At 62.5% G+C, this 162,533-nt stretch carries 150 protein-coding genes, 1 tRNA gene and 15 pseudogenes (1 of these 166 running past the window's edge); 107 read left to right on the top strand and 59 right to left on the bottom strand.

The window, feature by feature from the left end; translation table 11 throughout:
• Nucleotides 1-5,654 (bottom strand): kinesin (locus X742_RS07320; protein ID WP_023773908.1); only part of this gene is annotated, 5,654 nt, incomplete at its 3' end.
• Nucleotides 5,655-5,928: 274 nt separating this feature from the next.
• On the opposite strand from X742_RS07320, the gene X742_RS147165 reads away from it, so the two are divergent.
• The 3 genes from X742_RS147165 to X742_RS147175 all read left to right on the top strand — a co-directional run bounded on the left by X742_RS147165 (nt 5,929) and on the right by X742_RS147175 (nt 7,882).
• Entirely contained in the window at nt 5,929-6,297 is a 369-nt protein-coding gene (locus tag X742_RS147165; protein ID WP_015317671.1) for an Hpt domain-containing protein, read from the top strand.
• 143 nt (nt 6,298-6,440) lie between these two features.
• Nucleotides 6,441-6,761 (top strand): 2Fe-2S iron-sulfur cluster-binding protein, encoded by a 321-nt coding sequence (locus X742_RS147170; RefSeq protein WP_015317672.1) that lies wholly within the window; start codon nt 6,441-6,443, stop codon nt 6,759-6,761.
• Nucleotides 6,762-6,850: 89 nt separating this feature from the next.
• A complete protein-coding gene (locus X742_RS147175) occupies nt 6,851-7,882 on the top strand; it encodes an NAD(P)/FAD-dependent oxidoreductase (RefSeq protein ID WP_023773907.1) in 1,032 nt (343 codons plus the stop codon).
• On the opposite strand, the gene X742_RS147180 is transcribed toward X742_RS147175, so the two are convergent.
• Nucleotides 7,883-9,475, bottom strand: coding sequence for an MDR family MFS transporter (locus X742_RS147180; RefSeq protein WP_023773906.1), 1,593 nt, complete (start codon nt 9,473-9,475; stop codon nt 7,883-7,885).
• Between the two features lie 230 nt (nt 9,476-9,705).
• Nucleotides 9,706-10,326, bottom strand: a complete 621-nt coding sequence (locus tag X742_RS147185; RefSeq protein WP_023785176.1) for a DUF922 domain-containing protein — start codon at nt 10,324-10,326, stop codon at nt 9,706-9,708.
• Between the two features lie 114 nt (nt 10,327-10,440).
• Here X742_RS147185 and folP point away from each other — a divergent pair, with 114 nt between their 5' ends.
• From folP to folK, 3 genes are read left to right on the top strand one after another with little or no spacing between them, the layout of a single operon-like run.
• Nucleotides 10,441-11,289 carry a dihydropteroate synthase gene (gene folP, locus X742_RS147190; RefSeq protein ID WP_023773904.1) on the top strand — a complete coding sequence of 283 codons (849 nt, stop codon included), beginning with the start codon at nt 10,441-10,443 and terminating at the stop codon, nt 11,287-11,289.
• 3 nt (nt 11,290-11,292) lie between these two features.
• Nucleotides 11,293-11,652, top strand: coding sequence for a dihydroneopterin aldolase (gene folB / locus X742_RS147195; RefSeq protein ID WP_023773903.1), 360 nt, complete (start codon nt 11,293-11,295; stop codon nt 11,650-11,652).
• Nucleotides 11,636-12,148 (top strand): 2-amino-4-hydroxy-6-hydroxymethyldihydropteridine diphosphokinase, encoded by a 513-nt coding sequence (gene folK / locus X742_RS147200; protein ID WP_023773902.1) that lies wholly within the window; start codon nt 11,636-11,638, stop codon nt 12,146-12,148. The genes folB and folK overlap by 17 nt, the downstream gene beginning before the upstream one ends.
• Before the next feature lie 8 nt (nt 12,149-12,156).
• Here folK and X742_RS147205 read toward each other — a convergent pair whose 3' ends face one another.
• Both X742_RS147205 and X742_RS147210 read right to left on the bottom strand, forming a co-directional pair.
• A complete protein-coding gene (locus X742_RS147205) occupies nt 12,157-12,702 on the bottom strand; it encodes a DUF924 family protein (RefSeq protein ID WP_023773901.1) in 546 nt (181 codons plus the stop codon).
• Between the two features lie 11 nt (nt 12,703-12,713).
• Nucleotides 12,714-14,549: a monovalent cation:proton antiporter-2 (CPA2) family protein gene (locus X742_RS147210; protein WP_023773900.1), complete on the bottom strand. Its 1,836-nt coding sequence runs from the start codon at nt 14,547-14,549 to the stop codon at nt 12,714-12,716.
• Between the two features lie 160 nt (nt 14,550-14,709).
• On the opposite strand from X742_RS147210, the gene X742_RS147215 reads away from it, so the two are divergent.
• From X742_RS147215 to X742_RS147225, 3 genes are all read left to right on the top strand, one after another.
• Nucleotides 14,710-15,699: an AraC family transcriptional regulator gene (locus X742_RS147215; protein WP_023773899.1), complete on the top strand. Its 990-nt coding sequence runs from the start codon at nt 14,710-14,712 to the stop codon at nt 15,697-15,699.
• Nucleotides 15,700-15,758: 59 nt separating this feature from the next.
• On the top strand, nt 15,759-16,967 hold the full coding sequence (locus X742_RS147220; RefSeq protein ID WP_023773898.1) for an MFS transporter: 1,209 nt from the start codon (nt 15,759-15,761) through the stop codon (nt 16,965-16,967).
• A 180-nt stretch (nt 16,968-17,147) separates the two neighbouring features.
• Nucleotides 17,148-17,414: a hypothetical protein gene (locus X742_RS147225; protein WP_023773897.1), complete on the top strand. Its 267-nt coding sequence runs from the start codon at nt 17,148-17,150 to the stop codon at nt 17,412-17,414.
• Between the two features lie 136 nt (nt 17,415-17,550).
• On the opposite strand, the gene X742_RS147230 is transcribed toward X742_RS147225, so the two are convergent.
• The 4 genes and pseudogenes from X742_RS147230 to X742_RS147240 all read right to left on the bottom strand — a co-directional run bounded on the left by X742_RS147230 (nt 17,551) and on the right by X742_RS147240 (nt 21,437).
• Nucleotides 17,551-18,102: a hypothetical protein gene (locus X742_RS147230; RefSeq protein ID WP_015317684.1), complete on the bottom strand. Its 552-nt coding sequence runs from the start codon at nt 18,100-18,102 to the stop codon at nt 17,551-17,553.
• Between the two features lie 123 nt (nt 18,103-18,225).
• Entirely contained in the window at nt 18,226-19,311 is a 1,086-nt protein-coding gene (locus tag X742_RS147235) for a YcjF family protein (RefSeq protein ID WP_023773896.1), read from the bottom strand.
• Nucleotides 19,308-20,857, bottom strand: a pseudogene (locus X742_RS01000000170445) (YcjX family protein). Before X742_RS01000000170445 ends, X742_RS147235 begins: the two are co-directional and overlap by 4 nt.
• A 76-nt stretch (nt 20,858-20,933) precedes the next feature.
• Complete coding sequence (locus X742_RS147240) at nt 20,934-21,437, bottom strand: histidine phosphatase family protein (RefSeq protein ID WP_023773895.1); 504 nt, start codon at nt 21,435-21,437, stop codon at nt 20,934-20,936.
• 274 nt (nt 21,438-21,711) lie between these two features.
• On the opposite strand from X742_RS147240, the gene dksA reads away from it, so the two are divergent.
• A complete protein-coding gene (dksA, locus tag X742_RS147245) occupies nt 21,712-22,128 on the top strand; it encodes an RNA polymerase-binding protein DksA (RefSeq protein ID WP_015317688.1) in 417 nt (138 codons plus the stop codon).
• A 133-nt stretch (nt 22,129-22,261) separates the two neighbouring features.
• Here the strand turns inward: dksA and X742_RS01000000170440 are convergent.
• Nucleotides 22,262-23,030 (bottom strand): annotated as a pseudogene (locus tag X742_RS01000000170440) (hypothetical protein).
• Between the two features lie 326 nt (nt 23,031-23,356).
• Between X742_RS01000000170440 and X742_RS147250 the strand changes: the two are divergent.
• The 3 genes and pseudogenes from X742_RS147250 to X742_RS147260 all read left to right on the top strand — a co-directional run.
• A complete protein-coding gene (locus X742_RS147250) occupies nt 23,357-25,933 on the top strand; it encodes an ATP-binding protein (RefSeq protein ID WP_023773894.1) in 2,577 nt (858 codons plus the stop codon).
• Nucleotides 25,934-26,018: 85 nt separating this feature from the next.
• Nucleotides 26,019-26,732, top strand: a complete 714-nt coding sequence (locus X742_RS147255; RefSeq protein WP_023773893.1) for a DeoD-type purine-nucleoside phosphorylase — start codon at nt 26,019-26,021, stop codon at nt 26,730-26,732.
• 29 nt (nt 26,733-26,761) lie between these two features.
• Nucleotides 26,762-27,156: pseudogene (locus X742_RS147260) on the top strand (GMC oxidoreductase); the annotation flags it as partial.
• A gap of 48 nt (nt 27,157-27,204) precedes the next feature.
• Here the strand turns inward: X742_RS147260 and X742_RS147265 are convergent.
• Nucleotides 27,205-27,612, bottom strand: coding sequence for a hypothetical protein (locus X742_RS147265; protein ID WP_023773891.1), 408 nt, complete (start codon nt 27,610-27,612; stop codon nt 27,205-27,207).
• 397 nt (nt 27,613-28,009) lie between these two features.
• On the opposite strand from X742_RS147265, the pseudogene urtA reads away from it, so the two are divergent.
• The 6 genes and pseudogenes from urtA to X742_RS1000000172870 all read left to right on the top strand — a co-directional run.
• Nucleotides 28,010-29,236, top strand: a pseudogene (gene urtA / locus X742_RS147270) (urea ABC transporter substrate-binding protein); the annotation flags it as partial.
• 690 nt (nt 29,237-29,926) lie between these two features.
• A pseudogene (urtB, locus tag X742_RS0137790) lies at nt 29,927-31,093 on the top strand (urea ABC transporter permease subunit UrtB); the annotation flags it as partial.
• Nucleotides 31,090-32,325 (top strand): urea ABC transporter permease subunit UrtC, encoded by a 1,236-nt coding sequence (gene urtC, locus X742_RS147275; RefSeq protein WP_023773889.1) that lies wholly within the window; start codon nt 31,090-31,092, stop codon nt 32,323-32,325. The pseudogene urtB and the gene urtC, both read left to right, overlap by 4 nt.
• 6 nt (nt 32,326-32,331) lie before the next feature.
• Entirely contained in the window at nt 32,332-33,078 is a 747-nt protein-coding gene (urtD, locus tag X742_RS147280) for an urea ABC transporter ATP-binding protein UrtD (RefSeq protein WP_023773888.1), read from the top strand.
• Between the two features lie 69 nt (nt 33,079-33,147).
• The gene (urtE, locus tag X742_RS147285; RefSeq protein ID WP_023773887.1) at nt 33,148-33,843 is read left to right on the top strand and encodes an urea ABC transporter ATP-binding subunit UrtE; all 696 of its coding nucleotides are present in this window, start codon (nt 33,148-33,150) and stop codon (nt 33,841-33,843) included.
• Nucleotides 33,844-34,105: 262 nt separating this feature from the next.
• Nucleotides 34,106-34,282: a hypothetical protein gene (locus X742_RS1000000172870; RefSeq protein ID WP_013531844.1), complete on the top strand. Its 177-nt coding sequence runs from the start codon at nt 34,106-34,108 to the stop codon at nt 34,280-34,282.
• A gap of 37 nt (nt 34,283-34,319) precedes the next feature.
• Here X742_RS1000000172870 and X742_RS147290 read toward each other — a convergent pair whose 3' ends face one another.
• From X742_RS147290 to X742_RS147330, 9 genes are all read right to left on the bottom strand, one after another.
• The gene (locus X742_RS147290) at nt 34,320-35,468 is read right to left on the bottom strand and encodes a GGDEF domain-containing protein (RefSeq protein ID WP_023773886.1); all 1,149 of its coding nucleotides are present in this window, start codon (nt 35,466-35,468) and stop codon (nt 34,320-34,322) included.
• A 183-nt stretch (nt 35,469-35,651) separates the two neighbouring features.
• Nucleotides 35,652-36,458 (bottom strand): DUF72 domain-containing protein, encoded by an 807-nt coding sequence (locus X742_RS147295; RefSeq protein ID WP_023773885.1) that lies wholly within the window; start codon nt 36,456-36,458, stop codon nt 35,652-35,654.
• Nucleotides 36,455-37,909, bottom strand: coding sequence for a hypothetical protein (locus tag X742_RS147300; protein WP_156939418.1), 1,455 nt, complete (start codon nt 37,907-37,909; stop codon nt 36,455-36,457). Before X742_RS147300 ends, X742_RS147295 begins: the two co-directional genes overlap by 4 nt.
• Before the next feature lie 107 nt (nt 37,910-38,016).
• A complete protein-coding gene (locus X742_RS147305; protein WP_051407669.1) occupies nt 38,017-38,523 on the bottom strand; it encodes a GNAT family N-acetyltransferase in 507 nt (168 codons plus the stop codon).
• On the bottom strand, nt 38,523-41,444 hold the full coding sequence (gene uvrA / locus X742_RS147310) for an excinuclease ABC subunit UvrA (protein ID WP_023773882.1): 2,922 nt from the start codon (nt 41,442-41,444) through the stop codon (nt 38,523-38,525). The genes X742_RS147305 and uvrA overlap by 1 nt, the downstream gene beginning before the upstream one ends.
• A 698-nt stretch (nt 41,445-42,142) precedes the next feature.
• Entirely contained in the window at nt 42,143-42,442 is a 300-nt protein-coding gene (locus tag X742_RS147315) for a hypothetical protein (protein WP_023773881.1), read from the bottom strand.
• 64 nt (nt 42,443-42,506) lie between these two features.
• Entirely contained in the window at nt 42,507-43,112 is a 606-nt protein-coding gene (locus X742_RS147320) for an ATP-dependent Clp protease proteolytic subunit (protein WP_023773880.1), read from the bottom strand.
• Nucleotides 43,113-43,136: 24 nt separating this feature from the next.
• Nucleotides 43,137-43,598, bottom strand: a complete 462-nt coding sequence (locus X742_RS147325; RefSeq protein ID WP_023773879.1) for an SRPBCC domain-containing protein — start codon at nt 43,596-43,598, stop codon at nt 43,137-43,139.
• The gene (locus tag X742_RS147330; RefSeq protein WP_023773878.1) at nt 43,595-43,909 is read right to left on the bottom strand and encodes a metalloregulator ArsR/SmtB family transcription factor; all 315 of its coding nucleotides are present in this window, start codon (nt 43,907-43,909) and stop codon (nt 43,595-43,597) included. Before X742_RS147330 ends, X742_RS147325 begins: the two co-directional genes overlap by 4 nt.
• A gap of 225 nt (nt 43,910-44,134) precedes the next feature.
• On the opposite strand from X742_RS147330, the gene X742_RS147335 reads away from it, so the two are divergent.
• The 3 genes and pseudogenes from X742_RS147335 to X742_RS1000000175905 form a co-directional block, all read left to right on the top strand.
• Nucleotides 44,135-44,659 (top strand): single-stranded DNA-binding protein, encoded by a 525-nt coding sequence (locus X742_RS147335; RefSeq protein WP_023773877.1) that lies wholly within the window; start codon nt 44,135-44,137, stop codon nt 44,657-44,659.
• Between the two features lie 128 nt (nt 44,660-44,787).
• Nucleotides 44,788-45,204 (top strand): annotated as a pseudogene (locus tag X742_RS1000000174895) (OsmC family protein); the annotation flags it as partial.
• 3 nt (nt 45,205-45,207) lie between these two features.
• Nucleotides 45,208-45,453, top strand: a pseudogene (locus X742_RS1000000175905) (OsmC family protein); the annotation flags it as partial.
• Nucleotides 45,454-45,470: 17 nt separating this feature from the next.
• Here X742_RS1000000175905 and X742_RS147340 read toward each other — a convergent pair.
• The 3 genes and pseudogenes from X742_RS147340 to X742_RS147345 form a co-directional block, all read right to left on the bottom strand.
• Nucleotides 45,471-46,100: a MarC family protein gene (locus tag X742_RS147340; protein ID WP_023773875.1), complete on the bottom strand. Its 630-nt coding sequence runs from the start codon at nt 46,098-46,100 to the stop codon at nt 45,471-45,473.
• An 81-nt stretch (nt 46,101-46,181) separates the two neighbouring features.
• A pseudogene (locus X742_RS01000000170435) lies at nt 46,182-46,570 on the bottom strand (VOC family protein).
• A 32-nt stretch (nt 46,571-46,602) separates the two neighbouring features.
• Nucleotides 46,603-47,136, bottom strand: coding sequence for a hypothetical protein (locus tag X742_RS147345; RefSeq protein WP_023773874.1), 534 nt, complete (start codon nt 47,134-47,136; stop codon nt 46,603-46,605).
• 84 nt (nt 47,137-47,220) lie between these two features.
• Between X742_RS147345 and X742_RS147350 the strand changes: the two genes are divergently transcribed.
• Entirely contained in the window at nt 47,221-48,051 is an 831-nt protein-coding gene (locus X742_RS147350; protein WP_023773873.1) for an AraC family transcriptional regulator, read from the top strand.
• Between the two features lie 3,177 nt (nt 48,052-51,228).
• Here the strand turns inward: X742_RS147350 and X742_RS1000000172860 are convergent.
• A complete protein-coding gene (locus X742_RS1000000172860; protein WP_023773872.1) occupies nt 51,229-51,381 on the bottom strand; it encodes a hypothetical protein in 153 nt (50 codons plus the stop codon).
• Between the two features lie 193 nt (nt 51,382-51,574).
• Here X742_RS1000000172860 and coaD point away from each other — a divergent pair, with 193 nt between their 5' ends.
• The 7 genes from coaD to tgt all read left to right on the top strand — a co-directional run bounded on the left by coaD (nt 51,575) and on the right by tgt (nt 56,026).
• Entirely contained in the window at nt 51,575-52,075 is a 501-nt protein-coding gene (gene coaD, locus X742_RS147355; protein ID WP_015317718.1) for a pantetheine-phosphate adenylyltransferase, read from the top strand.
• A gap of 15 nt (nt 52,076-52,090) precedes the next feature.
• Nucleotides 52,091-52,678, top strand: coding sequence for a peptidylprolyl isomerase (locus X742_RS147360; protein ID WP_023773871.1), 588 nt, complete (start codon nt 52,091-52,093; stop codon nt 52,676-52,678).
• A gap of 27 nt (nt 52,679-52,705) precedes the next feature.
• On the top strand, nt 52,706-53,218 hold the full coding sequence (locus X742_RS147365; RefSeq protein WP_015317720.1) for a peptidylprolyl isomerase: 513 nt from the start codon (nt 52,706-52,708) through the stop codon (nt 53,216-53,218).
• A 12-nt stretch (nt 53,219-53,230) separates the two neighbouring features.
• Nucleotides 53,231-53,680, top strand: coding sequence for a DMT family transporter (locus X742_RS147370; RefSeq protein ID WP_023773870.1), 450 nt, complete (start codon nt 53,231-53,233; stop codon nt 53,678-53,680).
• Between the two features lie 6 nt (nt 53,681-53,686).
• Entirely contained in the window at nt 53,687-54,673 is a 987-nt protein-coding gene (locus X742_RS01000000170425; protein ID WP_348524184.1) for an S-adenosylmethionine:tRNA ribosyltransferase-isomerase, read from the top strand.
• Entirely contained in the window at nt 54,634-54,903 is a 270-nt protein-coding gene (locus X742_RS147375; RefSeq protein ID WP_023773869.1) for a hypothetical protein, read from the top strand. Before X742_RS01000000170425 ends, X742_RS147375 begins: the two co-directional genes overlap by 40 nt.
• Nucleotides 54,896-56,026 (top strand): tRNA guanosine(34) transglycosylase Tgt, encoded by a 1,131-nt coding sequence (gene tgt, locus X742_RS147380; protein ID WP_023773868.1) that lies wholly within the window; start codon nt 54,896-54,898, stop codon nt 56,024-56,026. The genes X742_RS147375 and tgt overlap by 8 nt, the downstream gene beginning before the upstream one ends.
• 6 nt (nt 56,027-56,032) lie before the next feature.
• Here the strand turns inward: tgt and X742_RS147385 are convergent, their stop codons facing one another.
• Nucleotides 56,033-56,452 carry a DUF4864 domain-containing protein gene (locus X742_RS147385; protein WP_023773867.1) on the bottom strand — a complete coding sequence of 140 codons (420 nt, stop codon included), beginning with the start codon at nt 56,450-56,452 and terminating at the stop codon, nt 56,033-56,035.
• A gap of 321 nt (nt 56,453-56,773) precedes the next feature.
• Here X742_RS147385 and X742_RS147390 point away from each other — a divergent pair, with 321 nt between their 5' ends.
• From X742_RS147390 to X742_RS147465, 16 genes are all read left to right on the top strand, one after another.
• Complete coding sequence (locus tag X742_RS147390) at nt 56,774-57,010, top strand: Lrp/AsnC family transcriptional regulator (RefSeq protein WP_010909609.1); 237 nt, start codon at nt 56,774-56,776, stop codon at nt 57,008-57,010.
• A gap of 171 nt (nt 57,011-57,181) precedes the next feature.
• Nucleotides 57,182-58,594 carry a circularly permuted type 2 ATP-grasp protein gene (locus tag X742_RS147395; RefSeq protein WP_023773866.1) on the top strand — a complete coding sequence of 471 codons (1,413 nt, stop codon included), beginning with the start codon at nt 57,182-57,184 and terminating at the stop codon, nt 58,592-58,594.
• 131 nt (nt 58,595-58,725) lie between these two features.
• A complete protein-coding gene (locus X742_RS147400) occupies nt 58,726-59,667 on the top strand; it encodes an alpha-E domain-containing protein (RefSeq protein ID WP_023773865.1) in 942 nt (313 codons plus the stop codon).
• Between the two features lie 64 nt (nt 59,668-59,731).
• Nucleotides 59,732-60,523, top strand: coding sequence for a transglutaminase family protein (locus X742_RS147405; protein WP_023773864.1), 792 nt, complete (start codon nt 59,732-59,734; stop codon nt 60,521-60,523).
• Nucleotides 60,524-60,554: 31 nt separating this feature from the next.
• Entirely contained in the window at nt 60,555-61,286 is a 732-nt protein-coding gene (locus tag X742_RS147410) for a peptidase (protein ID WP_023773863.1), read from the top strand.
• Nucleotides 61,287-61,402: 116 nt separating this feature from the next.
• Complete coding sequence (locus tag X742_RS147415) at nt 61,403-62,815, top strand: aspartate aminotransferase family protein (protein WP_023773862.1); 1,413 nt, start codon at nt 61,403-61,405, stop codon at nt 62,813-62,815.
• Between the two features lie 128 nt (nt 62,816-62,943).
• A complete protein-coding gene (locus X742_RS147420; RefSeq protein ID WP_023773861.1) occupies nt 62,944-63,711 on the top strand; it encodes a DeoR/GlpR family DNA-binding transcription regulator in 768 nt (255 codons plus the stop codon).
• Between the two features lie 126 nt (nt 63,712-63,837).
• Nucleotides 63,838-65,364: a glycerol-3-phosphate dehydrogenase gene (gene glpD / locus X742_RS147425; protein ID WP_023773860.1), complete on the top strand. Its 1,527-nt coding sequence runs from the start codon at nt 63,838-63,840 to the stop codon at nt 65,362-65,364.
• Between the two features lie 42 nt (nt 65,365-65,406).
• A complete protein-coding gene (locus tag X742_RS147430; RefSeq protein ID WP_023773859.1) occupies nt 65,407-66,486 on the top strand; it encodes an ABC transporter ATP-binding protein in 1,080 nt (359 codons plus the stop codon).
• A gap of 9 nt (nt 66,487-66,495) precedes the next feature.
• Nucleotides 66,496-67,563 carry an ABC transporter ATP-binding protein gene (locus tag X742_RS147435; RefSeq protein WP_023773858.1) on the top strand — a complete coding sequence of 356 codons (1,068 nt, stop codon included), beginning with the start codon at nt 66,496-66,498 and terminating at the stop codon, nt 67,561-67,563.
• Complete coding sequence (locus X742_RS147440; RefSeq protein ID WP_015317735.1) at nt 67,564-68,430, top strand: sugar ABC transporter permease; 867 nt, start codon at nt 67,564-67,566, stop codon at nt 68,428-68,430. It begins immediately after the preceding gene.
• A gap of 1 nt (nt 68,431) precedes the next feature.
• The gene (locus X742_RS147445) at nt 68,432-69,349 is read left to right on the top strand and encodes a carbohydrate ABC transporter permease (RefSeq protein ID WP_023773857.1); all 918 of its coding nucleotides are present in this window, start codon (nt 68,432-68,434) and stop codon (nt 69,347-69,349) included.
• A 1-nt stretch (nt 69,350) separates the two neighbouring features.
• The gene (locus X742_RS147450; protein ID WP_023773856.1) at nt 69,351-69,638 is read left to right on the top strand and encodes a DUF2160 domain-containing protein; all 288 of its coding nucleotides are present in this window, start codon (nt 69,351-69,353) and stop codon (nt 69,636-69,638) included.
• Between the two features lie 79 nt (nt 69,639-69,717).
• Entirely contained in the window at nt 69,718-71,442 is a 1,725-nt protein-coding gene (locus tag X742_RS147455; protein WP_023773855.1) for an ABC transporter substrate-binding protein, read from the top strand.
• Nucleotides 71,443-71,538: 96 nt separating this feature from the next.
• Complete coding sequence (gene glpK, locus X742_RS147460; RefSeq protein ID WP_023773854.1) at nt 71,539-73,032, top strand: glycerol kinase GlpK; 1,494 nt, start codon at nt 71,539-71,541, stop codon at nt 73,030-73,032.
• Nucleotides 73,033-73,063: 31 nt separating this feature from the next.
• On the top strand, nt 73,064-73,540 hold the full coding sequence (locus X742_RS147465; RefSeq protein WP_023773853.1) for a DUF6882 domain-containing protein: 477 nt from the start codon (nt 73,064-73,066) through the stop codon (nt 73,538-73,540).
• Nucleotides 73,541-73,646: 106 nt separating this feature from the next.
• On the opposite strand, the gene X742_RS147470 is transcribed toward X742_RS147465, so the two are convergent.
• Nucleotides 73,647-74,117, bottom strand: a complete 471-nt coding sequence (locus X742_RS147470) for a BA14K family protein (protein WP_023773852.1) — start codon at nt 74,115-74,117, stop codon at nt 73,647-73,649.
• A gap of 252 nt (nt 74,118-74,369) precedes the next feature.
• Here X742_RS147470 and X742_RS147475 point away from each other — a divergent pair.
• Nucleotides 74,370-74,445 (top strand) — tRNA-Lys (locus X742_RS147475).
• Nucleotides 74,446-74,498: 53 nt separating this feature from the next.
• Here the strand turns inward: X742_RS147475 and X742_RS1000000174890 are convergent.
• The gene (locus tag X742_RS1000000174890; RefSeq protein WP_023773851.1) at nt 74,499-74,984 is read right to left on the bottom strand and encodes a hypothetical protein; all 486 of its coding nucleotides are present in this window, start codon (nt 74,982-74,984) and stop codon (nt 74,499-74,501) included.
• A 177-nt stretch (nt 74,985-75,161) separates the two neighbouring features.
• Here X742_RS1000000174890 and X742_RS147480 point away from each other — a divergent pair, with 177 nt between their 5' ends.
• The 5 genes from X742_RS147480 (at nt 75,162) to X742_RS147500 (ending at nt 81,325) form a co-directional block, all read left to right on the top strand.
• On the top strand, nt 75,162-76,223 hold the full coding sequence (locus tag X742_RS147480) for a glycosyltransferase family 4 protein (protein ID WP_023773850.1): 1,062 nt from the start codon (nt 75,162-75,164) through the stop codon (nt 76,221-76,223).
• Nucleotides 76,224-76,268: 45 nt separating this feature from the next.
• Complete coding sequence (locus X742_RS147485; protein ID WP_023773849.1) at nt 76,269-78,431, top strand: amylo-alpha-1,6-glucosidase; 2,163 nt, start codon at nt 76,269-76,271, stop codon at nt 78,429-78,431.
• Between the two features lie 106 nt (nt 78,432-78,537).
• Nucleotides 78,538-80,313, top strand: coding sequence for a trehalose-6-phosphate synthase (locus X742_RS147490; protein ID WP_023773848.1), 1,776 nt, complete (start codon nt 78,538-78,540; stop codon nt 80,311-80,313).
• Entirely contained in the window at nt 80,313-81,113 is an 801-nt protein-coding gene (gene otsB, locus X742_RS147495; RefSeq protein WP_023773847.1) for a trehalose-phosphatase, read from the top strand. Before X742_RS147490 ends, otsB begins: the two co-directional genes overlap by 1 nt.
• A complete protein-coding gene (locus X742_RS147500; protein WP_023773846.1) occupies nt 81,113-81,325 on the top strand; it encodes a hypothetical protein in 213 nt (70 codons plus the stop codon). The genes otsB and X742_RS147500 overlap by 1 nt, the downstream gene beginning before the upstream one ends.
• A 6-nt stretch (nt 81,326-81,331) precedes the next feature.
• On the opposite strand, the gene dprA is transcribed toward X742_RS147500, so the two are convergent.
• The 4 genes from dprA to X742_RS147520 all read right to left on the bottom strand — a co-directional run bounded on the left by dprA (nt 81,332) and on the right by X742_RS147520 (nt 85,243).
• Nucleotides 81,332-82,465 (bottom strand): DNA-processing protein DprA, encoded by a 1,134-nt coding sequence (dprA, locus tag X742_RS147505; protein ID WP_023773845.1) that lies wholly within the window; start codon nt 82,463-82,465, stop codon nt 81,332-81,334.
• Complete coding sequence (locus X742_RS147510) at nt 82,462-82,941, bottom strand: glycerol-3-phosphate acyltransferase (protein ID WP_023773844.1); 480 nt, start codon at nt 82,939-82,941, stop codon at nt 82,462-82,464. Before X742_RS147510 ends, dprA begins: the two co-directional genes overlap by 4 nt.
• A 53-nt stretch (nt 82,942-82,994) precedes the next feature.
• A complete protein-coding gene (locus X742_RS147515; RefSeq protein WP_023773843.1) occupies nt 82,995-84,281 on the bottom strand; it encodes a dihydroorotase in 1,287 nt (428 codons plus the stop codon).
• The gene (locus X742_RS147520; protein ID WP_023773842.1) at nt 84,278-85,243 is read right to left on the bottom strand and encodes an aspartate carbamoyltransferase catalytic subunit; all 966 of its coding nucleotides are present in this window, start codon (nt 85,241-85,243) and stop codon (nt 84,278-84,280) included. The genes X742_RS147515 and X742_RS147520 overlap by 4 nt, the downstream gene beginning before the upstream one ends.
• Nucleotides 85,244-85,459: 216 nt before the next feature.
• Between X742_RS147520 and X742_RS147525 the strand changes: the two genes are divergently transcribed.
• The 3 genes from X742_RS147525 (at nt 85,460) to X742_RS1000000172855 (ending at nt 88,115) form a co-directional block, all read left to right on the top strand.
• Entirely contained in the window at nt 85,460-87,088 is a 1,629-nt protein-coding gene (locus tag X742_RS147525; protein ID WP_023773841.1) for a DNA alkylation response protein, read from the top strand.
• A 137-nt stretch (nt 87,089-87,225) separates the two neighbouring features.
• On the top strand, nt 87,226-87,774 hold the full coding sequence (locus X742_RS147530; RefSeq protein WP_023773840.1) for a hypothetical protein: 549 nt from the start codon (nt 87,226-87,228) through the stop codon (nt 87,772-87,774).
• A complete protein-coding gene (locus tag X742_RS1000000172855) occupies nt 87,774-88,115 on the top strand; it encodes a DUF6105 family protein (RefSeq protein ID WP_084569593.1) in 342 nt (113 codons plus the stop codon). Before X742_RS147530 ends, X742_RS1000000172855 begins: the two co-directional genes overlap by 1 nt.
• On the opposite strand, the gene ruvX is transcribed toward X742_RS1000000172855, so the two are convergent.
• Complete coding sequence (gene ruvX, locus X742_RS147535; protein WP_023773839.1) at nt 88,033-88,539, bottom strand: Holliday junction resolvase RuvX; 507 nt, start codon at nt 88,537-88,539, stop codon at nt 88,033-88,035. The two genes, X742_RS1000000172855 and ruvX, sit on opposite strands and share 83 nt — an antisense overlap.
• A gap of 124 nt (nt 88,540-88,663) precedes the next feature.
• On the opposite strand from ruvX, the gene X742_RS147540 reads away from it, so the two are divergent.
• From X742_RS147540 to X742_RS147565, 6 genes are all read left to right on the top strand, one after another.
• Complete coding sequence (locus X742_RS147540) at nt 88,664-89,371, top strand: metal-dependent hydrolase (RefSeq protein WP_023773838.1); 708 nt, start codon at nt 88,664-88,666, stop codon at nt 89,369-89,371.
• Between the two features lie 24 nt (nt 89,372-89,395).
• Entirely contained in the window at nt 89,396-89,812 is a 417-nt protein-coding gene (locus tag X742_RS147545) for a hypothetical protein (protein WP_023773837.1), read from the top strand.
• Between the two features lie 87 nt (nt 89,813-89,899).
• Nucleotides 89,900-90,187, top strand: coding sequence for an Asp-tRNA(Asn)/Glu-tRNA(Gln) amidotransferase subunit GatC (gene gatC / locus X742_RS147550; RefSeq protein WP_015317757.1), 288 nt, complete (start codon nt 89,900-89,902; stop codon nt 90,185-90,187).
• Nucleotides 90,188-90,194: 7 nt separating this feature from the next.
• A complete protein-coding gene (locus X742_RS147555; RefSeq protein ID WP_023773836.1) occupies nt 90,195-90,650 on the top strand; it encodes a GNAT family N-acetyltransferase in 456 nt (151 codons plus the stop codon).
• Nucleotides 90,650-92,215, top strand: a complete 1,566-nt coding sequence (locus X742_RS147560; protein WP_023773835.1) for an amidase family protein — start codon at nt 90,650-90,652, stop codon at nt 92,213-92,215. Before X742_RS147555 ends, X742_RS147560 begins: the two co-directional genes overlap by 1 nt.
• 79 nt (nt 92,216-92,294) lie before the next feature.
• Nucleotides 92,295-93,092: a YdcF family protein gene (locus X742_RS147565; protein WP_023773834.1), complete on the top strand. Its 798-nt coding sequence runs from the start codon at nt 92,295-92,297 to the stop codon at nt 93,090-93,092.
• Here X742_RS147565 and X742_RS147570 read toward each other — a convergent pair.
• Entirely contained in the window at nt 93,065-93,781 is a 717-nt protein-coding gene (locus tag X742_RS147570; protein ID WP_015317761.1) for a DUF599 domain-containing protein, read from the bottom strand. The genes X742_RS147565 and X742_RS147570 overlap by 28 nt on opposite strands.
• A 175-nt stretch (nt 93,782-93,956) precedes the next feature.
• Here X742_RS147570 and X742_RS147575 point away from each other — a divergent pair, with 175 nt between their 5' ends.
• The 3 genes from X742_RS147575 (at nt 93,957) to X742_RS147585 (ending at nt 96,811) form a co-directional block, all read left to right on the top strand.
• A complete protein-coding gene (locus X742_RS147575) occupies nt 93,957-95,360 on the top strand; it encodes an L-serine ammonia-lyase (RefSeq protein WP_023773833.1) in 1,404 nt (467 codons plus the stop codon).
• Between the two features lie 75 nt (nt 95,361-95,435).
• Complete coding sequence (locus tag X742_RS147580) at nt 95,436-95,873, top strand: DUF1489 family protein (RefSeq protein ID WP_023773832.1); 438 nt, start codon at nt 95,436-95,438, stop codon at nt 95,871-95,873.
• Between the two features lie 236 nt (nt 95,874-96,109).
• Nucleotides 96,110-96,811 carry a DnaJ domain-containing protein gene (locus X742_RS147585; RefSeq protein ID WP_023773831.1) on the top strand — a complete coding sequence of 234 codons (702 nt, stop codon included), beginning with the start codon at nt 96,110-96,112 and terminating at the stop codon, nt 96,809-96,811.
• Nucleotides 96,812-96,857: 46 nt separating this feature from the next.
• Here X742_RS147585 and X742_RS147590 read toward each other — a convergent pair whose 3' ends face one another.
• A complete protein-coding gene (locus X742_RS147590) occupies nt 96,858-98,279 on the bottom strand; it encodes a D-alanyl-D-alanine carboxypeptidase family protein (protein WP_023773830.1) in 1,422 nt (473 codons plus the stop codon).
• 284 nt (nt 98,280-98,563) lie between these two features.
• Between X742_RS147590 and X742_RS147595 the strand changes: the two genes are divergently transcribed.
• From X742_RS147595 to X742_RS147610, 4 genes and pseudogenes are all read left to right on the top strand, one after another.
• Entirely contained in the window at nt 98,564-98,893 is a 330-nt protein-coding gene (locus X742_RS147595; protein WP_015317766.1) for a phasin family protein, read from the top strand.
• 254 nt (nt 98,894-99,147) lie between these two features.
• Nucleotides 99,148-99,477 carry an ATP-dependent Clp protease adapter ClpS gene (gene clpS, locus X742_RS147600; RefSeq protein WP_010909565.1) on the top strand — a complete coding sequence of 110 codons (330 nt, stop codon included), beginning with the start codon at nt 99,148-99,150 and terminating at the stop codon, nt 99,475-99,477.
• 6 nt (nt 99,478-99,483) lie between these two features.
• Entirely contained in the window at nt 99,484-101,952 is a 2,469-nt protein-coding gene (clpA, locus tag X742_RS147605; protein ID WP_023773829.1) for an ATP-dependent Clp protease ATP-binding subunit ClpA, read from the top strand.
• A 56-nt stretch (nt 101,953-102,008) separates the two neighbouring features.
• Nucleotides 102,009-102,188, top strand: a pseudogene (locus X742_RS147610) (chloramphenicol phosphotransferase); the annotation flags it as partial.
• 94 nt (nt 102,189-102,282) lie between these two features.
• Here the strand turns inward: X742_RS147610 and X742_RS147615 are convergent.
• The 4 genes from X742_RS147615 to X742_RS147630 all read right to left on the bottom strand — a co-directional run bounded on the left by X742_RS147615 (nt 102,283) and on the right by X742_RS147630 (nt 105,276).
• Nucleotides 102,283-102,714 carry an HIT family protein gene (locus X742_RS147615; protein WP_023773827.1) on the bottom strand — a complete coding sequence of 144 codons (432 nt, stop codon included), beginning with the start codon at nt 102,712-102,714 and terminating at the stop codon, nt 102,283-102,285.
• Nucleotides 102,715-102,792: 78 nt separating this feature from the next.
• Nucleotides 102,793-104,013 (bottom strand): GNAT family N-acetyltransferase, encoded by a 1,221-nt coding sequence (locus X742_RS147620; RefSeq protein WP_023773826.1) that lies wholly within the window; start codon nt 104,011-104,013, stop codon nt 102,793-102,795.
• 55 nt (nt 104,014-104,068) lie between these two features.
• Entirely contained in the window at nt 104,069-104,797 is a 729-nt protein-coding gene (locus X742_RS147625) for a glycerophosphodiester phosphodiesterase (RefSeq protein WP_023773825.1), read from the bottom strand.
• 14 nt (nt 104,798-104,811) lie between these two features.
• Nucleotides 104,812-105,276: a RidA family protein gene (locus X742_RS147630; protein WP_023773824.1), complete on the bottom strand. Its 465-nt coding sequence runs from the start codon at nt 105,274-105,276 to the stop codon at nt 104,812-104,814.
• 138 nt (nt 105,277-105,414) lie between these two features.
• Here X742_RS147630 and X742_RS147635 point away from each other — a divergent pair, with 138 nt between their 5' ends.
• The 5 genes from X742_RS147635 (at nt 105,415) to tsf (ending at nt 109,171) form a co-directional block, all read left to right on the top strand.
• Nucleotides 105,415-106,245 (top strand): cell envelope integrity EipB family protein, encoded by an 831-nt coding sequence (locus X742_RS147635; RefSeq protein ID WP_023773823.1) that lies wholly within the window; start codon nt 105,415-105,417, stop codon nt 106,243-106,245.
• Between the two features lie 50 nt (nt 106,246-106,295).
• Nucleotides 106,296-106,574: a DUF4031 domain-containing protein gene (locus X742_RS147640; RefSeq protein WP_023773822.1), complete on the top strand. Its 279-nt coding sequence runs from the start codon at nt 106,296-106,298 to the stop codon at nt 106,572-106,574.
• Nucleotides 106,571-107,182, top strand: coding sequence for a LysE family translocator (locus tag X742_RS147645; protein ID WP_023773821.1), 612 nt, complete (start codon nt 106,571-106,573; stop codon nt 107,180-107,182). The genes X742_RS147640 and X742_RS147645 overlap by 4 nt, the downstream gene beginning before the upstream one ends.
• Nucleotides 107,183-107,359: 177 nt before the next feature.
• Nucleotides 107,360-108,142, top strand: a complete 783-nt coding sequence (gene rpsB / locus X742_RS147650) for a 30S ribosomal protein S2 (protein WP_015317778.1) — start codon at nt 107,360-107,362, stop codon at nt 108,140-108,142.
• 108 nt (nt 108,143-108,250) lie between these two features.
• A complete protein-coding gene (tsf, locus tag X742_RS147655) occupies nt 108,251-109,171 on the top strand; it encodes a translation elongation factor Ts (RefSeq protein ID WP_023773820.1) in 921 nt (306 codons plus the stop codon).
• A gap of 4 nt (nt 109,172-109,175) precedes the next feature.
• Here the strand turns inward: tsf and X742_RS147660 are convergent, their stop codons facing one another.
• Nucleotides 109,176-110,120: a LysR family transcriptional regulator gene (locus tag X742_RS147660; protein WP_023773819.1), complete on the bottom strand. Its 945-nt coding sequence runs from the start codon at nt 110,118-110,120 to the stop codon at nt 109,176-109,178.
• Between the two features lie 116 nt (nt 110,121-110,236).
• Here X742_RS147660 and X742_RS147665 point away from each other — a divergent pair, with 116 nt between their 5' ends.
• The 14 genes and pseudogenes from X742_RS147665 (at nt 110,237) to lpxB (ending at nt 123,445) form a co-directional block, all read left to right on the top strand.
• Nucleotides 110,237-110,764, top strand: a complete 528-nt coding sequence (locus X742_RS147665; RefSeq protein ID WP_023773818.1) for a nuclear transport factor 2 family protein — start codon at nt 110,237-110,239, stop codon at nt 110,762-110,764.
• A 35-nt stretch (nt 110,765-110,799) separates the two neighbouring features.
• A complete protein-coding gene (locus tag X742_RS147670; RefSeq protein WP_023773817.1) occupies nt 110,800-111,909 on the top strand; it encodes an aldo/keto reductase in 1,110 nt (369 codons plus the stop codon).
• A 150-nt stretch (nt 111,910-112,059) separates the two neighbouring features.
• Nucleotides 112,060-112,782: a UMP kinase gene (gene pyrH / locus X742_RS147675; protein WP_023773816.1), complete on the top strand. Its 723-nt coding sequence runs from the start codon at nt 112,060-112,062 to the stop codon at nt 112,780-112,782.
• A gap of 107 nt (nt 112,783-112,889) precedes the next feature.
• A complete protein-coding gene (gene frr, locus X742_RS147680; protein WP_015317784.1) occupies nt 112,890-113,444 on the top strand; it encodes a ribosome recycling factor in 555 nt (184 codons plus the stop codon).
• Nucleotides 113,445-113,476: 32 nt separating this feature from the next.
• Entirely contained in the window at nt 113,477-114,211 is a 735-nt protein-coding gene (locus X742_RS147685; protein WP_023773815.1) for an isoprenyl transferase, read from the top strand.
• Nucleotides 114,208-115,023: a phosphatidate cytidylyltransferase gene (locus X742_RS147690; RefSeq protein ID WP_023773814.1), complete on the top strand. Its 816-nt coding sequence runs from the start codon at nt 114,208-114,210 to the stop codon at nt 115,021-115,023. The genes X742_RS147685 and X742_RS147690 overlap by 4 nt, the downstream gene beginning before the upstream one ends.
• A gap of 94 nt (nt 115,024-115,117) precedes the next feature.
• Complete coding sequence (gene rseP, locus X742_RS147695; protein ID WP_023773813.1) at nt 115,118-116,260, top strand: RIP metalloprotease RseP; 1,143 nt, start codon at nt 115,118-115,120, stop codon at nt 116,258-116,260.
• Nucleotides 116,261-116,477: 217 nt separating this feature from the next.
• Nucleotides 116,478-118,877 carry an outer membrane protein assembly factor BamA gene (gene bamA / locus X742_RS147700; protein WP_023773811.1) on the top strand — a complete coding sequence of 800 codons (2,400 nt, stop codon included), beginning with the start codon at nt 116,478-116,480 and terminating at the stop codon, nt 118,875-118,877.
• A 74-nt stretch (nt 118,878-118,951) separates the two neighbouring features.
• A complete protein-coding gene (gene lpxD / locus X742_RS147705) occupies nt 118,952-120,007 on the top strand; it encodes a UDP-3-O-(3-hydroxymyristoyl)glucosamine N-acyltransferase (RefSeq protein ID WP_023773810.1) in 1,056 nt (351 codons plus the stop codon).
• Nucleotides 120,000-120,098, top strand: a pseudogene (locus X742_RS1000000174145) (3-hydroxyacyl-[acyl-carrier-protein] dehydratase FabZ); the annotation flags it as partial. The gene lpxD and the pseudogene X742_RS1000000174145, both read left to right, overlap by 8 nt.
• Nucleotides 120,099-120,127: 29 nt before the next feature.
• A complete protein-coding gene (gene fabZ / locus X742_RS147710) occupies nt 120,128-120,541 on the top strand; it encodes a 3-hydroxyacyl-ACP dehydratase FabZ (RefSeq protein ID WP_051407668.1) in 414 nt (137 codons plus the stop codon).
• Between the two features lie 13 nt (nt 120,542-120,554).
• Nucleotides 120,555-121,388, top strand: coding sequence for an acyl-ACP--UDP-N-acetylglucosamine O-acyltransferase (lpxA, locus tag X742_RS147715; protein ID WP_023773807.1), 834 nt, complete (start codon nt 120,555-120,557; stop codon nt 121,386-121,388).
• Complete coding sequence (locus X742_RS0137750) at nt 121,360-122,265, top strand: LpxI family protein (RefSeq protein ID WP_031248200.1); 906 nt, start codon at nt 121,360-121,362, stop codon at nt 122,263-122,265. Before lpxA ends, X742_RS0137750 begins: the two co-directional genes overlap by 29 nt.
• Before the next feature lies 1 nt (nt 122,266).
• The gene (gene lpxB / locus X742_RS147720; protein WP_023773806.1) at nt 122,267-123,445 is read left to right on the top strand and encodes a lipid-A-disaccharide synthase; all 1,179 of its coding nucleotides are present in this window, start codon (nt 122,267-122,269) and stop codon (nt 123,443-123,445) included.
• Between the two features lie 85 nt (nt 123,446-123,530).
• Here the strand turns inward: lpxB and gltA are convergent, their stop codons facing one another.
• Together gltA and gltX are read right to left on the bottom strand one after the other, a co-directional pair.
• Entirely contained in the window at nt 123,531-124,841 is a 1,311-nt protein-coding gene (gene gltA, locus X742_RS147725) for a citrate synthase (RefSeq protein ID WP_031248199.1), read from the bottom strand.
• Nucleotides 124,842-125,024: 183 nt separating this feature from the next.
• Nucleotides 125,025-126,449 carry a glutamate--tRNA ligase gene (gene gltX, locus X742_RS147730; RefSeq protein WP_023773804.1) on the bottom strand — a complete coding sequence of 475 codons (1,425 nt, stop codon included), beginning with the start codon at nt 126,447-126,449 and terminating at the stop codon, nt 125,025-125,027.
• Nucleotides 126,450-126,552: 103 nt separating this feature from the next.
• On the opposite strand from gltX, the pseudogene X742_RS01000000170410 reads away from it, so the two are divergent.
• A pseudogene (locus X742_RS01000000170410) lies at nt 126,553-128,999 on the top strand (ComEC/Rec2 family competence protein).
• Here the strand turns inward: X742_RS01000000170410 and lexA are convergent.
• Both lexA and X742_RS147740 read right to left on the bottom strand, forming a co-directional pair.
• Entirely contained in the window at nt 128,993-129,736 is a 744-nt protein-coding gene (gene lexA, locus X742_RS147735) for a transcriptional repressor LexA (protein ID WP_015317797.1), read from the bottom strand. The pseudogene X742_RS01000000170410 and the gene lexA overlap by 7 nt on opposite strands.
• 407 nt (nt 129,737-130,143) lie before the next feature.
• The gene (locus tag X742_RS147740; RefSeq protein ID WP_023773803.1) at nt 130,144-130,914 is read right to left on the bottom strand and encodes a GntR family transcriptional regulator; all 771 of its coding nucleotides are present in this window, start codon (nt 130,912-130,914) and stop codon (nt 130,144-130,146) included.
• Between the two features lie 149 nt (nt 130,915-131,063).
• Between X742_RS147740 and X742_RS147745 the strand changes: the two genes are divergently transcribed.
• From X742_RS147745 to kynU, 4 genes are all read left to right on the top strand, one after another.
• On the top strand, nt 131,064-132,050 hold the full coding sequence (locus X742_RS147745) for an ABC transporter substrate-binding protein (protein ID WP_023773802.1): 987 nt from the start codon (nt 131,064-131,066) through the stop codon (nt 132,048-132,050).
• Nucleotides 132,051-132,108: 58 nt separating this feature from the next.
• The gene (locus X742_RS147750) at nt 132,109-132,888 is read left to right on the top strand and encodes an ABC transporter ATP-binding protein (protein ID WP_023773801.1); all 780 of its coding nucleotides are present in this window, start codon (nt 132,109-132,111) and stop codon (nt 132,886-132,888) included.
• Nucleotides 132,889-132,893: 5 nt separating this feature from the next.
• Nucleotides 132,894-133,817, top strand: a complete 924-nt coding sequence (locus X742_RS147755) for an ABC transporter permease (protein WP_023773800.1) — start codon at nt 132,894-132,896, stop codon at nt 133,815-133,817.
• 138 nt (nt 133,818-133,955) lie between these two features.
• The gene (gene kynU / locus X742_RS147760; protein WP_023773799.1) at nt 133,956-135,203 is read left to right on the top strand and encodes a kynureninase; all 1,248 of its coding nucleotides are present in this window, start codon (nt 133,956-133,958) and stop codon (nt 135,201-135,203) included.
• Nucleotides 135,204-135,272: 69 nt separating this feature from the next.
• Here the strand turns inward: kynU and kynA are convergent, their stop codons facing one another.
• Nucleotides 135,273-136,328: a tryptophan 2,3-dioxygenase gene (kynA, locus tag X742_RS0137740; RefSeq protein WP_245275593.1), complete on the bottom strand. Its 1,056-nt coding sequence runs from the start codon at nt 136,326-136,328 to the stop codon at nt 135,273-135,275.
• Complete coding sequence (locus X742_RS147765; protein ID WP_023773797.1) at nt 136,325-137,950, bottom strand: AMP-binding protein; 1,626 nt, start codon at nt 137,948-137,950, stop codon at nt 136,325-136,327. Before X742_RS147765 ends, kynA begins: the two co-directional genes overlap by 4 nt.
• Before the next feature lie 311 nt (nt 137,951-138,261).
• On the opposite strand from X742_RS147765, the gene X742_RS147770 reads away from it, so the two are divergent.
• On the top strand, nt 138,262-139,092 hold the full coding sequence (locus X742_RS147770) for an alpha/beta hydrolase (protein ID WP_023773796.1): 831 nt from the start codon (nt 138,262-138,264) through the stop codon (nt 139,090-139,092).
• Nucleotides 139,093-139,124: 32 nt separating this feature from the next.
• Here the strand turns inward: X742_RS147770 and glp are convergent, their stop codons facing one another.
• The 5 genes from glp to X742_RS147795 form a co-directional block, all read right to left on the bottom strand.
• Nucleotides 139,125-140,330 carry a gephyrin-like molybdotransferase Glp gene (gene glp / locus X742_RS147775; protein WP_023773795.1) on the bottom strand — a complete coding sequence of 402 codons (1,206 nt, stop codon included), beginning with the start codon at nt 140,328-140,330 and terminating at the stop codon, nt 139,125-139,127.
• The gene (gene moaC, locus X742_RS147780) at nt 140,330-140,812 is read right to left on the bottom strand and encodes a cyclic pyranopterin monophosphate synthase MoaC (protein ID WP_023773794.1); all 483 of its coding nucleotides are present in this window, start codon (nt 140,810-140,812) and stop codon (nt 140,330-140,332) included. The genes glp and moaC overlap by 1 nt, the downstream gene beginning before the upstream one ends.
• A gap of 66 nt (nt 140,813-140,878) precedes the next feature.
• Nucleotides 140,879-141,727: an indole-3-glycerol phosphate synthase TrpC gene (gene trpC, locus X742_RS147785; RefSeq protein ID WP_023773793.1), complete on the bottom strand. Its 849-nt coding sequence runs from the start codon at nt 141,725-141,727 to the stop codon at nt 140,879-140,881.
• Between the two features lie 3 nt (nt 141,728-141,730).
• Nucleotides 141,731-142,741 (bottom strand): anthranilate phosphoribosyltransferase, encoded by a 1,011-nt coding sequence (gene trpD / locus X742_RS147790; protein ID WP_023773792.1) that lies wholly within the window; start codon nt 142,739-142,741, stop codon nt 141,731-141,733.
• A complete protein-coding gene (locus X742_RS147795) occupies nt 142,738-144,630 on the bottom strand; it encodes a SurA N-terminal domain-containing protein (protein WP_023773791.1) in 1,893 nt (630 codons plus the stop codon). Before X742_RS147795 ends, trpD begins: the two co-directional genes overlap by 4 nt.
• A 191-nt stretch (nt 144,631-144,821) precedes the next feature.
• On the opposite strand from X742_RS147795, the pseudogene tpiA reads away from it, so the two are divergent.
• The 6 genes and pseudogenes from tpiA to X742_RS147815 all read left to right on the top strand — a co-directional run.
• A pseudogene (gene tpiA, locus X742_RS147800) lies at nt 144,822-145,394 on the top strand (triose-phosphate isomerase); the annotation flags it as partial.
• Nucleotides 145,395-145,561: 167 nt separating this feature from the next.
• The gene (secG, locus tag X742_RS147805) at nt 145,562-146,038 is read left to right on the top strand and encodes a preprotein translocase subunit SecG (RefSeq protein WP_023773789.1); all 477 of its coding nucleotides are present in this window, start codon (nt 145,562-145,564) and stop codon (nt 146,036-146,038) included.
• 209 nt (nt 146,039-146,247) lie between these two features.
• Nucleotides 146,248-147,378 carry a L,D-transpeptidase gene (locus X742_RS147810; protein WP_023773788.1) on the top strand — a complete coding sequence of 377 codons (1,131 nt, stop codon included), beginning with the start codon at nt 146,248-146,250 and terminating at the stop codon, nt 147,376-147,378.
• A gap of 298 nt (nt 147,379-147,676) precedes the next feature.
• Nucleotides 147,677-148,060 (top strand): annotated as a pseudogene (locus tag X742_RS1000000172850) (CTP synthetase); the annotation flags it as partial.
• Nucleotides 148,061-148,073: 13 nt separating this feature from the next.
• Nucleotides 148,074-149,438 (top strand): annotated as a pseudogene (locus X742_RS0137730) (CTP synthase); the annotation flags it as partial.
• Between the two features lie 8 nt (nt 149,439-149,446).
• A complete protein-coding gene (locus X742_RS147815) occupies nt 149,447-149,986 on the top strand; it encodes a DUF1697 domain-containing protein (protein WP_023773787.1) in 540 nt (179 codons plus the stop codon).
• Nucleotides 149,987-150,022: 36 nt separating this feature from the next.
• Here X742_RS147815 and X742_RS147820 read toward each other — a convergent pair whose 3' ends face one another.
• Both X742_RS147820 and X742_RS1000000175900 read right to left on the bottom strand, forming a co-directional pair.
• Nucleotides 150,023-151,480 carry an NCS1 family nucleobase:cation symporter-1 gene (locus X742_RS147820; RefSeq protein ID WP_023773786.1) on the bottom strand — a complete coding sequence of 486 codons (1,458 nt, stop codon included), beginning with the start codon at nt 151,478-151,480 and terminating at the stop codon, nt 150,023-150,025.
• Nucleotides 151,481-151,581: 101 nt separating this feature from the next.
• Entirely contained in the window at nt 151,582-151,764 is a 183-nt protein-coding gene (locus X742_RS1000000175900; protein WP_245275592.1) for a hypothetical protein, read from the bottom strand.
• An 84-nt stretch (nt 151,765-151,848) separates the two neighbouring features.
• Here X742_RS1000000175900 and X742_RS1000000175895 point away from each other — a divergent pair, with 84 nt between their 5' ends.
• From X742_RS1000000175895 to X742_RS147850, 8 genes and pseudogenes are all read left to right on the top strand, one after another.
• Complete coding sequence (locus X742_RS1000000175895) at nt 151,849-152,124, top strand: hypothetical protein (protein ID WP_348524183.1); 276 nt, start codon at nt 151,849-151,851, stop codon at nt 152,122-152,124.
• Nucleotides 152,043-152,250: pseudogene (locus X742_RS1000000172840) on the top strand (peptide ABC transporter ATP-binding protein); the annotation flags it as partial. The gene X742_RS1000000175895 and the pseudogene X742_RS1000000172840, both read left to right, overlap by 82 nt.
• 99 nt (nt 152,251-152,349) lie before the next feature.
• Entirely contained in the window at nt 152,350-152,652 is a 303-nt protein-coding gene (locus tag X742_RS147830; protein WP_015317826.1) for a DUF982 domain-containing protein, read from the top strand.
• A 276-nt stretch (nt 152,653-152,928) separates the two neighbouring features.
• Nucleotides 152,929-153,411, top strand: coding sequence for a hypothetical protein (locus X742_RS1000000171550; RefSeq protein WP_023773783.1), 483 nt, complete (start codon nt 152,929-152,931; stop codon nt 153,409-153,411).
• Complete coding sequence (locus X742_RS147835) at nt 153,408-154,583, top strand: ABC transporter substrate-binding protein (RefSeq protein WP_023773782.1); 1,176 nt, start codon at nt 153,408-153,410, stop codon at nt 154,581-154,583. Before X742_RS1000000171550 ends, X742_RS147835 begins: the two co-directional genes overlap by 4 nt.
• Complete coding sequence (locus X742_RS147840) at nt 154,571-155,533, top strand: PQQ-dependent catabolism-associated beta-propeller protein (RefSeq protein ID WP_023773781.1); 963 nt, start codon at nt 154,571-154,573, stop codon at nt 155,531-155,533. Before X742_RS147835 ends, X742_RS147840 begins: the two co-directional genes overlap by 13 nt.
• Complete coding sequence (locus X742_RS147845) at nt 155,530-156,255, top strand: ABC transporter ATP-binding protein (RefSeq protein ID WP_023773780.1); 726 nt, start codon at nt 155,530-155,532, stop codon at nt 156,253-156,255. The genes X742_RS147840 and X742_RS147845 overlap by 4 nt, the downstream gene beginning before the upstream one ends.
• Nucleotides 156,252-157,058, top strand: coding sequence for an ABC transporter permease (locus X742_RS147850; protein ID WP_023773779.1), 807 nt, complete (start codon nt 156,252-156,254; stop codon nt 157,056-157,058). The genes X742_RS147845 and X742_RS147850 overlap by 4 nt, the downstream gene beginning before the upstream one ends.
• Here the strand turns inward: X742_RS147850 and X742_RS147855 are convergent, their stop codons facing one another.
• The 7 genes in view from X742_RS147855 to X742_RS147885 are tightly spaced (at most 38 nt apart) and all read right to left on the bottom strand, a layout consistent with a single transcriptional unit that may run on beyond the window.
• Nucleotides 157,059-157,475: a c-type cytochrome gene (locus tag X742_RS147855; protein WP_023773778.1), complete on the bottom strand. Its 417-nt coding sequence runs from the start codon at nt 157,473-157,475 to the stop codon at nt 157,059-157,061. It abuts the gene before it with no gap.
• Complete coding sequence (locus X742_RS147860) at nt 157,456-158,334, bottom strand: cytochrome c oxidase assembly protein (protein ID WP_023773777.1); 879 nt, start codon at nt 158,332-158,334, stop codon at nt 157,456-157,458. The genes X742_RS147855 and X742_RS147860 overlap by 20 nt, the downstream gene beginning before the upstream one ends.
• A complete protein-coding gene (locus tag X742_RS147865; RefSeq protein ID WP_023773776.1) occupies nt 158,331-158,672 on the bottom strand; it encodes a hypothetical protein in 342 nt (113 codons plus the stop codon). Before X742_RS147865 ends, X742_RS147860 begins: the two co-directional genes overlap by 4 nt.
• Nucleotides 158,672-159,277: a cytochrome c oxidase subunit III gene (locus tag X742_RS147870; protein WP_023773775.1), complete on the bottom strand. Its 606-nt coding sequence runs from the start codon at nt 159,275-159,277 to the stop codon at nt 158,672-158,674. Before X742_RS147870 ends, X742_RS147865 begins: the two co-directional genes overlap by 1 nt.
• Nucleotides 159,274-161,250 (bottom strand): cytochrome c oxidase subunit I, encoded by a 1,977-nt coding sequence (gene ctaD, locus X742_RS147875; RefSeq protein ID WP_023773774.1) that lies wholly within the window; start codon nt 161,248-161,250, stop codon nt 159,274-159,276. The genes X742_RS147870 and ctaD overlap by 4 nt, the downstream gene beginning before the upstream one ends.
• Nucleotides 161,247-162,218 (bottom strand): cytochrome c oxidase subunit II, encoded by a 972-nt coding sequence (coxB, locus tag X742_RS147880; protein WP_051407673.1) that lies wholly within the window; start codon nt 162,216-162,218, stop codon nt 161,247-161,249. The genes ctaD and coxB overlap by 4 nt, the downstream gene beginning before the upstream one ends.
• Nucleotides 162,219-162,256: 38 nt before the next feature.
• A protein-coding gene (locus tag X742_RS147885) for a c-type cytochrome (protein ID WP_023773772.1) crosses the window boundary here: on the bottom strand, nt 162,257-162,533 show its 3' portion. It continues 257 nt past the right edge of the window; only the last 277 of its 534 coding nucleotides appear in the window; its start codon lies beyond the right edge, outside the window; it ends in the stop codon at nt 162,257-162,259.

Here is a 162,533-nt window from a genome sequence, read left to right as displayed (position 1 = left end):
GGCTCGGCGGCGCGCGCCGCCGGCGCCTGCGGCGCAGGACGCAAGGGGCGCGATTCTGAAGAGTCGCCGCCACGACCGGACTTCGCCACGATGTCCGAAAGCTCCTTCAAGGCGTTGATCTGCTCGGAAACGGCGCGGCGGATGGCCGATGTCGACTCCTTTGCCTCTTCGGGCATCTCGATGACGCCCTTCTTGAGTTCGGCGCGGGTGAGGTCGAGTTCACTCTTGATCGAGCCCGCGGTGCGCCGCATCTCCTCGGTCGCATCGGCGAAGCGCTTGGTTGCCGAATCGACGACGTCGGTGATGGCGTTGCGGATCTTGTCGGCGGACTCCATCGTCTTGCCCTCGGCGTTCTGCAGGGTCTGGCCGACGAGATTTTCGAACGAGCGCATGACCCTTTCGAGATCTTCCGACTTCTTGACCAGGCCGACGGCGAGGTCCTCAAGTGAGGACTGCCTTTCCAGCGTGTGTTCGAGGTTGCTCTGGGCCGAGCTCAACAGGTCCGAGGCGCTAGCCAGCAAGCGGCTGTGTTCATCGAACTTGGTTGCGATCGAGGCGACTTCGCGCAAGGTCGACGACGACAGTTCCGTCAGTCTCGTCGTGTTCGAATCGACCAGACGCGCCGAGCTGGCAAAGGTCTGCGCCGCCTTTTCGGTTGTCGCCGCGAAGCTTTGCGTGCTGCCGGTCAGACGTTCGTCGACCTCGCCGAGGTTGACCGCGGCCTGTTCGATCAGCTGACCAAGCTGCGAGCTGGACTTGGTCATACGGCCGATCAGATCGGCGACGCTGTCGGACAGCGACGAGCGGGCGCCTTTGACCGCCGACAAGGTCTCGGCGGTGCGGCTGGCCAGTGCGTTGACCAGGGCTGCATTTTCGCTGCGCAGCTTCTCGGTCGCGCGCTCCGTGACCTCTTCCATGCTCTTTTGCAATTCCGAGCCGCCCTGGGCGAAGCGCTCGACCAAAGGCCGCGCGGTTTCGTCGAGGATCTTCGACATCTCGGCCGACCGCGCCGCGAGCATGGTGTTGAGCTCGCGGGTGTTGGCGCCAATCGTCTTGGCCGCGTCGTTGGTGCTCTGGCCGATATGTTGTCCGACCGCGGTGAAGGTTTCCGCGATCACATTGGCACGCGATACGAGCTGTGCCTCGGCACTCGACACCTGCTCGTTGAGCTTCTGGCCCATGGTTTCGGCGGTGTAGGCGAGCCGGTTTTCGACCCCAGCGATCTGTTCTTCGACACGGGCGGCCGCTGCCGCCGCGCTCGATGCAAGACGCTCGTCGGCGCCGGCAAGCGCCTGCTCGATTTCGCGGGCGTGCACGGCCAGCTCCTGGCCGGTCTGGCGGGCGCGATCGGCGACCCGCTGCTCGGTGCTTGCAAAGGCGCCGACAATGGTCTGCGCATGCTCGCCGATCGTCGAGGTGCTGTCGGCGATACGCGAAACCAGGCGCTGGTCGGCGTCGTCGAAGATGCGGGCGATTTCGGATGCCCGGCTGGACAGCGCGCCCGAACCCTCGGCGATGCGCGAGACCAAATGCTGGTCGGCGGCATCGAAAATACGACCGAGGTCCGACGCGCGGGCGGCGAGCGCCTCGGCGGATTCGCCGATGCGCATGCCGAGCCGCTGGTCGGCGCTTTCGAAGTTCCGCAGGATGTCGCCGGCGCGGGCGGCCAGCGACTGCGCCGTTTCCACCGCACGGGCGACCAGCTTCTGGTCGGCCGCGTCGAACGTCCCGGCAATCTCGCTTGCGCGGGCAGCCAGCTGATCGGCGGTTTCCTGGGCACGGGCGGCGAGCTTCTGGTCGGCCATGTCGAAGGTGCCGGCAATCTCGCCGGCGCGGGCAGCGAGCTGATCGGCGGTTTCGTGGGCACGGGCCAGCAGCGAGCTGGAGGTGTCATCGGCGCGGGCGAGCAGGGCGTTCGAAGTATCCTCCGCACGGGCGTGGAGGCGACGATCGGCCTCCTCGAAGGTGCGGGCGATGTCTTCGGCCCGGGCCAGCAGGGCGGCGGACGTCTGCTCGGCGCGCTCGGCGATCTTGCGATCGGCGTCGCTGAAGGCCGCACCGGCCTGTTCGTGCAGCGTGCTGGTGACTTCCAGCACCTTTTCGCGCAATGCGCCGGCGACGAAGACAGCGCTCTTCTCGAGCACGTTACGGACGTTGTCGACCCCAGTCGAGAGCGCGCGCTCCATGGTGCCGGCGCGTTCCTCGATGATGCCAGTCTGGCGGCTGAACGCCTGCTCGATCTTGTCGACATCGGCGGCGATCGCGGCGGAAATGTCCGTGCTCCTGGCCGCGATCTGGTCGATGTGGCCGGACAGCGAACGATCGACGTCCTTGCGGCTCTCGGCGAGCTTGCCGAGGTCATCTTCCAGCGCGCGGCTGAGCATGTCGCGGCCTTCGGACAACTTGCCGACATGTCCGGCGATGATATCGTCGATATCGCCGCGGCTTTCGGTCAGCTTCTGCAGGTCAGCTTCGAGAGCGCGCTTGAGAATGTCGCGGCCTTCGGCGAGCTTCTCGACCTGGCCGGCGACCAGACCGTCGATGCTGGAGCGGCTTTCGGCCAGCTTGGCAAGATCTGCCTCCAGCGCACGCTTGAGGACATCGCGGCCTTCGGCAAGCTTCTCAACCTGGCCGGCGACAAGACCGTCGATGCTGGAGCGGCTCTCGGCCAGCTTGGCAAGATCGTCTTCGAGAGCTTTCGACAAGGTCGAACGCTCCTGCACAAGCCGTTCCGCGTGATTGTTGACGTGGCTGCCGACAGTCTCGAGGTCGGCCTCAAGCGCCTTCGACAGTGTCGAACGCTCTTGGGCAAGTCGGTCCGAGTGGCTGTTGACAAGGCTGTTGACGGTTTCGAGATCGGCCTCCAGCGCGCGGGCGAACTGGGCGCGGTCGTCGACCAGTTTCTGGGACTGATCGGCAACGGTGTTTCTGACGGTGCCGAGGTCGGCTTCCAATGCGCGGCGCAGGATGTCGCGGCCCTCGGCGAGCTTCTCGACCTGGCCGGCGACCAGGCCGTCGATGCCGGAGCGGCTTTCGGCCAGCTTGGCGAGATCGTCCTCCAGCGCCTTCGACAAGGTCGAGCGATCCTGAACCAGCCTGTTCATGTGGTCGGCGATGACGCTGTTCACATTCTGCAGATCGGCTTCCAGAACACGTGAGAGCTGCCCGCGATCCTCGGCCAGTCTGTCCGACTGGCTCGATATGACGTTCTTGATCGTATTGAGGTCGGATTCCAGCGCACGCTTGAGGATGTCGCGGCCCTCGGCGAGCTTCTCGACCTGGCCGGCGACCAGACCGTCGATGCTGGAGCGGCTTTCGGCCAGCTTGGCGAGGTCGGCTTCGAGCGTCTGCGACAGCAGGCCGCGGTCTTCCGCCAGGCGCCCGGAATGGCTGTCGATCAGGCCACGTATCCCCGACAGGTCGCTTTCGAGCGAACGGCCGAGCTGCGTGCGGTCTTCGGCCAGTTTCGCCGAATGCGCCTCGATGAGGTTCTTGATACCGGCAATGTCGTTTTCGAGCGCCTTGGCGAGCACCGCGCGGCCCTCGGCGATTTTCTCGACCTGGCCGGCGACAAGGCCGTCTATGTCGGCGCGGCTGTCGGACAATTTGCCGAGATCGGCCTCCAAGGCGCGCGACAAAATGTTGCGGCCTTCGGCCAGTTTTCCAACATGCCCGGCCACCATTTCATCAATGATGGTACGAGCTTGCACCAATTTTCCGGAGTCTTCGTTGAGAGCCAGTGAGAGCCGGTTGCGGCCTTCCTCCAGCCTTTCGAGGTGGCTGCCGAGCGACGCATCGATGGCGGCACGCGATTCGTTGACCTTGCGCAGGTCTTCTTCAAGCGCACGGGCTATCAGGCCGCGGCCTTCGGCCAGCCTCTGTACCTGATTGGTCACCGCCGCATCGATGCCGGCGCGGCCTTCGTCGAATTTCTCCAGGTCCGCCTGCATGGCTGCCGCCATGCGCTCGCGGCTCTCGGAGAGCTTGCGGCTATGGTTTTCGACGGCTTCCTCGATACCGACGCGCGCGTCGGCAAGCCGCTGGATGTCGGCGTCAAAGGAGCGCGACACGACGTGGCGGGCTGCCTCCATGCGGCCGGCGAAATCGCTGGCGCGCGCTTCGAGCATGGAAGAGGTCGAGGTGACGATGTCGGCCATGTCGGCGCCGATCTGGGTCTTGCCCTGATCGATCATGGCCGACAGCGTGTCCTTGCTCTCGGCGAAGGTGTGGGCGATTTCACGCGCGCGCTCGACCAGCGTTTCGTTGATCTGGCGGGCGCGGGCTTCCAGCGCGGCATTGAGCTTCTGGGTGCCGGTGTCCAGCGCTTCCGCGCGGGTCTGAAATTCACTGATCAGCGCTTGGCCGCGTTCGGCCAAGGTGCGCTCGATGCCGTTGAGGCTGGCCTCGAACTCGGAATTGAGGGTGCGCGCGGCGCCGCCGAGCAGCGACACCATGCCGGTGGTGCGATCGTCGAGCAGGTCCGTCAACGAACGGGTCAAGCCGTCCGTGGTGTCCGTCAGCTTGGCGATACGGGTGTCGAGCAGGCTGGCGAAAGCCTCGCCGGAGGTCGAAAGCCGGTCGGTAATGTTGTCGAGCCGGCCTTCCACCGAATCGAAGATCGACATCGAGCTTTCGTTGATGCGGTCGATCAGCGTGTCGCCGGAATTGGTGATCGTCATCGACAGTTTGGTCGACGCATTGAGGATGCTGTCACGGATGATGTCGCTTGCCGCGCCGATTTCATCGCGCAGGGTCTCGTGCGCACCGGAGATCGAGGCGCGGACGCGTTCGGCATGGGTGACCACCGCTTCGCGTTCGCTGCCCAATCCGTCGACCAGCGATCTTATGCGGGTTTCGTTTTCCGAATAGGAACGCTCGATCTGGTTGACCTCGCTGTGGACCAGCGTTTCCAGTTCGACGGCACGGGCAAGGGTGCGTTCGATGCCTTCGCCCATCGCAGCCACCTCGCGGCGGACGGCCTGGCCGATCATCATGACGCGATCCTGGGCCATGTTTTCCGGCTCGGTCAGGCGGAAGGCCACTTCCGTCATCGATTGCGCGGCGATGCGCATGTCCTGAGCGCGGCGAATCATCGTTGCGAAGGCCCAGAACAGGATGACAGGCACGATAGCCGCGACGGCAAGGCCGATCAGTTCGGGGCGGGCAAAGAACTGGTCCAGCGTGCGGATCCGCCAGATGCTCGGTCCAAAAAGCAGGTTCGCCAGTCCGCCGGCGCCCGCGATCCAGGCGAGCGAGACAAAGGCGATGACCCAGTAAATGGTGTTGGAGGCGCGCCTGTTCAGGCTGTGCAGAAGGGTCTTGTAGTCTTTCTGACGATCGTCGTTGGCTGGCGCGAAGCCGGCGGGCTGGCCACCATTGCGCGTCTCGACCGGGCGAAGTTCGGCCGGCTTGGGCGTTGGAGCGGGCTTCGCGGCCTGGGGCTGATTGACGACTGGCGCCGGCTGCTGATTGCGTCCCTCGCGCGCCAGTTCGTCGGCGGCCTGTGATATCTGCGCTTCCAGATCTTCCATCGAAGCCGCGATATCGAGGTCGCCGCTATCGGTATCGCCGCTCAGGTCGAGATCGAGCGCTTTCTCGAGTTCCCTGGCTACGTCGCTGTCGAGAGTTCTGGTCGTCGTTGGTTTCTTCGCCATGCCTTCGCTACCCTGTACTAGCTGCCGCGGGGGCTTATGATTCTGTTTGTCTTACCCCCGCGCAGGAGGCTGAAAATGGACCCTCGTATCGTAATGACACAGGGGGGTAAAGAAAACATGCATTCCGCGGGATACGTAAAACTTTAAATATAAGGTTAACGGAAGCGTGATTTGGGCGCCGCTTTCGCAACATTTTTCCCGGCCATTCATTAACCCGTTGTCCACTGGATTCGCCTAGGTTTTCAGGCGACCGAAGAAAATGGAGTTCGAGTTCATGCGTGGCGAAAGCGGCATTGCCTTCTCGATGCCGGGGGGCGACGTATCGGGAACGAGGCAGTCCCGACCGGTCGATTTGGCACACCTTGCCCGGCAAACGATGGGCGACCGCGCCCTCGAGCAAGAGGTGCTGGCGCTGTTTGTACAGCAGGCACTGTCGGTACGCGACAAAATTGTCGATGCCGACATCAAGGACCGGCTCCTCCTGGCTCATGGTTTGAAAGGGTCGGCCCGCGGCGTGGGTGCCTTCGCCATCGCCGATTGCGTCACCGATATCGAGCATCGCCCGGAGGACGCCCAGACGCTCAAGCGGCTCGGCCGGCTGATCGACGAAGTGCGCGACTTCATCGCCGCCATCAATCGCTGATCCAGGTTTGCGACAAAAACGTCACGGAGCGCCGCTTTCGCACGGCAGTTGACTTGTTTGCCCGAGTGATTATCTCGGGCGAAACTCGCATTTCCCTCGGGCGAACTCCCTTCGTCCGGGGCGAAACTCCCTTCAGGTGACAAATGACCAAACTGACCTTCATCGCCCATGACGGCACACATTTCGACGTGGACGCCGAAAACGGCTCGACGGTCATGGAGAACGCCATCCGCAACGCTGTCCCGGGCATCGAGGCGGAGTGCGGCGGCGCTTGCGCCTGCGCGACCTGCCATGTCTATGTCGATGAGGCATGGACGGCCGAAGTCGGCGAGCCCGAGGCGATGGAGGAAGACATGCTGGACTTCGCCTACGACGTCCAGCCGAACTCGCGCCTGTCCTGCCAGATCAAGGTACGCGATGCGCTCGACGGCCTGATCGTGCGGGTGCCCGAGCGTCAGGGCTGAAAGCCAGCATGGGCGATTTTTGCCGCTGACGCTTGGCAGCGGGCCGCTGGTCATGCAGTCTCGCCCGGACTTTCGAAGCGAGGCGCATCATGACCGGCATCATCAGCACAGACGTTCTCATTGTCGGGGCGGGGCCGGTCGGCCTGTTCGCCGTGTTCGAGCTCGGCCTGCTGGACCTAAAATGCCACCTGATCGACATCCTCGACAAGCCCGGTGGCCAATGCGCGGAACTCTATCCGGAAAAGCCGATCTACGACATTCCCGGCTGGCCCTCGATCTCGGCGCAAGGGCTCGTCGACAAGCTGCTCGAACAGGTCGCGCCGTTCAAGCCTGAATTCACCTATAACCGCATGGTCTCCAGCCTTGAGAAGCTGGAGGACGGCGGCTTTCGCGTCACCACGGACGAGAACGAGGTGTTCGAGGCCAAGGTGGTGGTCATCGCCGCCGGCGGCGGCTCATTCCAGCCCAAGCGTCCGCCGATCCCCGGCATCGAACCCTATGAGGGCAAGAGCGTCTTCTATTCCGTGCGCCGGATGGAGGATTTCCGCGGCCATGACCTTGTCATCGTCGGTGGCGGCGACTCGGCGCTGGACTGGACGCTGAACCTGCAGCCGGTGGCAAAGAGCGTGACACTGGTTCACCGGCGGGCTGAGTTTCGCGCGGCGCCCGACAGCGTCAACAAGATGTACGCCATGCAGGAGATGAAGCAGCTGGAATTCAGGGTCGGTCAGGTGACCGGGCTCACCGGGGCCGACGGCCAGCTGTCATCGGCCACCATCAAGGGCGGCCCGGATGGCGACATCGAGGTGCCTTGCACCCGCATGCTGCCGTTCTTCGGACTGACGATGAAGCTCGGTCCGATCGCGGAATGGGGGCTCAATCTCCACGAGAACCTGATCCCGGTCGATACCGAGAAGTTCCAGACCTCGGTGCCCGGCATTTTCGCGGTGGGCGACATCAACTGGTATCCGGGCAAGCTGAAGCTGATCCTGTCGGGCTTTCACGAGGTGGCGCTGATGGCGCAGGCCGCCAAGCGCATCGTCAGCCCCGGCGAGCGCATCGTGTTCCAGTACACGACCTCGTCCACGAGCCTGCAAAAGAAGCTCGGCGTCTCCGGCTAGTTATTCCGTCAGGATCGACGCCGGATCGTCGACGTGGCCTCGAAGTTCTTTCTCGGGCATCAACGCCAGCGTGACGAGGCCCAGCCCCAGAGTGCCGGCCGCGACGAGAAAGATCATCACGAAGGGTTCGGCCGATACGACATGTCCAGCCACCCGAACGCCTTCGCCGGCCAGCGGCAACCCAAAGCCAAGAGCCACCGCGCCCAGCATCGCGACCCCCAATGCACTGCCCAGCGAACGCAGAAAGGTAAGCACCCCCGTTGCCACGCCAAGATAGATCGGAAGAGCACACGNAAAGCCAAGAGCCACCGCGCCCAGCATCGCGACCCCCAATGCACTGCCCAGCGAACGCAGAAAGGTAAGCACCCCCGTTGCCACGCCAAGATGCATGCGGTCGACGGCGTTCTGCACGGACACGGTGGTTACCGGAAATGTCGTGCCGGTTCCCAGCCCGATGCAGATGGTCAGGACTTCGACGACAAGCAGCGATGCATGGCCGGCGACAAAGGCCAGCAGGCCCATGCATAGGATGGCGAAGATGACGCCGACCATGGCGATGCGCTTGTAGTGGGTGAAGCGTGGTATCAGGCGGCCGCTGGAAGCGGCGCCGCCCACGGTTCCAAGCAGAAGGCCAAGCATTGCAATGCCCGACTCGCTCGCCGTCAGGCCAAGTATCGACTGCAGATAGACCGGCAGATAGACGGCAAGGCCGACGCTGGAGGCCTGGAGCAGGAACATCGACAGGGTGCCGGCCAGGACGATCGGGTTGCCCAGCACTTCGAGCGAGATGAGCGGTTCGGCCGCCCGCATTAGCCGCAAGGCAAAGGCGCTCCAGAACAGCGCCGAGCACGCCAGGACGCCGATGACTTCAGGCGATAACCAGGGGTAGGCACTGCCGCCCCAGTTCAGCGCCAGCAGCAACAGCGCCGTTGCCACGATCAGCAGCAATGCGCCAAGACCATCGATGCTGTGGTTCTTGGCCGCGATGGGCAGCTTCTTGAGCGGCTTGTTGATGATCGCCATGGCTAGAAAGCCCAGCGGGATATTGATCCAGAAGATGAGAGACCAGTGCAGATGCTCGGCGAAGGTGCCGCCCAGCAGCGGCCCGGCGACGCTGGCGACGGCCCAGGTGCCGGAAAACCACGCCGCGTAGCGCGCCCGCTCGCGCGGCGGGACGAGGTCTCCGACCACGGTCTGCGTCAGCGCGAAAAGACCGCCGCCACCGGCCCCCTGGATCGCGCGACCCAGGATGAGGATGAACATGTTTGGGGCCAGTGCGCTGACCAGCGATCCAGCAAGGAAGATGAGGATTGCCGCGTAGACGGTCGGACGACGCCCATGGACGTCGGAAATCTTGCCGTAAAGCGGTGCCACGGCGGTTACGGTCAAGAGGTAGCCGGTCACGATCCATGGCAGGTATTCGGCATTGCCGAGCAAGCGCCCGATGGTCGGCATGGCGGGCGCGACGATGGTCTGGTCGAGGGCTGCCAGCAGCATCGACAGGAGGACGCCGCCGATAATGGCGTTCTTTTCGCTTTCGCTCAGCGGCGCGCTGGCGGCCGCCACGGCCTGCTTGTCGACAGCCTGGTCCATAAATCTTCTCGTCCATGCACTTTGCGCTGCCGCATCACCATTGGGCTTGTCTGGTGCATCCGCGGCGCGATCGATCGTGATGCCCGTGCTTCCGGATTGTGCCCTTGGCAACCCTGGATATGTCGTTCCGTATAGGCCGATTTCGACCGTTGCTCGAAAAAAAATCCAGGCTGGCACTACGCTTCCGCCCGGTTGGCTTCCATCCAGGCGAACGGAGGCGGCGAGGAGATTCAGGCCGGCGGCCGTAACTGGCCGCTCTCGATGCGTTCCATCCGGTAACGCAGCAGCCGCAGGATGCGGCTTTCGAAATTGGCGCCTTCGACACGGTCGAACCGCACCTGGTCCCGATCGTGCCTGGCAAGCTCGGCCGCCGTGATCGCGGCGGCATTGACCTTCGCGGCATCGCAATCCTTCTGCGGATAAGCTGCCTTCAGGGCGTCTTCCAGCGCGCGGCCGTGGTTCTGGGCGATCTCGACGTGGCGGTCTTCATGGCGCTTGATGTCGGCGGACAACGTATCCCAGAACAGCCGCACATCGGCGTCGGCTTTGCCCGGGCGGCGCCATTCGGGAAGGATCACCTTGACCTTGACGGTGACGACCGCGTCGGCGATCCGGCAGGAGCCCGGTTGGCTGGCGTAGCTGATGCGTGTCGTGAAAGCCATCTGGGTGGCGCCAGGGTGGCGCGACCCCGTGCTTTTGACCTGGGGCCCGTGTTTGGCAAGTTGCTGCTCGATATCCTCCAGGGTTCTGCCGCCAATGGCGAAATAGCTGTATGTCTTCACCAGATTGGCCGCATCCGCCGGAACGGCGACGGTAAGCAGCAGTGCGCAGAGCAGGGAGCGTATCATCATGTTGCCTCTTCAATCACCTTGCTTTACGGCCTTCGCCGGCGCAACGGATTTGATCCAATGCGGATCACACATCGTTGATGACCCCTTGGTTGATGAGCCCATGGTTGAAGCGCAATGACGGCGGGGCGATGGCAACTGGCGCATGGGCGCCATCTCGAGCTTGGCGGCAAGGCCGTCGTCGTCGGCATCCTCAATGTCACACCCGACAGCTTCTCCGATGGCGGCTTGTTTGATGCTCCTGAACCCGCGCTCGTCCAGGCGCGCCGCATGATCGGGGAAGGAGCTGCCGTCATCGATGTCGGCGGAGAATCGACCCGCCCGGGCGCCGCCGCGATATCGGCCAGCGAGGAGCAGGCCCGTATCCTGCCCGTGATTGAGGCGTTGACGCAGGTCGGCGACGTGCTGATTTCGGTCGACACCTATCGTGCCGACACCGCGCGGCTCGCCGTCAAGGCCGGTGCGCATATCGTCAACGATGTCTGGGGCCTGCAGCGCGAGCCCGACATTGCGCGGGTGGCGGCCGAAACCGGGGCCGGGCTCGTCATCATGCATACCGGACGGGATCGCGACAAGCTGCCCGATGTGATTGCGGACCAGCTGGCGTTCCTGGGAAAATCGCTTGAGATCGGGCGCGGGCAAGGTGTCGCCGACGACCATGTCGTGCTCGACCCCGGCTTCGGCTTCGCCAAGGAGACGGCGGAGGAAAACCTCGATCTGATGGCACGGTTTGCCGAGCTTGGCGCGCTCGGCCTCCCGCTGATGGCCGGTACGTCGCGAAAGCGTTTCATCGGCACCGTCACCGGCCGCGACGCCGCCGACCGGGCGGCCGGCACGGCGGCGACCAGCGTCATTCTCCGGCTCAAGGGCGCGCATCTGTTTCGCGTCCATGATGTCGCAATCAACGTGGACGCGCTGGCCGTGGCGGATGCTATGCTGGCGCGGGAAACCGGATCGGAACGCTGAGCCATGTATGTCATCCGCATGAAGAACTGCGCCTTCTTTGCCCGGCACGGCGTGCTGGACGAGGAAGAAGCGCTGGGGCAGCGCTTCTATGTCGATGCCTCGCTCACCGTCGAGCCCGGACGCGCGCTCGTCGATGACGCCATCGGGGAAACGGTGAATTACGGCGTTGCCTTCACGGTCATCGAGGAGATCATCACCGGACACAGGCGCTTCCTGATCGAAGCGCTGGCGCTGGAAGTCGCGAAGGCCCTCACCGGGCGCTTTCCCCAGATCCGGAAAGCCGAGGTCACCGTTCGCAAGCCCAATGCGCCGGTGCCTGGCGTGCTCGATTACGTCGAGGTGACCGTTGTCTGGCCCGAGTAACACCGTCTATCTGAGCCTCGGCGGCAATCTGGGCGATCCGGCGGCGTCGATGGGGGCCGCGTTGCGCCTGCTCGACGCCGATCCCGATACCGACGTGGCCGCCGTCTCCTCGCTCTACCGGACGCCGCCCTGGGGCAAGCTCGACCAGCCGGACTTCCTTAACGCGGCCGCCGAATTGTCGACGCGGCTGTCGCCGCGGGCATTGCTCGACCTCTGCCTCGATGCCGAGCGAAAGCTCAAACGCGTGCGCGAGGAGAGGTGGGGGCCGCGCCTGATCGACATAGACATCCTGGTGTTCGGCGACCGCGTCATCCATGAAACGGGCCTGGAGGTGCCGCACCCGCGCATGCTGGAGCGCGCCTTCGTGCTGGCGCCGTTGGCCGAAATCGCGCCGGATCTTGCCGTCGGCGGCAAACGGGTGGTGGATCGCCTGAGCGCGGTCGATGCGGCCGGCATTGAGCGGCTGCCGTCGGGCCGGGACTGGTGGCGGCGCTAAATCGCGGATCAGCCGGAAAAACCACCGTCATCCAGGAATGCTTTTTCCTCAGCCGTGGTCTCGCGGCCAAGCATCCGGTTGCGGTGCGGAAAGCGGCCGAAGCGCTGGATGATATCACGATGTTCCAGCGCGTATTTCAGATTGAACGCGGCCCTGGCGGTATGAAGTTCAACCGACCGCTCCTGGTCCGCAAGATCTTCCGAATGTTCGAACGGCAAATAGAGGAACACGCGGACCTCCGGGTCCAGCGCCAGATCGTGGCCGGCGGCCACCGCCTTTTGCGCAAAATGCTTTGCCAAAGGGTCTGTCGCAAACATGTGGCCGGTGCCGCGAAAGCAATTGCGCGGGAACTGGTCGAGCAGGATCATCAGCGCCAGCGAGCCCTCGGCATGGCTTGACCAGACATCGCATTCGCGCCGCGCGGCTGCGTAGTGGAGGTCGAGGAAGCGGTCGCGGAAATCGGCATCGAAAGCGTCGTTCTTCTCGAACCATGAATCCTCGCCGGCGTCGCGCCAGAATTTGGTGATCGACAGGGCTCTGCTGTCCAATTCCATGGCTAATTCCCTCAATCCGCCGATTCGGATTTATGCAGGACGCCGGCCGTTTCCTCGTTGAGCGCCTGGCCAGGACGGCGGGGCGTGGAGAGCGGGGTCGGGATCGGCGTACCGATATTGCCTTTCAGGAAGCGCTGTCCCGAGCGGATGCCTTCGGCGAGCTGGGTCTCGAACCGGGCCGTGTCGCGGCGCCTCACGTCCTCGATCGTTTCGGCGACGTCCTCGGGATCGACGCCCAGCGCCTCCAGGGTCGAGCCACCGAAGACGAGCGCCGATTCGAAGGTTTCGCGCAGCTGATAATCGACGCCGGTGCGGATGAGCTGCAGCGCCGTGCCGCGGTCGAACGCACGGGCCAGCACCGTAAGCAAGGGGAACTCAGCCTTGACGAGTTCTGCGATGCGGATGGCGGCGTCGGGCTTGTCGACACAAATGAGCACGGCCCGCGCCCGGCCGGCCCCGGCCGCGTGCAGGATGTCCAGCCGCGTGCCGTCGCCATAATAGACCTTGAAGCCGAAATCGGCGGCCGCCTGGATCATCTCGACATCGTTGTCGATGATCGAGACGTCGATGCCGCGCAAGAGCAGGGGTTGGCTAGCGATCTGGCCGAAGCGGCCAAAGCCGATGACCAGCACGCTGCCGGTCAGGCCGTCGGCGACTTCGACGCCGTCCAGCGACTGCTCGTCCCGTGGCGTAAAATAGCGCAGGGCGATGATCGCCAGCGGCGTCAGCACCATGGAGATGATGACTATCGCGGTCAACGTTGCGTTTGCCTGGCCGTCGATGATGCCGACGGCGGCGGCCGCGGAATAGAGCACGAAAGCGAATTCACCGCCTTGCGCCATGAAGACCGCGCGCTCCAGTGCCTCGCGGTGGCCTGATTTCAGGATGCGGGCGACGATGTAGATGCCGAAAGCCTTCATCACCATGTAAGCCACGACGTACACGGCGATCAGCTTCCAGTTCGCGGCCACCACGTGCAGATCGAGCGACATGCCGACCGCAAGGAAGAACAGACCGAGCAGGATGCCGCGGAACGGCTCGATGTCGGCTTCGAGCTGATGGCGGAACGTCGATTCCGAGAGCAGCACGCCGGCCAGGAACGCGCCCATCGCCATCGACAGGCCGCTGAGCTGCATGGCAAGCGCCGATCCGAGCACCACCAGCAGAGCCGCGGCCGTCATCACTTCGCGCGCACGGGCATCCGCCAGGATGCGGAAGAAGGGGTTGAGCAGATAGCGTCCCGCCACCACCAGGCCGATGATCGCGGCGATGCCGATGCCGACCTCGGTCAGCCGCTCCGACAGGCTGGTGCCGGCACCGCCCGGCGCCAGGAAAGCAATCAAGGCGAGCAGCGGCACGATGGCCAGGTCCTCCAGCAGCAGGATGGAGACGATGCGCTGGCCCTTGGGCGCGGAGATTTCGCCGCGTTCTTCCAGAAGCTGCATGACGATGGCCGTCGAGGTCAGCACGAAGCCGGCGCCGGCGACGAAGGATTGCGCGATCGGAAATCCTCCGGCCATGCCGACACCAGTCAAGAGCACCGCGCAGACGCCGACTTGAAGCGCGCCAAGCCCAAAGATCTCGCGGCGCAGGCCCCAGAGCCGCGACGGCTGCATTTCCAGGCCGATGATGAACAGGAACATGACCACGCCGAGTTCGGCGACATGGAGGATGGCTCCGGATTCGGAAAAGACGCCGAGGCCGAACGGACCGATCACCACGCCGGCGGCCAGGTAACCGAGAATCGAACCCAGACCCATGCGCTTGAAGATCGGGACGGCCACCACGCCCGCCGCCAGCAATGCCACCACCTGAATGAGATCGCTGCCCGCTGCCTCTGCCGCCATGCTCTGTCCCTTTTTCGTATAGCACTCCTTGCATGCAGTGGGAGCGGGAGGCAAGGGCGGGTAGCCTGCCAGGAAGGGTAGGGTGCTGTCGGTGCGACTCCCCCCGGTGGAACAATGGTGTCCGCTTGTCTGCGGGACGTTCGGCATCTATATCAGCTGCATGCTTGACCGTTCGTCCCAGCCGGCTTCGCCGCCCCATATCCCGATGGACGCGCTCAGCGAAGTCCTGCAAGACTTTCGCCTGAGTGGCGTCAATTATGGTCGCTGCGAGCTCCGACATCCATGGAGCATAGAATTTCCGCGACAATCGCTGCTACGTTTTCACTTTGTCGGCCAGGGTCCGTGCTGGATTCATACCGAAGCGCAAGGCTGGCAAGAGTTGCGCGATGGCGATCTGGTGCTGCTGCCGCAGGGCATCGCCCATCGGCTGGCGAGTGCGCCGGACGTGGTGGGCGACTCGCTTGAGGGCTGCCAGGTGATCAAGTTAGGGGGCAATGTCTGCGAAGTGGTGCGGGAAGGGACAGGCGCGACAAGCACCCTTTTCTGCGGATCCATGGCCTTGGACTCCTGTGCGCTCAATCCATTGATCACGCTGATGCCGCCTGTCATCAAGGGGTGCGACGTGGCCGGCAACGACCCGGTCGTTGGTCCTTTGCTGGCGGCTATGACGATGGAGGCCGCACAACCGCAGATGGGCAGCGCCACCATCTTGTCGCGTATGGCGGATTTGCTGACAGCCCGGCTCATCCGCTGTTGGGTCAATTGCAACGGAGCCTCGACCACAGGTTGGCTCACAGCCATCCGCGATCCACATATCGGCCGCGCTCTTGCAGCCATGCATCGAGACCCCGGCCACAACTGGACGCTGGGAAGCCTTGCAAGCGTGGCAGGCCAATCGCGATCGATTTTCGCCGCGCGTTTCAGCGCGGTGTTAGGCGAGGGTGCCGCACGCTATCTCGCCCGTCTGCGCATGCAGCTTGCCCGCGAGTTGTTGGGGCAAGGCGGCTTGTCGGTTGCCGAGGTCGCTACCCGTTTGGGCTATGATTCCGAGGCATCCTTCGCTCGCGCGTTCAAGCGCATCACCAACGTCTCGCCGGGAATTGTGCGTCGCACAAATCCCGGACGAATAGACATGAATTTCGGATTTTAGGATACATCTCATCCGAGATAACTCGTCTATGAAGATCTCCAAACTTTGGAGATCTTTCCGTGACAGACACAACATTACAGCTTGAAGACGCCGCCATTGGCCCTGACGCCGACACGCCAGCCGCGTGGAGCGCAGCCACCTGGTTCGCGGTCATTTCATTGGCGGCCACCAGCTTTGCCCTGGTGTCGGCCGAATTCCTGCCGGCAGGCCTGCTGACGCCAATGGCGCGCGATCTCGGCATCAGTGAGGGAACGGCCGGACAAGTCGTCACCGCCACAGCTTCCGTCGGCGCCGTGACGGCCATGTTGAGCAATGTTCTCATCGGCCGACTGAACCGCAAGACGGTGCTGGTCGGTCTCATGGCCTTGGCGGTCGCTTCCAATATTCTTGCGGCGCTGGCACCCAATTTCTGGCTGTTGTTGTTAGGCCGGGCCGGGCTGGGGATCGCTCTCAGCGCCTTCTGGGCACTTTCGGTCGCCGTCGTGGCGAGGCTGGTTGGCGCCAATGCGACAGGCCGGGGCATGGCTATCGTCACCCTCGGCGTCTCGCTCGCCACCATTGCCGCGCCGTCGATGGGGGCGTTGATCAGCGACTGGCTGGGATGGCGCAGCGCCATGGCCATGACAGCGGGGCTGGCCGTATTGGCCATGTTGGCGCAGTTGCTCAGCCTGCCGACCTTGCCGGCGACAGCGAGCAACAGTCTTGCGGACGTGTTTCGGCTTACACGGCGGCGCGGCATTCAAATCGGCATGTTGGCTATTGTCTTGCTGATGACGGGGCATTTTGCTGGTTCTGTCTATGTGCGGCCCTTCCTCGAACACGTCACGCTGCTTGCAACCGGTCCAATTGCCCTGGCTCTGCTTGGATTTGGCATCGCCGCCGTGATCGGCAACATTGCCGGCGGTCGCATGGCCGATGCCAATATTCACATGGCTCTCGTGGTCACCGCCGCGTTAATGGCGGCCGCGGCGCTGGCCTTGGTGCTTTGGGGCGTGCACATTGGCGTTGCCTTCGGGTTTGTCACGCTTTGGGGCTTCGCCTTCGGCATGGGGCCGGTGGTGCTGCCAACCAATCTCTCACGTGCGGCACCTGACGCGCTGGAAGCAGCGGGCAGCCTGATGGTCGTCTCTTTCCAGGTTGCCATCACGATCGGCGCGGTTGTCGGTGGCTATGTCGTGGACAGCTATGGTGCCACGGCGCCGTTGACCGTTACGGCCGTCCTTGCTGCATCGACAGCTGTGCTCGCTCTGCTGCAGCCTCGCGGCTGAACTTTGCGCCAGCTGACATGGAAGGGCTGAAATCGAACCGCCGCAATGTTGCAGGCTCTTTACACAAGTTTACGCCATGCGCGCGTTGCTTGTTGCCGCAATCGAAGGCTAAGCACGCTCGGCTTCGGCCATTGGGGGTGAGCGGCGATCAAGTCGCACCCTTTTGAGGAGATGACTGACATGAAGAAGTTTTTGCTCGTTGCCGTCGGGCTGGCGGTGCTTGCCGGCTCGGCCTGTTCGAAGGCGCCGGAATGCACGACCGAGATCGCGACCAAGAAGGCGCAGGAAATGGCCGCCGCGTTGCAGGAGGCGATCACCAAGGATCCGTCCAAGGCGGCTGACCTGACCGCCAAGGTCCAGGCAGTGACGACCAAGTATCAGGGTTCCACGACCCTGGCCGATGCCTGCAAGGCGTATGACGAGCTGACCAAGGCGATCAAGGGCTGACGCCTGGTTCGTCCGTTTCCAAGGAGGCGGTGGCGATGGGCTGCCGCCTCTATGTTTTGTGGGATGTATTCGAACAATCCTAGGAAAAGTGTTTTTCCGACCGGAATTGCGCAAAGAAACAGAGGCGAGGGTGCGCTCAGTTCGGCGCGATGGAGCCGACTTCGACGGCATCGACGCGCTTCAGGCTCATGCCGATGACGGGCACCAACTGGTCCTGAACGCGCACGGCAACCGTTACCGTCATGGAATTGTCGTCGGGAATGCGGGCCTGCATGACACCGCGCAATTGGTTGCGGTTGATGGTGAAGACCACCTTGTGGGCGTCGACGACGTTGCCGCCGATAATATCGAGGCCGGCGCCGGCAGCGCCGCCCATGAAGGAACCCTTGTAGTCGCGGCCCTTGCGCTCGATCTTGGCCGACATGGGCTGGGTGAACATGCCGACCCGGCAGCCGCCGTCCAGTGTCATGCCCATCTTGCCGTCCGGCGTGGAACCGGTGAAGCTGCAGTTGAATTTCGTGCCCTTGTACTTGCCGGCGACGATCTCGCCCGGGCCAACCCATTTGCCTTCGGCCGACTGGAAAAACTGCTTGTCCGGTTCCGTGGCAGAGGCCGCCGAGGCGATGCCGACGACAGCTGTGATCACCGCCGCCAGGGGCAGGACGCTGGACAGTATTACGCTTTTCATCGACGACACCCGGCAACAACGAGGCTGTTTGAAACCGGTTCGACCATGAAGAAGATTGGTTAATGCTTCGTCACCGCGGGCCCTCGAAACAGCAATCCGAGCATCGTTCCGAAGAGCTGGACGCTATTTGCCAGAGCCGGCTGTCTCGGCGTCTTTCTTGGTTGCGAACGAAGTCAACGCGGCGAGGAAATCGCCCAGTCCCGGGCGCCTGGCTGCGCTGAAGGGCAGGGGGCGCACCGTCTCCATCGCGGCGAGACCGATGCGCGCCGTCATCATGCCGTTCACGACGCCTTCGCCCAGCTTTGCCGAGAGGCGGGCCGCCAGGCCGTGGCCGACGATCTGCTGGACGAAACTGTCGCCGATCGCGATCGAACCGGTGACCGCCAGATGCGCCAGTACGCTGCGCGCCAAGCGGAAAAAACCCAGCGTTCCGGGCCGTCCGCCATAGAGTTCCGACAACCGGCGGATGAGGCGCCCGGCCTCGAACACGACATAAGCGACATCGACCAGCGCGCGCGGGCTCACCGCCGTCACCAGCGAGACCCGCTTGGCGGCCTCGAGAATCATCACCTTGGCCCTGACATCGAGGGGGCCGAGGATTTCAGCCTCCGCCAGGCGCACCAGATTGGCGCCGTCGATGATCTCGCCGCGCAATTCGGCCAGCGCGCGCCGGCCGGCAGCGGTCTCGGGTTTGGCCGCGACAAAGGCCGACAGCTCGTCGACCACCGCGCGTGCCGCCTTAGGATCGTCGCGCGCGATCGCATCGAGTGCGCGCTTCTGCAGCTTTTCGACCTCGGCGAGGCGGGCGATGGCCAGGAACTCGCGAATCAGGATTACCAGAAGCGCCAGCAACGCAATCGCCCCCATCCCGGCGGCCAGCCAGCCCAGCCATTCGGCGCGGGCAAAGAGATCGCGTATCAACTGGTCGGTCCACAGGCCGACAGCCAGCGAAACCAGCACGCCGAAGGCGCCGAAGAAGATGCTGCCGAGAACCGAGCGCCTTCTGGGGGCGACCGATGGCGGCGGCTCGGCGGCAATAACGTCCGGTTCGTCAAAGACGTCGACCTCCGCCGGGATGACCAGCGCCACATCGGCCTTCATGGAGCGCGGTCTGCGCGACGGTTCGGTGTGGCGTGCTTGTGGCGCGTCTTGTTTCGGCGTGGCTTCCGGCTCGATGCGGAATGCCGCCGGTTTGCGGGGCGCGGTCATGCCAGGTGGTCTCCGATCAGGAACTGCAAGGCGCGGTCGAGCCTGATATGCGGCAGCGACAGCGTGACACCTTCGGCCGTGCGTTCGAGTTTCGGCGGTCGGAACCGGACGAAGCGGATTGCCGGGTCCGTGGAGTCCTGCCTGTGATCCGGCCCCGAAAGGTCGAAAACAGCATCAATGTTCTCTGGCAAATCACCAGGAAATATAGCTGTTTCCGTCTTTCCGTCGAATGTTTCACCATCGATCTTCTCGCCGGCGATCGGCGTGCCGATGATAACAGGCAATGTCTCTCGGCCCTGTTTGACGGTGCCTTCGCGGGTGGCGCGCACAGCCGCCATGGCGACGACGTCGACATCGGCGCCGGTGAAATTCGCCCGCGCCACGGCGCGGTCGGCAAGGCGCCGTACGATCGCCTGCAGCCGGTCATGGCTTTCGTGGTGCAGATGATCTGCCTTGGTCGCTGCGACCAGGATGCGGTCGATGCGCCGGGAGAACAGGTCGGTTATGAAGCTGCCCCGGCCGGGGCGAAAACAGCTGAGGATCTCGGTGACGGCGCGCTCCAGGTCGGCCATGGCACCAGGCCCGGCGTTCAGCGCCTGCATGGCGTCGATGAGCACGATCTGGCGGTCGAGGCGCGTGATGTGCTCGCGGAAGAACGGTTTGACGACATGCGTCTTGTAGGCCTCGTAGCGCCGTTCCATCATGGCGTGCAACGAGCCGTTGCGCGCACGCCTGTCGCCCAGGCCGGCCAGCGGCGCGAAAGTCAGCGCGGGCGAGCCTTCGAGATCGCCGGGCATCAGGAAACGACCGGGCGGCAAGGTCGAAAGCGCCCGTTCGTCGAGCTTGCATGCCTTGAGATAGGCGGCGAAGCTTTCAGCCAGCCGGCGTGCCGTCATTTCGTCGGCGTCGGCATTCGGGTCGATTTCCGCCGAGATCGCTCGCCAGGCCCGCGAAAGGTCCTCGCGGACCGGCAGCGTGGCCATTTCGAGGGCTTCGCGCGAAAAATCGGCGAAGGATTTGCCGAGCAGCGGCAGGTCAAGCAGCCATTCGCCGGGGTAATCGACGATGTCGACCGACAGCTTGCCCGACGAGAACATGCGGTTCCAGCCGGAGGCCGATTCATATTCGATCGTCAGCCGCAGTTCCGAAATGGCGCGGGTCGAGTCCGGCCAGACGCGATCGTTGATCAAAGCGGCGATGTGGTCCTCGTATTGAAAACGCGGCACGGCGTCGTCGGGCTGCTGTTCGAGGAAGGCGCGCGCGATACGCCCCGATTTCTGCGCCTCGAACAGCGGCAGACGTCCGCCGTGGATCAGATTGTGGACGAAGGCCGAGATGAAGACGGTCTTGCCGGCGCGGGAGAGACCCGTGACACCCAGACGCAGCGATGGAGAAAAAAGTCCGGTGGCACGTCCNTCTTGCCGGCGCGGGAGAGACCCGTGACACCCAGACGCAGCGATGGAGAAAAAAGTCCGGTGGCACGTCCCGACAATGTGTCGAGGGCAATTCTTGCCTCGTCGGTGAAGGTGGTCAGCGATGATGCCAAAACATGATCTCTCGGGCTTGCGTCCGCCCGATATAGGCGCTGGAACCCGGCTTTGAAATGGCGCTGGAAATCGGCATCAGGGATCGGCCGGTGTCAGGAACGCTTCGAGATAGCCCGCTCCCTGGGTCGCTTTCGCCAGATCGCCGGGGAAACGGACGACCGCAAGACCCGAAGTTGGAAAGCCATGATTGAGCATTGCCCGCTCCGCCTCGCCGCCATCGCCCGAAATCGCCATGGCGAGATCCTCCGTCATCGGGTTGTGGCCTATGACCAGCAATGAACCGGGGCCGCCATGATCCCGGACGAGGCGGAGATAGCAGGCCGCGTCCTCGCTGTAGAGCGCGTCGAAAAACAGCACCTTGCCTGTGTCGGTCTGGCCGGCCAGACCCTCGAGGGTTTCCCTGGCGCGTTTGGCGTTGGAGCACAGCGTCAGGTCCGGCACATAGGAGCGGGAACGCATCGCGGTCCCCATTTTTTCGGCATCGGCGTGGCCGGATGCGTCCAATGGACGATCGAAATCACGCATGCCCGGCAAGGCCCAACCGGCCTTGGCGTGTCGCAACAGATAAAGCCTGCTCACCCAACCTCCAACGTGCCCGAAAGCTGAAGTCCTGCCGCGATTAGCCACGAGAAAAGCCGTACGCACAATGGTGTGCGTGCTTCGGCGCGGCGAATCACTTGCAGGGAGATAGGCGAGGATCGTCGTACTTTCGCCATCAAAACAGATTTATGCGGCTCCGGAGAAGCCCGGAGACGCACTTTAACAATTGCGTGAGTCGGTGGCTGATTGCGCTTGTGCAGGCGTCTGGTGGCGAATATATAGGCGCCAAATTTGGGGCTGTTGGGTGAGTCGAATGAACGACATCGTTACCGCCGATTACGTACCCTCCGAAGACGAGCCGTTCATGAACGAACGGCAGAAATCCTACTTCCGCCAGAAGCTCGTCACCTGGAAAAATGACATCTTGCGCGAGGCGCGCGAAACCCTCGAAATCCTGCAGCAGGAAAACGCCAACCATCCCGACCTCGCCGACCGCGCCTCTTCGGAAACCGACCGCGCCATCGAGCTCAGGGCCCGCGACCGTCAGCGGAAACTCATCTCGAAGATCGATTCGGCGCTGCAGCGCATCGATGAAGGCACCTACGGCTATTGCGAAGAAACCGGTGAGCCGATCGCCTTGAAGCGGCTCGACGCGCGCCCGATCGCCACCTTGTCGATCGAAGCGCAAGAACGGCACGAGCGCCGTGAAAAGGTCTATCGCGACGATTGATAGGCCGCCTTTGCATTGATTTCAAAATGGCCGGCTGTCCGGCCATTTTTGTTCGATGCGTGCCATCGTCAATAGTTTCGAACACGCTTGAACGCCGGCCAGCCACGTCACTGGCAGGCGACTCAGGCGCAGTTCATCTCTTTTGGCTTGAAAGTTCGCCCAACAGCCTGGTCATTTCATCGTCGAGCGAGGGCGGCGCCTTGGCTGCCGGTTTGCCTACCGGGCCGCCGGAGCGGGGCTGGTCGAGCGAAACCTCGAGTTCCTTCATCAGCGTGTCATCGATGCTGTCCTGCGTCGGCGCTGGTGGCGTGTGCCTTGCGGCATTGGCGTTGGCGGAGCCATAGGCAGGCAGCGGCGTGACATTGGTCGATGGATAGGCTTGCGCCGCTGGTTTCGGTGCGGGCGCCGGAGCCGGTGGTGGCGCCGCCGCACGCTGGCGGGCTGGCTGTGCCATGGCCACCGGCTGCGGAGCGGGTGCTTGTCTCGGAGGCACGGGAGGGGGCTGCGGCGACCGCGGCTTCGCAGCCGGGGCCNTTCGCAGCCGGGGCCGCGGCCGCCGGGACAGGCTGCAGGCCGCCGTCTCCGGTCAACGCCGGACGGCGCGGCGCGGCGAGGCGGATGTCGCGTTCGACAACGACGTCGGTCGGGCCGCCGATCAGAAGCAGATGTTCGATGTCGTCGCGTCGCACCAGCACCAGTCGGCGATGGCTGTCGACGGCGGTTGCGTCCATGACGGCGAGCCGTGTCTTGCGGTTGCGACCACCGGCGACAAACGTGCCGAAGGTCAGGTTGCGCACCAGCCTGACGATGATGAGAACGATGACCAGCAGGATCAGCGCCGCGAAGGTCCACAGGAGTGCCGCCGCATAACCGGGACCCGCCACGCTATCCAGCCACTGCATTGGTTTCCCCCGATCGGTTTGGAAAGTGACGCGACACTAGACCGTTGCGACTGGCTACCGCAAGTTGCCTTCACGCATCGTGAACAGCTTGAAACACAGGGAAGGCCAGCCGACAGCATTTTTATCCGACATTTGCCGCCCGGGCCTTTTCCAGACCAGGAGAATGTGATTCAACCGGCTAAAGCGCGTCGCGCTGAAACGGATTCATGCGACGCGTTTCAGGTCCGTGTTTTCATGCATGTCGTTTTCCCAAAACCGAAGTCATTTTTGGGTGACATGCATTGGGGGCGGGTGTCGGAACATCGGATTTCATGAGCAGGGGGCATATGGCCAAGGAAGCGCGCGGCGATTTCTATCCGGCACCGATCGTCGACCAGAATACGCGACCGGGCGCGGTCACCCGGCTTATCATCTTCATCGTCGTCCTGACGGGCGCCGCAATCGTCTTCGGCTTTTTCCGCGAGCGCCTCGGCGATCCGTTCCTGCTCGGCATGCTCGGCGTACTGGCGATGATCGGTGTCGGCTTCCTGTTCGCGACCGCGATCGGCTTCGTGCAGATCACACCGCGCTCGACGGGCGACGAACTGTCCAAGGCCTTCGTCGATTCGATGTCGCAGGGCCTGCTGGTCACGGACACCAAGGGTCGTGTCGTCTACGCCAACCGCGCCTATGCCGATATGACCGGCGCCTCGTCGGCCGCTGACCTGAAGACGGTCGAAGGATTGCTCTCCGATGTCCCCGAAGCCTCGGTGACCATTTACCGGCTGGCGTCCGGCTTGCGTGACGGGCAGCCGGGCGACGGCGAGTTCCGGCTCGCGCAATCGATCCGGCCCGGGGCCGAACCGGGCGCGCGCTGGTACCGGGCACGCGCCCGCGCGTTCAGCGTTCCGGGCCAGCGGCTGCCGATGCTGGCCTGGCAGCTCGCCGACATTTCGCAAGAGCGGGCCGAGCAGGAGCGTTTCTTCCTCGATCTGCAGAAGGCAATCGACCACCTCGACCACGCGCCGGCCGGCTTCTTTTCGGCCGACCAGGACGGCCGCGTCACCTACATCAACGCCACGCTCGCCGGATGGCTGGGCATCGATCTCGCCAGCTTCACCCCCGGTGCCGTCGCCTTGCCGGATATTGTTGCCGGTGACGGCATGGCGCTGGTGCGCTCCGTCAAGGCGGACCCCGGCACGACGCGCAATGCGGTCATCGATCTCGATTTGACGACGATGACCGGCGAGGCGCTGCCGGTGCGCTTCATGCATCGCGTTTCGGCCAGCCGTGAGGGCGTCGGCGGGCCAACCCGCACCATCGTGCTCAACCGCACACAGGGCGAGGATGCCTCGGCCGACTTGCGCGCCTCGGAAGTGCGCTTCACCCGCTTTTTCAACTCGACACCGATGGCGATTGCCGGTGTCGATGCCAGCGGGCGCATCCTGCGCACCAACGCGCCGTTCCTGTCGCTGTTTTCCTCGGTGGTCGATCGCGATGCCGTGGATCGCCGCGTGCGGCTCGACACGGTGATCCATGAGCGCGACCGGCCGGCCTTTGCGGCGGCGTTCGGGAAAGCCCGGCAGCGGCAGGCCGACATCGATCCAATCGAGACCGTGCTGCCCGGCAATGATGAGCGGCATATCCGTTTCTACGTCAACGCCGTGGCCGATGGCACCGGCGGCGAAGGGGCCGAGGAAGCGGCCATTGTCTACGCCGTCGAGACAACCGAGCAGAAGGCGCTCGAAGGGCAGATGGCGCAAAGCCAGAAGATGCAGGCCGTCGGCCAGCTCGCCGGTGGCATCGCGCACGACTTCAACAATGTGCTGACCGCCATCATCATGGCGTCCGACCTGCTTTTGACCAATCACCGGCCGTCGGATCCGTCCTTCCCCGACATCATGAACATCAAGCAGAACGCCAATCGCGCCGCCTCCCTGGTCAGGCAGTTGCTGGCCTTCTCGCGCAAGCAGACGCTGCGGCCGGAAGTGCTGAACCTCACCGACGTGCTCGCCGATCTCAGGATGCTGCTTGCCCGGCTGGTCGGCAACGACATCAAGCTCAAGGTCGACCACGGCCGCGACTTGTGGCCGGTCAAGGTCGATATCGGGCAGTTCGAGCAAGTGGTGGTCAACCTGGCGGTCAACGCGCGCGACGCGATGCCGGCCGGCGGCGATCTCACCGTGCGCACCCGCAACGTGACCGCCGAGGAATGCAAGACCTTTCCCTATCGCGAACTCGCGGCCGCCGACTATGTGGTGGTCGAAGTCGAGGATACTGGTTCAGGCATCGCGCCCGACGTGCTGAAGAAGATCTTCGAGCCGTTCTTCACCACCAAGGAGGTCGGCAAGGGCACGGGCCTTGGTCTGTCCATGGTCTACGGCATCATCAAGCAGACCGGCGGCTTCATTTTCTGCGATTCCGAAGTCGGCAAGGGGTCGACCTTCCGCATCTTCCTGCCGCGGCACATCATGGAAGCGAAAACCGCAGCCGAAGCCGGTGAAGCGCCGGCGGCAGCGGCAGTCAAACTGGCCGATAGCACCAAGGATCTGTCCGGGTCGGCGACGGTCCTGCTGGTCGAGGATGAGGACGCCGTGCGCATGGGCGGCATGCGGGCACTGACCTCGCGCGGCTATACCGTTCACGAGGCATCCTCGGGCGTCGAGGCGCTGGAAGTGTTCGAAGCGCTGGGCGGCAAGGTCGACATCGTCGTTTCCGACGTGGTGATGCCGGAAATGGACGGACCGACCCTGCTCGGTGAGTTGCGCAAACGCCAGCCGGACATCAAGTTCGTCTTCGTCTCCGGCTATGCCGAGGACGCTTTTGCCAGGAACCTGCCGGCGGAGGCGCAGTTCGGCTTCCTGCCAAAGCCGTTTTCGCTCAAGCAACTGGCCACGATCGTCAAGGATGTCCTTGAATCCTAGGTGCTTCCAATGCGGCGCCCTTGCACAACGCCGTAACAACGCCATGATTCTTGAAAATACAGCAGGCGGGCTTGGGGAGCGGCTGTTGACGCCACACATCGAGGCAGGCAAAGGCGATTACGCCGACACGGTTTTGTTGCCGGGCGACCCGGAGCGCGCGGCGTGGATGGCGCGGACATTCTTGGACGCGCCGGCCTGCGTCAATCGCCGACGCGGCGCTCTCGGCTTTACCGGCTTGTTTCGCGGCAAGCCTGTCAGCATTCAGGCGACGGGCATCGGTGTTTCATCGTTCCTGATCTACGCCCATGAACTGCTTGACTTTTACGGCGTCCGAACACTGATCCGCACCGGTACCTGCGGCAGCCTGAGCGCCGAGGCAAAGCTGCGCAGCCTTGTGATCTCGCAATCGGCACGGCCTGAAAATACCGAGAGCGGTCAGGTCTTTGGCCTTTACGAAGCCGATGCTGGCCCGGATCCGGCGCTGCTGGCTTGCGCATTGACCAAGGCAGCCGCACTTGGCATCGACCACCACGCCGGCCTGACAGCCTGCACCGACATATTCTACCATCCTGAAGCGCGTGCCCGCTATGCCGACGCAAGGGCGCTCGGGGCGCTGGCAGTAGATATGGAAACCAGCGCCCTCTATCGCATATCGGCCCATTTCGGCGCGAGGGCATTGTCGCTGCTGACCGTCGTCGACAATCTGCTTACCGGCGAACAGACCGACTATTCCGAACGCCAGGCGCTTTTCACCGACATGAGNCGGCTCGCGCTCGAAGTCGCCACGGAAGGGCGCTAGGCGGCCTCTCGCTTCAACACCTCCTCCATGGCGGCTGGGGGCGTTCCTTCACCACCGCGCTCGACCACTAGACCACTTGGCCGGCCTGTGGATCGTCGGTGAGGACATGCCCCGCGAGGAGAACCGCATCACGCTGCATGGCGACGAGAAGGACGAGCACGGCATGCCGATCGCCGATGTGCATTTCGACGACCATGCCAACGACACGGCAATGCGCAATCATGCCTACAAGCAGGCCACGGCGCTTTACGATGCGGTCGGCGCCACACGCACCTTCCCGACGCCACCCTATCCCTCGACGCACAATCTCGGCACCGACCGGATGAGCGAGAAGGCCGCCGACGGCGTCTCGCTAGCGATCCGCCAGGCCGACTATATCGCGCCGACCGGCTGGCCGTCCTTGGGTAACATCCAGATGACATGAGAAGGCGGGCAGGATTGCGGACCGAGGTGGTGTCGTTGCCAGGAATATCTACTGATTGCTTCCCCTGGTGCAGGTCGTGGCGGTGAAGGCGCCGTCGGGCTGCTTCATGATGATGTCGAAGGAGGGCGGACTCTGGCCGTCCAGCGTTGCCTGGGTGAGCGAGAGCGAGTTGCCGCCGGTGGTGTAACCGCCAACCGGTCCCAACCAGGAGATCACGCCGTTTGCATCCATCTGGTAGTTGTAGCCCTGCTGCGGGGTCCCGAACGTGACCGGGCCGCTGTAGACATTTCCCTTTATGGTGATGTCGCCGAGGTTGAGGAACATGCCGAGCAGGTAGGCCTCGCAGTGGTAGATGCCGTCGGGCATCCTGCCCTCGCTGAAGTCGGCTCGGGCGGCTCCGGTTGCCGCCGCCAGAGTCACCATGCCGATGAATATGCGTGAAATGGTTGATGTCATGATGCCGTCCGCTTGAACGACCAAGCTTGCCCTATTTTTGCGCCGCGCCGCAACATTTGCCGTCGGCGATCTGCCTCTAAGGTCAAAATATAGGCATGTCTGGAAAATGGGCAAAACTTAGGCATATGCCTTGTGCATTGCGTAAATTTCTCTCAATCAATTTTTAACCGGCTCTCTTTGTTTCATTCAATCTAATATAGCAACGCGCTGATAACGTTGCGCTATTCTGTGTGTTTCGGCATGCCTAAAGCGGTTGGCACGGGGGTTGCATTGCATAGTCGCGGTGCAATCAACCAGCTTGGGAGTCTTCCGTATGAGGGGTAATTTCTCGACAATAGCAAAAATGTTCTCGGCGAGCGTAGTTGCCGCCGGCCTGATGATGTCTGCTCCGGCCAGGGCCGCCGATGATACGATCAAGGTCGGCATTCTTCATTCGCTGTCGGGCACGATGGCGATTTCGGAGACGACGCTGAAGGACGCCATGCTGATGCTCATCGACGAGCAGAACGCAAAGGGTGGCCTGCTCGGCAAGAAGCTTGAAGCCGTCGTCGTCGATCCGGCTTCCAACTGGCCGCTGTTCGCCGAAAAGGCGCGTGAGCTGATCTCGAAGGACAAGGTCGCCGCGGTGTTCGGCTGCTGGACCTCGGTGTCGCGCAAGTCGGTGCTGCCGGTGTTCTCCGAACTCGACAACATCCTGTTCTATCCGGTCCAGTATGAGGGCGAGGAAAGCGAGCGCAACGTCTTCTACACGGGTGCCGCGCCGAACCAGCAGGCCATTCCGGCCGTCGATTACCTGATGAGCGAGGATGGCGGTTCGGTGAAGCGCTGGGTGCTCGAAGGCACCGACTACGTCTATCCGCGAACCACCAACAAGATCCTCGAAGCCTATCTGAAGGCCAAGGGCGTCGCGGCCGAAGACATCATGGTCAACTATACGCCGTTCGGCTTCTCCGACTGGCAGACCGAAGTCTCGGCGATCAAGAAATTCGGCTCGGCCGGCAAGAAGACCGCCGTAGTCTCGACCGTCAATGGCGATGCCAACGTGCCGTTCTACAAGGAACTCGGCAACCAGGGCATCAAGGCCGAGGATATCCCGGTCATGGCCTTCTCGGTTGGCGAGGAAGAGCTTGCCGGTCTCGACACCAAGCCTCTGGTCGGCCATCTCGCCGCCTGGAACTATTTCGAGAGCGTCAACACGCCTGAGAACAAAAAGTTCATCGCCAACTGGCACAAGTTCATCAAAAATAACAAGCGCACCACCAACGACCCGATGGAAGCCCATTACATCGGCTTCAACATGTGGGTGAAGGCGGTCGAGAAGGCCGGCACCACCGATCCGGACAAGGTCATCGATGCCATGATCGGCGTTTCCGTGCCGAACCTGACCGGCGGCTACTCGACGATGATGCCGAACCATCACATCACCAAGCCGGTGCTGATCGGCGAAATCCAGGCTGACGGCCAGTTCGAAACGGTTTCGCGCACGCCGGGCCTGGTGATGGGCGACGAATGGTCCGACTACCTGCCGGACTCCAAGGATTTGATCTCCGATTGGCGCAAGCCGCTGTCGTGCGGCAACTTCAACGTTGCCACCGGCAAGTGCGGCGGCAAGGGCACAAACTGATCCTCCCGGGCTGGGCCTTCACGCCCAAGACCGCACGCGTCCGGACGGTTTCCTCCACTGTCCGGACGCGCCATTTCAAACCTTCAGGGGTTAACACAAGCCGATGACCTTGATCCGCACGATTGGCCTGACGCTGTTGTTCCTGCTGGCGACACTGTCGTCGTCGGACGCAGGCGAAGCCGATCTGCGCGCCATCATCGCCAAGTTCGCTACCGCCAAGGGCTTTTCCGAGATCGGAGCCGTCGTGCATGACCTCGCCGCCACCGGCGATTCCTTGGTCGAACACCCGCTTTCGGCACTCGCCGACGGCAATCTCTATATCCGCGAAGCCGATTCCCTGGTCTTTGTTGGCAAGGAAGCCGGCGAAAGCGTCCAGCTTTTCGATCCGCTCAGCAGCGAAGCATCGGGCGAGGCTGCCAAGGACGACGTCGCCAAGATCAAGGTCAACAACACGCTGCGCCGCGTTATCCGCGATGCGCTCGGCACGTTGACGCTTGGCGCCAAGGATCCGGCCGTGCGGCTGGCCGCCGCCGGCACCATGTTCAAGACGCCCGATGCAGCCAACATCGAGCCACTCGACACGGCAATCGCCAGCGAGACCGTGGCCAGCGTCAAGGCTCTACTCGAACAGGCCCGCGCGGCCTCGGTGCTTGTTTCCGACAGGCCCGAGACCGACAAACTCGCCGCGGNGATGCAGCCAACATCGAGCCACTCGACACGGCAATCGCCAGCGAGACCGTGGCCAGCGTCAAGGCTCTGCTCGAACAGGCCCGCGCGGCCTCGGTGCTTGTTTCCGACAGGCCCGAGACCGACAAACTCGCCGCGGTCGCCCTGATCGGCGCGCGTGGCGACCGCGACGCGGTTTCGCTACTCACTTCGGTCGAGGCCAGTGCCTCCGGCGCGGTCAAGGACGCGGCGACGGCAACGATCGCCAACATCAATTCGACGCTGGCCTTGTGGGATGCCGGACAGAACATCTGGTACGGGATTTCGCTGGGTTCGGTGCTGCTGCTGGCCGCGATCGGGCTTGCCATCACATTCGGCGTCATGGGCGTCATCAACATGGCGCATGGCGAGATGGTGATGCTTGGCGCCTATACGACCTTTGTCGTCCAGCAGGTGATCCGGACGTCCTTTCCCGGCCTGTTCGACTGGTCGCTGGTGATCGCGCTGCCGCTCGCCTTCCTGGTCGCGGCATTCGTCGGTCTCATCATCGAGCGCGGCGTGATCCGGTTCCTGTACGGCCGGCCGCTGGAGACGCTGCTGGCGACCTGGGGGGTCTCGCTCATCCTGCAGCAGGCGGTGCGCTCGATCTTCGGACCGACCAACCAGGAGGTCGGCAATCCGTCCTGGATGTCCGGCTCCTTCGACGTCGGGCAACTGGCCATCACCTGGAACCGTCTGTGGATTCTGGTGTTCGCGCTCACGGTGTTCGGCATGTTGCTCTATGTGATGAAGCGCACGCCCTGGGGGCTGCAGATGCGCGCCGTCACCGCCAACCGCCGCATGGCCGCCTCGATGGGCATCAGGACGCCCTGGGTCGACGCGCTGACCTTCGCGCTGGGATCCGGCATTGCGGGCATCGCCGGCGTCGCGCTCAGCCAGATCGACAACGTCTCGCCCAATCTTGGTCGCGGCTACATCATCGACAGCTTCATGGTGGTCGTCTTCGGCGGTGTCGGCAATCTCTGGGGTACACTGGTCGGCGCCTTTTCGCTCGGCATCGTCAACAAGGTTCTCGAGCCATATGCCGGCGCGGTGCTCGGCAAGATCGTCGTGCTGGTGCTGATCATTCTGTTCATCCAGAAGCGCCCGCGCGGCCTATTCGCGCTCAAGGGCAGGGCGGTGGAAGCATGATATCGGGACGATTCTTTGCCGCTGGCGCGGACCGCCGCATCGCCATCACCATCTTCATCCTGCTGGCAGTGGCTATAATCGTGCCGGTGCTTAACCTAGCCGTCTCGCCGACAAGCGCCTTCTACATTCCGTCCTATATCGTGGCGCTGACCGGCAAATATCTCTGCTATGCGCTGCTGGCGCTCTCGCTCGATCTGGTCTGGGGCTATTGCGGCATCCTCTCGCTCGGCCACGGCGCCTTCTTCGCGCTAGGCGGCTATGCGATGGGAATGTATCTGATGCGCCAGATCGGCTCGCGCGGCGTCTACGGCAACCCGATCCTGCCCGATTTCATGGTGTTCCTGAACTACAAGGAATTGCCCTGGTTCTGGACCGGTTTCGACCATTTCTGGTTCGCCGCCATCATGGTACTGGCGGTGCCCGGCCTGCTTGCCTTCATCTTCGGCTGGTTCGCCTTCCGCAGCCGGGTCACAGGTGTCTACCTCTCCATCATCACCCAGGCGATGACCTATGCGCTGCTGCTTGCCTTCTTCCGCAACGACATGGGTTTCGGAGGCAATAACGGCCTGACCGATTTCAAGGATATCCTGGGCTTCAACGTGCAGGCCGATACGACGCGTTCGGCACTGTTCGCGGCCAGCGCGGTGATGCTGGCACTCGCCGTTTTCATCACCTGGGCGATCGTCGGCTCCAAATACGGCAAGCTGCTGATGGCCGTGCGCGACGCCGAGAGCCGCACGCGCTTCCTCGGCTGGCGGGCCGAGAACGTAAAGCTGTTCGCTTTCACCGTTTCGGCCGTCATGGCAGGCATTGCCGGCGCACTCTATGTGCCGCAGGTCGGCATCATCAATCCAGGCGAATTCGAGCCGTCCAATTCGATCGAGGTGGTGATCTGGGCGGCGGTCGGCGGCCGCGGCACTATTGTCGGGCCGATCATCGGCGCGTTGCTGGTCAATGCTGGCAAATCCTGGTTCACCGGCGTGCTGCCGGAATTCTGGCTGTTCGCGCTCGGCGGCCTGTTCGTCGCCGTCACCTTGCTCCTGCCCAAGGGCATCATAGGCATGTGGGACAGCTGGCGTGGCAATGCCAGGGCGCTGCGCGTGGCGTCCCTGGCTGAAGAAGCCGGCACCGAGGTTGGCATCGCGTCCGCGACATCCAAGCCTGTCCGCTCGCCAGCGCGAAATCCAGGCGAATGGTCCTTGTCCGACCCCGAACCGCAGGCGGCGGAGTAAGCGCCCATGAGCAAATCCAACACTATCCTCTATCTTGACGGCGTCTCGGTGTCCTTCGACGGCTTTCGCGCCATCAACAATCTGTCCCTGGTGCTCGACAAGGGCGAGATGCGCGCCATCATCGGCCCCAACGGCGCCGGCAAGACGACGATGATGGACATCGTCACCGGCAAGACGAGGCCGGACGAAGGCGAAGTGTTCTTCGACGGCCAGGTAGACCTGACCAGGCATGATGAAGCCGAGATCGCCATGATGGGCATCGGCCGCAAATTCCAGAAGCCGACCGTTTTCGAAAGCCACACGATCGAAGAAAACCTGATGCTGGCGATGAAGGGTCCGCGTTCGATTTTCCCGGCGCTGTTCCATCGCCAATCGCCCGCCGAGGCGCGGCAGATCGATAATATCCTTGGCATCATCCGGTTGGGCGACAAGCGCCGCGAATTCGCCGCCAATCTAAGCCACGGCCAGAAACAATGGCTCGAAATCGGCATGCTGCTGGCGCAGGACCCGAAGCTGCTTCTGGTCGACGAGCCGGTTGCCGGCATGACCGATGCCGAGACCGAGGAGACCGCGCGGCTGCTCAGGGATATCGCCCGCGACCACTCGGTCATTGTCGTCGAGCACGACATGCATTTCGTCCGCGAACTCGGCGTCAAGGTTACCTGCCTGCATGAGGGCTCGGTGCTCTCGGAAGGGACGCTCGATTTCGTTTCGGCCGACGAGCGCGTCGTCGAAGTCTATCTGGGGAGATGAGCATGCATTGGCGGGTTCAATTCCATCGCTTCGACATGTCGTTTCTTCGGTTCTGGAGAAGGGGCTGACATGCTCGAGGTTTCCAATGCCACGCTCCACTACGGCGCCGCTCAGGCGTTGCGCGGGGTGTCGCTGAAGGCGGGTGCGGGCAAAATCACCTGCGTGCTCGGCCGCAACGGCGTCGGCAAGACCAGTTTGATGAGATCGATCGTCGGCCACCACAGGTTGACGAGCGGAAGCGTTGCCTTCGAGGGGAAGGCGCTCGACCGGAGCGCGGCGTATGACCGCGCCCGGTCGGGCATCGCATTCGTGCCGCAGGGCAGGGAGATCTTTCCGCTGCTCAGCGTGCGGGAAAATCTCGAATCCGGCTTCGCGCCCTTGAAGCGCGCCGACCGTAACGTGCCGGCGCACGTCTTCGAGCTGTTTCCAGTGCTCAAGCAGATGCTTGGCCGCCGTGGCGGCGATCTCTCCGGCGGTCAGCAACAGCAGCTCGCCATCGGCAGGGCACTCGTGATGCGACCGAAGCTGCTGGTGCTCGACGAGCCGACCGAAGGCATCCAGCCCTCCGTCATCAAGGATATCGGCCGCGCCATACGCTACCTGCGCGACCAGGCCGGCATTGCGGTGCTTCTGGTCGAACAGTATCTCGATTTCTGCCGCGAACTCGCCGACGAGGTCAACATCATGGATCGCGGCCTGATCGTCCACACCGGCCCGGCGGAAGATTTAGACCGGGCTGATGTCCGCAAATTCCTCACGGTCTAGAGTCGGCACCGGACTTCATTGAAGATTTGAAGTTTATTGGCAAGTCCAATATTTCTTACATCCATCATCTGCGCCTCTGGCACATGCAACATCGCATGCTAGTCTTTCCGTGGCTTTGTGAGTCGGCCGTTTCCGTATCAGTCTGGTTATCACGGATCGCGGCGCGGCAAAGGCCCTGCAAGTTCCACGCAAGCAAGGCTTCCTAGCTTCCCGATCTGATTGTCGTTCAAACGCGTTTGGGCACACAGGCTAAGGGACAGCCATGGAACGTTACGTCGAAGACTACCAGAAGCGGCGGCTTACCGAACGCGTCGACATCATCGCCGCCATCAACATTCTGAGGTCACAGGGCTGTGACTACGACGACCTGATCGAGGAGATCACCAAGGTCTTCTATGTCGACCTCGATACCTTCAATGAAATCGTCATGGCGGCCTAATGCATGTCGCCTGGCGGGCTTGGCATGACACGCGCGTTTAGCTTGCGCGTCGGAATGGAGAGGCGGTGACGCGGTTGCGGCCTCCGCGCTTGGCGTCATAGAGCGCCTTGTCGGCGGCGCTGAGCACCTTGTCCAGGCTGATCCCCTCTTTGCTGCCAAACGCAAATCCGGCGCTGACCGTACAGGTGAGGGAACCGGCTTCGGTTTCTATCAGTCGCGTCGCGAAAGCCGCCCGGATGCGCTCGGCTGCTTGCTCGACGGTCTCCGGCAGCGTGCGCTTCAGCACCAGCGCGAATTCCTCGCCGCCCATGCGCGCTGCGACGTCGGCCGGCCGAAGGTTGGCTGTCAACTCGTTGGCGAACACCCTCAGCACTTCATCGCCCGCCGCATGGCCGAATTCGTCGTTGATGGTTTTGAAGTTGTCGAGGTCGAAGACGACCACCGCTGTAAAGGCGCCGACCGGGACATGGCCGTGCATGTCGAACAGCGCTCGCCGGTTGAGCAGGCCAGTCAGGGAATCCGTCTGGGCGTCGCGATGGTGGTGCCTCGCCAGACGCCCCTGATTGAGGGCAAGCGAGAGCGCGCCAATGCCTGTCATGCTGGCGATAACCACGATGAGGCTGAGTTCCTCGGCCCAATTGCTTGGTGCATGTCCGAGCACCAGTTTTCCTTCCCAGGCGAGAACCATGGCGCAGAGCCCGAAGGAGGTGGCCGTGGCCGAATAGAGCGCAGTGATGCCGATCGTCAGGGCGGGTGCTTCATCACGGCCCTTCCAGTATTCGAACGCCGTGACGAACAGGAGCACGGCGGCAAACATGTTCTCCGCCATGAAGCCGAGGCCATCATAACCCAGGGCCATGGGGGGCAACGCTATCGCGAGCGAATAGCACCCCCACACGGCCCGCGGCAGTGGCGAGCCGCCGGTTCGGAACTGATAGGCCGCACCCAGCATGGCCGAAAAGCCGATCAGCAGAAACGCCGAGGTCGCGATGCCGAGCAGGCGTCCCGGCATCTCGATATAGGCGTCATAAATAAAAATATCGCCGACCACGAACACCAGGCTGATCGCCCATGTCAGCAGGAATTTTTCCGAGCGGGCGGTCAGCCACATCCCGAACAATGTCAGGCTGAGGCAAACGGCAGAGAAACCGACGGCCAGCAGAAGCGAAGTGTAGTCGAGCGACATGCCCTCTTTCCCTGCCGGCGGCGGTCCCAGCTCCGCGGCTTGGCGTCGGCGCATTCATGCGGCAAGGAAGTGTCGATAAGGTTACGATCGTGGCGAAGATGCCCAGGAACAGGCGCTTTGCTACGCTCAATACGCACAGGCTATGTGCTTATTGTGTGTAGCTGGAAACCGACCGACGCCTTTTCAGTCGGCTACCCGCTTCATCAATGCCATCGCCCCGAACGGCGCCCGCACCTTGCCCTCGCTGATGAAGTAGACGAACACGTCGCGCGGCTGGACCGGGGCGTCGGTGGCGGGGTCGGCGCGCCGCAGATCGGCGGGCTGCTTGCCTACCGCCCAGACCTTGGCCCGCGCCGCCCATTCGTCGAGGCCCTTTGGCGTATAGCAATCAGGATTGTCGTCGCTGCCGGTCTGCAGCCGCGCATAGATGAAATCGCCAGTGATGTCGGCGATGTCAGGATATTTGGCATGGTCGGCATAGACGACCGCCGCCTTGTACTTGCGGGCGAGCGCTGGGAACTCCGGCACGATGAAACTGTCGTTGCGCACCTCCAGCGCGTGGCGCAGCGCGACACCGTCCTGCTTTTCCGGCAGCAGCTTCAGAAACGCCTCGAAATCGTCCGGATCGAACTTCTTGGTCGGCGCGAACTGCCATAGGATCGGTCCCAGCTTGTCGCCGAGCGCGGCAACGCCGGAACCCAGGAAACGCATCATCGATTCAGCGGCCTCGCCCAGCACGCGCCGGTTGGTGACGAACCGGTTGCCTTTCAGCGAATAGACGAAATTGTCAGGCGCCTCGTTGGCCCATTTGACGAAGGTCGGCTCCTTGAAACTCGAATAATAAGTGCCGTTGACCTCGATGCTCGGCACCTGCCGGGTGGCGTAGTGCAGTTGCTTGGCCTTCGACAGTTTCTCGGGATAGAAGGACGTGTCCCAGGGTTCGAAGGTCCAGCCGCCCACGCCGGCGCGGATTGTTCCCGATTTGCTCATTGTATTTCTCCCTGTCGCTTGATGTGCGCGGTCGTCCCACGAGGGTCAAGAAAACCGGCAAACCCGCTCTTGTCCGTTGCCAAACCACCAGAACCGTTGAGGACACTCATTGCCATCGGCCCCAGGTTCTGCATGCCGATGACCTTCGAGGCATCGAGCTTGTCCCCGACGACAATGAGGAAGCCGCCCGGGGCGTGATTGCCGGGCCTCAATCCCGGTGGCTTGGCTTCAATACGTCCGAGTCTGGATGAGCGCACCGCGCGCGGGCACAAGCCAGCGCCATAATGCACTGAGACATCAGGCAGTTCGGTCGCGCGCGTGCCGGCATGCTGTAGAGCCGCCCTGTCGATCAGCGTGATCACCGGCTGGCTGGTCTGATCGTCCCTCAATTCCATCAGGAGGAACTCAATTTGGTCGAGCAGTCTCAATCGCTCGATCTCAATGCCAGCGTCCTTGAAAACCACGGATGGATTGATGCGAAGAGCCGTGCAGTTCTCGTTGTAAGGCAGCATTTCGCAAAGCGGCCACCAGTGCTGGTCCCTGGCTTTCACGACATTGCGCATAAACCGAGTCCAATGCGTTTCACCGAGAATGCGGTTCATACGGTCGACAATTGCTGGCATCAGGTGAGCCAGCGTAGCGTTCGGCTGCATTTCAGTCGTCGAGAAGACCACGATCTCGGTGTCCGGGCCGGCTGAGGAGACGAGATCGCCGATTGCTCGATCAATGTCGCCAAGAATCATGTCGATTGGGGCGCCGAGCCGACTGTTGCGGGCCGGGTCGAACTTCGGATCGGCTGCGTCGACGAGATCCCAAAGTGCATGGCTGGCGCAGTGAGCCTCCTTGAACCCGACAATGAACAGATCCCAAGCTTCGCTGCCCAGATAGTGCAGGGCGGCGGCACCTTTCCGGGCGACCGCAAGGCGTAGATTGGCCACGACCGCCATGGCCTCGGTGTCGTCCAATCGGCCTTCATGGTCACATCTGCTCGGCGGCGCTGCGCCGAAAAGCGTGACGACGTCATTGGCAAGCGCTGCCGGATAGCTTTTGGGGGCGCGGAAATAACGTCCATGGACAAGCCAGTCGGCGAGATGGATGCCATTGAACTGTCGCGGGAGGCGGCATTTCGGAATGTCGAAGACGGCTATCCTGAGATCCGGCGCCGTTTCCCAGAAGGTCTCGCGGTCGATCTCATCGGCGCAGGCCAAGCCGAATTTGCCGCTGCGCAGCCGTTGCTCATAGTGATAGCGACCGTGTTCACCCATCCCGGACGCGTATTGAAACGAGGCCCACAGCGCATCATCCGTTGCGCCCGCATGTGCGGTCAGATATTTGACCCTGCCACGTGCCCGCAACGCGGTGAGACTGGGCAGCATACCGTCCTGGCTGGCCCGGTCGACCAAGGCTCCATCCGCTCCGTCGAGCGCGATCATGAGAACCCGTGTGGTCACGATGTTTCTCCCGGGGCCACGATCCAAGGACCGAAAATCCGGCCGTCCATGCCAGGCCGGATATCCCCATCATTGCTCATTGCCGTCCCCCCGATAGTCAACAGCGATCACGACGCAGAGGTTGTGTCGAACGCCTTCGCCATGTCGACGAGCACCCATCCTGGCCGGTAGGGATTGGGCCGGCGACCGGTTTCGCGATAACCATAAGCAAGATAGAGCGCGATGTTGCGTTCCATTTTCGCGTTGGTGTAGAGCCGTATCTCCGGCAGGCCGCACTGCCGCGCCTGCTCGTCGGCGTGTTTCAGCAATGCAATACCGAACCCCTTGCCCTGGAAGGCAGGCGACACCGCGACGGAGAAAATCATCGCGTGATCTTCATGCCGCTCCAGCGCGATCACTCCGGCGAGTTCGCCGTCACTCTCCAGCAGCCAGACCTCGCCTTGGGCGATACGCGGCGCATAATCCTCGGTAACCGGGAGCGGCGGTGCGTCGAGTATAGCGGAGTAGGGAGCGTAGGCGGCTTGCGTCAGCGCGATGATCGCGGCGAGGTCTTCGGGGCCGGCAAGCCTCACGCCAAAGCTGCTCTGGATCGTGATGGGATCATCCTTACCCATCACTCCGCCGCTTCGCGCTTGCCTCCGGGGCGACGCTCCAGCAACTCCTTGAGGAACTGGCCGGTGTAGCTGCGCTTTTCGCGCACGATCGCTTCCGGCGTGCCCGAGGCGACAAGTTCGCCGCCGCCGTCACCGCCCTCGGGGCCGAGGTCGAGCACCCAGTCGGCGGTTTTTATCACTTCGAGATTGTGCTCGATGACCACCACCGTATTGCCTTGGTCGACCAGTTCGTGCAGCACTTCCAACAGCTTGGCGACGTCGTGGAAATGCAGGCCGGTCGTCGGTTCGTCGAGGATGTAGAGCGTCCTGCCGGTCGCCTTGCGCGACAGTTCCTTGGCGAGCTTGATGCGCTGCGCTTCACCGCCGGACAGCGTCGTCGCCTGCTGGCCGATGTGGATGTAGCCCAGCCCAACCTGCTTCAGCGTCTCCAGCTTGTCGCGCACGCCAGGCACGGCGGCGAAGAAATCGACGCCTTCCTCGACGGTCATGTCGAGCACGTCGGCGATCGACTTGCCCTTGAACAGGACGTCGAGCGTCTCCCTGTTGTAGCGCTTGCCATGGCAGACGTCGCAGGTGACGTAGACGTCGGGCAAAAAGTGCATCTCGATCTTGATGACGCCGTCGCCCTGGCAGGCCTCGCAGCGGCCGCCCTTGACGTTGAAGGAGAAGCGGCCCGGCTGATAGCCGCGCGCCTTCGCTTCCGGTAGCCCGGCGAACCAATCGCGGATCGGCGTGAAGGCGCCGGTATAGGTGGCGGGGTTCGAACGCGGCGTCCGCCCAATGGGCGACTGGTCGATGTCGATGACCTTGTCGAGAAACTCCAATCCCTCGATGCGGTCATGCTCGGCCGGATGCTCGCGCGAACCCATGATGCGGCGCGAGGCCGCCTTGAACAGCGTCTCGATCAGGAAGGTCGACTTGCCGCCGCCCGATACGCCGGTGACGGCGGTGAAGGTGCCGAGCGGGATTTCGGCGGTGACGTTCTTCAGATTGTTGCCGCGCGCGCCGATGATCTTCAGCCGCCGGTTTTTCTTCGCCTCGCGGCGCATGCCGGGCGTTGCCACTTCGAGCGCCCCCGACAGATATTTGCCGGTGATCGAATTGGGGTTGGCCATCACCTGCTGCGGCGTGCCCTGGGCGATGATCTCGCCGCCATGGATGCCGGCGGCCGGACCCATATCGACGACATAGTCGGCATGCAGGATGGCGTCCTCGTCATGCTCGACGACGATCACGGTGTTGCCGATGTCGCGCAGGTGCTTGAGCGTATCGAGCAGGCGCGTGTTGTCGCGTTGGTGCAGGCCGATCGACGGCTCGTCCAGCACATAGAGCACGCCGGTCAGGCCCGAGCCGATCTGGGAGGCCAGCCGGATGCGCTGGCTTTCGCCACCCGACAGCGTGCCGGAATTCCGCGACAAGGTGAGATAGTCGAGCCCGACATCGTTGAGGAAACGCAGACGCTCGCGGATTTCCTTCAAGACGCGGACAGCGATCTCGTTCTGCTTGTCGTTGAGCTGCGCCGGCAAGTCGGTGAACCATTTGTCGGCGTTGCGGATCGACTGTTCCGTCACTTCGCCAATGTGTTTGCCGCCGATCTTCACCGCCAGCGCCTCCGGCTTCAACCGGTAGCCCTTGCAGACCGGGCAGGGCGTTGCCGACATGAAACGCTCGATTTCTTCGCGCATCCAGGCGGATTCGGTCTCCTTCCAGCGGCGCTCGAGATTGGGGATGACGCCTTCGAAGGTCTTGGTCGTCTTGTAGGAGCGCAGGCCGTCATCATACTGGAAGGTGATCTCGCGCTCGCCGGTGCCGCGCAGGATCGCTTCCTGGGCCGACGTTGAAAGATCCTTGAACTTGTCGCCGAGTTTGAAGTCGTAAGCCTTGCCCAATGCCTCGAGCGTCTGCGAGTAATAGGGCGAGGTCGATTTCGCCCATGGGCTGACGGCGCCGTCGCGCAACGACACGTTCTCGTCGGGCACCACAAGGTTTGGGTCGATGGCGCGCTGGCTGCCGAGACCGTCGCAGGTCGGGCAGGCGCCAAACGGGTTGTTGAAGGAGAACAGCCTGGGCTCGATTTCCGGAATGGTAAAGCCGGAGACCGGGCAGGCGAACTTTTCCGAGAACAGGATGCGCTCATGCGTCTCGTTCTTCGACTTGTTGACCGAATCCTCGCCAGTCTGGCTGGCATCGAGCGGCTTGTCGGCAAACTCAGCCACCGCCAGCCCCTCGGCCAGCTTCAATGCCGTCTCGATGGAGTCAGCAAGCCTTGTGGCAAGGTCGCCCCGCACGACGATGCGGTCGACGACGACATCGATGTCGTGCTTGTATTTCTTGTCCAGCGCCGGCACATCGGCGATTTCATAGAAGACGCCGTCGACCTTGACGCGCTGGAAGCCCTTCTTCTGTAACTCCAGCAGTTCCTTGCGGTACTCGCCCTTGCGGCCGCGCACGATGGGCGCCAGCAGGAACAGGCGCGTGCCTTCCTCGACGGCCAGCACCCGGTCGACCATCTGGCTGACTGTCTGGCTCTCGATCGGCAGGCCGGTGGCCGGCGAATAGGGCACGCCGACGCGGGCAAACAGAAGGCGCATATAGTCGTAGATCTCGGTGACGGTGCCGACCGTGGAACGCGGGTTCTTCGACGTGGTCTTCTGCTCGATCGAGATGGCCGGCGACAGGCCGTCGATCTGGTCGACGTCCGGCTTCTGCATCATTTCGAGGAATTGCCGGGCATAGGCCGAGAGGCTCTCGACATAGCGGCGCTGGCCTTCGGCATAGATGGTGTCGAAGGCGAGCGACGATTTGCCGGAGCCCGACAGGCCGGTCATGACGATCAAGCTGTCACGCGGCAGGTCGAGATCGACATTCTTCAGATTGTGTTCGCGCGCCCCGCGAATGGAAAGATATTTATGGTCGGCCATGTCAGGTCGCCGCCTCGGATCTGGATTTGTGGGATCGGCGGGTTTCCCCGACCATTCCGTATGTAGTTATTTTTGCCGCCACGTCGAGAGACGCCACAATTCTCGACAGAAGTCGTTTAACCGCCTTTCGCGCGAGGGGGCAAGCGGAAAGAACAAAGGCCGAACACGCTCCTGACAAAGCTGTGCGGAAACTGACCCGAACGTAGGCTCTCGGCGATCACATTTTTCCGTAACCGGCTATTGATGGTTGACGCGGCCAACGCACGGGAGCAGTCTTCGAAAGTCAGCGAAGCCGGCCGTCTATCGATGGCCTCGCCGCCCCAAGGCGGCCTGCGAGACGCCGCAGGCATTTGCGATTTGCGCTTCACGACGACAATGTCGCAACGGACAAGAGGAGCGGAGCATGACGCCACCGGATAGTCCCCCAGGGCTTCAGTTGTTACTGGAGCCGCGGCAGGCATAAGTGCCAAGGGCAGGTGTTTTCGCCGCCCGACAAACCGTGACCTGCCGTATCCCTGAAAATCAGAGACTGCTAGTCGGATCGTCGGCTGAATGCCGCGAAGCATCCGAAATCAAACGCCGGCAGTACACTCCCGGCAAAAAATGGATTTGAGATCCAGAAAAGCCCCGTCCGTTTTGCCCAAGGCACGGCGGGGCTGTTCTTTTGGGCGGCTCCAGTTGGAAGGCCCGATCTTTGCCTATCTGGGTGGCTTGATCCCGCCAGCTCCGACATCGACGGTGATGCTGCCGGAAATCCTGACGTCGGTATTGCCGATCTTGAACTGCCCGTTGCCGCTGCTGGGGAACGCGTCGTCGGGTTCGGGCGCCGGGGCCGGCTTGGCGATGCGATAGTCGCCGGTTACGCCGGGCAGGGCGCTTTTCCGGACCGACGACGAGGCGTCGTCGGCAAGTGCCGATCTGGACACGAGGCCAACGATGGCAAGCACCAAGGCGGCGGTGACACGGTGCGATGTTCTTGATGGATGAGTGTCGGTCATCCCCTTTTATAGGGGCCTGCCGCCACCGGAACCAGAGCGGGATCGTCAAATCTTCGACGAGCAGCTACGCAGCCTTTTTGCGGGTGTCGAACACATGGTCGACAATGCCCCAGGCCTTGGCCTCGCGAGCGGTCATGAAATGGTCGCGGTCGAGCGTGCGCTCGACGTCTTCATAGCTGCGGCCGCAGTGCTGGGCGTAGAGTTCGGTCATGTGGCGTTTGGTCTGGCCGATGCGTTCGGCGTGCCGCTGGATGTCGGAAGCCTGGCCCTGGAAGCCGCCCAGCGGCTGATGCAGCAGGATAGTGGCGTTGGGCAGTGCGATGCGGCGCCCGGCCGTGCCCGCCATCAGCAGGAACGATCCCATCGATGCCGCAAAGCCCATGCACACGGTCGACACCGGGCAACTGATATACTGCATCGTGTCGTAGATGGCGAAGCCGCTGGTCACCATGCCGCCCGGCGAGTTGATGTAGAGCGAGATCTCCTTCTCGGGATTGTCCGACTCCAGCGACAAAAGCTGCGCGCAGACCAGCGCCGAGACGTCGTCGTTGATCTCGCCGTTGACGAAGACGATGCGCTCGCGCAGCAGCCGCGAAAAAATGTCGAATGCGCGTTCGCCGCGGCTCGATTGCTCGATTACCATGGGCACAAGACTGGCAACACCGCTCATTTTTCTGTCTCCAATTTTCCGTGTTCAGGCCGCGTGCAGCAGCAGAAGGCGTGGTGTGTTCGCGGCTATAGGCGTTCCGGCCCCGCGCAGCGAAAGCCGGCAGCCGGCCCCCGCCATGGCCACGGCCGGCATCGCCTTGCGAGCAAAGCCGTCATGGACGATGCGCAGATGCGTGCCGCCGGAAACGGTACGGGCGAGTGTGAAGGTGACGGTGCTGTCGAGTCGGTGCGCGGCATCGTCCGACTTCTCGTGCCAGGAATAGCGCAGCAGGCGCTCGGGCTCGGCATCGAGAATCTCGCATTCGATCGCCGCGTCTTGACCGGCGAAGGCAAAGCGGCTGCCGGTCTGCGGCCTGATGTCGTTGGGCATCATCCAGGCGGCGAGCAGTTCCGGCACGGTAAGCGCCCGCCAAACCTTTTCCGGCGGCTCGGCAAGATCGTATTCGAACTCGATCGCATCGGGAGAGACTTCGCTTTGGCTCTTCATTGATCCATGTCCTTCAAAACCGTCTTCAGCCTTTCGATGCGCTCCGGCCAGAAGGTACGGTAGCGTTCGATCCATGAGAGCAGCGGGGCAAGCCCCCGCGGATCCGCACGATAGTAGGCGTTGCGGCCGGCCCGACGCTCGACCACGAGGCCGGCGCCCCGCAGCACCGCCAGATGCTGCGACACCGCCGGCTGCGACACCGTCAAGCCGTTGCGCAATTCCGACACGCTCATCTCACTTGTGGCGAGACGCTCGAAGACAGCACGGCGTGTCGGGTCGGCCAAGGCGCGGAAAATCTCTGCTTCGATCATGACAAAAGCATAAGTCGATACTTATCGATTTGGCAAGCGGTGTTTTGAGACCCATATACAGCGCTCGGGCATTGCTGCCATTCCTTGACAATCGGGGGCGGTGCATATAGGAACGAAAAGGGAACAAAAACGTTGTGGGAAAAGCCAGCCTTGGCAAGCGGCTGACGTGCGTAGCCTGTAAGGTGCTGCGACAAAAATTTGTTTCGGATAGCGCGGAGAAATATCATGGCGGGTAGCGTCAACAAGGTCATTCTGGTCGGCAATCTCGGCGCTGACCCTGAAATCCGCCGCCTGAACTCGGGCGAGCCGGTCGTCAACATTCGCATCGCGACGTCGGAAAGCTGGCGCGACAAGAATTCCGGCGAGCGCAAGGAAAAGACCGAGTGGCATAACGTCGTCATCTTCAATGAGGGCATCGCCAAGGTGGCCGAGCAGTATCTGAAGAAGGGTATGAAGGTTTATGTCGAGGGCCAGCTGCAGACGCGCAAATGGCAGGACCAGACCGGTGCCGACAAATATACGACCGAAGTCGTGCTGCAGAAATTCCGCGGCGAGTTGCAGATGCTCGATGCGCGTGGCCAGGGTGAGGGCGGTCAGGTTGGCGGCTACAGCGGTGGCGGCAGCAGCCGTGGTTCCGATTTCGGCCAGTCGAGCCCGAACGAAGGGTTCAACCGCGGTGGCGGCAACGCTCCCAGAGGCGGCGGTGGCGGTGGTTCGTCGCGCGAATTGGACGACGAAATTCCATTCTGATCGAAAGCCGTACCAAATAGCGAATACCTTTGCTTGATATGCCCCGAGGGTCCGCATGGACTTTCGGGGTTTTGCATGGTGGTTTTGAACTGACCTTGGCGCGATCGGAGACGTAAAGAGGACTGGCGATGAAGGCACGGGTAAAATGGGTCGAGGAGCGCACCTTCGTCGGCGAGTCCGGCAGCGGTCACAAGGTCGTGCTGGGCACGGCGTCAAGCCCGGAAGGCAAGACGCCGGGACCGAGCCCGATGGAGCTGGTGCTGATCGGCACCGGCGGCTGCTCGGCTTATGATGTCGTCCATATCCTCGAAAAGGGCCGCGAGGCGGTCGAGGACTGCGTGATCGAACTCGACGCCGACCGCGCCGAGACCGACCCGAAAGTGTTCACCCGGATCCATATGCATTTCATCATCAAGGGCCGTGCGTTGTCGCCCGACAAGGTGAAACGCGCGATCGACCTGTCGATCGACAAATACTGCTCGGCTTCCGCCATGATGGCCAAGACAGCCACGATTACGCATGATTTCGAGATCGTCGATACGACGNTCGAAAAGGGCCGCGAGGCGGTCGAGGACTGCGTGATCGAACTCGACGCCGACCGCGCCGAGACCGACCCGAAGGTGTTCACCCGGATCCATATGCATTTCATCATCAAGGGCCGTGCGTTGTCGCCCGACAAGGTGAAACGCGCGATCGACCTGTCGATCGACAGATACTGCTCGGCTTCCGCCATGATGGCCAAGACAGCCACGATTACGCATGATTTCGAGATCGTCGATACGACGGCGAAATAGGGCCGTAGGTATACCGCTCAACCGGCCATCAGCGCCTTGATGCCATCTGCCACGAACTGCACGGCCAGTGCCGCCAGGATAACCCCGAGCAGGCGGGTCAGGATCGAGCGGCCGGTCTGGCCGAGGATGCGGTCGATGCGTTCCGACAGCACGAAGACCACATAGGTTATGACGAGACAGACAAGAATGATGCCGACCAGGGCCGCCTGCGCCGCAAAACCCTGAAACGAGCCGGAGAGCAGCACCGTCGCTGAAATCGCGCCGGGGCCGGCGATCAGCGGGATCGCCAGGGGGAAGGCGGCGATGTTGTGAATCATGTCCTTGGTGATGGCGACGTCGCCGATCTTTTCCTTGCGGTCCTGCCGGCGCTCGAACACCATTTCGAAGGCGATGAAGAACAGCAGGAACCCGCCGGCGACCCGGAACGCGGGCAGGGTGATGCCGAACACCGACAGGATCGACGCCCCGGCCACCGCAAACAGCGCCATCACCAGAAAACCGATGACCGAGGCGCGCACGGAAACCTGGCTGCGCTCCTCGCGGTTCATGCCGCGCGTCACGGCCAGGAACAGAGGCGCCAGCCCAGGCGGATCGATGGTCACGAGAATGGTGACGAAGGCATTGAACAGGCTGTCGAAACTCGGCATTGCTGACCCCTCCCGCCGGGCCAAGCCCGTGCCCACACTGGTAGAGCAAACCCCGGTCGGTGGGAACAGTCAGAAGCGAGGTTAGGCGGCAGCGCCGCAACAGGCCTCCAGGCGATAACCGTCCGGATCGACGACGAAGGCCGCGTCATAGTTCTCGCCATAATCGGCGCGCAGGCCCGGTGCGCCATTGTCGCTGCCGCCTTCGCGCAGCGCCCCGGCATGAAAGGCAACGACGCTATCCCGTGTCGGCGCGGCGAAGCAGAAATGCAGGCCGGATCTCTCGTCCGCCGGCACCGGGCGCGCCGCCTCGTTGACCCATAGCGCGACAGCCTGGGGCGCGACAGCCTTGACACCATAGCCGAGCGAGCCCGGCGATTGGCTGACGCAAGTGAAGCCGAGGGGCCCCAGCGCGGCGTAGAAACGTTTGGAGGCGGTGACGTCGCGAACGCGATCGAGATATGATCGAACATGGTTTTCTCCTTTAATACAAAGGGTTGTGATGTCATCTTTTAGATTGACGATGCGCCAGGAACTCGACCTCCATGCGCCAGTCCGCGCCGTCATGCGAGCGCTCGCCGAGCCATCGGAAGGAATTCTCGGTGATGCGCGAAAAGCTCCAGCGTACCGACGAACCGGTGCCGTCGGCGCCGACCTGCACGATCGTGTCGCCTTCGGCGCGGCCGAGCTGGCGGCTGAAATACTGGTTACGCGGGTCGCTCCAGAAGATGTGCCAGGCATCGACTCCGGGGTCATAGACTCGCAGCGTCGTGCCGTAAAAGGTCCATTTGCCGAGCGATGGCGAGGGGCCGGCGTCACGCGCGGGCAGGATCCAGACGTCCTGGATGGCGCGGCCTTCCAGCGCCCAGCCGAAATGCACCTCGCCGCGTCCGGTCAGCACCGTCCCGTCCTCGAGATGGCGCGCGGCGTCAAACGTCCAGGCACCCGCGAAGCGGCCGTAAAGGTTCAGTTTTTCGGCAAGCCCGTCGATCGGTCCGGGACTGTGCAAGGCTTCGGCAAATGTGGATTGGTCCAGCATGGCTGCGGCCTCTTCTTGTCAGGAGACCGCAAGCAATAGGTGCCGGCGGGGTTATGGGCTTGGGAAAAATTGCTATATTCGGCCATGACGGCGACCGCGAATACCCTTGCATCCGGACCTGGCTGGCATGTGGCGGATGTGATCTGCACGGCCAGCGCCGGCGATCGGCCGTTCGAGGAAGTGCATCGAGATTTTTGCGTCGCGGCGGTCACCGGTGGCACGTTCCGCTATCGCGCACAGCAAGGCACCGCAATGCTCGCGCCAGGCAGCCTCCTGCTTGGCAATTCCGGCACATGCTACGAATGCGGGCACGAGCATGGCAGCGGCGACCGTTGCCTCTCCTTCCATTTCGGGCCGGCCTATATGGACCGGATCGTCGCCGACGTACCGGGCGCTGGGAAGCTGACCTTCGAGACGCCACGCCTGCCGCCGTTACCCGCCATCGCACCGCTGCTGGCCGAGGCGGAAGCCGCGCGCGACATCGCCGACGCAGGCGCCTTCGAGGAACTCGCCCTGCGCATGGCAGGTGCCGCCGTGGCGACAATCTCAGGCGCAAGGCACGCCAGTCGCGATCCAAGCCGCCGCGATCAGAAAAGGGTTGCCGAGGCGGTGAGGCGGATCGAACTGGATGCCGACGGACCGGTCTCGCTTCCAGCGTTGGCGGATGAGACCGCGACCAGTCCCTATCATTTCCTGCGCACCTTCCGGCAGGTCGCCGGCATGACGCCCTATCAGTACCTGCTCAGGACCCGGTTGCATCGCGCGGCGGTGCGATTGCGCACGTCCAACGATGCCATCTCGACAATTGCTTTCGAGGCCGGCTTCAACGATCTGTCGACCTTCAATCGCCGGTTTCGACGCGTCATGGGTGAAACGCCGGGCCGGTATCGGTCCGGGCGCGTTGGCAGCCGCTGAAAAGTTGCCACGAGCTCCAATTGATCGCGCGCGCGGCGTTCGTCTGGGGAAAACGGTCCATTGGCGGCTTTTGCCGTGCTGGCGGCGAAAGGGTTGTGGCCATATCGTCGCAATCAGTGGTATCCATTTGAAATTACCGCTAAAATTGACACTGGAAAAGTGCCCCGGACATTGGAGTTTCGGCCTCGCTTCCTATATAAGCAGCGAGTGATTCCTGATTAGATTGTGATCCGATTTGACCGACCAGAAGACACCGCGCGGCACAGACGGCGGCCCCAGCGGCATCGAGCCGATATCCATTATCGAGGAGATGCAGCGCTCCTATCTCGATTACGCCATGAGCGTGATCGTCAGCCGTGCGCTGCCCGATGTGCGCGACGGCCTGAAGCCGGTGCACCGCCGCATCCTCTACGCCGCCCATGAGAGCGGCTATCACTGGAATCGCAAATATGTGAAATCGGCGCGCCCCGTCGCCGACGTGATGGGTAAATACCATCCGCATGGCGACGCCTCGATCTATGACGCCTTGGTGCGCATGGCGCAGGACTGGTCGCTGCGCGTGCCGTTGATCGATGGGCAGGGCAATTTCGGTTCGATCGACGGCGATCCGCCCGCGGCGATGCGCTACACCGAATCGCGCCTGACCAAGGTCGCGCACGAGCTGTTGGAGGATATCGACAAGGATACCGTCGATTTCCAGGACACCTATGATGCTTCGGACACCGAGCCGAAGGTTCTGCCGGCGCGCTTTCCCAATCTGCTGGTCAACGGTTCGGGCGGCATTGCCGTCGGCATGGCCACCAACATTCCGCCGCACAATCTCGGTGAAGTCTGCAACGCCGCCATCGCCGTCATTGACAATCCGGCGATCGACCTGCCGGCGCTGATGGAAATCATTCCGGGCCCCGATTTCCCGACCGGCGGTATCGTGCTTGGCCGCTCCGGCATCTACAGCGCCTATTCCACCGGCCGCGGCTCCATCGTCATGCGCGGCAAGGTCAACATAGAGCAGCGCGGCAATGACCGCGAGTCGATCATCATCACCGAGGTTCCCTACCAGGTGAACAAGGCCTCGATGATCGAGAAGATGGCCGAACTGGTGCGCGACAAGCGCGTCGAGGGCATTTCCGATATACGCGACGAAAGCGACCGTCAGGGTTATCGCGTCGTCATCGAACTCAAGCGTGACGCCGTTGCCGACGTCGTCCTCAACCAGCTCTACCGGTTCACGCCGCTGCAGAGCTCCTTCGGCGCCAACATGGTGGCTCTGAACGGCGGCAAACCGGAGCTGCTGAACCTGACCGACATGCTGAAGGCGTTCGTCACCTTCCGCGAGGAGGTGATCAGCCGGCGGACGAAGTTCCTGCTGCGCAAGGCGCGGGACCGTGCCCATGTGCTGGTTGGCCTTGCCATCGCCGTCGCCAACATCGACGAGGTCATCAAGCTGATCCGCACCGCGCCGGACCCGCAGACGGCGCGCGAGCAATTGATGGAGCGGCGCTGGCCCTCGGGCGACGTTGAATCGCTGATCCTCCTCATCGACGATCCGCGCCACCGTATCAACGAGGACGGCACCTACAATCTGTCCGAGGAACAGGCTCGCGCCATCCTCGAACTGCGCCTGCAGCGCCTGACCGCGCTTGGCCGCGACGAAATCGCCGATGAGTTGAATACGATCGGCGACGAGATCAAGGACTACCTCGACATCCTGTCGTCGCGCGCGCGTATTCAGCAGATCGTCAAGGACGAACTCGCCGCCGTGCGCGACGAGTTCGGCACGCCACGCCGCACCGAGCTCACCGACGGCGGCGCGGACATGGAAGACGAGGATCTGATCCAGCGCGAGGACATGGTCGTGACGGTGAGCCATTCCGGCTACATCAAGCGCGTGCCGCTGTCGCTCTATCGAGCGCAGCGCCGCGGCGGCAAGGGCCGCTCCGGCATGTCGACCAAGGAAGAGGATTTCGTCACCCGGCTGTTCGTGGCCAACACACACACGCCGGTGCTGTTCTTCTCCTCGCGCGGCATTGTCTACAAGGAAAAGGTGTGGCGGCTGCCGATCGGCAACCCGCAGTCACGCGGCAAGGCCCTGATCAACATGCTGCCGCTGGAGCAGGGCGAGCGCATCACCACCATCATGCCGCTGCCCGAGGACGAGACCAGCTGGGGCGATCTCGACGTGATGTTCGCCACGACGCGCGGCACCGTGCGCCGAAACAAATTGTCCGACTTCGTCCAGGTCAATCGCAACGGCAAGATCGCCATGAAGCTGGAGGAGGAGGGCGACGAAATTCTCGGCGTCGAGACCTGCACCGACAATGACGACGTGCTTCTGACGGCGAATTCGGGTCAGTGCATTCGCTTCTCCGTCGGCGACGTGCGCGTCTTCCAGAGCCGCAATTCGGTCGGCGTTCGCGGCATAACCATGGCTGAAACCGACCGCATCATCTCCATGTCGGTGATCGAGCATGTCAATGCTTCACCGGCGGAACGCGCTGCTTACCTCAAGCGGGCGGCGTTGGAGCGGCGGTTTGCCGCCGAGACGGTCGGAGAGGAAGAAGAGATCGCGCTCACCAATGAGGAGATCGGCGAGGAGACCGAGCTTCCAGACGACCGCTACGAATTTCTCAAGGCGCATGAGCAGTACGTGCTGACGGTGACCGAATTTGGATACGGCAAGCGCTCATCGTCCTACGATTTCCGCCTGACCGGCCGCGGCGGCAAGGGCATCCGCGCCACCGACGTGTCGAAGGCGGCCGAGATCGGCCAGCTGGTGGCGACCTTCCCGGTCGGAAATGACGATCAGATCAAGATCGGAAGAGCACACGTCTGAACTCNATCGGCCAGCTGGTGGCGACCTTCCCGGTCGGAAATGACGATCAGATCATGCTGGTGTCGGATGGCGGCACAGTCATCCGGGTACCTGTCAACGGCATCCGTTTCGCCAGCCGCGCCACCAAGGGCGTGACGATCTTCAATACGGCTGAAGGTGAAAAGGTGGTTTCGGTCGAGCGGATTTCGGAGCCGCAATCGGACGAGGAAGTGGAAGAGGCCGTCGAGGGTGGCGCGGGGTCGGATTCGACTGACAGCGGTCCGGATAACGCCGAATAGTCCTGGAGCAGATTTGACATAGCAACGCCGGCCTGTCGGCCGGCGCGGCAGCAAGTGCGGACTGTCTTAATAGTGGCGATACGGCTTGCGCAGGCCAAAGCCTTCGAAGCGTTTGGTGGTGGCCTTGACGCGGATGCGCTGTGCTTCCTGATGCAGCCCGAATAGCGTGGCGATCAGCATGGCGACGGTCATTGCGGTGGCGAGCATGTAGGTCAGCATGTGCGTGTTCTCCTGCGCCTTACAACGGAGATATGGGACTTTGGTTTCATCTTATTAAGGGTGCAGCCTAGTGAACGCTGCGTGAAGGCTTCGTGATCAGCGTGTTCATCTGTCGTTCATGTGCCGAAAAGGTTCATGGGCCGCCTGCCAATCGGATTTGCCTTTGTGATAGAGGCTCGCTAGAAGCTCCGCCATGACCGAACGCATCGCCCTTTATGCCGGCTCCTTCGACCCGCTGACCAACGGCCATCTCGATGTGCTGAAAGCGTCGCTGGCGGTTGCCGACATTGTTTATGCCGCGATCGGCATTCATCCGGGCAAGAAGCCGCTGTTTTCGTTCGAAGATCGGGTGCAGTTGATCGAAGCCGCCGCGAAAGCCGAATTCGGCCGCGACGGCGCCCGCATCAAGGTGGTTGCCTTCGATGGCCTGGTGATCGATGCGGCCAGGAGAGAAGGCGCCTCGATCATGATCCGCGGTCTGCGCGACGGCACCGACCTCGACTACGAAATGCAAATGGCTGGCATGAACGAAACCATGGCGCCTGAGCTGCAGACGGTTTTCCTGCCCGCCAGCCCGTCGGTGCGCACCATTACCGCCACACTTGTGCGCCAGATAGCCTCGATGGGTGGCGACATCCGCCCCTTCGTGCCGGCGGCCGTGGCCGGCGCGCTCACCGCAAAATTCGCGAAATAAGCTCGGAGAACCCTCATGCAGCTCAGAAGGCTCGCCTCATTCTTTGTTGTGCTCGCCGGTCTCGTGACCGCATCGGTCTCGGCCTATGCAGCAGATCCGGAAAACACGATGATCATCACGCTGAAAGATGGCGACGTGACGATCGCGCTGCGACCCGATCTGGCGCCCAAGCATGTCGCGCAGATCAAGAAGCTGGTGCGTGACCATGCCTACGACAATGTCGCATTCCACCGTGTCATCGATGGTTTCATGGCGCAGACCGGCGACGTCAAGTTCGGCAACATGAACAAGGGCTTCAATGCCCAGGCCGTCGGCACCGGCGGCTCCGACCTGCCCGACCTGCCTGCCGAGTTCTCGCAGGCCGAGCATTACAAGCGCGGCGTGGTCGGCATGGCCCGTTCGCAGGATCCGAACTCCGCCAATTCGCAGTTCTTCATCATGTTCGGACCGGCGCCGCCGCTCGATGGCCAGTATACGATCGTCGGCAATGTCGTCAGCGGCATGGACCTGGTGGACAAGATCAAGAAGGGCGACGAGGCGGACAATGGCACGGTCACCGATCCCGACCGGATGATCAAAGTGCGCATCGCCGCCCACAAATAATTTCATTTTTACAAAAGGATATCTGACATGGCTGAGATCAAGGACCGCGAGAACGCGCTCATCATGGAAACGACCAAGGGCAAGGTCGTCATCGAACTGTTTCCCGATTTGGCTCCCGGCCATGTCGCCCGCATCAAGGAACTGGCGCGTGAAGGCGCCTATGACGGCGTCGTCTTCCATCGTGTCATCGAAGGCTTCATGGCGCAGACCGGCGACGTGAAATTCGGCAATTCCAGCAAGCCCAGCTTCGCGCCGTCTCGCGCCGGCATGGGCGGCTCGGAAAAGCCTGACCTGAAGGCCGAGTTCTCCAACGCGAACCACGGCCGCGGCACCTGCTCTATGGCTCGTTCGCAGAACCCGAACTCGGCCAATTCGCAGTTCTTCATCTGCTTCGACGACGCCGCGTTCCTCAACCGCCAGTACACGGTCTGGGGCCAGGTCATCGAGGGCATGGACAATGTCGACAAGATCAAGCGCGGCGAGCCGGTGCAGGATCCCGACAAGATCGTGTCGCTAAAGGTCGCGGCCGACGTCAAGTAAGGACAAACGACAATGATGGGCGTCGTCTGGTCGCTTCTCGGCATCCTGTCCGGCGCCTTCATTGCCATCCAGGCGCCGATCAATTCGCAGCTTGCGCGCGGCCTGGGTCTCCCCGTAGCTGCAGCCGCGTTTTCGTTCCTGTCGGGCGCGGTCGTGCTTGGCATCATCTCCGTGACGGTGGTGAAGCTGCAAGGCATCTCGCTCGACTGGAAGGCGCCGGCGCCCTGGCTGTTTGTCGCCGGCGGCATGCTCGGCGGCTTCTACGTCACGCTGTCGACGATCCTGACGCCGCGCATTGGTGCCGCCGCCCTGATGGCGTTCCTGGTGGCCGGCCAGTTGCTCGCGGGTATGCTCATCGACCGCGTCGGCTTCCTTGGCGTCGCCGTGCGTGAAATCTCGCTCGGCCGCGTCGCCGGCGCGGTGCTTCTGCTGGCCGGAGCGCTGCTCGTTCGGCTGTTTTGAGTCCCGATGCGCGTCGACATCTTTGACTTCGACTTGCCGGAGGAGCGCATCGCGCTTCGCCCGGCAGATCCGCGCGACAGCGCCAAAATGCTGGTGGTCAAGCCAGGCAAGGGGCTGGAGGACACGACGGTCGGCTGCCTGCCATCCTTGCTCCGCGGCGGCGACGTGCTGGTCTTCAACGACACCAAGGTCATTCCGGCGCAGTTGAAAGGCATCAGGCGGCGCGGCGAAGCACAGTCACAGGTCGAGGCCACGCTGCACATGCGCATGGCGCCGGACCGCTGGCTGGCCTTCATGCGGCCGGGCAAGCGCATTGCCGTCGGCGACCGCATCCATTTCGGCCATGACGGCAATTCCTGTTTCCTCGGCCAGCTCGACGCCACCGTGATTGAAAAAGGCGAGGGCGGCGAAGCGCTGCTCGGCTTTGATCTATCCGGTCCTTTCCTCGACGAGGCGCTGCACGCGGTCGGCCACATTCCGCTGCCGCCCTACATCGCCTCGAAGCGCGATGACGACGAGCGCGACCGTGCCGACTACCAGACCATCTATGCCCGGGAAGAAGGTGCGGTAGCGGCGCCCACCGCGGGCCTGCACTTCACGCCGGCGCTTTTCGCGGCGCTGGACGCCAAAGGCGTCGAACGCCGCTTCGTCACTTTGCATGTGGGCGCCGGTACGTTCCTCCCGGTCAAGGCGGACGATACCGCGGACCACAAGATGCATGCCGAGATCGGCTCGGTCAGCCAGGCGACCGCCNTTCATCACGCCCGGCTACCGCTTTCGCACGGCCGACATGCTGATGACCAACTTCCATCTGCCGCGCTCGACGCTGTTCATGCTGGTCTCGGCTTTCAGCGGCCTCGACACGATGCGTGCCGCCTATGCGCATGCCATCGAGAGCGGTTACAGGTTCTATTCCTATGGAGACGCCAGTCTCTTGTTCAGGGAGGAGAACGATGGACGATGATCTGCAAACCTTCGACCGCGACAGGCTGATCGCGGAAGTGAAAAAGCTGCGCGCCGGCATTCGCGCGCACCGGGATTCCACAGGTCATGATCTCTGCTGGCATCACCCCGATCTGTGGGACCTGCTGCCGGAAAAGACCGAGCCGTCAATCGCAGTGCCGCCCTGGCCAAAATTCATGCGCGGCTGCATCCAATACCGGATGGCGCTCGACGAGCAGGCGCCGGATGCTCCGGTATTCGACAAGGAATTCAATGGCTGAGAATTTCACCTTCAAGGTGTTGGCGACCGATGGCAAGGCGCGGCGCGGTCTGATCGACATGCCGCGCGGCGAAATCCGCACGCCGGCCTTCATGCCGGTCGGCACCGGTGGCACGGTCAAGGCCATGTACATGGACCAGGTGCGCGGCGTTGGCGCCGACATTATCCTTGGCAACACCTATCACCTGATGCTGCGGCCCGGGGCCGAGCGCGTCGCGCGGCTCGGCGGTCTGCACGAATTCGCCCGCTGGCCGCATCCGATCCTGACCGACAGCGGCGGTTTTCAAGTGATGTCCCTGTCGAAGCTGAGGAAGCTGACGGAAAAGGGCGTCACCTTCCGTTCGCACATTGATGGTGCGGCTTACGAGATGTCGCCGGAGCGCTCGATCGAAATTCAAGGTCTGCTCGATTCCGACATCCAGATGCAGCTCGACGAATGCACCGCGCTGCCGGCCGAGATCAAGGAGATCGAGCGCGCCATGGAACTGTCGCTGCGCTGGGCGGAGCGCTGCAAGACGGCGTTCGGCGACCAGCCGGGCAAAGCGATGTTCGGCATCGTGCAGGGTGGTGACAACGCGGCGCTCAGGGTGCGCTCGGCACAGGCGCTGAGCGCGATGGAGCTCAAGGGCTATGCTGTCGGCGGCTTGGCCGTCGGCGAGCCGCAGGCGGTGATGCTCGACATGCTCGACATCACCTGTCCCGAACTGCCAGATAACAAGCCGCGCTATCTGATGGGCGTGGGAACCCCGGACGATATCCTCAAATCGGTTGCGCGCGGCATCGACATGTTCGATTGCGTGATGCCGACGCGGGCCGGCCGGCACGGCCTGGCCTATACGAGGCGCGGCAAGGTCAACCTGCGCAACGCCCGCCATGCCGACGATCCGCGCCCTCTCGATGAAGAGAGCGACTGCCCGGCAGCCAGGGATTATTCGCGTGCCTATCTGCACCATCTGGTGCGCTCGCAGGAGGCGCTCGGCGCGATGCTGCTGACCTGGAACAACCTGTCCTACTACCAGAAGCTGATGCAGCACATCCGCGCCGCGATCGAAACCGGCACCTTCGAGACGCGCGGGGCCGAGATCAGCGAACGCTGGGCGAGAGGCGATATCCCGGCGCTGTAAACCCGTTCAGGTGCTGAGCGAGTTCGACGCCCGCAGGCTGCAGCCGGTGATCCGGAATGTGCCGTCAGGCTGCTGCTGCAGCGTGTACACCGCCTCATAATCCTTGCCGTCCGGGCCGACGATCAGTACCTGCTGGACGATAGAACCGGGACCAGTCTGCTCGACCTTGCCGAAAGCGTAGGACTGGGGTTTGCGCACAGGCGGGTAGCCGTTGGTCACCATATTCATGAAGGCATCGACAGTCGGGAATATCTGCTTCACGTTCGGGGCGGCAAAGCTGTAGGCCTTGGCGCCGTCATCGGCGATGAGGGCCTTCAACTGACCGTCGATGACGGACTGACCAGCCTTGATCTCGGCATCTCCGGCAAGCGCCTGGGAAGCCAAAATGAGCGAAACGAACGCGAATGCGAAAAAGCCGCGGCGCATGGCTTGTCTCCACCGTCCCTCGAACCGCCTCCAGAAAAGTTTCCAGGAGACACCCTAACATACGCGCGCGGGCGCTTCACGGTTTCAGCGGCCGCCAATATTCGTCCCGCCCCGGTGCAGAAGCCATGCACGAACGATATTGCAGGGCACGCCGGCGCTAGTGATCGGCGGCAGGCTGTCCAAGAGCGGCATGCCGGTTGCGGAGCCGCGCGAGGCGGTGGCCAGGGCCCGCGCCGGCTAAGTGCGCATTCCAGTGCTTGAAAGGCCGCCTCCAGTCTGCCAGAAGGGCCGCTTGACCTGGAAGTTTAGCGGGACGAAGCCATGAAGGCGTTTTTCGTGCAGATCAAATGCGAGCTGGGCAAATCCTATGAGGTTGCCAGCGCGCTTGCCGACGCCGAGATCGCCTCGGAAATCTACTCCACCGCCGGCAATTACGATCTGCTCGCCAAATTCTATGTCGACGACGAAGAAGACGTCGGCCATTTCGTCAACGAGAAGGTGCAGATTCTCCCCGGCATCAAGGACACGTTCACCGTCGTCACCTTCCGCGCTTTCTAACAGTGCGAGGCAGTTGCCCGGCCACGAGGCAAAGGCTGATCAAGCTTGTAGTTGGGCTGCCTTAATTTTAGGCAGCCGCAACATACTGATCGTCCGCTTCCCCCAAATCACCGATTGCGCTTGATTTTCTCCCACGACGCCAGTGAAATGGCCTCACAGGGGAGTATGCGATTGGCAGCGTTCGATGAAATGCTTCCGGAAGTCTCCGGATTGAGAAGACCGTATTCGGCTTACGATCACTGGCTGAAGGAGCAGGATCCAGCCAGGCTTACCGAGAAGATGCAGGACGCCGAGCGCGTTTTTCGCAAGACGGGCATTACCTTCGCCGTCTATGGCGAACAGGAAGCCTCCGAACGGCTGATCCCGTTCGACATCGTCCCTCGCATCATTTCCGGCAATGAGTGGCGGCGCCTGACGCAAGGCATCGAGCAGCGCGTACAGGCGCTGAACGCCTTCCTCGACGACATCTACCATCGCCAGGAAATCCTGCGCGCCGGCCGCGTTCCAAGGGATCTCATCGCCAGGAACGAGGCCTTCCTGCCGGAGATGATCGGCGTGCGGCCGCCGGCCGGCGTCTATACCCACATTATCGGCGTCGACATCGTTCGCATCAGCGAGGACGAGTTCTACGTTCTGGAAGACAATGCGCGCACGCCGTCCGGTGTCTCCTACATGCTGGAGAACCGTGAAACGATGATGCAGCTGTTCCCCGAGCTGTTCCAGAAGATCAAGGTGCGGCCAGTGGAGAACTACCCGCAGCTGCTGCGCCAGTCGCTGGCGGCCGTGCGGCCGCAGAACACCAAGGGTGCCCCGACCATCGCGGTGCTGACGCCGGGCAGTTTCAATTCCGCCTATTTCGAACACGCTTTCCTTGCCGACCAGATGGGTGTGCAGCTTGTGGAGGGCCAGGACCTGCGCGTCGTCGACGGCCATGTCGCGATGCGCACCACTGAAGGCTACAAGCAGATCGACGTGCTTTACCGCCGCGTCGACGATTCTTTCCTCGATCCGCTGACCTTCAGGCCGGATTCAGCGCTTGGCATACCCGGCATCATGGATGTCTACCGAGCCGGCAATATCACCATCGCCAATGCGCCTGGCACGGGTATAGCCGACGACAAGGCGATCTATTCGTATATGCCGGAGATCGTCGAATTCTACACCGGCCGCAAGGCGATCCTCGGCAATATCCCGACCTGGCGCTGTTCGGAGCCGGACAGCCTGAAATATGTGCTCGAGCACATCCACGAACTGGTCATCAAGGAAGTGCATGGTTCCGGCGGCTACGGCATGCTGGTCGGCCCGGCGGCGACCAAGATGGAATGTCAGGATTTCGCCAAGAAGCTGCAGGCCAAACCGTCTAATTACATCGCCCAGCCGACGCTCGCGCTCTCGACCTGTCCGATCCTGACTGAAAAGGGGCTGGCGCCGCGCCACGTCGATCTCAGGCCCTACGTACTCGTCTCGGATCGCATCCAGATCGTGCCCGGCGGGCTGACGCGCGTCGCGCTGAAGGAAGGCTCACTGGTGGTGAACTCATCCCAGGGCGGCGGGACGAAAGATACCTGGGTACTGGATGATTGAGCTGAGTCAGTAGTCAGTAGTCAGTAGTCAGTAGTGAAGCAGAGGGGAAAGAAGTGCCATATTCCTTTGAGATTCAATCGCTTTCTCCTTCCTATTCGCTATTCCTTATTCACTAGCCCGAAGGGCCTCACATGCTTCTCGGCCGCACCGCGAACGGGCTCTACTGGATGAACCGCTATATCGAGCGGGCGGAAAACATGGCGCGGCTGGTCGACGCCGGGTTGCGCATGGCGCTCACCCGCACCCAGAGCGCGTCGGAGGAGTGGAATTCGGTGCTGCTCAGCGCCGGCTCCGACATCACCTTCAAGCAGAAATACCCGGACTATACCGCGGCCAATGTCTCTGATTTCCTCTTGCGCGACACGTCGAACCCATCGAGCACGATGTCGTCGATCGAGACTGCCCGCAACAATGCGCGCATGGTGCGCACCGCGTTGACGCGCGAGACGTGGGAGAGCATCAACGAAGCCTGGATGGCGCTGAAACGGATGCTGGCGCGGCCGATCGACGAGCGCGACCTGCCCAATGTGCTCGACGCGATCAAGCGCGAGACCGCGCTGATCCGCGGCTCGTTTTACGGCACCATGCTGCGCAACGAGATCTTCGATTTCTCGCAGCTCGGCACCTATGTCGAGCGCGCCGACAACACCGCGCGCATCCTCGACGTGAAATACTACGTGCTGTTGCCGTCGATCTCCTGGGTCGGCTCGACGCTCGACAACTACCAGTGGGAATCGATCCTGCGCTCGGTGTCGGCGCATCGCTCGTATCGCTGGGTTTATGATGCCGACTACAAGCCGACCAACATCGCCGACTACCTGATCCTCAACGTCCGCATGCCGCGATCGCTGACCTTCTGCTATCGCTTCCTGGCAGAGCATCTGAAGTTCCTAGGTGACGACTATGGCAAGCGCCATGCCTGCCATGCGACGGCGGAAAAGACGCAGGCAATGCTGCAAGCAGGATCGATCAAGGACATATTCGACGCCGGACTGCACGAGTTCCTGGCAGGGTTCATTCGCGACAACACCAAGCTCGGCGACGAGATCGCGCAGGATTACAGGTTTAATTGAGCATGATGCCGGGAAGTGGATATCGTTTTTCGCTAGAGATCGTGCACGCGAACGGAAGATGGCCATGCGGCTGAAAATCACGCACCGGACCGAATACCGCTACGATGCACCGGTGCAGTATTTGCTCCAGAGGCTGCGGCTGCTTCCGGTGAGCGGGCCGACTCAGACCGTGCTGTCCTGGGCGCTGAAGGTCGAGGGTGCGCGCGAGGAAGTGCGATTTACCGACCATTACGGCAACGACAACAGGCTGTTGAGCGTCGAGGGTGACCACGACTTCATCACTGTCGAAGCGTCGGGCGAGGTGGTGACGCGCGATACATCGGGTGTTTGCGGGCCTCATCAAGGCTTCGCGCCACTCTGGTTGTTCGCGCAGGAGACCGCTTTGACCACCATAGGCGGCGGCATCCGTGATCTTACCGAGGCAGTCGGCAAGGGCACCGACCTTGACAGGCTGCACCGGCTGATGGCCGCCATTGGCGAGCGCGTCGCCTACACGCCGGGAACAACCAATGCGACGACCTCGGCCGAGGAAGCTTTGGTACTGAAAACCGGAGTCTGCCAGGACCATAGCCACATCTTTGCCGCCGCCGCGCGCGCCATGGGATTTCCGGCCCGCTATGTCAGCGGCTATCTGATGATGGATGCGGTGGAGCAGGCGGCAAGCCACGCGTGGGCCGAAGCGCATGTCGCGGGCCTCGGCTGGGTTGCCTTCGATCCCGCCAACGGTATTTCTCCCGACGAACGTTATGTGAAGGTGGCCACCGGTCGCGACTACCGTGACGCTTCGCCGGTGTCGGGAATTCGACTGGGACAGGCGGAAGAACTGCTTGCGGTCACCGTCACGGTAGAGCAGTAATCCCCCAGGGATTACCGCCTTAAGAGATTCCATGACCTATTGCGTCGGCCTCAAGATCGATCGCGGACTCGTGTTCATGTCGGACACGCGTACCAATGCCGGCATGGATTCGATCTCGACCTTCAAGAAGATGCATGTCTGGGAACAGCCGGGCGAGCGCGTCATCGTGCTGATGTCGGCCGGCAACCTGGCGACCACACAGGCCGTGGTCAGCCTGCTCGACGAACGCACCAAGGCGGTGACCGACCGCCATGAGAAGCTGCTCGAGACGCCATCCATGTATCAGACGGTGCGGCTGCTCGGCGACACGGTGAAGGAAGTGATCGCGCAATCGTCGCCCGCCGGCGAGAAGGCAGATTCCTATTTCAATGCCTCCTTCATCCTCGGCGGGCAGATCAAGGGCAGCCCGCCACGCCTGTTCATGATCTACCCCGAAGGCAATTTCATCGAGTCGACCGAGGACACGCCGTTCTTCCAGATCGGAGAGACCAAGTACGGCAAGCCGATCATCATTCGCGCCTACGAAAAGACGATGAGCCTGGCCGAGACGGTGAAACTGCTTCTGGTGTCGTTCGATTCGACGCTGAAGTCGAACCTGTCGGTCGGCCTGCCGCTCGATCTGCTTTTCCTGGAGCAGGACGCCTTTCAGGTCGGCCTTAAAAAGCGGATCGGCCAGGACGACCAGTATTACCGCACGATCTCCGATGGATGGTCGAATGCGCTGAAGACGGCCTTCGCCAGCCTGCCGGATTTTCCTGGCTAGTCCGCAAATCTCGCCGCCCGTCGGCGACTTCAAATGTTTCACGTGGTGATTAATATCCGATCTTGAGGAGCCGGGGGGCTACCACCGGCAGCGAATGATCATGTCGGGAGGACAAGATGAACAATGACGATTTCCGGCAATGGTCGCAACGCGCCGCCGATTGGGGCGCCGACTACCGCAACAATTTGCGTGAGCGGCCGGTGCGGCCGCTGATCGAGCCGGGCGACATTTACAGGAGCATCGAGGCGTCGCCGCCCGAAGACGCGGAGTCGATGGACAGGATTTTCGCCGATTTCCAAGAGAAGATCGTGCCGGGGATGACGCATTGGCAGCACCCGCGCTTCTTCGCCTATTTCCCGGCCAACGCGGCGCCGGTCTCGGTGGTGGCTGAATATCTGGTGTCGGCGATGGCAGCGCAATGCATGCTCTGGCAGACCTCGCCGGCGGCGACCGAGCTTGAAATGCGGACCGTCGACTGGATGCGCCAGGCGCTCGGCCTGCCGGAAGGATTCTCCGGCGTTATCCAGGATTCGGCCTCGTCGGCGACACTCAACGCGGTATTGACCATGCGCGAGCGGGCGCTGGACTGGCAAGGCAACAAAAGAGGATTGGCCGGGCAGGGGCGGTTGCGCATCTATTCCTCCGACCAGGTGCACACTTCGATCGATCGGGCGATCTGGGTGTCAGGCATAGGCGAGGACAATCTCGTGCGCATTCCGGTCGCCGGCCGTTTTCGCGCCATGGATGCGACCGCACTCGACGCGGCAATCGTCGCCGACCGCGCGGCCGGCATGTTGCCCGCCGGCATCATCGCCAGCGTGGGCGGCACCAGCACCGGGGGCACGGACGATATTGCAGCCGTTGCGGCGGTCGCCGGTCGGCATGGGCTCTACCTGCATGTCGATGCCGCCTGGGCCGGGTCGGCGATGATCTGTCCGGAGTACCGGCATTTTTGGGCTGGCGCCGAGCTGGCGGATTCCATCGTCTTCAACCCCCACAAATGGCTGGGCGCGCAATTCGACTGCTCGATGCAGTTCATTCGCCGGCCCGAGGACCTCGTTCGCACGCTGGCCATCAAGCCCGAATTCCTCAAGACACACGGCCGCGACGGCATCATCAACTATTCCGAATGGTCGGTGCCGCTTGGTCGGCGCTTCCGGGCGCTGAAGCTTTGGTTTCTGTTGCGCGCGCATGGGCTGGAAAACCTGCGAACCATGATTCGCAACCATGTCGCCTGGAGCGAGGGCCTTGCCGCACGGCTGGCAAGGGAGGTGGATTTCGAGATCGTCACCGAGCCAATGCTGTCGCTGTTTTCGTTCCGGCACAAGGCTGCCTCGGCCGCCGATGCCGACGAGCACAATCTGCGGCTCGTCAACGCGATCAACGATGATGGCCGCATCTACCTGACGCAAACGAAGGTCGATGGGAAGGTGGCGATCCGCTTCCAGGTCGGCCAGTTCGACGCGACGGCGGGAGACGTCGATGCCGCTTTCACCGCCATTACCGAAATTGCGCGTGCCACGGCCTGAAAAGGCGGCATGAAGGTCGCGCGGAGGGTTCACCCGTACAATCATCAGATTTCGTTAGCCGGCTTGCACCTTTTCATCGGTTTCGTTTTCTATTATAAGCAAGAAAAACGAAAACGGGAGCTTGCCTTATGTATCTGTCGCCGCGCCATGCCGAGATCATCCAGATGGCCAAGGACAACGGCCGCGTGCTGGTTGATGACCTGGCTACGCATTTCAACGTGACGCCGCAGACCATACGCAAGGACCTCAACGATTTGTGCGACCAGCGGCTGCTTTCGCGCGTCCATGGGGGGGCCTTGTTCCCGTCTGGTATCGAGAACATGGAGTATGAAGCCAGGCGCAAGATCGCGGCCGACGAGAAGGAAGCGATAGGCCGCGCGGCGGCCAGGTTGATTCCCGACAACGCCTCGCTGTTCATCAACATCGGCACCACGACAGAGGCAGTCAGCAAGGCGCTACTCGATCATGACGGCCTGATGGTCATCACCAATAACATCAATGTTGCCAATAGGATGCGCGTCTATCCCTCGATCGAGGTGGTGATTGCGGGCGGAGTGGTGCGCGGCTCCGACGGGGGTGTTGTCGGCGAGGCGGCGGTCGATTTCATTAGGCAGTTCAAGGTCGACTACGCTGTCATCGGCGCCTCGGCTATCGATCATGATGGCGCGCTGCTCGATTTTGATTTCCGCGAGGTGAAGGTGGCGCAAGCGATCATCGCCAATGCCAGGCACGTCATTCTGGTTTCCGACCAGACCAAGTTCGAACGCACGGCGCCTGTGCGTATCGGCCATCTGTCGCAGGTCAACACCTTCATCACTGATCGCTGCGACATCCCGTCCGTGCGCAAGATCTGCCAGGAGGCCGAGGTTCAGCTCATCGAGACGTCGCTTGGCTGACGCAATTCACGGTCTTCTCAAAGGCGCGCGATATTTCGTTTGACATTCGTTATGAGTTCGAAATAATCCCTCCACGGTTTCGCATAAGAGCAAAAATGGTGCAATGCGAAATCGTGGAGGAGTTAGGTGGACACATCTTCAGTCCAGGACATTTTCGTCATAGGCGGCGGCATCAACGGCTGCGGCATCGCCCGTGATGCCGTGGGACGCGGGTTCTCGGTCTTTCTCGCCGAAATGAACGATCTCGCCAGCGGAACCTCATCCGGTTCGACCAAGCTGATACATGGCGGGTTGCGCTATCTCGAATTTTATGAATTCCGCCTGGTGCGCGAGGCGCTGATGGAGCGTGAGGTTCTGTGGAAGAACGCTCCGCACATAATCTGGCCGATGCGCTTCGTGCTGCCCTATGCCAAGGGTCTGCGCCCGGCCTGGCTGATCCGGCTCGGCCTTTTCCTCTACGACCACATCGGCGGGCGCAAGTTGCTGCCAGCGACCAGGACGCTCGACATGGCAAGCGATCCGGCAGGTAAGCCTTTGAAGCCGCTGTTCAAAAAGGCTTTCGAATATTCGGATGGCTGGGTCAACGATGCGCGGCTGGTGGCGCTGAATGCACGTGACGCCGCTGACCGGGGCGCAACGATCCGCACTCGCACCCAAGTGGTTGGAGCGCGCCGCGAGGGCGGAATCTGGGCGATAAAGATCGAGGACCTGCAGACCGGCGAGACCGAAGAGGTCAAGGCACGGTTGCTGGTCAATGCGGCGGGTCCATGGGTCGACCACGTGCTGTCCGGCGTTGTTGGCCTCAACGACGTGCACAATGTCCGCCTCGTGCAGGGCAGCCACATCGTTATCGCCAAGAAGTTCGACGACCCGCGCGCCTATTTCTTCCAGAACAAGGATGGTCGCATCATCTTCGCCATCCCCTACGAGGACGAGTTCACGCTGATCGGTACCACCGACCAGGACTATCCCGGCGATCCGCATGATGTGAAGATCAGCGACACCGAGATCGACTATCTCTGTGCCGCGGCCAGCGAATATTTCGCGGTTCCCGTCAAGCGTTCCGACATCGTCTGGACCTATTCGGCCGTGCGTCCGCTCTACGACGACGGCGCCTCCAAGGCGCAGGAAGCGACACGTGACTATGTGCTGAAGGCGGATGGCGGCGAGGGCGCCGCGCCGCTGGTCAACGCGTTTGGCGGCAAGATCACCACCTACCGCCGGCTGTCGGAATCGATGCTGGAGAAGATCGAAGGTTTTCTCGGCAAGCGCGGCAAGCCGTGGACATCAGATGCGCCGCTGCCGGGCGGCGATTTTCCTGCCACGGGTTTCGATGCGCAGGTGGCGAAGCTGAAAAGCGCCTATCCTTTCCTCGACCAGCGCTTGGCGCGCCGGCTGACGAGACTCTACGGCACGCGCGCGCAGATGCTGCTTGGCTTGGCCAAGTCGATTGCCGATCTCGGCCGCAATTTCGGTGGCGATCTCCACGAGGCCGAGGTGCGCTATCTCGTTGAAAACGAATGGGCTGTCACGGCGGAAGACGTGCTGTGGCGGCGGACCAAGCGCGGCCTGCATCTTAACCGCGAGCAGGTCGCGGCACTCGATGAATTCATGCGCGGCATAAGCCGGCAGCACGTCGCGGCCGCCGAATGAAGAGGGTTTTGAGCTGATGCGGAAAGCCTGGGAGGAGGCGTCATGCTGGAACTGAGGAACGTCACCAAGACGGTCGGTGCGGTCGAGCACATCCGGGACGTGTCGCTGACGCTTCAGCACGGCTCGCTCAACGTTTTGCTTGGGCCCACGCTTTCGGGCAAGACCAGCCTGATGCGGCTGATGGCCGGCCTCGATGTGCCGACCTCCGGCTCGGTCTGGTTCGACGGCCGGAATGTCACCGGCACGCCTGTGCAGAAGCGCAAGATTGCCATGGTCTACCAGCAGTTCATCAATTATCCGGCGATGACGGTCTATGACAACATCGCCTCACCCCTCAAGGTGGCCGGCGTCGAGCAGGGCAAGATCGACAGCCAGGTGCGCGAAGCGGCGGCACTCCTCAAACTGACCCCTTATCTCGACCGCACGCCGCTCAGTCTGTCGGGCGGGCAGCAGCAGCGCACCGCGCTGGCGCGCGCCATCGTCAAGAATGCCAGCCTTGTGCTGCTCGACGAACCGCTTGCAAATCTCGACTACAAATTACGCGAGGAGTTGCGAGCCGAACTGCCGAGGATATTTGCGGCCGCCGGCACCATCTTCGTCTATGCCACCACCGAGCCGCATGAGGCCCTGCTGCTCGGCGGCAATACGGCAACACTGTCGGAAGGCCGCATCACCCAGTTCGGGCCGACCATCGACGTATTCCGCAAACCGGTCGACCTGGTGACGGCGAGGACCTTCGCCGATCCGCCGCTCAACACCATCGTGCTGGCCAAGAAGGGGGCGGATTTTCTGCTTGAGGGCGGCGTCAAGCTGCCGGTGCCCGCTGACCTCGTCGGCATCGCCGATGCGAACTATACGGTCGGCTTCCAGCCGCACCACCTTTCGCTCGACCGGCCCGATGCCTCCGCGGTGCCGGTGCGGGCGAAGGTCACCATCACGGAAATCACCGGATCCGAAAGCTTCATCCATCTCGACTTTGCCGATGTGCGCTGGGTGATGTTGACCCACGGCATCAGGGATTTCGAGACAGACGCGGTGGTCGAAGTGTTCATCGATCCGCGTCACATCATGGTCTTCGACGAGCACGACCGCGCCGTGACCGCGGCGAAGCTGGCGGCGTAGGAGGACGATATGGCGCGTATCGACGTCAACCATGTCAGGCATTCCTATCTGCCGAACCCGCGCAAGGATGCCGATTTCGCGCTGCGCGAAGTGCATCACACTTTCGAGGATGGTGGTGCCTATGCGCTGCTCGGACCGTCCGGCTGCGGCAAGACCACGCTGCTCAACATCATTTCGGGCCTGCTGCATCCCTCGCACGGCCAGTTGCTGTTCAACGGCAGGGACGTGACCAATCTGTCGACGCAGGAACGCAATATCGCGCAGGTTTTCCAGTTCCCGGTGATCTACGACACCATGACCGTCTACGACAATCTGGCGTTCCCGCTGCGCAATCGCGGCGTGCCGGAGGCAGATGTCGACCGCAAGGTTCGCGAGACGCTGGACATGATCGACCTCGCTTCCTGGGCGAACAAGAAGGCCAGGGGCCTGACCGCCGACCAGAAGCAGAAGATCTCGCTCGGCCGTGGGCTGGTGCGCTCGGACGTGAACGCCATCCTGTTCGACGAACCGCTGACCGTCATCGACCCGCACATGAAATGGGTGCTGCGCTCGCAATTGAAACAGCTGCATCGCCGCTTCGGCTACACGATGGTCTATGTCACGCACGACCAGACCGAGGCGCTGACCTTCGCCGACCAGGTCGTGGTCATGTATGATGGCGGCATCGTGCAGATCGGCACGCCGGCAGAGCTGTTCGAGCGGCCGCGCCATACTTTTGTCGGTTATTTCATCGGCTCGCCGGGCATGAACGTCATGCCTGTGGCGATCGACGGCAAGACGGCGACCCTCGGCTCGCAGCGTATCGAACTGCCGGGCGCGCCGAAGGCGGCCCCCGGCGCCGTCGAGCTTGGCATCCGTCCGGAATATGTTCGACTCGGCCGCGACGGCATGGCTGTTTCAATCACCAAGGTCGAGGATGTCGGCCGCCACAAGGTGGTGCGCGCCAAGCTGGAGGGCCGGGAGATCGCGGCGGTGATCGGCGAGGACGAGACGGTGCCGGCCGAACCGAAGGTGCGGTTCGATCCGGCCGGCATCAACATCTATGCCGATTCCTGGCGTGTCGAGATGGGGGCATAGATGGACAAGACCTGGAACAACAAGGCCTGGTTCCTCGTGCTGCCGGTGCTGGTGCTGGTGGCCTTCACCGCCGTCATCCCGCTGATGACGGTCGTGAACTATTCGGTGCAGGACACGTTCGGCAACAATGTCTTCACCTGGGCCGGCACCGAATGGTTCGAGGAACTGCTTTCATCCAGCCGCTTCTGGGAAGCGATGGTCCGCAACCTGATCTTTTCCTTCATCATCCTGGCAATAGAGGTGCCGCTCGGCATTTTCATCGCGCTCAACATGCCGAAGAAGGGCTGGGGCGTGCCGGTCTGCCTGGTGCTGATGTCGCTGCCGCTGCTGATCCCGTGGAACGTTGTCGGCACCATCTGGCAGGTGTTCGGTCGCAACGACATCGGGCTGTTGGGCTATTACCTCAATGCGCTCGGCATCGACTACAATTACGTGCAGGATCCGTTCGATGCCTGGGTGACCATCATCGTCATGGATGTCTGGCACTGGACCAGCCTTGTCGTGCTGCTCTGCTACGCCGGCCTGGTCTCGATCCCCGATGCCTTCTACCAGGCGGCAAAGATCGACGGGGCCTCGCGCTGGGCGGTATTCCGCTACATCCAGCTGCCGAAAATGCAGCGCGTGCTTTTGATCGCCGTGCTGCTGCGCTTCATGGACAGTTTCATGATCTACACCGAACCGTTCGTCGTCACCGGCGGCGGGCCGGGCAACTCGACGACCTTCCTGTCGATCGACCTCGTCAAGACGGCGCTCGGCCAATTCGACCTTGGCCCGGCGGCCGCCATGTCGCTGGTCTACTTCCTCATCATCCTGTTGTTGTCATGGGTGTTCTACACCGTGATGACCAATTACGACGCGGAGCGCTGAAATGGCTGGCGCCAATGAACGAACCGAGCGCAATGTGATGAACCGGACCGCCTCGGAAAGTCTGGCCGGTACGCTGTCGCAGAGCGATCTCGACAGGCGCATGCGCCGGCGCGGCGAGGAATCACGCTGGTGGTGGATCGTGCCGACGCTCTACATCATCGTACTTTTGCTGCCGATCTACTGGCTCATCAATATGAGCTTCAAGACCAATGCCGAGATCGTCAACTCGATGACGCTCTACCCGCACACACCGACAATCGCCAACTACGTCACCATCTTCACCGAGAAGGCCTGGTACTCCGGCTACATCAACTCGATCACCTATGTTGTCATGAACATGGTGATTTCGGTATCGGTGGCGCTGCCGGCGGCCTATGCCTTTTCGCGCTACCGCTTCCTTGGCGACAAGCATCTGTTCTTCTGGCTGCTGACCAACCGCATGGCGCCGCCGGCGGTGTTCGCACTGCCGTTCTTCCAACTCTACTCGGCCTTCGGGCTGATCGACACGCATATCGCGGTGGCGCTGGCGCATTGCCTGTTCAACGTTCCGCTGGCGGTGTGGATTCTCGAGGGCTTCATGTCGGGCGTGCCGAAGGAGATCGACGAGACCGCCTACATCGACGGCTATTCCTTCCCGCGCTTCTTCGTAAAGATCTTCATGCCGCTGATCGCGAGCGGCATCGGTGTGGCCTGCTTCTTCTGCTTCATGTTCTCGTGGGTCGAATTGCTGATCGCACGCACGCTGACCACCACCGACGCCAAGCCGATCGCCGCCACCATGACGCGTACGGTATCGGCCTCGGGCATGGATTGGGGCCTGCTCGCCGCCGCCGGCGTGCTGACGCTGATCCCCGGCGCGCTCGTCATCTGGTTCGTGCGAAATTATATCGCCAAGGGCTTTGCCCTGGGGAGGGTGTAACATGAACCTCGACTTCTCCTGGATGGCATGGACCTGGCCGACGGCCGCGTTCTTCACCGTCATAGCGCTGCTTTTGCTTGGCATGGGCGTCTGGGAATACGCCTCGCCGGGCGGCAATCCGCGCGTCGGCATCCTGCGCTTCGAGACGACGCGCGGCGATCGTCTTTTCCTGTCGCTGCTCGGCAGCGCCTTTATCCATCTCGCTTGGCTGGGTCTAGTCGGACCCAACCTGTGGTGGGCTCTCGCTCTCTCCGTGGTCTACGCCATCGGCGTGTTCCGCTACGTATAGAGGGGGAAACTGTTGGAGCGGTCGCGTGCCGGTGGCCGCTCCAGATCGTACTTGAAACATTTTAACTGTGGAGGAACACATGCGACGGCAATTTTTAACATCGACGACGGCCCTTGTCCTATTGCTCGGGGCCGGTAATGCCTATGCCGGGATGGATGAAGCAAAAGCCTTTCTCGACAAGGAGATAGGCCCGCTCTCGACGCTTTCCCGCGCCGACCAGGAAAAGCAAATGCAGTGGTTCATCGACGCGGCCAAGCCCTTCGCCGGCATGGAAATCAAAGTCGTGTCTGAAACCTTGACCACCCACCAGTACGAGTCTCAGGTGCTGGCGCCGGCCTTTACCGCCATCACCGGCATCAAGGTCACGCATGACGTCATTCAGGAAGGCGACGTCGTCGAGAAGATCCAGACCCAGATGCAAACCGGCCAGAACATCTATGACGGCTGGGTCAACGATTCCGATCTGATCGGCACCCACTGGCGTTACCAGCAGGTGCGCAACCTGACCGACTGGATGGCGGGCGAAGGCAAGGACGTTACCGATCCGATGCTCGACGTCGACGATTTCGTCGGCACGAAGTTCACCACCGCGCCAGACAAGAAGCTCTACCAACTGCCCGACCAGCAGTTCGCGAACCTCTACTGGTTCCGCTACGACTGGTTCAACGATGAGAAGAACAAGGCCGATTTCAAGGCCAAGTACGGCTACGATCTCGGCGTGCCGGTCAACTGGTCGGCCTATGAGGACATCGCCGAATTCTTCACTGGCCGCGACGTCAACGGCAAGAAAGTCTATGGCCACATGGACTACGGCAAGAAGGATCCGTCGCTCGGCTGGCGGTTCACCGACGCCTGGCTGTCGATGGCCGGCAATGGCGACAAGGGCCTGCCGAACGGCGTGCCGGTCGACGAATGGGGTATCAAGGTCGATGCGAATTCACGGCCTGTCGGCTCGTGCACCGCGCGCGGCGGCGACACCAATGGACCAGCATCGGTTTATGCCATCCAGAAGTATCTCGATTGGCTGAAGGCCTATGCGCCGCCGGAAGCCCAGGGCATGACCTTCTCCGAGTCCGGCCCCGTGCCCTCGCAAGGCAATGTCGCCCAGCAGATCTTCTGGTACACAGCGTTCACCGCCGACATGGTCAAGCCCGGCCTGCCGGTCATGAACGACGACGGTACGCCGAAGTGGCGCATGGCGCCGTCTCCGCACGGCTCCTACTGGAAGGACGGCATGAAGCTCGGCTATCAGGACGTCGGCTCCTGGACTCTGATGAAGTCGACGCCGACCGACCGCGCCAAGGCCGCCTGGCTTTATGCCCAGTTCGTCACCTCGAAGACCGTCGATGTGAAGAAGAGTCAGGTTGGCCTGACCTTCATTCGCGACTCCACCATCCATGACAAGAGCTTCACCGAACGTGCGCCGAAGCTCGGCGGTCTGATCGAGTTCTATCGCTCGCCGGCCCGTGTGCAGTGGACGCCGACCGGTACCAACGTGCCGGACTATCCGAAGCTGGCGCAGCTCTGGTGGCAGAACATCGGTGACGCATCGTCTGGTGCCAAGACACCGCAGGAAGCCATGGATTCGCTCTGCGCCGATCAGGAAAAAGTGATGGCACGTATCGAGAAATCCGGTGTCCAGGGCGACATCGGACCGAAGATGGCCGAGGAGCATGACCTTGCCTACTGGAACGCCGATGCGGTCAAGGGCGGCAATCTGGCGCCTCAGCTGAAGCTCGAGAAGGAGAAGGACAAGCCGATCACCGTCAACTACGACGAGCTGGTGAAGAGCTGGCAGAAGTAAATTCTGGTGCTGGCGTTCGCGCCGGCGTCATAATGATCGGGGAGGCGGCATCTTGCCGTCTCCCCTGTTCGTATAAGCTGCTTACCGGGAGGGAGAATGACCGGATATATCCTTGCGATCGACCAGGGTACGACATCGAGCCGGGCGATCCTGTTCGACAGCTCGATGAAGGTCGCGGGCAGCGGGCAGAAGGAATTCACCCAGCACTATCCGGCCTCAGGCTGGGTTGAACACGATCCGGAGGAGATCTGGTCGAGCGTCGTTGAGACTGTGAAGGCCGCGCTGAAGAATGCCCGCCGCGACGCTTCGGATGTGGCTGCGATCGGCATCACCAACCAGCGCGAGACGGTCGTCATCTGGGACAAAGTGACCGGCAAACCGATCCACAACGCCATTGTCTGGCAGGACCGCCGCACCGCACCCCTATGCCAGAAGCTCAGGAAGCAGGGGCTCGAGAAGAAATTCACCCGCAAGACCGGCTTGCTGCTCGATCCCTATTTCTCCGGCACCAAGATCGCCTGGATGCTGGACAAGGTGAAGGGCGCGAGGAAGCGTGCCGAGAGGGGCGAGCTGCTCGCCGGCACCATCGACAGCTTTTTGATCTGGCGGCTGACCGGTGGCAAGGTCCACGCCACCGATGCCACCAACGCTTCGCGCACGCTGGTCTACAACATCGCGGAGAATGCCTGGGACGAGGAGCTGCTGGCCATCCTGCGTATCCCCGCCGCGATACTGCCCGAAGTCAAGGATTGCGCCGATGATTATGGAACCACTGAGAAAAACCTGTTTGGGGCCGAAATCAGAATCCTCGGCGTTGCCGGAGACCAGCATGCAGCAACGATTGGCCAGGCCTGTTTCGAACCGGGCATGATGAAATCGACCTATGGCACCGGCTGTTTTGCGCTGCTCAACACCGGCAGCGACCTAGTGCGGTCGAAGAACCGGCTCTTGGCCACCATTGCCTATCGGCTGAATGGCAAGACCACCTATGCGCTGGAAGGCTCGATCTTCATCGCTGGGGCTGCCGTGCAATGGCTGCGCGACGGCATCAAGGTGATTGGCAAGGCCGAGCAGAGCGGCAAGCTGGCGGCGGAGGCCGATCCGACGCAAAACGTCTATCTGGTGCCGGCCTTTGTCGGGCTTGGTGCGCCGCACTGGGACGCGGACGCGAGAGGGGCGATTTTCGGTCTGACGCGCAATTCCGGCCCGGCCGAGTTTGCCCGTGCGGCTTTGGAATCCGTTGCCTACCAGACCCGCGACCTGCTCGACGCCATGCACAAGGATTGGAAGGGCGCCAAGGCAAAGACGGTGCTCAGGGTTGATGGCGGCATGGTGGCATCGGACTGGACCATGCAGCGCCTGGCCGACATTCTCGACGCGCCGGTCGACCGGCCGACAATTCTGGAGACGACCGCGCTGGGGGCGGCGTGGCTCGCTGGTTCGAAGGCGGGCGTATGGCCGAAGATCGGGGAGTTCGCGAAAAGCTGGGCGCTTGAGCGACGGTTCAAGCCGCAGATGGACGCCTCCGTGCGCACCGCCAAGCTTGCTGGGTGGCGCGATGCTGTGCGCAGGACGCTGAGCATGCCATAACACGAGCGCGACTCGGTGAGGAGGAGGGGACATGCAGCCGGACTGGTATCCCGCATGGCGTGACGATGCTTTCAAACAGCTCGTCGCCAAGAATGCCCAGTTGGAGAAAGATTTCCGCCTCGGCAACTGGCCACGCTATGATTACGATCTGACGGCCGGAAAGCTGCTCTTCTCGGAGCAAGGGATCGTCAAGGTGGTCACGGAGGTTCAGGTTGCAGGCTCGACGAGCGGCAAGGCCGGCTACTGGCTTTGGGCCTGGGCCAATTCGAATATGCCTGGTGAACTGCTTGAGGATGCAAAACGCGTTCGATCCTTCGGAGAGGACAACGGCATCGACGAACTTGCTCACCCTTATGTAACGGATGCCGGCGATGATCTTGAAGCGCTCGGTTGGGAATTGGCCGGGACTATGGTTCGAGTTTGCGAGGCCCTCGGCGCCTATCGTTCCCCGCGGGGTGCAGGTGGAGGGCTCTATCTGATCTTGAAAAGCATAAAGTGGGCTAGCTGATGCAGGGCCTTCGGTTCGCTGTGTACGAGTTCAAAAAAAATGCATCGCAAAAAGCCCGCGCTTTGCGGCGCGGGCTTCAAAGGATCGGCGAATTCCGCCAACCAGATCAGTAAGGCGAACGGCACTCCCGACGAGGACCATTGTTCGGCTGGAAGGTGTTGTCGGAAGCGCGGTAGCTCCGATAATGATCGTAGCACCACTGAACGTGCGAATTGCCTTCATAGACGCGGTTGTTCTCGTTGTTGACAATCGCGCCGGTGATCAGCGCGCCAGTCGCGAAGGCGGCCAGCGGGAACCAGTAGTCGCCATGACGGCGATAGCCGCGGCGATATTCACGATAGCCGCGATGGCCATTCCAATACATGTCACCGTTGCGGCTGAAGCTTCGATTGCGCGAGAAATTGCGATCGAAAGAGCGGTTTCTCCTCCACTCCCGGTACTGCACCGTCTGAACATCCGGCGTTGCCGCCTGGGAGAGTGGCACATAGTTGGGCTGGGCGTTGACCGGCACCACCTCCGCCGCGACGAATGTGGCCGAAAGGGTGGCGGCAAGCAGGCCTGTCGTAATTCTATTCATTGGTATTCTCCTCGAGGGTTTGCGAACGTCCCTTTGGCGAAAAACGATAGTGCGTCCGATTTGTTCCCCCTGCTGGCCTCCATGGCCGGACTGAACCAAAACCGCCGGGCTGCTCGCCAGAACCGGGGAACAAGCAAGGGGCAGCGATTTAGGGCAGAGAGCGGATTTGAGACCCATCTTTTCCGGTTGACCGGTCGCGGCACTCTCCCTATGTTCCGCGCAATTTCGAGGGCGGCCTTTTCGAGCCCCCGGGAGCGCGTAGCTCAGCCGGTAGAGCAACTGACTTTTAATCAGTAGGTCATGGGTTCGAATCCCATCGCGCTCACCATTGTCAAATGACATGCCAGCGCTTTGATTTGCCTGTGCGGGTGCAACGACTGCTCAGACGCCCCGTGACAGGTGCACGTCCAAAACGGCGGCTTTCTTAGCAACCAAACCTTCCAGATCCGCGTCGGATCGCTTGGTTCCGGTCCGTTCGCGCAGCAACGAGATCACCGCGCTCATCGAAAGCTGGGCCGTGCGATCGCTCAGGATAGCGTCCACCGCGCCGGCAACATCCGGGGTCTCCTTCGGTGCTCGCATAATCGGTTCCTTTCTGTTCAGGTCGGCCTCGGCGCCGTTGGCCGGTCCCCGCACGCCACGGTCGAAGATAACGGCCAAGCCGTTTTTCACGGCGAGGGCGGCGACCATGTCGTCGAGGTCGTGATCGGAAAACGCTGGCTCCGAAGGATCGGGCCTCAGGGTTCTGCGGATCACTCGGGCAGCCTGGTCCGTCGACACAAAGCCAAAATGCCGTTTTCTGGCCTCGACATATTGCTCGATGATCATGCTCAGACGCCGGGCTGCGATATTCCTGGGTTCCTGCATCTGGGCCTCCTTCGACTGCCGCAAGCGCAAGGTCGACAGCACCAAAAGGAAATAGGGCGGCGGATCTACTCAAACAGGGGACGGATCGATCATTCGACGCATCTTGCGCTGATATAGGAACGATACGGGCCCTGATGCATTTTGCCTCTATGACCAGCTCATTGAGGGACGCCGGACATGAAGATTGCCCATGTCGCACCACTCTACGAATCGGTGCCGCCACGACTTTACGGGGGTACCGAGCGTATCATCTCATATCTTACCGAAGCTCTCGTCGATCTCGGCCACGAGGTGACGTTGTTTGCCAGCGGCGACACGAAGAGCTCCGCCAAACTGGTGCCATGCCGCGAAAGGGCGCTTCGTCTCGATCCGCGTCCGCTGAAGTCGGAGATTGCTGCGCATTTGTCGATGCTCGACGAAGTGCGCAAACGGGCCGACGACTTCGACGTCGTGCATTTCCATCTGAGCCATTTCCTGCATTTCCCGTTTTTCCGTGATATGCCGCAGCGCACGGTGACGACGCCGCATGGCAGGCTGGATTACGCGGACCTCGCGCAGGCCTATGACCGGTTCCCGCGGTTCCCGATGATTTCCATATCCCGCAGCCAGCGGGCGCGGTTCGCATCCGCGAACTGGCTGGCGACGATCCATCACGGGCTGCCGCTTGACCTTTATGAGGCCGATTTCGAGGCCGGTTCGGACGGTACCTACCTTGCTTTTCTCGGCAGAATGTCACGCGACAAGCGGCCGGACCGGGCAATCGAGATTGCCCGCCGAACCGGCCTGAAACTGAAGCTCGCCGCCAAGGTCGGCGATGGCGACCGCGCTTATTTCGAGGAAGTCGTGCAGCCGCTGATCGATGGCGACAGGGTCGAGTATGTCGGCGAGATTGGCGAGGACCAGAAGGCCCGGTTTCTGGGCAATGCGGCCGCCTTGCTGTTTCCCATCGACTGGCCAGAACCCTTCGGGCTTGCGGTGATCGAGGCCATGGCGTGCGGAACCCCGGTCATGGCTTGGAGTTGCGGCGCCATGCCCGAGATCATCGATCATGGGGTCACCGGCTTTGTCGTCGAAACCATCGAAGATGCCGTCGCCTCGATGCCGGCTCTCCTGCAACTCGACAGGCGACGAATAAGAACGGCCTTCGAAAGGCGGTTTTCGGCCAACAGAATGGCCAGGGATTACGTCGAGGCTTATTCACGGCTGACCAGCGGCCACGAAGAGAGCAGGGCCTCGTAGATCTTCAACCCGTTCGGAAACCAGCACGGGACAATCTTCTTGACCATTACCCAACTCGACGAGCGCAAGCTCGATCCTGCGATAGCACTGGCTTCCCTGGACGAAACCGCGCCCAGGGAGCCGCATCGGCTTTACGCGCTCAAGCATGGCGATTGCTTTGCCGTCGCCGACGCCTACGGCGACATACGCGGCGCCGGCGACGGCTTCTTCCGCGACGACACGCGCGTGCTCTCCGAATTTCGCCTGACGGTTGGCGGACGATCGCTGTCGCTGCTTGGCGCATCGCTCAGCCAGGACAACGTCCTGTTCACCAGCAACCTGACCAATCTGCCGATCGAGAGCGCCGCGGGCCGCCAGATCCCGCAGGGCGCGATCCATATCGAGCGGGTCAGGCTTCTGTGGCAGGAGAGGCTATATGAACGCATCACGCTCTCGAATTATAGCCGGGAGCATTCGACGGTCTTGGTATCACTGCGCTTTGGTGTCGATTTTCGCGACATGTTCGAAGTCCGGGGCTCGACCCGCTCCAAGCGTGGCACCGCGCACACGGCCGAGATGGATCAGAGTTCGGTCGTGCACCGCTACGAAGGGCTGGACAAGGTCGTGCGGACATCGGCCATTTCGTTTTCACAGCCGCCGGATCACCTGACCTCCGAGCGGGCGGATTTCTTCATTGCTGTCACCAAGCGCAGCCGCCAGACGCTGTACGTAGAGGTGGGAAGCAAGACAGCGGCCCGCCCGCAAACTGATCGGTTCCGGTCCGCCGCGGCGCGCGCCCGTTTCGGCATGCGCGCCAAGCGCCGGCATGGGGCAACGCTGCACAGTTCAGGCCGCGTCTTTAATGATTGGATGGAACGGGCGCGTGCCGATGTGGCGTTGCTCACCACGGAACTGGCGACCGGGCCTTACCCCTATGCCGGGATCCCGTGGTTCTCCACCGCCTTCGGCCGCGACGGCGTGATTTCAGCTCTGCAGATGCTTTGGCTCAATCCTGGCCTGGCTCGCGGCGTGCTTGCCTTTCTCGCCCAGCACCAGGCGACCGAGACCTCTTCCTTCAGCGATTCCGAGCCCGGCAAGATCATGCACGAGACCCGCAAGGGCGAGATGGCGGCGCTGAGCGAGTTGCCGTTCGGCCGCTACTATGGCGGCGTCGATACGACGCCGCTCTACATCCATCTCGCCTGCGCCTATGCGGACCGCACGGGAGACACGGCTTTCATCGATGGGCTTTGGCCATCGCTGTGCGCCGCCGCCGAGTGGATCGAGACAGCGAGCCGTTCGACAGGGTTTCTTACCTATCAGCGCGCCGCGGAATCCGGCCTTGCCAACCAGGGATGGAAGGACAGCTTCGATTCCGTCTTCCATGCCGACGGCCGCATTCCGAAAGGGCCGATCGCGCTGGTCGAGGTGCAGGGTTACGTCTTTGCGGCATTCCGGGGATTGGCAAAGCTGGCGCGGCTGCGCGGCGAAGAGGAGCGGGCGGAGAATTGGGAGCTGCGCGCCGATGCCATTCGCCAACAAGTCGAACGCCATTTCTGGATCGAAGAGCTTGGCTACTATGCGCTGGCGATCGATGGCGATGGCCAACCCTGCAAGGTGCGCACGTCAAATGCGGGTCACCTGCTCTATGTCGGCCTTCCCAATCCGGATCGCGCCCGCATGGTCGCCGACCAGCTGCTGTCGGCTTCGTTCCATTCGGGCTGGGGGCTGAGAACGTTGGCGGACGACGCGATCTTCTTCAATCCGATGTCCTATCATAACGGCTCGATCTGGCCGCACGACACCGCGATCTGCGCTGCTGGGCTAGCACGATACGGCATCCGCGACAGCGTGGTGCGGTTGATGAGCGGGACCTTCGAATCCGCGGTTCATTTCAACATGCGGCTACCCGAACTGTTCTGCGGGTTCACGCGCTCGGCCGGCGAAGCGCCGATTGCCTATCCGGTGGCTTGCCTGCCGCAGGCCTGGTCCGCGGGCTCCGCCTTCATGCTCATGCAGGCCTGTCTCGGCCTACAGATCGACGGTTGGACGAACGAAATTCACGTGACCCGGCCGCACTTGCCGATCGGCATCGACAATCTTGTCATTCGCCATCTCTCGGTTGGACATGTGGCCGTGGACCTGACGTTTCAGCGCGTGGGGGATCGTGTCGGCGCCTTCCTCGCGGATGCGCATGAAGGGTTGGTGCCACTGGTGGTCAAGAGTTGAAAAATCGGAACCATCATGTGTGCTGAACGTTGGATCACCACGCCAAGGATGCTGGAGTTCCTGTCGGTGGACCTTCCGTATCGCATTGAAAGGTAATCAGTTCGAAATGCCCGACAACAGTTCGTACCTGGTCGTCCCCTCGGCCGCACTGTGGCTCCTCATTCTCGTAATTGTCGGTATCTTAAGCCTCACGCTCGCGGTGGTGCTGTCACGGGCGCGCCGGGCCGGAAACGGCAAGCTCGCCCGTCTGGAAGCAGGATCCGTTCGCAGTCCATTGCCGGAGTTCGAAAAGAACGGGCAATCCGCAGCCGCCGCGCTCGTCCAATGGTCGCCGGAAACGTTGCGTCACATTCTGGCGAAGGAACTTCCCGATGCGCAGGTGATCGTGGTGTCAAATCGCGAACCCTACATCCATAACCGCGACGGCGACGACATCCAGCTGGTCGTGCCCGCCAGCGGGCTGGTCTCCGCCCTGGAGCCGATCACGCGCGCCTGTGCGGGCACATGGATCGCCTATGGCGGCGGTTCGGCCGATACGCTGGTGGTCGATGAAAACGACCGCATTGCAGTGCCGCCGGAAAACCCTTCCTATACGTTGCGCCGTGTCTGGCTGAGCGAGGAAGAACAGCAAGGCTATTATCTCGGCTTTGCCAATGAGGGGCTTTGGCCGCTGTGCCACATAGCCTTCACCCGACCGATATTCCGTGCCTCCGACTGGGAGGCCTACGAGGCGGTCAACCGCAAATTCGCCGACACCGTCGTCGCGGAGGCACGCAATGAGCGGCCCATCGTGCTGGTCCAGGACTACCATTTCGCGCTGTTGCCGCGGATGATCCGGGAGCGACTGCCGGAAGCGATCATCATTACCTTCTGGCACATCCCTTGGCCGAATTCGGAGGTGTTCAGCATCTGCCCATGGCGCGAGAAGATCCTCGAAGGATTGCTGGGCAGTTCGATCGTCGGCTTCCACACCCAGTTCCATTGCAACAACTTCATCGATAGCGTCGACCGCTTCCTGGAGAGCAGGATCGAGCGCGAGGATTCCGCCATCTCCTACGGCGGCCAGATCAGCCTGGTTCACGCGTATCCGATTTCAATCGAATGGGAGCCGGCGCGACAGGCCCAACTGCCCGACGTGGCGGAATGCCGGCGGCATGTTCGTGAAAAATTCGGGCTGGCGGACGATGTCAGGCTGTGTGTCGGGGTCGAACGTCTCGACTACACCAAGGGTATCCTCGATCGCTTTACCGCACTCGACGAACTGCTGAGGCTCCATCCGGAATGGATTGGCAAGGTCGCCTTCCTGCAGATCGCGGCCCCCAGCCGCGGCACCTTACCCGCATACCAACAGTTGCACGACGAGTGTCTGCGTCAAGCCGAGGATCTCAACCGGCGCTATGGCCGCGACGGCTACACTCCCGTCCTGATGGTCACGGAACATCATTCGCAGGAACAGGTCTACGAAATCTACCGGGCCGCCGACGTTTGCATGGTCACGAGCCTGCATGACGGCATGAACCTGGTGGCCAAGGAATTCGTCGCGGCGCGCGATGACGAACAAGGGGTCCTGCTGCTCAGCATGTTCGCCGGCGCCTCCAAGGAACTGCTGGAAGCGCTGATCGTCAATCCGTACGACGCCACAATGATGGGCGACGCCCTGCTGCAGGCTTTGACGATGTCGCCGGACGAGCAGCGGCAGCGCATGCAAAGGATGCGTGAGGTCGTTCGCGACAACAATGTCTACCGGTGGGCAGGCAGCATGCTTCTCGATGCCGCGCGCCTGCGCAAACGCGTTGCGGTCGATCGCGCCGTCGGCGCAGCCCCGACGTCGTCCGGCAACGTGATCTCGCTACTCGATCGCAGACGGGTGGCGGCGCTGTGATGTCGCTTTTGCCAAAACTCCCCGTGCCTGAGCTCCCGACAGGGCCGTGGGCCTTATTCCTGGACATTGACGGCACGCTTCTCGAACATGCCGCGCATCCCGATGCGGTGGTTGTCGGCGATGAATTGCGTACGCTGCTGGCGAGGCTTGAATTGCAATTGGATGGAGCTCTGGCGTTCATCACGGGACGATCGATCGCCGCGGTCGATCATCTTTTCCAGCCGCTCAGATTGCGCGCCGCCGGGCTGTATGGGCTTGAGCACAGGCTCACCCGTGATGGCCCGGTCGAGGCGGCGGGAGAGCCGGCCGACATTGCGGCACTCGCCGAGGAAATCGAAGCGGAGCTGGGCAGTTCGGACGTCTATATCGAGCGCAAGGGACCGATCCTGGCAGTCCACACGCGCGCGGCACCGCAACTGTTGCAGCGCGCGACGCAACTGGTCGAACAGGCGTTGGGCAGGTTGCCTACGGGATATCGGGTGCTGGCCGGCAATGCCGGCGTTGAATTGATGCCGCTGGACGCAGCAAAGGGAGCGGCCATCAGGCGCTTTCTGGATCTGCCGGCGTTCGAGGGGCGGCGGCCGGTGTTTCTTGGCGACGACACATCCGACGAAAATGGTTTCGAGGCCGTCAATGAGATTGACGGCATGTCGATCCGCATCAAACCGCACGGACCGACAGCGGCGCGCCATGTGCTTGCCGACGTCGGTGAGGCCTTGGCTTGGCTGGGTGCGGTGTGCAAGCGGAATTTAGATGGATCGACCGGTCTGGTCGACCCCTTGCACCGAAGGAGTCCGTGATGACCCAATTCACCAGTCTCATCTTGGAGATCATGCCTGCTTGGCTACGCCGGCGGTCGCTCCCGAATACGCACGAGAGCCAGCAGAGTTTCGATCCGTCGCGCCCGCAGGACGCGGACGAGGTCTGGCGCCAGTTTGTTCAAAAGGATTTCTTAGGCGCCAACATGCAGGATCACGACGAGACCGGAGATAAAAAGACCGGCCGCCATTAAGGGCGGTTAGCCTTCCCCCAAAACAAGCGACACATTTCCACCCGCGTGACGCTCGAGGCGGCCGGCGAGGTCGAGTTCAAGCAGCACCATGAAGACCTGGGCAGGGTGCAGGCCGGTGTGGCGGATGATCTCGTCGACCGGCACCGGTGTCGGCCCCAGCGCCTCGATCACCTGGGTTCGGTCGCTCTCGCCTGGTGGCGGTGTGGCCGAAAAGTCGGGTGGGTCCTCAAACGGCGGCAGATCAGGCGCTCGCATGCCGGTCAGCGGAAGGATCGCCCTGGAAATATCCGAAGCTTCGGTGACCAGCGTGGCGCCGTCCTTGAGCAGACCGTTGGTACCGGCCGCGCGCGGATCGAGCGGGGAGCCGGGTACCGCAAAGACCAGCCGGCCCATCTCGCCGGCAAGCCTGGCGCTGATCAGCGAGCCTGAGCGCTGCGCTGCCTCGACCACCACCAGCCCAAGAGCCGCGCCCGCCACAAGGCGGTTGCGGCGCGGGAAGTCCTGGGCACGCGGCTGCCAGCCGAACGGCATTTCCGAGATGACGGCGCCACGCTCCGCAATGTCATCGCACAGACCGGCATTTTCGGGCGGGTAGGGCAGGTCGAGCCCACCTGCGAGCACGCCGACCGTACCGGTCAAGAGACTGCCCTGATGCGCCGCCGTGTCGATGCCACGTGCGAGGCCGGAGACGATGCCGTAGCCGTCTCGTCCGAGATCGGCTGCCAGCATGCGCGCCATCTTGATTCCGGCAAGCGATGCGTTGCGCGCGCCGACAATCGCAACACCCGGCAACCGGAAGACCGCGGCATTGCCCCTGACCGCCAGCAGCGGCGGCGGATTGTCCATGCTGCGCAACAGGGGCGGATAGTCTGCCTCGCCGATACCGACAAAGCGTGCTCCAACTCGCCGCGCGGCCTCCATCTCGGCCTCGGCCTCGGCAAGGGAAGGGATGCGCACGATCCGGTTGGCGCCGCCGGAAATCATCAGTTCCGGCAGCATTTCCAACGCGACTTCGGCCGAACCGAAACGGTTGATCAGGTCGCGAAAGGAGGCCGGGCCGACATTCTGGGTGCGGATTAGCCGCAGCCAACTCAGCCGCTGGCGATCGGTGAGACGCGGCCCGGCGGCCGGTTCGCTCATCCCTTGGCTCCGATCTTGCCTTCGGTTCCGGCAATCAGCCGCGAAATGTTTTCTCGGTGCTTGATGAAGACAATGATGCTCATCACCACGAACAGAATGGCTATCCGCGGCATGCTCAGGAAATAAAGCGCGATCGGCACCACCACGGCAGTTGCCAGCGCCGCCAGCGATGAGTAGCGGAAGAGGAAAGCCATCACCAACCATACGACAGCGAAGATCAATGCGACTTGCCAGGCAAGGCCGACCAGCACGCCGAGATAAGTGGCGACGCCCTTGCCACCCTTGAAGCCGAGCCATGCCGGGAACAGGTGACCCAGAAAGGCGCCGAGACCTGCCCAGATCGCGGNGGCGCCGATATTGCCTGAACCGATCTTGCGCACATCGCCAAGGCCGGCCGCGCGGGTAAGTAGCAGGCCGAATGGTATCGAGCCCAGCAGATAGCCGAATACCAGCGCTAGGATTGGGCTGTAAGTCATTGTTCCCCCCGCGTTCCCCCAACCATGCCTGATGTCGCATGGCTACCGCCGGCTCAGGCAGAAAATACTGTGCGGCCCGCCACCAGCGTTTGCAAGACCTTGCCTTGCAGCCGCGCGCCTTCGAAGCAGGTGTTTTTCGAGCGCGAGCGGATACCGCTTTCACTGACTATCCAGGGTTCATCGAGGTCGACAAGTGCAAGATCGGCGACGGCGCCTGGCTTCAGCGTGCCGCCGGCCAATCCAAACAGCCTCGCTGGCGCGGTGGACAAGGTTTCGATGAGCCTGAGCAGGGGCACGTCGCCATTGTGGTAGAGGCGCAGGGCGGCGCCCAGCAGGGTCTCGAGGCCAATGGCACCGGCCGCGGCGTCGGCGAAGGGCAGGCGCTTGGTATCGACATCCTGCGGATCGTGCGAGGAGACGATGACATCGACCGTTCCGTCCTTGACCGCGTCGATCATCGCCAGCCGGTCTTCCTCCGCCCGCAGCGGCGGCGTCAGGCGGAAGAAGGTGCGGTACTCGCCGACGTCGTTTTCATTTAGCGACAGATTGTGGATCGACACGCCCGATGTCACTGCAGCGCCGTCGGCCTTCGCACGCGCCACGGCGCTTGCCGCCATTGCCGTCGAGATCTTCGCGGCGTGGTACGAACCTTGCGTCAGGCGCGCTAGCGCGAGGTCACGCTCGAGCGGGATGGATTCGGCCTCTCGCGGAATGCCGGAGAGGCCGAGCCAACTGGCATACAGGCCTTCGTTCATGACGCCCGACGACCCAAGATCGGCATCCTGCGTTTCATGGACGATGGTGGCGCCGAAATCGCGCGCATAGGTTAGCGCGCGACGCATCACCAGCGCGCTCGATATGGTATGCCTGCCATCGGTGAAGGCGACCGCACCCGCCTCGCGCAGCAGGCCGAACTCCGTCATTTCGCGCCCGTGGAGGCCCTTGGTGATGGCGGCGGCGGGAAAAATATTGACGACGGCCGTGTCCTTGGCGGTGCGCAGCACGAATTCGACCAGCGCCACATTGTCGATCACCGGATCGGTGTCTGGCATCATCACGATGGACGTGACGCCGCCGGCCGCCGCGGCGACACTTGCCGAAGCGATGGTTTCGCGATGTTCGCCGCCGGGCTCGCCGATGAAGACCCGACCATCGATCAGGCCGGGGATGATCGCCTTGCCAGCGCAGTCGATCGCCGTAGCGCCGTCGGGGACGCCCTGGTTCAGCGCCGCCTTGCCCGCGGCAACGATTTTCCTGCCTTCGACTATGACGGAGCCGACTTCATCAAGGCCACGTGACGGGTCGACGATGCGGGCGCGTTCAAAGACCGCGATGCTCATGCGCCGCGGCCTTCTTGATTACGGCGGGGATCGAGCAGCGCTTCCATAACCGCCATGCGCACGGCGACGCCCATTTCCACCTGCTCCTGGATGACGCTTTGCGGGCCGTCGGCGATTTCGGACGCGATCTCGACGCCGCGGTTCATCGGGCCAGGATGCATGACAAGCGCGTCATCCTTGGCGGCCTTCAGTTTCTCGGCGTCCAGACCAAAATAACGGAAATATTCGCGCACCGACGGCACGAAGGCTCCTTCCATGCGCTCGCGCTGCAAGCGCAACATCATCACCACATCCGCGTCCTTCAGGCCTTCCGCCATCGAACGGCAGACGATCACGCCCATTCTGTCGATGCCCGAGGGCAACAGCGTCGAGGGCGCCACCACCCGTATTTGTGCGCCGAGTGCGTTGAGCAGCATGATGTTGGAGCGTGCCACACGCGAATGCAGGATGTCGCCGCAGATGGCCACGATCAGCTTCGACAGCGCACCCTTGGCGCGGCGGATGGTGAGCGCGTCGAGCAGCGCCTGTGTCGGGTGTTCATGGGCGCCGTCGCCGGCATTGACCACCGAGCAGCCGACCTTCTGCGCCAGGAGCGCCGCCGCGCCCGCCGACTGATGGCGGATGATCAATATGTCGGGCCGCATGGCGTTGAGTGTCATCGCGGTGTCGATGAGCGTCTCGCCCTTCTTTACCGAGGAACTCGCCACCGACATGTTCATGACATCGGCGCCAAGCCGCTTTCCGGCCAGTTCAAACGAGGATTGCGTGCGGGTCGACGCTTCGTAGAAGAGATTGATCTGGGTGCGGCCGCGCAGCGTCGAGGTCTTTTTCTCGGACTGGCGCGAGATCGCGACCGCCCGATCCGCCCTGTCGAGCAAAAGCTCGATGTCGGCGGGCGAAAGATCGCTGATGCCCAGAAGATGGCGGTGAGGGTAGAGTGGCAGGGACGAAGCGTCGGTCATCTCAAGGGGCTGCTATAGGGTGCGGATTTCGCGCCCGCAAGCACCCGCTTTGGATTGACGCCGTTCTCCTCGATTTTTTCGTGTAGATAGCCGATTGAATCGGCCGGTATTTTCATCGCGCGCGCAGCAACGCTTGGCTATACCTAAGCCGACGGCCCCGGATTCGAGGCCTTCCGACAAAGGGCCTTTCCAGAAAATTGGCTAGAAGGATTGGGCGTGACCGACGACGTAACGAATCAGCCGCCGCCGCTGACGGGCGGCAACGCCTGGCGAGGCGATCCGTTGCTGATCCAACTTGCCGAGCGCTTTTCCGATCCGGTGCGCAAGGATCTCGACGGGCTCGGCCGTTTCGTGCTGACGCAAGAAGCGCAGGAGCTGGCGCGCCTCGCCAATGTCGAGACGCCGAAACTCAGGACGCATGATCGTCAGGGACGGCGCATCGACCTGGTCGAATTCCATCCCGCCTATCACGCCTTGATGCGCCGCTCGGTGGCCAACGGGCTGCATTCCTCTGTCTGGGAAAATGGCGACGCCGAGATCGGCCGCCGCCATCAGGTACGGGCCGCCCGTTTTTACCTGACGGCGGAACTCGAAACCGGGCATCTCTGCCCTATCACCATGACCAGCGCCTCGCTGGCGGCATTGATGGCAAGCCCAAAACTGTTTCGCGAATGGGCACCGCGCGTGACGACGCGCAAATACGACCAGAGCCAGAAGCCGCCGGTCGAGAAGACCGGACTGACGCTCGGTATGGGCATGACCGAGAAACAGGGCGGCACCGATGTGCGTGCCAATGTGACCCGGGCGGAACGCGTCGGCAACGGCTTCTACCGCCTGACGGGACATAAATGGTTCATGTCGGCGCCGATGTCGGATGCCTTCCTGGTGCTGGCACAGGCTCCGGAGGGACTGTCTTGCTTCCTGGTGCCGCGCGTGCTCGGCGACGGGTCTGGCAATGGCTTTCGCTTCCAGCGGCTGAAGGACAAGCTCGGCAATCGCTCGAACGCGTCTTCCGAGGTTGAATTCGTCAACGCCATCGGGGAGATGATCGGCGAACCCGGCGCCGGCGTCAAAACGATCATGGACATGGTGACGCTGACCCGGCTCGACTGCGCGGTGGCGTCTTCGGCGATCATGCGGGCGGGGCTGGCCGAAGCGATCCATCATGCCCGCCATCGCCAGGTGTTCGGTTCGACCTTGATCGAGCAGCCGTTGATGCAGCGCGTGCTGGCCGACATGGCGCTCGATGTTGCCGCGGCGACCGCCCTGTCGTTCCGGCTGGCGCGTTCCTTCGACGAGGCGGCGAGCGATCGCGGCGAGGCGGCGTTCGCCCGCGCCATGACGCCGGTCGTCAAATACTGGGTCTGCAAGATCGCGCCGCCGCTGCTTTACGAGGCGATGGAGTGCATTGGCGGCAATGGCTATGTCGAGGAAGCTCCGCTCGCCCGTTATTACCGCGAAGCGCCTGTCAACGCGATCTGGGAAGGATCGGGCAATGTCATGGCGCTCGACGTGCTGCGCGTGCTTGGCCGCGCGCCGGGGCTTTTCGAAGAGGTATTGACCGGTATCGACCGCGACCTCGGCGCCGGCGGGCGCGGCACGATCGGCGTCCTGAAGGCGGCCATGCAGGTCGCTTCGACCGACGAGGGCTCGGCCCGGCTGCTGACGGAACAGCTTGCGCTCTCCGCGGCGGCCGCCGAGTTGCGTCGACTCGGGGCAGGGCGGATCGCCGATGCTTTCGTCGAGACGCGGCTCGCGGGCCAGTGGCGCAATACTTACGGCATGCTCGATTCGCGCCATGACGCGCGCATGATCATCGATACGCTCTATCCGCCGGTGAATTGACGGAGACGCCATTCATGTTCGAGGGCGTTGCCGGAATCCCCAGTGACCCCGTCGTCGCCGTTAACCTTAACAAATGGTTTCCGTTGCGGCGGCGAACCGCAAAGCCCACTGTCATTCCTGTCGAAGCAGGAGCCACGATGCGACACGTACTGACCTCCTTTCTGTCCGTGCACTGGGCGATCGTTTTTGCTCTGCTCGCGCTGATCTGTGTCGATGGAAATCGAGGTGTGACGGCGGCTCTCGGCGTGCTCGGCGTGACCGTCGAGAGCGCCCAGTTTGTCAATCTGGAGAACATCGTCGTGGTCGCTCCGCTGGCGATCGCGTTGCTGGTCGTGGCGGTGCTGTTCTTCTGGGCCTTTGTCGATACACTGATCAACGACGCGTCCAGCCCCGGCGCCGATAGCGTCGTTCGCATCGCCTTTATTTCCGCTTCCGGGGTGATGTCGATGATCCTGATCGGCGGTGCCGCCCAAGGCATCAACGGCCTCTTCATGGTGGTCGCCGTGCAACTGGCCGCACTTCTGGTCTCCTATGTCGCGATGCTCGCCGAACGGCGTTCGGTAGCTGCGCTGGATGAGAAGGATTTCCAGGCAACGGCGCACAGCATGGCGAAGGCCGCAGCGCATAATTCCCTGCTCTCCATGATATCGGGACGGACCGGCCCGAACGGGAAAGGGGGCCGCTGATGCGCTACATCTTCGCGTTGTGGGCCGCTCCGATGGCGCTGTTTTGGGGCTGGTTCTACCTGTCGCTCAACGACATGAATTTCGGCTATGTGATGCTCAGCCGGCAGCTGCACGATTTAGTATTTCAGCTCTACGGTCAGATGCTCGGCATCGACCCCGCAACCATCCCGGGCATGGTGGCAAAAGCCTGCGTGTTCGATGGCATGCTGCTCGCGGCGATATGGGTGTTTCGCAGGCGTCGCGAGATATTGGGCTGGGTCAGGCGTCGCTGGACGGGTCCGGTTCCGTTCGATCGGCTGCATCGAGCGACTGAAGCCGGTCCAAGACTCCCTGCAGAATAAAGGCGGCCGCCGCCGAATCGATCTTGCCGGCGCGTTTGGCGCGCGAGAAATCCATCTCGATCAGCGTCCGTTCGGCCGCGACGGTCGACAGCCGCTCATCCCAGAACACGAAGGGCAGGTCGCTTAGCTGCGCCATGTTGCGCACGAAGGCGCGCGATTTCTGTGCGCGCGGACCTTCCGACCCATCCATGTTGATCGGCAATCCGATCGCCACCGCACCGACATTCTCCTTCTTCAGCAATGCCAAAAGGACGGCGGCGTCGAGCGAGAATTTCCGCCGGATGATGACCGGACGCGGATGAGCGAAGGAGAACCCCCGATCGGAAACCGCCACGCCGATCGTCTTGTCGCCGAGATCGAGCCCCGCCAAGGTCCTGCCGTTGGCGAGCCGTGCCGGCAATTGCTCAATCGTGATGACGGCCAACGGTTTCCCCTCGTGTTTTTCGACGGCACGCGTCCTTTCGGATACCCGGCGGACACTATACCCTTTGATCTCAAGGCTATCGGCGTTCTATCCTTTGGCTCGGGAAAAATCGAGGAATGCATTCATGAAACTGACCTGGTATGGCCACTCGGCCTTCCGCATCGAAACCGGTGACGCGAAAATCCTCATAGATCCCTATCTGATCGGCAATCCCTCCTGGACGGGTGGGTGGGAAGGGCCGGCCGAAGGGATCACGCATGTTCTTTTGACGCACGGGCACAGTGACCACATCAGCGGTGCGCTGGAAGTGCTCGGCAAGAGCGGCGCGCAACTGGTCGCCAATTTCGAGATCTGCATGTACCTTGTCGGCAGGGGCGTCAGCGACAAGAAGATCAATCCCGGCAACATTGGCGGCACGGTCGATTGCGGCGGTTTCACCTCCACTTTCGTTCAGGCGCTGCATTCGTCCTCCTTTGGCGAAGAGGGCGGCAAGAACGTCTATCTCGGCAACCCGGGTGGGCTGGTTCTGCATTTCCCGGAAGACGAGACGCTCTACCACATGGGCGATACCGACATCTTTTCCGACATGGCGCTGATCAATGAATTGCACGAGCCAAAGATTGGCATCGTTCCGATCGGCGACCGCTTCACCATGGGCGGTGCGGTGGCGGCCCTTGCCTGCCGCCGCTTCTTCAAGTTTGAAACGGTGGTCCCTTGTCATTTCGGCACGTTTCCAATGATTGACCCGACGCCCGAGAAGTTCGAAGCCGGGCTGGAAGGATCTGGGGTCAAGCTTGCATTGCCGAAGATTGGTGAAACCATTACCATCTAGAAAGAGCCAAAGCGGAACAAATCCATGGCATTAGGGCGATCTATTTGCGTGTCGATGTTTGTCGCGGCGTCGCCCGCGCTTGCCGCGGATGATTTCATCGAAGGTGTCTATCTCCAGTCGGAGGAACTCTGTACCCAGGCCAAAAAGGATACGCTGCAGACGCTGATCGATGCCGGCAACATCGTACTTTCGAAGAACGGCCTGCAAGGCGTCGAATACAATTGCGAATTCGTTCAGGTCAGCAAGGCGACACGCTCGCCGAGCTGGGCGGTGACGGCGATATGCCAGGAGCCGGGCTATGCCTTTCCTGACGTCCTGTCGGTGACGCAGATGAACCCGACGCAGGTCGATCTCGTGTCGGTCCGGCCGATTGACGATGAAAGCGAGGCGAGCGGCAACAGCGGCAGCTACTATCTGTGCGAGGGCATCGCCCTGCCATGAGGCTGTTGCCCGATTGTCGGGCGGCACATGTTGCGCGTCGCGCGCCGCGCCGCTATAGCCCGGACTGGTTTTCCCCGAGGCAAATACATGTCCGTTGATGTCAAGACAGTGAAGCGCGTCGCGCATCTCGCCCGCATCGCCGTGAGCGAGGAAGATGCCGAGCGTATGACCGGCGAGTTGAATGCCATACTGGGCTTCGTCGAGCAGTTGAACGAAGTCGATGTTTCCGGCGTCGAGCCAATGACGTCGGTGACGCCGATGGAAATGAAGAAGCGCGGCGATGTCGTGACCGACGGCAACAAGGCGGCCGACATCGTCGCCAACGCACCGGCGACCGACGAGAATTTCTTCCTCGTGCCGAAGGTCGTGGAGTAGGGCGCCGATGGCTATCAAGATTGCCATCGAAACTCCGCTGCAGGACGACGTGCGCGGCCTGGTCGCGGAACTCAACGCGACCTTGCTCGAATTGACGCCGCCGGAGCACTGCTACCACCTGACGGTCGAGCAGATGGCGGGCAAGGACACGACCGTTTTCATCGCTCGCGACAACGGCGTCGCCATTGGTTGTGGTGCACTCAAGCGGCATGACAATGCCATTGGCGAGGTCAAGCGCATGTACACGAGGCCTTCGCATCGTGGCCGCAAGATCGGCGCTGGAATCGTCGAACGGGTCGAGGCGCTGGCGCGCGATGAACGGTTGAAGCGGCTGGTGCTGGAGACCGGCGATCGCCATCCCGCCGCCTGGACCGTCTATGAACGTGCCGGGTTCTCGCGCTGCGGCCCGGTGCTGGATTATCCCGATTCCGAGTGGTCGGTGTTTTACGAAAAGAGCCTTTGATGAGCGACCTGACCCGACTGACGATTTCGCAGGCCCGCGCCAAGCTGCGCGCCAAGGAAATCACCGCGACCGAGATGACCGAAGCCTATCTCTTGGCGATCGATCGCGCCAATCCGGCGCTGAATGCCTATGTGGCGGTGACCGGCGACAAGGCGCGCGACATGGCCAAGGCGTCGGACGCCCGGCTGCTCAAGGGCGTGGGCGGTGCGCTGGAAGGCATTCCGCTGGGAATCAAGGACCTGTTCGGTACCGAGGGCGTCCATACCCAGGCCTGCAGCCACGTGCTCGACGGCTTCAAGCCGCGCTATGAATCAACGGTCACGTCCAATCTGTGGGCCGACGGCGCGGTCATGCTGGGCAAGCTCAACATGGACGAATTCGCCATGGGCTCGTCCAACGAGACCTCCTACTACGGCCCGGTCATCAACCCGTGGCGGCGTTCGCGCCTCGATACGGTGGTGATGCCGACGACGCATCAGGGTGATGGCGGCTTCGTCTCGGCAGGTGGCACGAAAACCCAGCGTAGCCTCGACAATGCGCAGCTGGTGCCAGGTGGTTCTTCCGGTGGTTCGGCGACCGCGGTGTCGGCCTTTCTGTGTGCGGGCGCAACCGCCACCGACACCGGCGGTTCGATCCGCCAGCCAGCCGCGTTTACCGGTACCGTCGGCATCAAGCCGACCTATGGCCGCTGCTCGCGCTGGGGCATCGTCGCCTTCGCCTCATCGCTCGATCAGGCCGGACCGATCGCCCGCGACGTGCGCGACGCCGCCATTCTTCTGAAATCCATGGCCTCGGTCGATCCCAAGGACACCACGTCCGTCGACCGGCCGGTGCCGGACTACGAGGCGGCGATCGGCAAGCCGATCAAGGGCATGAAAGTCGGCATTCCCAAGGAATACCGTGTCGACGGCATGCCGGAAGAGATCGAGGCGTTGTGGCAGAAGGGCATTTCCTGGCTCAAGGATGCCGGCGCCGAAATCGTCGACATCTCCCTGCCGCACACCAAATACGCGCTGCCGGCCTATTACATCGTGGCGCCCGCGGAAGCTTCTTCCAACCTCGCCCGCTATGACGGCGTCCGCTACGGCTTGCGCGTGCCGGGCAAGGACATCGTCGAGATGTATGAGAAGACCCGCGCCGCCGGCTTCGGCCGCGAGGTCAAGCGCCGCATCATGATCGGCACCTATGTGCTGTCGGCCGGCTACTATGACGCCTACTACCTGCAGGCTCAGAAGGTGCGCAATCTGATCAAGCGCGACTTCGAAAATGTCTTCGCCGCCGGGGTCGATGTCATCCTGACCCCGGCGACACCGTCGGCCGCCTTCGGCATTGCCGACGAGGACATGGCCGCCGATCCGGTCAAGATGTATCTCAACGACATTTTCACCGTCACCGTGAACATGGCCGGCCTGCCCGGTATCGCCGTGCCCGCCGGCCTCGACCCCAAGGGGCTGCCGCTCGGCCTGCAACTGATCGGCAGGCCGTTCGAGGAAGAGACGCTTTTCCAGACCGCCGCCGTCATCGAGCAGGCGGCCGGCACATTCCAGCCGGAGAAGTGGTGGTAAGGATATCGCTCGCCTGACGCATGATCCTTAAAATCACGATCGATTTTTGGACAGCCTTGCGGACTTTAATGAGTGAGCGATGTTCTATTATCTTTCCAAGATATTCTGGTTCGTCATCCAGCCGCTCAACCTGACGATCTTCCTGCTTTCGGCAGGGCTGCTCGCCGGGATCGTCGGCCGCCGGCGACTTGCCGTCAGCGGCGGCGTGCTGGCGTTTCTGATCCTTGCGCTGTCGGCCTGGACGTCACTTGGAGCGATGATGCTCAATCCGCTGGAGGAACGCTTTCCCAGGCCGCCGCTGCCGAAGAAGGTAGACGGCATCGTCGTGCTCGGCGGCGGCTTCGAGGGCGCTATCAACCTCGCGCGCCGGGGCTATGAATTGAACAGCAGCGGCGATCGCATGGTCGAGGCAGCGATCCTCGCCCGGCGTTTCCCGCAGGCAAAAGTGGTGGTCTCCGGTGGAAACGGCTCACTGTTCTTCGACGGCGAAGGTGATGCCGACACCGCGCCGCGCCTCCTCGAGGCGCTGGGTGTCCCGGCCGACCGGCTGCTCCTCGAAGATAAATCCCGCAACACATACGAGAACGCGGTCTTCAGCCGCGAACTGGCCAAGCCCAAACCGGGCGAGACATGGCTTTTGGTGACATCAGCCTTTCACATGCCGCGCGCCAAGGCCCTGTTCTACAAGGCAGGTTTTCCAACTGTCCAATGGCCGGTCGACTATCGCACCTCGGGTCGGGAAGGCGTCGGCTTGTTTCGCGACAATGCGGCCGATTCGCTGCAGAACACGACCATCGCGGTTCGCGAATGGATCGGGCTTTTCGCCTATTGGCTTTCCGGGCGCATCGATCAGCCGTTTCCGACGCCCGGCGGCTGACCGATTACAGCGCGCCGCGCCGCGGAGAAGAACTGGCGCCGTACCAGGACGGCCAGCAGCAGAAGCGTCGACAGCACGAACACCAGGGGATCGACGAACCAGCCGAGATAGCCGATCGAGAAGAACACACCGCGCAGGCCCGAGTTGAAATGCTTGCCGGCCAGCATGTTCATTTGCGTCGCGCGCCACACGGCCGTTTGCGTGAGGGGATTGCGCGAGGCTTCGCCATGCGGGATCGGCACGGCGCCGATCAGGATCGAACAGTAGTTGAACAGCCTGTAGGCCCAGCCGAATTTGAAGAAGGAAAAGGCCAGAATCAACACCAGTCCCAGCACTTTGATCTGAAAGGCCGAGCGCGACGGCGCGCCGCCCAAGGGCAGGGTGCTCAGCACCTCAAGCACCCGGTCCGACGCGCCAAGCAGGGCGAAGCAGCCGCCGAGCGCGATCAGCGAACTGGAGGCGAAAAAGGCGGTTCCCTGCTGCAGGCCGCTCATGATGGCGGTGTCGACGATGCGGATCTCGCGCTCGGCCATGGTGCGCATCCAGGCCTCGCGTTGCGCATTCATGGCGGTGGTCAGCGACACGCGGCTGACCAGGTGGCCGTCCGAGGCGAGCGTGTGCAGCACCCATGCGAGGAGGAAAAAGCCCAGCGCCGCGAGATCGGCCGTCGAAAGATAGGAATCGCCCATGGCGCCGAATCTACCATATTCGGCCCGGTTGCTTCGATGACCTTGGACGGCGTGTTGCACTCGATGTCGCTGCCGGAGCAAACAAGGTCGGCAGGTGCTGCGCCGCGACTGTCAAAAGAGCGGAAACATCGCTGGAATTCCTATATGTAATCCTCGACGTGACCCAGGAGACAGCGTGTTCCTTTCGGTTTTCGACCTGTTCAAGATCGGCATCGGCCCCTCGAGCTCGCACACGATGGGGCCGATGACGGCCGCGCGCCGCTTCCTCGAAGAGGTCGCGGGCGACGACTGGCCGCGTCCCGCCGGCGTCAACGTCTACCGCATCGGCGCCAGCCTGCATGGCTCGCTCGCCTATACCGGCATCGGCCATGGCAGCGACCGTGCCGTCATTCTAGGCCTTGCCGGCCAGACGCCACAAACGGTGGACCCCGACCGAGCCGACGACATTGTCAGCCGCATCACCGCCGACAAGCTGGTTTCACCGCCCGGTCACCCTCCCTACCATTTCGATCCGGCCACCGATCTGGTGCTGGACCGCAAGACGCCGCTCACCGGTCATGCCAACGGCATGGCGTTCCACGCTTACGACGCCGGCGGCCGGTTGCTGCTCAAGCGCATCTACTATTCGATCGGCGGCGGCTTCGTGGTTTCGGAAGAAGAGCTGCAACGGATGAAGTCGAAGGGCTCGGTCACAACCGAGGGCAAGAAAGTGCCGTATCCCTTCAAGAACGCGGTCGAGATGCTGAAGATGGCGGCCAAGAGCGGCCTTTCCATTGCCGAAATGAAGCGCGTCAACGAGGAGACGCAGATGTCGCGCGAGGAGCTCGACACCGGCCTCGACGCGATATGGGACGCCATGAAGGGCTGCATCGACCGCGGCCTGTCGCAGGACGGCATCATGCCGGGCGGCCTGAAGGTGCGCCGCCGCGCCAGGCAGCTCCATGACAAGCTGCAGGAGCAGTGGCAACAGAACCGGCCGAACCCGCTACTCGCCAATGACTGGCTGTCGATCTATGCGATGGCGGTCAACGAGGAGAATGCGGCCGGCGGGCGTGTCGTCACCGCGCCGACCAATGGTGCCGCCGGCACGCTGCCGGCGGTGCTGCGCTACTGGCTGCATTTCCATCCCGAGGCCGACCAGCCGAGCATTCGCGACTTCCTGCTGACGGCAGCGGCGGTCGGCGGCATCATCAAGTCCAATGCGTCGATATCGGGCGCCGAGGTCGGCTGCCAAGGCGAGGTCGGTTCCGCCTCGGCGATGGCTGCGGCCGGTCTGTGCGCGGTCATGGGCGGCACGCCCGAGCAGGTCGAGAATGCTGCCGAAATCGCGCTGGAACATCATCTGGGCATGACCTGCGATCCGGTGGGCGGGCTCGTGCAGGTGCCTTGCATCGAGCGCAACGCATTGGGTGCCGTCAAGGCAGTGACGGCCGCGTCACTGGCCATCAAAGGCGACGGCGTGCATTTCGTGCCGCTCGATGCGGCGATCGAGACGATGCGCCAAACCGGCCTCGACATGAACGAGAAGTACAAGGAAACCAGCCTTGGCGGCCTGGCCGTCAATGTCGTTGAATGTTGAGGCTGGCCCAAGCTGGCACTGTGGAGAAGTCAGTCAGGCCGTTGACGTGTCGGCGCTCCGGGCTAACCTTGGGCGATGGGTCTCAATCTCCTAAAGCTTTGCGTCGGTTGCGACAGTGTCGAGGATCTCGAAGAGTGGATCGCCTTCCGTCTTGACGAGCGCCGCCGTGCCGGCGAACCAGCCGAACACTGGCACACCACCCGCATGATGCCGACACGTGGCGACGAGGTGACCGACGGCGGTTCGCTCTACTGGGTGATCAAGGGCAGCGTGCAGTGCCGCCAGTTAATCACGGAAATCCGGCCGTTCACCGATGACGACGGCATCGGCCGCTGCCATTTGATGCTCGATCCCGAGGTGGTGCGCACTGACTGGCAGCCGCGCCGCGCCTTCCAGGGCTGGCGTTACCTGAAGCCGGCGGACGCCCCGGCCGACCTCGGCAAGGGCAAGGCGGGATTGGTCGAGATGCCGCCGAAACTCAGGCGCGAGCTGGCCGACCTCGGCCTGCTCTAGGGCTTGAGCGAAGGAATGCCTGCTGCCGCGCCCGCGTTTTCTGGCCCTCAATCTTGCTCCGCCCTGGACTTGCAAGCGACGCGACAACGCCACATCTTGAAATCCATGCGCGATGAGGAACTGTCGACACAGGCCGCTGCCGGCCCGGTTAAAGGCCATGATTCTGGCGCAGGAAAAGTGTTGAAGGACATCACGCGGCTGTCCGAGCGGACAGGATCCCTGCGGGGCGGTGCAAAATGTTAGGCGCAATTATCATTGTGGTCGCGTTGTTGCTGGCGCTGCTGGGGGTAGCGACCGCCTTTCTCCGCGCGGATCCGGCTCAACTCGCAAGCGGAATGAGAAAATTGGGACCGATCCTGCTGGCGCTGGTCGGCGGCACCGTGCTCCTGGTCGGGCGCCAAGGCATCGGCGGCATCATCCTGTTCGTGGCAATCGCCTGGTACGGCGCCATGCATACCGGCCGGCCAAGGGCCAGGCCGGTTGCTGCAAAACGCTCAACCGTGCGGACGGCGGCACTTGAGATGGAACTCGATCACAATACTGGCGGCCTAGAAGGGTTGGTTCTGGCCGGCCGCCACGATGGCAAGATGCTTGGCTCGATGACCCTTGCGCAATTGCAGCATCTCTACCGCGAACTCTCCGGCGATCCGGAGAGTTCGCAGTTGCTAGAGACGTATCTTGACGGCAGATTTCCCGTCTGGCGCAAATACGCTGAGACGAACGGTGGCGAAGGGCTGGGTATTGCGCCAAGTGCGGGCGCCATGACTAAGGAGGAGGCCTACAAGGTCCTTGGTCTTGAAGCGGGGGCCGCCGCGGCGGATGTCCGCAAGGCGCACCGCCGCCTGATGCAGCGCCTGCACCCCGATGTCGGCGGCACGTCTTTCCTGGCGGCGCGGATTAACGAAGCCAAGGACGTCTTGCTCTCCAATCACAACTAGTCTCCTTCGACGCAAAAATTTTCCGGGAGATATCTTCCACGCAGTCCTATTGCTGGACGGCGTAGCACTCGATTTTCTTCTTCTTCAAAGCGGTGCAGGCTTTCCAGGCGGCATCCTTGGACCCAAAGCCGCCGAAGCGAGCGCGGTAGTAGGTGGCGCCGTCCTTGTCGAAAGCGACGGTGAAGCCGGAAGCGTCGGCCAGCACCTTGGGAGCCTGCTTGATGGTCTTGTCGAGGAAAGCCTGGGCTTCGGACTGCTTCGGCGAGGAGGCAACCTGGATGGCCCAGCCTGGCGGAACCGACGCGGTGTTGACCGGATCAACAGCCGGGGTGGGCTCGGCATAGGCGGCCACGACCTGGGCGGTGGCGACCTTGGGAGCGGAGACGATGACCGTCTTTACCTTCTTTGCCGGGACAACCAGCTTGGGTGCCTCCGCTTGGGCTGTATCCTCGTCCTCACTGTCGCCCTGTGCAACGGTCGCGTCGTCGGCGACGGCCGTATCGGCTTCCGCCACGGCCACCGGCTTTTCGTCCGGGGTCGTCGCGTCATGCTTGGGGAGGAGAACCTTTGCAAGTGAGCTGATCGCATTGCTGTCCGCCTTGGCGACGAGGTCGCCGCCACCGCGGGTCGAGGCCCTCGGCAAATAGGTGTTGATCAGGCCTGCCATCTGGTTGTCGCGGCTGCCGCCCGACGTGCCGCCCATGACAACGGCGACCAGGCGGCGGTTGCCGTCATTGACGGACGAGACGAGATTGAAGCCGGAGGCGCGGGTATAGCCGGTCTTGATGCCGTCGACGCCCTTGATGCGTCCGAGCAGACGGTTATGGCCATTGATGCGCTGGCGACCGTAGAGAAAGGATCGCTGCGCGAAATAGCCGTAGTACTGGGGAAAATGTTCCCTGAGCGCAATGCCGAGCGTGGCCATGTCGCGCGCCGTGGTGAACTGTCCCGGATCCGGCAGGCCGTTGGCGTTGCGGAAGACCGTGCCGTTCATGCCGAGCTGCCGCGCCTTGGCCGTCATCATGCGGGCGAAGTTGGTTTCGTTGCCGCCGAGCATCTCGCCGAGCGCGGTCGCCGAGTCGTTGGCCGACTTCGTCACTATCGACAGGATCGCGGTCTCGACCGCCACCGATCCGCCCGGCTTCACGCCGAGCTTGGTCGGCGCCTCGGCTGACGCATGGGCCGAAAACACGACTGGCGAGTTTCTGCTGATCTTGCCCTTCGCCATCGCTTCGAAGGTCAGATAGAGCGTCATCATCTTGGTCAGCGAAGCGGGGTAGCGCCGGCCATCGGCATTAGCCGAGTAAAGCACCTTGCCGGTTTTGGCATCGACGACGATGGCCGCGGATTTCGCCGCGAGCGACGAGGCGACGTCCGCGACGACGAATGTCATCGCCATGGCGAGGATCATAATCGTCTTAAGAGGGAACGCGGATTTGGAAACGATGCCCGACAACGCCTGACGCACTGGTAGTTCCTTTGAATTTCTCGTTGCGTTGGAGGCGGCAAAGGGATCCTGCCTCACTTCCGGCCAAGCTAGCGGGGCAGCGTTACCAATCCGTTTATGGTAACCGCCGCGTTCACCATTTTCCGGGAGTTTGAGCCTTCCTTTATTCGAATTTTAGCCATTGCCGCTGCCTGGAGGGTCGCGAGCCCCCGACTTCTTGACTTTTGTGCGCTGCACAATATATATTATGCATTGCACAACGGCGCTCGGGGCAGGGCGCGTCAACCGTCCAGGGAGAGTACGAAATGACCCAGACCTATGAGGACTTCAGCAAATACGGCAAGGAGTTCGCCGACACCGGATTGAAGAGCTTCGCCTCCTTGTCAAAGGGCGCGCAGGCGATCGCCACCGAGGCCGGCGAATACACCAAGAAGAGCTTCGAAGCCGGCAGCGTCGCGTGCGAGAAGCTGTTCTCGGCCAAGTCGCTGGACAAGGCGATCGAGATTCAATCCGACTATGCCAAGCAGTCCTACGAGGCGTTCGTCGCCGAGGCTACCAAGATCGGCGACCTCTACGCCGAACTCGCCAAGGAGGCCTACAAGCCGTTCGAATCGATCGTTGCCAAGGCAAAGTAATTTTCGCCCGAGAATTAAAGATCCGGCTCTTTGGGCGCAGGACAAACCCGGCCGTGGAAACGCGGCCGGGTTTTTTCATGCCAGCGCTTCTCGATTGCGAAAAACCGCCAGGTTGGTCACCTAGCCATATTGTCAGCTAACCAGAAGGGCTTAAAATCGTCCATCGAACACCTACATGTTGAACTCGCATGGGGATTCGAAAGAGGCAGGATTACGTGACGATCGGTTTGACTGCCACGAGACAAGTGGCGCGGATGCAAAACGGCGGCGGCGACGGCAATGAGGCCGGCCGCGGGACGGCCGTCATCACGCGCACCAAAACCAAAACCAAGAAGCCCAGCCTTTACCGGGTCCTCATCCTCAACGACGACTACACTCCGATGGAGTTCGTGGTTCATGTGCTGGAGCGTTTTTTCCAGAAGGACCGCGAAGCCGCCACACGCATCATGCTTCATGTTCACAATCATGGAGTGGGCGAGTGCGGGGTCTATACATTCGAGGTGGCCGAGACCAAAGTGTCTCAGGTCATGGATTTCGCCCGACAGAATCAGCATCCGCTGCAATGCGTGATGGAGAAGAAGTGAGGTAACATGCCGGCTTTCTCCCAAGGCCTGGAAAAGGCGCTTCACCAGGCGCTGACGCTCGCCAATGAGCGGCACCATGAATATGCAACCCTTGAACATTTGCTGCTCGCGCTCATCGACGACACCGAGGCGGCCGCCGTCATGCGCGCCTGCAACGTCGATCTCGACGAGCTGAAGCACACCGTTCTCACCTATATCGATACAGAGCTGGACAATCTGGTTACCGGCTACGACGAGGATTCCAAGCCGACCGCCGGCTTCCAGCGCGTCATCCAGCGCGCGGTGATCCATGTGCAGTCATCGGGTCGCGAGGAAGTGTCGGGGGCCAACGTGCTCGTGGCGATCTTCGCCGAGCGCGAAAGCCATGCCGCTTATTTCCTGCAAGAACAGCAAATGACCCGCTACGACGCGGTCAACTACATCTCGCACGGCATTGCCAAGCGTCCGGGCGCGTCGGAGAGCCGCAGCCCGCGCGGCGCCGATGACGAGCAGGGCGGCCCGAACGGCGCCGAGCCACAGGAGGAGGGCGGCAAGAAGAAGCAGCAGCAGGACGCGCTGACCGCTTATTGCGTCAACCTCAACAACAAGGCCAAGGCCGGCAAGATCGATCCGCTGATCGGCCGTGAAGGCGAGATCAACCGCACCATCCAGGTGCTGTGCCGCCGTTCCAAGAACAACCCGCTCTATGTCGGTGACCCCGGCGTCGGCAAGACGGCGATCGCCGAAGGGCTGGCCAAGCGCATCGTAGAGGGCGACGTGCCGGAAGTGCTGCACAATGCCACCATCTTCGCGCTCGACATGGGCACGCTGTTGGCCGGTACGCGCTATCGTGGCGATTTCGAGGAACGGCTGAAGCAGGTCGTCAAGGAACTCGAGGATTATCCGGGTGCCGTGCTGTTCATCGACGAGATCCATACGGTGATCGGCGCCGGCGCCACTTCGGGCGGCGCCATGGATGCGTCGAACCTGTTGAAGCCGGCGCTGTCTTCCGGTGCGATCCGCTGCATCGGTTCGACCACCTACAAGGAGTTCCGCCAGTTCTTCGAGAAGGACCGTGCCTTGGTGCGGCGCTTCCAGAAGATCGACGTCAACGAGCCGACCATCGAGGATGCTATCGAGATCATGAAGGGCCTGAAGCCCTATTATGAGGAATTCCACAAGGTGAAGTTCACCAACGAGGCGATCAAGGCCTCTGTGGAACTGTCGGCGCGCTACATCAACGACCGCAAGCTGCCGGACAAGGCGATCGACGTGATCGACGAGACCGGCGCCTCGCAGATGCTGGTGCCGGAAGCCAAGCGCAAGAAGACGATCGGCATCAAGGAGATCGAAGCGACGATCGCCACCATGGCGCGTATTCCGCCGAAGACGGTTTCGGCCGATGACGAGAAGGTGCTGCAGGGCCTGGATATTGAGCTCAAGCGCGTCGTCTACGGGCAGGACACCGCCATTACGGCGCTGACTTCGGCGATCAAGCTTGCACGGGCCGGCCTGCGCGAACCGGAAAAGCCGATCGGCTCGTACCTGTTCTCGGGCCCGACCGGCGTCGGGAAGACGGAGGTCGCCAAGCAGTTGGCCGCCTCGCTCGGGGTCGAACTGATCCGCTTCGACATGTCGGAATATATGGAACGCCACACCGTCTCGCGGCTGATCGGCGCGCCTCCCGGGTATGTCGGTTTCGACCAGGGCGGCCTTTTGACCGACGGCGTCGACCAGCATCCGCACTGCGTGCTGCTGCTGGACGAGGTCGAGAAGGCGCATCCGGACCTGTTCAACATCCTGTTGCAGGTGATGGACCACGGCAAGCTGACCGACCACAATGGCAAGCAGATCGACTTCCGCAATGTCATCCTGATCATGACGACCAATGCGGGCGCATCCGATGCGCAGCGCGCGGCGATCGGTTTCGGTTCGACCAAGCGCGAAGGCGACGATGTCGAGGCGATCAACCGGCTGTTCACGCCGGAATTCCGCAACCGTCTCGATGCGATCATCCCGTTCGGATCGCTGCCGGTGCCGGTGATCCATCAGGTGGTGCAGAAGTTCGTCATGCAGCTGGAAGCCCAGCTCTCCGAGCGTGGCGTTACCTTCGACCTGTCGCCGGACGCCATCGCCTGGCTTGCCGACAAGGGTTATGACGAACGCATGGGCGCGCGTCCGCTTGGCCGCGTCATCCAGGAGCACATCAAGAAGCCGCTGGCCGACGAGGTGCTGTTCGGCAAGCTGAAGAAGGGCGGCACGGTGCGCGTCACCGTCGAGAAGAAGGAAACCGGCGAGACCGGCCTGAAGCTCGAATCGCTCGCCGACGAGGCGCCGGTGAAGCCGAAGAAGGAAGAGCCGGAAGACGCGCCGAAGCCGCCCAAGGCGGTGGCCAAGAAGCCTGCGGCAAAGAAGGCCGTGGCGCAGAAGCCGGAGCCCAAGGGCAAGGACGGCGGCAAGCGTAGCCTTGTGCCTCAACTGCCCAGAAAAGGCTGAGGCCTGATAAAAAACTGGAAGAGAGCCCTGGGAACGGGGCTTTTTTCATTTGGGCGATGAGGTGGCGCGTGACCGGTCAAATCATCATTCTCAATGGCGCGCCGCGTTCAGGAAAGTCGAATATCGCGAGGGCCATCGGGGAAAGCTTTGATGGCCCGTGGATGAATCTGGGCGTCGACAGCTATGAGCAGATCACGCCGCCGCGCTATCGTCCCGGAATAGGGCTGCAATCCGGGTCGGACTGATGCAACGTCCGCGGCCGAGTGCGATCGAACGGCTCACGCAAGCGGCCAAATGAAATGTCTTGAGTGCTGGGGAGACCGCGCGGGATCAGCTTCCCAGCGCGGCGCGTATTTTTTCGGCGTTCTCAGCCAGCACTTCAGGTTTTTCCATTGTGCCCGTGTGCGGCTTCAGCGGGATGCCGTCGAAACGCGGGATGACATGGACATGCAGGTGATAGACGGTCTGCCCGGAGGCCGGCTCGTTGAACTGCATGACGGTGACGCCGTCGGCGTTGAGAGCTTTCCTGACGGCGCGTGCCACTTTCTGGACGGTTGAAAAAAGCGGACCGAATGTCGATGGGGCGGCGTCGAGCAGGTTGCGCGACGGCGCTTTCGGCACCACCAGCGTATGGCCAGGCCCTTGCGGCATCACATCCATGAAAGCCACGACGGCTTCGTCCTCGTAAACGCGATGCGAGGGGATCTCTCCTCGCAGGATCTTTGCGAAGATGTTGCCGGTATCGTAGGCGGCCTCAGTCATGGCGAACGCTCCGAAATGTGCCTTGCCGTCCGGTGTAGCGAAGCCGCCTGCGAGCAGCAAGGCGAAGCTGCGCCGCGATCAACCGAGGTCGCCAATATCCTTGCGGAACGGGGTATGTTCTTCCAGATATTCGCCCATCCGCTCCACTTCGCGCCGCTCGCGCCTGAGATAGTCGGCGACCGCGTTGCGCAGGCCAGGATGGGAAATATAGTGGGCGGAATGCATCGTCACCGGCCGGTAGCCGCGCGCCAGCTTGTGCTCGCCCTGCGCGCCTGCCTCGACCACCTTCAGCTTGCGTTCGATGGCGAAGTCGATGGCCTGATGATAGCAAACCTCGAAATGCAGGTAAGGGTGATCCTCGATGCAGCCCCAGTTGCGGCCGTAGAGCGCGTCGGAGCCGATGAAGTTGATGGCGCCGGCAATGTAGCGCCCGTTGCGCCTGGCCATCACCAGCAGGATGTCGTCCGCCATGCGTTCGCCGATCAGCGAGAAAAACTGGCGGTTCAGGTAGGGGCGGCCCCATTTGCGGTTGCCGGTGTCCATATAGAAAGCGAAGAAGTCGTCCCAGGCCTTTTCGGTCAGGTCCTTTCCGGTCAGCCAGTCGATCGAGATGCCATCGGCCAGCGCCTCGCGTCGTTCCTTCTTCATCGCCTTGCGTTTGCGTGAGGCAAGCGTGGCGAGGAAGTCGTCGTAGGTCGAAAAGCCTTCGTTGAAAAAATGGAATTGCTGGTCGGTGCGATGCAGGAAGCCCGCGGCTTCCAACGTCGCGACGTCGCTCTCCTGCGCGAAGGTGACATGCGCAGAGGACACGCCGAGCTTGTCGGTCACCATCTTGAGACCGGCGGCAAGCCCAGCCTTCACCGCGTCCTGATCCTCGCCTTTGCCGACCAGCAGGCGAGGGCCGGTGACGGGCGTGAACGGCACGGCACTTTGCAGTTTTGGATAGTAACGGCCGCCGGCGCGCTCGAAGGCATCCGACCAGCCGTGATCGAACACGTATTCGCCCTGACTGTGCGACTTGAGATAACAGGGAACGGCGCCGAGGAGCCTGCCTTGCGCGGTCTCCAGCCGCAAGTGATGACCTTGCCAGCCGGTGCGACGCACGGCACAGCCGGAATCCTCCAGAGCGCTCAAAAAAGCGTATGAAACGAGCGGGTTGTACTCCGCCCCTGTATCGGCACGCGTGGTTCCGGCAAAGCCGTTCCATTCGTCGCAGGTAAAGGCTCCGATGCCGGCGGCGATGCGGATCGAATAGTCCGCATTCGCCATTTGTCCGTCGCCGTCGTCACCCTGATCCATGAGGCTTATTTAAGCTCCATTCGGGCCGCTACAAGTCACGTTTCGGGCACCCTGCTCAGGCGACTTCGACCAGGTCGGGTTCGAACCCTTCGAATGTCATCTGGTCGGCATATCTAAAGGTCAGGTCGATCGCGGGCTGATCATGCACCGTCCAGGTGATGACAGGCATTTTCAGCCTTTCGCGCACGAAGCTGACAAACGGGTTCGGCAGATCGCCGGCGGCATAGGAGGTAAAGGCGAGTTCGTGCGCCAGCATGGAGAAATGTGCTTCGATCAGCTTGGCGTCCTTGCCATAGGCGGTCAACCCAGCCGGAATGCCGGGCGCGTGTTTGGGGAAATCGCGGATCAGCCAGTGATCGAACGACATGATCGCCGCCTTGCCCTTGTAGTGCTTGAGCATCTTGCCGACGCGCGCCACCAGGCCTTCGTCGCGACCGGGAGTTCCTTTCAGTTCGACGACCATGGGCACGCGACCATCGACGAGGTCGAGCGCTTCCTGCAACGTCGGCACGTGGTCCGCCGTGCCGCCAACCTTGAGCGCGGCAAGTTCGGCCGCGCTGCGTTGCCAGACGAAACCGTCCTGCCCGGTCAGCCGTTGCAAATCGTCATCATGGATGACGATGGGAACGCCATCCGACGACAGATGCACGTCGCATTCGATCGCGTAGCCGCGTTCGGCCGCGGCGGCGAAGGCGGAAAGCGTGTTTTCCCAGCGCGTCTTGTTCATGTCGTGAAAGCCGCGATGGGCAACCGGCCGGGCCGTCAGCCAGGAGAGGTCGGTCATGTCAGCACCTACACTCATTCGACTTCGAAGATCGCTTCGATTTCCACTGCGGCATTAAGCGGCAGGGAGGCGGTGCCCACGGCGGAGCGCGCGTGCTTGCCGCTTTCGCCGAGCGCGGCAACCAGGAAATCGGAGGCGCCGTTGGCGACCAGATGCTGCTCGACGAAGTCGGGGGCAGAGGCCACGAAGACGGTGATCTTCACCAGACGACGGATCTTCTCGAGGTCGCCCAGTGCTGCCTTGGCTTGCGCCAGGATGTTGATGGCGCAGTATTTCGCCGCGTCCTTGCCGCTTGCCGTGTCGACGTCGCGGCCGAGCAGGCCGCTTGCCTGCAGCTTGCCGTCCTCGAGCGGCAACTGACCAGCAGTGAACAGCAGGTTGCCGGTCCTGCAATAGGGCACGTAGTTGGCGGCGGGCGCGGCGGCAACAGGAAGCGTCACGCCGAGATCACTTAGCCGCTTTTCGATTGTTTCACTCATTGCTTTTCCCTATTGCTGGAAGGCGCCGCGCTGGCCGGGCCGAAATTGCTATTTTTGCCTCGCTTCCGCCACGACTTTTTTTAAGCTGGACCATCCTTCCCTGCGGCCTGCCATCAGCCGCGACGATCGGAGTACCTCATGCGCGCGACGCGCCTTGCATTCCACGCCGTTCTGTTGTCGGCGCTTTTGCCAACATTCTCCGCTGTCGCCGCACCGGCGCTGCAGGCGCATCGCGCCGTCTATGATCTCACGCTCAAGAAGGCGGATGATCGGTCCGGCATCACCGGCATCACCGGCCGCATGGTCTATGAGTTCAACGGCTCGGCCTGCGAAGGCTATACGGTGAAATTCCGTTTCGTCACCCAAATCGCCACCAATGACAACACGAAGCTGACCGACCAGCAGACGACGACTTTCGAGGATGCCGAAGGCAAGACCTTTTCGTTCGTGACCAAATCCTTTGTCGACCAGAACCTCGACAAGGAAGTCAAGGGTATGGCCACGAAAGACGCGAAGGGCCTCAAAGTCGACATCGATAAGCCGGAGAAGAACAGCCTCGAACTCGCTTCCACCCAGTTTCCGACCCAGCACCTGGTCGAACTGATCGGAAAGGCCGAAAAAGGCGAAAACTTCTATCAGACGAACCTGTTCGACGGGTCCGAGGACGCCAACAAGGTGATGACGACCACGGTTGTCGTCGGTAAGAAGAGCGAGGCCGACAAGGCGGATCCGGAAGCGCCGGCATTGGCGAAGCTTGCCACCGACAAATATTGGCCGGTCGACATCGCCTATTTCGACGACAGCGCCCAGAACGGCGAGGAAGTGCCGGAATACCGGATCAGCTTCAAGCTGCACGAGAACGGCATCACCCGTGATCTCGTCATGGATTATGGCGACTTCTCGATGACCGGCAAGCTGGTCAACCTGTCGCTGTTCGACCAGACAAAGCCTTGCCCAGTATCGAAATAGCAGAGGCGGGCAATTGAGCTAGCCGTGGCAGGCCTGATGGCAATCACTTGATGGCGGTCTATGTCGATGCGGCGATCTGGAAATGGGCCGGCCATCTCTGGTGCCATCTCCTGGCCGACGACACCGACGAGTTGCATCGCTTTGCGGCCGAACTCGGCATCAAGCGCTCGTCCTACCAGGGCCCGCCCAAGACATCCGCTCCGCACTATGACATAACCGGCTTCGAGCGCGACCGTGCGGTGCGGCTCGGCGCCATCGAGTGCAGCCGCGAGCAGATCGTCGCCATCTTCCGGCGCGTGCGGGTGCCCAACGGAAAGGCGAAGCGATGACACTGACGGCATTCCTGGCATATTGCGCCGCCGTGACGCTCGCCGCCGCCACGCCAGGGCCGGCAATGTTCGCGGTCATCACCAACGGCGTGTCGCGTGGGTTCCCGAGGGCCTTCATGGCCGGCCTTGGGGTCGCCGCCGGCGATGCCGTGCTCGTCACTCTGGCGCTGCTGGGGCTAGTGGCCCTGGCTCAGACCTTCGAATGGATCTTCCTCCTGTTTAAATATGCCGGCGCCGCCTATCTGATCTTTCTCGGCGTCAGGATGTGGCGGGCCTCGGCCGCGCAATCGAATGAGCCGCGGACGGGGCAGGCGAAATTGTCACGATCCTTCCTGCTCGGCGCGTCCATAGCGCTCGGAAACCCGAAGGCGATCCTGTTCCATGCCTCGATCATGCCGCTGATTCTCGACCTCGACACGATGACCTTTTTCGATGGCCTGCTGGTTGTGGCGACCGTCATCAGCGTCAATATCGTGACAATGGGGGTCTATGCCGCGCTCGCGGGCCGGGCTTCGGGCTGGTTCAGGACACCCAGGCGCATGCGGCTGATGAACAGGTTCGCCGGCAGCACCATGATCGGCACCGGAGCGCTGATTGCCGCACGCTAGGCGTTAAAGCGCCGCCCCGCTTGCGTTTGTCGGACTTCCCCTCTATATGCGCGCTCATTCCACACACGGACTTTGGTGTCTGCCCGGGAGAAATCCGGCTGAGACCTCCGGTGGCGTTCGAGGACCTCGGTCCAAAAATGCCTGTGTCCGTGGAGGCTAACCGGAAAGGAACTTAGAATGGCACTGCCTGATTTCAGCATGCGCCAGCTTTTGGAAGCTGGCATTCACTTCGGCCACCAGACTCACCGCTGGAACCCGAAGATGGCGTCCTACATCTACGGCGCCCGCAACAACATCCACATCATCGACCTCTCGCAGACGGTGCCTTTGCTGCACCAGGCGCTGAAGCAGGTTTCCGACACCGTTGCCAAGGGCGGCCGCGTGCTGTTCGTCGGCACCAAGCGCCAGGCGTCGGACATCGTTGCCGATGCGGCACAGCGTTCGGCCCAATATTACGTCAACTCGCGTTGGCTCGGCGGCATGCTGACCAACTGGAAGACGATCTCGAACTCGATCCAGCGCCTGCGCAAGCTCGACGAGATGCTGGCCGGCGAAGCGCAAGGGTTGACCAAGAAGGAACGCCTGAACCTCGATCGCGAGCGCGAGAAGCTCGACAAGGCGCTCGGCGGTATCAAGGACATGGGCTCGACACCCGACCTGATGTTCGTGATCGACACCAACAAGGAGGCGATTGCCATCCTTGAGGCCAAGCGCCTGGGCATCCCGGTCGTCGCCATTATCGATTCGAACTGCGATCCGGACAAGATCGATTTCCCGATCCCCGGCAATGACGACGCGGCCCGCGCCATCCAGCTTTATTGCGATCTGATCGCCAAGGCCGCCATCGACGGCATCGCCCGTCAGCAGGGCGCGCTCGGCATGGATATCGGCGCTTCGGTCGAAGCTCCGGTCGAACCGGCGCTCGATCCGGCTCCGGCGTCGGAAGCCCCCGAGGCTTGATAATCGAGGGCCGGTTGCGGCCTTCATCTTTCTCATATTTTGGCACGCTAAACAGACGCACCATCGAATACCGATGGTGCGTCGGTGCATTTAAACAAAGAGGCGACAATGAGCATTTCGGCTGCACAGGTCAAAGAACTCCGCGACTTGACCGGCGCGGGCATGATGGACTGCAAGGCGGCGTTGAACGAAACGAACGGCAACTTGGAAGAGGCCGTCGACTGGCTGCGCAAGAAGGGTATCTCCAAGGCCGACAAGAAGGCCGGCCGCACTGCTGCCGAAGGTCTGATCGGCGTCGACAACGGTGTGCGTGAAGCTGCCGTCGTCGAGGTGAATTCCGAGACCGACTTCGTCGCCCGCAATGCCGCCTTCCAGGAAATCGTCGCCAACGTCGCCAAGGTGGCGCTTGCCTATGGCACGACCGAAACGGTCGCCGCCGCCAAATATCCGGGCTCCGACAAGTCGGTTACCGACACCATCAAGGACGCGGTCGGCACCATCGGCGAGAACATGGGCTTCCGCCGCTCGGCCAAGCTCACCGTTCCGCATGGCGCGGTTGCGACCTATGTGCACAACGCTGTTGCCGATGGGCTCGGCAAGCTCGGTGTGCTGGTCGCGATCGAGACCACGGGCAACGAGCATGCCGCCAATGCCTTTGGCCGCCAAGTCGCCATGCATGTCGCCGCCACCAACCCGATGGCGCTGACCGCCGAGCAGATCGATCCGGCCGCGGTCGAGCGCGAGAAGGCTATCTTCTCCGACCAGGCGCGCCAGTCCGGCAAGCCGGAAGCCATCATCGAAAAGATGGTCGAAGGTCGCCTGCGCAAGTTCTACGAGGAAGTCGTACTCCTGAAGCAGGCCTTCGTGCTCAATCCCGACATCACCGTCGAGCAGGCGCTTAAGGATGCCGAGAAGGAAATCGGCGCGCCGGCCAAGATCACAGCCTATCTGCGCTTCGCCCTTGGCGAGGGCATCGAGAAGGAAGAGACGAATTTCGCCGCGGAAGTCGCCGCTGCGGTCAAGAAGTAACTTCTTACCGACCCATTTCCCCTGTGTTTTTTCGGCCGGACATCCGCGAGGATGCCCGGCCGATTTCGTTCGCGGTGTCGATAAAGGCCCTGAGTTTGGGCGCCATCGCCGCGCGACGCGGAAAGTAGAGGAAAAGGCCGGGTTCCTCGATCGCCGATTGCGGCAGAACCTGCACCAGGCGGCCGGCAGCGAGATCCGCGCGCGCCAGCGGCTCGAACATATAGGCAAGGCCCACTCCGGCGAGAGCCAGATCGATTGCCGCAAGCGAGTCCGTCACGACGGCCGTACCGCTGGTTTCCATGACCACGTCCTTGCCATCCCAGGTCAAATCCCAGCGGTAAAGGGCACCGGAGCGAACGAGACGGTATCCGATACAATTGTGGTTCGCGAGATCGGCCACGCTGCGCGGACGGCCATGTCGCCCGATATAGGCGGGCGAGGCGACGATAACGGCTTTGAAGGGCTGCGTCAGTCGGATGGCCACCATGTCCTGAGCGATCATCTCGCCGAGCCGGATGCCCGCGTCGAAACCTTCGCCGACGATGTCGACCAAACCTTGATCGGCAAAAATCTCGACCGTGATGTCGGGATAGCGCTCGGCCATTGCCGCCACGACCGGCGTCACCGCCAACGGGATTGCGATGTTGGAGGCGTTGATCCTGAGCAGCCCGGACGGCTTTCCCTTGACGCTGCGGATACGATCCATCCGCTCGGCGATATCCTGGAGGGCAGGGGCCGCCGTTTCCACCAGCGCCTTGCCGGCCTCGGTAAGCGAAACGCTGCGCGTCGTGCGCGCAAACAGCGGCTGGCCGATCCGCTCCTCGACGAGGCGCACTGCATGGCTGACCGCCGAAGGGCTCATGCCCAGTTCGGCCGCGGCAAGGGCAAAACCGCCGCGCCGGGCGACCGCGATGATGACGGGCAGATGGCTGAGCAGATCCCGATCCATTCATGAACCATATCGCATGGTCTTTGCGGACAATGCAATCTTATCGACGCCCAGGCAGAGGTCCACATTGTCTCCAACACATCGGCGATTGGCTGATGGCATCGAGGAGAAGAGACATGAATGCCTTGAAACACGTTACCTTCGCCGCTGGCCTTGCCTTGGCGCCGCTCGACGCTGGCGGGGCCGAACCGGTGGGCTGGCAGGCGCTTGCCGATGACCACGCCGTCATCCGCATCGTCGATGCCATCGACCGCGCCGTCGACGCGCAGGACTGGAAACGTGCGCGCAGCTATTTCGCGGAACGGGTAACCGCTGACTTCAGCAGCCTGTCCGGGCAGCCCGCGGCCAACATCGCCTCCGACGATCTGATCGGCGCCTGGGCCGGCAATCTCAAAGGGAGCAAGACCAGCCTGCATCTGCGCACCAATCACCTGGTCGTCCTTGAAGCGGACACGGCGACCGTTGTGTCGAACGGCTATGCCTGGAACCGGATGGAGGGCAATGGCGATCCGCTCTGGGAGGTCTGGGGCACGTATGAGCATCACCTCACGCGCTCCGCGGCTGGCTGGAAGGTCGATGGCTTCACCTTCCGCATGACGCATGAGCGCGGCAATCCCTGGGTCAAGGCGACGCCTGGCCAATGAGGCCCGCATCAACCGGACCAAGATCGGAAAAGACAATGACGATGAGCTACTACACACTCGGCAACAGCGGCCTGCGCGTCAGCCGGCTGGCACTGGGCACGATGACTTTCGGGACGGAATGGGGCTGGGGCGCGGACCGGGATACGGCGCGCGCGATGTTCGACGCCTATGTCGAGGCCGGGGGCAATTTCTTCGACACCGCCGACCTTTACACCGGCGGCACGGCCGAGACTTGGCTCGGTGAATTCGTGGCCGAGCGGGGCTTGCGCGACAAGGCGGTGATCGCCACCAAATTTACCATGAACTCGAACGCCGGCAATCCGAACGCCGGCGGCAATGGCCGCAAGAACATCATGCGTGCCATCGACGCATCGCTGAAGCGGCTGGGCACCGACTATATCGATCTCTATCTCATGCATATCTGGGACCGGCTGACGCCGGCCGAAGAAGTGCTGCGTACGCTCGACGATCTGGTTCGGGTAGGCAAGATACGTCACATCGGCCTGTCCGATGTGCCGGCCTGGTATGCCGGGCGGGCGCAGGCGATCGCGGAACTGCGCGGCTATGAGCCGATCTCGGCGTTGCAGCTTGAATACTCCCTGGCGGAGCGTGCCATCGAGCATGAATTCGTGCCGTTCGGGACACGCCATGGCGCCGGCATCATGGTCTGGAGCCCGCTGGCAAGCGGACTGCTAAGTGGCAAATACCGCCCGGTGCAGGCAGGCAATGCCGGCCGGCTCGACGGCTTCCGCAACACCACCCATCCAGGTTTCCAGAAATTCAGCGAGCACAACTGGGCTGTCGTGGCGGAGCTGGAAAAAGTCGCCGCCGAACTTGGCCGCGGCATGGCTCAGGTCGCGCTGAACTGGGTGGCGACTCAGCCAGGAGTAGCCACCGTCATTCTCGGAGCAACGCGGCTTTCGCAGTTGCAGGATAATCTTGCGGCGCTCGATTTCTCCATACCGCCCGCGCTTCGCCAGCGCCTGGACAAGGTGAGCGGCACGCCGGCGCCGTTCCCGCATTCTTATTTCGGTCCCGAGATCCAGGTCCGTGTCGCGGGCGGTGTCGTGACCGGCGACAAGCCGTCAGGCTACGCATTGCAGGTCGTGGTCGAAGGCGAGGCGGTTGCCATCAGCAGCAACTGATCCAGAAAGCCTGGAATTTTGCACAAGGGCGCGGCGTGACATCGCCGCGCCCTTCGTGTATCCGGTCAACCCGTCATGACAGCACCGCCGGGCGAAGCAGGGGGCGTTTTCGCCTTCAGAGCTTGCCACGCCGGAATTTCGAGGAACCAGATGACGGTCAAGCCCCGCTACCGACGTGTTCTGCTGAAAGCTTCGGGCGAAGCGTTGATGGGCGAACAGCATTTCGGCATCGACGTCTCGGTCGTCGACCGCATCGCCGGCGACATTGCCGAAGCCCGTGCGCTGGGCATCGAGGTGGGTGTCGTTATCGGCGGCGGCAATATCTTTCGCGGCGTGGCCGTCGCCTCCAAGGGAGGCGACCGCGTTACCGGCGATCACATGGGCATGCTTGCCACGGTCATCAATTCGCTGGCGTTGCGCACGTCGCTGAACAAGATCGGTGTCGATGCCGTCGTGCTGTCCGCAATTGCCATGCCCGAGCTTTGCGAGAGTTTTTCGCAGCGCCAGGCAACCGCCTACATGAACCAGGGCAAGGTGGTGATCTTCGCCGGCGGCACTGGCAATCCGTTCTTCACCACTGATTCGGCGGCGGCACTTCGCGCGGCCGAAATCGGCGCCGATGCGCTGTTCAAGGGTACCCAGGTCGACGGCGTCTATTCGGCCGACCCGAAAAAGGACCCGAATGCGGCGCGTTTCGAGCGCATCAGCCACGCCGAAGTCATAAATCGCGGCCTTTCCATCATGGATATCGCTGCGATTGCACTTGCGCGCGAAAACAACATTCCGATAATCGTCTATTCGATCCACGAAAAGGGTGGTTTCGGCGATATTCTGAGGGGCGGCGGCCGCTGCACGGTCGTCGCGGACGAATGATCGGGGCCGATCCCTGGAAGGGGAAACCGGCTTTCGAAAATCAGGCTCGAACACGGGGCCTTGCCCCGAAGCAGTGAACCCGCGGCAGACGGGTCGAGGAGACTAAGATGAGTGGTGAGTACGACGATCTGAAGCGGCGCATGGACGGGGCCATCGCCGCGTTCAAGCATGACCTGGCTTCGCTGCGGACCGGTCGCGCCTCCAGCAATCTGCTCGATGCGATCCAGGTGCAGGCCTATGGCACCACCATGCCGATCAACCAGGTGGCCAATGTTTCGGTGCCGGAGCCGCGTATGATCTCGGTCTCGGTCTGGGACAAATCGATGGTCGGCGCGGTCGACCGCGCGATCCGGGAATCCAATCTGGGCTTCAACCCGATCGTCGATGGCACCAATCTGAGGATTCCGCTGCCGGAGCTCAACGAACAGCGCCGCAAGGAACTGGTCAAGATCTCGCATGGCTACGCAGAGAACGCCCGTGTCGCCGCGCGCCATGTGCGCCGTGACGGCATGGATTTCCTGAAAAAGGCGGAGAAGGACGGCGACATCAGCGAGGACGATCAGCGCAAGCGTTCCGACCAGGTCCAGAAACTTACCGACGAAACCATCAGCACCATTGATCATCTGCTTTCCGACAAGGAAGCTGAAATCATGCAGGTTTAGGGTTGGCCCTTGGCTGACCCGAAAGCGAGATCATGACAACGCCCGCGCATGTCGCGATCATCATGGATGGAAATGGACGCTGGGCCAAGGCGCGCGGTATGCCGAGGCTCGCCGGTCATCGCGCCGGCGTCGAGGCCCTGCGCAAGGCGGTGCGCGCCGCCCCGGGTCTCGGTATATCGTTCCTGACCGTCTACGCTTTCTCATCGGAGAACTGGTCGCGGCCGAAGTCCGAGGTCAGCGACCTTATGGGTCTGTTGAAGCTGTTCATCCGTCGCGATCTTGCCGAGCTGCACCAGAGCGGCGTACGAATCAGGATCATCGGCGACCGCACAGGGCTGCAGGCGGACATCAGGGGGCTGCTCGACGAGGCCGAATCGCTGACGATCCACAACACCTCGCTGACGCTGGTGATCGCCTTCAATTACGGCGGGCGCGACGAGATCGTCCGCACGGCGCGCAAGCTTGCCGCGGCCGTGGCGCGCGGCGAAATGGACAGCGAGGCGATATCGGCTGAAAGCTTTGCCGGCTCTCTCGACACGCAAGGCATTCCCGATCCGGAGCTGGTCATCCGCACCAGCGGCGAACTGCGCCTGTCCAACTTCCTGTTGTGGCAGGCCGCCTACAGCGAGCTCGTCTTCCTGCCGTGCTACTGGCCGGATTTCAATCGCGAGCATCTCGCCGAGGCATTGCGCGAATATGCCCGCCGCGAGCGCCGCTTCGGCGGACTGGGCCCGCAGGACGTCGCTTCGCGACCGGCGGCGGGATGAGCAACCTTCAGCTGCGCGTCATTTCGGCCGTCGTGCTGGCCATTGTCGCCCTCGGCCTGACCTGGCTCGGCGGCCTGCCGTTCCGGCTGCTGTGCGCCGTCATGGCGGCAATGATCTTTTACGAGTGGACACGTATGTCGCGGCCCGCCGAGGCCGACGGGCTTGGTTTTCTGCCGGAAGCGCTGATGGTCATCTTCGTCGGCGCCTTGATTGCCGGCCTGCCCGCACGGTGGCTGCTGCCGCTCGTCGTGATTCTGGTTGTGACAGCCGCGATCACCGCTGGAGTTCGCAAAATCGGCCAGTGGGACGCCGGCGGCCTTGCCTATGCCTGCATGTCCGGTCTGTCGCTTGCCCTGCTGCGGGACGGCGACCATTCGGGCCTCGTCGCCATCCTGTTCCTGTTCGCGGTCGTCTGGGCAACCGACATTTTTGCCTATTTCGTCGGGCGCGCCGTCGGCGGGCCTAAACTGGCGCCTTCGATCTCGCCCGGCAAGACCCGCAGCGGCGCCCTCGGCGGGGCGGTCGGTGGTGTCGTCGCGGGGCTTCTGCTTGCCGCCTTCGCCGGCGCCGGCAACCTGGCGTTGCTGGGTGTTGTGGCGCTGGTGCTGTCGATTGTCGCCCAAGCCGGCGACCTCTTCGAATCCTGGGTCAAGCGGCGACACGGCCGCAAGGATTCTGGCGTGCTCATCCCTGGCCATGGCGGCATCATGGACCGTGTCGACGGGCTTGTCGCGGCCGCTCTTGCCCTATACGTCATCGGCTGGATCGCGGCGGGCGCCGAGCATCCGGCACAGGGGCTGTTTCCCATTTGAACGGTGTCATTCCACGATCTGGCGCGGGCGCCTTGGATTCGCCTGTATTGATGTCACAGTCACCCAGCGACGCGGAAGAACTTGAGGGCTTGAATTGAACGAGATTCTTCACGCGATTTTCAGCACGGAAGGCCTCTTTCTCGGCACGCTCGTGCCGTTTCTCTTCGTTCTGACCGTCGTGGTGTTTGTTCACGAGATGGGCCACTATCTTGTCGGCCGCTGGTGCGGCATCGGGGTCAGGGCCTTCTCCATCGGCTTCGGTCCGGAGCTCATCGGCTTCAACGACAGGCATGGTACGCGCTGGAAGCTTTGCGCCATACCGCTCGGCGGCTATGTGAAGTTTGTCGGCGACATGAACGCCACCTCCAGCCAGCCGACATCGGAAGAACTCGAAACGCTGACCGACGAGGAACGCAAGGTTGCCTTCCACACCCAGGCGATCTGGAAGCGCGCGGCAACGGTGGTGGCCGGGCCGCTGTTCAACTTCCTACTGACGATCGTCGTCTTTTCCGTGCTGTTTGCCGCCTATGGGCGTTACGTCGCGGAGCCCATGGTCGCGGAGGTTACAACAGACAGTCCCGCGGCCAAGGCCGGCATCTTGCCTGGCGATCGATTCGTCAGCGTTGACGGCAGCAAGGTTGAAACCTTCGGCGACGTGCAGCGGCTGGTCTCGGGCCGCGCCGGCGACACCATCACCTTCGTCATGCTGCGCGGCGGCAAGGAGGTCACGGTGACCGCGTCGCCGCGGCTGATGGAGCAGGAGGACGCGCTCGGCAACAAGGTCAAGGTCGCCGTGATCGGCGTCGTTAACAACAAGGAACTCGGCCAGCCCCGCCTCATAACCTACACCCCGGTCGGAGCCGTCGCTGCGGCCGTTGAGGAAACGGGCCACGTCATCGAGCGCACCGGACAGTTCCTGCAGCGCTTCGCCGTCGGGCGCGAGGACAAGTGCCAGTTGGGTGGCCCGGTCAAGATCGCCGACATGGCCGGCAAGGCGGCCAAACTCGGTTTCGAATGGCTGGTGCAGCTCGTCGCGCTGCTGTCCGTGGGGATAGGCATTCTAAACCTTTTGCCGATTCCCCCTCTCGACGGCGGCCATCTGTTGTTCTACGGGGTGGAGGCCGTCATCCGCCGGCCGGTGTCGGAACGGATGATAGAAATGGCCTATCGGGCCGGTCTGCTTCTGGTGCTGTGCTTCATGGGGTTCGTGTTCTGGAACGATCTCTTTGGATGCTGAAATCATGAAGGAATTTGGCCTGAGCATGGCGGATATTGAGACGCCGTTTACCATGCACGGGGATATGAGTGACGCGAAAGCCACGCAACAGGGTTAAGTAAATACAAATTAACCAGAAGCCTTGCGTGTAGGGAAAATCCGGTTAATACGGTAAGGGAAATGACCGCACGTCCGGTTTTCTCGCCGTGGGGACTACGAGAAAAGGTTATTAAGCCCGATGAAGGCAGCATCCAAGTTTCTAAACGCCGCGTCAGCGGCGGCACTGTCCGCCGCTCTGGTCGTACCAGGCGCGCTCGCAGTGCAGTTCGTTGCCACATCGGCGGCCGAAGCCGCTGTCGTAAGCAGGGTGGAGGTGAGCGGCAACCAGCGTGTCGACGCCGATACCATCCGCAACTACATCACCATCAAGCCCGGCAAGGCCTTCTCCAGCTCCGATGTCGATAGCGCGGTCAAGGCGCTGTTCGGCACCGGCCTGTTCTCGGATGTCCAGATCAACCAGGTCGGCTCGACCCTGGTGGTCAAGGTTTCGGAATATAAGGTTGTCAATCAGGTGCTGTTCCAGGGCAACAAGAAGCTCAAGGACAACGCGCTTCAGGCAGCGGTTCAGCTGAAGCCGCGCGGCACGTTCTCTCAGGCTACGCTCGATTCGGATGTCGAGGCGGTCAAGGCCGCCTACAGGCGCATCGGCCGTGACGATGCCGGCGTGACCACACAGATCATGGAGCTCGGCGACAACCGCGTGAACGTGGTCTTCCACGTTACCGAAGGCGATCGCACACAGATCGCGGCAATCAATTTCGTCGGCAACAGCGCCTATTCCAGCCGCCGCCTGTCTGATGTGATCAACACCAAGCGCTCGTCCTGGGTCTCGTTCATCCTGCGCGACGACGTCTACGACGAAGACAAGCTGCGCGCCGACCAGGAGCTGCTGCGCCGCTTCTATTACAATCACGGTTATGCCGACTTCCAGGTCGTGTCCGCCGTCGGCGAGCTCGACAATGCGACCAACAAATACACGGTCACCATCACCGTCCAGGAAGGCGAGCGCTATAATTTCGGCGACATCAGCGTCGAAAGCACGATCCCGGAAGTCGACTCCAAGTCGCTGGAATCGGTGGTCGAAACCCGCAAGGGCGATGTCTACAACGCCAAGAACGTCGAAGACTCCATCATTGCGCTGACGGAGAAGGTGGCTGGTTCCGGCTATGCTTTCGCCCAGGTGACACCGCGCGGCGACCGCAATTTCGAGAACCATACGATTTCGGTGGTCTACACCGTCGACCAGGGCACCAAGGCCTATGTCGAGCGCATCGAGATCCGCGGCAACGACCGCACGCGTGACTACGTCATTCGCCGCGAATTCGATGTCAGCGAAGGCGATGCGTTCAACCAAGTGCTCATTCAGCGCGCGAAGAAGCGCCTGGAAAACTTGAATTATTTTGACAAAGTCGAGATTTCGACTGTGCCCGGCTCGGCCCCTGACCAAGTCGTGCTTGTGGTCGACGTGGTCGAGAAGTCGACGGGTGAATTCTCGGTTGGCGCCGGCTATTCGACTGGTGGCGATTCGGCTGGACCGTCTGTTGAAGGATCGATCACAGAGCGCAACTTCCTCGGCCGCGGCCAGTTCATTAAAGTGTCGGCCGGCGGCGGCAAGAACTCGCGCGACTACAGCCTGTCCTTCACCGAGCCCTATTTCCTCGGGCGGCGCATCGCCGCCGGCTTCGACATTTTCAAGTCGACGCGGCAATACAAAAACAATTACGACAGCGACACGACCGGCGCGACGATCCGCTTCGGACTGCCGATCACCAACAGCATCACCACCCAGTTGGCGTACAACATCTCGCAAGAGAAGTATAAGGTCGACGACGATTGCGGTGCTACCAGCGTTGGAGATCCGGATGGACCTAACTGCACGATTTCACCGGCTATCTTGGATGGTATCGCGCAAAGTCCATGGATCAAGTCGTCGATCAGCTTGGGGCTGGTCTACAACACCATTGACGATATGAAGAACCCACATGAAGGCATCTATGCCAATACGACGGTCGAGATGGCTGGTCTTGGTGGTGATGCAAAGTTCGTGAAGATTACCGGGCGTGGCAGCATCTACCAGACGCTGTCGGAGCAGCTTGACCTTGTCGGGCTGATCTCGGCCGGCGCAGGGCATGTGGAGGCTTATGGCGGCGACGGCAATCTGCGAATCTTCGATCAATTCCAGAGCACCGACCGCATGATCCGCGGCTTTGCGTATAATGGCATTGGTCCGGTTGACCCAACTACGGGTGACCATCTGGGAGGTGTGACCTATTTCAACGCCTCGGCCGAAGCGCAGTTCCCGTTGCCGGTCATTCCCGAGAGCTTCGGCCTGCGCGGTGCGGTGTTCGCCGACGCTGCAACACTATACGGTAGCAAGATCAATCAACATCTTGGGGCAGATCCCGCCCCAGACATAACCATCGCGAGCACCGGCATGAAGTTGCGCGCCTCGGTTGGTCTCGGCCTTATGTGGGCTTCACCGTTTGGTCCGATCCGTATCGACTATGCAATCCCGGTCAGGAAGGAAGCGAGCGACGACGTGCAGGAATTCAACTTCGGCATATCGACCCGCTTCTGATCGGCGGCCAACGATGCTCCCGGGTTTTTGGACCCGGGGGAAATGTTCCGACCTAGCTGGATATAGCTTCTGGAATGACCGACCCGGTGTTCTTCGCGCCATCACGCCGGTATACGGCGGCCGAAGTCGCGAATCTGACCGGCTCGGTGCTAGTCGATTCCGGCCAATCCGACGTTTTGATCGAAGCGCTGGCGCCGGCTAATGAAGGCGGCGCAAATGCGCTTGTCTTCGTCGACGGCAGGCGTAATTCCGCGCTGATGCCGTCGCTGCGGGCGGCGGCGGTCCTATGCCCGGCCGAATTCGCGAACAAAGCGCCTTCCACCGTTGCTGTCTTGACTCATCCACGTCCGCAGCAGGCTTTCGCGCTGGTTGGGCGCCTGCTGTTCCCGACAGCCGCCACGCCGGGGCCAATGACCGGTGAGACCGGCGTTTCGCCGCATGCCCATGTCGATCCGACGGCGCATGTCGAAGCTGGCGCTATCATCGAAGCCGGCGCGGTCATCGGGCCAGGTGTCTCGATCGGCGGCGGCACAGTCATTGCGCCCAACGCCGTCATTGGACAGTCCTGCCAGATTGGCCGTGACGGTTATGTCGGCCCGGGCGCCAGTATCCAGTACGCTCTGATCGGCAATCGGGTCATCATCCATGGTGGTGCCAGGATCGGCCAGGACGGCTTTGGCTTTGTCGGAGGCGCCAAGGGGCCGGAGCGTGTTCCACAGATCGGACGCGTCGTGATCCAGGACGATGTCGAGATCGGCTCCAATTCCACCGTCGATCGTGGCGCCATGTCCGATACGATCATCGGGCAAGGTACCAAGATCGACAATCTCGTGCAGATCGCCCATAACGTCCGCATCGGTCGCAATTGCATAGTGGCCGGGCTTTCGGGTATTTCCGGTTCCGTGGTGGTGGGTGACAATGTCACCATGGGCGGAGGCGTCGGGCTTGCGGATCATCTGACGATTGGTACAGGTGCCAAGCTTGCAGCCAGAAGTGGATTCATGAGCAATGTTCCCGCCGGCGAGATCTGGGGTGGCTATCCGGCGCAGCCTATGGCGGAAGCCATGCGAGAGATAGCCATGTTGCGCACGATGGCCAGGGCACGCAAGCAGGGCAAGGACAATGGCTGACATGGTGGCGGCGACAACGCTGGAAGCGGTCGACATATTGGGGCTGATGAAGCTCCTGCCGCACCGTTATCCCTTTCTGATGATCGACCGCATNTGGAAGCGGTCGACATATTGGGGCTGATGAAGCTCCTGCCGCACCGTTATCCCTTTCTGATGATCGACCGCATTGTGGACATCGACGGCGACGACTCCGCCATCGGCATCAAGAACGTAACCATAAACGAGCCGCATTTTCAGGGGCATTTCCCGGAGCAGCCGGTGATGCCGGGCGTGCTGATCGTCGAGGCCATGGCCCAGACGGCCGGAGCCATCTGCATCCGCAGCCTCGGGGCATCGAAGCCGTCTCTGGTCTATTTTCTGACCATCGACAACGCCAAATTCCGCAAACCGGTCGTCCCCGGCGACCAGTTGAAGATCCATGTCAAGAAAATCAAGAAGCGCGGCAACCTGCTCAAATTCGCCTGTGAAGCCCTGGTCGAAGGTACCAAGGCGGCCGAGGCCGAGATTTCAGCCATGATGGTCACCGGCGACTGACGATTGAGTGCCTATGAAAATCAAGACGTCAATCCATCCTTCCTCCGTCGTGGAAGAAGGCGCCCAGATCGGCCAGGGTGTGCGCATTGGGCCGTTCTGCCATGTCAGCGCCGATGCCGTGATTGGCGACGGGGTCGAACTGGTCAGCCATGTCTCGGTGATGGGCGCGACCACCATCGGAGCGTCGACCAAGGTCTATCCGATGGCGACACTGGGCGCACCGCCGCAAAACACCAAGCACAAGGGCGGCCGCACGACGCTGGTCATCGGCGCCAACTGCACCATCCGCGAAGGCGTGACCATGCATGTCGGCACCGACACCAGCCGTGGCGAAACCACGGTCGGCGACAATGGCAATTTCCTCGCCTACGCCCATATCGCCCATGACTGCGCTGTCGGCAACAACGCCACCTTCGCCAATGGGGCGACATTGGGCGGCCACTGCGAGATCGGTAACAATGTCTATATTGGCGGCCTCAGCGCCGTCCATCAATTCGTGCGCGTGGGCGACAACGCCTTTCTTGGCGGGTGCTCGGCTTTTGTCGGTGATGTCATTCCCTATGCCATCGCGGTCGGTAACCGCGCCAGCCTGCGCGGCTTGAACATCATCGGCCTCAAGCGCGCCGGTCTGCCGCGTTCCGAAATCCATCTGCTACGCAGGGCCTACAAGACGATCTTCGACCGCTCCCGCACCGTCGGCGAGAACATCGAGTTCGCCAACGTGGAGTTCGCCTCGTCGCCGACAGCGATGAAGATCATCGACTTCATCACCAGTCGCGGCAAGCGACACTATGCGGTGCCATCGCTCAAGGGCGGCGATGGCGACGATGCCGATGACGAAGGCTGAGGCAGCCGCGGCTGGTCTTGAACTTCCGCCTGGTGCCAGGGTCGGCATCATCGCCGGCGGCGGCAGCCTTCCGGTCGAAGTCGCTGCCGGTTTGGCCGAACAGGGTCATCCGCCCTTCATCGTGCTCATGGAAGGTGAGGCCGACCGCCTGGCGGAATTGTGCCGTTACGAGCATGAGACCCTTGCCTTGGAGGCGATAGGATCGCTCATTCCGCTGCTCAAGCGTAGCCGGATTACGCATCTGGTGCTTGCCGGCGAGATAAAGCGCAGGCCAAGGCTGACACATATGCGTCCAAGCCTCAGCCTGCTCGCTGTGATACCCGTCGTCGTCATGGCGTTGGCGCGCGGCGACGATGGACTGCTCAAGGTGGTGGCGCGCGGACTCGAGGCCCGGGGGATAAAGGTGATGGGTGCCCACGAGATCGTGCCGAACCTTGTCGCCGCCGAAGGGGTGTTGACCAGGGCCACGCCTCGGACGTCGGACTGGCGCGACATCGAGGCAGGTTTTGCCGCGGCAAAAGCCATCGGGGCGCTGGATATCGGCCAGGCGGCGATCGCGGTCGGCGGCCGGACCATCGCGCTTGAAGGCATCGAGGGCACGGCCGGATTGCTGGACCGCGCCAGGCTGCTGCGTGGCCACGGTCGTATCGCCGGCAAGACGCGCGGCGTGCTGGTCAAATGCGCCAAGCCCGGCCAGGAGCTGCGCGCGGATCTTCCTTCCATGGGGCCCCAGACGGTAGAAGCAGCGCATGCGGCCGGGCTTGCCGGCATTGCCGTCGAGGCGGGACGCTCCCTGATCCTCGAAGGTCCCGCAACCCTCTCGCGTGCCAATGACCTTGGGCTGTTCATTGTCGGCCTGGCCGCAACGGAGTCCTGATATGGCTGACGGGGCGCTGAAGATCGCGATCGTCGCGGGTGAGGAGTCAGGTGACCTGCTTGGCGCCGACATTGTCCAGTCGCTGCGCCAAATAACAGGACGCGAGGTACGGCTCGTCGGCCTCGGTGGCCGCCACCTGCAGGCGCTTGGGCTGGTTTCCCCGTTCGACGCCGGAGAGGTCGCGCTGATGGGGTTCAGCGCCGTCCTGCGTGACCTGCCGCGCCTGATGCGGCGGATCGGTCAGCTGGCGGGGTTGGTTGCGGATGCCAAGCCGGACTGCCTCGTCACCATCGACAGCCCCGATTTTTCGCTGCGCGTCGCCAAAAAGGTGCGCGCCGCCAACCCGGCGATCCCGATCGTCCACTATGTCTGCCCGAGCGTCTGGGCATGGCGGCCGGGCAGGGCGGTGGCGATGAAGCCGTATGTCGATCACATCCTGTGCATCCTTCCGTTCGAAGTGAAGGAGCTCGATCGGCTGGGTGGCCCGCCCGGCACCTATGTCGGCCATCGCCTGACGCATGATCCAGGCGTGCTGTCGGCCGCCAGGGCGCAGGCCCAGCCGCGTGATCTTTCACCAGACCGCGTGAAGACGCTGCTTGTCCTGCCCGGCTCGCGGCGCGGCGAGGTGCGGCGGCTGCTCGAGCCGTTCGGTGAGACCGTGTCGATGCTGCGGGCACGCGGGCATCGGCTTCGGCTGATGTTGCCGACGGTGCCGCATGTCGCGGACACCGTACGATCCGCGGTCACGCGCTGGGATGAAAAACCCGAGATTATCCTTGAGCCCGAGCGCAAATGGCAGGCCTTCGGCAAGGCCGACGCGGCGTTGATCGCGTCCGGCACCGTCTCCCTGGAACTGGCGCTGTCCGGCGTGCCGATGATCTCTTGCTACCGGCTCGACCCTGTCGCACGCGCCGTGGCGCGGTATCTCGTTTCCGTCTGGTCGGCGCTTCTGCCCAACCTTATCTCGGATCTTGCGTTGATCCCGGAGTTCTACGACGAATACGTCAGACCGAACAATCTGGCACGCCAGCTGGAAGCGTTGTTGGCCGACAGTGGCATGCGCGCCTGGCAGAAAGACGGTTTCGCCGAGATTTCACGGCGCATGGCAACGGACAAACCGTCCGGTGAGATCGCGGCGCAGGTGGTGATGGGGTGTATCAAGCGAGTGCGTAGGCAGTAGTGAGTAACGAGTAGTGAGTTAGAAAACTCTCCAACCTCACTCCTCACGAACCACTACCCACTTGTCTCAGCGCTTGTCACTTGTCTCAGCGCTTGGCGATCGGCACGTAGTCGCGTTCCGGCGCGCCGGTATAGAGCTGGCGCGGACGGCCGATCTTCTGGCGTGGATCCTCGATCATTTCCTTCCACTGGGCGATCCAGCCGACCGTGCGGGCGACCGCGAAAAGCACGGTGAACATGGTGGTGGGGAAGCCCAGCGCCTTCAGGGTGATGCCGGAATAGAAGTCGACGTTCGGATAGAGTTTCTTCTCGATGAAATAGGGATCGGTCAACGCGATCTTTTCCAGTTCCATCGCGATGTCGAGCAGCGGATCGTCCTTGATGCCGAGTTCGCCCAGAACCTCATGCGCCGTCTTCTGCATGATCTTGGCCCGCGGATCGTAGTTCTTGTAGACGCGGTGGCCAAAGCCCATCAGGCGGAATGGATCGTTCTTGTCCTTGGCGCGGGCGATGAATTCCGGGATGTGATCGACATGGCCGATCTCGCCCAGCATGTTGAGCGCCGCTTCGTTGGCGCCGCCATGGGCCGGCCCCCACAGGCAAGCAATGCCGGCGGCGATGCAGGCGAACGGGTTGGCGCCCGAGGAGCCGGCGAGGCGAACGGTCGAGGTCGAAGCGTTCTGCTCATGATCGGCATGCAGGATGAAGATACGCTCCATGGCGCGCGCCAGCACCGGGTTGATCTTGTACTCCTCGCACGGCACGGCAAAGCACATATGCAGGAAGTTTGCCGCGAAACCGAGATCGTTCTTCGGGTAAATAAAGGGCTGGCCGATGTGATATTTGTAGGCCATGGCCGCGATCGTCGGCATTTTGGCGATCAGGCGCATGGAGGCAACCATGCGCTGGTACGGGTCGGAGATGTCGGTCGAGTCGTGATAGAAGGCCGACAGCGCGCCGACCACGCCGCACATCACCGCCATCGGGTGCGCGTCGCGGCGGAAGCCGGTGAAAAAGCGCGACATCTGCTCGTGCACCATTGTATGGCGCGTCACGCGGTAGTCGAAATCGTCCTTCTGCGCCTTGGTCGGCAATTCGCCGTAGAGCAGGAGGTAGCAGACTTCGAGGAAGTCGCCATGTTCGGCCAACTGGTCGATCGGATAGCCCCGATGCAGCAGGATGCCGGCGTCGCCATCGATGAAGGTGATCTCCGACTCGCAGCTTGCCGTCGAGGTGAAGCCGGGGTCATAGGTNCTGTAGAGCGAGGCGATGTCGATGACGTCAGGCCCGACCGAGCCGCTTCGCACCTTGAATTCGTGAGTCTTGCCGGCGAATTCCAGCGTTGCCGTGGCCTCCTCTTGGCCGCCCACATCCAGTTTTTTCGCAGCTTCGGTCATTGCAAACTCCTTCTTATTTCCTCATGCCGGCAAAGGCAAATTCCGCGGAGCGACACGTCGAAATCACCGCAATGCGCGTATTCGCCACCGCATTCTAGGAGGTGCGTGCCAGATTGGGCCAAGGCCTAATGTTGCACTGCGAAACCCGCCTTTCAATGCCAATCTTCTTGGGCCAGTTTGCTCCTAATCGATTTGATCCGCTATGCGCGCCAGGCTTTCCTCACGCCCCAGAACGGCAAGCACGTCGAATACGCCCGGTGACGTGCTCTTGCCGGTCAAGGCAGCCCGCAACGGCTGGGCCACGGCGCCAAGCTTGTGGCCGCCAGCCGACGCAAAGTCGCGGATCACGGCCTCGGCCGTGGCCGCCGTCCAGTCGTCTGACAGCGACTTCAAAGCTTCGTGAGCGCCACGCAGGATCTTGCGCGCATCGTCATTGAGCAGCAGTGCCGCCTTGTCGTCGATCGGCAGCGGCCGAGCGGCAAACAGGAAGCCGGCGCCGTCGACAAGCTCGACCAGCGTCTTGGCGCGCTCCTTCAGGCCCGGAAGTGCTGCCAGCAGCTGCGTCTTGTTCTTCTCGTCGAGGCGCGCCGCCATCGCCGAGCCTCCCTCCAGATAGGGCAAGGTGGCGATGAAGATATCGAACAGTTCGGTGTCGGCCATACGGCGCATATGCGCCCCGTTGATCGCTTCCAGCTTGGCGAAATCGAAGCGCGCCGCGCCCTTGTTGACGTCGCCAATGTCGAACCACGAGACCATGTCCTCGATCGACATGATCTCGTCGTCGCCATGGCTCCAGCCGAGCCGCGCAAGGTAATTGAGCAGCGCCTCCGGCAGATAGCCCATGGCGCGATAGGCTTCGACGCCGAGCGCGCCGTGGCGCTTCGACAGCTTGGCGCCGTCGGCGCCATGGATCAGCGGGATATGTGACATCGACGGCACGTCCCAGCCCATGGCATTGTAGATCACGGTCTGGCGGGCGGCGTTGGTCAGGTGATCGTCGCCACGGATGATGTGAGTGACGCCCATGTCGTGATCGTCGACGACGACGGCATGCATGTAGGTCGGGTTGCCGTCCGAACGCAGGATGATGAAGTCGTCGAGATCCTTGTTGGGGAAGCGCACGTCTCCCTGGACCCGGTCCTTCACCACCGTCTCGCCCTCGGTCGGTGCCTTGATGCGGATGGCGCCCTTGACGCCGGACGGCGCCTCCGACGGGTCGCGGTCACGCCAATGGCCGTTATACCGTGGCGGCAGGCCCTTGGCGCGTGCAGCCTCGCGCATTGCCTCGAGCTCGGCTGAAGTCTCGTAGCTGTAATAGGCCTTGCCCAGGCGCACCAATTCCTCGGCTACCTCGCGATGGCGCGGCGCACGCTCGAATTGAGAGACCGCGTCACCGTCCCACGAAAGGCCGAGCCAGGTCAGGCCATCGAGAATGGCCAATGTGGCCGCATCGGTCGAACGCTCGCGATCGGTGTCCTCGATGCGCAGCAGCATCGTGCCGCCGGTATGCTTTGCATAGAGCCAGTTGAAGAGCGCCGTGCGCGCGCCGCCGATGTGCAGATAGCCGGTCGGCGAGGGGGCAAAACGGGTGATGACCTTGTCGGGCATGGAACTCTCGGAAAACGTCTGAAGCTGGGTGCGGAACGTGCGGACTTTCGCGCGTTGCGCGTTCATGTAGCATAGGGCGTCGAGGGTGCAAGGGGCAGACCCGATGACTGGAAGAGGCCGGAGCTCGGATCGAAGCGAGGATGCCACTGTCGGCGTCAGCGAGCGATCCCTTTTTGCGGCGCCTCCGACGATCCCACTGCCATCGCCGCTCGTGGCTGCGCCCGAAACCAGGCCGCTGCGGGCGGGTGGGCCGGCGCCGGCTCCTGCCGGGGGCAGGATCGTACGCGTGCGCCGGCAAATCGGCCCGATATCCTTGCCTCGCCTGCGCCATGGCGTGGCCAAGGCGGCGGAGCTCGAACTCGACCGGGGCATCGCGTTCCTGCTGGTGCCGGTCTGTCTGACCGTTGGGGCGATCGCCTATTTCTCGCTGGCGTCCGAGCCCGACTTTGCAAAGCCCGTCGCGGTCGTGGTGCTGATGGCGGTCTGTGCCTTCGTCTCGCGTTCGTGGTCGAAAACCCATCTGTGTTTCATGGCAGTGCTGTTGTGCGCGCTGGGCTTACTCGCGGCGAAGGTCGAAACATGGCGAGCCGGAACCCGTATGCTGGGTTCGGAAATCTCCACGCAATTGACCGGCCGCGTGGTCTCGCTCGAAGAGATGGAGAGCGGCCGCATCCGGCTGACCATGGACGTGATTTCGACCGCGCGGCCGAAACTGCGCTATGCGCCGGAAAGGGTCCGGCTTTCCGCACGCAAGATACCGCCGGGAATGACCGCCGGCTCGCTCATCACAGGCTACGCCAAACTGTTGCCGCCGACCGGCCCGGTCCGGCCGGACAGTTACGACTTCTCTTTCGACAGTTATTTCGCCGGCATCGGCGGCAGCGGCTTCTTCCTCGGCAATCCGACGGTTGTTTCCCCCGCTGACGGTGAGATGCCGCTATCGGCTCGCCTTTTCTCAGGCATTGAAAATGCCCGCGAAGCCATCGCCGACCACATCAGGGGCAGCGTCGGCGGCGCTGAAGGCGAGATCGCGGCGGCGCTGATCGTCGGCGTGCGCGCCGGCATACCCGATGAAATCAATGAAGCGATGCGGCGTACCGGCATCTATCACATCATCTCTATTTCGGGACTGCATATGGCGCTTGTGGCCGGCACCATCATGGGTCTGCTGCGTGGTGCCTTCGCACTGTTACCAGACTTTTCCGCGCGCCGGCCGGTGAAGAAATACGCCGCCGCCGCCGCACTGTTCTCGATCGCCGCCTATCTCATGATTTCCGGTGTCGTCGTTGCGGCCGAACGCAGCTTCATCATGTTGGCGGTGATGCTGATTGCCGTCTTCTTCGATCGCGCTGCGCTGACCATGCGCAATCTGGCGATCTCGGCGATCGCCGTCATCCTGGTCTCGCCGCACGAGGTCGTCGGCCCAAGCTTTCAGATGTCGTTCGCCGCGACCGCGGCCCTGGTTGGCGCTTATGCCGGCTGGGCCGATCACCGTGCGGGAAAGACCAGGCCACCGCCGCCAAAGCGATCCTGCCCGGGCTCCTGACGCGAAAATTCCTGCTGGCGACAGGTGGATTGGCCATGACGTCGATTATCGCCGGCAGCGCCACGGCACTGTTTGCCATCTGGCATTTCCAGCGGGTATCGCCCCTCAGCCTGTTCGCCAATCTGGCCGTGATGCCGATCGTGTCGGTCGTGATGTTCCTGGCCGTCGCTAGCGCGCTGCTGATGCCATTCGGACTGGATTGGCCGGCTCTCTACCTCATGGGCAAGGGCCTGACGGCGATGATCGCCGTGTCGGCGTGGATATCGGAGCGCTCTCCGGTCGACGGAGTCGGGCTGATTTCGCAGCAATCCGTGCTGCTGGTCACCGTCGCGCTGGTTATCGCGACGATGGCGACGACCTGGCTGCGGCTCGCGGCGCTGCCATTCGCGCTCGCCGGCCTGTTGACTGTGTCGCACACGCGCGCGCCCGATGTGCTGATCTCGGAAGATGCGCGGCTGGTAGCGCTGCCGATCGGCAATGGCGAACTGGCCGTCAACCGGGAACGTCCGAACGAATTCGCAACCGACAACTGGAAGCGCGCTCTGATCTCCGAAACAATCGTCAAACCGGAAATGTTCGACAAGACAGACGGGCAATTCGACGTTGCCAGTCCCGCCGACCTGCCGCCGGGATCGCCCTTCTACTGCCGCGAAGGCCTGTGCCTTGCCAGGCACCCTTCCGGCGCGATCATTGCTTATGTCGAGGACCGCAAGACCACCTGGAAAGCCTGCGCTTTCGCTGACCTGATCATCGTGAACGACGCGACCGCCTATGACACCTGCCACAATCCGCTGGTTCTCGTCGTCACCAAACGGCAGCTCGCCCGCAAGGGAAGCGCTGCCGTCTTCTTCAATCCCCAGTCGGCCACGACCCGGGCCGGGATCGAATTCGCCGTCGACGGACCATACCGACCCTGGCACGAACAGCGAAAATTCTCACGCGAGGCGAGGGGGCTGCCGCCGTACAAAAAACCCGACAAGCCCGATGGAAAGCCGGCTCAGTAGCGCCTGATCAACCCGACCAGCTTGCCTTGTACCTTGACCCTGTCCGGCCCGAAAATGCGTGTTTCGTAGGCTGGATTGGCAGCCTCAAGCGCGATCGAAGCGCCTTTGCGGCGGAACCGCTTCAGCGTCGCTTCCTCCTCGTCGACCAGTGCCACGATAATTTCGCCCGGGCTTGCCGTGTCGGCATTGCGGATAATGACCGTGTCCCCATCGAAGATACCAGCCTCGATCATCGAGTCGCCCTTGACCTCCAGCGCATAATGCTCGCCGCCCATGATCATGTCCGGCGGCACCGAGATCGAATGCGTCTGATGCTGGATTGCATCGATCGGCACACCGGCGGCGATACGGCCCATGACCGGGATGGACACGGCTGAAACCGCATCGTCGTCGTTGCCGGCCGCGGGCAGGCGCGAAGGCGCAGCGGCCGGCCTGATCTGGCGTCCGAGACTGCCTTGGCCAAGGCTGCCTTGGATGACACTTGGCGAGAACTTCTTTGCCGCATTGAGGCCCGGCGCGATCGAGTCCGGCAGCCGAAGCACTTCCAGCGCGCGCGCCCGATTGGGTAGCCGGCGAATGAAGCCGCGCTCCTCCAGCGCCGTGATCAGGCGATGGATCCCCGACTTGGAGGCAAGATCGAGTGCTTCCTTCATCTCGTCGAAGGAAGGCGGTATCCCGCTTTCCTTGAGCCGTTCGTGGATGAACATCAACAGTTCATGTTGCTTGCGTGTCAGCATGGCGGCCCCCAAGACATTGAACGAAAGGTTGAACCAGAATCGAAAAAACAAACCCAGAACAAACACTATCTGTTCCAGTTGTGTTCTGCAACCGTTTAAAGTTTAATGAATTTGTTAAGGGGTCTGAAGTTTTTTGCCCCCAACGGCGTCAGCAACTGGTCCTTTCCGCGATCGGCAGGCACATTGAAATCGTTTGGTTAATGGCCTGTGGCCTATCCGCCGATGGAGCTGGCATCAGCCATCTGGAAGGCTTCTTCCCAGGGGTACCGTATATTTCATGGATTCATTATTCGCGGAACGAAACGAAACCAAAATGCCAACCATTGGTAGCTCCGGGCGGCCATGGACCCGGGCGTTCGGCGCACTCCGGCCAGCGCGTGCGAATAGGCGTCGCGGAAGCGCTGAAGTTATCCCGACCCCTTCAAGCTGCCGGCGCGGGCGGCGTATCTGGTCGCGCCGCTGTCTTCGCTATGAACATAGACGTGCAGTGTGTAGCCGATATGCGCCGTCATCAACGCCTTGGCCCGTTCGACGTCACGATCGAGTGCCGCTTCCATGATCGCAGTATGGTGTTCGATCGCGATCGCTTCGCACAACGCCTCCATTGCCTGTTCATAGCCGTCCTTGAGGCCGGCCGCGGCCCGCAATGTCGGCGCCAGACCAAGAAAGCGATGATGCCGGCGCAACTGATCCGAGATTGTCGAGCGGAACCGCAACAGCCAGTCGCATGTGGCGGCGCTCAGCAGCGCCGCATGGAAAGCCTCGTGGTTCTCATCCCATCTGTCGACGGCCGTGTCGGAGGGATCGTCGACCGCCGTCTTGCAACGCGAGAGCCGGTAGTGGGCAGTGACTACGGCATCCTCCCACTCCCTGCCGCCTTTTTCCATCGATTCGAGGAACAGGGGTATCTCGACCACCATCCTGGCGCGTGCCAGATCCTCCAGCTCGGCCCGCGACACCGGAGCCACGGCAAAACCACGATTGCTGATGGCGGTGACCAAGCGTTCGGCCTCGAGCCGCGACAGGGCTTCGCGCAACGGTGTCCAACCGACGCCATATGTGCCGCGCAGCGCACTCAGTTTGAGCGGGGCGCCGGGCATGAGGCGCGTGGTCAGGATGTCGCGCCGCAACAGCTGATAGGCGGCTTCCGTTTTTGTGGAACTCGTCTCATCCCGCATCGTGATCAATCCGTCGTCTGGCTAAAAGTATATATGATACTGGGTTACTACCACAATTATATATAATGTTTGACACAGACCGGCGGACTGACCATGATCGCGGAGCAGCCGCGTTTCCAAGCGGCCCTGATCAAATCTGGGAGGAAATGATGTTAAAGTCGAAATCCGCTTGGTTGTCGGGTTTGGCCCTGGCAGGCGCATTGATGGTCAGCGCCGGCAGTGCCGCGGCCGATCAGATCCGTATCGGCATTGCCAATTTCGGCGAGCATCCGCAATTGAACGCCGCCATAGCCGGCTTCAAGAAGGCGCTGACGGATAACGGCTTCGTCGAGGGCAAGGACGTCGTCTACACGGAGAGCCACACCAATTTCGATGCGTCGCTGGTGCCGCAGATGATCGCCAAGCTGCAGGCCGAGCAGCCCAAGCTGATCTACACCATCACCACGCCGGTCTCGCAGATCGCCAAGAAAGCGCTCGCGGGTTCCGGCATTCCGATCGTTTTTGCCGCGGTCACCGATCCGGTGGCGGCCAAGCTGGTGCCATCATGGGACGCCGGAGACGAAGGCATGACCGGCGCCAGCGATCTGCAGGACGTCGCCGCGGTGATGGCCTTCACCAAGAAGCTGCTGCCGAACGCCAAGCGCTTCGGCGTGCCTTATAATCCCGGTGAGGCCAATGACGTTGCCTTGGTCGAAAAGATCAAGGCGGCGGCACCGGCCGCCGGTTTCGAGGTGGTCGAGGTCGGCATCGACAACGTAAATGACATCCAGCAGCGTATCGCTTCGTTCGCCGGCAAGGCCGACGTGATCTACGGCCCGGCCTCGAACTTGATTCAGCCGGCGATCGCCGCTGTCTCAGCGGCCGCCCGCCAGGCCGGTATCCCGGTCGTCAACTCCGATGACAGCGCGGTCCGCAACGGCACCGTGCCGGCGAGCTTCGCGGTCAATTACACCCAGGTCGGCATCAACGCCGGCAACATCGCCGCCGAGATCCTCAAGGGCAAGGATCCCAAGACGATCGCGCCGTCGCGCCCGGCCTACAAGGACCACATGGCAACGATCTCGCGCAAGGCGATGGCCGCGTTCGGCGTCGAGATACCGGCTTCAATGGCCGATTGCGGCTGCATCGTCGACTAACATCGGAACTGCTGGGATGATGGCGTCGGCGCCGTCATCCCGAGGTCACGGAGGAACGATGCTCGAGATACGATCCGCGCGCAAAGTGTTCTACAAAGGCCAGGCCGACGAGAAGGTCGCGCTGGACGGTCTCAGCCTGTCCTTGGCCACGGGAGAGTTCGGGGTCGTCATCGGCTCAAACGGGGCCGGCAAGAGCAGCATGCTCAACGCCATTTCTGGTGCTCTTGTGCTGGATTCCGGCAAGATCCTGATCAATGGCGCGGATGTGACAGGGATGCCGGTGCACAAGCGTGCCGAAAGATTGGCGCGCGTCTTCCAGGATCCGATGCGCGGCACCGCCGCCAGCATGACCGTGGCGGAGAACATGCTGCTGGCCGACCTGCGCAGTCAAAAACGCACGCTGCGGCAGGGGCTGAACGCCACACGGCTGGCGTCCTACAAGGAGCGCCTGTCGATATTGGGCCTCGGCCTTGAAAACCGTCTCGATACCCGTGTCGACCTGCTCTCGGGCGGGCAGCGGCAGTCGCTGTCGCTGATCATGGCTGTCGGAGGATCGCCGGATCTGCTGCTGCTCGACGAGCATACGGCAGCGCTCGATCCGCGCACGGCCGAGATCGTCATGCGCGCGACGGTGCGCGCCGTCAATGCGCTGAAGCTGACCACCCTGATGGTGACCCACAACATGCAACACGCCGTCGACCATGGCAGCCGGGTGATCATGCTCGATGCCGGCCGGGTGCTCCTGGAAGTCACAGGGCAGGAGAAGGCGAGGGTCACGGTTGTCGATCTGATCGGCCATTTCTCCGTCAAGACCGATCGCATGTTGCTGGCGAGTTGATCATCATGGGTTTTGTTGGGGACGTTCTCGCCAGCTTCGTCGCGATCATGCCGGTCACCCTGGCGCAAAGCCTGATCCTGGCCTTTGTCGTGCTCGGGATCATGATCCCGTTTCGCATGCTGAATTTTCCCGATCTCACCAGCGAAGGCGCTTTTCCGCTGGGCGGCTGCGTCTGCGGCGTTCTCCTTGCCGCCGGCGCATCGCCGCTGATGGGCATCGCCGCCGCCCTTGTCGCCGGCTTCGCGGCGGGCTGCTGCACCGCCTTCATCCATCTGCGCTTCCGCATCCACACGCTGCTTGCGGGCATCCTGATGATGACGATGCTCTACAGCATCAACCTTCGCATCATGGGCAAGTCCAACCTGTCGGTCTTCGGTTCGCCCTCGGTGTTCGACTGGGTGCCGTTCGCGCGGCCGGGTTTCCCCGCCAGCAAGATCGTCGTCGCGGGTCTCCTCGCGCTTGTCGCCTTCATGCTGCTCTACATGTTCTTCAGGACCGAGAAGGGGACTGCCGTCCGCGCCGTGGGCGCCAATCCTGACATGGCCGAGGCGCAAGGCATCAATGTCTGGGCCGCGACCATAGGCGGTGTCGGGCTGGCCAGCGCTTTTTCGGCGTCAAGCGGTGCGCTGATGGTGCAGTCGCAAGGGTTCGCCGACGTCAATATGGGCCTGGCAATTCTCATCAACGGCCTTGCCGCGCTGATGATCGGCGAAGCCGTCGTCGGCAAGCAAACGGTCTGGCGGCAACTGCTGGCGCCCTTCGCCGGCGCGATCATCTACTACCAGCTGGTGTCGTTCTGCCTTGCGGCCGGCATGCCGCCGCCTGACCTGAAGCTTGCGACGGGCCTGTTCGTGCTGGCCATGCTTGCCTTGCCCAGCCTCAAGCGCAGCCGGGGGTACGCACCGGTTCGCGAAGCTATTCGTGAGTAGCCCGGCGTGAATCACCAAGGCGGAAATAACCAGGGCGTGAATAANCGCACCGGTTCGCGAAGCTATTCGTGAGTAGCCCGGCGTGAATCACCAAGGCGGAAATAACCAGGGCGTGAATAACCAGGAAATGTACAAATGATGCGTGCAACGCTCGATCTCGCAGCCGTCGGAGCCATGGACGCGGCGGACCCGCTGCGTGCCATGCGCGACCGGTTCATCTTGCCGGAAGGCGTCATCTATCTCGACGGCAATTCACTCGGCGCCGCGGCACCCGCCGTCTTCGACGAGCTGCGGAAAGCCGCGACCCAGGAATGGGCGCAGGATCTGATCCGTGCCTGGAACACCGCCGGCTGGTTCGACATGCCGGTCGCGCTCGGCGACCAACTGGGGCGGCTGATCGGCGCGGCGGCCGGCCAGACGGTGGTCTGCGATACGACCTCGATCAACATCTACAAGGTGCTGCATGCCGCACTCGGCATGCGGCCGGACCGCTCGGTCATCGTCGCCGAGGGCGACAGCTTTCCAACCGATCTCTACATGGCCGAAGGCGTGGCCTCGACGCGCCCCGGCACGGTGTTGCGGCTTGAGGGCGTTGATGCGCCGACCATTGAGGATCTCATCGACGAGCGCGTCGCGGTCATCCTGGTCAACCACGTCAACTACAAATCCGGCAAATTGCGCGACATGGCGGCACTGACATGCAAGGCCCATCAGGTCGGAGCGCTGATCGTCTGGGATCTCTGCCACACCGCCGGCGCGCTGCCTGTCGAGCTCGACAGCGCCAATGCCGATTTCGCCATCGGCTGCAGCTACAAATATCTCAATGGCGGCCCGGGCGCGCCTGCCTTCATCTACGCCGCCGAGCGTCATCACGATAAGGTCCAGCAGCCGCTCAGCGGTTGGTGGGGCCATGCGCGGCCCTTCGCTTTCGAGCAGGGTTATGCGGCCGGCAGCGGTATCCGCCGGTTCCTGTGCGGCACGCAGCCGGTGTTGTCGATGCGGGCGCTGAAGGGGGCGCTGGATATGTGGGACGACGTCGACATGGCGGCGGTGCGCAAGAAGAGTATCGCTCTCACCGACCTGTTCATTCAGCTCGTCGAGGCCAGATGCGGCGCCTACGGCCTGGAGCTGGAAAGCCCGCGCGACGGCAAGCAGCGTGGCAGCCAGGTTTCGTTCCTCCACCCCAACGGCTACCAGGTGATGCGGGCCCTGGTCGAGCGCGGCGTGATCGGCGATTTCCGTGCGCCGTCGACCATCCGCTTCGGCTTCACCCCGCTCTATGTCGGCTACGCCGATGTTTGGCGGGCGGTCGAGGTGCTGGAAGATATCCTGCGCACCGGCGCCTGGCAGGATGCGCGCTTCGCGGTCAAGACGGCGGTGACCTGAAAAGCGGCGCAATTCCCGTGGGAAAACCGTGACGCGGTTTTTCCCACGGGAATTGAGCCAAACGAGAGTTCAAAGCCGGGTGCGAACCGTCCAAAGTTCCGGAAACAGGACGACCTCGAGCATCTTCTTGAGATAGGAGGCTCCCGACGTGCCGCCGGTACCGCGCTTCAGGCCGATGATGCGCTCGACGGTGGTGACGTGGTTGAACCGCCAGCGGCGGAAATAGTCCTCGAAGTCGACCAGCTTCTCCGCCAGTTCATAAAACATCCAGTAGCGCTGCGGATCAGATCGGAAGAGCACACGTCTNGTCCAAAGTTCCGGAAACAGGACGACCTCGAGCATCTTCTTGAGATAGGAGGCTCCCGACGTGCCGCCGGTACCGCGCTTCAGGCCGATGATGCGCTCGACGGTCGTGACGTGGTTGAACCGCCAGCGGCGGAAATAGTCCTCGAAGTCGACCAGCTTCTCCGCCAGTTCATAAAACATCCAGTAGCGCTGCGGATCGCGGTACACCGTCTGCCAGGCGACCAGGACTTCTTCGTTCTCGGTCCGCGTCTCGCGCCAATCCGTGCGCTTTGCGTCCGGCCCGATGTCGAAGCCATTGCGCGCCAGAAGCAGCAGCGCTTCATCGTAGAGCGACGGCTCCGCCAGGATCGCCTCAAGCTTCTGGCTGAGGTCCGGCCGGTGCTTGTGCGGCCCGAGCATGGCGAGGTTGCGGTTACCGGCCATGAACTCGATGGCGCGATACTGCCAGGACTGGAAACCCGAGGACTGGCCGAGCGAGTCGCGAAACTCGGTGTATTCGCTGGGCGTCATCGTGCGCAGCACGTCCCAGGCATTGTTCAACTGCTCGAAAATGCGGGCGACACGCGACAGCATCTTAAAGCTCGGTTCGAGGCGGTCGGCACGGATCGAGCGGATCGCCGCGCCAATCTCGTGCAAAGCGAGTTTCATCCACAATTCCGATGTCTGGTGCTGGATGATGAACAGCATTTCGTCATGCGCCGAGGACATCGGCGTCTGGGCCTCCAGCACTTTCTCCAGGTGCAGATAGTCGCTGTAGGACATGCGCTCCTTGAACGACATCTCTGCGCCTTCGGAGGCCGGATCGTAAGGCTCGCTCACTTGATCTTCTCCGTGCGCAGCCGGAAGCGCTGGATCTTGCCGGTCTGGGTCTTCGGCAGAGCGGCGATGAATTTGACGGATCGGGGATATTTGTAGGGCGCGATGGCTGCCTTGACGTGGTCCTGCAGGCGCTTGACGGTCATTGCGTCTGGCGGGACACCTTGCACCAGCACGACATGCGCCTCGACGATCTGGCCGCGCTCGCCATCCTCGGCACCGATGACCGCGCATTCGGCGACATCGGGATGCGACAGCAGCGCCGCCTCGACCTCGGGTCCGGCGATGTTGTAGCCGGCGCTGACGATCATGTCGTCGGAACGTGCGGCGAAGTGGAAGAAGCCGTCCTCATCCTGCGTGAAGGTATCGCCGGTGAGGTTCCAGCCGTCGCGCACATAGTCCTTCTGCCTGTCATCGGCCATGTAGCGGCAGCCGGTCGGCCCGCGCACCGCCAGCCGTCCGGTCTCGCCACGCGGCGCCTCGCGCATCTCCTCGTCGACGATGCGCGCCTCGTAACCGCCCACCGGCTTGCCGGTCGAAGCGGGCTTCCTGTCGTCAAAGCGGTTGGAGATGAAGATGTGCAGCATTTCGGTGGCGCCGATGCCGTCAAGGATAGGCTTGCCGGTCTTTCGCGTCCACTCTTCGAAGACCGGAGCCGGCAAGGTCTCGCCGGCCGAGACGGCAACGCGCAACGATGACAGATCGGCGCCTTCGTCCATGGCCTTCAGCATGGCCCGGTAGGCGGTCGGCGCGGTGAAGGAAATGGTCGCTTTGTAGGTCTCGATGATATGGACCATGTTGGGCGGCGTCGCCTGTTCCAGCAGTGTTGCCGCCGCGCCGAAGCGCAGGGGGAAGATGGCAAGCCCGCCAAGGCCGAAGGTGAAGGCGAGCGGCGGCGAGCCGACGAAGATGTCGTCGGGCGTCACCTGCAGGACTTCACGGGCGTAGGCATCGGCGATGATCAGCAGGTCGCGGTGGAAATGCATCGTCGCCTTCGGCACGCCGGTCGTCCCCGAAGTGAAGCCGAGCAGGGCTACATCGTCGCGGCCGGTGCTGACGGCGGTGAAGGTAACCGGCTTGTCAAGGGCGGCGCGGTCGAGCTCGGCGTCATGGTTGGCCGTGCCGTCGAAGCCGATCACCTGCTTCAGGAATGCGCTGTCCTTGGCGCAGGCGGTCATCTCGTCCATCAGCCTTGTGTCGCAGAGCGCGGTCGTGATCTCGGCCTTGTCGACGATCTTGGTGAGTTCTCCGGCGCGCAACATCGGCATGGTGTTGACCACGACAGCACCGACCTTGGTGGCGGCCAGCCAGCAGGCGACCATTGCCGGGTTGTTGGCGGAGCGGATCAGCACCCGGTTGCCCGGCCTGACGCCGTAGTTCTCGACCAGCGCATGGGCGAGCCGGTTCGTCCAGTCGGACAGTTCCTTGTAGGTGCGGCGGCGGCCGTTGCCGATCAGCGCGGTGTGGTCACCGAGGCCCTTCTCTACCAGCCTGTCGGTCAATTCGACACCGGCATTGAGGTGTTCTGGATAGTCGAAGCCGTCGAGCAGGAAGTCAGGCCATTGCTCGGGCGGCGGCAGATTATCGCGCGTGAACGTGTCGGTATGCGCTGAAGGCCCAAGCATGTCGCCGCTATCCCTGTCTGCCGCCGGCCAGCGTGCAAGGCACGTGGCGGGAGGCGGTGGATCTGAATTCCTGTCTCTCGCGGAAGGCTTCGTGCGGCCGGCTACACTCTTGTCGACATGTCACCGGAAAGGTGACCATCGGCAGGTTCGGACAGCACAGCGGACCTCCCATTCTGTCGGTTCTTCTGCAGGGAGGATCGCACCAGTCGAAATTTGTTTCAAGCCTAAAATGTTCCACCCCAAAGCCTTGACGCACGACATGGTGGCGGCCATTGCTACGCGGAGACGACGCTGTTTCGGGGAGGGTGCCGATGCTCGACCATCGCATTGCCGATTGGGACAATGCCTACGCCAACGGCCCGAATATTGCCGGCAGCGACCGTTGGCCGGCCGCCTGGTCAGGACCGGCGCAAGCGTTCCGTGACGCACTGTCGGGGGAGGGCCGGGCACGGTTCGACATCGCTTATGGCGATCGGCCGCGCAACCGGTTCGACCTTTTCCTGCCGGAGGCCACGCCCAGGGGGCTCGTCGTGTTCATCCATGGCGGCTACTGGCTGGAGTCCGATAAAAGCGGCTGGTCGCATCTCGCCAAGGGCGCGGTCGGCAATGGCTTTGCCGTGGCTGCGCCTTCCTACACGCTCTGCCCGGACACCCGCATTTCCGGAATTGTCAGCGAAATCGGGGCGGCGATCGGCAAAGCGGCGGCAATGGTCGGGGGACCGCTGATATTGACCGGACATTCGGCCGGTGGACATCTCGCCAGCCGCATGGTGACCACAACCACACCGCTCGCCACCGATGTCGTGCGGCGCATACGCCACGTCGTTTCGATATCCGGCTTGCACGATTTGCGCCCGCTGATGCGCACCGGCATGAACGCCGTGCTGAAAATCGATGAGCGTGAGGCGTTGACGGAAAGCCCGGCGCTGCTGCGGCCAATCGATGGTGTCCGCATCACCTGCTGGGCCGGCGGTGGAGAGCGTTCCGAGTTCCTGCGCCAGAATGCGTTGCTGGCCAACATCTGGACCGGACTTGGCGCCACCACCAGTACCGTGGTCGAGCCCGACCGGCATCATTACGACGTTGTCGATGGCCTTGCCGATCCGGCGCATGCGTTGACGCAAACATTGATCTCGGAATAGGTCCAGTTATCGGCTGGTTATGATGCAATTCTTCAGCGTAACATCAGAACCCTGCAAGCGTCGCCCGCGGCGGACGCAGGGGCAAAAGGCGCGCGCACGACCAGTCCGTTGGCGTCGGCCAGCATTCTCAGCATCGAGGAATCCTGGATGCCGAACGGCGTCGCCACCAGTTCGCCGTCATCTTCCCTGACCACCGCCCGCACGTAATCCTGGCGCAGATCATTGGCCGCCAGTGCGGCGCCCAGCCGTGCCGGGCGGATGTCCTGACGATGGTCGCGACCGCCCAGCCGTGCCAGAAGCGGCTTCAGGAACAGTTGCGAGCAGACCAGGCTTGCTACCGGGTTGCCGGGCAGGCCGATGCATCTGATAGCGCCGAGGCGCCCGAACATCAGCGGCTTGCCGGGACGCATTGCGATCTTCCAGAAGCCGAGCGTCATGCCTTCGCCGGTCAGCACGTCATGAATCAGGTCGTGGTCGCCGACCGAGGCGCCGCCCAGCGTGACGATGACATCGGCGCCCGCCGCGACTGCTTTCCTGACCAGGCCGGCGATATCGTCCTTGCGGTCGGCAGCGATCCCGAGATCGAGCGCACAGGCACCGACCGATTGTGCCGCAGCGGCGACGCCGTAGGAGTTGGACGAAATAATCTGGTCAGGCCCGAGTTCGCTGCCGGGCGGCAACAGCTCGTCACCGGTGGCGATGATGGCGACCAGCGGCCGTTTCACCACGCTTACTCGGGGATGATTGGCCGATGCCGTCAGCGACAGTGCCGCCGGGTCGAGCACGCGCCCCTTCTCCAGCAGCACGTCGCCCTTGGAAAAATCGAGGCCGACGCGGCGAATGTTACGCCACGTGGCGGTGGGCTCGATCACTTCGATGTTGCCGCCGCCGAGATCCCGGACGTTTTCCTGGATAACGATGGTGTCGGCGCCGTCAGGCAACGGTGCGCCGGTGAAGATACGCACTGCCTGTGCCTGGCCGACCGCGCCGTCAAAGCCACGTCCGGCGGGCGCCATGCCGACCACCGAGAGTTTCGACGGGACCGACGCGACATCAGCGGCTCGCACTGCATAGCCGTCCATGGCCGAAGCGTTGAAGGGCGGCTGGGTGCGCAGCGCCATGACCGGTGCAGCCAGCACACGATCGATCGCCTCGTTGAGCGGGACGCTTTCGCCTGCCAGCGGCATTGCGTCGTCGAGCAGGCGCTCGAGCGCGTCGGCGACCGGAACCAGTGCCATCAGAGACCTGCCTTGTAGTCGCCGGACTTGCCACCGGTCTTTTCGACCAGCCGTATGCCGGAGATGATCATGGCGCGGTCCACCGCCTTGGCCATGTCGTAAATGGTCAGACAGGCCACCGAAGCTGCCGTCAATGCTTCCATTTCGACGCCGGTCTTGCCGGTGACGCGTGCAAGGGCGGTGACCTTCAGGCCGGGCAGAGCATGGTCAGGCTCGATGTCCACGGAAACCTTGGTCAGCAGCAGGGGGTGGCAGAGCGGGATCAGTTCATGCGTCTTCTTCGCCGCCATGATGCCGGCTATGCGCGCCGTGCCGAGCACATCGCCTTTTTTGGCATTGCCGGCGAGGATGGTCTTCAGCGTCTCAGGCTGCATCGAGACGAAACCCTCGGCGATCGCGGTGCGCGTCGTCTCGTCCTTGCCGCCGACATCGACCATATTGGCCTCGCCCTGTGCGCCAAGATGGGTGAGAGCGCCTGTCATCGTCAAATCGCCATAGAGCGACGTGCGTCCATTCGGACGCACAGAGTGCGCTCTGTCACTTTGACTCTATGCATCGTGCTCTCCGAAAATCGATTCCGATTTTCGGCCCGATGCATCGGACGCCTTGCCCGTGAGCAGCGAGCGCGTTGCAGCGGTCACGTCCCGTTGGCGCATCAAGCTCTCGCCCACCAGGAAGGCGCCGATGTCCATCCTTTGCAGTCTAAGACAATCGTCATGCGAGAAGATGCCGCTTTCGCTGACCAGCAAATGACCGCCCGGCACCATCGCCCGCAACCGCTCCGACGTATCGAGGCTGGTCTCGAATGTCCGCAGATTGCGGTTGTTGATGCCGATCAATTGCGATGACAGTTTCAGCGCTCGCTCCGTCTCGGCTTCATCGTGGACCTCGATCAGGGCATCCATGCCGAGCTCGAAAGCGGTCGATTCGAGTTGGCTGGCCATGGCATCATCGACGCTGGCCATGATGATCAAAATGGCGTCCGCGCCCCAGGCCCGCGCCTCGTAGACCTGGTAAGGGTCGAACAGGAAATCCTTGCGCAGGGCGGGCAGCGTCACGGCTGCTCGCGCCTCGGTCAGAAACTCCGGTGCGCCCTGAAAGGAGGGCGCATCGGTCAGCACGGAAAGACAGGCCGCGCCGCCTTTTTCATAGGCCCTGGCCAGGCTGGGCGGATCGAAATCGGCACGGATCAACCCTTTGGACGGGCTTGCTTTCTTGATCTCGGCGATCAGTGCGAAACCACCCGATCCGCGCTTCGCTTCGAGCGCGGCGAGGAACCCGCGCGGCGCGTCGGCGTCCTTCGCGCGCGCCTTGATCTCTGCCAGCGGCACGCGTGCCTTGGCGGCGGCGATCTCGTCGCGCTTGTAGGCTTCGATCTTGCGCAGAATGTCAGACACGGTTCACCCGTTCGAAATCTCGACCAGCCGGTCGAGCACCTGCAGCGCCCGGCCGCTGTCGATGGCCTGTGCGGCGATGGCGATGCCATCACGGAGCGTCGTAGCCTTGCCCGAAATCACCAGTCCGGCGCCGGCATTCATCAACACCGTGTCGCGATAAGCGCCGGCGGTGCCGCCCAGCATATCGCGCAAGGCCTTGGCATTGTAGGCCGCATCACCGCCACGCAACTCATCCTTGGTATGACGCTTCAGTCCAACCTCTTCCGGGGTCAGCGTGAAGCCGCGGATTTCGCCGCCGATCAGTTCGGCTACCTGTGTCTCGCCTGTGGTGGTGATCTCGTCATAACCATCGCCGTGAGCGACCCAGGCATGCTCGGTGCCGAGCGCCTTCAGCGTTTCGGCCACCGGCATGATCCATTCCGGCATGAACACGCCGACCATCTGCCGCCTGACGCTAGCCGGGTTCGAAAGCGGGCCGAGCAGGTTGAAGATGGTGCGCGTACCAAGCTCGCCACGAACCGGACCGACATGCTTCATAGCCGGATGGTGCGCTGGCGCGAACATGAAGCCGACGCCGGCTTCATGGATGCACTTGCCGATTAGCTCCGGCGCGATGTCGATCCTGACGCCAAGGGCAATCAGCACGTCGGCCGCGCCGGTCAGCGAGGACAGGCCGCGATTGCCGTGCTTGGCGACCGGCACGCCGCTGCCGGCAATGACAAAGGCGGAAGCCGTCGAGATGTTCACCGAGTGCGAATTGTCGCCACCGGTGCCGACGATGTCGATGGCGCCGTCAGGAGCATCGACGCGCAGCATCTTGGCGCGCATTGTGGCGACAGCGCCCGAAATTTCGCTCACCGTCTCGCCGCGTACGCGCAACGCCATCAGGAAGCCGCCGATCTGGCCTGGGGTCGCATCGCCCGACATGATGATGTCGAAGGCCTCGCAGGCTTCCTCGAAGGACAGGGCGGTGCCGGTCGCGACTTTGGCAATATGGGTTTTCAGCGCGCTCATCTTGTCGAGGCTTGGGCAACGGCGGCCCGGTCGATGCGGACGTCGTACTGCGTCTGCAACTGCGCCACCAACTGGTCGAGCAGGTCGTCGGACATGCCGGAGGTGAATGATTTCTGCGCGTCGTCCGGCACCGAGTTGGCGTCGGCGCCGGCCGGTTCGAACACTTCGGCGACCTTGAACAGGATCTGGCCGTCGCCGGTGGGCGAGGGGATCAATCCGGTGCCGCCTTCGCCGACGCCGAACATGACGGCGGCGCCCTCCTTGCCGAAATCGGCATCGTCGGCTTCGCGCTTCAAGCCGCGCTTGGTCTGCTTCTCCAGCTTGAGTTCGCCGGCGATGACGTCGAGCGTGGCACCGGCCTTGAGGCGCTTCTCGAGTTCGTCCGCCTTGGCGGCGAGCCGCTTGGCGGTCTCGGCCGCCGTCCAGTCGGCGACAACCTTCTGGCGCACCTCATCAAGAGTGCGGTCGCGGGCCGGTGTGATCGAACCGACTTCATAGAAGACGAAGCCGTTGTCCGCCGTGGTCAGCGCCTCGTTTTCGGTGTTCGGCTCCGCATCGAAGACGGCCTTGATCAACGCCGGCGATTCCGGCAGGTCCTTGACTATGGAGCCATCGGGCCTCAGGCCGTTGCGGTCGATGGCGTCGATGGTGATGTCTTTAAGCTTCAATTTGGCGGCCGCGTCGGCCAGCGAACTACCCGATGCGCGGGTGTCTTCATAGTTGTCGTGCACATCCAAAAGGATGCGGCTTGCCTCGCCCAGCGCCAGGTCCTTGCGAATCTGGTCGGACACTTCGGCGAGCGGCTTTACCACCTCGGGCTTGATCTCGGTCACGCGCAGCAGCACTGGACCGAAGGCGCCCTGCACGACCTGGCTGACTTCGTTGGCGTTGAGCGCGAAGGCGGCATCGGCAACCGCCTTGTCGGCGATCTTGTCCTTGGCGAGCGTGCCAAGCAGCGTGTCGACCGGGGTCTTGCCCTCGGCGGTCACCAGCTTGTCGAAGGTAGCGCCGGCCTTGAGCGAATCGAGCGCCGCCTTGGCGGCATCCGGCGTCTTGAACACAAGCTGCTCGATGGTGCGCGTTTCGGGCGTGGTGTAGCGTGCCTTGTTCTTGTTATAGTCGTCACTGACCTGCTGGTCGGTGACCGCGGTCGTATCCATGATGTCCGCCGGTTCCAGGCGGACATAGGAGAATTTTCGGTATTCAGGTGCGGCATAGCTTTTCTTGTTGGCCTCGAAATAGGCCTGAAGCACGCTGTCGCTCGGCGCCGCGATCGGCTCGACCAGCGCCCTAGGCAAAGTCAAATAGTCGACCGTGCGGTCTTCACCTCGATAGAGCGCGACCGCCTTGAAAAACGTGTCCGGCGCCTTGAGGCCGTCCGAGACCGCCTCGACAATCTGCTGGCGCACCGCCACCTGGGCACGGTTCTTCAGATAATCCTCGGGCCGCATGCCGACTTGGTGCAGCATGTAGTCGAATGTCCTTCGGTCGAACTGACCGCCAGGGCCCTTGAAAGCCGGATCTTCGCGGGTGAGTTCGGCCAGCCGGTCCTTGGAGAGGCCGAGGCCGAGCTTGCGTGCCTGCTCGTCGAGGACGGCACCGGAAACGAGTTGCGCCAGCACCTGGTTGTCGATGCCGAGCGCCTTTGCCTGTTCATGAGTGAGGCGTTGACCAAACTGCTGCGACATGACGGCGAGCTGGCGGTCATAAGCGAGGCGGTATTCGTTGATCGATACCTTGGTGCCGCCGGCCGTTATCACCGAATCGTGGCCCGCAAAGCCGCCCATCAGCCGTCCGGAGATGCCCCAGGCGGCGAAACTGACCACCAGCAGCGAAAGCAATGTCTTCGCGACCCAGGTACCCGCCGCGCTTCTCAATACACCAAGCATGGTTACTTCCGATTTATGCGCATTTTCGCATGCGCCGAGTCTGAAACAAGCGCAATAGCGCCCTTCCGGCCCACTGTCGATTGCTTTGTGGCCTGATTTTGGTAGTGAGGGCCAGAGCTTGATATCGCCCGGAGAAGCACACCATGACGCCAGGAATTCGCCCGATTGAGATCGGAAGAGCACACGTCTGNGGCGAGGACTGTCATCCCAAGGAAAGCGGTGCTTATACCGGCTGTATTTCCGCGGAGATGCTGAAGGACGCAGGCGCCAGCCACGTCATTGTCGGCCATTCCGAATGTCGCGAGCAAAGCGGCGAGGACGATGCGACGGTCCAGGCCAAGGCCACCGCCGCCTGGCGGGCCGGGCTCGTGGCCATCGTGTGCATCGGCGAGACGCGGCAGGAGCGTGAGGCTGGAGCCACGCTGGAGGTGCTGTCGCGCCAGGTCGCCGGCTCAGTGCCGCCAAGCGCCACGCCATCCAACACCGTCATTGCCTATGAGCCGGTGTGGGCGATCGGCACCGGCCTTACGCCAACCACGGCCGATGTGGCCGAGGCGCATGCGCATATCCGCGAAAAGCTGGCGGAAAAACTTGGGACCGCCGCCGCCAGGATGCGCATCCTCTACGGTGGCTCGGTCAAGCCCTCCAATGCCGTTGAACTGCTGGGCGTCAGGAATGTAGACGGCGCGCTGGTCGGCGGCGCCAGCCTGAAAGCGGCTGATTTTCTGGGTATCGCCGAAGCCTATCGCAGCATTGCGGGCTGAGATTCACCAGGATGGCGGGGTCTCATCCCTTCCAAATTCGTTGCAAAGGGGGCGTTGCTTCCCATATTCCGGCCACGGGCTTGGAAATGCCGTGAAAGCATTGTATTGAGCCGCCTCCAATTCACCGGCCGTGTCCGCGGCCGGGCAGGGCCTTGCCAGGATAAATTATGCAAACCGTACTGATCGTCATCCATCTCATGGTCGTGCTCGCCCTTGTCGGCGTGGTGCTGCTGCAGCGCTCCGAAGGCGGCGGTCTCGGCATTGGTGGCGGATCGGGCTTCATGACCGCGCGCGGCGCGGCAAACGCGTTGACCCGGGCGACGGCGATCCTGGCGGCAGCGTTCTTTGTGACGTCGCTGACCTTGTCGATCATTGCCCGCTACGGCGAAAAGCCGATCGACATTCTCGATCGGGTTCCCGCGACCTCGGATGGCGCCGGCAAGGGCGTGCTCAACCAATTGCCGGGTACGGCCACGCCGGCACCCGCCGGCAACACCACGCCGACGCCGCCGTCCGGCAACGACGCCGCGACAAAACCGCTGGCAACTGCCCCGGCCACCGCGCCCGCCGGCGGCACCACGCCGCCAGCGGCCAATGGAACCACCAACACCGCGCCGGCGTCGCCTCAGGTTCCCAACCAATAACCTTACGTTCGAAACCGCGATCTGTGTTCGTTTGAACACAGTCGCGGCAAATGCTGCGCAATCACGAAGATTCGACGGACCGCGGCGCGGTCTCGCGCTTGAGGCATACGCGCTTATTCGACTATAGATTGCACGCGGCATTTTCGGCGTCCTTGGGGGACGTCGGGCGACGCCGTGGGCAACAAGCATTGAACGATCGGATCTTCGCCATGCAGCTTCGCAGCTTCATTTTCCTGGGACTTTGCGCCGCAATCGGCATGAGTTCCCCGGCCTCCGCCGCCATGCCGGCAAACATGGCCGCACAACAGTCGGTATCGCCTGAAAAGACCGACGCCATCCCCGTCGCTGCCAAAAGCGATGCGACGCAGTTGAAGCTTCTCAAGAAGAAGAAAAGCCCCACGCCGGAGGATCTCGCCCAGATCAAGAAGATCGAGGCCAAGATCGTCGCTGACAAGGAGGATGCCAAGGCCAAGGCGCTCGATGCCAGGAAAATGGCGATGCGCGAGGCGGCCAAGGCCAGGGCTGACGCAGATCGGCAGGCGTTCCTAGTCAGCAAGGGCCAGAAAGCGGCGGCAACGGACTTGGCCGACGCCAAGCCGGCCAAGAAGACCGTCAAGATCATCGAACCGATCGAACCTGTCACCCCGATCCCGGCGGCCGAGGCCATCCCAGCCGAGGCGATGAATGTCGCTTTGACGGGCAACAATGGCGAACTGCGCAGCGAGGTCGTCGGCGGCCAGAAGCAGTCAAGCGGCGGCCTGTTCGCGGGTCTGTTCGGTGGAACCTCGTCTGGCTCATCGATCAGCTATCTGCCCGAGACACGCGCGCTCGACTCGGCACTTGCCCAGAAGAACGCCAAGAAGCCGTTCAAGGTGAAGCCGGAATTCGTGCCTCAGGACGTGGAATTCACCGGCTATGACGCCGGCACAATCGTCATCGACACCAGCGCTCGCCGACTCTACCTCGTCGAATCGTCGACCACCGCACGCCGTTACGCCATCGCGGTCGGCCGCGAAGGCCTGCAGTTCAAGGGCACGGTCGCGGTCGGTGACAAGCAGGAGTGGCCGCGCTGGATCCCGACGCTCGACATGCAGAAGCGCGAGCCCAAGCACTACGGCCAGTACAAGGACGGCATGGCCGGCGGCGGCCAGAACCCGCTCGGCGCCCGCGCTATCTATCTCTATGACGGCAGGAAGGACACGCATCTGCGTATCCACGGCACCATCGCGCCGCAGTCGATCGGCACCAGCGCGTCCAATGGCTGCTTCCGCATGATGAACGAGCACGTCATGGATCTATACAGCCGCGTCCGGGTCGGCACCAAAGTCGTCATCATCTGACGTTTCCGTCATCATGCCGAAAGGGCCGGCTCAGCCGGCCCTTTTGTTTTGCTTAGCGCAATTCAATGTTTGATGGAATCTCTGTAACGGCTTTGTTTTTACTGCAAATTCCGGACGGAAAACCGCTACGCACTTTTTCCTGGAATTGCTCTAAGGTCCCCGGTCAAAACCCCTTTGGCGGTGATGCCTGTCCGAAAACCGGATCCCGCTTTTCGGGATCATGGTCCGAGCGCCTTTTTGGGAAAAAGCCTTCGCGGCGGTTTTTTCTCTGGCGGAATCAATCCGGCCGCGTTAAGCGATGACTCCCATGGCGCGATATGTATTCATCACAGGCGGCGTGGTTTCCTCACTTGGAAAAGGCATTGCCGCAGCGGCCCTTGGGGCTCTCCTGCAGGCGCGAGGTTATCGCGCACGCATCAAAAAACTCGACCCCTACTTGAACGTCGATCCCGGCACGATGTCGCCGTACCAGCACGGCGAGGTGTTCGTCACCGATGACGGTGCCGAGACGGACCTCGATCTTGGCCATTACGAGCGCTTCACCGGCCGGTCCGCCAATCAGCAGGACAACATCACGACCGGCCGTATCTACAAGAACATCATCGAGCGCGAGCGGCGCGGCGATTATCTCGGCGCCACGGTGCAGGTGATCCCGCACGTTACCGACGAGATCAAGAACTTCGTCCTCGACGGCAATGACGACTATNCGTATCTACAAGAACATCATCGAGCGCGAGCGGCGCGGCGATTATCTCGGCGCCACGGTGCAGGTGATCCCGCACGTCACCGACGAGATCAAGAACTTCGTCCTCGACGGCAATGACGACTATGATTTCGTGCTGTGCGAGATCGGCGGCACGGTCGGCGACATCGAGGCGATGCCGTTCCTCGAGGCGATCCGCCAGCTCGGCAACGACCTGCCGCGCAACAACGCCGTCTATGTCCACCTGACGCTGATGCCCTATATCCCGACGGCGGGCGAACTGAAGACCAAGCCGACCCAGCATTCGGTCAAGGAACTGCGCGGCATAGGCATCGCGCCCGACATTCTTCTGGTGCGCGCCGACCGCGCCATCCCCAAGGAAGAGCGCCGCAAGCTGTCGCTGTTCTGCAATGTCAGGGAAAGCGCCGTCATCCAGGCGCTCGACGTGCCGCATATCTACGACGTGCCGATGGCCTACCACAAGGAAGGTCTGGATTCGGAAGTGCTCGCCGCGTTCGGCATCGAGCCGGCGCCCAAGCCGCGCATGGAGCCATGGCAGGCAGTCTCCAACCGTATCCACAATCCGGAAGGCGAGGTCACCATCGCCATCGTCGGGAAGTATACCGGCCTCAAGGATGCCTACAAATCGCTGATCGAGGCGCTTTCGCATGGCGGGCTGGCCAACCACGTCAAGGTCAAGCTCGACTGGATCGAATCGGAGATCTTCGAAAAGGAAGACCCGACGCCATGGTTGGAGAAGGTGCACGGCATATTGGTGCCCGGCGGCTTCGGCGAACGCGGCTCGGAAGGCAAGATCCTGGCGGCCAAATTCGCACGCGAGCGCAAGGTGCCGTATTTCGGCATCTGCTTCGGCATGCAGATGGCGTGCATCGAGGCGGCGCGATCGCTGGCCGGTGTCGAACATGCCTCGTCGACTGAATTCGGCCCGACCAAGGAACCTGTCGTCGGTTTGATGACCGAATGGCTGAAAGGCAACATGCTGGAAAAGCGCAGGGCGACTGGCGATCTCGGCGGCACCATGCGGCTCGGCGCCTATCAGGCCGAGCTCGCCAAGGGTTCGAAGATCGCCGACATCTATGGCGACACCCAAATTTCCGAACGTCACCGGCACCGCTACGAGGTCAATATCGACTACAAGCAGCGCCTGGAGGACTGCGGGCTGGTGTTTGCAGGCATGTCGCCCGACGGTGTGCTGCCGGAGACGGTCGAATACCCCGACCATCCCTGGTTCATCGGCGTGCAATATCACCCCGAACTGAAGAGCCGGCCGCTCGATCCGCATCCGCTGTTTGCCAGCTTCATCGAGGCGGCGGTGGAGCAGAGCCGCCTGGTCTGACGGCTTCCATGCGGACCTATGTCGCGCTTCTCTACAGCATCATCCTGGGAGAGGGGCGGCGGGTCGTCATGTCCGACCTCAAGGCCATGGCGGAAAGCCTCGGCCTGAAGAATGTCCGCACCCTGGTGGCGACCGGCAACCTGGTCTTCGAGAGCGAAAGGATCTCGGTCGCCGGACTCGAGAAGCTGCTGGAATCCGCGTTCGAACAGGCCTTTGGCCGCCACGTCGATATCATCGTCCGTGCCGCCGAAGACTGGCGCAAACTCGCAAGCAGCAATCCATTCCCGACCGAGTCGGTGGAAGCCGGCGACCAGGTGGCGGTGCGCGTAATGCGCAAACCTGTAGCCGAAGACGCCATATCCGGGCTTCAAGCCTGTGCCGCCGCGGACGAGAAAGTGCTTCTGGTCGGCGGCGACATCTGGGTCGTCTTTTCAAGGGAGAGGCCCAGCTCGCGCCTACTTGCCGCTGCCAACCACAAGCGCATGGGCGTCGGCACCTCGCGCAACTGGAACACCGTGCGCAAGCTGGCCGAAATGATCGCGCGGTAAAGCGGGGCGGCTCGGGGCCGCCCCGCTTTGGTTTCATCAAGCTTTCGCCATCTTGGCGCTGGCGCTCACGGCCGCAGTGCGCAGCACGTAGTAGATGACGCCGGCAATCGCCACGCCGAAGAACCAGCCATAGACGCCCCACCAGGACGGCAGCCAGTTGGTGAAGTTGGGCAGGATCGACGAGAAGATGGCGCCGATGCCGGCGGCGATGAAGGCATTGACGTGCCAGCCACCCTGGAAGCGGAACTCGCCGTCCTCGCGATACAGCGCCTCGACGTCGACTTCACCTTTGCGGATCAGATAGTAATCGACCATCATCACGCCGAAGATCGGCCCCATCGTTGCGCCGATGACGTTGACGAAGGAAGCGGCACTGCCTTCCCACGGTGCGAAGGGATAGAGCACCAGCGCGATGACGGCCGCGATGTAGCCGCCTTTCTTGAAGTCGATCTGGCGGGGAAAGACATTGGAAAAATCGAAGGCCGGCGAGACGAAGTTGGCCACGACATTGATGCCGAGCGTCGCCACCGCGAAGGTCAGGGCGGCAAGGGCGGCCAGGAACCAGCTGTCGAACTTGGCCGAGATCTGGTCGGGGTGCAGCAGCACCTCATGGTATACGTCGTATGCGGCGATGGTGGTGACGCCGGCGACCAGCGAGAACAGGATCAGGTTGATAGGCAGGCCCCAAATATTGCCCTTGCGCAGCGATGCCTGGTCGGGGGCATAACGGGCGAAATCGCAGAAGTTGAGATAGAGCGCCGAGAAGTACGTCACCCAGATCGCCGCCACGGCAAACAGTGCGGTCCAAGACCCTGGATCACCAGGGACCCCCGCATCCTTGGTCTTTTCCAGCAGTACATCCATTGGAATATCGCTGGTGAAGGCGAAGGTTCCTGATTTGACGCAGAGATAGACCGCCAGGATCAGCATCATCACCCAGACCGCCGGGCCAGCCCAGTCCTGGAAGCGGCGCACCGTTTCCATGCCGCGTTGGATGATCAGCAGTTGCAGTGCCCATATGACTACGAAGCAGATTACCTCCAGGCCGGAATGGCCAAGGAAATGGGTGTTGGCGTTGAAATCGGCGAACCATTGCGAGCGGATCAGCAATGCGACGATGGCGCCTGAGGCGGCCGCTGTCTGCGCGCCGTACCAGAAGCAGGCGACGATGGCGCGCACCAGTGCCGGAATGTTGGCGCCCCAGATGCCGAAGGAGGCGCGGGCGAGCACGGGGTAGGGCACACCGGTCTTCACACCGGCGTAACCAACCATGTTCATCAGTGCGTAGATGATCAGCGAACCGATGCCGATGGCGATGATGAAATTGACGAAGCCGCCACAAAACAGAAACAGGCTGGCGGCGAGGTAGTAGCCCCATAGGCTATGGACGTCCGACGTCCAGACGTTGAAGATCGAGAACGGTCCCCAGTTCCGAACCTTGGCAGGAGCGAGGTCTTCATTATACAGGTCAGGCGATGCGCCTTGTATCGTCATTGCAATGTCCCCTTCTTGCAGCACGCGCCCTCACGCGTTGACCGCAGAGGTTACGCCTGACGCAGGGGAACCGGCAAGCAATCGATTTGCCGGCTTTGGCCTTAAAGATATTCAATGCGAACGGCGATTATCGACAGGCCCTGATGGTGAGCCGCTTTTGAAACAGGGCTGCCTGTTGATTCGAATTCTCGATCCACGGCTTCCAGTTTGCCCTGCTGCAGCAGATTCTGGGCCGTCATCGTGTCGGCGAGCGCTATTCCAGCGCCATTGATCGTCTCACGCATGATCAGCGTACAATCATCCAGCGTCGTGTTGGATTTCGGCGTTGTGTTGATTCCGGCGGTCTCTGCACAAAACGCGGCGAGCAGATGTTCGATATGAAGGCCGACATGGGCGGTGCGGCCGCAGTGGTCGGCCTGCTGATCGCGCTGGCCCGGCAAGGCAGCCCGGTGCACGTCCGCGGCGTGCTCGGCATTGCCAAGAACGTCGGCAACCTGGTGGCCGAACCGTTGCGCGCAGATCGTCAACCTGCTTGCCGATCTCCAGGAGAAACCCGCATCGCATGTATATCGGCTCGATCGTCGAGGAGGGCCCGGCGGAAGAGGTGTTTTCAGCCCCCGCCCACCCTTACAGCCAGGCCCTGATCTCGGCCGTTCCCGTCGTGCAGACGACGCCCAGTGGGACGCGTAAGCGCCCCCCGATGCCCAATCGCGGTTGAGCGCTGCCGATCGGAACGGCCGGAGTTGAGGGAGCACCAATCCGGCCGCTAAATTTCTTTAAACATTTCTGTTTTCCGTATGGAACAAATGGCCAGGCGGGGCGTTTCACAGGGTTCGATCGAGCACATCTCGATCGACCGGGAGGAAACAATGGACTACCTGCATTTCTTTGCGCCCGTGCGGATATCGCGCGGGCAGGGGCATCCTGTAGAAGAAGTGGATAGTGTTGCCGAGGCGATGGTTTTCTTGCGTAAATGGCCGACGGGACGACGTGGCCCAGTGTATCAGTGCGCGCTGAATTGCTGCTCGGCTGCCCTGTCGGGACAGATGTCGGCGGAGGAAGCCAGAAAAGCGTTCACCGGATTCGCCCGGATCACGCGGCTTCTCGACGATGACATGGCGCTGCCGATGGGCAGCGACAGCATGGCGAGCATACACGCGCTGCGGCGATAGCCGCCACGCCCCTTTGCTTCTGGTGGATCGCGCCCGTGACGGACGCGATGGAGGTTGTGTCTGCCCTTTCGGGACATGTCGAGGTATCGCTTCTCAATTCTCCCTGAACCCACAATCGAGCGAATCGCGAACCGGCGTCAATATCAAGCATGCTAGAAGCAAAACTCGCCATTGCACCTGGATTGGACAGACCGGCATTGCCGGCTCTACCATCGCCGGTTGACGACCCGCGGGCGAAGAGGCGAAGATCTGACGTGGCCGATCCTCGGATCGTCAATGAACTCGCCCAACCGCTCCATCAACGGCTTGCATGCCGCCAACACGGTAAAGTTCGTGCTTGAACGACTCCAGCAGAACAGTCCTCTGCGGGTAGAACTGAACACGCAGGGCAGAGACGCCGACGCCGCGCGCCGCATTGCGGTTGAACTCCAGTTGTTGCAGCGCCATGCCGGACGTCCCGCCGTGGGGAAAACGAATGTCTATTCCGCAGGCATCACGATTTTGGCCGCGTTTCCCAAAGAAGCGCGATACCTGACGCCGGATACAACTCTGCTGGTGCACGAACGAAGCCTTGACGCCCCGCGGTCCGCCGCGCTGATTGTCACGCACACCTTGGCTCAGGCCTCGTCGCTGGCCGACCGCATCGTCGTTCTGGAGGGCTCGCCAGCAGATATCATGCGTGACGTCCGGATTGCGCGGGATGACGGATCGGCTTCACGGTGTTTCGCAGCCGGAGCGCAGGCAGGCGGAGCGGGATGAAACTTGCGCTCTCGATCCTGCTGCTTCTGTTGGTCGCCGCGCCCGGGTCCGCGGCACCGCGGACGATGGTGATCGGCTATATCGGCCAGACGCGCATGCCACCCCTGCCTTTGGGACCGCTCGACCAGCCCGTCAGCGATGACGGCCTGCAGGGCGCGCGGCTGGGCATCGCCGACGACGACGGGACGGGGCGCTTCCTGGGGCAGAATTTCAAGCTCGAAGAACGCGTCCTGAAGCCAGGCGAAGCGCCGAAGGACGCAATCGCCAGCCTGGCCGCCACGGGCGTCACTTTCGTCGTGGCCGATCTCGACGCGGCCACGCTGAGCCAGGCGGTTGCAGCGCCCGTAGCGGACAAGATGCTGTTCTTCAACAGCCGCGCGCCCGACGATGCGCTCCGCCAGCAGGACTGCCGCAAGAACCTCCTGCATACGGTTCCAAGCCGCGCCATGCTCGCCGACGGCCTGGCGCAATATTTTGTTTGGAAACGGTGGCAGCGCTGGTTCCTGCTCGTCGGCCCGCATCCTGCGGACCAGGCGATGGCGGCAGCGTTGCGCCGTTCGGCGGCACGCTTCGGCGCCGAGATCGTCGTCGACAAGCCGTGGACGTTCCGGCCGGCCAATGGCCGGGCCGACACCGGACATGTCACGCTGCAGACCGAAATACCGGCCGCCACCCAGGTCGGTGATTACGACGTGCTGGTCGTCGCCGACGAGGCGGACGAGTTTGGCGCCTATCTCGAAGGCCGAACCGCATTGCCGCGGCCGGTCGCCGGGACGCAGGGGCTCGTGGCGATCGGGTGGAGCGCGGTCAACGAGGAATGGGGCGCAACCCAACTTCAAGATCGGTTTCGCAAGCAAGCCAAGCGCTGGATGACAGCTTACGACTACGCCGCCTGGCTTGCCGTGCGCAGCATCGGTGAAGCGGCAACACGCCTGCGAAGCCTCGATCCCGCGGCGATTACGGCGTATTTGCGAAGCGGCGACTTCCTTCTCGCCGGCTTCAAGGGACAGGGTCTGAGCTTCCGGCCATGGGACGGCCAGATGCGGCAACCTATCCTGATATCGGGACCGCGACTGCTCGTCTCCAGTTCGCCGCAGCCGGGTTTCCTGCACCAGCGCACGCCGCTCGACACGCTGGGCATCGACCTGGAGGAAAGCGCATGCAGGTTCTGATCGCGATCCTGCTGTCGATGTCCATCGTGGCCGGACCTGCCGCCGCGGAGACAATCTACGTGTCGAACGAGCAGGACAACACGGTGGCGGTGGTGGATGGCGCCAGCATGAGCCTGTCCACGACCATCAATGTGGGAAGGCGCCCGCGCGGAATGGCGCCTTCGGTAGACAAGAAGCTGCTCTTCGTTGCTGTTGGCGACGACAACCGGATCGACATTGTCGATCTTGCCAAACGGCAGGTGATCGGCCAGCTCCCCTCGGGAGCCGATCCGGAGTTTTTTGTCGTGCATCCCGACGGTAAACGGCTGTTCGTCGCCAATGAGAACGACAATCTGGTTTCGGTGGTCGATATCGCCTCCGCCAAGGTTATCGGTACTGTCGACGTCGGCGTCGAACCCGAGGGCATGGCGGTCAGTGCCGACGGCCGCTACGTTGCCTGCACCTCGGAGACCACCAGCATGGTGCATCTCATGGATGCCGGCACGCTCGAACTCCTCGACAACCTCCTGGTCGACACCCGTCCGCGCGCCGTGGCGTTCTCCCCGGATGGAAAGCAGCTTTGGGTGTCTTCCGAAATACGCGGAACCGTGACCGTCTTCGACACCACGTCTCGTGCAGAGACCGGCAAGATCGAGTTCGAGGTCCCTGGTATCCGCCGCGAGGGCGTCCAGGCGGTCGGCATCGAAATGGCACGCGACGGCGCCACTGCCTATGTGGCGCTCGGTCCGGCCAACCGGGTGGCCGAAGTGGATACCAAGACGCTGGCGGTGCGCCGCCTCTATCTCGTCGGCCAGCGGCCCTGGCATGTGGCGCTGTCCGATGACCAGAAGCGCCTGGTCAGCGCCAATGGAAATTCCGGCGACATCTCGTTCATCGATCTGGAAAATGAGGAGGTGGTGAAGTCGGTGCCGGTGGGACGCGGCCCCTGGGGAGTGGTGATCGGTCCATGAAGGCGCTGTCACTCGAAGGCCTCGGGCACAGCTTCGGAGAGCGGCGGGTCCTCGATGCCGTGTCGTTCTCGGTCGCTGAAGGCGGGATGTGCGTGCTGCTCGGACGCAACGGCGCCGGCAAGACGACGTTGTTCTCGCTGGTCACCGGCCTCTACCATGCCCGATCCGGCCAGATCGATGTGTTCGGCCACTCCATGCGAACCGATCCGGGCGCCGCACTTGCCCAGATGGGCGTGGTCTTCCAGCAGCAGACGCTCGACCTCGACCTCACCGCTGCCGAAAATCTGCGCTATCACGCCTCACTGCATGGGCTGGAGACCGGCATCAGCGAAACGAGATTGCGCGAGGAACTCGACCGGCTGGAGGTTCTCGACCGGTGCGACGAGCCGGTCCGTTCGCTATCGGGCGGTCAGCGGCGGCGCGTCGAAATCGCTCGCGCGCTGATGCACCAGCCGCGTATCCTGCTGCTCGATGAGCCGACGACCGGGCTCGACGTGCCTGGGCGCCGGGCGATCGAGCAGCACGTACGCGCGCTGTGCCGGGAACGAGGTATTGCTGTTCTCTGGGCGACGCATTTCCTGGAAGAGGTATCGGCCGGCGACGACCTGGTGGTGCTGCACAAGGGCAGGCTGCGCTGGGCCGGCGGCGCCGGCCGCGTCGCCGCGGATCTTGCGGTCGGCAGCCTCGCCGATGCATTCGATCTGCTGACGGAGGCGGGATGAAGACACCTCACGCGGTGCGGGCGCTCATGGGAATCCTACGCAGGGAGATGTTGCGAACGCTTCGGCAGCGCGGCCGGCTGCTCTCGGCGATCATACGGCCTTTGGTCTGGCTCGCCATCTTCGCCGCCGGCTTCCGCTCGGTGCTTGGCCTGTCAATCACGCCGCCCTATCAGACCTACGTGCTCTACGAGGTCTATGTCGTCCCTGGGCTGGCGGCCATGATGCTGCTCTTCCATGCCATGGCAAGCTCGCTGGCAATGGTCTACGACCGTGAGATGGGCAGCATGCGCCTGTTGCTGACAGCGCCGCTACCACGCTGGTATCTGCTTGCCGCGCGGCTGCTGGCGAGCGTCGTCGTCGGTCTGCCACTGGTCTATCTGTTCCTGCTGATCGCGCGTTATTGGGACGTGCGCCCGCCGCTTCTAGGCTACCTCGCCGTGTTTCCGGCGTTGGTCCTGTCAGGCCTGATGCTGGGCGCGTTCGGGTTGCTGGTATCGTCCGTTTCGACGCAGATGGAGAACTTCGCCGGCGTGATGAACTTCGTCATCTTCCCGACGTTCTTCGCCTCGACGGCGCTTTATCCGATATGGCGGCTCGCCGAGGCGGGGCCGGTGCTGGCTACGATCGCCGCATGGAACCCGTTCAGTTCGGCGGTCGAACTGATACGCTTCACGCTCTATCTGCGCTTCGATCCCGTTTCCGCCATTGTCGTTCTCGCCTGCCTCGTCGTGTTTTTCCTGGCGGCAGTGGTCGGCTACGACCCCGGCCGCGGCCTGTGGTCCCGGCGCGGCGGCGAGGGCTGATTATTTCAAGGCGTAGAGGTAGGCGGCGATATCACGCGCCTGCTGCTCCGTGATCCCAGTCGATGGCATGGCCGTGTGCGGATTGATCTCCCTGGCCGCTCGTATCCAACGGATCAGGTTCTCCGGATTGTTCGCCAGCACGCCACCGATAAAGACCCGGTCGGCAAGGCTGGAATCGAGGCGTGGACCAACCTGGCCCTGTGCCCCCGGCACGCCGGGGATCGTATGACATCCGGAGCACCCGTTCGCGATCATGATCGGAATGGCGCGCGCGCCCAAGCCGCCGGTCGCCATGTCCGATTCGTTGCGAACACGATCAGCGCGGTCGGACCACAAGGTCGCCGCGGCGACTGCCGCGGTCAGCAGCAGGATCGCGGCGAGCGCGCCGCTCACCATCCTAGCCAGGCCGGAGCGCATGGGTTACCTCTCTGGTTCCGCTCTTGCTTATCCAAAGGCCGGCAAGCAGCAAGGCGGCTCCGCCATAGATCAGGCCAGCCGGAACCCACATCACCAGTCCGGCGAGCTGCTGGTCCTCGATGGGGGTTAGGCCCCAGAGCGCCGCGCCTCCGGCATTTTGCGGGTACCAGAGTCTGGGCGACAACAGCAGGAGCACGCCGAGCAGACCGGTGTGCAGTGACGTGAAGAAGAGATGCATGACCGCGCTGCCACAGGCCTGCTGGCGGCCGGAACGCGGCAGAATCACCCACCAGAACAGCAGGGCTGTGCCGAGGAAGCTCGCATGCTGGGCGTAGTGCAGCACGCCCTGCTGAAGCGCTGCCTCGAACAGGACGGGAACGTGCCAGATCCAGATCGCGATACCGTGGATGATGGTTGCGTTGAGGGGACGGCTGGCAACGGTCCAGATCGCCTGGACAATCCTGCCGTGCGTGAGCCTTCCCGTCCCTCGGCGGAGTGCGGCTGGCAATGCCCATATCAGGGCCGCGCCGGGGCAGGCGGCGACAAGGAGTGGCGCCGCTACCGCCATCAGCAGTTCATGCTCGATCATGTGGGCGGCAAACACCCGTTCGCCAAGCGCATGGATCGGGCTAACCAGTGCTCCGGTCAGAACGCCCCAGCCGGCGGCAAACAACAGAACCTGCCGCGTCCGCTCGGAGCGGCCCCGGCTGCTGCGGCGCCACAGCCGGCTCGCTCCGAGCGCATAGATGAGCGCGATTGCGGCCAAAGGGAGCGTGATGGGAAAGGCAAGCGTCCATCCCGCTTGGGGCGCGCCGGCGCCATAGCAGATCGAGGTTGAGAAAAAGGCCTCGAAGCTCATCGCAGGCACTCGTCGAGAATGAGCGCGGCGCTGCCCTGCATGACGATGACGAGGGCAAAAAGCAAAGCCGCAAGAATGCCGAGATCGGCGACGAATTGCTCGGTCCCGCGCGTGCGCTCCGGCTTGAAAGCCGCGCCCCCCTGCCGCCGTGCCCGCCAAGAAAGCACGCCGCCGAGAAGCGAAAGCAAGGCCAGCAGCAATGCGATCGGAAGCACGACCGGAATCTGGCGATTGCACTGCCACGGAACAAGCGCGTAGTTCAGCTGCGTCGAGATTGCCCAAGCCAAAGGCCCCGACAGAAGACCACCCCAGGACGTTCCCAACCGCAGCGCGCGCATCAGCCTAGCCTCGGTACCCAGTAGATGAGCAGGTAGATCGGGATCCAGGTGAGCACCACGAAATCCCAATAGAATACGTTGTCGCCCACATCGCCGAATCGCCGGCCGCTATAGCCATGGCGAGTGAACATCAGCACCGTCAGCACGATCGTGTCGCCCACGTCGGTGATCAGATGCGTGGTGTGCAGTCCAAGCAGCACCCAAAGCATCGAGCCGTACGCGTTTGTGTCCCAATAGATGTTCAACGCCGGGAACTCGAACCAGCGCACCACGAGCGGGGCGAGACCGAACAGCGACATCACCACCATGCCGATTCGCACCGGTACCATTGCGCAATGCTTGGCGTAGCGATTGAGGATGTGGTTTGGGACTAGGCTGGCGATCAGCAACAGGGTGAGGATGGTTCCCGGCCAATGGTTAGGTTCCGGGGCGCTCAGACGCCAGTTGGGCCATGACATCGCCAGGTAGAGATAGGCGCCGGCCGCCAGCGCGAAGCCCGTCCCTTCCAACGCCATGAAGCCGAGTGTGCCCCACCAGGTCGGGCTGCGCGGACCATGGCCGAACGTAGGGAGAGCGGAAAGGTCGGTGACGGGCCGCTGGTTCATTCCTCGTCCTCCGGATCGCCCTTGGGCCAGAACCAGCCGACCAGCGTGAGTGCGATCGGCACGGCGCCCCAGACGATCGCCCACGGCGTGAAGATCGAGTAGAGGAACGTGCCACCCACGGCGATCGCCGCCAGCAGCGGCCAGATCGACGGCGTCGCAGACTTCTCGCGAATGTCAGGGTAGGCCTCCGCCACAGTCGAGATGAGCAACTCGCGGACATCGACGCGGAGTCCGGTTGCGACAGGGAGCGCCGCTCGTTCGGCCCACAGCGGCTCGACATTCGTCACGATCGGAATGCGCGTGAAATTGTAACTTGGAGGCGGGGACGACGTGGCCCATTCCAGGGTGCCGGCATCCCAGGGGTTATCCCCGGCCGGAGCCCCTTTCAATGCGCCATGTATCAGGTTGAAAGTGAACAGCACGAAGCTCAGGAAGAACAGCACCGCGCCGGCACTGATGAACAGGTTGATGTTTCCCCAGCCAAGCTCCGCCGGATAGGTGTAGACCCTGCGCGGCATGCCCCAAAGGCCGACGAGATGCATCGGGAAGAAGGCCGCGTTGAAGCCGATGAAGGCCAGCCCGAAATGCCAGCGTCCGAGACGTTCACTCATCATGCGCCCGGTGATCTTGGGGAACCAGAAATAGGCCGCGCCCAGCAGCGGGAATACCGATCCGCCGATCAGCACATAATGGAAATGGGCGACGACGAAATAGGTGTCGTGCACCTGAAGGTCGAGCGGCACCGAAGCGAGCATGACGCCGGTTAGCCCGCCGATAACGAAGATGAAGAAAAAGCCGAAGACGAACAGCAGCGGCGTGCGGATCACCGGTCTGCCATCCCACAAGGTCGCCAGCCAGCAGAAGATCTGCACGCCATTGGGGATGGCGATCAGCATGCTGGACGCCGTGAAGAAGCTCGCCCCGAGCTTCGGCAATCCCGTCGCAAACATATGGTGAACCCAAAGGCCGAACGACAGGAAACCCACCGCGATCAGCGACAGGACCAGCCCTAAATGGCCGAATGTCGGTCGCCGGGCAAAAGCGGGAATGATGGAGGAGACCATCCCTGTCGCCGGCAGGAAGATGATGTAGACCTCGGGATGACCGAAGAACCAGAACAGATGCTGAAACAGCAGGGCGTCGCCGCCCTCCGCGGGATTGAAAATGTGGGTTCCGACAAGCCGGTCGAGAATGAGGAAGGTCGAGGTGATCATGACTGCCGGCATCGCGAAGACGACGACAAAGGAAGTGACCAGCAGGGCCCACACATAAACCGGTATCTTGTCCAGCGACATGCCGGGCGCGCGTTGCTTGAACACGGTGACGATGGTGGCGACGGCGACGGCGAGCGACGACACTTCGGTATAGGTGATCATTTGCGCCCAGACGTCGGCGCGCTTGCCCGGGGAAAATTCCGGTCCGGATAGGGGCACATAGGCGAACCAGCCGACGTCCGGCGCCATGTTGAGGAGGAATGAGGTCCAGGCAAAGACCCCGCCCGAGACGTAGATCCAGTAGCCGAATGCATTGAGCCGCGGGAAGGCGATGTTGCGCGTGCCGACCATCAGCGGCACCAGATAGATACCCGTTGCCTGCACGATAGGAACAGCGAACAGGAACATCATGGTGACGCCATGCATCGTGAACAGCTGGTTGTAGAGGTCCGGCCCGATCAGCCCACGCTGCGGCCCCGAGAGTTGGATTCGCATGGCGACCGCGTTCAGCCCGCCAAGGCACAGGAAGATGAAGGCCGTGATCAGATAGCGCCTTGCGATGACCTTGTGGTCGACGCTCGACAGGGCTCCGATGATGCCGGGCGGCGTGCGCCATGCCCGCGTGAGCCAGTGGTGCAGGCTGGCATCGTCCATGCCGGTATCGCGCGGTCCGTCATGCTCGGGAGCCAGGTCGCCCTTGGTGGCGGTCTCGCGTTTCGGCGGCAGGTCGCGTTCGCTGGTCAGATCCGCGCTGCTCATTTCAGACCCTCGAGATAGGCGACGATGGCGTTGAGTTCGTCGCCGTTGAGCTCCACCACAGGCATGTGGGAACCGGGCTTCACGCCTTGGGGGTCCGCTATCCAGGCGGCGATATTGCCTCGGCTCATCGTCAACGTGCCGGCGGCGAGCGTTCGCCGGCTGGCAATATGCGTCAGATCCGGCGCGATGGTTCCTCCCGCTGGAGTGCCCCCGATCCTGTGGCACATCACGCAGGGGCGCTTTAGAAACAGGTCCTCGCCAGCCTTGGCCTCGTCGCTCGCGGGAGGGCCAGATGGTTGCAACTGGTCGTTCCACCAAGCGTCGAACTTTTCCTTCGGCTCGGCGATGATGAAGGTGCCCATGTTCGCATGCTGCGCACCGCAAAACTCGGCGCACTGGCCGCGATATACGCCAGGCTTGTCGGCCTTGATGTCGAGCACATTGATATGACCGGGGATGAGGTCAAGCTTGCCGGAAAGGCTCGGGACCCAGAAGGAATGGATCACGTCCGTCGATGTCAGCAGAAGCCGCACGGGCTCCCCGGCGGGGATGTGGATCTCGTTCGCCGTGGTCAGGATGCGGCTCGGCGTGGCGTCTTCGTAGCGCACTTCCCACCACCATTGGTGGCCCGTAACGCGAATGGTGAGCGCGGCGTCGGAGCCGATCGCCGCAAGCGTCCTGTTGGCGAAGAAACTCAGCAAGGTCAGCCCGACCACGATCACTGCGGTCAGCCCGACGGCGATCACGACAACGCGCAACTTTCGATGATCGGCGCCGGCGTCGAGCACGAGCGGCTCGGCGCCGTCCCGCGACCGCATCATCAACGGCGTGGCAAGAGCAATCATCACCAGGACCCAGATCACCGCGCAAAGCGCGGTGAAAAACCAGATGAGCCATGCCAGCTCACTGGCAGCGGGCCCTTTCGGGTCGAGCGCTGATTGCCATCCCGAGCATCCCTGCAAAAACATGACGCAGGCCGTGCCGAACCCGGTCGACGCAAGGCGCTTCACGGTGATTTCCCCAGTGTGGCTGCATCCGGCATGCGGTTTTCCGACGGATGTGGCATCATGTCGTCATTGCGTTGCGGCGCGGCGGACGAGGGTGCGTTGCCACTCAGCGAGCGAACGAAGGCGGCAAGCTCCCAAATCTGGTCATCGGGAATCTTGTCGCGGAAGCTTGGCATGCCTTTTGGCCGCCCATCGCGGATGGTAGCGTGGATGCTCTCGATCGAACTGCCGTAAAGCCATTTCTGGTCCATCAAGGCCGGCCCCATGCCGCCGCCG

The sequence above is a fragment of the Mesorhizobium sp. LNHC229A00 genome (genome assembly GCF_000502415.1).
GTDB lineage: Bacteria > Pseudomonadota > Alphaproteobacteria > Rhizobiales > Rhizobiaceae > Mesorhizobium.
The sequence above is the reverse complement of the archived record's forward strand: the minus strand, read 5'-3'. Positions and strand labels throughout refer to the sequence as shown.

Coding starts and splice junctions, on each gene's coding strand:
- X742_RS147165 (WP_015317671.1), top strand. CDS start 5,929: ATGCGTGGCGAAAGCGGCATTGCCTTCTCGATGCCGGGGGGCGACGTA.
- X742_RS147170 (WP_015317672.1), top strand. CDS start 6,441: ATGACCAAACTGACCTTCATCGCCCATGACGGCACACATTTCGACGTG.
- X742_RS147175 (WP_023773907.1), top strand. CDS start 6,851: ATGACCGGCATCATCAGCACAGACGTTCTCATTGTCGGGGCGGGGCCG.
- X742_RS147185 (WP_023785176.1), bottom strand. CDS start 10,326: ATGATGATACGCTCCCTGCTCTGCGCACTGCTGCTTACCGTCGCCGTT.
- folP (WP_023773904.1), top strand. CDS start 10,441: ATGACGGCGGGGCGATGGCAACTGGCGCATGGGCGCCATCTCGAGCTT.
- folB (WP_023773903.1), top strand. CDS start 11,293: ATGTATGTCATCCGCATGAAGAACTGCGCCTTCTTTGCCCGGCACGGC.
- X742_RS147205 (WP_023773901.1), bottom strand. CDS start 12,702: ATGGAATTGGACAGCAGAGCCCTGTCGATCACCAAATTCTGGCGCGAC.
- X742_RS147210 (WP_023773900.1), bottom strand. CDS start 14,549: ATGGCGGCAGAGGCAGCGGGCAGCGATCTCATTCAGGTGGTGGCATTG.
- X742_RS147215 (WP_023773899.1), top strand. CDS start 14,710: ATGCTTGACCGTTCGTCCCAGCCGGCTTCGCCGCCCCATATCCCGATG.
- X742_RS147225 (WP_023773897.1), top strand. CDS start 17,148: ATGAAGAAGTTTTTGCTCGTTGCCGTCGGGCTGGCGGTGCTTGCCGGC.
- X742_RS147230 (WP_015317684.1), bottom strand. CDS start 18,102: ATGAAAAGCGTAATACTGTCCAGCGTCCTGCCCCTGGCGGCGGTGATC.
- X742_RS147235 (WP_023773896.1), bottom strand. CDS start 19,311: ATGACCGCGCCCCGCAAACCGGCGGCATTCCGCATCGAGCCGGAAGCC.
- dksA (WP_015317688.1), top strand. CDS start 21,712: ATGAACGACATCGTTACCGCCGATTACGTACCCTCCGAAGACGAGCCG.
- X742_RS147250 (WP_023773894.1), top strand. CDS start 23,357: ATGGCCAAGGAAGCGCGCGGCGATTTCTATCCGGCACCGATCGTCGAC.
- X742_RS147265 (WP_023773891.1), bottom strand. CDS start 27,612: ATGACATCAACCATTTCACGCATATTCATCGGCATGGTGACTCTGGCG.
- urtC (WP_023773889.1), top strand. CDS start 31,090: ATGATATCGGGACGATTCTTTGCCGCTGGCGCGGACCGCCGCATCGCC.
- urtD (WP_023773888.1), top strand. CDS start 32,332: ATGAGCAAATCCAACACTATCCTCTATCTTGACGGCGTCTCGGTGTCC.
- urtE (WP_023773887.1), top strand. CDS start 33,148: ATGCTCGAGGTTTCCAATGCCACGCTCCACTACGGCGCCGCTCAGGCG.
- X742_RS1000000172870 (WP_013531844.1), top strand. CDS start 34,106: ATGGAACGTTACGTCGAAGACTACCAGAAGCGGCGGCTTACCGAACGC.
- X742_RS147290 (WP_023773886.1), bottom strand. CDS start 35,468: ATGTCGCTCGACTACACTTCGCTTCTGCTGGCCGTCGGTTTCTCTGCC.
- X742_RS147295 (WP_023773885.1), bottom strand. CDS start 36,458: ATGAGCAAATCGGGAACAATCCGCGCCGGCGTGGGCGGCTGGACCTTC.
- X742_RS147305 (WP_051407669.1), bottom strand. CDS start 38,523: ATGGGTAAGGATGATCCCATCACGATCCAGAGCAGCTTTGGCGTGAGG.
- uvrA (WP_023773882.1), bottom strand. CDS start 41,444: ATGGCCGACCATAAATATCTTTCCATTCGCGGGGCGCGCGAACACAAT.
- X742_RS147315 (WP_023773881.1), bottom strand. CDS start 42,442: ATGACCGACACTCATCCATCAAGAACATCGCACCGTGTCACCGCCGCC.
- X742_RS147320 (WP_023773880.1), bottom strand. CDS start 43,112: ATGAGCGGTGTTGCCAGTCTTGTGCCCATGGTAATCGAGCAATCGAGC.
- X742_RS147325 (WP_023773879.1), bottom strand. CDS start 43,598: ATGAAGAGCCAAAGCGAAGTCTCTCCCGATGCGATCGAGTTCGAATAC.
- X742_RS147330 (WP_023773878.1), bottom strand. CDS start 43,909: ATGATCGAAGCAGAGATTTTCCGCGCCTTGGCCGACCCGACACGCCGT.
- X742_RS147335 (WP_023773877.1), top strand. CDS start 44,135: ATGGCGGGTAGCGTCAACAAGGTCATTCTGGTCGGCAATCTCGGCGCT.
- X742_RS147340 (WP_023773875.1), bottom strand. CDS start 46,100: ATGCCGAGTTTCGACAGCCTGTTCAATGCCTTCGTCACCATTCTCGTG.
- X742_RS147345 (WP_023773874.1), bottom strand. CDS start 47,136: ATGCTGGACCAATCCACATTTGCCGAAGCCTTGCACAGTCCCGGACCG.
- X742_RS147350 (WP_023773873.1), top strand. CDS start 47,221: ATGACGGCGACCGCGAATACCCTTGCATCCGGACCTGGCTGGCATGTG.
- X742_RS1000000172860 (WP_023773872.1), bottom strand. CDS start 51,381: ATGCTGACCTACATGCTCGCCACCGCAATGACCGTCGCCATGCTGATC.
- coaD (WP_015317718.1), top strand. CDS start 51,575: ATGACCGAACGCATCGCCCTTTATGCCGGCTCCTTCGACCCGCTGACC.
- X742_RS147360 (WP_023773871.1), top strand. CDS start 52,091: ATGCAGCTCAGAAGGCTCGCCTCATTCTTTGTTGTGCTCGCCGGTCTC.
- X742_RS147365 (WP_015317720.1), top strand. CDS start 52,706: ATGGCTGAGATCAAGGACCGCGAGAACGCGCTCATCATGGAAACGACC.
- X742_RS147370 (WP_023773870.1), top strand. CDS start 53,231: ATGATGGGCGTCGTCTGGTCGCTTCTCGGCATCCTGTCCGGCGCCTTC.
- X742_RS147375 (WP_023773869.1), top strand. CDS start 54,634: ATGGACGATGATCTGCAAACCTTCGACCGCGACAGGCTGATCGCGGAA.
- tgt (WP_023773868.1), top strand. CDS start 54,896: ATGGCTGAGAATTTCACCTTCAAGGTGTTGGCGACCGATGGCAAGGCG.
- X742_RS147385 (WP_023773867.1), bottom strand. CDS start 56,452: ATGCGCCGCGGCTTTTTCGCATTCGCGTTCGTTTCGCTCATTTTGGCT.
- X742_RS147390 (WP_010909609.1), top strand. CDS start 56,774: ATGAAGGCGTTTTTCGTGCAGATCAAATGCGAGCTGGGCAAATCCTAT.
- X742_RS147400 (WP_023773865.1), top strand. CDS start 58,726: ATGCTTCTCGGCCGCACCGCGAACGGGCTCTACTGGATGAACCGCTAT.
- X742_RS147405 (WP_023773864.1), top strand. CDS start 59,732: ATGCGGCTGAAAATCACGCACCGGACCGAATACCGCTACGATGCACCG.
- X742_RS147410 (WP_023773863.1), top strand. CDS start 60,555: ATGACCTATTGCGTCGGCCTCAAGATCGATCGCGGACTCGTGTTCATG.
- X742_RS147415 (WP_023773862.1), top strand. CDS start 61,403: ATGAACAATGACGATTTCCGGCAATGGTCGCAACGCGCCGCCGATTGG.
- X742_RS147420 (WP_023773861.1), top strand. CDS start 62,944: ATGTATCTGTCGCCGCGCCATGCCGAGATCATCCAGATGGCCAAGGAC.
- X742_RS147430 (WP_023773859.1), top strand. CDS start 65,407: ATGCTGGAACTGAGGAACGTCACCAAGACGGTCGGTGCGGTCGAGCAC.
- X742_RS147435 (WP_023773858.1), top strand. CDS start 66,496: ATGGCGCGTATCGACGTCAACCATGTCAGGCATTCCTATCTGCCGAAC.
- X742_RS147440 (WP_015317735.1), top strand. CDS start 67,564: ATGGACAAGACCTGGAACAACAAGGCCTGGTTCCTCGTGCTGCCGGTG.
- X742_RS147445 (WP_023773857.1), top strand. CDS start 68,432: ATGGCTGGCGCCAATGAACGAACCGAGCGCAATGTGATGAACCGGACC.
- X742_RS147450 (WP_023773856.1), top strand. CDS start 69,351: ATGAACCTCGACTTCTCCTGGATGGCATGGACCTGGCCGACGGCCGCG.
- X742_RS147455 (WP_023773855.1), top strand. CDS start 69,718: ATGCGACGGCAATTTTTAACATCGACGACGGCCCTTGTCCTATTGCTC.
- glpK (WP_023773854.1), top strand. CDS start 71,539: ATGACCGGATATATCCTTGCGATCGACCAGGGTACGACATCGAGCCGG.
- X742_RS147465 (WP_023773853.1), top strand. CDS start 73,064: ATGCAGCCGGACTGGTATCCCGCATGGCGTGACGATGCTTTCAAACAG.
- X742_RS147470 (WP_023773852.1), bottom strand. CDS start 74,117: ATGAATAGAATTACGACAGGCCTGCTTGCCGCCACCCTTTCGGCCACA.
- X742_RS1000000174890 (WP_023773851.1), bottom strand. CDS start 74,984: ATGCAGGAACCCAGGAATATCGCAGCCCGGCGTCTGAGCATGATCATC.
- X742_RS147480 (WP_023773850.1), top strand. CDS start 75,162: ATGAAGATTGCCCATGTCGCACCACTCTACGAATCGGTGCCGCCACGA.
- X742_RS147490 (WP_023773848.1), top strand. CDS start 78,538: ATGCCCGACAACAGTTCGTACCTGGTCGTCCCCTCGGCCGCACTGTGG.
- otsB (WP_023773847.1), top strand. CDS start 80,313: ATGTCGCTTTTGCCAAAACTCCCCGTGCCTGAGCTCCCGACAGGGCCG.
- X742_RS147500 (WP_023773846.1), top strand. CDS start 81,113: ATGACCCAATTCACCAGTCTCATCTTGGAGATCATGCCTGCTTGGCTA.
- dprA (WP_023773845.1), bottom strand. CDS start 82,465: ATGAGCGAACCGGCCGCCGGGCCGCGTCTCACCGATCGCCAGCGGCTG.
- X742_RS147515 (WP_023773843.1), bottom strand. CDS start 84,281: ATGAGCATCGCGGTCTTTGAACGCGCCCGCATCGTCGACCCGTCACGT.
- X742_RS147520 (WP_023773842.1), bottom strand. CDS start 85,243: ATGACCGACGCTTCGTCCCTGCCACTCTACCCTCACCGCCATCTTCTG.
- X742_RS147530 (WP_023773840.1), top strand. CDS start 87,226: ATGCGACACGTACTGACCTCCTTTCTGTCCGTGCACTGGGCGATCGTT.
- X742_RS1000000172855 (WP_084569593.1), top strand. CDS start 87,774: ATGCGCTACATCTTCGCGTTGTGGGCCGCTCCGATGGCGCTGTTTTGG.
- X742_RS147540 (WP_023773838.1), top strand. CDS start 88,664: ATGAAACTGACCTGGTATGGCCACTCGGCCTTCCGCATCGAAACCGGT.
- X742_RS147545 (WP_023773837.1), top strand. CDS start 89,396: ATGGCATTAGGGCGATCTATTTGCGTGTCGATGTTTGTCGCGGCGTCG.
- gatC (WP_015317757.1), top strand. CDS start 89,900: ATGTCCGTTGATGTCAAGACAGTGAAGCGCGTCGCGCATCTCGCCCGC.
- X742_RS147555 (WP_023773836.1), top strand. CDS start 90,195: ATGGCTATCAAGATTGCCATCGAAACTCCGCTGCAGGACGACGTGCGC.
- X742_RS147560 (WP_023773835.1), top strand. CDS start 90,650: ATGAGCGACCTGACCCGACTGACGATTTCGCAGGCCCGCGCCAAGCTG.
- X742_RS147565 (WP_023773834.1), top strand. CDS start 92,295: ATGTTCTATTATCTTTCCAAGATATTCTGGTTCGTCATCCAGCCGCTC.
- X742_RS147570 (WP_015317761.1), bottom strand. CDS start 93,781: ATGGGCGATTCCTATCTTTCGACGGCCGATCTCGCGGCGCTGGGCTTT.
- X742_RS147580 (WP_023773832.1), top strand. CDS start 95,436: ATGGGTCTCAATCTCCTAAAGCTTTGCGTCGGTTGCGACAGTGTCGAG.
- X742_RS147585 (WP_023773831.1), top strand. CDS start 96,110: ATGTTAGGCGCAATTATCATTGTGGTCGCGTTGTTGCTGGCGCTGCTG.
- X742_RS147595 (WP_015317766.1), top strand. CDS start 98,564: ATGACCCAGACCTATGAGGACTTCAGCAAATACGGCAAGGAGTTCGCC.
- clpS (WP_010909565.1), top strand. CDS start 99,148: ATGCAAAACGGCGGCGGCGACGGCAATGAGGCCGGCCGCGGGACGGCC.
- clpA (WP_023773829.1), top strand. CDS start 99,484: ATGCCGGCTTTCTCCCAAGGCCTGGAAAAGGCGCTTCACCAGGCGCTG.
- X742_RS147615 (WP_023773827.1), bottom strand. CDS start 102,714: ATGACTGAGGCCGCCTACGATACCGGCAACATCTTCGCAAAGATCCTG.
- X742_RS147620 (WP_023773826.1), bottom strand. CDS start 104,013: ATGGATCAGGGTGACGACGGCGACGGACAAATGGCGAATGCGGACTAT.
- X742_RS147625 (WP_023773825.1), bottom strand. CDS start 104,797: ATGACCGACCTCTCCTGGCTGACGGCCCGGCCGGTTGCCCATCGCGGC.
- X742_RS147630 (WP_023773824.1), bottom strand. CDS start 105,276: ATGAGTGAAACAATCGAAAAGCGGCTAAGTGATCTCGGCGTGACGCTT.
- X742_RS147635 (WP_023773823.1), top strand. CDS start 105,415: ATGCGCGCGACGCGCCTTGCATTCCACGCCGTTCTGTTGTCGGCGCTT.
- X742_RS147640 (WP_023773822.1), top strand. CDS start 106,296: ATGGCGGTCTATGTCGATGCGGCGATCTGGAAATGGGCCGGCCATCTC.
- X742_RS147645 (WP_023773821.1), top strand. CDS start 106,571: ATGACACTGACGGCATTCCTGGCATATTGCGCCGCCGTGACGCTCGCC.
- rpsB (WP_015317778.1), top strand. CDS start 107,360: ATGGCACTGCCTGATTTCAGCATGCGCCAGCTTTTGGAAGCTGGCATT.
- tsf (WP_023773820.1), top strand. CDS start 108,251: ATGAGCATTTCGGCTGCACAGGTCAAAGAACTCCGCGACTTGACCGGC.
- X742_RS147660 (WP_023773819.1), bottom strand. CDS start 110,120: ATGGATCGGGATCTGCTCAGCCATCTGCCCGTCATCATCGCGGTCGCC.
- X742_RS147665 (WP_023773818.1), top strand. CDS start 110,237: ATGAATGCCTTGAAACACGTTACCTTCGCCGCTGGCCTTGCCTTGGCG.
- X742_RS147670 (WP_023773817.1), top strand. CDS start 110,800: ATGACGATGAGCTACTACACACTCGGCAACAGCGGCCTGCGCGTCAGC.
- pyrH (WP_023773816.1), top strand. CDS start 112,060: ATGACGGTCAAGCCCCGCTACCGACGTGTTCTGCTGAAAGCTTCGGGC.
- frr (WP_015317784.1), top strand. CDS start 112,890: ATGAGTGGTGAGTACGACGATCTGAAGCGGCGCATGGACGGGGCCATC.
- X742_RS147685 (WP_023773815.1), top strand. CDS start 113,477: ATGACAACGCCCGCGCATGTCGCGATCATCATGGATGGAAATGGACGC.
- X742_RS147690 (WP_023773814.1), top strand. CDS start 114,208: ATGAGCAACCTTCAGCTGCGCGTCATTTCGGCCGTCGTGCTGGCCATT.
- bamA (WP_023773811.1), top strand. CDS start 116,478: ATGAAGGCAGCATCCAAGTTTCTAAACGCCGCGTCAGCGGCGGCACTG.
- lpxD (WP_023773810.1), top strand. CDS start 118,952: ATGACCGACCCGGTGTTCTTCGCGCCATCACGCCGGTATACGGCGGCC.
- fabZ (WP_051407668.1), top strand. CDS start 120,128: ATGAAGCTCCTGCCGCACCGTTATCCCTTTCTGATGATCGACCGCATT.
- lpxA (WP_023773807.1), top strand. CDS start 120,555: ATGAAAATCAAGACGTCAATCCATCCTTCCTCCGTCGTGGAAGAAGGC.
- X742_RS0137750 (WP_031248200.1), top strand. CDS start 121,360: ATGGCGACGATGCCGATGACGAAGGCTGAGGCAGCCGCGGCTGGTCTT.
- lpxB (WP_023773806.1), top strand. CDS start 122,267: ATGGCTGACGGGGCGCTGAAGATCGCGATCGTCGCGGGTGAGGAGTCA.
- gltX (WP_023773804.1), bottom strand. CDS start 126,449: ATGCCCGACAAGGTCATCACCCGTTTTGCCCCCTCGCCGACCGGCTAT.
- lexA (WP_015317797.1), bottom strand. CDS start 129,736: ATGCTGACACGCAAGCAACATGAACTGTTGATGTTCATCCACGAACGG.
- X742_RS147740 (WP_023773803.1), bottom strand. CDS start 130,914: ATGCGGGATGAGACGAGTTCCACAAAAACGGAAGCCGCCTATCAGCTG.
- X742_RS147745 (WP_023773802.1), top strand. CDS start 131,064: ATGTTAAAGTCGAAATCCGCTTGGTTGTCGGGTTTGGCCCTGGCAGGC.
- X742_RS147750 (WP_023773801.1), top strand. CDS start 132,109: ATGCTCGAGATACGATCCGCGCGCAAAGTGTTCTACAAAGGCCAGGCC.
- X742_RS147755 (WP_023773800.1), top strand. CDS start 132,894: ATGGGTTTTGTTGGGGACGTTCTCGCCAGCTTCGTCGCGATCATGCCG.
- kynU (WP_023773799.1), top strand. CDS start 133,956: ATGCGTGCAACGCTCGATCTCGCAGCCGTCGGAGCCATGGACGCGGCG.
- X742_RS147765 (WP_023773797.1), bottom strand. CDS start 137,950: ATGCTTGGGCCTTCAGCGCATACCGACACGTTCACGCGCGATAATCTG.
- X742_RS147770 (WP_023773796.1), top strand. CDS start 138,262: ATGCTCGACCATCGCATTGCCGATTGGGACAATGCCTACGCCAACGGC.
- glp (WP_023773795.1), bottom strand. CDS start 140,330: ATGGCACTGGTTCCGGTCGCCGACGCGCTCGAGCGCCTGCTCGACGAC.
- moaC (WP_023773794.1), bottom strand. CDS start 140,812: ATGACAGGCGCTCTCACCCATCTTGGCGCACAGGGCGAGGCCAATATG.
- trpD (WP_023773792.1), bottom strand. CDS start 142,741: ATGAGCGCGCTGAAAACCCATATTGCCAAAGTCGCGACCGGCACCGCC.
- X742_RS147795 (WP_023773791.1), bottom strand. CDS start 144,630: ATGCTTGGTGTATTGAGAAGCGCGGCGGGTACCTGGGTCGCGAAGACA.
- secG (WP_023773789.1), top strand. CDS start 145,562: ATGCAAACCGTACTGATCGTCATCCATCTCATGGTCGTGCTCGCCCTT.
- X742_RS147810 (WP_023773788.1), top strand. CDS start 146,248: ATGCAGCTTCGCAGCTTCATTTTCCTGGGACTTTGCGCCGCAATCGGC.
- X742_RS147815 (WP_023773787.1), top strand. CDS start 149,447: ATGCGGACCTATGTCGCGCTTCTCTACAGCATCATCCTGGGAGAGGGG.
- X742_RS147820 (WP_023773786.1), bottom strand. CDS start 151,480: ATGACGATACAAGGCGCATCGCCTGACCTGTATAATGAAGACCTCGCT.
- X742_RS1000000175900 (WP_245275592.1), bottom strand. CDS start 151,764: ATGCGTGAGACGATCAATGGCGCTGGAATAGCGCTCGCCGACACGATG.
- X742_RS1000000175895 (WP_348524183.1), top strand. CDS start 151,849: ATGTTCGATATGAAGGCCGACATGGGCGGTGCGGCCGCAGTGGTCGGC.
- X742_RS147830 (WP_015317826.1), top strand. CDS start 152,350: ATGGACTACCTGCATTTCTTTGCGCCCGTGCGGATATCGCGCGGGCAG.
- X742_RS1000000171550 (WP_023773783.1), top strand. CDS start 152,929: ATGAACTCGCCCAACCGCTCCATCAACGGCTTGCATGCCGCCAACACG.
- X742_RS147835 (WP_023773782.1), top strand. CDS start 153,408: ATGAAACTTGCGCTCTCGATCCTGCTGCTTCTGTTGGTCGCCGCGCCC.
- X742_RS147840 (WP_023773781.1), top strand. CDS start 154,571: ATGCAGGTTCTGATCGCGATCCTGCTGTCGATGTCCATCGTGGCCGGA.
- X742_RS147845 (WP_023773780.1), top strand. CDS start 155,530: ATGAAGGCGCTGTCACTCGAAGGCCTCGGGCACAGCTTCGGAGAGCGG.
- X742_RS147850 (WP_023773779.1), top strand. CDS start 156,252: ATGAAGACACCTCACGCGGTGCGGGCGCTCATGGGAATCCTACGCAGG.
- X742_RS147855 (WP_023773778.1), bottom strand. CDS start 157,475: ATGCGCTCCGGCCTGGCTAGGATGGTGAGCGGCGCGCTCGCCGCGATC.
- X742_RS147860 (WP_023773777.1), bottom strand. CDS start 158,334: ATGAGCTTCGAGGCCTTTTTCTCAACCTCGATCTGCTATGGCGCCGGC.
- X742_RS147865 (WP_023773776.1), bottom strand. CDS start 158,672: ATGCGCGCGCTGCGGTTGGGAACGTCCTGGGGTGGTCTTCTGTCGGGG.
- X742_RS147870 (WP_023773775.1), bottom strand. CDS start 159,277: ATGAACCAGCGGCCCGTCACCGACCTTTCCGCTCTCCCTACGTTCGGC.
- ctaD (WP_023773774.1), bottom strand. CDS start 161,250: ATGAGCAGCGCGGATCTGACCAGCGAACGCGACCTGCCGCCGAAACGC.
- coxB (WP_051407673.1), bottom strand. CDS start 162,218: ATGTTTTTGCAGGGATGCTCGGGATGGCAATCAGCGCTCGACCCGAAA.